This window comes from Kitasatospora sp. NBC_00039, from assembly GCF_045160625.1.
Taxonomy (GTDB): domain Bacteria; phylum Actinomycetota; class Actinomycetes; order Streptomycetales; family Streptomycetaceae; genus Kitasatospora.
This window is the reverse complement of sequence record NZ_CP108289.1, coordinates 2,332,430-2,563,115: the sequence shown is the minus strand read 5'-3', so window position 1 is coordinate 2,563,115 and position 230,686 is coordinate 2,332,430. Positions and strand designations below refer to the sequence as shown.

Below are 230,686 nucleotides of genomic sequence, written 5' to 3'. Positions count from 1 at the left end.
GCAAGTCCAGCCTGCTGAACAAGGTCGCCGGCGAGGAGCGGGTGGTCGTCAACGAGCTGGCCGGCACCACCCGTGACCCGGTCGACGAGATGATCGAACTCGGCGGCAAGACCTGGAAGTTCGTGGACACCGCCGGTATCCGCCGCCGGGTCCACCTGACCGCCGGCGCCGACTTCTACGCCTCGCTGCGCACCTCCTCCGCGCTGGAGAAGGCCGAGGTCGCGGTCGTCCTGATCGACGCCAGCGAGACCCTCGCCGAGCAGGACACCCGGATCATCTCGTTGGCCGTCGAGGCCGGCCGCGCCGTCGTCGTGGCCTACAACAAGTGGGACCAGCTGGACGAGGAGCGCCGCTACTACCTGGAGCGCGAGATCGAGCGCGACCTCGTCCAGGTGCAGTGGGCCCCCCGGGTCAACGTCTCGGCCCTCACCGGCCGGCACATGGAGAAGCTCGTCCCGGCGATCGAGACCGCGCTGGAGGGCTGGGAGACCCGCATCCCGACCGCCCGGCTGAACGCCTTCCTCGGCGAGCTGGTCGCGGCCCACCCGCACCCGATCCGCGGCGGCAAGCAGCCGCGCATCCTGTTCGGCACCCAGGCGGGCACCCGGCCGCCGCGCTTCGTGCTGTTCGCCTCGGGCTTCCTCGAGGCCGGCTACCGCCGCTTCGTCGAGCGCCGGCTGCGTGAGGAGTTCGGTTTCGTCGGGACGCCGATCTCGATCTCGGTGCGGGTGCGTGAGAAGCGCAAGAGGAAGTAACGCGAAGACGCGTAGATCGTGGGGTGCGCCGGAGCAGCGGAAGCCGTGACGGCGCGCACATGACGCAGAGAGGGCCCCGCCACTTCGGTGGCGGGGCCCTCTCTGCGTCGGGGGGCGGGGGCGGGGGCGGGGTCGGGGTATGGGGTCGGGGCTGCGGGCTGTGAGTGGCGTTGTGACGTTCTGGCGTTGTGGTGTGGGTGCGGCGGGGCTCGGGCTCGGGTCAGTGCTGGTCGCTGCTGCGGCCCGGGGGAAGCGAGAGCAGGTTGCGGTGGCGGCCGACGGTGGCCGGCCCGCTGCCGGTGCCCATCGGGGCCGGGGTGGCTGCGGGCATCGGGTGCGGGACCGGCCCGAGGTAGCCGGCCGCCACCCAGCCCTGGCCGTTGGTGAACTGGGCGGCGGGCTGGGCGGGTTGGCCACCCTGGGTGGGGTGGCCGGGCTGCGCGGCCGGTCCGCCCGGGTGGCCGTGGGTGTCGTGCCGGCCGGCCGGGTCGGCGTGGCCGGTTCCGTCGCTGGTGGCGTTGGAGGTGCCGGAGGCGCTGGAGACGTTGGCCGGGGTGTGCTGGGCGCCGTCGTGCGGGGTGTGGGCGGCAGGGTGGCTGCCGTGGGCGGTGAGGCCCGGGCCGGTCTGCTGGTTCGGCATGAACTGGGGGATGCCGAGGGTCTGGCCGCCGTACGTCTGGAATGCCTGCTGCTGCGGCGGGTACGGCCGAGGGTCGGCGAGCATCGGATAGCCGTTGTCCCGGACGGCGAACCCGGTGAACCTCAGGTTCTCCTCGCCGGAGCGGTCACCGGGCAGTGCCCGGAACAGCCGCCGGTACTCGGAGTACAGCTCGTCGTAGATCGGCGTCGCCGAATGGGGGTGCTCCGCGTCGTACGACGGGCGCATGCCCGGGATCGCACGGGGGACGGTGGTGGACCGGCGGTGGGAGGCGGAGACGTCGTAGCTGTACACACTGGGGCCAACGAGTGAACCCGCCCGGGGATGCGGGGTGGGCCTGCCCGGCCGGAGGCCGGCCGCATCGATCGGGGTGTCGATCGGTGCGGCCGGCCGGCCGTCGGCGGGGGTTGGGGGCCAGGGGCCGGTGGGCGGGGCCGGGAGGGCTCGCAGCGGTTCAGGTGAGGGTGCGGCGCGGGCGCGGTGAGGGTGCGGTGCGGCGGGCGCGGTGCGGGCGCGGCTCAGGTGCCCGCGAGCGGGAGGGAGGCGGCGACGACCTGGCCGAGGGCGACGGCACGCTCCAGCGCCTGACGGAGCAGGTCCTCGCGCGGCTGCCTGCCGACCATGCCGGCCGGGACCGCGTACATCGTCACCTCCTTCAGCTGGTTGGCGGCGAACCGCCAGGCATCGGTGACCTGGAGCGGCTGGTGCGCCTGCCACCAGCCGGTGCTGCCGCCGGCCGCCGCCGGCTGGAGGATCGCGTGCAGCTTGCCCATCGCCACCAGCACCGACCAGCCGGCCAGCTGGTCCGGCGTCTTGTTGAGGTCGGTCACGGGCTGGAAGCCGGCGTCCTGGAGGAGGTCCAGGAACTCGTCGGTGCCGGAGGTGTTGCCCGGACGGCCGACCGGCCCGGTGGGCTCGACGACGAGCGAGGCGTGACCGGTGTCCCCATGCAGGACCAGGCCGCAGGTGATGCCGAGGATGGCGGCTTGGCCGGGCGCGCTGGGCTGGGCGGGGGCGGGCTGGCCGGCGCCCGGGACTGCCGGGGCTGCCGGGCCCGGTACGACCGGGGTCGGGGCGAGGGCCGGCGTGGCTGCGGGGGTGTCGCCCTGGGCCTGGCTGATGCTGCGCACCGCGCCGACCAGTTGCTCCTCGGCGACCGGCACCACCTGGGAGGGGATGCAGCGGGCGTGGGCGAAGGCGAGCACCGCCGTCTCCTCGCCGACGAACAGCACGGTGCTGGTGGGCTCCTGGAGGGAGTCGCCGGGGGCGCGGCAGGAGGTGCACTCGTAGCCGTCGGGTGCGTGGGCGCCGCCGAGCAGGCGGTCGGCCTCGTCGTCGCCGATCTCGGATCGGACCTCGTCGCTGACGTCGAGCATGCGCGGCACTGGGACTCCTCGGGTGTCGGGTTTGTCGCGGGCGGGGGAGGGGGCGGAGGTGGGTTCGGGGTGGTGTGAACGGGGCGGTGGGTGGGGCCGGGGCGGGTGGGCGAAACGGGTCGGTCTGTCGGGTCGGTGTGTCGGCTCGGTTCTCGGAGCCGCCTCGGGACCGTCCAGGACTGTTCGGGACTGTCCGAGTGGCCGATTCCGGCCGCCTTTACCAACGGACCCCTGTGGCAGGGGTCACGGGTGGGCGCCGAGGCTGACGGGAATTGCCCCTGAATCGATCGCAGTGCGTGTTCTGGTGCTCGCAATCTGTCGATGTCGATGACGGGCCTGTCGGAATGAAACGGTGAGGTGGGTCACGGCTCGGCGATGTTCGATCTAGGAAATGACGGTTAAATCGGACATTTAGGGCAGGATTGCATGGTCGTTACCGTGGGTAACGCCTGGCTGAGCTGGGCAGACCGCCGGTTGTTTGGTTCCCCGGCTGCCGACTCGTAGCTTCATTGGCGGTGCAACGAGCACCACCCGGGTTCACCCCCGACGCACAGCCCGCCGGTTCACCCGGCGCCGGCAGTGCCCGCCGATGCGACCGCTCGAACAGGTCCCCGGTGCGTGGCGGGTGGCCAGGGCGGCGCGGCACGTCCGACACGTGCCCGGCCGCCCGACGGACGCGGCGAGCGAAATCGACCCCTTCGAGGGCTTGGTTCCGCATGCCCGCCCGGGGCTGTCGAGAGGAACCCCATGACCTTCCGTAACGAGTCCGCCGCTGCCACCACCTCCACCGCCACCAAGCGCAGCCGCGTTCGGATGGCTGTCGTGGCGGGTGCCGCTGTCGCGGCCCTGCCGGTGGCCGGCCTCGTCACGGCCACCTCGGCCTCCGCCGCCTCCGTCTCCACCTGGGACGCTGTCGCCCAGTGCGAGAGCGGCGGCAACTGGGCCATCAACACCGGCAACGGTTTCTACGGCGGTCTGCAGTTCACCTCCAGCACCTGGGCCGCCTTCGGCGGCACCGCCTTCGCCTCGCAGGCCAACCTGGCCACCAAGGCGCAGCAGATCTCCATCGCCGAGAAGGTCCTCGCCTCGCAGGGCCCGGGCGCCTGGCCCGTGTGCTCCGTCAAGGCCGGCCTGACGAAGGGCGGCGCCCCCGCCGCCGTCGACACCTCCGCCGCCGCGAAGCCGGCCGCCCCGGCTGCCACCGCCGCGCCGAAGGCCGCGCCGGCCCCCAAGGCCGCCGAGGCTCCGAAGACCGCCGCCCCGAAGGCTGCCGTCGCCGCCCCGAAGTCCTCGGACTCCGCCAAGTCGTGGAAGTCCGACAACGCCGCGAAGTCCGGCAAGGCCGCGACCTCGAACGACGCCCAGCCGGTCGCGGGTGGCAACTACACCGTCAAGTCCGGTGACACCCTGAGCACCATCGCGGCTGCCAAGGGCATCGACTGGCACACCCTGTACAACAACAACACCAAGGTCATCGGCGGCAACCCCGACCTGATCTTCCCGGGCCAGACCCTGACCGTCTGATCCGTCTGATCCAGCCGATCGAGGTCGGCCCGGATCGGGCTCGGCCGGGACCGGGGTGGGACTGAAGGCGGGTCCGTGTGACCCCGCGTCATTCCGCCCCGGATCCGACGGACCTGGGCCGGCCGACTACTGGTCCGGTCGACCCCGGGGCCGACTGATTCGTTGGTGGCGCGCCACTTCGGACGTACTGTCCACCCGGCCGCTTCTCCGCTGTGCGGGGGAGCGGCCGTCGGCGTGTCCGGCGTGTGGGGACGGTCCGGGGCGGTGCGCGCCTAGCTAGGGTCGGCTGCTGTGCCTTCTCGGCGTTCAGAGGATCAGCCGTGAATCCTTCGTACCGATAGGCAGCCCGGCGCGGGTCTTCGCCGCCCTCGCCGCTGCCGTGCTACTGACCGTCGGCGCGGTGTCCGGCGGGCAGGCCCAGGCCGCCTCGACCGTTGCGGACCTGGTCTGGGACGACCTCGCCGAGTGCGAGAGCGGCGGTGACTGGCAGGCGAACACCGGCAACGGCTATTTCGGCGGGCTGCAGATCTGGCCTCCGACCCGGGAGGAGGCGGGCGGTCTGCGGTACGCCGACCGGCCCGACCTTGCGAGCCGGCGCCAGCAGACCAGCGTCGCCGAGGAGGTCCTCCGGATGCAGGGGTGGGATGCCTGGCCGGTCTGCGCCCGGGAGACCGGGATGATCGGCGAGGCACCGGAGGAGCGGTGAGCGGTGGCGGGTCCCGCTTGTCGGAGGGGTGCGCGAGGATGGTGGGGTGATCCAGGGCGAGCTGTTCGGCGAGGACTCCGGCGCCGGCACGTCACGTGAGCGGTCCGAGCCCGCGCCCGGCGCCGTGCTCGTCCCCGGCTGGCTGGATGCCGCCGCCCAGCTGCGCCTGGTCGCCGCCTGCCGGGAGTGGGCCCGCCCGCCGGCCGGTATGCACACCGTCCGGATGCCGACCGGCGGCCTGATGTCCGTGCAGATGGTCAGCCTGGGGTGGCATTGGTTTCCGTACGGCTACCGCCGGACCGCTGCCGACGGCACGCCGGTCAAGGCGTTCCCGCCGGAGCTCGGCCGGTTGGCCCGCCGGGCCGTCGTGGACGCCTACGGCGGGGCGGCCGGCGAGATCGCGGGTGCGGCCGGCTACGAGCCGGACATTGCCATCGTCAACCACTACCCGCACGGCGCGAAGATGGGTCTGCACCAGGACCGCGACGAGCGGACCGACGCCCCCGTGGTGTCGCTGTCGCTCGGCGACACCTGCGTCTTCCGGCTCGGAAACACCGAGACCCGAACCCGTCCGTGGACCGACCTGGAGTTGCACAGCGGCGACCTGCTGGTCTTCGGCGGCCCGTCCCGGTTCGCGTACCACGGCGTCGTGCGCACCCTGCCCGGCACGGCGGATCCGGCGCTCGGCCTGACCGGGCGGCTCAACATCACCGTCCGCCGGTCCGGCCTCTGAGTGCTTGCGGGAACGGTCTGCCGCCCGCCGTCGACGTTCGAGAGAGTGGGACCTCGTTCGAGTGAATCGGCGGAAGGTGCCCCCGGTGTCGGGAATGCCCGGGCTCGCTGGAGAATTCGATGGGGCGGGAGAATTCGAGAACACGGGCGTCGGCGGCCGGGCGGAAGACCTCCGTCCGGACCGGCCGTCCGGAGAGGAAGTGCACGCATGGGTACCCCCGTCGACGAGCTTGTCGAGCTGCTGGACCTTGAGCAGATCGAACTGAACATCTTCCGCGGGCGCAGCCCCGAGGAGGCGCTCCAGCGGACGTTCGGCGGCCAGGTCGCCGGACAGGCGCTGGTTGCGGCGGGGCGCACGGTGGACGGCGAGCGCCCCGTCCACTCACTGCACGCCTATTTCCTGCGCCCCGGCGTGCCCGGCGTGCCGATCGTCTACCAGGTGGACCGGATCCGGGACGGCCGCTCCTTCACCACCCGCCGGGTGCTGGCCATCCAGGGCGGCCGGTCGATCTTCGCCCTCACCGCCGACTTCCACCTCCCCGAGGAGGGCGGCATCGAGCACCAGTACCCGATGCCCGAGGTCGCCGCCCCCGAGGACCTGCCCAGCGCGCTGGAGGAGGTCGGCTCCCGCCTCGGCGAGCTGCCCCCGTTCATCAGCCGCCGGCAGCCGTTCGACATCCGGTACGTCGACCGGCTGCGCTGGAGCAAGGAGGAGCTGGCCGGTGTCGAGGCCCGCAGCGGCGTCTGGCTGCGGACCAACGGCGCCCTGCCCGACGACCCGCTGATCCACGTCTGCGCCCTCACCTACGCGAGCGACATGACGCTGCTGGACGCCGTCCGCGCCCCCGTGGAGCCCCTCTGGGGCAGACGCCACTTCGACATGGCCTCGCTCGACCACGCCATGTGGTTCCACCGGCCGTTCCGGACCGACGACTGGCTGCTCTACCAGCAGGAGTCCCCGATCGCGCACGCCGGCCGCGGCCTGGCACGCGGGCAGATCTACGACCGCAGCGGACAGCTGGTGGTCTCCGTGGTGCAGGAGGGCCTGTTCCGGCCGCTCAAGGGCTGATACCCGGCCGGGATGATCTGCTGCCGTGATCGGTGTTGAGGTGGTGACGGACGCGTTGGAGCTGTCGGCGGACGCGTGGCGGTCGTGACGGTGTCGACGGACGTGTGAAGGCGTCGACGGACACGTCGAGGCGTCGACGGAGGCGTCGAGGCGTCGACGGAGGCGTCGGGGCGTCGTCGGACGCGTCGAGGTCGATGGTGTTGTCGGACAAGGACGGCCTGCGGGTCGTGGACCGGAGCGGGAGGTACGCCGATGACGGCGACAGCCGCGGAGGAATGGAAGCACTGGAGCGACAACCGGGCGGCGGCGGTGAGCACGCCGCACGGCCAGCTGGCTCTCACCGGTACGCACTGGCTGGAGCCCGAGCCCAACGAGGTCCCCGGCTTGCCCGGCCTCTGGTGGGCCGACGCCGAGGGCGCCCGGGTCCGGGCGGCGGCGGCCGACGGGATCACCGTCACCGGTGCGTCGGCCCCCGTCGACGGTGAGGCGTTGCTCCGGCCGGACACCAACCCGGCCGCCGACACCGCCTCGCTGGGCGAGCTGCGCCTCGCCCCGATCGAGCGCGAGGGCGAGCTGGCCCTGCGGGTCTTCGACCCGGCCGCACCGCGCCGGGCCTCCTTCGCCGGCATCTCCGCGTACCCCTACTCGCCGGAGTGGGCCGTCCCGGCGGTCTACACCCCGTTCGAGGGCGGCGACGATCAGGTCGTCGTCCCCAACGCGGACGGCAAGGACCGCCCGCTGGCCGTCACCGGCCGGATCGCCTTCACCGTCGCGGGCGAGCACCGGACCCTGACCGTCAGCCACGCGGGCAACCGCCTCACCGGCGTCATCGCCGACGCCACCAGCGGGACGGACACCTACCGCTTCCGCTTCATCACCCTGCCCGCCCCGGAGGCGGACGGTCACACGGTGTTCGACCTCAACCGCGCCTACCTGCCGCCGTGCGCCTTCTCGGATCACTTCATCTGTCCCTTCCCGCCGCCGGGCAACCGGCTGGACTTCGCGGTCGAGGCGGGGGAGAAGCAGGTGTTGACCCGGTAGGGGCGCCGGGGGGTGGGGGGTGGCGTCGGGGGGTGGGGCCGGGCCCTCAGCAGGGGCTGCGGTGAGCGCTGTCGCGGCGGGCTGCTGCCGGAGCCGCCCCGGTGGCGAGCCGAGCGGTGGGCAGGGTGAGTATGGGGGACTGTGTCGACCAATCATCCTGCCAATTCGGCGGCCGGTCCCGCTTCGTCCGGCGCCGGGCCTGTTCCCTTGGGCTCCGAGCCTGCTCTGTCCGAGCCCCCCGCGTCCGAACCTCCTGTGTCCGAGCCTGCTGTGTCCGAGCCTGCTGTGTCCGCCTCCGCCCCCGGTGCCGAGGCTCCCGCGTGCGGGCCCGAGGCCTCCGCCCCGCCGTGGTACCGCCGGGTCACCCGCGGGGCTTTCGCCGACCTCAGCCCGCTGCGCGACAACGCCGACTACCGGCGGGTCTGGTTCGGCCAGGCCGTCTCGTCGATCGGCCAGCAGATGACGGCCGTCGCCGTCTCCGTCCAGGTCTACGACCTGACCGGCTCCAGCTTCGCCACCGGCCTGGTCGGGCTCTTCTCCCTCTTCCCGCTGATCGCCTTCGGCCTCTACGGCGGCGCCATCGCCGACACCGTGGACCGCCGCCGCCTCGGACTGATCGGGTCCGCCGGTCTCGCGGCCGTCTCCGCCGTCCTGGCCGCCCAGGCACTCGCCGGACTCGGCCTGGTCGCCGTCCTCTACGCGGCCGTGGCAGTCCAGGCCGGATTCTTCGCGCTCAGCTCGCCCGCCCGCTCGGCGATGATCCCGCGCCTCGTCCCGAGCCACCAGCTCCCCGCCGCCAACGCCCTGAACACCGTCAGCATGAACCTCGGCCTCACCGTCGGTCCCATGCTCGGCGGCGTCCTCATCGGCGGCTACGGAGCCCAGGCCGCGTACCTGGTCGACACCGTCGCCTTCGCCGCCACCCTCTACGCGATGTGGCGCCTGCCCGCCATGCGCCCCCTCGGCGAACGCAAGGGCCGCGCCTCCGTCCTCGACGGCCTGCGCTTCCTCCGCGAGCAGCCCAACCTGCGCACCAGCTTCGTCGCCGACCTGGCCGCGATGATCTTCGGCATGCCGCGCGCCCTCTTCCCGGCCATCGCGGTCACCTTCTATGGTGGCGACGCCCGCACCGTCGGCCTCCTGGTTTCCGCCCCCGCCGTCGGCGCCCTGATCGGCGCCCTCTTCTCCGGCTGGGTCAGCCGGGTCAACCGCCAGGGCGTGGCCGTCCTCGCCTCCGTCGCCGCCTGGGGCCTCGCCATCGCCGCCTTCGGCCTGGTCCGCAACCTCTGGCTCGGCCTCCTCTTCCTCGCCGTCGCCGGCTGCGCCGACACCGTCAGCATGATCTTCCGCAACACGATGATGCAGGTCGCCGCCCCCGACGAGATGCGCGGCCGCCTCCAGGGCATCTTCGTCGTCGTCGTCGCCGGCGGCCCCCGCCTCGGCGACTTCGAGTCCGGCGCGGTCGCCTCCCTCACCAGCCCCGCCGCCTCCGTCATCAGCGGCGGCCTCGCCTGCGTCGCCGCCATCGTCCTCCTCGCCGCCCGCCGCCCGGCCTTCCTCCGCTACGACGCCCGCCAGCCCACCCCCTGACCCCGCACCCCACGAAACCTGGCAGCGAGCACCCCCCGACGTGCTGTATTGTTTTCCACGTCGCCGGGACACCGGGGGCAAGGTCGAGAAGCCCACAGCAGAGCCCCCCAGGCTCCGCCAGGGCGCCGAGACCACGGGACGTGGCGCAGCTTGGTAGCGCACTTGACTGGGGGTCAAGGGGTCGCAGGTTCAAATCCTGTCGTCCCGACAACGATTCATAGCGTTGTCGCAGGTCAGAGGTCGTTTTCGCAGTGATGCGGAGGCGGCCTTTTTGACGTTTCGTCGGCTGGTGGTCGCATTGTGGTCGCACCGTTCTGCGGCGGTGGGGCGCTGGTCGGGTAACTCGTGTCCACCTCCCGAGTCTTGATGAGTGTGAGCCGGTTGTGGGCTTGCGGGGTGTGGTCGCTGGGTGGTCGCGGCCGGGGAATGGGGACGGTGGGAGCGGCGGTTCCGTCGATTGTGGTCAGGGTCTTGTCGATGGTGTTGACGGCGTCGCGCGCGGCCTGAGTGGTGAGGTGGCTGTAGATGTTGGCGGTGGTGGACAGCGTGGAGTGCCGCAGCGTCTTGGAGACCACGGTGAGTGGGACGCCGGCCGTGATCGAGATGGTGGCCGCGAGGTGGCGTAGGTCGTGGACCGTGGTACGGGAGACCCCGGCTTGCTTGCTGAGGTAGTGGAAGTGGTTGAGGACGTAGGCGGGGTGCAGGGGGCGTCCGTCGGGGCGGTGGAAGACCAGGCCGCCACCTGGTTGGCCTGTGGCGGTCGCGGTGTGGTCGAGGGCGCGGTTGCGGAGGGCTGCGGCCACGCGTGGGGAGATGGCGACCCAGTTCTTGCTGGTGCGGGTCTTGGGGGTGGTGAGGACGAGGTGGTTGTTGTCGACGGCGGCGAGTGAGTAACGGACGAACAGGACGCCCTGGTCGAGGTGGACGTCATTCCAGTGGAGGGCGAGGGCTTCGCCCTTGCGCATGCCGGTGCCGATGAGGAGTTCGATGAGGTCCGCGAACGGCGGGTCGACGGCGTGGCAGTAGTGGAGGAAGCGGACGGCTTCCTGCGGGGTCCAGATGTGGCGTTCGGCGGCGGCGGGGCGGGGGATGACCGTGGGCCGGGCGGGGTTCGTGGCCAGGCGGTGGCGGCGGACGGCGTCGCCGAGGGCACTGGAGAGGGTGGCGAGGATCCGGTGGACGGTGACGCGGCCTCGGCCGTGGGTGAGCTGGGTGTGGACGAGGCCGGCGATGTGGGGGTAGCCGAGGTCATCGAGCCGGATGTCCCCAATGGCGGGGATAAGGTCGTTGGTAACGTAGGCGCGGTAGCGGGCCAGAGTGGTGGGCTTGAGCGCCAGGGCCTTGGCGCGGAGCCAGGCGGTGAGGTAGTCAGCGACGGTCTGGTTGGGGTCGGCGGTGAAGCCGCCGTTGTGGCCCTCGAGCAGGCGGCGCAGAGCGGCTCGGGCTGCGTCCTCGGTGGGAAAGCCGCCGCGGCGTACGGTGTGGCGGCCGGGGGTCGGGGCCGGCAGGTCGGCCGCGAAGGTCCAGCTGCCGTGATCTGGGTCGGACACGAGGGCGGGGCAGTGCGCGCCGAGCTGGTGGTGTTGCTGGTCGCGGCAGCCGCAGCGGCGGTAGACCCGGCCGTGATCGACGATGGCGCGCATCGTGATCGCTTCCAATGGACGTGTGGGTGGTTCGGCACATCCATTGTCGGTCGCGCTGGGTAGCTACCGGAGATCACCATGCGATCACCCGGCCGTCGAAGTGCTGCCTGACCTGCGGCGATCCCTTGTCGTGGCGACAAGGGCGCGGCTGGCCGGTCTGGGGGGCGGCCGGTTGTGCGTATCGGTGGGGCAGTGGCGTGTTTCTACCGGGTTGCTTTTGGCTCCACCCTTCCCGACGCGTTCTCGTCGTTCAACACCTTTGCGGTCTTGCCTTGCGACGAGGTCTGGAACTCACCCGGAACAGTGGGGGCCAAACCAGGCCGGAATAGACAGTGGCGGTCGGCGAATGTCTGCGACGGATGTGCTGCAGCGCCGCTGGGACTGCCGGCGACGGCGAAGTGTTGGATCGATGTCCACTGGGATGCGCTGATTGGTGCTCGCGCCGAGCGTTTCGACGGCCTCGTCCGGTGTGTTTCCCCGTGGGCGTACGGTTCGCCTCCGTGAGGTGGTCGGAGCGGGTTGGTGGCAGTGGCTTGCCGGTCTCCCGCTCTAACGCTGCGGCCCGATCGGCGGCCTCGTAATCGATGTTGGCCATTTATCGGCGGTTTATGACCGACTTGGCGAAGATGACTGCACTATCAACTGTTTGTCGTTATGGTCATGTCAGAGACACGCCCCTGCGTTCACGCCGCGGGTGTCTCGTTCGTGTGCGCATCCTCTATACCGTTCGTGTGAGGTTCCGGTTCCTTTTCTGAGGAGGCACTCATCGACGTTGTCGCGGCCCGAGGACCTGCCGTGCGGGCGACGGCGAAGGCGCTTGACTTCGGGGTTGATCCAAAGAAGCCCGGGGTGCGGCGCGTCCTACATGCGACCGAGATCGAGCTGGGGATCGCCTGCGCGCCACTGTCAGCTGTCGACTTCGGGTACGAATGGGGGCTGTTGACGAGCGGGCGTGACAAGCTCGACGAGTGCGAGCGGGTACTCGGCAGGAAGATCCTCGTCGAGCCGCGCCTGCCGTGGGCTTCCGGTGATCACCCGGGCAGGGACGGGTTCGTCGGCTACGTCATGCGGCTGATCGGCTCCCTCAAGCAGAAGCCGCTTGGGAAGCAGCTGCTGGAGGACATCGGCAAGCTGCTGCCCGTGCCCAACACCTACATCCCCGACAGTCCGTTCGACTTCGCGAACCTCTCAGGTGGCTGGGCCCGCCACGACCGGTTCGGACACAACGAGCAGGTGCTGGAGGAGCCGCCGGGGGCCGATGGCAGGCCCGGGCGCGACAGTGGCGTGCGCGTCCTGATCCTGAACGGCGGCCCCGACCTGCGCAACACCTGGGTGCTGGGCGGCAACGAGGTCAACTCCGGGGACGGCAAGGGTGCCTGGGTGGTCATTTCGTTCCCGTGGGGCCGCATCCTGCAGGCGGAGGGGTTCCTGCTGCGGCCGGACATCCTGCTCGGCAATCTGCTCAACCGGGCGGTCGGGATCCTGTCCGGGGCCGCCGACGACCGGCCGGTGGACATTCCCGTGTCGTGGAAGCCGTGGGAGTACCGCACGGTGCGCACCACCGTGTCGGAGGCGATCGCGCTCGGCGCGGAGGTCCCACTGCGCTACATCCAGGCGGGGTTCAAGGACGTCGGCGTTTTCAGCCAGGCTCCGATCCGCCAACCCGCTCTGGTGACCAGCGCGGCCGGGATGGCGGCGAAGTTCCTGATCGCGGTGAACTCTGCCCCCGATTCGCCCGAAGTGCGGGACCTGAAGACTCGGATGCTCGGCACCGAGGCGGCGCGCAGGCGGGCCTGGACGGTGAATGAGGCGAAGCTCAGCGAGGAACACGGGCTGCCTTCGCGGCTGTCAGCCCGTCAGGTCGGCACCGACTTGTACTGGGAGCACCAGTTGCTGCGGGACCCGACCACGATGACAGCCGAGGTGGTCCGGAACCCCAAGACCGCCACCGCAGCCGGGTTCATCGGCAGCAGGCGGCTGCTGTTCGACGTGACGAGCAAGGCTGACCTGGCGTGGGCGGTGCTCGTGGCGTTGGAAGTGCCCTTGCAGAAGGGGATCACCGCACTGCTCGACCTTTTCTCGCTCGGCACGATGGGCGAGAGCGCGGGTCGGATCGCGACGCTGTTGATGCCCAGCAACCTGTACAAGGTCGCGAATACGGCGCGCTGGGTCGAGACGTTCGTCCTTCAGCCGCTGCTCCAGCAGCAGACGGAGGAGTTCCTGCTCGGCGCAGGGGTCGGCGCGGTGGCAGCGGTCGACGCGCTGTTGGGCGGAAAGATCGAGCAGTTCGCTGGGCTGGCGCGCAAGGTGCACTCGGGCGCGTCCGCCAAGGCCGACTTCGCCGAGCGCGTCAAACTCAAGGACGACAAGGAGAACAGCCGCAGGCGGCTGATCAGGGACGCTCGCGCCGGGCATCCGTCGCCTGAGCCGCCGCCCGGTGGCGGATCGAAGGTCGCGGACCACCTTCAGATGGGGGCCGCGTTCGTGTACAGGAAGGCCGCCGACCAGGTGCCCGGTGGGCTTCCCGTGCCGTCGCTGGAGCAGATTCAGGTGGGCTGCCAGCGGCTGGGGATCACGAAGGGCAACGCCGCGTTCAGCGCGGAGGTCGAGCGGTACGTGGCCGCTCACCGTGGCTACTGCGCGAACATCAACCCGGCGCTGGCGGCTGCGGTCTTCGGCGACCCCACGGCCAAGCTCAGCGCCGCCCTCGGGCGCAAGAAGGAGACCGAAGTCTTCTCCCCGGCCCGCAGCTGGTCGCCCACCCGTCCGTAGCTGGGCTCGCACCGCCGTTGCCGGCGCCGCCCCGTGTCGAGAAGGACAGCTATGCCCCTGCCTGTTGCGCAGTTGAAGGAAATGCTCCGCTCGGCCCCTGACGGATTCGAGCTGCCCGCCGCGACGCTCGCGGTGGCGGAGGCCGAACCCCTGTTCACCGACTTCCTCGGTGGTGACCTCGTCCTTGACGACGCGCAGGGCGACCCGGACCGGCTGACCGTACGAGGCAAACTCGACGTGGCCGGCAGCGAGCTGACGGGCCTGCCCGCGATGGTCCGCTTCGCGACCGACGACGAGCGCATGACGGTGACCGGCCTGGAGATCGCGGTGGGGTGGCCGGCCTGGGATATCAAGACGCCGTTCCTGGAGCGCGACCTCGGTCCTCTCAGGAGCCTCGGCTTCGGATCGGCGTACGTCGTGCTGGAGGCGGCGCCGGACGGCTTCGGCCGGCTCGTTCCGATGGCCGTGCCGGGCGCTGGATGGGCCGTGGACGGTGACGCCTATGTGAAGTTCCTCGATCCGGGGGAGCCCGACCGGGCTACCGTCATCGGGGAGTTCGGGGACGGCCTCAGCTTCGGCTCCCTGAGTGCGCTCGCCGACCTGCCGTTCATCGGGCCCGGCGTGATGGACCAGCTCGTGCTGCCCGAGCCGGTGCGGTCGGTGCTGGCGCACGTGCTGGTTAAGGATATGAGCGCCACGTTCGACTGGGCGGCCCCCACGTTCTCCCAGGTGAGCGTCGATCTGGCGCTGGACACCCGAGAGGGGTGGACGCTGGTCGACGGTCTGCTCACGCTCGACGAGTTCTCGGCATGGGTCCAGCTGGCACCGGGCCCGGACGGTGCGCCCGTCGTGTCGGGCGGCCTCGGCGCCCGGATCCGTGCCGGCTCGGTGGCGATGACGGCCGGTGTGACCCTCCCGGAACTGAGCGTCTCGGCGAGTGCCGACCGCCCCGAAGGTGGCACCGACCTCGTGTCCGGGCACCTGCCGGACGGCTTCCCGGCTGTCGCCGAACTCGACTACCTCTATGTGCGATGCGACGTCCCGACCCTGGACTACCTCCTGGCGATCGGCCTCGACCTGGACTGGTGTTTCACCGACGGCGTCGTCCTGAAGGGTCTGATCCTGGAACTGGCCGGGCAGGGCACCCGGACGCCCGACGCCACCGTGATCGGCACACTGGCTCTCGGCGAAACGGATGTCGTCGTCCTCGCAAGCCGGTCCGCCGACGGCGCGTGGGCGGTCACCGGCTCGGCAGCGGACATCACCTTTGAAGGATTCCGCACCTGGTTCGACACCGCCTTCCCCACGCCGTTGCCGTCGGCGCTTGCGGGCCTGCATCTCTCCGAGGTGTCACTGTCCTTCGACAGCGCGGGCACAGGCGAGTTCACCTGCACTGGCCGGCTGCCACTGGGCGACGACACGCCGGACAGTGCGTTCCGTCTGCGCGTGGTGATCGCCCGCGGATCCGGCGGTACCCGGTCCGTCACCTTCGAGGCCGACCTGGAAGTCCTGGTGGATCTCGGTGACGACGACCTGTACCCGATGCGGTTCGCCGTCGAGTTCGAGTCGGGTACAGGGAAGCGGCTGACGGCGTCCTGGCAGGCCACCGACGGTTCGGTGCCGCTGTTCCCGCTGCTGCGGGCCTTGGGGCTCGGCGGACTCGGCGACCTGCAGGACGCGCTGCCTGCCGCGCTTTGCCCGGACCTGGACGGTCTCGCCATCGCGTACGACTCGGAGTTGGGCTACACGGTGGTGTCCGCGCAGACCCAGTTGGTGTCACTCGCCGTGGCCTCGCTCCGGGACGGACAGGGCGCATCCACGTGGGCCGCGCAGGTCTCGGTGAGCGTGGAGGCCAAGGTCTCGCAGCTGCCGCTGCTCGCGGACCTCATCCCGTCGGACGCGGACCTCGGCCTGAGTGGGGTGCGTGTGCTGGCCTCCTCCCGCCCGGTGCCGCCGGAACTGCTGGGCCAGCTGAACGAGGCGCTGACGGCGGCCGCGCCGGACAGCCCGGTGCTGCCGGTGCTGGACGCCCAACAGGGCGGACTGCCGGGCGGGGCCTGGTTGGCGCTGGAATACATCGTGCCCGGGTCGGCACCCGCGCTGCTGACAGTGCCGGTCGGCGGGGTGCGCCCGCCCGCCCCGCAGCGGGCGCTCGGGCAGCGTGCACCGGCGGGCCAGCGCGTGCTGGAAGGAGTGGTCCTCGCGCCGGGCGAGACGCCACCGCCTGAGGCCGAAGGGCCTGCCGGGGCCTGGCTTGAGCTGGGCCGCTCGTTCGGGCCACTGGCGGTGCGCCGGATCGGTATGGCGTACGAGGCCGGAACTGTCTGGCTGATGCTGGACAGCGCGCTGAGCGCCGGCGGGTTCACGATGGCCGTGCAAGGGCTAGCCCTGGGCGTCGACCTCAACGGGCAAGGTTTCCCGGTCCGGACCCGCCTGTCCGGCCTCGCCGTGGACTTCGAGCGGCCCCCGCTGCGGATCGCCGGAGCACTGATCAACATCCCGCAGTCTTCGGGTTCCGGCTATCAGCTGATGGTTGGCGGCCTGCTCGTGGTTCAGTTGCCGCGCATCGGGGTCACCGCCGTCGGCGCCTACCAGCGCCGCGAGGACGGCATGCCGTCGCTGTTCGTGTTCGGCCGGGCCACCGCGCCCATCGGCGGCCCGCCCCCGTTCCGGGTGACCGGCGTCGCCGCCGGATTCGGCTTCAACAGCAGCCTGACCATCCCCGAGCCGTCGCAGGTGGCCGAGTTCCCACTGGTCAGCGGTTTGGAAGGCGGGTTGTCCGACGATCCGATGCAGGTCCTGGACGAGTTGACGGGCCGGTGGGTGACGCCGCGCCAGAGCCAGATCTGGCTGGCCGCCGGACTCGACTTCACCTCCTTCGAGTTCATCACCGGCCGTCTGCTGCTCCTCCTGGAGGCCGGGAACGATCTGACCGTCGCGCTCCTGGGCACCGCGCGCGCCGCCTTCCCCCGCACGGGCCGCGCCCTGGCCCAGGTGAAGCTGCAGCTGCGGATCGTCTACCGGTCCGCGATCGGCGAGTTCGCGGCGACTGCCATCTTGTACGACTCCTATGTCATCGACCCGTCGTGCGTGCTGAGTGGCGGCTTCGCGTTCTACATGTGGTCCGGAAAGAGCCGTTACGCCGGGGACTTCGTGCTCACCGCCGGCGGCTACCACAGGTTGTACAGTCCCCCGGCGCACTACCCGCAGGTGCCGCGGCTCGGCTTCTCGTGGTCGCTGGGGAACGTGGACATCACCGGCAGCGCGTACTTCGCGCTGACCCCGTCAGCCGTGATGGCCGGCGGCACGCTCGATGTGCGCTACTCCGCGGGCCCGTTGAAGGCGTGGCTGCATGCTTCTGCGCACATGCTCGTCCGCTGGAAGCCGTTGCACTTCGAGGTAGCGATCGGGGTGACGGTCGGGGCGTCCCTCAAGGTGCTGTTCGCCACGCTCAAGGGCGAGCTCGGCGCGTCGCTGACGATCTGGGGGCCGCCCACCGGCGGTACGGTCACCGCCAAGTTCGTCTTCATCAAGGTCACCATCGGCTTCGGATCCAATCGCACCAGCCCGCCCGCGCTCGACTGGCCCCAGTTCACCGAACTGCTGCCCCCCAAAGAGCAGGTGCTGCGGGTCACGATGCTGGAGGGCCTGCTGGCCGATGCCGAGCCCCCCGCCGGGCGCGACCTGGACGATCCCGAGGCGCCGTGGCTGGTCGACCCGGGAGGCTTCACCTTCCTCGCCGAGACGTCCGTTCCGGCCTCGCAGCTGTCCTTCCAGGACGGCGCGAGTCACAGCGGCAAGCGCCTGGACATCCGGCCGATGCGCCTGAGCGGCCGCACCAGCTCGTTCACCGTGAAGGTGACCACGGAGAAGGACTTCCGTGGCGCCGACGCCGGATCGCGGATCGTGGAGCGGGCCGGCGAATGGAAGGTCGACGTCGTGGACGGTGACGTCCCGACCGCGCTGTGGGGGTCGCCCGACCCGGACGAGGACGACATCTTCACTGGCAAGGACCGGTTGGAGGACCGGCCGACGGGCCTGAAGATCACCGTCCCGCCGCCGGTGACCAGTGGGGCGACGCTGGGGCCTATCCGTGAGGCGGCCCTCGCGTATGAGGAGCTACCGGATGTGGACCACCCGCGCGACCCAGGCGACCCGCCGGCCGACGACCTCGTCCAGCCCGCGCCCTCTGCCGGCGCAGGCGTCTCCCGCGTCGCCGGGCATATCGACTCGGACGCCGCTCAAGACGCGCGCACCCGTCTGCGCCAGGCGCTGGATGCGCTCCTGGCGCCGGAGACGGACGGGCTGCCGGACTCCCCGCTGAGCGACTACGCCACCCGCGCCACCCGCGACGGGCTGCCCGCCGACCCGCTGCTGCTCGCCGGCGCGGGGGCGCGGGCACACGCGACCACCGCGCCCGGGAGCCGGGCATGACATCCGCCGACATGGAGGAGCTCGACATGACCTCTGGCACACCGCAGGTGGCCGCCCGCCGCAGGGACACGAGCTTCACGCTGAACCTGACCGACGACCTGATCCCCTCGATCCGGGCCGGGCAGTTCAGGATCACCGCCTCACAGGACATCCAGGACGTCGACACCGGTGACCACCTGCGCGACGCCACCCGCCTCTTCGAGGTCCGCGCACCGCAGTTCTCCCTGCCACCCGACCTCGTGGTCGCGGTCAACCCCGCACCCGAGTCGAGCGGCGACCTGGGCCTGACGCTGGCGCACATCACGCTGGCAAGCCGACCCCTGCCGTGGCTGCGCGTCCTGGACCCCCGCGCGGATCCCGATACCGGGCCCGTCAAGCCGCGCCCGCCCTGGCTCGCCCTGCTGGTCTTCGCCGAGCGGGAACTGCCCGGCGACCCGGGAGCGACCGGCGAGGTCGAGACGATGGCCGTCGACAAGTTGCTATGGCCGGATGTGCCCGAGGAGAGGGTGCTCACCCCGGACATCCCCCGCAACCAAGTGGTACTGGATCCGAACAGCGAGTGCGCGACGATTCTCGTCCCCGCGACGGTGTTCGCCGCCGTGTGCCCCCGCGAGGAGGAACTGCGCCACCTGGTCCACGTGCGCGGCGTGCGCGCCGACGCCAGGCTGCGCGGCGAGAAACTCACCGAAGGCGACTTCGCGGTGATCCTCGCCAACCGCCTGCCCAACGCCGCCGATGGGCGCCACGTCGCCCACCTGGTGTCACTGGAGGGCTGCCTGGAGGCGCTGGGCGCCGCGGCATCCGACGACCCGGCACCTCCCGACGTGCGGCTCGTGTCCCTGCACCGCTGGTCCTTCGAGTGCCTGCCCGCAGGAGGGGCGGGATTCGGCCCCCGCGTCCACGACCTGCTCTACGACGACGACAACGACCAGGCACCGCGTGACCTGCTGCTGCGCGTACCAACCCCGGACACCGGCGCCGGCCGGGCGCCGGACGCCGCCGAGCAGCGGGCCCACACCAAACTGAAGGCAGGCTGGGTCCCGCTGCCCTACCAGGTGGCATCCGGTGAGGAAACCTACGCCTGGTACCGCGGACCGCTGACCGCCTCCCTCGCCCCGGAGCTACCGCCCTCACCCACGGGGGAGTGGTCGGACGCCGGTCAGCTGCTGATCTACGACGACGGCTGGGGCCTGTTCGATGCTGGCTGGGCGAGCGCGTGGACGCTCGGGCGCTCCCTGGCCCTGGCCGACGACGACTTCGCCGCCCACCTCAGCGCCTGGCGCAGCCGGGCCCGCTTCCGGGGCGCGGTCCTCGCCCAGCGGCTCGCCGCCGCCCCCGGCGCGGACGCCACCGAGCTGGCCCGCCTGGCCAGGCCGCACGCCGCCCGCCGCGCGCTGGCCGAGCTGGCCGCCACGGGCGCCGCCGAGACGCTGCTGCGGGCCTTGAACGATCCCCCCACCGAAACCGCCGCCCACACCACCACCGCGGAACCACAGCCTGCCCGCAGTGCCGTGCGCCGCGTCCTCCAGCGCGCCGATACCCGCACTCTCCTGCGCGAGGCACTGAGCGAAGCACTCGAATCCCAGGGCCAGCCCGTCGCCGAGTGGCTGGCACGGCTACGTCTGCTGTACGGCGTGCCCTTCGCCCACCTCGTCCCGTCCGAGGCGATGCTGCCACCGGAGTCCCTGAAGTTCTTCCACGTGGACCCCGGATGGCTGACGGCCCTTCAGGCAGGTGCGGAGAGCCTGGGAGTCACCGGTGAGGCCGACACCGCACTCGCCGCCCTGGCCGCCCCCTGGGTAGCCTCGGCGCGCCACGTGGACGGCTCGTGGCCGCAGGCCGGGCTGCTGATTCGCTCCGCCCTCGCCATCGAGTGCCCCGAGCTGATCGTCCGTGCCTGGAAGGGAACCGAACCGGTGCGGCTGCTGCGTCAGGACCTGCTGGACGCCGACATCCTGCTGTACCTGTTCGACGAGGTACCCGACGAGGTCGAGCTGTCCGAACCACCGGAAGGGCTGTCCTTCGGCATCGACCCGCACCCCGTCGACGGCATCCCGGTGATCAACCTGCGCAGCCTCGGTACCGAGCAGGACCCGATCGGGCAGACGCTGCAAGGCCAGTACCTTCCCCAGGAGCCGGGGGAGAGGGGCATCGGCGCCTACCTGCGCCCCGATCCGTTCGGCCGGCGCGTGCTGGATCTGCGACCACAGGACGGGGACGGCCTGGTCACCGCCCTGGGCACGCGGCTGCGACAGGCAGGCCAACCCCTGCCGGACGACAGCCTGTCCCCGGCCGCCCTCGCGCTGCAGCTGGTCAACGCGCCCTTCAGACAACTGATTCACACCCACCTGAACGCGGCGCAGCCGAACACCGACGAGGAGAGCTGAGCCATGACCGAACCCGTCCCGCTCCTCGTGCCCGTGCAGGTGGACGCGCTGGTCGTCAACGACCAGGTCCGCCTCGGCGAGAACTTCCAACGCTGGCAGGCCAACTACGCCCTCACCCGGCTGCGCCTGTCGCCCGAACCGCCGCCCTTCTCCAACATCGACACCGACTTCGCCCTCACCCCCGGCCGCGGCGGCGTCTACCTCCAGTGGCAGCTACCTCAACCGCTGACCTCCGGCCACCAGAACGAACCCGACGCTGAGATCACCTTCCCCCTGGTCCCCAACCGCTGGCTCGTCGTACGCACCCACGGTGAGCCCGGCGGGGCACAGCAGCAGCAGAGCGCGTGGATCGTCGAGAGCGACCACCTGGACCCGGTCACCGGCAGCAGCCCGTATGCGACTCGGGACGGCTCCCTGACCCGGATCGGGCGCCGCATCGACCTGTCATCCGGCGCATGGACCGAACCGGGACCGCCCGAGGGCGGCCTCTTCCTGACCACGGTGGGCCCCGGCGTGCCGACCTTCGCCGTCTACCAGCCCTACAACACGAATGTGTTCTCCATCCACGACACCATGGACGGCCTCGACCGGGACCGCGCGTGGACCGTCAGCTACCTCGTCGTCGGCTGGTACAGCGACCCGGACGCTGACCCGCTGACCGCATCGGGCACGAGCCTGGAGGACTTCCTCGCGGACTGGGCCATCGTGGACCGCATGGTCCTGCCTGACCGGAGCCTCTACCACGGCACCGTGCTCGGCCTGACCTGGCATGCCACCGGCCCCGCGCCCCAGTCGCCCAGGCCCGACCGGGTCGAGGTCGCCCTGGGCAACACCAGCGCCCACGCCGCGCAGGAGTTCCTCCAGCAGGCCGAGCCGGACGGCGCCCACGGCCTGGCGGCCCTGCTCAGCGCCTGCCAGCACGGCCTGCTGGACGACGCGGACGAGCCGGACGCCGAGTTCAAGGCCGCCCGCACCACCTTCACCTCCTGGTTCACCCCCACCCCGGCCGGCCATGCCTGGACCCTCGAAGAGGATCCCGACGCCCCGGAGCAGCCACCCGGCGTGCGCCGCCGCACCCGCCGCGCACTCGGCACACTGCTGACGACACTCAACGCCGACCAGGCCGCACACGACGAGGCCGCCCGCGACCTCGCCGCAGCACAGCGCCGCCTGTACGACCTGTGGTGGGCCGCCGGCCTGCCGGTGATTCCGGACTACCCGGAATCCGAACGCGAGGCCGGGCCGGGCTCCTACCGGGCCGACCTGATGAACCGCCTGCGCCAGGCCGAGGAGGACACGGCCCGCTGTGAAGAGCTTCTCGCCCAGGCCCGGGCCAAGATCCCCTGGGGCCGCACCCCCGACGAACTCGCCGCATCCATCGCCGACAAGTGCCCCGTACCCAAGGGCTTCGTCCTCAAGCGGGACGTCCTGCCCGCCACGTACCGCGCCGGCGAACCCGTCGTGCTCCTGCGACACGCCAAGGAAGACCAGCAGGCCCGGCTCGCCGCCCAGGACGGGCTGCGCTGCCGCCGGCCCGGCGAACTGCTCACCGCCGTCTACCTCGACTCCGAGCGCACCCAACGGGTGTCCGCCCCCGACCAGGAAGTACCCCTCCCGGACCACCTGCCCGACCCGGCCGGGCTGAGCGGCCTGCTCACGGCGCTGCTTCGCGAGTTCTTCCACCTGGACCCGGCCAATGCCCCCGCCCTCGCCCGGGCCGCCGGCCGCCCCGACAGCGACATCGAGGCCCTGCGCGCGGCGATGGCCAACCCGCACCGGCAGGCGGACGGCACCGTGCCCGCGCTCGGAACCACACCCTGGCGCCAGCCGTGGTCCCCGCTGTTCTTCCAGTGGGAGGTGGACTACTACCCCATCACCTACGCACAAGGCGACGGCATCGACGACCCGGGGCAGGCCAACTGGGCCTTCGACGGCAACCGCTACCAGTGGCTGGGCACCGGCGCCGACCACGAGCCGCTGACCCTGCGCGGACGCCAGTTCCTCACCCCCACCGCGGCGCAGAGCCTGGCTGACGGTCTGCGCAACTACGCGGGCCGCGGCAAGAGCCCCTTCGCGCAGCAGCTGCGAGCCCTGGCCGAGCAGGCGGGAGGTGTCGACTTCATCTCCCAGACCCTCGACGGCTTCAACGACCAGCTCCTGTCCCGCAGCCCCAACCCCGCCGTCGACCTCGGCACCGGCTCGCGCACACGGCGCGAGGCCGTCGCCCAGGAGATCACCCGCGGCCTGCCCCCGGACCCGGGCCCACTCACCCGTCCCTTCTCCAGCTGGCCCGCCTCCCGCTTCCAGCAGGTACGGTCAGGGCAGTTCGCCTTCACCCGCCTGAACATCGTGGACCGCTTCGGCCGCGCCCTGCCCGTGGTCATCCCCGACGAACTCGAGCTGCGCGACACCATCGGCAACGGCACCCCCGCTCACGCCTTCCGGCCCGCCCTCCCGCACGACGTACGCCCAGGCGTCGACGCGGACGGCGAACCGGTCACCGTCGTGGACCGCGACCGCGGCCGCTTCGTCGAGACCAAGCCCCGCCTGCCGCAACCCGCCAGAACCCACCTGACCCTCCTCTCCGCCCTCGACGACACCCGAACCCTCGACGACCACACCGCCGCCGAAGCGATCTGCGCCTGGCTCGTGCCCAACCACCTCGACCGCTCCCTGCTGTGCTACGCCCCCGACGGCGCCCCCCTGGGGACGGTGACGACAAGCCTGCTTCCGAACGGAAGCACCGTGACGCAGTGGCAGCCGCTGCCGCACTCGCTCTATTTGGACTCGGCAGACCTCGAACCGGACCACCGCCACCTGCACGACTTGGTCACCTACCTGCTGCCTCCCCGGGAACGCGCGACGCTGCACACTCTCCTGCGCGGCCTCGACCGGGCCCTGACTACCATCGCGCCCAGCGGAGACCAGCCACCCCCCACCACCCTGGGCCGGCTGCTCGGCCGGCCCCTCGCGCTCGTCCGCACCCGGGTCAGGATCGACCTCGACGGCCCGCCCTACCGGGACCCGTCCTGGCAGCACCTGATCGACCCCTCCCACCCCGAATTCACCGACTACCGCTGGCCGGTGCGCCTCGGTGAGCGCGATGAACTCGGCGACGGACTCATCGGCTACTACCAGGAACGCGACTACACCGCACTGCACACCGTCCTGGACCTCGCCGACCTCGCCGACCTCGACGACCCCGCCACCTACCTGCGCCCCATCGACACCGGCCACGGCATCGCCCTCCCGGCCCGCCCGCCGCGCGATCACGACGCCACCACCGCGGCCCACCTGACGCTGCTGCTCGATCCGTACGGCGCGGTACACGCCACCACCGGGATCCTTCCCACCGCCGAACTACGCGTAGCCGCCCGGGCATTCGAAGAATCCCTGGCCGCCATCACCGCCGGCTTCCGCTTCGGCCCCATCATCACCACCACCGCCCCCGACGACGACACGACCCTGCTCCTGCCCCGGCCCTCCGACCGACACGGCACCTGGACCTGGTCCCAGCCGGCGACAGCCACGACATGGACCGACCACCCCACCCTGCCCGTCTACCCGCTGCCGCGCCTGCCCTTCCCCCGCCCCGTGCTGCGCACCGGCTACCTCCAACTCCAGCCGTCCGAGGAAGGGCCCACGCCGTGACCACGCAGTTCCCGGAGTTCCCCGCCTACTCGATCGCCTCCGGCGCGCTCGACTACGCCTCGCTCACCACGCCGTTCCCACTCCAGGTCAGCCCGCCGAGCGGCGAGGGCCCCAGCGTCCGGATGGACTTCGTGGTCTCGGCACCGCCCGGCGATCCGGTGCGCTGCGCGAAGATCGTCATGGAGATCCCGATCGGCACGACCGCGACCACACTCGTGGAGACCGCCACCGGGATCGCGGCCACGCCGCCGACCGGGTGGCAGTCGGCGATCACCTCCACCGCGAGCACCGCCACCATCACCTTCACCCCGCCCGGCAACGCGTTCGTCTTCGACCAGGACGGTGCCCAGCTCGTCATCGACGGCCTGCGGATCAACACCGAGCCGGGCGAGGCCACCATTCAGATCACGGAGTACCTGGTCGGCGAAGCACAACCGACGGCGGTGCGGTTGAAAGTCGAGAAGTGGCCCTACCGGCCCCCGGTCCTCGCGGGCTCCCCCAACCGCCTGGCGGCCAGGCGATGGGCGGGAGCCGGCAGCCTCAGCCCTTCCCCGGCGACACGGATCACGGCTGGCCAGAGGGTCACGCTGACCTGGCAGACCCGCGGCGACGTCGAGCGACACGTGTTCACCCAACCGCTCGACGACGACCTCGGCGCGACCGGGCGGGACGTTTCCACGCTCACCCGCTTCGACAGCGACTCCGTCGTGCGCCCGACCACGTTCACGCTGCGCACCAAGGTCAAGGCCACCGGCGAAACGATGTACGACACCGTCACGGTCACCGTCGACACCCCGACGTTCGCCGGACTCTCGCTGACCGCGCCCCTCACCGCCGGGGCCAGCGGCACGGTGACCTTCCCGGAGGCGGTGACGGTGAGCAAGGGGCTGACCGTCGACGGGGCGGTGACGGCGCACACGGGTCTGACGGCGCTGGACACCTTCGAGGCCAAGCAGAACCTGAACGCGACTGCGGGCATCAGCGTCACCGGATCGGCCAGCGCGGGCGGGAACTCGACGGTACCGGGCGGCGGGGTGACGGCCGCCGGCATCACGACCAAGGACCTGACGGCCAAGAAGAGCGTCAAGATCTTCAGCAACATCGTGCGCAATGCGAATCTCACTAGTGGTCCGGCCACCGATCGGCTCCTCGTCGGCCACATGGTCACAGCGTCCGGCCCTGCCGGCATGGTCACCGTGACCGTCGGCAACCGGCAAGTCGGCGCCCGCGCCCGAAATTCCGGCGGTGTCGGCAGCGGTGCCGACTCCCTCTTCATGCCGGTCCGGGCTGACGAAGCAGCCGTGACCTACGACCCATCGCCCATCAACTCCCTCTCGGTGTACCTCGCCTGGGCCGTCCTCGGCACCCCCGCCTCGTCGTGACGCCCGCACCCGGAAGGCCCCCGATGCCCCTCGCCCCGTCTGCCGCGCGAACTGTGCCGCCGGCCGCTGCCCCGCTGCTCGACCACGCCGTACGCACCGATCCGGACCCGCTGGAGGCGAACCTCTCGGGGCCCTCGCCCGCCACACTGCGGGTGGTCATCTCCAACAGCGGTAACGTCGCTGTGCGCTGCACCTCGATCGTTATCGAACTCCCGGTCGGCAGCCGCCCACGTGACCTCGCCAGCACCGGTGTCGGCATCGAAGCGTCGACCACGACCCCGGGATGGGTACGCACCGGACAGACCGTCAGCCACACCCAGGCCCGCTTCGAGTTCGAGCCCAGTACCGATGAGGCGGCGGTAATCACGGAGGATCCTCTGACCTTCAAGGTCGACTGCGTGCCGGTCAACAGCGCCGTGGGGGTGGCCTATCCGCTGATCACCGAGACCTCGGCCATCAGGCAGGACACCCCGGAGCCACGCGCGGGCCACGCTCGGCTCCCGAAGTTCCCGGCCGGCACCACGGCCACGCTACCGGTCGGCACCAACCTGCGGGTCTACGCCGGTGAGCAGCCGATCGAAGGGCGTCCACCCGCTGTCCGCGTGCCGCACGGCAGTAAGGTCACCGTCGCCTGGAACCCCGCGCGCGACGTCGTGCGACACCTGCACTACGAGGACCAGGAGACCGGTACACCGATCGACGAAAGCAAGCCCCCCAAGCTGGTGTGCGGCCCGCTGTACCGCGAGACGACGTTCACCCTGCAGACGGTCTCCCAGGTCGGCGGCCAAACCGTCAGCCGCTACGACTCGTTCACGCTGCAGGTCGACGTGCCCGAGTACCCGCGGGTGACCCTGCCGAACGGAAGCCTGGGCCACGTGGACCCACCCGGCCTGCAGATCACCTCGCCCGTGCGGACCGAGAAGCCGCTGACCGTCAAGGAAGCGATGCACGGCAAGAACACGGCGTCGATCACCGGAAGCCTCGAAGCACCGACGGTCAAGGCGGCCACCACCCAGTTCAGCGGCAAACTCGAAGTCGTGGGAACGTTCACCGCGGGCAACCTGACCGCGGCGAGCGTGACGACCACCCTGGGCCTCACCGCGTCCGGGCGGGTCAACATCCTCAAGGCCGGACGCACGCCGCTGCCGGCGTCCGGATCGCAGACGTTCCCCACCGACGGCCTCATCCTCGTCAACGCAATGGACGGGGGCGGTGCACCGTGGGTGACGACGCCCACCCATACATTCAAGAACGAGTCGTGGGCGGGAGTCGGGACGTTGATCGCACCAGTCAAGGCCGAGCAGGAGATCACCTGGGGCGGTGGCGGCCCCGGTGACACGTTCAGCTGGTACCCGTTCGGGATCTGAGGAACCGTCACCCACCGACCAGGCAAGGAGGAAAGCGCCGATGACGACTACGAAAGCGGACCCGCCCGCCGCGCCGCTGCTCAGCTACGCGATCCGGACCACCCCCGACCCGCTGATCCACAGCCCGGCGGACGGCGAACTGTCCCTGGCTGCTTTGCACTTGCTGATCTCCAACCCGCTCCCGACGCCGGTGCGGTGTAGCCGGATCACCATCGTGCTGCCGGTCGGCACGATCGCCCAGGACCTCGCCCAGACCGGCGTCGGCGTCGTGGCGACCGCCACCCCGCACACCTGGTCCGTGGTCGCCGTCCAGGAGGACGTCCTGATCGCGGTGCCGCAGAGCGGAACGGCGGAGTTCGTGCTGTCCGAGTACGGACGGGAAGACCAGGAGACCGCGAGCCTGGTGATCAAACTCACCGGCGTCAAGGTCAGCCGCAAACCCGGCACCGCCTGGGTGCGGATCATCGAGCACAGCGCCCGTCCCGGCGAGCCCGAGATCGACCGCGACGACCCCAGAATGCTGAGGGTGGACAAGTCGTTCATCCGCGCGCGACGCGACCTGCCCGCGGGGCGGACCGGGGCGGCACAGGCACGCGCAACCGCGGCCGACGAGGAGGCGGACAGTACGGCGAACCTCACCGCACGGCTCGGCACCGCGACCAGCCCCGACGCCAAGCCCGCAACGCTCGTACCGCGAGGCACACCGGTCGTCCTCACCTGGCAGGGGCCGGCCGGGGAGCAGACGCTGTACTCCACGGCGCATCCGAACGGCATCCCGATCATGTTCCCCCATGCGACATCCCCGTTGGAGCGCGACGAGACCTTCATGGTCAAGACCAGCGCGGGCGGTCTGGACCGCTACGACTCCGTCACCGTCGCCGTGAGCAGACCCCTCATGCCAGGGCTGCGCGCCGACTCGCTGGTGGGCGCCCCCGCCCTGACCCTCGACGCGGTCTCGGTGACCATGGCTGGCCCGCTGAACGCCCAAGCAGTCATCAAGGCCGAGAAGACGTGCACCATTGATGGCGCCGTCACGACGACGAGCGCCACCACGCCGAGCTTGAACTCAACAGGAGCGATCACGGCGAGCGGCGCGAATCCGGAGATCACCGCGGGCAAGCTCTCGGTAACCGGCATGCTGCAAAGCGATGACACCCTTAACGCCACCCGGGGCAGGGTGCAGATCTTCGGCCAACCGATCGTGGAGGACGCCCGCAAGGTCACCGACACCGCCAAGACCGACGGGTTCCTGGTTGGCTTCACCAATGACGCGAAGGTCACGCTGAACGCTCCTAACGCCAAGGCCTACCAGTCGGGCACTTGGGGGTACGGCCATGCGACCGCGGCCCTGCCCGTCCACCGCGGGGACACGTACGTCGGCGAGGTGGACCAGGACCGGGGCGGCCAGTTCGTCTTCTACCCGATGGGAAATTCCTGAGCAGCGTGGGGCCGAGCCGGGGCGCCGCCCCGCGGATTCGGAGATGCCATCCGCGGCCGACACGTGCGCCGAGCGAGCCAGGGCCGGGATCCCGAGCCCGCTCTCAGCAAGGCGGCGCGGACGGCGGCTTCGGGGTGTGCGAGCACCGCCTCGACCTCCTTGTCAGGAGCCGATGCTCCGCCCGCGAAATCCGGCCCGGTATGAAGATCGCGTCACGCCAACGTGCCGCGCCCCCTGGAAAGCCGGCAGTTATGACAAGGCGTGCAGCCCTGTAGGCGCTTCGGGTGAACATCGCCTCGAAACAGAGCGTACACGTACTGGCGCCCCGATCATGAACGTGCGAACACCCACTCCGGCCACGGACTTGTGAGAGGAAGCAGACCATGAGCGATCCCCAGGACGATTCGATCACCCCGGTCACCGCGGACCAGCTGACGCAGATCGCCAACTTCGGCATCTGGGCGTCCGGACCGTCCGTCAACCCCGCGGCCGCGGACGTGGGCGAGGCTCTGGTTGCCACGCTGCGGGGCACCAACGCGCAGCAGGTGCTCACCGCGGACCTGCAGCAAATGGTCACCGACGTGCAGCAGATCGCCACGATCGGCTTCCCGTGGATCACCGCGGCCGACGGGAAAACCAGGCTCTCCGCGCATACCATCAAGCTCAACACCAGCGAGCCGCGCCCGGTGGTCATCATTCCCTCCGGGTGGACCCCGTTCGGCTGGGCGCTGTTCGAATACACCTACCTGCAGCTGGCCAAGCGCGGCTACCACGTGCTGGCCTACACCCCGCGCGGCATCGGGCTGACCACCCACGTCGGCGGCGGCAGGTTCATCGACGCCCCGTGGACATCCCAGGGCACGATCGACGTGGGCGGGCGCAAGGACTGGTCGGACGGCTTCGCGATGATCGACTACGCGCAGCAGACCTTCAACCCGAGCAAGATCGCCTTCCTGGGCGAGTCCTACGGCTCCGGGATCAGCCAGCTGGTCGCGGCCCACGACGCGGACGGTCGGGTGGACGCGGTGGTGGCGCTGAGCGCCTGGGGCAACCTGGCCACCGCGCTGCTCGGCAACGACACCCAGCACCTGGCCGCCGTCAACGCGCTGACCAGTTTCACCGGCGGGCCGGTGGAGCGGAAGTTCGATGCGGCCACCCAGCAGATCCTGCGGGACTTCCACAACGGCGAGAATCTCCACGAGGTACGCGCCTGGGCCGAGGAGCGCTCGCCGCAGAACTACGTCGACAAGACCAACGCCCGCGGCATCCCGACCTTCGTCTCCAACACCTGGCACGAGACCCTCTTCCCGGTCAACGAGGTCCTCGACACCTTCAACGCGCTCACCGTCCCCAAGCACCTGAACCTGTGGATCGGCGACCACGCCGCGCCCGAGAGCGCCGGGCTGACCATCCCGTTCTCCGGCCCGAACCTCCCCGTGGACGAGGCCTTCGCCTGGCTCGACCACCACATCCTCGGCACCCGGAACGACGTACCGTCCTGGCCGCAGGTCAACAACCAGGTGATGTTCACCCCGGCCGTGCGCGAGGGCAAGCGGAGCTGGGACGAGGTGACCACCGACACCGAGAAGCTGTACCTGGGCGCCACCCCCTCCGGCAGCCAGGACGGCGCCCTCGGCACGCGCCCGGCCTCCGGATGGACGGTCTCGTTCACCACCGGGAACCTCACCGAGGCCACCGCCGTGGACGCCGTGATGACCACCGGCCAGGCCGAGTGGAAGGGCAATCCGAAGATCTATACGACCGGGAAGTTCGACCGCCGCTACCTCGCCACCTGGGTCTCACCGGCCGGCGCTCGCCGCGTGCGGGGCATCCCCCGAGTGCACCTGACGGTGACCGGCGTCGGGACCTCCACGACGCTGGTCGCCTACCTGTTCGACCTCGCCCCGGACGGCACCGCCACCATCATCACCCACGAGCCGTACACCCTCACCGCCGACAACCCGGGCAAGGCCGCCACCGTGACCTGGGCTCTCCAGGCGGCCGCCTACGACATCGCCGCGAACCACAAGGTCATGCTCGTGATCAACAGCAAGGACCAGCTCTACTCGGACACCAACCCCGCCTACAGCACCCTAAAGATCAGCTCCACCGCCGGTAACGAGTCCTACCTGGACCTCCCCCTCGGCTGACCGCACTCAGATCGCCAGATAGCCCCGGTGCGCCGAACGCCCCCCGCGACTGGCGCAGCGGGGCCCGTACCGCGCCCCGCTGCCCTCTCATCTGACGCAGAGCCGGGCGAAGCCGGAATCCAACCGGGCATGCCGGGCACATCCGCCGGCCCGCGGACACCCCGGCCCTCGACCGCACTCGGCGGAGTCTCACGGCGTATGCCAACCACGCGAACATGACCGCTGGACGGCGGGCTGACCGCCAGGCCAGCCCGCCGTCCGCAGTTGTCCTGTCGCGTTGGGCTTGCCTGTGGATCTTGTGTTGAGCTGCGGGGTTGCCAGGTTCGATGAGAACGCTCGGCCCGGGATTCTCAGTGCATCTGGTTTCTGCGGAATCCACGGCGGGTTCGTGATCACCAGGGGACGACGCCGTCGTCCTCGAAGAAGGAACCGGTCGGGCCGCCGTCGGGGAGGGTGGCGAGCCGGATCGGGGTGGCTGCGCCCTGTGCGGGGGTGCGGGGTCCGTGGAAGCCTGTGAAGTCGGTCGCGACCAGGCCCGGGCAGGCGGCGTTGATGAGGATGTTGGTGCCGGCGAACTGTCGGGCGTACTGCAGGGTGAGGGCGTTGAGGAAGGATTTCGACGGTGCGTAGGCCGCCATGATGGGGCCGATCTCGGTGTCCGGGTCCGCCTGTCGGGTCAGGGAGCCGACGCTGCTGGAGACGTTGACGATGCGTGGGGAGGCGGAGCGCCGCAACAGTGGCAGCATCGCGTTGGTGACCCGGACGACGCCCATGACGTTGGTGTCCACGACGGTGCGGAGCACTTCCAGGTCGAGCGTGGTCGGCTCCTGTAGCCATCCCGGGCCCATTTCGCCCGGGATGCCGGCGTTGTTGACCAGGGCGTCCAGGCGTCCGGCCAGTCGTTCGATCAGTTCCGCGGCGTCGGTGACGCTGCGGTCGTCGGTCACGTCCAGTGGTACCCCGAACGCGTCCACGCCGGCGGCGCGCAGTTTGCCGACGGCGGTTTCGCGTCGGGTCGCGTCGCGTGCTCCCACACCGACGCGGTAGCCGAGGCTGCCCAGTCCGGCCGCGATCTCGTAGCCGATGCCCTTGTTCGCGCCGGTCACCAGCGCGGTGGTCGTTTCGCTCATGCTGATGATGTTGGCCCGTGGGCGGGTGGTGCGGCCAACACCGGTACGGTGCCCTGTCATACCCGGCGGGTATCACCGCGTATGCTGCGGCCGTGGACACCCTGGAGACCCGCGAGTTGAGGTACTTCGTAGCTGTGGCCGAGGAGTTGCACTTCGGGCGCGCCGCCGAGCGCCTCGGCATGGCCCAGCCGCCGCTGTCGCGGGCGATCCAGCAGCTCGAACGGCGCCTGGGGGTCTGTCTGCTGGAGCGCAACCGCCGTGGTGTCCGCCTGACCGGTGCCGGGGAAGTGCTGTTGCAGGAGGGCCGGGCGGCTCTCGACGCGGCCGCTGCCGCCGTCCGCCGCACCCGGCGCGCCGGGGGTGCCGACAGTCCTGGCGGCCCCCGCGGTCGGCTGGTCCTCGCGGTGAAGGCCGCTGCGTCCCACGAACTGCTGCGGAAGCTTCTCGACGCCTACGCGGCCGAGCCCGACAGTGCCGAGATCGAGGTGCTGCCGTGCGGCATTCGCGAGCAGGAAGAGCTGCTGCGCGACGGACGCGCCGATGTCGCGCTTATGCACACGCCGTGGAACTCCCTCGCCGGGTTCGACAGCGAGGCACTGGCGGCCGAGGGGCAGGTCGCCGTCCTGCCTGCCGGGCACCCCCTCGCCGCCCGCGAGACCTTGTCCCTGGCCGATGTCAGGGACGTCCCCGGTCTGCCGCTCGCCCGCTGGCCCACCCGCGGCACCTACGCACCCGGCCCTGGCCCCGAGATCCACAACCAGACACAACTGGCCCAGCTGATCGCCCTCGGACGCACCGTGGCGGTCGCCCCCGACTCCGCCCGCTCCTGGCTGTGGGCCGAGCACGCGGCCGTTCCCTTGGCCGACGCACCTTCCGTCGTGACCCACATCGCCTGGCCCGCGCACAGCCGCTCCCTCGCCCTGGCCGGCCTGGTCCGCACGGCTATGGCCAGGTCAGAACGCGAAACAGTGAGAATCCGACAACACGGATGAGATCCGGTGAGAATTCGTCAGCTTCGGTGCGACAGGACAGCAGTCTCGCCAACCCAACTGGGACTACCAGAGCACCGATCGCCACTCCGCCCAAGACTTCGCCAGGTCCGCCGAGACCGATAACGGGACCGCGTGACTCACGGCCAGCCACGATCAGTTGGCTATCCTGCCCGGTTGGGGCATCCCTCCAACCAGTAGCCCGCCCTGGCAGGTAATCCGCCCGGAGGATGGACGGACCGCCGCCCCGTCCAGCCCGGCGGCCGCCAGCCCGGCCACATCCGGCGCGCCCAGCGCCCCGGCGTCGCCGAACCCCGCACCCGTTGCCGCGACCTCCGACGACAACGGCTCGTCGCCGGGCGTGCCGATCACGATCGGCGTGGTCGCGGTCCTGGCCGCCGTCGCGGGCGGTGCGCTGTGGTGGCGCCGCCGTACCTCCGGCACCTGACCCTTATCGCGCAGGACCCGGACCGCCCCGTCGGGCGTCGCCCGGCCCACGCGCCTCAGCCGGTCCTCCACACCCCCGCTACGACCTGCCACCGCGCGCCGCGCGCCCCGGATTCACCGGTCCGGGCAGCGGGTCGCGTTGAGTGCTGCGGTCGTGGCGACGGCGATCGCGGCCCCCCATCTTCGGAAAGGCTCACCCATGCTCCACCTACGGCGCCGAGGCGCCGCCCTCATAACGCTGATCACCCTGCTCCTGGCAGCGGGTGCACCGTCGGCGTCCGCGCACAGCATCGGCCCCGCCGCCGGCAAGAGCGCACCGGAGTTCGTCTGGCTCGGTACCACGCACATGCTGCTGGGCTGGGACCACCTGCTCTTCGTCGCCGCCGTCCTCCTCCAGGCTGACTCCGCCCGCCGCGCCGCCGGGCTGATCAGCCTCTTCGCCCTCGGCCACAGCACCACGCTGATGATCGCCACCCTCGCCGGCTGGCGCGTGAACCCCGTCGCCGTGGACGTCGTCGTGGCGCTGAGCCTCGTCTTCGCCAGCGTCGTCGGCCTGCTCGACGCGGGCGAGCGCCGCTGGTTCGCGCTGACCGTCGCCTGCTTCGGCCTCATCCACGGCCTCGGCCTGGCCACCCGCCTGCAGGACCTCCACCTGCCCGAGGACGGCGAGGTTGCGCGGGTGCTGGCGTTCAAAATCGGTGTCGAGATCGGGCAGATGACCGCGATCGCCGCCTTCGTCGCCCTCGCCGCCGCAGCCCGCAAGCTCCCGCCGCGGCTCCGCCCGACGGGGCGCGTGCTCCGCATCGCTCAGGCCGGTCTCGTGGCGTGCGGCGTGCTGGCCGCCGCAACGCTGATCGTCGTCGGTAACCCGCCCGAGACGGCGCAGGCCTGGGTCACTGCCAGGTTCGCGACCGCACCGAGCCGTTCAAGGGCGATTCCGGTCACCCCAAGGAGCAGTTCACCGAACCCGACCGGCCCGCCCCCGAGTCCGGGTTCGGCCACGTCATCGGCGACGGATTCGTCATCGTCCCGCGCCCCGCCGAATAGTGCCCGGCCCCCGACTGCGGTCCTGGTGACCGCAGTCGGCCCCGTTAGTCCGGCATCCCCCGAGAACACTGCCAGTCTCGCCCTCCACCAGCGCGCGGGCTTCGGCGTCATCGGCACCCGCGAACGCATCGGCCACCACCACGGCGTCTGGCGCGACGTACTCCTCGTAGAACGTCTAAGCCCACTGGTCAGCTGAGCGACTAGTGGGCTCCTCTGGTCGCAGCACTCGGGCCCGACTGCGAATATCCGGAGACCGCCCAGTCGGCGAAGGGAGACGAACCTCTCCGATACTGGAAGGCCTCGATCGGCAAATGCAGAGTTAGATGGCAGGGCTGACCCACGCGATGCAATCGCCTCTCGATTGCAATCCGTTCCAATGAAGCCTCTGGCCGTCCTCCTACGACACCTAACAGTCGTTTCTGAGCGCATTTCCGTCGGTTCCTAGAGAGGTCTCTCCGGCAGGTCGCCTTGCAGGTCAGCGCCCGCTACGCTGGGGACAGACGAGGGACCACACGCGGCGAACCGCCGTACGCGGACTTCTTTCCATCGCACGGACGCCGCGCTCCGTTCAGCGCCTGACGTGCAGAAAGGTGAATGGTCGCGCGACTGGGGGTCAAGGGGTCGCAGGTTCAAATCCTGTCGTCCCGACAGTGATGTCGGAAGGCCGTTGGCCGGGATAATTCCCAGGCCAGCGGCCTTTTTGTTGATGGTCCGACAGGTGGTGAGTGGCTGCGATGCCGCCGCTTTGCGATCTTGCTGGGGACCAGCTGGGGACCGCAGCCATCGGCCGAGGGCCCGCCGCAACCCTGTGGTGGTGGAGGTGCGCTCGGGTGACGGTGGGATGCCGGCCTCTTTCAGGATCTCCCAGACCGTGGACGCGGCCACCTTCACGCCGAGGACGAGCAGTTCACCGTGCAGGCGCCGGTAGCCCCACGCCGGGTTCTCGGCGGCCAGGCGCAGGACCAGGGCGCGGATGGAGCGTACGGTGCGCGGCCGGCCGCCGCGCTTGGGCCGGGACTGGGCGGCGTGACGGCGGGCGATCAGATCGCGGTGCCAGCGCAGCACGGTGTCCGGCCGCACCAGCAACCGCATCCGATGCAGCACTTGTGTCGGCAGACCCTGGAGCAGGGCTGCCAGGAAGGCCCGGTCGCTCGCTTCGAACCGCACCCGCTGTCCGCTCAGTTGCCGCTCCAGCACGCTGATCTGATGGCGCCGTGCGAGGATCTCCACGTCCTTGGCGCGGTCGCTCATCGGCAGAAGTCGCAGGATCGCGAGCGCGTTTGTCGCACCCAGGTACGCCAGTCGCAGAAGCACGGTCGATCATCATGCCGGGAGCATGGCGGCTCTGCCAGAGCGCCGGCTCGACTGACGAGGGTCGGCACTTCTCTGCACTCTCGCGAGTGCTTCTCACCAGGGCGGATGAGGTTATCGGCAAGGGCAGGGCCGGCGGGAATATGCAGCGGTGCTGCGGGTGGCACGAATGGTCGTGCCAGTGCGCCCGGTCTCTGACCGTGTCGGTGGCGGCAGCGGCGCGGGGGCATCGGACCGACAGGGTGTCGGCCGTTGGCGGGCCGCTGCTGAGGGCCGCCGGCGCCGTCCGGGCGTCCGTTCACCGTGCCGGGGCGAGCTGCGCGGCGGCCTGCGCCCACAGGGCGGGGAGCCGGTCGAGGCAGGGGAGGGCCCGGTCGGTGACGAAGTAGGCGCTGGTGGTGCCGTTGTAGCTGTACGCGGCGATCGAGGCGGGGTGGTTGTGCGGGAGCCAGGTGAACAGGTGGAGGTGGGTGACGGGGGCGTGCTGGAACTGCAGGGGTTCGTTGAGGGAGACGTAGGAGGTGTCGATGATCGCCCTGGAGGGGGTGGTGAGTCGGGTGGCGAGTGTGTGGAAGGCTCGCGCCGGGGTGTGGTCCGTGATGGTGCGCATGGCTGTGCGCCGGGCGGGATTCTTCGGCCCCCGGCTGGCGGCGATGATCGCGTCCAGGCGCTCGGCCGCGGTCGGGCGGTGGCAGGGGAGGGGGACGGGAGCGAACGTGAAGAGGTTTCCGGGGAGGACGTCCTCCTCGGCTCGGCGCAGGTCGACCATCATGACGGCGGGTACCGGTCGGCTGGCGGCCCGGGGCCAGTGCTCGCCGCTCCAGGTGCGCAGTGCGCCGGCCAGGGCGGCCAGTACGGCGTCGTTGGTGCTGCCGCCGCGTGCCGTGCCGGCGGTACGCAGGAGATCGGTGGGCACGTGTGCCCAGGCGCCGGCCCGGGCACCGCTCAGGGGCCGGGCGGGATCGTTCCAGAGGTCATTGGCGGCGGCGGAGCCGAGCATCCCCCCAAGGGTGCGGAGGTAGTCGCCCAGTCCCGCCCGGGAGGCCCGGACCGCACGGGTGGTGAGGGCGGTGGCCCCCGCCGGGGCGGTGCCGAACAGCTCGTAGAGGGTGTTAAGCACACCGCTGCCGTCGTGGGAGGTGTGGTGGGCGCGGTAGCACAGGGTGAAGCGGCCGGGGGCGTGGCCATGCAGGAGCCACAGGTCCCAGAGCGGGCCGTCGTCCGGGAGCGGGTGCGTCAGCAGTTCCTGCCGCGCGATGTCGAGGTTCTCGTCGCCGGGCTCGATCCGCCGTTCGCGGACCCGGTGTTCCAGATCGAGGTCCGGGTCCCGGGCCCAGCGGGCCCGCAGTCCTGGGCCCTTCAGGTAGTGGGTGAGGCGGGGCAGCCGGGCGAGGTTGGCGGTGACGTGGGCGCGCAGGTCGGCGAGCGGGGGGACGGTGCCTTCCAGGTGGAGGAAGGCGCCGATCGCCAGGGACAGCCCGGGCCCGGTCTGGGCCATGGTGTGCAGGGTCAGGTCCATGGGAGTGGGGCGTGCGGGTGCGGGCACGGCGGAGTCCTTCCGGGACAGCGCAGCCGGGTGCGCGGAGGCGGTGGTCATCGGGCTGGGACCGGTTGATCACGGGCTCGCCGCGGTGAGGGGCGCCGTGGCCAGGGGCGGCGGCTCCCTCGGGGTGCGCGGTTCCGCGGTGGCCAGGCGGTGGGTGAGGTGTCCGAGCGCCAGGAGGGTGAAGGCGTCGGCGAGGGCGGGGACGGTGAAGCCGAAGGGGCGAGGTCCGATGGAGTCCGGGAGGCCGACGATGGACCCGTCGCTTCGTTGCCGGGTCAGCAGGTAGGCGGCGCCTCGGGCGGCGGGGCCGGGCAGGGGACTGCTGGAGCTGAGGGTAATGAGGGCGTAGGCGGTGCTGAGGGCGTCGCTGACCTCGCCGTTCTCTTGCCCCCAGCCGCCGTCGGGGTTTTGGGAGTTCAGCACCAACCGTGTCGCACGCCGGATGATGTGCTGGGCGGGGCTGCCGGGTGTGGTGTGGCTGGGGTGGCGCATTGCGGCGAGGGTTGCGCGGAAGACGGTGTGCAGGCGGCTGCTGCTCCAGTCGGGTGGGAAGGAGCCGTCCGCGTGCTGCTGGGAGGCGAGGTGGACGAGGGCGGCCTGCACGGTGGCGTGCTGGTGGTGGCCTTGGGTGCTGAGGGCGTTGGCGGCGGCCGCGGTCATGCAGGCTTCGGAGGGCGCGCCGGCGAGGTAGGTGGGGAAGCCGCCGTCGGCCCCGCGCAGGGCCTGCAGGGAGCTGATCGCGCGGGTGATCGCCGCCTGGTGGGTCTTCGGGCCGGTGGTGTGGAGGAATTCGACGGCGACGGAGGTGCAGTCCGCGTCGGCGAGCCGGGCGTGTTCGCTGTAGGACCAGCCGCCGCCGGGCTGCTGGAGGCGGAGCAGGCGCTCGGCGATGGCGTCCAGGACCGGGGCGGGGGCCGCGGTGGCGTGTAGGGCGAGGCCGGCGGTGGCGGTGAGCCAGGTGTCCTCGTCGCAGATGAACGGCATCCCGCCGTCCGGGCGTTGGTGCTCCAGCGCGGTGCGTATCCCCTCGGTGATCAGGTGGTGGTGGCCGGGCAGGGTGGCCAGGGCGTGCAGGACCGACAGGTGGATGAGGAGGTTTCCCTCCCACACGGTCCCCGGGCGCTGGGTGGAGCGCAGGAGTTCCAGGTCGCGTACGTCGACCAGGTGGGGGTGGCGGTGGGTGTGGGCGAGGACGGCCTTGACCGCGGTGACCTGGACGCGCGCCCAGGTGTGCAGGCCGCGCAGGTCGAACGCTTCGGTGCCGGGGAGTGCCGGGTCGGGGGTGGCACCGAGCAGGATGAGGACCGCGTGCAACAGGGCGCGTTTGCGTGCTCCGGTAAAGTCCGGCGCCTGCGCCAGGAACCGGTTGACGTTCAGCAGGTCGACCGTGGCCGGCCGGCCGTCGAGGGCGGCTCGGGCCAGCAGCCGGTCCAGCGGTTTCGGGGAGTCACGGCTTCCGGTGAGGTAGCCGGCCAGCCGGGCCCGGGCGGCGGGTTCCAGATGGGTGCGGTCCAGCAGGGCGAGCAGCAGGGCGGATTCCAGGACACGGCTGTGGCAGGGGTCGCGTACCGCTCCCTCCGGGTCGACCCGGGACAGGAGGTGGGCGCGCAGCCGGGCGGTGGCGGGTACCAGATCAGCGGGGAAGACGGCGTCGGGCCAGCGGGGGAGGCCGGCGGTCATCGGGGCGAGTCTCATGGGTCCGTCCTTGGGCGTCGTCGAGCGCGCTGCTGTCGCCGGAGTGTCGGTCAGGGGCTCGGCACGGGCGGCCGGTGATGGTGGGCGGCTCGGAATCGGGGGCGAAGCGCCCCGTGACGGCCAGCCAGTGCAGGGTGGCGGCCATGAACGTCTCCACCATGTCCACGTAGCGGCGCAGCTCCTCCAGCCGGTCCTGCGGCAGGCCGGGGGTGGCGCGCAGCGCCGCCGCGGTGGTCCGGAAGGCCGCCCGGCGTTCCTCGACCATCGCGGCCGCCCGCAGCCCGGCCGCGCCCGTCGAGCAGTGGTTCCGGCGGGCGAGGAGCGCCATCAGATTGTCCTGGCCGGCGGCCTCGTCGTCCGCCGCCGATGCCAGGTCGTTGGCCCAACCCGCGACATCCGCCACCACAAGGCGCAGGTCCCGCAGTCGGTCGTCCACGCGCGGATCCTCCAACAGCTCGGCGTGGCCGGTACGTTCCAGGACGTCCAGCATGGGCAGCAGGGTGATCGTGCGCCGCCGCAGTTCGAGATAGGCCGCCAGCGGCAGCCGGACCTCGGCCCGGCGCAATGCCGCCTCCTGTTCGCAGGCATCGAGGAAGTCCGTGTAGTCGGCGGTGAAACGTGCCCGCCAGCGGGCGGACATCCCCGCGGCCGTCCGCTCCCACAACCCCGCCAACACCACCGCGTGCGGGGGAGCGGCGGTGGACGGCTCCGCGTCGGGCGCGAGTACCCGGCGCAGGGGCGCGGTGAACCGTTCCAGCTCGCCGGGGGCCGAACCCAGACCCCGCCGGTCGATCTGGTCGTCCACCCAACAGATGAACGTCGCCCACTGCGCCGTCAGCGCCACGTCGGCGGGGTCGCCCCGGGGGAGCGCACGGCCGGCCAGCACGTCCAGCCGCATCGCGCCGAGGCGGCGCTCCCCCCGGGCGTCCACCACCAAACCCGCCTCCCGCGCCCACGACAGCACCGCCTGAGACCCGTGAGCGGTGGGAACTGATGATGAATCAGGCATGCCTCCGATCGTGTCAGACCACCGTCAGCCGGAGGCGGCGAACCCGGAAGTGCGGTGGTTCCCTTCTTGATGGTCCCGGCGATCGTGATGTCCTTGGTCTTCTCCGGTTCGGTCGTGAGTGAGTTCGGGGAGAGGACCACCAACGCGGCGAGTGTGCCGGATTCGATGCTGCCCTCGGGGTCTTGCTCGAAATGCTTGTGCGCGGCGTCGATGGTGGAGGACGCGACCGCGTCCGGGGCTGCGCGCACCGCTCGGGCCTGAGGATGACATCGTTGCCGCACGTGCGGCGGTCGACCCGGCGGGACAGGACGGCGATCGAGTCCGGCAGGGCCCCCGGGGCGTCGTGGCGCGACGGGTAGATCATCTGCCGCTCGAGGGCCCATCGGGCCGGCGGGATGGTCGCGGCGCGCTCCGGCGCGAGGACGGTCTTCCGGGGTGAGGGCCACCCCATCTGATGAGATGACCTGCCGGTATCCGGTCAACTGCCGTGCCGCGAGGAATTTGGCCAGAATGCCATCCGTGCAGGCGAACGGTCATCCCTTCGCCGACAGCGCTCACTTGCCGGAAAGCCCAAGTCGCCGCAGGTGACGCAGGTTTCCGGATCCAGTCAGATTCCGGTAGCGGTCGAGGTAGTCGCAGCCGCTGGTTCCGACGTGTTTCCGATGGGACTACTGGCCTGGGCGTAGGCGTCGTCGCGCCGGGTGGGCTGGCGAGTATTGCCCTACCTGGATGGGTGCAGCTACCCGGGCCGCCCGAGCTGAGTAAGCATGCTGCAGTCGGGAGGCAACTCGACGTGATGAGCGCGTGCTTCAGGCCGAGGCACGCCGGACGCCTAGAGGAGAGCAATGTCGGGACATTTCATCGTCAGCAATATCTCCGTCGAAGAGCGGGACGAGGCCCGGAGTAACGGTGCGACGTGGAGCGATCTCCAGCACGGGAACATCGGGTGGACTCCGGCCTCAAGGGCGCTCCTGAGCAAGGCGCTCAACGGTCAGGCCATACCGAGCCGCGAGGGGTTGCCGCCGCACCGCTACCTCGACTTCGCGCAGGCGGGAAACCCCGACAAGGACAAGACCGCGCGCTTTCTCCGCACCACGACGGCGTCGTGGGTGAGCCACAACCGACTGCTGCGGCCGACCGGAGCCGGCCTCGGCCTGAAGCAGCTGGCCAAAAAGGCCCAGGACGCCTGGGCGCTCAACAAACTGAACGAAGCTCTGGTCGAGCAGTTCCTGGACCCGCAGGGCGCGCGAGTGACGATCGAGATCTACCACCTCGGCGGCCACGAAATGACCTGACGACGGGAGCGGTGGAGGTCGCTTCCTCGTGGCGAGAGAGCGGCCTTTCGTGTTCGAAGGCGGTGTGGTCCCAGACCGAGCTGCCGTCCGATGACACCGCAGCGCTTCAAAAATGGCCTCAGGGCATCTGACCTGCTGTTTCGTCGGGTGATCAGCTTGCCTGGCGGTCCTCGTTGATGAGGCCTGCGACGGTTTGTCGGCGTTCGATCCGAGCCGCTGACAGGGGGATGACCTCGGGGCCGTCGTGGGGCGCGAGCTGGCCCAGGCCCTGGTGGGGCCGATGTCCGTTGAAGTGCCGGGCGCCCCGTGTGCCGTTCGGGCACTCATCGCTGCTGCTCGGAGTGGATCTGGTGCGCCGTCACGGCCTGCTGGACCCTGTCTGGGTGATCGTCTCACTGGTGGACAAAGCGGCGCGGAAGCTGCTCGCGGTCCCGGCGGTACTGCTGCGCCGGGACGCGGCCAAAGACGCCGAACTGCTGGTGCTGCGGCATGAAAACGCGGTACTGCGCGGCCAACTCACCGCGCCCGTACGGCACGAGCCGGAGGACCGGCTGTGGTTCGCGGTGCTGTCCTCGTTGATCCCCCGGCACCGGTGGTTGCAGGCGTTTGAGGCAACGGAGAGGGGTGCATGGGATGGCGCATACACGGAACAGCACGGGCACGGAAGAGCCTGCGGCCGGCTCGTCCAGGAAGAGGGACTCCTTGGCCCAAGAAGCGATGACCCGGTTCGATGAGATCTACGACCAGCCCGACCCCCGGCCCTTCTACCGCGAGCTCGGCGCCTTCGAGTACCAGACACCCCATCACGCCCAGCGGATCTTCCACCACCTGGTCGAAGCCCGCGCACACCAGACCCGCTCCGCAGGACCGGTCACTGTGCTGGACATCTGCTGCTCCTACGGCATCAACGCAGCCCTCCTCAACCACGACCTGACGCTGAAGGACCTGTACGCCCACTACACCTCCCCGAAGGCAGCCGCACTCACCACCGCTGAACTGATCGAATGGGATCAGGCCTACTACGCGGCCCATCGACGCCCCGACGCGGCCCGAGTGATCGGACTCGATATGGCCGCGAACGCCATCGCCTACGCCCGGGCCGTCGGTCTGCTGAACGAGGGATTCGCCGAGAACCTGGAGGCAGCGCCACCCACCCCGGCGCTCCTTCGTGCCGCCCGACTCACGCACCTGATCACCCTCACCGGCGGGGCCAGCTTCCTGTCCCCCCGCACCTTCCAGCCACTCCTGGCCGGAGCCCGCGAACCCGTGTGGGTCGCCGCGTTCGTTCTGCGCACCGGCTCCTACCAGACCATCGCCGAAGGTCTGATCCCCTACGGCCTGATCACCGAGAAGACCACCACCCATACGTTCCCGCAACGCCGATTCACCAGCGCCCACGAGCAGCAGTACGCCGTCGACGCGGTGACCGCGGCTGGTGAGGACCCTCGTGCGAAGGAGACCGACGGCTACTTCCACACCGCGCTCTACCTGTCGCGCCCCGCAGAGGACGCCACGGCACTTCCTCTCACGGCCCTGGTTGCGGCAGTCTGACGCCAAAGGGGGCCGAAGCGGTCTCGGCCGGGCGGGCGGGTACTACACCCCGGCCACGGCGGTGAAGGAGCGGCTTTGGAACCCGTTCGGCCAGTGGACCATGGACGACTGCTGGGACCGGCAGGTGCCCAACATCCTGACCTTCGACCTGCACAGCAGCTTCGAGCGCGGCCTTCGCAGCCAGGACTTCCGGGGGGGGCTTGGTCTTCGCCCAGGTGATGAGGTCGCCGGTGTAGCCGCTGTCGGCCCAGATCCTGTGCAGGCGGCGGTACTTGGCCTTGAGTGCGGGAAGCATGTCGGCGGCGGTGGCCCGGTCGCCGGCGTCGGCGGGCGTGACCAGAATCGCCAGGAGCAGGCCGAGGGTGTCGACGACCAGGTGTCTCTTGCGGCCGTTGATTTTCTTCGCGTCGTCGTAGCCGCGCGTTGAACTGTGCACGCTGGCGGCGGCCTTGACCGACTGTGAGTCGATGACCGCCGAGGTCGGCTCGGGGTCACGGCCCTGCGCGGTGCGGACGGCGGCGCGCATCCGGTCGTGGAACTCGCCCAGCAGGCCGGTGTCGCGCCAGTGGGTGAAGAAGGCATGGACCCGCTTGTACGGCGGGAAGTCGGCGGGCAGCGCGGCCCATTTGACACCGTTGTCGACCAGGTAGCGGATCGCGTCCAGCACCTGGCGGTGGCAGTAGCCCTCCGGCCGCCCACCCCCGGCCGCCCATCCACGCCGGCGCCGGCAGCAGATCCCGCACCGCCACCCACTCGGCGTCCGTCATGTCCCTGTTGTAGCGTCGAACACGTTCGCCGTGGTCGACCGCGTTGCCGTACCGGTGTGCTAAGCAGTCACACCTTGGGGGGAACGGCGTTGCCGCCGACCGCGGCGACGGCGTACAAAAGCGGCAACAGGGCCTCACCGGCCGTCGTTCAGGCCCGGGTGTAGCCGCCGTCGGCGAAGAGTTCGGCGCCGGTGACGAACGACGAGGCGTCCGAAGCCAGAAAGAGGGCGGCCTCGGCGATTTCCTCGGCGTCGGCCAGCCGCCCCAGTGGCACGACGGCCTCGGCGAACCGGTCGACGTCCGGCCCCGCGGCGCGCAGCAGGGCAGGGGTCCGCGTGGGTCCCGGGCTGAGGACGTTGACCCGGAATCGACGCTCTCGCGATTGCCGGGCCCAGTTGTGCACGAGGTTGCTCAACGCTGCCTTCGAGGCGCTGTAGACCTCGAGGTGCTCATTGGGGCGCACGCTGTTGCTTGAGCCGATGACCAGGATGGAGGCGTTCTCCGCCAGCAGCGGAAGCGCCTTCTGGACGGTGAAGAGTGGGCCCTTGACGTTGACGGCGAGTGTCAGGTCGACGTTCGCCTCGGTGTGGGCGCCGAGCGCGGCGTCCGCGACGATCCCCGCGTTGGCCACCAGTACGTCGATGCGTCCGGCCTCCTCGCGGACTCGCGCGTAGAGCGCGTCCAGGTCGGCCAGGACCGAGACGTCGGATCGTACGCCGGTGGCCGCAGGACCAATCTCCTGGACTGCCGCTTCGAGGCGGTCGATGTCCCGGCCGGTCACGAAGACCCGTGCGCCCTCCCGGACGAAGCGGTGGGCGATGGCCAGCCCGATCCCGCTGGTCCCTCCGGTGATCACGGCCACCTTCTCCTGCAGCACGCCTGGCATGTCGAACCCCTTCAGTTGTGGAATGGATCGTCCATAACGTAGTCAGTAATGGACGATCGAGTCAAGAATGGCTAGGCTGAGACCATGCCGAGACCACGCGCATTCGACGAACGCCAAGTCCTGGAGCGGGCCCGGGAACAGTTCTGGGCGACCGGCTATGCAGGAACCCGGATGGACGACATCGCCCAGGCGACCGGCCTGGGCAAGGGCAGCCTGTACGGCGCATTCGGCGACAAGGGCAAGCTGTTCCACCGCGTGTTTGACGACTGGTGCACCGCAGTCCTTGAGGTGGCCGAAGGGCGGCTGGCAGGTGGCCCGGACGCAGAGGCCTTGGCCCGACTGTCGGGATACGTGCACCTCATGGCGGAGAACACCGCCTCCGACACCGAGCGCCGCGGGTGTCTGTTGGCCAAGGGCGCGGCGGAACTGGCCCAGCACGATCCGACGGTCGCCGGACGGTCGGCCGAGACCATGACGGCACTGCTGACCCTGCTGCGGACGGAGATCAGCGCCGCCCAGCGCCACGGCGACATCGATAGCGCTGCGGATCCGGAGCGGTTGGCGGCACTGCTGCTGACGGTGGTCCGTGGTATCGAGGCGGTTGGCAAGGCCGGCCTGGACCCGGAGACGCTACGGAACATTGCAGACACCGCACTGGCGGTCCTGCCCATGCCCGAGGGGCAGAAACGCCTCGCAACCGGGCGCAGTCCGGCCCGCACGCGCTAGGTGTGCTGCGCAGCGCCTTGACAATCATGAGCGCCGAGTCCGAACTTCCTCGTGTGACGGTGACACGGCACGGTCCTACTGCTCGGCCGTCCGGGCCGCCACCTTCGCCCCGGTTGTGCGGGCCTTTCAGCGCAGTGCACCCGATCCGGTAGGCGGAACGTCCCAGGATGGGCGGGTGTTGAGCGGACTCGCTGGCACGGGAGATCTTCTCCGACCTCGCCAACAAGTGGGCCCTCCTGATCGTCGAGGCCCTCGGGGACCGCACCCTGCGCTTCGGCGAGCTGCGCGACGAGGTCGAGGGCGTCAGCCACAAGATGCTCACCCAAACCTCCGGATTCTCGAGCACAACGGCCTGATCCACCGGGAGGTGCATCCCGTCGTCCCGCCACGGGTCGAGTACACCCGCGCCGAGCCCGGCTGGGCCCTGCGGGTGACCATCTACGGCATGTGCGACTGGACCCACCGCTACCTCGGCCACATCGAGGCGTCCCGCCGCCGCTCCGACGCCTGACGCGGCCGGTTCCCGTCCGAGCGCGTCCGGACCGACTGGCAGGGCGTCACCTGCGTTCTGCCAGGCGGGAATCTCGTCGGCGGTCCCGGCGCCCTCGTATCCGGAGATCCCGCCGAGCCCGTGCTCCGCCCCTCGACCGCTGCCACGCGGGCCGTCTGTAGGAAGATCGGCACGGCGTCCACATGACGGCGTGGGAGCAGTGCACACGAGGGGATCGACGAGGGATGCACGGTATCGGAGCGGAGACCGACGGCAGGCGCGGGATGTTCGCCGTGGACTCGACCGCCCAGAGCGCCGCACCGCGGGGACTCGACGCCTTCCGGCGCGGGTGGGAGACCCAGGTCGGCGACGACGTCTTCCAACTGCCGGACTTCACTACGGACACGGTCGGTGACTTCCGGGTCAAGGGCACCGTGGCCAAGGTGCACGACGCGGCGATCGCCGATCTGCACGCCGCGTCGGCCACCCGGACCGCGGACGTCCCGGGCGGCGATCAGGATCTGGTGGCCATGTACGTCGTGCGGCACGGCGCGTGGACTCTGGGCGGCCCGCCCGGTCAGGGCGACCGGACCGTGTCGGCCGGGCAGTTCCTCGTCCGGCACGTCGGGAGCCTGACGGCCTTCGAGACGTCGGCGAACCTCACGGCGAAGTTCCTCGTCCTTCCCCCCGCCGAGCTCAAACCCCTGCTCGGGAACCGGGTCATCGCCGGCCCTGCGGACTCGGCCGAGATGCGCTTGCTGACGGCCTTCACGGACATGATCCACACCACCGTGGCCGACCTCGGCCCGGCCGGCGTGGCAGCCGCCCAAGGCACCCTGGTCGAGCTGGCCAAGGCAGTGGCGAAGGGCCGGTTCGACGACGTGGAACCCCGGTTGGCCCCCGCGCTCGCCCAGGCGGCCAAGGACCTCGCGGACCGCCTGCTCACGCACCCCGAGCTCTCTCCGGCCATGCTCGCACGTGAACTCAACGTCTCCGTCCGCACGTTGCACCGGGCCTTCGCCGCGGTGGGCGAGCAGGTGACCACCTACGTCCGCCATCGGCGGCTGCAGGAGGCGCGGCTCGCCCTTGACGCACCGTCAGGGCGGCTGAGCATTTCGGAACTCGCCGCACACTGGCAGTTCGCGGACGGCAGCCACTTCACCCGAGCCTTCAAGAAGCACTACGGTCAGACCCCCAGCGAGTACGCCCGGTCGGCCGCAGCAGCCTCGCTCTCACCGAACCGGCACCCGCCCGGCCACGGGCCGGCCCACAGCGCGTGACCAGAGGTGGGGCCGCAGCTCAGCGAGCACAGCCAACTCGCCGCCAAAGCGCGGACGTTCGATATCGCGGACGGTCCGGGCGTCGGCTGCAGGCCCGACGACCTGCACCACCCGCGGCGCCTGCGGACAACGAGGTCGCCACTACCCACGCTTCACCCGCCTCCGGTCACCCGCAGCCGGCGCGGCTCGACCCTCAGCGGGCGATCGAGATCGCGAAGGGGGTGAATCCGCTGGACCGGATGACGTGCGGCACGAAGAGGATGGCGGCCTCCGTGGCGCGGGCGGTCCGGATCCCGCCGAGGTCGGTGATCCACTCCTTGCTCCAGCCGAGGTCGGTGAGGAGTTCGCGGACGGTCTGCTTGGCTTGCGGGTCGTCGCCGGAGAGAAAGGCGGTGGGCGTCTGGGTGAGCGCGGCCGGCGCGGTCATCACGGGGAAGAGCATGGTGTTGAGCGTCTTGATGACACGCGTCTCGGGGAGTGCCTCCTGGAGCTGCTCGGCGAGGCTGGAGCCGGGGTAGATCAGGTCGGCGGGCAGTCCGTCCGGTCCGTCGGTGGTGGCGTTGGAGACATCGATGAGGATCTTGCCGTGCAGCTCCTCGCGCAGGGCGGCGAGACGCTCCAGGGAGCCGGCGCCAGGGGTGGCGTTGATGACGATCTGGGCCGTCCGGGCAGCATCGGCGGCGGCGCCCGGCTCCCGGTCCACCGCAGTCACCTGGTGGCCCGCACGGGTGAGGGCGGCGGCCAGATTGCCGCCGACGCGGCCGTTTCCGAGAACTGCGATCGTGCTCATGGTGATGTGATCCTTGCGTGGGTTCGGTGGTGGTGTGCGGGGTCAGCGGGAGAGCGTGGCGACGGCCTGGGCGTGGACGCCGGGCGCGGTGGCGAGGAAGCTCTCGCTCTGCGGGGTCCAGGGGCGGCCCTCGGCGTCGGAGATCCGTCCGCCGGCCTCCGTGACGAGCAGCGCTCCGGGCAGCAGGTCCGCGCGGGCGCCGGCGAACTGCCAGAAGCCGTCAGTCCGCCCGGCGGCCACGTTCGTCAGGTGCAGGGTCGCGGGTACCGAGGTGCGGACGACCAGCGCGTCGAAGAGCATCGCGGTGATCGAGGAGCCGATCCGCCGTACGACCTTCTCGTCCTCGTCCGGACGGGCCTGGCTGGTGGCCACGATGCCCAGGCCGAGGTCCGCGGTCGCGGCGACGTTCAACGGCCGTCCGTCGAGGTGGGCGCCGCCTCCGGTACGCGCGGTGTAGGTCTCGCCGGTCAGCGGAAGGTGGACCACCGTGAGCACCGGCTGGTTGTCGCGCACGAGGGTGGCGGTCACCGCCCACTCGGGCAGGGCGTGCAGGTGGTTGACGTTGCCTTCGGCCGGGTCCACCACCCACCACTCGCCGGCCGGCAGCGCCCCGCCGTCGAGCTCGTCCTCCACCCACCGGGCCTGCGGCCGCAGTCGGGTGAGGGCCGGGCGCAGGATCTCCAGGGCGGTGTCGTCGTTGGCGGCGAGCGCACGCATCAGCTCTTCGCGGCTCTCGTAGCGGACCACCTCGCCGAAGCGCTCCCGCAGCGCCGCGCCGGCTGCGCGGACGGCGACCGCGGTCTGATCGAGCAGGCCTGCGTCGGAGGTGGCGGCGTCAGTGGTCTGAGGAGTTTCGGACATGGCGGTGCTCCTGTCTGAGGAGGGGTGATGAGGCCGGTCGGAGCCGAACCGCGCGGTGCTTCTCGCGCTTTCGTCTCGAAGGTATACAGCCCTACCATTGACTTCAAATGCATGTGAGGAACGGGAAGGATTACTCGCGTGCAACTGTGATTCGGCAGACGATCACCTTGAGCCGGACCGGCCGAGGCTCGCTCGGTCCGGGTTGCCGATCACTTCGATGGGACGTCCATGTCGGCGCCGGTACCTGCGATGACGGCCGCTCAGCTGGGCTCCTCTTGTTTCACGGGTCCCTTGTCCTTGGTATGCCCCTGTCCCGGAACAGCCCGGGTTTCCCTTCGGCCGTCGAAATCCTAGGAACACGGACACGGCACGCACTTGAACCTCCGCGACGTTCGTTCGGAACCTCAGCGCCATCCAGAGGCTCGTACGAAGAAGGGGTCGACACCACCGAGTCGGCCGAGCGGCACGGAAGGTGTGACCCGGCAACCGGGCCGTGCGGTCCCACCGTGTCCACCGGAAGCCACAGCAGGGTTTCGACGCGAGCGGCCCGGGTGGTGCGCGGTCAGGCCCAGCGGCGGAGCGAGGCAGGCACCGGGCCTCGGCGCCCCCGCAGTCCTGCCCGTGCCGACGACGGACGAGACCCGGAAGAACTACCGCGAGATCCTCGTGCAGCGAGCGAATTCGACCGACCGCTCACCACCGCCAACGCCACCAGCGCCGCCACCGCCCAGGCCGCACGCCTGGCCGCCATCGCCCACCGCCTACCTCGCCCTCAAGCCCGAAGCGATCCGGGCCCTCCTCGTCCACGAAGCACGCTGGACCACCGCCATGACCGACGGCATCATCAAGTCGACCGGCCGTCGAAACAAGGGAACGGGCACAAGGGACTTCGCCCTCGCCGTGCTGCGCCGCTACGGCTGGGGCGTGCCGACCGAGGAACGGGTCCTGTCCAGCGCCACGAACGCCGTCACGCTGGTGATCCAGGGCTCCCTCGTACCGTTCCGAAAAGCGAACGGCTGCGTGCAACTGGGAGAGCTGAAGCTCCACCAGCCCCTGGCCGCGCGAGCAGCTCCTCGACCTGGGCGCGACGACGGTCGAGCTGCGCGTCACCCTCTCGTACTTCGTCGAACCGAATCCCGGCCGGCGAGGTGTGATGGGCCAGCACACCTACGCGTCCCACAGACTGAGGTTCGCGATCAAGGGTCCTCTGGAGAACCTGTCGGACTTCGAAGCGAGCGTCGCGAAGGACGCGGAGGCCGCGAACGACGGCATGATCACGGTCGGCAAGTTCGAGGGCAACAAGGCCTGGCTCGTCGGCTCCGGCAACCGAAACCGCGGCTCCCTGCACGCCGACCTCTGGAACGGGACCGCGGCCGAGCTCGCCAACTGCGGAGCCCTGGCGATCTACCCGGCCGGCGGCTGGCGGGAGTTCAACGGCAGGACCGCGTCGGCCAGCCAGTCTCCTACGCCCTCCTCGTGTCCCTCACGACACCCGAAATCGAGACCGACCTCTACACAGTGACGGCAGTACGGCTCGACGTGCCGATCCCGACCGACCTGGCCGCGTGAGTCGAGACGACCTCCGGAATCCCCGCGCAACTGCCCCTGACCTGGCAGACGACCGGAGATCGACCGATCCCGTGCCCTAGGTTCTGTCCGGCGGATCATGTGTCGGCAACATCGATGGAGTCGCCCACCCGCCGCTGCCCGCGCTGCTCCTGCCCGGCCGATCCGGCTCGCATCGCCGGCTCGCATCGCCGGCTCGCTGCGCTCGGCCGCCGCGGGGACGTTCGCACTTTGCCCGCCCGGCGTGCCTCCAAAGCCGTCGTCGCGCTGCAGACCGGGCCTCCTGCGGAAGGCGGGGGAGCCGGAGGCACGGATCGACGCCCCTGCTTCGCGCCCGCGGAGCGGGTCGCCCTGGAGTTGGTCGAGGCCGTCCTGACCCCGCCCCCGGCCGGCACCGAGCGGGTCACCGGCGAGCTCTACGCCCGGGCCGCCGAGCACTACGACCCGAAGGCCCTGGCGACGCTGACGATCGCGATCGGGCAGGTGAACTTCTTCGTGCCGCTCGCCCTGATCGGCAAGCCGGTCCCGGGTGTGAGGCCAGCGGAGCAGTGGACCTGAACCCGGCCCGACCGGCTCCGCACCTGGCTGTCCGACCACCCGGCCGGCCACCCTTGCCCCGGGTCGAGGCGTATCCCTAAGGTAATCGGGTGCGTTCAACCGGGGGAAGGAAGCGGCACATGATGAGACGTCTTGTTCCCTTGACCGCAGCGATGTTGGCCCTCGCCGCCTGCAGCTCGGCCGGGTCCGCCGGCCGACAGGTCAGCAGCGACGGCGAGCTGGCCTGCACGCTGGTGCGGATGCTGCCCGACCGGATGCCCGACCAACCGGCCGGTGGCTCGTCGGACCACTCCTGGGACGTCGCGGTGGGCCGGCTGAACACGGCCGCAGAGCTGGCCCGGGTGGCCGCACTGGAGGACACGAAGTACCAGCCGCTCGCCGACACACTCGCCACCGCCCGGCAGACGTTCTCCACCACCTTCGACATCCACCGTGCCGAACCGGGCATCAAGCAGGCGCGCACCCACTGCTGACCACCACCAGACCACCGCCGAGGAGACCGCTGTCACGGCGGCAACCGTCCGCACTGCGCGACGTCGGCGTCGATCCCTACCCGAGCCGCCGCGCACCACCTGCGGGGCAGCCGTCCGGGGGCGGCTGTCCGGCAGTGGGCGGCCGATGGCCGGCGTGCGCCGCCGTGGGTGTAACCGACCTCGCCGCGGTCCACACGGGGCAGGTCCGAGCCGTGGGTGGGTACTCCGGAGGGGTCATGACCGCCGAGCGGGCGGACGGATCAGCAGGTGAAGGGCTGCCCGAGCCTGGCCGGGCGGGTGGTGCCCGCCTGGACGACGAAGTCCTCGTCGTCAGGACTGAGCAGGCAGGACGGCCTCCCGCCCATCGAGGGTCCAGGCAGGCCAGGCCCATCTCGTCGAATGGTGGATCACGTCGCGCCCCGTGTCCTCCTCGGCCTGGACCAGCTGGGCGATCACCGGAACCCGGTTTCCGCCGGCCGAGGCCAGCAGCGTCGTCGCCCGCCGGTGGCACACCGTGTTCTGCCCCGACGCACGATCCGCTGGAACTGCCGGCCTTCCTGGTCCGCGAGCCTTCGGACCCTGACCGGCTCTGCCACTCGCCTCGTTCCTCCGAGTTGAGACGTCTCGCGACATCCAACCGGCTCAAGCCCTGCCAGCGCCAAGCCGGTGAACCTTCCCGGTCAGAGCAGTAGAGGCGCGGTCTGGGCGTGACGGCGGTGGCGCTGCTCGTGCCGGGCGGTGGTCGGTTGGTGGGCCGTGTGCTTCGTGTGGCCGTCAGCGGCCGCTGGGTACGGGACGCCTCGGGAGTGCAGGGCGGGTCGGTGGCAGCCGTCGCGCTCGTGCACGCGCGGTGTGTCGGCCGCTACCCGAGGCCCAGTTCCTTCGCGGCGAGCGCGGTGCCCTCGATGCGGGCGCGGATCTTGGCGAACGCGACCTCACGCGAGGTGCACGTGTCGTCCGCGAAGGTGGCGAAGCCGGCGTCGTCGCAGGTGCCCAGCCGGTCAACCGGGAGGTGGCGGGCCGCGTCGCCGCGCTCGGGGTGGTCAGCAGTTCGCCGACCGCGGCGCGCGAACGGTCACGGCCGGTGTCGGACAACGCGGGCCAGGCTCGACGAAAGGACCGACCGGGAGCCGTCCCGTTGACGTGATGATGGTGTCATTGGATCGTGCTCTACTCGTCGCCCGACCTCGAAGAACCCGACCTGACCGTCCTTGCGGAGATCGAGGAGATGCGTGGCCGTCTGCGAGTGCATCTGCGGACGTCCCGGCGGCGATAGGAGCGGCAGCTGCGGCGCAACCTGACGGCGCGGGCGATCGCGGGGTCGAACACGATCGAGGGCTTTGCGGCGAGCGCCCGGCCCGGAACACGTTCCGCAACCGTGAGGCCGTCAGCAGCAGCCGTGCCACTCGCAATCGGTCGGGGCTCCGGGCCGGGCTCGGGCTCAGTGCTGCTCATGGCGACGGCGGGGTGGATGGTGGTTCCATCCTTGATGGTCTCGGTCACCATGATGTCCCCTGCCCGCCAGGGCCCGACCGGAGCAGACGTGGGAAGGCTGGGCACACCAGCGGACTCCTCACCCCCTCCAACCGGTCACCCAGTCGATGCACCCACGATCGCAGAGGCGTCCCTGGTCTGCGGCACCGTGCCGGCGGCGGGCACCCGGTGCGCGCGTAGCGCGGGTCCTCAGAGGTCCCGCGAGGCGGCCTGGCGCCGGGTGGCACTGATCGTGCCGAGCAGCGAGAGCGCCTCGGCGCTCGGGCTGCCCGGTTCGGCGTGGTAGACCACGAGCTGCTGGCCGGGTGCGCCGCGTACGTCGAACGACTCGTACGCCAGCGAGAGCGGGCCGACCTCGGGGTGCAGGATCTCCTTCGCGTCGCGGCTCTTGCCACGCACGGTGTGGGAGCTCCAGAGCGCGGCGAACTCCCCGCTCGCCGCGGAGATTTCCCGCACCACCTCGTGCAGCCGAGGGTAGTGCGGGTCGAGGCCGGCGGCCTGCCGCAGGCCGGCCACCGTCGCCTCGGCCACCTGGTGCCAGCGTGCGTGGAAGCGGACCGCAGCCGGGTCCAGGAAGGTCATCCGGGCCAGGTTGTCCACCCGGCGGAACGGCGAGAACAGCGCCTCGGCCAGATCGTTGGCCGCCAGAAAGTCCAGCGCGGGCCCGAGGACGAACGCCGGGGTGCCGGCCCAGCCGTCCAGCAGCCGCCGCAGTGTCGGGCCGACCGTCTCGCGCGGCGGTGGCCGGTGGCCGCCCGGGGCCGCGTCCGCCAGTCGGTACAAATGGTCGCGGGCCTGGTCGTCCAGCCGGAGTGCCCGGACCAGCGCGTCGAGGATCTGCGGGGAGGGCCGACGTTCGCGGCCCTGTTCCAGTCGGGCGTAGTAGTCGGTGTTCATCCCCGCCAGGACGGCGACCTCCTCCCGCCGGAGCCCCGCCACCCGGCGACGGCCGTAGGAGGCCAGCCCCACGTCCCCGGGCTGCAGGCGAGCGCGGTGCGCCTGGAGGAAGTGTCCGAGATCATCGCTGGTCATTCCCCCAGGCTAGGCCCGGCGCCGATGCGGTGCCTGGGTGTGCCGCACCCTGGCACCGCGCGTCCTGGCGGGGTGCGCGGCCGCCGCCCAGACTCGCCGTGGACCATCCACGGACGACAGGACGCAGTGAGCAGAATGACCAAGAGCACCAAGGCAGTTATCATCACCGGCGCGAGCAGCGGCATCGGCGAGGCGACCGCGCGCCGGCTGGCGGCGGACGGCCACCACGTGCACCTCGGTGCGCGCCGCACCGACCGGCTGGAGCGACTGGCCCGGGAGATCAACGAGGCCGGCGGGACCGCCGCGTTCCGGCGCCTCGACGTCACCGACCCGGCCGACATGCACGACTTCGTCGAGGCCGCGCGGGCCGCGTCCGGCCGGATCGACGTCCTCGTGAACAACGCGGGGGTGATGCCGCTGTCACCGCTGTCGGCGCTGAAGACCGACGAGTGGGACCGCATGATCGACGTGAACGTGCGCGGCGTCCTGCACGGCATAGCCGCCGTCCTGCCCGTCATGCGCGCACAGTGCGGCGGTCACATCGTCACCATCGCGTCGGTGGGGGCCTATGAGGTCTCTCCCACCGCGGCCGTCTACTGCGCCACCAAGTTCGCGGTCCGCGCGATCTCCGAAGGCCTGCGCCAGGAGTCGGGCGGGGGCATCCGCGTCAGCCTGATCTCCCCTGGGGTGACCGAGTCCGAGCTGGCCGACAGCATCTCGGACCCGGAGGCCCGGGAGGCGATGAAGACCTACCGCGCGGTTGCGCTGCCCGCCTCCGCGATCGCGGACGCCATCGCGTACGCCGTCTCCCAGCCCCCTCAGGTCGACGTGAACGAGATCGTCGTCCGTCCGACCGCAAGCGCCCAGTAGGAGTCCGAGATGACGAGCATCCCCACCGAGCACGCGGACCTGGCGGCGCGACTGCGGGAACTGGAGGACAAGGAGGCGTTGCGGGCACTCATGATCCAGGGATGGAGCGCCCTGGACCGCAAGGACTGGCGGACCTGGATCGGCTGCTGGACCGAGGACGCCGTGCTGGAGTTCGGCCCCTGGGACCGGATCCACGGCCGGGAGGCGATCCTCGCGAAGGTGGCCGAGGCCGAATCGCCGTACGTGAGCATGCAGCACCACATCCTGAACATGCTGTTCGAGGTGAACGGTGACCGGGCGACCGGGATCGGCTACCTCTGGTTCGTGGCGGTGACCGAGTCCGGCGGCATGTTCTCCCCCTACTCCATGGGCGGGCCCTACGACTGGGAGTTCGTCAGGGACGCGACCGGATGGCGGCTCGCCCGCCAGCGACTGGGTGTCTGGTGGACCGACGGCGAAGACGCCACCAGGGCCTTCGGGTGATCAGCTTCCGATAGCCAACTCCGGACGGCAAAATGCTGATTGACATACAGCCAGCCTCGCGGTGGGCCTCGTCGGGTGGGAGAGGCGCGGACGGTCCACCCGCCGTCCGCGCGTCCATCGAGACCCGGAGCGAGCTGGTTCGCATGACAACACAGGCCCCGGTCTGGCCAGGTGAGTGGCAGGCCGAGATCCTGTCGATCACCGAAGGGGGACAACGCCCTCAGCAGAGATAACAGCCTCATCAAGAGGGTCGGTGCCGCACACAGCATCACACCCCGACGCGGCAGCCGCCGACGACGCGCCTGACGTCGCCGCCCTCCCGCTCCGCCAACCTGGGTTCAGCTCGCCCGGTCGGCAGTGCGCCTCCGCAGTGGGCTCTGACGCACCGTCGCGCCGGGCGGCCCAACGGCCAGGACCGGCCCCACTGCGTCTGTCCCCGGACAGCGGGATCGTCGAGAACATCGGCGAGCCGCTGCCCTTTGAGGTGCGCTACTGGGCTGGGGAGCGCCGTGCGGAGGTCATCCCGTGGCCGGACGGGGATGACGAGCCGTACGCGCTGCCGTTTCACCCGCTGGAGATGGGCGAGGACGCACTGCGTGCGCTCTGCGGGTTCATCGTGGAAGGCCGCCCGGATCCCGGTGCCGTGGATGCGGACACCATCCGGCTTCACGGTTTCCCCGTGCGGGATCCGGATGCTCCGGGTCCCGCAGCGAAGGAGGCCGCGCTCAGGGCCGCAGCGGCGGTCATGGGGCCGCCGCGTACCTATGTGCTGGGCCCCGATGGCGCCTTGATCAAGCGGGACGCTCTGTGGCCCATGGCACCACCGTGACCGAAGCACCGGCTGCGTGCAGATCCTCGGCATGCCGTCGCGCGGCGTTCTCCTCGATCCGTTCGAAGAGCAGAACCGGAGGCGTGTCGGTCACGGTCTGCTGCGCGCGCCAAAGTCCGCCGCCCGCCATTGCGCGGAACGTCTTCGCAACCTCCAACGGGCTGGGGCCGGCGTCGAGGAGCACCACGTTGTGGGGGATGTCGTCGCAGATGAGCGTGAAGTACTCGGTCACCGCCGGCCCGCCAGCCTGACGCCTCGACCAACGCCAGTTCCTGCGGGCCGGTGGGCCGCCACAGCGTCACGGTCTTCGCCTGGGACATCGCCTGCTCTCCTCGGTCATACGGTTGGGCGCTCACCGTAACCGCGCCGTTGACTGGTGACGCGAGTTCGGTGAGGGCGTCCCAGTCGCGAAGGGCGAGGGAGCGGGGGCCCGCAGTTCGTCTTCGACCTGCTGGTATTCGTGTTGCTGCTCTGAGTGCCGAACCGGAGTGCCGGACTGCACCGACGCGTTGGCCTGCTGACCGGCCGGGGCGCCTGCCGTCACCCCGACGGCGCCGCCCGCCTGGTGGTCGACGCCCTCACCGCCTTCGCCGACGACGTCGACCACCACCTCCACCGCGGCCCCTGTCGCCGTCCGGTCATCCTGCCCGCGCCACCCACCGCCCGGGTCAGAGAAATGGCGATGACCCCCGCACGGGCCCTGCTGCGGGTCGACCGCATCGCCTGCGCCGGCCACGGCCAGTGCGCCGAGCTGCTGCCCGAACTCATCAGCCTCGACGAATGGGGCTAACCCGTCCTCCACGACACCGCCGTCCCACCCGACCTGCACGCGCACGCCCGGCGCGCCGCCCGCGCCTGCCCCCTACTCGCACTCCACACCGGCAGAGCCCAGACCTGACCGCCTTGCCACGTGCCGCCTCGGGCACCCTCCGAGGCTGGACAGCCGGGTGCGCCCACCCGCAAGCACGCCGAGAATGAGCTTGACGATCCGACGGGAGCGTTTGACTGATGACCTTCTTCGACATGCTCAACCCGCACCAGGAGAGCCACAGCGCGGGCCGGGCCGGTTGGCTGCGCGCCGCCGTTCTCGGCGCCAACGACGGGCTGGTGTCTATCGCGAGCCTGATGGTGGGCATCGCGGCCAGCGGCGCGAGCACCTCGACGGTGGTCACCGGTGGCCTTGCGGGGCTGTCGGCGGGCGCGTTGTCGATGGCAGCCGGCGAGTACGTGTCCGTCAGCTCGCAGGTCGACGTCGAGACCGCCGACCGGGCCAGGGAGCAGCGCGAACTCGCCGAGGACCCGGCGGCCGAGCTCGCCGAACTCACCGCCATCTACCAGGCCCGCGGTGTCCCCGGCGACCTCGCGCGGCAGGTCGCGGTCGCCCTCCACGAGGCCGATCCGCTCCAGGCCCACCTGCGTGACGAACTCGGCCAGAGCGAGCACAGCGCCGCCAAGCCGCTGCAGGCCGCCCTGGCCTCGGCCACGAGCTTCCTGATCGGGGGACTCGTCCCCTTCCTCGGACTGCTGGCCGGCACCACCACCGCCCGGCTGTGGCTGATCGTCGCCGTCACTCTCCTCGGCCTCGCTGGCGCGGGCGTCCTGGCGGCCCGCGCTGCCGGCACCGGTGTCCTGCGGCCGACCGTGCGGGTCGTTCTCGGCGGAGGGCTGGCCATGGCCATTACCGCCGCGGTCGGGCAGATCGCCAACGTCTCCGGCGTCTGACCGGAGCAGCGGACGCCCACGCAGCTGCACACTGGTCGGCGCGGACGGCGTCGCACGTCGGATAGATGTGCCCGGTCCTGCGGGCACCAGCCCCGGCCCGACTGCCACCGGTCGACCACCACGACCGCGCAACCGCTCACGCCCTTGGGCCGCTCACCCCGGGCCGGCGCCGGACGAATGGCCGTGGCCGTCCTGCCAGGCGACCGCCCGCATCATCTGTTCCTCGTCGAGGCCGGTCATCACGACCACACGGTCGTACATCTCTTTCTCGTCCAGCGGGCCGAGCAGACGCACCGCCCGGGTGATCTGCCCCGCTCACAGCTCCTCGACCACGAACGGACGGCGCCGGTAGCCGGCGGCGAGGCGCACCAGGTGCGGCTCACAGCACGCGCGCAGCAGCCGCTCGCCGTCGAAGCGAGGATGGGTGTCCACCGCGGAGGAGTCCGGCACCCGCAGCACCACCAGTTCCCGCGCTGGGGCCAGCAGCCCGCACTCGTCGCACAGCTCCGGCGCGTCGTCGCCGGAATCGATTCTCGCGGTGCCGTCGGCGCGGGCCATGTCTCCGGTGTACGCCCCCCGCCGCGACCCGCGCCAGCCGAAGCCGTCGAGAGGCAGTGCGGCCGCCCCGGTCCACCCGGCGGGCAGTGCCGGGCAGGCCCGGTTCCGCGGCGGTCACAGTGAAGCCCAGCCACCCGGGGGGAGGGCAGTTGGGCTGGGACCGGGACCGGATCAGCGTGGACACCGGTCTGCGACCTCGACCGTACGACAGGCCCACTCGACTGGACCGCAGCCACACGCATCGGCGCACCGGGGCCGCCGGCGTCAGCAGCAGTGCCTGGCGCGGCCGCAGGTCACGCATCGAACGACGGGAGCAGCGCTGTGTAGCGCTCGCCCGCCGCCTTGACGACGGTGTCGACGTCATCCGGGTGGCCCGGAAATCCGCCGATCCGGGCGGTTGGTGGCCCAGCCTTCGAGCCGGGCCCGGTCGGCTCCGGGCCGGAACTCCCGGCCGGCGATCCGAGCCGGGTACCCGAGAAACGCCTCCCTGCTGCGGCCGGAGTACCGTGGGTGGGGTCGGGGCGGTCGCGCCGCGCGCGCTGCTCGCAGGCATTCTGCCGAAGGACTCGACCGGGGGCCCGGTGCCTCCAGGAGGGGTGCCGCCCGTGGTCGTTCGTGTTCCGGCCGCCCACTGCGCCGTCGTGTCTCACGGCACGAGGTGTCATGTACGTGGCCGATGACTCCCAGCAGAGCCCGGTCGGAGCCGTCGGGAGGGTTACGGTGCCGATCCCGACGGACGGGCCGGGCGAGGTGCTGGTCGGCTTGCGCGGCGGGTCGGAGGTGTTCGCGGCTTGGTCCGCCGGGCCGGTCGCGGTCAACACCCGGGTGGTCGTGATCGACACGATCTCCGCCCGGTCGGTGCTCGTCGAGCCGTTGCCGCCCTGAGTCCGGCGGCCCCGCGGCCCTCGTCGAGCTGTTGCAGGTCAGGTGGTTCGTCATGTTGTTCTGGCACGTGCCCGCGCCCAACGAGGCCATGCTCATCTCCGGTTCCAAGCGGCAGTCGCAGGACACCCAGTTCCGGATCGTCACGGGCCACGGGAGCTTCGTCGTTCCCGTCAAGCAGAAGGCCCGCATGCTGTCCCTGGCCCTGCAGGAGGCGGAGATCGCCGAGGACTGCGTCACCCAGCAGGGCATCCGGCTCACCGTCCGCGCGGTCTGTGTCTTCAAGGTCGGCGACGACGCCGTGTCGATCGCCAACGCGGCCCGGCGCTTCCTGTCCGAGCAGAACCAGATGCAGGAACTGGTCGGACGGATATTCGCAGGCCACCTGCGCTCCATCATTGGTGGGCTGACCGTGGAGCAGATCATCAGGGAACGCAGCCGGGTCGCCCAGGAAGTCATGGCGGGCAGTCACGGTGAAATGGAGAAGCTCGGCATCGTGGTGGACGCCCTGCAGATCCAGGAGATCGAGGACGCCACCGGCTACATCAACAACCTCGCCGCGCCGCACGCGGCGGCGGTGGCCAGTCAGGCCCGGATCGCCCAGGCCAAGGCCGACCAGGAGGCGAGCGAACGGGAGCAGCAGGCCGCCGCGCTCAAGGCCGAGTACGAGCGGGACACCGCGATCAAGCGGGCCGGCTTCCTCGCGGAGACCGAGCAGTCCAGGGCGCGCGCCGCCCAGGCCGGGCCGCTCGCCGAGGCACGGGCCACCCAGGAGGTCACCGAGGAACAGACCGCCCTCGCGCAGCGCAATGCGGCGCTCACGGCGCAGCGGCTGGAGGCGGAGGTGCGGCGCCCCGCCGACGCCGAGGCCTACCGGAAGCGGACGCTGGCCGAGGCGGACCGCGACCGGGTGAAGTTCGAGGCCGACGCCGGCGCCTACACCGAACGGACCCTGGCCCAGGCCCAGGCGGACGCCAACGCCGCCCGCGCGGCGTCACTGCGGGACGGCAACCAGGAGCTGATCGCGGCCAACCGGATCGTGGAGGCCCTCCCCGCGCTCGCCGACGCGGCGGCCCGGGGCATGGCGGGCGCCGATCTGACCGTCCTGAACGGCACCGACGGGGTGAACCAGATCGCGGCCGGCATCGCCAGCCAGGGGCTGGCCATCCTACGGTCCCTCCAGCACTCCTCGGCGCCCACAGCGACCTCGACGGCTTCGACGACCGGCGCATCGGCCGCCGAACCGAACGTCAACGGCAGCCCCACGCCCCGGCTCCCCGACCGGAGCTGACCGTCTCCAAAGCGGCGTGCCGCAGGTTCGAGTCCTGTCGTCCCGACTTGCTTGACCGCAGGTCGTAGGCCGTTTCCGCTTCTGGCGGGAGCGGCCTTTTTGATGTTCCGTCGGTTGGTGGTCGCAGTGAAGGTCGCCGGGCCACATCGTCCAGGCGGTGGTCGGTTCGATCTCTTGTGCCGTCTGATGGGCGGCCAGGCGGTGGTGGGGGCGGGGGTCCTGGTGCCAGGGGCGCCGGGCCGGGAGGTGGGCTGGCCGAGGTCGGCGCGGTCGGCGGTGTTGCGGGTCCAGGCGATGGCGTCGACGGCCGGGAAGAGTTCGGCGGGACCGAAGGGGTCCTCTCCGGCCCTCCCGATGCTGTGCGTTCTGTCGCTGCACGTCACCAGGGAACCCGAGGCAGGGGTGCCGTGCCGAGGACCGGTGGTCCCTGGTGTGCGGACATAGGGGACTGACATCGGTGTGGCCCGGTGCCGGACGCTGCAGTGCTCGCACGTGCCGTACCCGATAGCCGTGCATGTGGTGCGTGACCTGGGAGCTTTCGCCGGTCGCCGTGATTGGGCGAGGCCCGGCCACTGTCAGGTCCGGACCCGCGTCTGCCAGAATCGACCGGTCGGTGGCCGGAGATGAGGAGGCTCGCGTGGGCGGGGACGAGGTGCGGTCGCGGATCCCGCAGCTGCGGTTGGACGAGCTGCTTGAGGAGTTGCAGGCGCGGATCGACGCGGCCCGGGGTACCCGTGACCGGGTGCACAGCCTGCTGGAGGTGGTGCTGTCGGTGGGCCGGGAGCTGGATCTGACGCAGGTGCTGCGGCGGATCGTGGAGGCTGCCGCAGTGCTGGTGGACGCCCGGTACGCGGCGCTGGGGGTGATCGGTCCGGACGGCGAGTCGTTGTCGCAGTTCCTGACCGTGGGCCTGGACGAGGAGGAGATCGGCCGGATCGGGCCTTACCCGACCGGCAAGGGGATCCTCGGCGAGCTGATCCACCATCCCGAGGCACTGCGGCTGGAGGATCTTGCCGCGCACCCGGCCTCGCAGGGCTGCCCGGCGCACCACCCGGTGATGCGGACCTTCCTCGGGGTGCCGGTGAGGGTGCGGGAGGAGGTGTTCGGCAACCTCTACCTGACGGACAAGAGGAACGGGGAGCAGTTCGACGCCGACGACGAGTCGGTGATCGCGACGCTGGCGGTGGCCGCGGGGGTGGCGATCGACAACGCGCGCCTCTACGAGGAGGCGCAGAGCCAGCAACGGTGGTTGAGCGCGAGCGCGGAGATCACCCGTGGCCTGTTGTCGGGTGCCACGCGCGGCGAGGTGATGGAGCTGATCGCGCGCCGGGCGCTGGAGATCACCGGTGCCGAGCTGGTCGACCTTTCGGTGCGCGAGGGCGGTGGCGAGGGGCTGCGGGTCGAGCTGGCCCTGGGGGGCGACCCGTCCGCGCGGTCGGGGATCCACCTGCCGCTGACCGGGACGCTGTCAGGGGAGGCGTTCAGCCTCGGAGCTCCGGTCACGACCCTGGATCTGGCTCAGGAGCCCCGGCTGACCGGCGGGCCGCGCCGGTTCTCCGGCCTGGGGCCGGCGGTGGCCGTGCCGCTGGGCCGGGCGGACGGGCAGATCGAGGGGGTACTGCTGCTGGCCAGGCAAACAGCGGAGCGGGCCTTCACCGAGCGCGAGATCGGGCCGCTACTCGGGTTCGCCGACCAGGCCGCGTTGGCGCTGGAGCTGGCGGACCGGCGACGGGACGCCGAGCAGCTGGCGATGCTGGAAGACCGCGACCGAATCGCCCGTGACCTGCACGACCTGGCCATCCAACGGCTGTTCGCGACCGGGATGACGTTGCAGAGCGCGGCCCGGTTCATCGAGCACCCTGGAGCTTCGGACCGGGTGCTGCGGGCGGTCGGGGATCTGGACGAGACGATCAAGATCATCCGTTCGACGATCTTCGGCCTGAGGGCACGCGAAGATTCGGCCGCTCATGGACTGCGTTCGCGGGTGGTGCGGGTGGTCGAGGAGGCGCAGGCGGCGCTGGGCTTCGCCCCGCGGCTGAGCATGGAAGGCCTGCTCGACACGGATGTTCCGGGCCAGGTGGCTGACCACGTGGTGGCGGTGCTGGGCGAGGCGCTGAGCAACACGGCCCGGCACGCGAAGGCCGGCCGGGTCGAGGTGGCGTTGCGGGCGACTGGAGCCGAGGTGGTGCTGACCGTGCAGGACAACGGCGTCGGCATCCCGGAGCAGGGGCGGCGCAGTGGGCTGCGCAACCTGGCGGACCGTGCCGAGAGCCTGGGCGGGGCGCTGGAAGTGTCGAGTCCGCCCGAGGGCGGGGCCCGGCTCGTCTGGGCGGTGCCGCTGGAGGGCTGACCGCTGCCGAGGGGACGTGGCCGCGCGTTCTCGGTGTCAGCCGTGCGGGGCGAGGTCGGCAGCGGGCAGGAGGCGGCCGGTTACCCACTCGGGGTGGATCCGGATGGTCACCTGGTCTGCGGGCGGTGCAGCGGGGGCCCGAGTGGCAGCACCTTCCCCGGTGGTCTCGGCGGTGCCGAGGATGGTGACGCTCCAGCCGCTGCCGTCGGCTGTGCTGATCTCGTCAGCCTGGAAGGCGACGAGTGCCCCCGCGACCGCGCGGAGGACTTCGGAGCCGGCGGTGGCCTGCAGCACCACGCTGCCGTCATCGTCGAGGCGGTAGCGGGTCGGCAGGACAGCGGGCAGAGCGCCGACGGTGTAGACGACGCGCCCGACCGGTGCCCCGGCCAGCAGGCTCAGGCAGTGTCGCTCATCGAGCGGCGTGGTGTCAGGTGTCATGGCATCGATGGTCGTCCGGTGCCGGCGGGTGTGGGAGAGGCCGTTGGTCCCCCGACCGGTGGCCGGGCGGCCCGACTGCCAGGGGCGGGAATCAGTGGACGTGCCGGCCGGTCGGCTTGTCGTGGTTCGCCAGGGCTTGGGTGGCGATGACGGCGGCCTGGACCCGGCGCTCCACGCCGAGCTTGGCCAGGAGGCGGGAGATGTGGTTCTTGACGGTCTTCTCGGCGAGATAGAGGCGCTGGCCGATCTGTCGGTTGGTCAGGCCCTCGCCGATCAGGGCGAGGATCTCCCGCTCGCGGTCGGTGAGCTGCGGGAGGTCGGAGGCGGGCGGGGCGGTGTCGCCGCGCAGGCGGGCCATCAGGCGGGTGGTGGCGCCGGGGTCGAGCATGGACTGTCCGGAGGCGACCGTGCGGACGGCGGAGACGAGGTCGGTGCCGCTGATCTGCTTCAGCACGTATCCGGAGGCGCCGGCCATGATCGAGTCCAGCAGCGCCTCCTCGTCGTCGAAGGAGGTGAGGATGAGGCAGGCCAGGTCGGGCATGCGTGAGCGCAGCTCTCGGCAGACGGTCACGCCGTCGCCGTCCGGCAGTCGCATGTCGAGGATCGCCACGTCGGGGCGTAGTGCGGGGACGCGGGCGAGTGCCTGCTCGACCGTTCCGGCTTCGCCGACCACGGTCAGGTCGGGTTCGGCATCCAGCAGGTCGTGCACGCCGCGGCGGACCACTTCGTGGTCGTCGAGCAGGAACACCTTCACCGAGTCGCCCGCCCGGTCCGCCGTGCTGTCTGCCATCGCTTCTCCGTACTTGCTGGACCCGCCGCCGGAACGGGACGAGTGGGATCGTCGGGCAGTCTGCCTGCCGCTCCGGCACGTGCGATAGGGCCGGACGGCCCTATTCTCCCGGTCACGGGCGGGCGGAGTCGGCCAACTCGGCCGCAGCGGGGGCCTGGCCGTCCGCCTCCGGCAGCTCGGCGCGGAGGCGGGGGGTGGGACAGCCGGCCGGTCCGTAGCCGATGCGCAGCAGCATCTGCGGGGCGCAGCGGCCGTGTTCGGGGTCGGCCATCTGCGCACGCAGGTAGCTCGTGCGGTGAGGCCGAGCAGGGCGCGGCGCTCGCGGGGCCCCGTCGGTGCAGGTCTGCGCCGTCGAGCCGGGCGGCTTCGGCGAGTTCGGCGAGGACGGCGGCGGGTACCGGCTCGGCGGAGAACGGCAGGCGGCTGCTGCGCCGGCGCCAGATGGCCTGGTAGAGGTCGGGGCGGCGCAGCAGGGCCGCACGGGGTGCCCCGGCGAGACGCACGGTGGCCAGCGGGTCGGGCTCCTCGGGCCGGGGCAGCAGGCGGACGACGGGTTCCCAGCCGACGTGGAGGGCGGCGGCCTGGAGGTTGCCGAGCGCGGCGCCGACCGAGATGTGGACGGCCCGGGTACGCGGGTCGGTGAGTACCGGTGCGAGTGCCGGGTTCAGCTGCGCCGAGGGCCGTCGGTGCCGGGCCGGCGGGAGGCCCGTCCGGTCCACACGGGTTCCAGCTCCGCCCAGGCACGTTGCCAGGCACCGTCGGCACGGTGGTCCAGTGACCGCAGGCGCAGGCCCAGGCCGCCGGCGATGAGGACGAACAGGAGGCCCACGGCGAGCAGACCGACGATGACGGCGTCGGAGACGAGGTCGGCGGTGCTGGCCGGAGCGGTGGTCAGGCGGCCGGTGTCGGCGACCCAGACGCCGACGGCGGTGCCCGCCTGGGCCTGTCGCCTGACGCCCACGGTGCCGGTCTGCTGTTGCCCGGCGGGGTAGGTCCAGGTGGCCGTGGCCTGGTAGCGGGGGGCCGCAGTGTCGGTTCTGTCGGTCGTGGTGCTGGTTGAGGTGAGCAGGAGGGCGTCCAGGTGGTGCAGGCGGGTCGCCGCCGCAGCTGCGCGGTGCTCGGCGGAGTCGAAGTCGGTCCACGCAGCGGTAGCGCCGAGCATGAGGGCCAGAGCGGTGGCGACGGAGGCGAGGAGCCCGGCTCGGCTGCGGGCCCGGTCCTCCGGTCGGGCCAGCTCGTTGCGTTCGGCGCCGAGCGCCCGGCGCAGGCTGCGGCGCCACGGGCGGATGGGACGGGTGTGGGGAGTGCGGGTCATGGTCGGACTGCCCTTCGGTGGTGGGTGAGCGGCGGGGAGCGGCGGGGCGAGCTCAGGTGTGCGGGATCACCGCGACCGGGGCGGCGGCGTGGTGGAGCACGGCGTGGGCGACGGGACCGAGCCGCATGCCCAGGGGGTGGTGGCGGTCGTGGCGGCCGACGATGACCAGGTCGGCGCCTTCACCGGCGGCGACGACCGCGCGGGCCGCGCTGCCGTGCCGGACCTCGACGACGAGCGGGACGTCCGGGTGAGCGGCTCGCCCCGCGGCGGGCGATTCGGTGAGCAGGCGTTTCACGGCGGCCTCCCGCGCGGCGATCTCCGAGCGTGGCGGCACCCAGCTGGTGGCGGCCCACAGCGGCACCGGATCCCAGCCGTGGACGGCCCGCAGGCGCGCGCCACGCCGGGCGGCCTCGGCGAACGCGAAGGCGAGGACCGCGCCGTCGGCTTGACCGGTCTCGACCCCGACGACGACCTCGCCCCGGGACACCGTGCCGGGCTGGGGCGAGGAGGGCCGGTCGGCCCGGACCAGGACCGTCGGGGTGTTGACGCGAGCCGCCACCGCCAGTGCGACCGAGCCGGTCAGCAGGCCGGCGAAGCCGCCGAGGCCGCGTGAGCCGAGCACGAGGAGTTCCTGGCCTTCAGCCGCCTTGACCAGCGCGTCGACCGGATCGTCTCCGATCACGGCGGTCTCGATGACGAGCCCGGGGTGGTCAAGGCGGATGTGGAGGCCGCGCTCTCGCTGCTCGGGGATCCGTCGATCCCGGTCAGGACATGGCGGGTCATCAGTGCTCTCCTCCAGGGTCGTCGGCTGGTCTGCGGTCGGGGCCTCTGCTCGGTCCTTCGCCGAGAGAACTCTGTCGGCGGCGATCCGGCCGGCCCAGGGACCGAGGGGGCCGAGGAGTGGGCCGGTGGTCCCTGGCCGCACCGGATCCCGGGCAGCTGGGAGCCCCGGGACCAGTGGGGCGTGGGGAGGGGACCGGTGGCGCGTGATCAGGGCCCGATGGTCCCTGGGGTGACCGCCGGTCGCGACCCCAGGATCGTCACCGTGAGCGACGGACGCACCGGTGTCCGTCTCCCCGGGGCAGATCGCAAAGGAGCACCAGATGTCCGCACACGGTCGCGGAAGACCGCAGCAGGGCAAGGCGGTTGACGGAACCAGAGGAGTAGGAAGCGGCTTCGGGCTGCCCGCCGCGACCGCGCTGGTGGTCGGCAGCATCATCGGTACAGGGGTGTTCGCGCTGCCGTCCGCGCTGGCACCGTACGGGCCGATCGCGCTGGTGGCGTTCGTGCTGGTGACGATCGGCGCGCTGGCGTTGGCGATGGTCTTCGGGCGGCTGTCGGAGCGGGTGCCGGGCAGTGGTGGACCGTACGTTTACGCCCGGGAGGCGTTCGGCGAGTTCGCCGGGTTCCTCACGGCCTGGTCGTACTGGATCACCGCCTGGGCGGGGAACGCGGCCATCGCGGTGGCCTGGGTCGGCTATGTCGAGGTGTTCGTCAACAAGGGGCACCACACCTGGGGTTCGCTCGGGATCGCGCTGGCGGGCCTGTGGCTGCCGGCGCTGGTCAACCTGACCGGGGTGCGCAACATCGGTGCCTTCCAGGTGGTCACCACGGTGCTGAAGTTCCTGCCATTGGCGTTCATGGCCACCGCCGGCCTGCTCTTCATCAAGGCAGGGAACTTCGGCGCCTTCAACGCGAGCGGGGGTTCCGCGCTCGGCGCGGTCTCGGCGGCCGGGGCGATCGCCCTGTTCAGCTACATCGGCCTGGAGACCGCCTCGGTGGCCGCCGGTCGGGTGCGCGAGCCGAAGCGCAACGTGCCGCGAGCCACCATCTACGGCACCCTGGCCTGCGCTGCAATCTACCTGCTCGGCACACTCGCGGTCTTCGGCACCGTACCGCACGCCCAACTCGGCTCCTCCGCAGCACCGTTCACCGACGCCATGAACAACATCGCGGGTGGCCACTGGGCCGGCAACCTGGTCGCCGCCGCGGCGATCATCTCCGGCCTCGGCGCACTGAACGGCTGGACACTGATCTGCGCCGAAATGCCGATGGCAGCCGCCCGCGACGGGCTCTTCCCCGCCGCCTTCACCGGCACCCGGGGCCGGAGCGAGGTACCCGCCTTCGGCATCATCTCGGCCACCCTCCTGGCCTCGGTACTCACCGTCGTCAGCTACACCAGCTTCACCAAGGTCTTCACCGAGATCGTGCTGCTGAGCGTGCTCACCGCCGTCATCCCGTACCTGATCTCGGCCGCAGCCCAGCTGTACTGGCTGGTGGTGCGCGGCCGTCAGGAGCTGGAGCGGCGGCGCTTCGCCCGCGACGTCACCGTCGCGCTGCTCGCCCTCGCCTTCTCGTACTGGTCGATCCAGGGCAGCGGCTACCAGACCGTCTACTACGGCCTCTTCACCATCCTGCTCGGCATCCCCGTCTACATCTGGTTGAAGCGCCCGAACACCGCGGCCCAGACCACAGCCTCGACCGGGGACACCGAGACCGAGCCGGCAGTCCCCACCACTGCGCCGCTGTCGAAGGCGGCCCGTACCGCCCGCCCGGTGGGACTGCCGACCATCCTGCGCCGCGTACTGACCACGCGTCACCAGCACTGAACCCCCGAGGAGCACCCCCATGTCCACCCTGCGTGTCGATTCCGAGGCCGGGCGCCTGCGCCAGGTGATCCTGCACCGCCCGGGCCTGGAGCTCTCCCGGCTGACCCCGCGCAACGTCGACGAACTACTCTTCGACGACATCCTGTGGGCCAAGCGGGCCCGCGAGGAGCACGACGCCTTCGCCCAGGTCCTGCGCGACCACGGCGTGCGCGTCCACCACTACGCCGAGCTGCTCGCCCAGACCCTCGAACTCCCGCCCGCCCGGGCCTGGCTGCTGGGACAGGTCGTCACCCCGGCCACGGTCGGCCCGGCCCTGATGGAGCCGGTCCACGAGCTGTGCCTGCAACTCGACGGCCAGACCCTGGCCGCGTACCTGATCGGCGGCGTCCTCAAGGACGACCTGCCGCTGCGCAACCCGCACAGCCTGGCCTGGCACACGCTCGGCGAGCAGGACTTCGCGCTGCCGCCATTGCCCAACCACCTCTTCCCACGCGACAACTCCTGCTGGATCGGTGGGCGTTACAGCCTCAACCCGATGGCCAGGCCCGCCCGCCGCCGGGAGACCCTGCACACCGCCGCGATCTACCGCTTCCACCCGCTGTTCGCGCAGGCCCCGCCCCCGCTGCTCGACGGCACCACTACGGCTCCCGGACTGAGCCTGGAGGGCGGCGACGTGCACGTGCTCGCACCGGGCGTGGTCATGGTCGGGATGGGGGAGCGCACCACCGCCCAGGCCGTCGAAGCCCTCGCCCAGCAGTTGTTCCTGACCGACACCGCGCACCGGCTGATCGCGGTGCGGCTTCCGGAAAGCCGCGCGTTCATGCACCTGGACACCGTCATGACGATGATCGACCGCGACACCTTCGCCGTCTATCCGGGCCTGGCCGACCGGCTGCGCTCCTGGACCCTCACGCCCGCCCCCGAGCGCCCCGCCGGCTTCGACGTCACCCCCGACACCGACCTCGCCGGCTCCCTCGCCGAGGCGCTCGGCCTGGACAAGGTCCGCCTCCTGTCCGCCGAGCAGGACGTCCGGGCCGCCGAGCGCGAGCAGTGGGACGACGGCAGCAACTTCCTCGCCATCGAGCCCGGCGTGGTCGTCGGCTACGAACGCAACACCGTCACCAACACCTACCTGCGCAAGCAGGGCATCGAGATCGTCACCATCGCCGGCTCCGAGCTGGGCCGTGGCCGCGGCGGCCCGCGCTGCATGAGCTGCCCCATCCAGCGCGACCCCGCCAACTAGCCACCCCACCAGGAGGAACACTGCCATGACCGCCACCCTGCACGGCCGCCACTACCTGCGCGAACTCGACTTCACCACGGCCGACATCCACCACCTGCTCGACCTCGCCGCCGGCCTCAAGGCCGCTCGCGCGGCCGGCACCGAGCGCCGGCACCTCACCGGCAGGCGCCTCGCGCTGATCTTCGAGAAGACCTCCACCCGCACCCGTTGCGCCTTCGAAGTCGCCGCCGCCGACCAGGGCGCCACCACCACCTACCTCGGCCCCGACAGCTCCCACATCGGCCACAAGGAGTCGGTCGCCGACACCGCCCGGGTGCTCGGGCGGATGTACGACGGCATCGAGTACCGCGGCTTCGCCCAGGACACCGTCACCGAACTCGCAGCGCACGCCGGGGTGCCGGTCTACAACGGTCTCACCGACGAGTGCCACCCCACACAGAGCCTGTGCGACGTGTTCACCATGCGCGAGCACAGCCACAAGCCGCTGGAGCAGATCTCCTTCTGCTACCTGGGCGACGCCCGCAACAACACCGCCAACTCGCTCATGATGATGGGCAGTCTGCTCGGCATGGACGTGCGGATCGCCGCCCCGCGCGAGCTGTGGCCCGACCCGCTGCTGGTCTCCGAGTGCCTGCTGCTCGGGCAGGAGAGCGGCGCCCGGTTCACCCTCACCGACCAGGTGGAGGACGCCGTGCGCGGCGCGGACTACCTCTACACCGACGTCTGGGTCTCGATGGGTGAGGACCACGACCGGTGGAAGGAGCGCATCGACCTGCTGCTCCCGTACCAGATCAACGCCAAGACCATGGCCGCCACCGGCAACCCCGACACCGCCCTCCTGCACTGCCTGCCGGCCCTGCACGACCGACGTACCGACCTCGGCGCCGAACTCGCCGCCGAACACGGCCTGGAGGGCCTGGAGGTCACCGACGAGGTCTTCGAGTCGCCCGCCTCACTGGTCTTCACCCAGGCGGAGAACCGCCTGCACACCATCAAGGCGATCCTCGTCGCCACCCTCGGGAGGGACTGACCATGCGCATCGTCGCCGCCCTCGGCGGAAACGCCCTGCTCCAACGGGGCGAACACCCCGACGCCGCCGTCCAGCAGCACCACGTCCACGACGCCGCCCGCTCGCTCGCCGAACTCGTCCTCGCCGGACACCAACTCGTGATCACCCACGGCAACGGGCCCCAGATCGGCCTGCTCGCCGTCGAGAGCGAGAGCGACCCGGCCCTGACCGCCCCCTACCCGCTGGACGTCCTCGGCGCGCAGACCCAGGGCATGATCGGCACCCTGCTCGCCCGCGAACTCGCCGGCCGCCTGCCCGGCCGCGCCGTCACCGCCCTGGTCACCCACACCGAGGTCGACCCCCACGACCCGGCCTTCCACCACCCCGACAAGTTCATCGGCGGCCGACTCACCGACCACCGGGCCAGGATGATGGAGCTCGAACGCGGCTGGACCTGTGCCCGCGACGGCGACCACCTGCGCCGCACGGTCCCCTCGCCCCTGCCGAAGGCGATCACCGAGGTCCCCGCCATCCGCGCCCTGCTGGCGACCGGAGCCGTCGTGATCGCCGCCGGCGGCGGCGGAATCCCGGTCGTCCACAACCCGGACACCGGCCAGGTGCGGGGCGTGGAAGCCGTGGTCGACAAGGACCGCACCGCCGCCCTGCTCGCCGAACAGCTCGACGCCGACGCCCTGCTGATCCTCACCGACGTCACCCACGTGTTCACCCGGTTCGGCGCCGCCCACCCCGGCCCGCTCATCACCGTCACCCCCAGCCGGCTGCACGAGCTCGACCTGCCCGCGGGCTCGATGCGCCCCAAGGCCGAGGCCGCCGCAGCGTTCGCCGAACGGACCGGTAACCTCGCCGCCATCGGCCCGCTGGACGACGCCCTCGGCGTGCTCCTCGGCACCACCGGCACCACCGTCCGCGCACTGCCCGCACCGGGTGACCGGGGACCTGCGGCCCTGCCGACGGGACCTTCGGCCCACGGCCCGGCCGCACCGCACGCGGCAGTCTGAACCCACGCACGCACTGGGTCGGAGCGGCGGATCGTACGGCACAAATCCGACAGCCTGGCGCGGCAGACGCCCCTGGGAGGCGGTGTTCGAACTGGAAGCCATGGACTACGACTTCCACCTGTTCACCGACGCGACGAGCGGCTTCGACAGCGTGGTCCGCCGCGGCCCAGCCGCTGAGGGGTACCGGCTGACCACCGGCAACCCGCAGGCCGAACGGGTGCTGCCGGTGAGCACGCTCGGCGTGCCGCGGCTCGCCGTGGCAGATGCGGTCGCGCGCCTGGACCTGAGCGGCCTGCCGTTCGTGTTCTTCACCGACGCCGCCACCGGCCGCGGCTACGTGCTGTACCACCGCTACGACGGCCACTACGGCCTCATCACTCCCGTGCCGTAGGGGGCGCGGGTCAGGCCCGGCGGCCGTGGGGGCTGGCCGGGTACGAAATGCGGGGCCGGGGACGGTGTGGAGCCGTCCCCGGCTTTCGCGTACCCGCTGCACGGCCCGGTCGGCGCAGTTGCCCGGTGGGTCCGGCCTCGTCGGTCCGGCGCGCTGCTTGCGCTGTGTGCCGGCGGCGCGCTCCGGTCTCCCCGAGGAGCAGCGCCGCTGTGCCTTGGCCGGCCAGGCCCGTGCCCGTCGGGTGCTGGTGCGGATCGCAAGGGGGCGACCGGGGGGCGTGGCAGCGGTCCACTCGTCCAGGGCTCCACGGCACTGGGCGGCGATGCCGGGTGGCAGGTCACGTTCCCGGCCGATCCGAGTGGATCACCGTCGGGTGCCGGGCCCCGTCCGGCGAACGCCGTCAGAAGACCGGTGTAGGCCGGGACATGCGAAGAGGGTGGTGGACGCCCGGGCTTGCCGGAGTCCACCACCCTCGATGTACAGGGCGGGTCAGTCGTGCGGGACGACGGCGACCGGTGACTGCGCGTGGTGGAGTACGGCGTGGGCGACCGGTCCGAGCCGCATGCCGGCGTGGTGGTGCGGGCGGCGCCGGCGGCCCACCACGAGGAGGTCGGCGGCGGCGCAGGCGTCGACCAGGGCTGCGGCCCCGCTGCCGATCCGGCTGTCCCGGACCACCGCGACCTCGGGGTACTTCTCCTGCCAGCCGGTCATCGCCAGCGTGAGGAGTTCGTCCTCGATCGCCTGGAACTGCTCGGCCTCGGGCTGCGGGGGCACCCAGCCGGCGTAGCCCCACACCGGCGGCGGCGTCCAGCCGTGCACGGCGCGCAGCACCGCGCCACGCCGGGCGGCCTCGCGGAAGGCGAAGTCGAGGACGTCCGTGGCGGGCTCGCGGGTGTCGACACCGACGACCACCTCGGGTCCGTCGGGCCCGGTGGGGCGCTCGGTCTCGCCGGAGCGGACCAGCACGGTGGGGACCTCGCTGCGGGCGGCGACGGCCAGACCGACGGAGCCGACCATGAGTCCGCCGAAGCCGCCGAGCCCGCGGGAGCCGAGGACCAGCATGCGAGCGTCGGCGGCCGCGTCGACCAGCACGTCGACCGGCTCGCCGCCCCCGATCAGCTCGGCGCGGATCTCCAGGCTCGGATGGGTGGTCCGGATCGCCTGCTTGGCGTCGGAGAGCATGCGCGTGGTCAGGGCGCGGACATCGGCCGGTAGGCCGGGGTCGGTGTGGATGTCGTCGAGCCAGGTCTGGGCGTGGACCAGGCGCAGCGGCAGGTCGTGGCGGTCGGCCTCGTCGGCCGCCCAGCGGGCGGCGGCGGTGCTCTGCGCCGAGCCGTCGATCGCGGCGAGCAGGTAGTCGGCCATGGGTGAATCCTCTCCGGAGCGGGGTACGCGGGATGCGTGGTCGTGTCGGGTCAGTCTTCGTGGACGCGGGTTGTCGGACCAGGGCCGGCCGGTGCCCGGCGCACGGCCCGAAGGTCCTGTACCGGGCGCCGGCTCGGCTGCGGTGTTCACGCGAAGGCGGTCCGCAGGGCCCGCAGGGCCGTGGCGGGTTCGGCCAGGGCGTGGTGGACCGGCGGGATGGGCAGCTTGAGGCCGAGCAGCTGGTAGACGGCGTGCATGGCGCCGCGCACGGAGTACTCGACGGTGAAAGACGACGTCCTCGGGGATCTCGACGTACTGGCCGAGGAAGGCGAAGTTGCGGGCGCCGTGCGGGATCACGCGCGGGCGGTCGTGAACGGCGCGGCGGGCGAACTGGCTGGTCATGTAGGGCATCATCACGGTGGTGACGGTCGTGGTGGCGCGGGCCTCGTCGGCGATGTCCTCGAAGCCGAGCTGGCCCAGGAGTTCGGTGACCTTCGGGTCGTCCAGTGTGGGGATCGTCTCCAGCAGGTTCCACAGGCAGGTGTACGCCTCGTCCTCCAGCATCCGCCCGCCGCGGGCCGACAGGCCCCGCTCCAGGGCCATTCGTCCTCGGCATCGCGGCCCATCACGCCCCGCCCGCGGTGCGCGGGAGGTTCGGCTGGGCCGCAAGTCCCTCTCCCAGCCGCTGGGCCATGACCCGGTCGGCCCTGTGTCCGGCCGGGTGCGCGGCGTGACGATGGGTACGGCCCGCCGTCGGCGGCCAGCGAAGTCGACCGATTCCCGAGGAGACCGCCGCCATGACCGTGACCGCCTCAACGCCCGGAGATCCGACCGAGGCCGAACTGCGGGCGCTCGATGCCCACTGGCGGGCCGCCAACTACCTCGCGGCCGGTCAGATCTACCTGATGGCCAACCCGCTGCTTCGCGAGCCGCTGCGCCCGGAGCACATCAAGCCCCGGCTGCTGGGCCACTGGGGGACCTCGCCGGGCCTGAACCTGGTGTACACCCACCTCAACCGGGTGATCTCCGGGCGTGACCTGGACGCCATCTGCGTCTGGGGCCCCGGCCACGGCGGCCCGGCGGTGCTGGCCGGCTCCTGGCTGGACGGCAGCTACACCGACACCTACCCGTCCGTCACCCGGGACGCCGACGGCATGGCGAGGCTGTTCCGGCAGTTCTCATTCCCCGGCGGCGTGCCCAGCCACGTCGCCCCCGAGACCCCCGGGTCCATCCACGAGGGCGGCGAACTCGGCTACGCCCTCTCGCACGCCTACGGCGCCGCCTTCGACAACCCCGCCCTGCTGGTCGCCTGCGTGATCGGCGACGGCGAGGCGGAGACCGGCCCGCTCGCCGCCTCCTGGCACAGCGACAAGTTCCTCGACCCGGTGCACGACGGCGCGGTGCTGCCGATCCTGCACCTGAACGGCTACAAGATCGCCAACCCGACGGTGCTCTCCCGCCTGCCCGAGGCGGAGCTGGACGCCCTGCTGCGCGGCTACGGCCACGACCCGCTGTACGTCACCGGCGCGGACCCGATGGCCGTGCACCACGCGATGGCCAACGCCATGGACACCGCCCTCGACCGGATCGCCACCATCCAGCGCGCCGCCCGCGAGGACGGGGTCACCGAGCGTCCGGCCTGGCCGGTGATCGTCCTGCGCACTCCCAAAGGCTGGACCGGCCCGCACGAGGTGGACGGCCTGCCGGTGGAAGGCACCTGGCGGGCCCACCAGGTGCCCTTGGACCAGGTCCGCACCAACCCCGCCCACCTCGCCCAGCTGGAGGCATGGCTGCGCTCGTACCGGCCCGAGGAGCTCTTCGACGAGCACGGCCGGCCCACCGAGCAGGTACTCGCCTGCATCCCGCAGGGCAGCCGACGGATGGGGGCGAACCCGCACGCCAACGGCGGCCTGCTGCTGCGCGACCTGCCGGTGCCCGCGCTGGAGCGCTACGCCGTCCCGGTCGACAAACCCGGTTCGAGTCTCCACGAGCCCACCCGAGTGCTCGGCGACCTGCTCGCACAGGTGATGGCGGACACCGGCGAGCGCCGCGACTTCCGGATCGTCGGGCCGGACGAGACCGCGTCCAACCGGCTGCAAGCGGTCTACTCCGCGACCGGCAAGGCCTGGCAGGCGGCCACCCTGCCCACCGACGAGCACCTCGCACACGACGGCCGGGTGATGGAGGTCCTCTCCGAACACACCTGCCAGGGCTGGCTGGAGGGCTACCTGCTCACCGGCCGCCACGGACTCTTCTCCTGCTACGAGGCGTTCGTCCACATCGTCGACTCGATGGTCAACCAGCACATCAAATGGCTGCGCACCACCCGGCGGATCCCCTGGCGCGCCCCGATCGCCTCCCTCAACTACCTGCTCACCTCCCACGTCTGGCGCCAGGACCACAACGGGTTCTCCCACCAGGACCCCGGCTTCGTCGACCACGTCCTCAGCAAGAGCCCCGAAGCGGTGCGGGTCTACTTCCCGCCGGACGCCAACACCCTGCTCGCCACCGCCGACCACGTCCTGCGCAGCCGCGACTACGTCAACGTCGTCGTCGCCGGGAAGCAGCCCTGCTTCGACTGGCTCACCCTGGAGGAGGCCCGTGCCCACTGCGCGCGCGGCGCCGGGATCTGGGAGTGGGCCGGCAGCGACGACGGCAACGGCGAGCCGGACGTGGTGCTCGCCTGCGCCGGTGACGTGCCGACCCAGGAGGTGATCGCCGCCGCGCTGCTGCTGCGCCGTCACCTGCCGGACCTGCGGGTGCGCGTGGTGAACGTGGTCGACCTGGCCCGGCTGATGCCCGCCGAGGAGCACCCGCACGGCATGCCCGACGCCGAGTTCGACGCCCTGTTCACCCGCGACAAGCCGGTGATCTTCGCCTACCACGGCTATCCCTGGCTGATCCACCGCCTCGCCTACCGCCGCACCGTCCACCCGCATCTGCACGTGCGCGGATACAAGGAGTCCGGCACCACCACCACGCCCTTCGACATGGTGGTCCGCAACGACCTCGACCGCTACCGCCTGGTCATGGACGTCATCGACCGCGTCCCTGGTCTGGCGGTCCGAGCCGCCGTCGTCCGCCAGCAGATGGCCGACCAGCGCAGCCGGCACCACGACTGGATCCGCGAACACGGCACCGACCTGCCCGAGATCGCCGACTGGCAGCCGGGCAGCTGACCCGGACCGAAAGGCGGAAGGAGACGATCACCATGGACCTGCCCGTCACTGTCGGCGTCGACGGCTCCGAAGCCAGCCTGGCGGCCGCCGACTGGGCCGCACGCGAGGCACTGCTGCGCGGCCGCCCGCTGCGCGTGGTGCACGCCCTGCCCCTGATGCCGCACCTGCTCCCCAGCTGGAGCCGGCAGACCCGGCCCGCCGGTGACCTGCTCCACGAGGTCCGGCACGTCCTCGCGGTACGCCACCCGCAGCTGCTGGTCCGCACCGACGAAGTCCACGATGCCGTCACCTCCGCGCTGGTCGCCGCAGGCGAGGACGCCGAGCTGCTGGTCCTCGGGGCACGCGGCATCGGCGGCTTCCCGGAGCTTCGCGTCGGCTCCACCGCCCTGCACATCGCCGCCTGGGCGGGCAGTCCCACGGTGCTGCTCCCAGCCAACGGCCCGGGCGCGCATCCGCGCGAGCAGGTGGTGCTGGGGCTGGACGCCCGCCGCCCCGCCGAGGCGGCGCTGCTCTTCGCCTTCCTGGCCGCGCAGAGCTACGGCCTGCCGCTGCGGGTCGTGCACGCCGGGGCAGGTCCGGCGGGGGCGGGCGAGGGCCACAACGGTGAGAGCGCGCTGCTCGCCCGGGTCCTGGAGCCCTGGAAGGCGGCCCGTCCCGAGGTCGAGGTGGTTGCGGACACCGAGGGTGCCGCACCGGGCCCGGTGCTGGTGGAGGCGTCCGCCAAGGCTCGGCTGCTGGTGCTCGGCCGCCACCCGGTGGATGGGGTCGGCCTGCTCGGCCCGGTGGCCCACGCCGTCCTGCACCACGCCGACTGCCCGGTGGCGGTCGTACCCGAGGCGTGAGAGCAGCCCCTGGCCGGGACCTTCGGAGGCCGGCCAGGGGCTGCTCGGCCTCTGTGGCCGGCCTTCGCCGGCCGTGAGGCTGTCCGTCAGACACGAGGTCGCGCAGATTGGTCCGCGACCGCAGAACGAAGGAGGTCGTGATCATGTCTCACGCCGTGGTGGTGGGAGTCGACGGATCGACGCAGAGCGCGGCCGCCGCCGAGTGGGCGGCCTACCAGGCCCACCGGAGCGGCCGGGCGCTGCGGATGATCCACGCCGGTGGAGCGGAGCCGGCACTGGAGACGGAGCCCGTGAACCCGGCTCAGCCGCTGCCCCGGCCGGTGCTCGAACTGCGGGACCACCTCTCGGACGTGCTGCCGGGCCTGGAGATCTCCTGCGAGCACGTGCCCGGCCACCCGGCCTATGCGTTGGTTGCCGCCGGGGACCGGGAGGGTCTGCTGGTGCTCGGCTCACGCGGGCTCGGCGGGCTCACCGGATTGCTGGTCGGGTCGGTGGCCCTGCGCGCGGCGGCGCACGCTGCCCGCCCGGTGGTTCTGGTCCGGGCGGGCACGGACGGCGGCGGCGTGACGTCCGACGTGGTGGTGGGGGTGGACAGCGCCCGGCCCAGTGCCGAGGTGCTCGCCTTCGCCTTCGAGCAGGCCACCGAAAGGGGAGGAAAGCTGCGGGCGCTGGAGAGCCGAAACCTGCCCACCGGAGGGTACGTGACGGCGGCTCCGATAGACCCGTCGGAGATCACGAGCGCTCTGTCGGCTGCTGCGCTGGTCCGGCTCCAGGATGCGCTGGCGCCCTGGCGGAAGAAATTCCCCGAGGTGCGCGTCGAGGCCGAGGTGACCGGCTGGCCGGCCGGGCGGGCACTGGTGGAGGCCTCCCGCAGCGCTTCGTTGGTGGTGGTGGGCCGGCGGACCCCGAGGATCCGGCGGGCCGTGCCCGGGCTGGGCGCCGTGGCCCACGCGGTGCTGCACCACACGCACAGCCCGGTCGCGGTGGTGCCGCACGACTGACCGGCAACGCCGTGGTGGCCGTGGCAGGACCGACACCAGGTCCTGCCACGGCCACCGGCGCGTCCGGCCGGGGCATGGTGACCCCGGCAGCCTGTGGACGAGGGACCTTCGGCCCGCAGGCGTACCCCAACGGCCGCCTCCCTGTGTGGTGCCGCTCGGGAAGGCTGTGGGTGGAAGCGCGAGCTACGCCCGCCAGTGAACGATCCCTGGATGAAGAACCGAAAGGTGGTCCCGCCATGCCCCGCAGCCCGCAGGCCGAGGAACCGATCCCGCCCGCCCCCGCCCCGGCCGGCACCACCGCTGTCGACGCCCTGGTCGCCGACGCGCTGACGGCTCTTCGGGACTACGCCGACTTCACCCAGGAGCAGGTCGACCGCATCGTCAAGAAGGCGTCCCTGGCGGCGCTGGCCCGGCACACCGGCCTGGCGGCGCTGGCAGTGGAGGAGACCGGGCGCGGCCTGTTCGAGGACAAGGCAGTCAAGAACGTCTTCGCCTGCGAGAACGTCACCCACGTGATGGCCCGGGCGAAGACCGTCGGTGTGGTGCGCCGGGACGAGATCGATGGGATCGTCGAGATCGCCGAGCCGGTCGGTGTGGTCGCCGGCATCACCCCGGTCACCAACCCCACCTCCACCACGATCTTCAAGTGCCTGCTGGCGCTGAAGACCCGCAACCCGATCGTGTTCGCCTTCCACCCCGCGGCGCAGCGCTGCTCGGCGGAGGCGGCCCGGATCGTGCGGGACGCGGCGGTGGCGGCCGGAGCGCCGCAGTTCTGCATCCAGTGGATCGAGCAGCCGTCGATGGCGGCCACCCACGCCCTGATGAACCACCCGGATGTGGCCACCATCCTGGCGACGGGCGGCAACGCCATGGTCCGGGCCGCGTACTCCTGCGGCAAACCGGCCCTCGGTGTCGGCGCCGGCAACGTCCCCGCCTACGTCGAGAGGAGCGCCGATCTGAAGCGGGCCGTCAACGACATCGTGCTGTCGAAGACCTTCGACAACGGCATGATCTGCGCCTCCGAGCAGGCCGTCATCCTGGATACGGAGATCCGCGACGAAGCGCTCGCCGAGTTCCGCGTGCTGAAGGCGCACCACGCGAGCGCCGAGGAGAAGGCGCTGCTGGAGCGGTACCTGTTCGGCGCCGGGGAGGGAAGTTCCTGCGCGGGGGAGCGGCTGAACGCGGAGGCGGTGGGCCGCAGTGCGGCGGAGATCGCCACGGCGGCCGGTTTCGAGGTGCCGGCCGACACCTCGGTGATCCTGGCGGACGCGGAGCGGGTCGGGCCGTCGGAGCCGCTGACCCGGGAGAAGCTGTGCCCGGTGCTGGCCGTGCTGACCGCATCCTCGCGCCGCGAGGGCGTCGAACTGGCCGCGGCGATGGTGGAGTTCAACGGGCTGGGGCACTCGGCGTCGGTGCACACCGAGGACGCGGCGTTCGTCGAGGAGTTCGGTCACGCCGTCAAGGCGTGCCGGATCATCTGGAACGCGCCCAGTTCGCAGGGCGGCATCGGCGACGTCTACAACGCCTTCACCCCCTCACTGACGCTGGGCTGCGGCTCCTACGGGCACAACTCCGTGGCCGGGAACGTCTCGGCGCCGAACCTGCTGAACATCAAGCGGATCGGGCGGCGCAACACCAACATGCAGTGGTTCAAGGTCCCGCCGAAGATCTACTTCGAGCGCAACAGCATCAAGTACCTGGCGAGCGTGCCGAACGCCCACCGGATCGTCATCGTGACCGACCGGACCATGGTGGAGATCGGCCACCTGGAACGGATCCGGGGCATCCTCGACCGCCGCCGAGAGCCGGTCGAGGTCCGGGTCGTCGACTTCGTCGAGCCCAACCCGAGCATCGACACCGTCCGGCGGGGCGCCGAGCTGATGCGCGACTTCCGGCCCGACACCATCGTTGCGCTCGGCGGCGGCTCGCCGATGGACGCGGCCAAGGTGATGTGGCTGATGTACGAGCACCCCGAGGTCGACTTCGCCGACCTGAAGGAGAAGTTCTTCGACATCCGCAAGCGCGCCTTCACCTTCCCCGACCTGGGCGAGAAGGCGAAACTGGTGTGCATCCCGACCACCTCCGGCACCGGAGCCGAGGTCACCCCGTTCGCGGTGATCACCGACACCGCCACCGGCCAGAAGTACCCGCTCGCCGACTACGCGCTCACCCCGAGCGTGGCCATCGTCGACCCGGCGCTGACCACCCACCTGCCCAGGGACGTCACCGCCGACACCGGCTTCGACGCCCTCACCCACTGCATCGAGACCTACGTCTCCGTCTACGCCAACGACTTCACCGACGGCCTGGCCCTGCACGGCATCCGGCTGATCTTCGACAACCTGGAGCAGGCCGTCACCGACGGCCCGACCAACCCCGTCGCGCGGGAGAAGATGCACAACGCCGGCACCATCGCCGGCATGGCCTTCGGCTCCGCCTTCCTCGGCGTCGTGCACGCCATGGCCCACACCCTCGGCGCCACCTTCCACGTCGCCCACGGCCGCACCAACGCGCTGCTGCTGCCCCACGTCATCCGCTACAACGGCACCGCCCCCGCCAAGGTCACCAGCTGGCCCAAGTACCGCAGCTACGTGGCCCCCGAGCGCTACCAGGCCGTCGCCCGCACGCTCGGCCTGCCCGCCGACACCCCCGAGCAGGGCGTCGAGTCCCTGGCCGCCGCCATCGAGGAACTGCGCGACCGGGTGGGCATCCCGCGCTCCTTCAAGGAGGTCGGCGTCGACGAGACGGCCTTCCTGGCAGCCCTGCCGCAGCAGGCGATGAACGCCTACGAGGACCAGTGCGCCCCGGCCAACCCCCGGATGCCGCTGCTCGCCGACATGCAACAGCTGATGCGCCAGGCCTACTACGGCGACCGGTCCTGACCACCACCCGAGCGAGAAGGGCACCCCGACCATGACCACACAGCAGCACGGGACTGCGACCGCCTGGCACGGATTCCAGGGCGACCGGTGGCGCGGAACCGTCGACGTGCGCGACTTCATCCAGCACAACTACACCCCCTACCAGGGAGACGCCTCCTTCCTGGCCGGACCCACCGAGCGAACCCTCGCCGTATGGAAGCAGATCACCGACCGCTTCCCCGAGGAACGGGCGAAGGGGGTGTACGACATCGCCCACGACATCCCCGCCGGCATCACCGCGCACGCTCCCGGATACATCGACCGGGAGCGGGAGCTGATCGTCGGCCTGCAGACCGACGCCCCGCTCAAGCGCGCGATCATGCCCTACGGCGGCTGGCGGATGGTCGCCGGCGCGCTGAGGACCTACGGCTACCCGGTCGACCCGGGGCTGGAGAAGGTGTTCACCGAGTACCGCAAGACCCACAACGACGGCGTCTTCGACGCCTACACGCCCGAGATCCTCGCCGCCCGCAAGGCCGGCGTCATCACCGGCCTGCCCGACGCCTACGGCCGCGGACGGATCATCGGCGACTACCGCCGGGTGCCGCTGTACGGCGTGGACCGGCTGATCGAGGTGAAGCGGGCCGAGAAGGCCGAACTGGACCACTTGCCGCACGATCCGTCCCGGCTGGAGGAGACCATCCGGGAGCGTGAGGAACTCGCCGAGCAGATCAAAGCACTCGGCGAGCTGAGGCAGATGGCCGCGGGCTACGGACACGATGTCTCCGGCCCCGCCACGACGGCCCGCGAGGCGGTCCAGTGGCTCTACTTCGCCTACCTGGCCGCCGTGAAGGAGCAGAACGGCGCGGCGATGTCGCTCGGCCGCACCTCCACCTTCCTCGACATCTACCTGCAACGGGACCTCGACGCAGGCCGGTTGACCGAGGAGCAGGCGCAGGAGCTGATCGACGACTTCGTCATCAAGCTGCGGATCGTGCGCTTCCTGCGCACCCCCGAGTACGACGAGCTGTTCTCCGGCGACCCGACCTGGGTGACCGAGTCCATCGGTGGCATCGGCCAGGACGGCCGCCCGCTGGTGACGTGCACCTCCTTCCGCTACCTCCAGACCCTCTACAACCTCGGCCCCGCTCCCGAGCCGAACCTGACCGTGTTCTGGGCACCGCAGCTCCCGGCTGGATTCAAGGAGTTCTGCGCCAAGGTGTCGATCGACACCTCCAGCATCCAGTACGAGTCGGACGAGCTGATGCGCCCGCGCTTCGGCGACGACACCGCCATCGCCTGCTGCGTCTCCGCGATGCCGGTCGGCCAGCAGATGCAGTTCTTCGGCGCCCGGGTCAACCTCGCCAAGACACTCCTCTACGCGATCAACGGCGGCCGCGACGAGATCTCCGGCACCCAGGTCGGCCCCGCCACCGGTGCGCTCTCCGGCAACGTCCTCGACTACGAGGAGGTGCTCGCCAAACTCGACCAGCAGCTCGACTGGCTGGCCGCCACCTACGTCCACGCGCTGGACGTCATCCACTACATGCACGACAAGTACGCCTACGAGCGCCTGGAAATGGCCCTCCACGACCGTGACGTCCGGCGCACCCTGGCCTGCGGCATCGCCGGCCTCGCGGTGGCTGCGGACTCGCTCTCCGCCATCAAGCACACGACCGTCCACCCGGTGCGGGACGACACCGGCCTCGCCGTCGACTACCTCGTCGAGGGCGAGTACCCGGCCTACGGCAACAACGACGACCGCGCCGACGCCATCGCGGTACGGCTGGTCGAGGAGTTCATGGACAAGGTCCGCAAGCACCCCGCCTACCGCGGCGCCGAGCACACCCAGTCCGTCCTGACCATCACCTCCAACGTCGTCTACGGCAAGAAGACCGGCGCCACCCCCGACGGCCGGCGAGCCGGAGAACCGTTTTCCCCAGGCGCCAACCCGATGAACGGCCGCGACCGCCACGGCTACGTCGCCGCCGCCCTGTCCGTGGCCAAGCTCCCCTACGACCAGGCCGAGGACGGCATCTCCCTCACCAACACCGTCACTCCCGACGCGCTCGGCCGCACCGAGGAGGAGCGGATCACCAACCTGGTCGGCGTGCTCGACGGCTACACCACCTGCCGCGGCTTCCATATGAACGTCAACGTCCTAGGCCGCGAGACCCTGCTCGACGCCATGGAACACCCCGAGAAGTACCCGCAGTTGACCATCCGGGTCAGCGGCTACGCGGTCAACTTCGTCCGCCTCACACGCGAGCAGCAACTCGATGTGATCGGCCGCACCTTCCACAGCGCGCTGTAGCAGCGCCCACCCGCACGCGGTGCCGACGCCCTCCCCGACCACGGGCGTCGGCACCGCGCCTTTGTGCTAGGAGAATCCGCAATGACCGAAACCACCGTCGCTGCCGCGGCCACCGACGCCAAACCCCCTCCGCGCCTTCCTGCGGACACGACGGCCTCGTGCCCGGTGACCGGCATGCTGCACTCCTGGGACCTGTCGACCGGCGTCGACGGCCCAGGGACGCGCTTCGTCGCCTTCCTCGCCGGCTGCCCGCTGCGCTGTCTCTACTGCCACAACCCCGACACGTGGCACCTGCGCGACGGCCGGCGCGCCACCGCCGACGAGATCGTCCAGGAGGCCGCCAAGTACACCGAGTTCATCCGCGCCTCCGGTGGCGGAGCGACGATAAGCGGCGGCGAGCCGCTGCTGCAGCCGAATCTCACCGGCGAGCTGTTGCACCGCTTCAAGCACGAACTCGGCCTGCACACCGCCCTGGACACCTCCGGCTTCCTCGGCTCCCGCGCCACCGACGCGCTGCTCGCCGACACCGACCTCGTCCTGCTCGACGTCAAGTCCTGGGATCGCGCGCTCTACCGGCACCTGACCGGGCAGAGACTGGCTCCCACCCTGGACTTCGCCCGACGCCTGGCCGGCCTCGGCACGGAGGTCTGGGTCCGCCACGTCCTCGTCCCGGGGCTCACCGACCTTCCCGAGAACATCGAGGGCATCGCCTCCTTCGCCGCCTCCCTCGGCAACGTCGCCCGGGTCGACGTGCTGCCCTTCCACAAGCTCGGCACCGCCAAATGGCGTGCGCTGGGTCTGGAGTTCACCCTCGCCGACGCGCCGACGCCGACCAGCGACCAGGTGGCCGCTGCTCGCGCGGTGTTCGCCGCCCACGGGTTGCGCGCCGTCTGACCGCGCCTGTCATACCCGCTCCCCGGTGCGGACGAGCCTCACGGCTCGTCCGCCGACCGGGGAGCTTCGTCGTGCTCGCGCCGCGTGCCACTGATAGAGCGGCGACGTGGCTCCGGACTCCGGACGCGCGTGATTCGGCCTCCGAGGGATATCCGTGACGCGCTACCCCGGCTGATCCGGGACTGGGGTCATGGCTGCGGGGCAGTGGCGGGGACTCGTGCGGCGCAAAAGCGCAGCGGCCGGCCGCGATCGTGCCGCGGCCGGCCACTGCTGTACGGGTGCGGTGGGGGTCAGCGCAGCCAGGGGTGGTCACGCACGACCGGGAGGGCGGCCCAGCGGCGGCCCAGCCCCCAGCTGTCGCCGGCGGCGGTGACGGCCAGCACGATCAGCAGCAGGGCGTAGACGAGGTGGTAGTCGGCGACGGGGTTGCTGGAGCCGCTGGCGGCACCGTTCGCCAGGTGGCGGGCGGGGGGCCACTCGGCGGCCCACATCATGGCCAGCAGCAGTGTTCCGCTCGCCGCGGCGATCCGCAGGCCGATCCCGCCGATGAGAGCGAGGCCGATGCCGAGCAGGCCGAGCATGAACAGCCAGTCGGCCCAGGCCTGCCCGGCCCACCGGTGGAAGGCGGACTGCAGCGGGCCGGCCGAGACATGGCTGAGGAAGCCCTTGGTGGGCGAGCCGCCCTGGACCCAGGCTGCGGCGCTCCTGGTGGCGTAGCCGAGGCCGAAGGCCTTGTCGAGGAAGGCCCACAGGAACACGAAGCCCAGGCCGACCCGGGCGGCGGCCAGGGCAGTGGCCGTGGCGGTGGTCACCGTGCCGGTGGCGGCTCGGTCGGCCGGCTTCGCGGTTACGCGGTGGAGCCTGGCCGTGAGGCGGCGGGGCATCCGGGGGGTGTGGGCGTGGTGGACGGCCATGATGTGCTCCTCTGCTGGTTCTGCTGCCGGAACGGTGAGTTGGTGATGCGCGGGTGTGTGCTGCGGTGGGCGCGAGGCCGCGGGCGGCTCGGGGGAGGGCCGGGCCCGGGGCCCGGCCCTCCTGCCGTCACTTGCGGTGCATGGTGTGCAGGGCCCGGGCCAGGACGTGCGGGTCGTGGTGGCCCTTGTGGACGGCCGGGGGCTGCCTGTCGAGGCCGAGGAGCTGCGCCACGGCGGTCCAGGCGGTGCGCACGGAGTACTCGACGGTGAAGACGACGTCGTCGGGGACCTCGGCGAACTGGCCGATGAAGGCGAGGTTGGTGGAGCCCTTCGGGACGACCTGAGGCCGGTCGCCGTGGCTGCGGACCAGGAACTGGCTGGTGATGTAGGGCATCAGGCAGGGGATGACGGTGGATGCCTCGGCGACGCGCTCTGCGGTGGTGGCGTCCACGGCCAGGTGGTGCAGGACTTCCTGGAGGATTTCCTCCCCGCTGCACTCCGGCATGGGCTTGCGGACGTACGTCCCGAGCTTGTCGGGGAAGAGCCCGTAACCCCACCAGACGGACACGCCCTCGGGCTGCTGCTGGTAGACCGGCTGGCGGTTGACCACGACGGTGAGCAGCCAGGGGGATCCGGTGAGGGTGAGCAGGCCGCCGCGGCCGGTGGCACGGCCGGTGAACGTCTCCATCCAGTCCAGGAAGGCCGGGTCCTTGGCGGTGACGGTGAAGGACTCCCAGGTGGAGTCGGCGACACTGCGGTCGAACACTTCCGGGCGGCCGAAGTCCTCGCGGCCGCGGGCGATGCGGTGCCAGAGCAGGAAGGAGGAGGGGCTGTGTGAGGCGCTCGGGCCTTCCGGCGGGGCGGTGTGTGAGCCGAGGGTGGAGCCGGCGGTCATCGAGCCGTTGGTGACGAACACCAGGTCGTCCGGGGCGACCGGCAGGTCGGCGTGGGCACCCTCGAAGTGGATGCGCTCGACGCTCGTGCCCGGCTCCGCCCGGAAGGACAGGTCGGTCACCCGGCGGCTGGTGTGGATCCGCACGCCGCGCTCCAGCAGCCAGCCGGTCAGCGGGCGGACGATCGAGTCGTACTGGTTGTACCGGGTGCGGTAGATCCCGGACATCGTCTCGAACTCAGGGAACAGATGCACGAAGCGCCTGAGGTAGCGGCGGAACTCGATCGCGCTGTGCCAGGGCTCGAAGGCGAAGGTGGTGCACCACATGTACCAGAAGTCGGTGGTGAAGAAGTCCTCGCTGAAGCAGTCGGCGATCCGCTTGCCGTCCAGCATCCGCTCCGGTGTGGCCAGGCACTTGACCAGCTGAACGCGGTGGTGCTCGGAGAAGCCCATGGCGTGGCCGTCGCGGGTCGCTCCTCCCGCGCCCACCAGCCGGGTCGCGTCGTCCCACGGCGACTCCTGGTGGGAGTCGTAGACGTCCTGGGTGACAGAGACCGACGGGTCGTCCAACGACGGGATGCCGGACAGCAGGTCGTAGGTGCAGCGGAACTGGGCCTCGAACATCCGCCCGCCGCGCATCGTGTAGCCCGCGTCCGGGGTGCCGCCCCCGTCCAGGCTGCCGCCGACCTCCTCCTGCTCCTCGAAGAGGTGGATGTCGGTGCCGGCGAAGCTGCCGTCGCGGATCAGGAACGCCGCGGCGGACAGGGCGGCTATGCCGCTGCCGACGAGGTAGGCCTGTGCCATCGGAATACTCCTCAACTCTGCTGTGGGAAAACCGGTGTTCGTGTCTGACCGGCCGGTCGGAGAGTGGCGCTGCGGTGATCGGGTTCGCCGTTCGGGGTGTTGGTGCCAGCCTGCTCTGGGCCGGCCGCCCGGGCTTTCTGTGGGGGCTTCGTCTCGCCGCACCAACTGCACCGCAACGAGCCGGGTGGTGACAGGGACTCATGGGCCCTGTTCGGCGGGCCCGTCGGTCCCAGGTTGGCAGTCGTCTCGTGCCGGGGCTGAAGGTCCCGGCACGGTGGCCCCCTCGGCCCTTCGCCACCATGTGGCGGTCGGCCGATGGTGGAGACGACCACAACGACAGGGAGACGCACCGTGACCGAGCAGAGTGAACCCCAGCAGCGGATCGTCGTCGGCGTGGACGGATCGCCGTCCTCGATCGACGCGTTGAGCTGGGCCGTCGACCAGGCCCGCACCCGCGGCGCCGTCATCGAAGCCGTTGCCGCCTGGCAGCACCCGGTCTCCACCGGCTGGACCGTGCCGATTGAGGCCGACGAGGACCTTGCCACCATCACCCGCAAGGTCCTCGACGACGCCATCGTGCAGGCGACCGGCTCGGCACGCACGGTCGAGATCCGGCCCCGGGTGGTCCAGGGCGGCACCGTGTCCAGCCTGCTGGAGGCGGCTCGGGGTGCTGACCTCCTTGTCGTCGGCAGCCGAGGCCATGGCGGCTTCGTCGGCGCGCTGCTGGGCTCCGTCAGCGGCCACTGCGTGCAGCACGCGCCGTGCCCCGTCGTCGTGGTCCGCCACGCGACGGCCTGACAACCCAACAGCGCGACACCGCCCGTCCAGGACCCGAGCCGGACGCCACACCGCACACACCACACCCGACCGCGCGGCCCTGGGGCCGCCGGCACCAGACAAGCGAGGAGCCGACCATGCGACACCGCATCGTGGGAGAACTGATGACCCGGGCCGTCGTGCACGTCCGGCCCGACACCGGCTTCAAGGAGATCGCCCGCCTGCTCGCCGAACACGACATCACCTCCGTGCCCGTCCTGGACCACGAGGAACGGCCGATCGGCCTGGTCTCCGAGGCCGACCTGCTGCTCAACGAGGCCGCCCAGGAGGACCCCGCCGGCCTGCTGCTCACCCCGCAGCTGTCGCCCGACGAGCACACCCGCAGCCGCGCCGCCACCGCCGAAGGCCTCATGACCAGCCCGGCGGTGTGCGCCCGGCCCGAGTGGACCGTGGTCGAGGCCGCCCGCCTGATGCAGCGCGACCACCTCAAGCGCCTGCCCGTCGTCGACGAGGCCGGACGCCTGGTCGGCATCGTCAGCCGAAGCGACCTGCTGCGCGTCTTCCTCCGCCAGGACCGGGCCATCAATGAGGAGATCACCCACGAGATCCTCGACCGCACCCTGGGGCTCGCCCCGGGCTCCGTCAACGTTCAGGTCGACGAGGGCCGGGTCACCCTGAGCGGCACGGTCGAGCACCGCGCCCTGGTATCGGCGGTCGAACGGCTGTGCCGGAGCGTAGACGGTGTCATCGACGTGACCAGCCGCCTCGACTACCGCACGGACGACACCGCCGCCCGGGGTGCCGGGATGCGATGACCGACCGGTCGCGCGAGCGGGGCTGAATTCGTGGCCGCGGCGGACATGGCATTCGCCGCCATCGAGACCGGCGGACTCGGTCAGATCGAAGCGCTCATGGGCATCGTTCCCGGCGGAGGCGGAACGCAGTACCTCCGGGACCGCGTGGGACGCAACCGCGCGCTGGAGGTGATCCTCACGGTCGACTTGGTCGATGCCGAGACGGCGCGCAACATCCACGGCCGCTCGAAGATGAACAAGAAGCAACTCGCCAACGCCCTGGGCCACTGAGGCAGCGCCGACGTCATTCGCCGTGAGGGAGCTGCGGCACCGAGGCGCAGTCCCCCACGCCCGGATCCGCCACCGCGTTTTGCTGTCACCCTGCCCGGCACTCCCGGCCGCCACGCCCCGCCCGAGGTCGTCATCGTCCACGCCACCGGCGAGAGGGCCGCCGACGGCACACCCGTCTATGCCGACAGCCGCGGGACCTTCCGCGTCGCGATCACCGGGACCACCGCCCGGCTCCTGTCGGAGCCCGGCGGCCCCGGCCGTCACACCTGCCTGCACGCGACCCCGCTGTCCTGAAGCCCCAGGACCGGCCAGAAGCGAAAAGAAGCTGTCGGCCTAGCCTGGGGGCCGTAGCTCGTCGCGGAGAAGTTGCAGGGCCGCGAGGAGGGCCGCGTGCTGGATGCCGTCCCGAGCGGTGCTGCCGGGAGTGGCCCGCACGGCCGTGGTCGTTCGGGGGCCGGCGACCGCGACGAACACCGTTCCGACGTCACATCCGTCCTGCGGCGCCGGTCCGGCCACGCCGGTGGTGGCCACACCGTACGTGGCGTGCGCGAGCCGCCGGACACCCTCCGCCATGCGGGCGGCGACCTGGGGATCAACCGCTCCGACCCGCGCCAGCAGGTCGCCCTCCACGCCGAGCAGCTCCTCCTTCAGATCGGTCGCATAGGCGACGAGCCCGCCACGGAACGCGGCCGAGGCACCCGGGGCCTCGGCCAGCTGTGCACACAAACGCCCGCCGGTCAGGGATTCCGCCGCGGCGACGCTGTGCCCGGCCGCGGTAAGCGCCGCGGTGATCTGCCGGACCAGCACTCCGGCCCGGTCCAGGCCGCTGGTGGACGCCGACTGTTCCTCGGCCAGTGCAACCATGGCCGATCACCTCCCTTCTGCGTCTGCCCCGCCGGGCTCACCCTGATTCGCCAGCCCGGCCCCCTGTCGCGGCGGCCGCATGCGCGTTCCGCACTCGGGTACATGCTCAGCATGCTGACCCTCGGCGTTGAAGAGGAATACCTCCTGCTCGACCCGGCCACCGGGCTCCCGGTGGCCCGCGCCGCCCAGGTCCGTGAGGCGGCCCGCCTCCAACCTGCCCTGGAGCGCGGCGAGGTCCAGCGAGAACTGCTCCAGGCACAGCTGGAGGTCGCCACCCCCATCTGCCATGACCTGGAGGAAGCCGGCGGACACCTGCTGCGGATGCGCCTGGCCCTCGGTGAGGCCGCCCGGCAGGAAGGCTGCCGCCTGGCCGCGTGCGGCGCGGCGCCGTTCACGGATCGCCTGCCGGTCCCCATCACGGATACCGCCCGCTACCGCGCCATGCACTCCGACACCCGGCTCCTCACCGACCAGCAGCTGATCGCGGGCATGCACGTCCACCTCGGCATCCCCGACCGCGGCGCGGGCGTCACCGTGATGAACGGGCTGCGTCCATGGCTGCCGCTGCTGATCGCGCTCGCCGCGAACTCACCGCTTTGGCAGAATACGGACACCGGCTTCGCGAGCTGGCGCACCGTCCTCTTCGGCCGCTGGCCCGTCAGCGGGCCGCCGCCGTTCTTCCACGCCGCCGACGCCTACGACCGGCGCACCAGGGCCCTGGTCAAGGGCGGGCTGGTCCGCGATATCGGGCAGGTCTACTGGCACATCCGCCTGTCCGAGCACTTCCCCACCGTGGAGATCCGGGCCATGGATGTCCAGCTGCGCGCGGACGAAGCGGTGATGCTCGCCGGGGTCGTGCGTGCCCTTGCCACGCGCGCCCTCAGCGATGCGAAAGCTCGGCAACGCGTCCCGCCCGTCGAGCAGGAGATGCTCGCGGCCGCCGTGTGGCACAGCGCCCGGCACGGCTGCGCGAGCACGGTGTTCGACCCGCTCTCCGGCCACCTGGCCGATGCCGGCGACGCGGTAGCCGCGCTGCTGGACCACATCGACCCCGTGATCGAAAAGAGTAGGGACCGGCGACACCTCGTCCCCGTCCTGGAGCGTCTGCTGCGGGACGGCAACGGCGCCGCCCGCCAGCTGCGCCGACTGCGCAACGCGGGCCGCGACGGTCTCGTGACGATGATCACCGACCAGAGCACCGGCGTATAGCAGCCCCTCCCTTCACGGCTTCACGGCGACGCTCGGCCGCCCGGACGATAGCGCGGGCAGCACGCTCGGCGTCCGTCGAGAGCAGCGGCATGGAGGCCGCGGCGGTTGGCGCCGTAGACGCCGGAGAGGGAGATGGTGCCGCCGCGCCGCACGATGTCGATGGAGAGGTACAGGGCGTGGAGGCGGTCGATGCCGACGTGTTCCGCCATCTTGGCGGCCAGAGCGCTCGGCAGCAGGTTGGTGGCCCGGGCGGCGAGCTTCGCGCCGGGCGAGCCGTGGGCTTCCATCCCGACCGCGTCGATGACCGCGTCCGGGCCGCGGCCGTCGGTCAGGTCACGGATGACGTCGGCGAGGTCCTTGCCGTGCTCGGCCAGGTTCAGGACGTGGACGCCCCGGCGCCTGGCTCGTGTGAGGCGTTCGCCGACCAGGTCGACGCCGATCACCTGACCGGCGCCGCGCTGCAGGGCGATCCGGCAGCTCATGTCGCCGATCGGCCCCAGACCCAGGACAACGAGGCTGCCGACCTCGGGCACGGCCGCGTACTCGACAGCGTGCCACGCGGTGGGCAGCACATCGGAGAGGAAGACGAAACGGTCGTCCTCAGGCCCGTGCGGCACCTTGATCGGCAGATTGTTCCCGAACGGGACGCGCAGCAGCTCGGCCTGCCCACCCGGGAATCCGCGAGGCCGCCGATCGGCTTGGCGTGCCGGTAGGCCTCGTTGACGAGGAGGACGATGCGGGAGTCGAGGGCGGGCTTGATCTGCCCGTGGCAGCCGGAGTGGGGCAGTGGTTCAGGCCCGGGCCGCGATTGCGGCGCACAGCACCGCAATGCCGAGCGTGAGCCAGGCCAGGTAGTCACCGAGGCGCCCGGAGTGCAGGCGACGCAGCGCCCGGACACTGCGGGCGGCGAAGTGGCGCTGCGGCAGCTGAGGCGTGTGCTGGTGGACCGCGGCCTTGGCGAGGGCGACGGCGAGTCCGGCGGACAGCAGGCCGAGGAGGACGCCGGCGGTGGTCCAGACGGCGGGTGGCGGGGGGACGGCGGGTGGCGGGGGGACGGCGGGCGACGCTCCCTGCCCTGCGGTGACGGCCGCCGTGTAGTGGGCGGGGTTGGTGAAGACGGCGGCCCCGTGCGCGAGGGTGTCGGCGACTGCGGGCAGAGCGCCCACGGCGGCGGCGAGGATGAGGAGGACGCCGGGGACGATGGTCATCGCTGGTGGCAGGGTGCGCCGCGGGGAGCGGATCTCGGGTTCCTCGCCCTCTCCTGTGGTCTCTTCCTCGCCCGGCCGACTGCGGGGTGTGGGGCCGGCGCCCCAGAAGACGCGCAGGCCGGCGCGGAGCGCGGCGGCCCCGGTGACGGCGGAGGCCGTGACGAACACGGCGGGCAGCCACGGCTGCCAGTGGCCGGCGGCGTCCTCGCTGAGGGCTTTGCCCAGGCCGGTGCCGAACGGCGGCAGCCCGGCCAGGGCCAGGGCACCGGCCGTGAACAGTACGCCCACCGAGCGCAGGTCGCGTGCCTTGCCGTGCAGGCCGTGCTCGTCGACGGAGCCGTAGCGGTCCAGCAGGACCCCGGTCAGGGCGAACAGCGCGGCCTTCACGCAGCCGTGGGAGGCGACGTAGACGGCCGTCCCGGCTGCTCCGTCGGGGGTGAGCAGCGCGATGCCGATGAGGAACAGGCCGATGTGGCTGACGGTGGAGAAGGCCAGCAGGCGCTTGAGGTGCCGCTGCTGCCAGCACATCACGGCGCCGACCAGGGCGGTCAGCACGCCCAGGGCCGCGAAGGTGGTGCGGAACGCGCCGTGGGGGATGCCGCCGGGGCCGGAGAAGACGGTCCAGTAGACGCGGGCGATGCCGTAGACGCCGAGTTCGACCATGGCGCCGGACATCAGCATGCACACCGGGGTCGGGGCGACGGCGTGGGCGTCGGGCAGCCAGAAGTGGAACGGGACGGCGGCGGCCTTGACCAGTAAGGCGGTGCAGATGAGGACGAACGCGACCACGGTCAGCAGGTCGGTGCGGTGCCCGGCGAGCTGCTGGCCGAGGCGGGCCAGGTTCAGTTCGCCGGTCCGCGCGTAGATCAGGCCGATGCCCAGCAGGGAGCAGTAGGCGGCGAAGGAGGTGACGATGCCGAAGGTGAGCGCGCCCTGGAGCGGGCGGGGGTCTTCGATGCGGTAGCCGGTCAGCGCGTAGGCGGCGGCTCCCATGAGTTCGAAGAAGACGAAGGCGTTGAACAGGTCTCCGGTGAGCGCGAAACCGGCCATGCCGGCCTCGAACAGCAGGATCAGGGCGGGGAAGATGCCGGCGTGCTCGCCCTTCGGTTCGTCGAAGTACCGCCAGGAGTAGACGATCACGGCAAGGACGAGGGCGGCGACCAGCAGGGCCAGGCCGGTGCCGATCCGGTCCGCGGCGAGCACGATGCCGATCCGGGCGGGCCAGCCGCCCAGGTCGGCGGTGGCGAGTGCTCCGCCGCGCGTCCACAGTAGGACGAGGCAGAGCACCTCGGCCGTGGCGACCGTGGTCGCGATGGTGTCGCAGCCGGTCCGGGGCAGCAGGCGTCCGGCCACGGCGAGCAGGGCTGCGCCGAGCAGCGGGATGGCGACGGCCAGCGGCAGGAGGTCGGCCGCTGTCACGGCCGGTCAGCCCTTCAGGCCGGTGAGGGCCTGCGGGTCGACGGTGTGGTGGCGTTTGCGCAGTTGAACGGTCAGGGCGAGCAGCAGTGCCGTGACGGTGGCGCCGACCACCACGTCGGTCAGGGCCAGGGCCTGGACCACGGGGTCGACGACCGGGCGGGTGCCGGGTGTGAGGTCGGAGTAGACGGGAGCCGTGCCGTTGCGGCGGTAGCCGACGGCCAGGAGCAACAGGTAGGTGGAGGACTGGGCGACGGCCAGGCATCCGATGGCGTGGATCAGATTGCGGCTGGTGACCAGGCCGTAGAGGGCGATGAGCAGGACCCATCCGGCGGCGAGGTAGGGCCAGATCCCCATCAGCTGTCTCCGGTCTCGGGTTCGTCGGGGTCGGTGAGTTCGACGGCCTGGTCGAGGAAGTGGGCGAGCAGGGCGATGAGCCCGGAGGCGACCTCGACGCCGACGACGGCGTTGAGCACGGGTACGGTGCCGCCGGACGTGATCTCGTTGAAGGTGCCCAACGGCAGCACGTTCTTCAGGAACGCGCCGCCGGCGATCAGACCGGCCAGTCCCACCAGCGTGAAGGAAGCGGCGGCGAGCGAGTCCGCGACGTCCAGGACAGCCAGTGGGCGAAGCTTCTTGAGGGCCCGGTAGTCGGCCGCGACGTAGGCCAGGTGCAGGGCGGTGGCCAGCACTACTCCGCCTTGGAAGCCGCCGCCAGGACTGAGCTGGCCGTGCGCGACGATGTAGACGCCCACCACCAGGGCGACCGGGAGCAGAAGCCCGCCGAGCAGGCGGGTGGTGGGCATGACGCGCTCGGCCTCGGCGCGGCGGTGGCGCTCGTCGCGGGCCCGGCGCAGCAGCAGGGTCGCGCCCAGGACGGTGCCGAAGAGGATGGACTCCTCACCGAGGGTGTCGAAGGCACGGATGTCGAAGTTGACGGAGGAGACGACGTTGGCCGTGCGATGGGAGAGGGCCGCCGCCACCGCCCGGTCGCCGTACGGGTGGTCGGATCCGCCGAAGCTCGGTAGCCCGGTGCATGCGGCGGTGAAGAAGGCGGCGATCACCGCAGCGCCGACCATGAACATGAGCAGCCGGGCGCGCGCCGTCACCCCTGCTCCTCGGCCGCGCGGTCGTCGTCATCGGCGGTGCTGGTACGACCGCCGGTGGTGCGGCGGGTGACCTTGCGGACGCTGAGGAGGATCAGCAGCGGGGTCAGCGCGGTGCCGACAGCCAGCTGGGACAGGGCCACGTCTGGGGCCTGGAGCACGGCGAACAACACCGCCAGGCCCAGGCCGAGCGCGGACAGGACGACGGCCTGGCGGGCCGGGTCTCGGGTGAGGACCGCCACGGTTGCGGCGATGACGACGAACGCGAGGGCCGCGCCGATCAGCCACGCGTTCACGCTGCCTCTTCCCCGGCGCCCTCGGCCTGGCGGGAGGCGCGGCCGATGGCGATCGTGGTGACCGTGCCGCCCGCGGCGAAGAGCAGGCCGATGACCAGTGTCTTCACCGCCGCCCGGCCCGCTCCCTGGTCCAGTGCCACGGCCGCGGCGAGCAGCGGCATCCCGGCCACCGAGGCGGGAGCCAGCGCGTGCAGCCGCATCAGCGTCCCGCCGAGCCGCAGCACTGCCAGTGCGGAAAGCAGCATGCAGCCCGCCCCGGCCCACAGCAGCACGAGCACGATCAGGTGACGCACCCCCATCCGCCTCCTCTTTCACTTGCGGACCCCCGGCCCTTGCCCGGGCGGACTGTCAGTCATGTCTCGGTGCCGGGAGATCCGGACGCCGGACGCGTGTCATGCTGTCGGCCGGCCACGAAGCGGGTGAAGACCAACGTTCCGGCGGGCGCGAGGACGGCCAGCATCAGTGCGAGGTCCTGGTAGGACGACCGGTCGTAGGCCTCGGGCAGCAGCAGGAACACCGCCCCGACGACGGTCGACAGCAGCGAGGCACCGGCGAGGCGGCGCACCGCAGTGCCGCGCGCCACCACCCACAGGCAGGCGGGCACCACGCCGACCAGCAGGACGAGGGCGGCCGCCGCCCAGGCGTTCACCGCTTCCTGCCCTGGCGGGCGACGGCCTTCTCGACCGGGCCCGCGTCCGGCCGCAGTGCGTGCACCACCACCTCGTCGTTGCCCGGGACGTCGATCACGCAGGTGTCCGGGGAGGCGGCGAGCAGCGCGCCGGCCCAGCTCGCGTCCGCCCCCGGCTTCAGACGAACGCGCCGTACCACCGCGGCGCTGGGCCGCCGCCCCACGGCGGCCACCAGGACGGCCAGGCCGCGAACGACCGTCCGTGGCAGCGACAGCACCGACCGTGCCGCGCAGCCGGCTCCGGTGGATCCGGCGTCGGCGGCCAAGCGCATCCGCCGCGCCGCCAGTGCCCCGCCCACCGCCGCGACGCCGGCCACCGCCAGCTCGACGGGCGTCACCGAGCTGATCAACACCACCGTCAGGCCCAGCAGGACAGCGCACCACACCACGATCTCGACCCCAGCACGCACCGGATCTCCTGTCGCCCAAGCCATTGTTCGACCACCTGTCGCCCGCCGCCGCGCGATGGCGGGTGGCGTGACCGGCGCCCCACCCGTACGGCTCAGCGCCGCCGAGCGGCCTGCGTCCAGTCGTTCAATCGGGCGGTTCCTGGGGACGAGACCCGGGCTCCTGCGGGGCGGGTTCGCGCGGCGGGACGGGCGGCTCGGGCGGCGGGACGGGCGAGCCGGGCGGCGCCGGTGAGTCCGGTGGCTTCGGAGGTTCTACCGGTCTCGGCGGACCGGGCGGCTCGACCGGCTCCGGCGGGCCCGGGGGCGCCGGCGGCGCGGGTGGCGGCACGGGGGTGACGTCGGGGTCGGGCGGCACGGGAACGGTGCCCATGATCACATCCCCCCTATCGGCCGAGCGCGTGCTCGAGCTGCTTCTTGTTCATCTTCGAGCGGCCGTGGATGTTGCGCTTCTTCGCCTCGTTGTACAGCTGTTCCTTCGTGGGCCCCTGGGAGCCGCTGTGGGAGCGAAGCCCGCCGCGCCGGGAGGAGGAGATGTCCTTCACCGAGCTGCGGCTTGCGGTCTTCGACTCCCCGTGTCGGGCCCGTTCCTTGTTCACCGTGCGGGCGGCGATCTCCTTCGCGCGCTTCTCGCTCTCACCGCGCTCCTGCGCGCTCTCCTTGATGTGCTCGTACTGGCGTTCCCGTTTGGGAGTTGATCCGCGAGGCATGGTCACTCACTCCTACTCGTGCGGCTGAGGAACTCGGGTGTCCCGCACCCGTGAAACGAACCCGGCGCGGGCCCGGGGCAAACCCGCTCTCACCCGTCCGGTCGCCCGTCGCGCACCGCCGGCAAGGGCGCCGAGGCGGTGGGCGGCCCGCTGCTGGAGGCTGCGAGCGTGTGCCCTGTCGTCGAAGCGGCCGTGGGCTCCGAAGTCCCGCCACGAATCGACGGGTTGGAACAGGTTGTCGGGGTCGCTCTCGCGTCGGCGCTCGTCGGTCTGCTGGGAGGCGAAGCCAGTGCGGGCCAGGTACCGGTCCAGCAGCCCCGGAACGAGGGCGTTCGCCAGCAGGGTCGCCACCGTGCTGGCGCCGACCCAGTACTCGCGGCGCCCCGGGTGGTCGGCCGCGTACAGCACCGCGTGGGCGGCGACCTCGGGCTGATAGATCGGCGGCACCGGCTGTGCGCGCCGCGACAGGCGCGAGCGGACCCAGTCGAACTGCGGGGTGTTCACGGCCGGCATCTGCACCATCGTGGTGCGTACTTTCGTGCCGGAGGCGAGCAGTTCGCAGCGCAGCGCCTCGTTGAAGCCCTGGATGGCGTGCTTGGCACCGCTGTAGGCGCTCTGCAGCGGGATACCGCGGTAGGCGATCGCCGAGCCGACCTGCACGATCACCCCCGCGTCGCGCGGCAGCATGCGGCGCAGAGCCGCACCGGTGGCGTACACGTAGCCGAGATAGCTGACCTCGGTGACCCGCCGGAACTCCTCGGGGGTGATTTCGACGAAGGGGGCGAAGACGGAGGCGAATGCGTCGTTGACCCACACGTCGATCGCGCCGAGCTCCTGCTCGACCCGCTCGGCGGCGGCCTCCACGGCCTGCGGGTCGGCCACGTCCGTCTCGATGGCGATTACCTTCGCGGCGCCGGCTTGCTCCGCCTCGCGCACCGCCCCGTCCAAGCCGGCGCGGCCGCGGGCGATCAACGCGAGCCGGTCTCCGCGGGCACCGAAGGCCACTGCGCAGGCGCGTCCGATGCCGCCGCTGGCCCCGGTGACCACCACGGTCCGGCCCACGGAATCGTGAAGTGTCATACAGGGCGGGTTCCCGCGATCGGCGGCCGGAAACGGGCGTGGCGGACGGGCGGTGGGTGCAGGCGGGCCTTAGCGTCGAAGACCGGCGGAGGCTTGAGCGAGGAGGCGGGCGATGCCCAGCGCGGCGCTGTTCGATGTCGACGGGACGCTGCTCGACACCAACTACTGGCACACCGTGGCCTGGACGCAAGCGCTGGCCCAGTTCGGTCACAGCCCGGCGATGGCACGCATCCATGCTGCGATCGGCATGGGCGGCGACCAGCTCCTGGGCCATCTGCTCGGCGACGGCCGCGACCGCGACCAGGACGAGGCGATCAGCACGGCGCACCAGGCGCTGTTCGCCCGGTTCTGGCCCAGCCTGCGGGCCTTCGACGGGGCCGGTGACTTGCTGCGGGTTCTCAAGCGCCGCGGCTGGACGGTCGTTCTTGCCTCCTCCGCCTCCGCCCGGGACCTCGCGGTGATGCGGCGCGCCCTGGACGCGGACGACGCGATCGACGCCGCTACCTGCGCAGACGACGTGGACGCCAGCAAGCCCGCCCCCGACCTCGTTCATGCCGCCCTGGCCAAGGCCGGCGTCGGGCCCGACCAGGCGGTGTTCGTCGGCGACACCCCGTGGGACGTGCAGGCCGCCGCCCAGGCCGAGGTGCCGTGCATCGCGGTCCTGTCCGGCGGCTTCGGGGAGCGCGCCCTTCGCGCGGCTGGGGCGCTGGAGGTCCACGCCGGCGTCGCCGAGCTTCTCGCCTGTCTGGACGACAGTGTCCTCGCAGACCCGACTCGCCACGCGCACGGATCCCGCTGAGTCTCGGACGGCTGGCCACGTGGTGGTCGGCCGAACGCGGTTGATGGTGGTGGATCAGGCTGCTGCGGCGAGGTCGGCGCGGCCGAACAGGAGCGCGTAGCCGCGGGGAAGGCCGGCGAGGACGCGGTCGGCGGCCGGCCGGCCTGCGAGGTCGGCGAGGGCGGTCAGGACGGAGGAGGTGTCCCAGCGAGCGCCGGCGAGGGTGGTGTTCAGGGCATGGGCCACGGCTTCGACGAAGGCGGGAGCCGCCACCGGGGCCGGCAGTGGGACCTGAGCGGCGAAGACGGCGCGGTCCGGTTCGGGAAGCGCGGCGGCGAGGTCGCAGCGTTCCTCGCCGGTGAGCTGGGAGCCGAGGACCGTCAGGACGACGGCGAGAACGCGCTCGGCCTCCTCGTCGCTGGTGTAGCGGCCGAGGGCGCGGATCTGCTGGAGGAGGAGGCGGTGCCGGCTCATGGGGCGAAGGCCTTCCTGGAGTGACGCAGGCCCGGGGCGGGCGACGGCGTGCAGGGCGGTCAGGGGCGGTGGCCCGCAGTCGGGCGGCCGAACAGGGTTTCGTAGCCAGGCGGCAGTTGGAACAGGATCTGCTCCATCAGGTCGTCGTCCGCGGCGTCGGCGACAGTGGACAGGACGGCGCCGACGTCCCACAGGGCCGTGGTCTCGGTGGCGCCGTCGATCCAGGCGGCGGTGGCGCGGACGAACCGTTCGGGGCTGAGCGGTTCGGCGGCCTGCAGCGGGTTGAGCAGGATCAGGGCGAGGGTCTCGGGTAGCCGTGCGGCGAGCCGGGCGCGTACGTCGCCGACGAGGTGCGCGCCGAGCAGGGCCAGCACGACGCGGGCGGAGCGTTCCGCTTCCTCGGGTGTGTCGTATTCGCCGCGTTCCTGGACGCGCTCCAGGAACGCCTTCCACCGGAGCGTCACCGTGATCTCCTCCCTCCGGTCTCAGGGGCTGAGCGGTGGCAGGGGGTGGCCAGGCGGCGGGTCAGACCGGTCAGTCCCAGCAGCCTGGCCACCGGCCGGCCGGCTCCCCGCAGGACCAGGTGCTTGCCCTGCCGGTCGGCCTGGTTGCGGGCCTGAACGAGGGCACGCAGGCCCGAGCAGTCCATGAATGTCACCTCCGCCAGATCCACCACCACGTCCCGGTTCGCGGCAAGCGCGGCAGTCAGCTCGCGGCGCAGCCGCGGTGCGGTGTCGATGTCGATCTCGCCACGCGCCCTCACGACGAAGGGGGCGTTCCTGGAACTGGACATGACACCTCCCGACGTCGGGCCCTCTGCCGGCACGCCGAGGGCGTGCCGGCAGGGAATAGGAGACGTGGTTGCGGAGGTGTTCCGTGCCGCCCCACCGGGGGCACAGGGCGGCATGGAACACCATCGGGGCCGGGAGTCAGGCCTGGATCTGCCTGCGGCTTCCGCTGTGGCTGATCTCGATCTTGCGGGGCTTGGCCTTCTCGGCGACCGGGATCTTCAGCGTCAGCACGCCGGCGTCGTAGTCGGCGCTGATCCCGGCGGGGTCGAGGGTGTCGGAGAGCATGATCTGGCGGGAGAACACACCGAGCGGGCGCTCGGACAGCTCCCACTTCACGCCCTCCGCGTCGGGCCGGGGGCGGCGCTCGGCCTTCACCGTCAGCATGTTCCGCTCGACGTCGATGTCGATCGCCTCGGGGTCCACCCCGGGCAGGTCGAAGCAGACCACGTACTCGTCGCCGGCGCGGTAGGCGTCCAGCGGCATCGGGGTCGGCCGCGACCACGTGCCCGTCGTGGTCAGGAACTGCTGGGTCAGCCGGTCCAGTTCGCGGAACGGGTCAGTGCGCATCAGCATCGCGAAACACCTCCACTGATCGATTGGCAGCCAGTGCGCTTCACCTGAGACTGTTCTAACATGTCATCCATCCGATGACAACCGACCTCGTCGCCCAAGGAGTGACATCTGTGGGAGAGCATCCGAAGACGCCCGCCACGGGCCCTGGCACCCCGACGGGACCGGCATCCTTCTTCGCCGCGGCCGCCGCGCTCGCCGCCATCGACGACGCGGTCCGCGCCGCCCGGATCACCGCCCCGGCCGGTCCCGGCACACCGGCCGACGGCCCGCAGCCGGCCCTGGCCGCACTGGTGCTGCTGCGCGAACTGCGCACCGAACTCGCCGGCTGGGAAGCCGGCCTGGTCGAGACCGCCCGCGCCGAAGGCGCCACCTGGGCCGACCTCGCCCACCCCATGGGCGTCGCCAGCCGCCAGGCCGCCGAAAACCGCTACCTGCGCCTGCGCCCCACCGGCCACGCATCCCCCGAGGAAACCGGAGCCGAACGCGTCAAGGCCGTGCGCGACCGCAGGGCCGCCGACCGCGCCGTCACCGCCTGGGCCCGCGACAACGCCGCCGACCTGCGTATCCTCGCCGCCCAGATCACCGCCGCCACCGGACTCGCCCCCCGGGCACGCCCCGCACTCACCGCCCTCACCGCGGCCCTGGGCGCCCCGGACCCGGCGGACCTGATAGCGCCCCTCGTCGACATCCGCCCCCACCTCGACGCCGCACACCCGGACCTCACCGCCCGCCTCGACGACCTCACCCGCCGAACCGACCGCCTCCGCCACGACAGTGACCAACGACGCACCTGACACCACCCCCGCCCCGGAAGACCGCTGGCAGCACATCGAAGACCGGCTCACCGCCCTCGACCACCGCATCCGGGAACTCGGCAACGCCGCCACCGCCACCCTCGACACCCACCTGGCCCGCCTCGAAGTCCTCCGCCACAACCTCGCCCACCAACCCTGGCCCCCGAACAGCTGGCCCGGGCCGGCGGACCGCCCCGCCGAAACGCCCCCGCACCACGGGCCGGCACCCACAGAAAGCCGCCCCGAGGCGGCCCCGCCCGCGACGGATAGCAGCCGGGTTCTCGACCAGGGCGGCGCCCCGCCAGCCGCGGCATGAACGAACGGGCCGCCCAGGCAGTCCGCAGGGTCTCCCCGGGGCACCTCCTGGAAGAGGAGCCAGAAACACCGTCGCCCCGTTGCGACCTGCGCCGAAAGGGCCACCATCACCGACCTCTACGCCCTGCGCGACGCCCTCGACAGTGCCGACCCGGGCCACCGTCGGCCCATGTGATGAGCCGACCGGGTGGCTTGGGAAGGCGACCGCCGCGCCCCGTGCCGCCGGCAGGCCGGGCGGGGCGCAGGATCGAAGGGTCACGCCCCTCCGCTGCAAAGGAGTTGCCCGTCATGCTGGAGCGCGCCCGGCGCAAGAACGCCACCGAGGTCACCTTCGTCCTGCCGGCCGACCACCCGATGGGGGAGGTCAGCGTCGTCGGAGACTTCAACGGCTGGCAGCCCGGCACCCATCCGCTCACCGCCCGCAAGGACGGTATGCGCGCGGTGACGGTGGCGATGCCCGCTGAGCAGCGCGTCGCCTTCCGCTACCTCGCCCACGGCGACTACTGGTTCGACGACCAGGATGCGGACGGCCACGACGGGACGAACGGCTACCTGCACACCTGATCCCCTCCCGGCCGGCACACCTGTGCGGTCACGCTGTGCCGCAGTGCCTGCCTCACCGGTCCGGCCGGCCGCCCGGCCTTCGCAGGCGGCACGGCACCGGGCCTGCGCACGCGTGGCACGCGAGATTGCCTCCTGCCTGCGAAACACACCTGAGGGGTGCTGCGGCGCCTCCTACCTCACCGCCGGCTGTTCGAGCTCCACGACCGGCGCGTCACCGTTGCCTCAGCCTGCCAGAGGCTGCCGGCGGAGCCCTCGGCCCAGGGCTCCCGGCATCGGGGAGCGGATCGAACAGGCCGTGATCGACCTGCTCGGCTTCGACCCGATGCCGGCGCCAGCGCCGACTCCGGGATCGGCACCACGGTCCCGCTCATCTGCCATGCCGGCCCCGCTCTCCCACGCCCGTCGACCAGGCAGGTGGCCAAGCGCGTCGCTCCTGCCGTCGCGGTTCGCCGGTGCCTTTCCGGGCGCCGACCGGGGGACAGGTGGCCCCGCCTACACTGGTCGGTCACGAACGCGGCAGCGCCGCCCTGCCCAACAGCTCGCGCACCGGCCCCGCCGGAGGCGGCGAGCACTCCCGAGGGAGCGATCGCCGTGCCCACCGATCTGACGCCGGTCACCGCCGCCTGCACCCGCTGGCTCCTGCACGCCTACCCGCCGCCCGCGGGCGCGGTCAACTACGCCCTGGCCGAGGCCCAGGCCCGCCAGGCCGCCACGCTCGCCGCCCACCTTCGCTACCCCACCGACCTCGACGTGCAACTGCTCCACCTCCTGGGCCCGGGCGGGGCCGACCGGCTGGACTGGCTCACCGAGGGCGCCCCGCACGCCGAGGGCGCACCTTGGCGCACCTGGGTCGACGAGACCGTCGTCAGCTGGGCCGCCTGCCTCCTGGCCGACCCCGCCCTGAGCACCCGCGCCCTCCGAGCGCTCGACGCCACCGATCACCGTGGCGAGAACGGCGGCCTGCTGCGCCTGACCGTCCCCGGCCCCCGCGAGAGTGAGGCCGCCGCCCTGCTGCGCCACCCCGACCTCCTCGAAAACATCGCGCATCTCCACCGGTCCGAGCTCCTCGAACTGCTGGACGCCGACAACGCCGCACTGCACTGACGCACCCGAGCGCCCGGGCCCTACTCGATGGCAGGCGCCGACCTGTCCGAGGCTCCGGCCCAGGACCCCGGTGCGAGCCGGGCTGCTGCTTCGAGCATCAGCGCGTGGACGAACGCCTGCGGTAGGTTCCCGCGCAGCTGGCGCTGGGCGACGTCGAACTCCTCCGCATACAGGCCGGGCGGGCCGCAGGCGGCGCGGTTGCGTTCGAACCAGCGCAGCGCCTGCCTGTCGTTGTTCTGCTGGTGCTCGGCCAGGGCGATCACGAATCCGCACAGCAGGAACGCTCCCTCGGCATCCTCGAGGGGCCGCTGGTCGTGGCGGAACCGGTAGGCATAGTGGTCCTGCACGAGGTCGGCGTGCACCGCTCGCAGGGTGGCGGTGGTGCGGGGGTCGTCCGCGGGCAGGGCGCCTCGGACGGCGGGCAGTAGGAGGGCCGCGTCGACCCCGGCCTGGTGCGGGGAGCGCTGCCACCGGCCGGTGGGATGCAGGCAGTCGGCGGCGGTCTCGGCGACGATCGCGTCGGCCAGCGCCTCCCAGCCGGCGGCGCGCCCGCCGCTGGCCCGGGGTGCTGCGGCGGCGATGGCGCGCAGGCCGGCGGCGCAGGCGAGGCGGCTGTGCGCCCATCGGTCGTTGTGCAGTTCCCAGATGCCGGCGTCGGGCTCGCGGTGGCGGGTCGCGATCGTGTCGGCAGCGGTGAGCGCGGCCTGCCAGCCGTTCGTGTCGAGCCGGTCGTGGCGGGCGGCGGCGGCCAACAGCAGCAGGCTCTCGCCGAACACGTCGAGCTGGAACTGCTTGTTGACGTGGTTGCCGGTGACGTCGAAGCCTCCGGGGTAGCCGGGCAGGTCGAGGGTGCGCTGGTCGGGCACCGCCGCGCCGGTGGCGGTGTAGGCGGGTGCGAGCGCGGGGCCGTGTTCGAGCAGGCGGGCGGTGACGTACCGCACGGAGTCGTCCAGCAGTGGGTGCGGTCCGGTGGCGGCGACGGCCTGGCCGATGTAGGCCTGGTCGCGGATCCAGACGTACCGGTAGTCGTAGTTGCGGCCTTGCTCGGCGCGTTCGGGCAGGCTCGTGGTCGCCGCGGCGACCGTGCCGCCGCCGGGTCCCGTCAGTCCGGTCAGGACCGTGTAGGCGTGCCGGGCGTCGCGGCGGCCCAGGGTGTTCGCGAGATCGGGCACGCGTGCGGTCCAGGCCGCTTCGGTGGCCCGCCAGAGTACGTCGGCGGGCTCGGGTGTCGGCAGGGGCCGGTCGGAGATCTCCAGGACCAGGTCATGGCTGGCTCCGGCCGCCACACGCACCGCGGTGCGCAGCCCTGCGTCGCCGCGCCGGGCGTCCGGCGCGCCGCTCCAGCGCAGATACAGTTCGCCGGCCCGGGCCGTCCACCGCCCCTGCTCGTCCTGACGCACCTGGCGCGGCCGGTGGGCGCCGAAGCCGGGCGCCGGGTGGAGGTGAACGTCGACCCGGGTGTCGCCGTCGGCGGCCAGGATCCGGCGCAGCACCACCGCGCGGTGCGGGTCGCCGGGGTAGGCGAGGGCTTCGCGGCATTCGACGATGCCGCCGGTGGTGATCCAGCGGCTGCGCCAGATGAGGCTGCCGCTCTCGTAGTAGCCGCCCCAGACGAACGGATCGGCGGGGGTGACGGTGTACCAGCCGGGACCGCCGATCAGGGCCGCGAAGACGGCGTCGCTGTCCCAGGTGGGTGCGCACAGCCACACGATGTCGCCGCGCGGTCCGACCAGGGCGCCGCGCTCGCCGTCGGCGAGCAGGGCGTAGTCGCGCAGCGCATGGGGAGCGGGCGGGCCGTCGATGGGGGCGGTCAACGTCTCACTCTCCCTCGGTAGGGGGCCGTGTGCCCGCCGGCGGGGTGACGCCCCTTGGCGTTGTTGGGGCGTGCCGGCCCTCGTCAGGTGTGGACACGGAAGCGCTCCGCCACCTCGGACCGCAGGGTCAGGCCGAGGCCGGGCTCTCCGGTCCGCCCCGGGCGCACCGAGCCCCCGCCGGGGCTGAGGGTCCCCTCGAAGAGCAGGTTCTCGATGCGGACGTGGTCGTGGAACCACTCCAGATGGCGCAGGTTCGCCGTGGCCGCTGCGGGGTGCGCGTGGACGTGCGGTGCGCAGTGCCCGGACAGCTGGAGACCGTGCGCCTGGGCGAGGGCGGCGGCGCGCACCCACACGGTGATGCCCCCGCAGCGGGTGGCGTCCGCCTGCAGGCAGTCCACGGCCGGTGCCATGCGGGCGAAGTAGGGCAGGTCGTATCCGTACTCGCCGGCCGCGACGTCCGCGGTGACGGCGTCGCGGACGTGGGCGAGGCCGGTGAGGTCGTCGGAGGTGACGGGTTCCTCGAACCAGCTCACCCCCAGGCCCGCCAGCGTCCGTCCGACGCGGACGGCCTGTTTGCGGGTGTAGGCGCCGTTCGCGTCGACGTACAGTTCGGCGTCGTCGCCGATCAGCCCACGGGCCTGCTCGGTGCGCTCCAGGTCGCGCCGTTCGCGGGCGCCCCAGTTCTCACCGATCTTGATCTTGAAGCGGGTGACGTCCTGCTCGGCCCAGCCTTCGAGCTGCTCGGCCAGTTGCCGTTCGGTGTACGTGGTGAAGCCGCCACTCCCGTAGACGGGGACCTCGCGCCGAGCGGCACCGAGCAGGTCCACGAGCGGAAGGCCGAGCAGGCGGGCCTTGAGGTCCCACAGGGCGATGTCGACGGCGGAGATCGCGCCCGCGATCAGGCCGGGACGGCCGGCGTTGCGCATCGCACGGCTCATCGCTTCATTGGCGTCCGGGATGTCGAAGGCGGGGCGGCCGACCACGATGCCGTGGAGTTGCCCGGTGATCACCTGGGCGGTGGCGGGGGCGCCGTAGGTCCAGCCGAGGCCGATGGTGTTCTGGCTGCGGGCATGGACGAGGACCATGGTGGTGGAGTCCCAGGCGAGGGTGCCGTCGGCCTCCTGAGCGTCGGTGGGGAAGTCGAGGACCTGCACCTGCAGGGCCTCGACGGTCGGGGTGGTGGCGGTCATGGCTGTTCGCCGGCGGCTTGCTGGGCAGCGGCGCGGGCGAACTGCAGGAAGTCGGCGCCGGCCAGTGCCGCGAGGGTGGCGGTGGCGAGTCGGGTTGCGCGCGGGGCGAGGACGGACCCGGCGGTGCTCGCGGTGGCGACCCACAGGGCGACACAGAACGGGCAGGTGACGAGCTCGCCGACGGCTTTGCGCGCTCCGGTGCCACGGACCTCCTCTTCCAGTTCGGCCGGACCGGAGGTGCCGTTGAAGCGGGTGAACGGCGCGCGCAGCGGGCTGGTGACGGGGTCCTTGGCGACCAGGCGGGAGAGCTGGTGGATGGCCAGCGCGTTCAGGGTGACGTCCCATGGGCTTGGGTTGGGCAGCTCGCGGCGGGTGGTCCGGGCGGTGGCGGCGATGCCGAGCACGGCGGTGGCATACAGCGCCATGAGGCCGGTGTAGGCCGCGAGCGGGCGATCGTCGTTTCCGGCGTAGGAGCGGGCCTCGTGGCGGAGTCGCTCGTGCAGGGATCGCATGACGGTTACCTCCTCCTTGCGCGGTGTCGGTGCGTGGCGAGAACGGCCGCCGTAGCCAGGCCGGTCAGCGTGCCCGCGACGCCTGCGGTCAGCAGGCGGGCCGCCGCGGGACGGGGTTGCGGGCGCGGGATCGCCTTCTCGGGGTGGTCGGCGGGTGGCGGTCCGTCCAGGGCCAGGGCGAGGGCTTCGGCCAGGTGCAGGGCCTGGCGGCCAGTCGTGGCCTGGTCGATCTGGGTGCGGCAGCTGAAGCCGTCGGCCAGGACGAAGGCGCCGGGGGCGGTGTCGCGCACGGCGGGCAGGACGCCCTGCTCGGCGATGGCCCGGGACAGGTCGTAGTGCCCTCGTTCAAAGCCGAAGTTGCCCGCCAGGCCGCAGCAGCCTTCGTCGAGCACGTTCGCCTCCAGGCCGGCGCGGCGCATCAGTTCGCGGTCCGGGCCGGTGCCGAGGACGGCGTGCTGGTGGCAGTGGGTCTGCACGGTCGCCGCCCGGCTGGTCCGGGGCGGTTGCCAGCTGTCGGGGGCGTGGTTGACGAGGTGTTCGGCGAAGGTGCGCGTCTGCGATGCCAGACGGGTGATGTCCTGGTCACCTGCGAGCAGGTCGGGGGCGTCGGTGCGGAAGACCGCGGTGCAGGAGGGTTCGAGGCCGATGATCGGGGTTCCGGCCTCCAGCCACGGTTGCAGCACGCGGGTGGTGCGCTCGAGGACCCGGCGAGCTGTGGTGAGCTGGCCGGTGGAGATCCACGTCAGGCCGCAGCACACCGGGCCGGCCGGGACGGCTACGTGGAAGCCGGCGTCTTCCAGGACGCGGACCGCGGCGTCCGCGACGTGCGGGTGGAACTGGTTGGTGAAGGTGTCCGGCCACAGCACCACGGTGCGCGGATCGCCCGGATCGGGCTGCGGCTTGGCGGCCCGGTGCCAGGACTCCTGGAACGAATCGGCAGCGAACAGCGGTGCGGCGCGGCGCGGGTCGATGCCGGCCAGCATCTTGCCCATCCGGCCCAGGGCCGGGGCGTGCAGGACGGCATTGGCCAGGCCCGGCGCCGCCAGCGTCCGCGTCAGGTGCGCCCACAGCGGGAGCCAGCCCATGGCGTAATGGGCGGGCGGACGCAGCCGCCCCTGATAGTGGTGGGCGAGGAACTCGGCCTTGTAGGTGGCCATGTCGACCCCGACCGGGCAGTCCGACTTACAGCCCTTGCAGGCCAGGCACAGGTCGAGTGCGTCGCGGACCTCGGTGGAGCGCCAGCCGCCGGTGACGGGCGAGTCGTCGTGGCCGCCGAGCATCTCGAAGAGCAGCCGCGCCCGGCCACGGGTGGAGTGCTCCTCCTCTCCGGTCGCACGGTAGGAGGGGCACATGACCCCGCCCTGGTGGGTGCGGCAGTTGCCGATGCCCACGCAGCGCAGCACCGCTTGGCCGAAGTCGTTGCCGTCGTCGGGATAGGCGAAGTGCGTCTGCTTCGGTTCGGGCCGCCAGGCGGCGCCCAGTCGCAGGTCGGCATCGACGCGGTGGGGGTGGATGACCTTGCCGGGGTTCATCCGGTTGCCGGGGTCGAACAGAGCCTTGACCTCGCCCATCGCGTCGACCAGGGTCTGCCCGAACATGCGTGGCAGAAGTTCGCCGCGGGCCTGCCCGTCGCCGTGCTCCCCCGACAGCGATCCGCCGTAGGAGGCGACGAGGTCGGCCGCGTCGAAGAGGAAGGCCCGGAACGCCTCGATGCCCTTGCCCTCGCGCAGCTCGAACGGGATCCGGGTGTGGACGCAGCCCTGCCCGAAGTGCCCGTACAGGGAGGCCTGCTGGTAGCCGTACCGGTCGAAGAGCCGCTCCAGGTCGCGCAGGTAGGCCCCCAGCTTCTCCGGGGCGACCGCGGAGTCCTCCCAGCCCTCCCACGTCTCGGAGCCGTCCGGCGGCCGGGCGGTCACGCCAAGGCCCGCTTCTCGGGCCTTGAGCATCTCCTGCTCACGCGCCGGATCGTCGGAGAGCGCCACCTTCGGGTCGTCCTCGTCGCGACCCAGCGCCCGCAGCAGCTCGTACGCCTGCGCATCGGCCTCCTGCTTCGTGTCGCCGGTGAACTGGACCAGCAGCCAGCTGTCGCCCTCGGGCAGGCTCTCCAGCGAGTCGAGGTAGGCGTGCTCCTCGCGCATCAGCTGCGCCATCCGCCCGTCGATGGCCTCCAGCTGGGTGGGGCGGCTGTGCTCCAGCAGGTCGGGGACCGCGTCGGCAGCCTGGTAGATGTCGTCGAAGCCCAGGACCAGCAGTGCCTCCGCCGCCGGCACCTCGACCAGCTCCAGTTCCGCCCGCAGGACGGTCACCAGGGTCCCTTCGCTGCCCACCAGGGCGCGGGCCACGTCGAAGCCGTTCTCGGGCAGCAGGGAGTCCAGGTTGTAGCCCGAGACCCGGCGCGGGATCTTCGGGTAGCCGCGCCGGATCTCGGCCAGGTGGCGGCCGGTGATGTCCCGCAGCCCCTGGTAGATCATCGCCCTGGGCCCGCCGTCGGTCACGATCCGGGCGTACTCGTCCTCGCCGGTCGGGCCCGCCCAGAACCGGGCACCCTCGTACGTGAGGACTTCGAGGCGGCGGATGTTGTCGGCGGTCTTGCCGTAGGCCTGGGCGGACGCGCCGCAGCTGTTGTTGCCGATCATGCCGCCCAGCGCGCAGTGGCTGTGGGTGGAGGGCTTCGGACCGAACTTCAGTCCGTGCTGGGCAAGTTGGCGGTTGAGCTCGTCCAGGACGATGCCGGGCTCGACCACGCAGGTCCGCCCCTGTGGATCGACCGAGACCAGACGGTGGCAGTACTTGGTCCAGTCGATGACCACCGCCTCGTTGGTGCACTGCCCCCCGAGGCTGGTACCGCCTCCGCGCGAAAGCACCGGTGCGGCGAACCGGGAGCAGACTCCGACCGCGGCGGCGCCCGCCTCCACCGTCCGCGGCACGACCACACCGAGGGGGACGTGGCGGTAGTTCGAGCCGTCGGTGGCGTAGGCGCCGCGGCTTCCGGCGTCGAAGCGGACCTCGCCGTCCACCTCGGCGCGCAGGGCCCGCTGGAGTGCGGCGAGGTCGAACTCCTGGCCGGCGGTCACCGGTCAGCTCCGTCCGTTGCCGGGCAGGAACTCCTGGATCTTCGCCTTCACGCCCTGCTGGACCACCGATGACCGGTCGCTGTCGCCGTGCAGGACGGCGGAGGCGGCGGCCTTGATCTGGTCCCAGGTGGCGTGCGGCGGGATCGGCGGCACGGCCGGGTCGGTGCGGAAGTCGATGACGAACGGCCGGTCCGCGGCCAGCGCACGCCGCCACGCCGGCTCCACGTCCTCGGGCCGCTCCACGCGCACTCCGTCCAGGCCGAAGCTCTGGGCGAGGTCGGCGTAGCGCACGTCGGGCAGGCTCTGCGAGGCTTCGAACTGCGGGGCGCCCTGCATCGCGCGCATCTCCCAGGTGACCTGGTTCAGGTCGTGGTTGTTCAGGACGGCGACGACCATGCGCGGGTCGGCCCACTCCCGGTAGTACTTCGCGGCGGTGATCAGCTCGGCGAGGCCGTTCATCTGCATGGCTCCGTCGCCCACGATCGCGATCGCCGGCCTGTCTGGGTGCGCGAACTTTGCGCCGATCACGTACGGCACACCCGGACCCATGGTCGCCAGCGTCCCGGACAGCGAACCGCGCATGTCACCGCGCATCCGCAGGTGCCGGGCGTACCAGTTCGCCGCGGACCCGGAGTCCGCGGCCAGGATCGCGTTGTCGGGCAGCAGCGCGTCGAGGGCGTGGACGACGTGCTCGGGGTTGACCGGGTCCGCGGACACCTCGGCGCGCCGCTGCATGACCTCCCACCAGCGCGCCGCGTTGTCCTCCACCGTCTTGCGCCACGCGCCGTGCGCCTTGCGCTCCAACAGCGGGATCAGTCGGCGCAGCGCTTCGGCCGCGTCGCCGACGAGGTTGACCTCGAACGGGTAGCGCAACCCGACCATGGACGGGTCCAGGTCGATCTGCACGGCCCGCGCCTGGTCGAACTCGGGCAGGAACTGCGTGTAGGGGAAGCTGGAGCCCACCACGAGGAGGGTGTCGCAGTCCCGCATCATCTCGTAGGAGGCGCGGGTGCCGAGCAGACCGATGGAACCGGTCACGTACGGCAGGGTGTCGGGCAGTACGTCCTTGCCGAGCAGTGCCTTCGCCACGCCGGCACCGAGCAGGTCGGCGACCTGCTCGACCTCGGGACGAGCCGAACGGGCGCCCTGCCCGATCAGCATCGCGACCTTCTCGCCGGCGTTGAGGACCTGCGCGGCCCGCGCGAGGTCCTCCTCGGCCGGGACCAAGGCGTAGCGGGGGACACCGAGGCTGGAGGGCACCTGCTTGAAGGCGTGCGCGGGGGGCTCGTAGTCGAGTTCCTGCACATCGGCCGGGATGATCACCGCGGTGACCGTGCGCCGGGTGGCGGCCACCCGCATGGCGCGGTCCAGCACATTCGGCAGCTGGGCGGGGACGGTGACCATCTCGCAGAACTCCGAGGCCACGTCCTTGTAGAGGGTCAGTAGGTCGACTTCCTGCTGGTAGGAGCCGCCCATCGCGCTGCGGTCGGTCTGCCCGACGATCGCGACCACCGGCACGTGGTCGAGCTTGGCGTCGTACAGGCCGTTCAGCAGGTGGATCGCGCCCGGACCCGAGGTAGCCGCGCACACCCCCGTCCGTCCGGAGAACTTCGCATACCCCACCGCCTGGAAGGCCGCCATCTCCTCGTGCCTCGCCTGGACGAACCTCGGCCGGTCCTCGGCGCGGCCCCAGGCTGCGAGCAGCCCGTTGATACCGTCCCCGGGATACGCGAAGACGTACTCGACCTCCCAGTCGCGCAGCCGCTCGAGCACGTAGTCGGAAACCTTCATGACCCAACTCCTCCACTGCGCGGTCCGGGAACCTCGTGCACGGGTTCGGCTAACCGCTGGTGCCGCGACGAAACAGCCCTCACAGCATCGGCGCGCCGGGCACCCGGGGCTCCGGGCAGTATCACCGCGCCCGGCACGACCGCCCGGCAGACGTGCTTGACGCACCCATGCGGATGCCCCATCTGGCAGACGGCCACACCGGGCCTGCCCGGCGACGGCCCGCAGCGGCTCGGCCGACCGGCGGGGGTGCACGGGCGCCGCCGAGTGAGGCGCCGCCACGGGTGGTTGTGGGGCAACCCGGCGTGACGGTGAGACGGCGGGCGATCCGACAGGAGGGACGAACGGGCGGTCGTCGTTCAGCCGTGCGGCGGATGGGCCCTTCTCCCGCTCGGTCCGGCATCGGGCACGGCAGGCACAGGGGCGTGCGACAGCTCCTGTCAGGACTTTTGACGCCTTGGGCTCCGGGGTCCATGGTGGAGTGATGGACGGTGAGTTCGCGACCGGGTTTCCTGAACGCGGACGTGGCAGGTTGCTGCGCCGTCCGGAGGGGCCGGCGGCGCGGGTGCGGCTTCGGCTGTTCGTCCGGCTGGGCGCTGGCCCTACGCGCTACGCGGTCACCCTCCCAGGTCCGCCCGGTGCCCACCGGCCGCCGGACGTCGTCGTGGTCCGGCCCAACGGCGAGACCACCACGGACGGCAACCCGGTGTCTGCCGATGTCGCCGGGACTCTCCGGGCAGAGATCCTTGGCGAGGTTGCCCGAATTTCTGACCGCCGGGCCAGCACCGGATCGGCACACCTGCCTGCACGCCACCGCGCTGCCATGACCTTGGTGGGACAACGATCGTCGTCGCCGTGGTGGCGACACCTCCGACGGCGCTATCGGCGAGGCCCCGCCTGGGTGCGGACCGGCGACCGGGCGCCCCCGGGCCTCGTCCGCTCGCCTTGTGGCGGGCGTGCTCGTCCGAGTTCGGCGGGGCGGCCGCGGTGAGGTCGACCCGATTCGACCGGAGCGGAGCGAGCACGCCCTGTCCGCGGACTGTTGGAACCGGACCCTGCAGCACCGGCAGTCCGAACTGCTGGCCGTCGCCGCGATGGCCACGAGACTCGCACACCGTGCACCGACAGGAGCTTCCCATGGCAGACGAGGACATGCAGCACGAGGAGCCGCACGACGAAGACCGGAACGATCGGGCAGCTGCAGCTGCAGCTGCCGCCGGAGCCGCTCCGCCCGCGGACCGCTCGTACGGGGACAGAGCCTCCGACCACGCCGACCCGGCAGACGGGCCCGACCCGCGACGCCCCGACAGCGGTCCGGTTCGGCAGGGTTACGACGCCACCGCGGAGAGCGCGGCCGCTGCCGCCGACCCGCGTACCCCTGCGTTCCGCCGCCGGAGGACGACGCCGGTCACGACGAAGCCGCGCGCACCGGGCAGCGCGGCGACCGGAAGCGGAGTGGGTGATCGATCCGCGGGGTACCCGGTCCCGGCCTCGCATCCTGCCGCCGAGGCAGCGCGTCACTGTTGGGCGCGGCGGTCTCGTGAGCCGGTCGCCCGCTCATTCCCCGATTGAGAACTGCCCGCTCGGGCAGGCGCCCGGGAGCTGACGAGGAGGAGCCATGGACGACATCCCCCAGGGCGGTGCCGGCGGAGTACCCGGCCACCACGACGACACCGGCGACCGCGGGAGCCCGGACCAGCAGGACCGGCGGGACCGGCAGGTGAAGACGGTACGGGCCGGCGAGCCCGTCGCCGAACAACAATCCGACCGGCAGGAACCCGGCCGCGAACAGGCTGCGGGCGACCGAGTCGAAGACTCCGGATCCGGTGAATAGCCAGTGAAAGCTCTGACCTGGCACGGCAAGAGGGACGTCCGGGGCTTCTACGCCCGCCTCGGCTTCCGCCCGACGGGCGGGTTCAGCGGGGACCAGGAGATCGCGGAGCTGGAGCTGGTCCGAGCAGGGCGGGGCGGGCGCCCCGGCCGCCGCCGGGTCGCCCGCGTGTTCTAAGGGTGTTGCTCAGACTCAGCCGACCAGGCGGAACTTGGTGGTCGGCACACCCTGGATGCTGGCGCAGTCCAGGTTCGAGGTGGTGGCGCTGTAGGTCCAGCCGCGAGGGACGTCGCACGCCCACATGCCGTTGACCGGCGTGCGGAGGTGGAAGGTGGTGGAGGGGATGCCGCTTCCGTACGACAGGTTGCAGGAGGTGCTGCGGCCGACGAAGTCATAGGTGAAGGCGGGGGTGCCCACGCAGGCGGTGAGGCCGTCGTACGGGGTGCGCAGGTGATAGGCGTTGGAGATCACGCCGGACTGCTGGCTGCACGCGTAGCCCCAGGAGATGGAGTCGTAGACGAAGGCCGGCGTGCTGATACACGCGGTCAGCCCGTCGACGGGCGTGCGCAGGTGGAACTGCGGCGAGTTCCAGGTGCCGCCGCCGCTGCAGCTGCGGTTCATGGACACCTGGTCGTAGACGTAGCCGGCCGGGACGTCACAGGCCCACACGCCGTCCAGACCGGTGGTGGCGGTCGTGGCGGCGGAGGCGGGCGCGGTGGCGGCCGCGCCGGAGAGCAGCAGCGCCAGCGCGGCGAGGGCCGCGAGCAGGGCGGATCGGACGGTTCGTGCGGTTCGTGCGACGGACATGGTTCGCCTTCGGTGGAGGAGTTGCCGATGGATGCACGGTGCTGACGGCGGTGGTCGCGGGTGAGCGTTCACTGCCGCCGACGGTTCTAGCACGCACGGTGGGCCGCCAGCCCGATGCTCCGTTCCGGATTGATCATTCCGCCGACCGCCGTCTACACACCTGTGCGCGGTTCCTCCGGTTCATGTCAGCCGATCGCCGCCGCCTCCTGCCGAGCCTGGCGCAGGCGATCTCATGCTCGTGACGGTGGTACTCGGCGAAGCCGCCGGGGGAGCTGGTCGCGGCAGTCAGCGCGAACAGGGCCAGTGCGAGCGGGTGGCGGTCGTGGATCCGCGGGCGGGCACGGGGAGGAGGGGGAGACGGAGGAAGTCACGAAGGTGGTCCTTTCACGGCTCTCGCCGGGCAACGCCGTGCGCCGCCAAGCGGCAAGGGCTCGGCGGCGCACGGTGGTTGAACCGGTCAGGCCGGAAGCGGGCGGCTCAGAGGAAACAGGGGTCGTCCAGTGCGGGGCCGCCGCCCTGTCCGGGTACCCATTGGCCGCGGGCCGCGCGCCAGGCACGCTGCTCGTCGGAGTCGGCCGCCGCCTCGGCCAGCCGCTCGGCCTGCCGGACACCGGACAGGCTCGGCGCCGGAGTGGCCTGGTAGCCGCCGAAGCGTGCCACCGGGCTCCACAGCGGGACCACGGCCGGCAGCTCGGGGGCGAGGCCCTCGTGCTCCTGGGCGCCGTACACGATACGGCCGCCGACCACGGTGAGCACCGACTCGATGTGCGGGATGTCCGACTCGGGGACGGTGAGGTAGTCCGCGCTGAGCACCGTGAGGTCGGCGTAACAGCCCACCCGAAGACGGCCCTTGACCTCTTCCTCGCCGGTGAGCCGGGAACCGCCGAGGGTGTACAGCTCCAGCGCCTCCTCGCGGCTCAGCCGGTTGGCCGCCGGGCGCAGCGCGCGTCCACTGACGGCCCGTCCGGAGATCAGCCAGTGCAGGGCCACCCACGGGTTGTAGGAGGAGACCCGAGTGGCGTCGGTGCCCGCGGCCACCGTCAGGCCGCGCTCCAGCATCGCCCGCACCGGCGGGGCGTCGGCGGCCGCGGCCGCGCCGTAGCGCCGGACGAACGCCTCGCCCTGGAAGGACATCCGGTTCTGCACCGAGACGGCGCCGCCGAGCGCCGCGATCCGGTCCAGGCTCGCGGTGGAGACCGTCTCGGCGTGGTCGAAGAGCCAGCGGTTTCCGCCGGGGAACAGGCCCTCGGCGGCCAGCCGCTCGAAGACCGCCAGGTCACGGCGGATCGTCTCGTCGTAGCTCGCGTGCAGCCGGAAGCCCCAGTCGTGCTCCATCAGCAGGCGCACGGCCTGCTCGAACCCGGCCTCGTAGGGGCCGAGTTCGGGGCGCGGCTCGGAGAAGTTCTCGAAGTCGGCGGCCGCCCAGGTGAGGTTCTCCCCGGCTCCGTTGAGTCGCAGCCATTCGTCCCCGTCGCCGGGTCGGACGGTCTCCACCCAGCGCCGCAGGTCGTCCAGCTCCTGCCCGGCGGTCTGCGGGAAGAGGTGGTAGGCGATCCGGAGCGTCAGCTGGCCGTTCTTCGCCAGCTCCGTGACGGTGCCGTAGTTCTCCGGGAAGCTCTGGAAGCCGCCCGCCGCGTCGATGGCGGAGGTGAGCCCGAAGCGGTTGAGCTCGCGCAGGAAGTGCCGGGTGGAGACGGCCTTGTCGGCCTCGTCCAGGGTCGGAGCCTTGGCCAGCGTGGAGTACAGCAGCAGGGCGCCCGGTGCGGCCAGCAGCATGCCGGTCGGCTCGCCGTCGTGAGCGCGCACGATCTGCCCGCCGACCGGGTCGGGGGTGTCCCGGGTGAAGCCTGCGGCCCGCAGTGCCGCCCGGTTGAGCAGCGCCGACTGGTACAGGTGCAGCACGAACACCGGGGTGTCGGGGGCGGCGGCGTTGAGTTCGGCGAGGGTGGGCAGCCGGCGCTCGGCGAACTGGTCGGCGGACCAGCCGCCCACCACCCGGACCCACTGGCCCGGCGGGGTGCGCTCGACCTGGGCGCGCAGCATGGCCAGCGCCTGGCGCAGCGTCGGCACGCCGTCCCAGCGCAGCTCCAGCACGTAGTTGAGGCCACCCCGGATGACGTGCAGGTGCGAGTCGTTGAGGCCGGGGACGGCGCGCCGGCCCAGCGCGTCGACCACGCGGGTGTGCGGGCCGACCTGCGGCAGGACGTCGGCGTCGTCGCCGATGGCGGTGATCAGTCCGGCGCGGATCGCGACCGCGCTCGCCCGAGGGTGCAGGGGGTCGCCGGTGTACACCTTGGCGTTGCGTACGACCAGGTCTGCGGTGTGCTCAGGGGAGTGGCCGGGGGCCGGCGGGCCGGGACGGATCCCGGCGACGGGCATGCTCGACATACGATCTCGCTTTCGGGGAGCAGGGGAGCAGAGGAGGGGAGTGGGGGAGCGCCGGTCAGCCGCCGATGAAGGTCAGCAGTTCTCTGTTGACCTCGGTGGCGTGCGTCCAGATGAGACCGTGCGGGGCACCTTCGAGCACCACCAGGCGGGCGCCCGCGATGGCCTTCGAGAGTGGGACGGCGGTCGAGCGCAGCGGCAGGGTGCGGTCGGCGTCGCCGTGGATGATCAGGACGGGGACGTCGATCTTCGGCAGGTCCGCGCGGAAGTCGGTGAGCCAGGTCGGGACGCAGTCCACGGTCGCCTTGGCGGAGGCCGAAACGCCGACGTTCCAGCTGTACTGGACGACCTGGTCGCTCACCCGGTCGCCGCCGAGCACGTCCACGTTGTGGAAGTCGGCGAGGAAGCCGGCGACGAAGGCTGGGCGGTCGGCGCGGATGGCGCCCTGGATCTTCTCGAAGACGATGCCGTCGACACCGCCCGGGTTGTCATCGGTCTTCAGCAGGAACGGCGGCAGCACGCCGAGCAGCACGGCCCTGGAGACGCGCTCCGAGCCGTAGGTGCCGAGGTAGCGGGTGACCTCGCCGCTGCCCATGGAGAAGCCGACGAGCACCACGTCGCGCAGGTCGAGCCGGGTGAGCACGGCGTCGAGGTCGGCCGCGAAGGTGTCGTGGTCGTAGCCGAAGGAAGGCTTGTCGGAGGCGCCGAAGCCGCGGCGGTCATAGGTGATCACGCGGTGGCCGGCGGCCAGCAGCGCGGCCTCCTGCTTCTCCCAGGACGCACCGTTGAGCGGCCAGCCGTGGATGAGCACGACGGGCCGGCCGGTCCCGTGGTCCTCGTAGTACAGGTTGATGACGCTTGAGTTCTCCTCGTCGACGGGGAGGAAAGGCATGGGTGCACTCCGTGCAGGTGTGGCCCTGCCGACAACGCAGGCCGGCATGATGGGGACGCGGTACGGACGAATCTAGGGAACCGGGGGGCGGCGGCTTTCCACTGCACGCACCGGGTCTGGCCCGTCCGGGCAGTTCCGGATCAGGCGCTTCGGCCAAAGGAACGTGGCGCGGACGAACCGAGGTTCGTCCGCGCCACGCCGTGCGTTCCGGTCAGCTCGTCGCCCGCACCGCGTCCCTGATCAGATCGGCGACCTGCCTGGGCTCCGACAGGGCGACGGCGTGGGAGGCGTCCGGGAGCTCGACGACGACGGACCCGGCCCGCTCGGCGCCGTAGCGCTGGACCTCCGGGTTGATCGCGCGGTCGGCTCCGGCCACCAAGGCCCAGGACGGCTTGACCTGCCAGGCGGCTGCGGAGGCCGCCTCGGTGAAGGCCGCGGCGGCGAGCGGGCGTTGGGCCGCCGCCAGGACCCCGGCGACATCCTCCGCCACGTCCGCGGCGAAGACGGCGGGGAATGCCGCTTCGTCGATGGTGACCTCGACTGCGCAGTGGCCGTCGACGAGCGGGTACGTCCACGTCTTCAGGTTGCCCGCCAGCGACGAGTCGGGGAAGCGTCTCTCCAGATCGCCGAGGCTCTCGCCTTCGTGGAGCACGTACGCCGCGATGTAGACGAGCCCGACGACGTTCTCCGCGGCGCCGGCCACGGTGATCAGTGCCCCGCCGTAGGAGTGGCCGACGAGCAGGACGGGGCCGGAGATCTGGGAGACGACGGACGTGAGGTAGGCGGCGTCGGAGGCGAGGCCGCGCAGGGGGTTCGGCGGTGCGATCACCGGGATGCCGCGGCTGCGCAGTTCCGAGACGACGCCTATCCAGGCCGCTGCGTCGCCGAAGGCGCCGTGCACGAGTACGACGGTGGGGGTCATGGCGGTTCTCTTCTCGGTGTCAGGCCGCGTGCGGGGCGTCAGCGACGGCCGAAGTCGCCAAGGACTGCCATTCGCTCGGGGTCATGCCGTACGCGCCCCTGAAGGTGCGGCTGAAGTGCGAAGGGCTGCTGAAGCCCCAGCGGTGCGCCACCGCTGCCACGGTGAACCGTCGGTTGGACCGGCCCAGCTCGACCCTGCAGGACTCCAGTCGGCGTCGCCGCACCCACTGGCTCACCGTGACGCCCTCGTTCTGGAAGAGCTTGTGCAGGTACCGGACGGAGATGTGGTGGGCGCGTGCGATCGCTTCCGGTGAGAGGTCCGGGTCCATGAGGCGCTCTTCGATGAAGCACCGGATCCGGGACAGCATCTCGCCGCCGACCGTTGATGCCTCGGCCTCCTCGCCCTCCATGCCGGTTTCGAGGAGCTCCATGAGCAGGACGGACAGGAGGTGGACGGCTGTACGGGCGAGTCGGTCCCCGGGCCTGGGCCGGCGGAGATCGGCTTTGTCGGCGAGCGCGGACAGGAAGTCCGACACCAGAGCCCCCAGCCCGTCGCCACCACGCACGGGAACACCCACCACCCGGTCCAGTTCCGATTCCGTGACTCCCAGGTAGCCGCGGGGTACCCGGAAGAAGACCATCCGGCAGTCGTCGCCGAACTGCAGGAGGTGGCGCCGGGCCGGGTCGCAGAAGACCAGGTCGTGGGGCTCCAGAACCGTTCTGACCCCTTCGCGGACGCTGGTCGCCGATCCGCGGACGTGCATGCCGAGGTAGAGGAAGGTCCCGTTCCCCTCGCTCGGTATTCCGGAACGGATCTCGACGAGCCATTCGGAAGCGGACGCCGGCCGGATACCGGCCGGTTGCCGGACCTCCCTTTCAGGCGCGCGTGACATCACTGACTGAGCCATGAGAATTCCAAGCCTTCGGTTCTTCGCGGGAGGGGCAGCCGTTCGCACGGCCGCCGGCGTGGACACGGAGGCCGGTCTGGGCCCTCGTGTCCGGTTCCTCGGCGAGGAACTTCTCCACCACCGCGTTGAACGCCGCCGGGTTCTCAAGGAACGGGAAATGCGAACCCGCCACGTCGGAGGTGAAGACATGGAGTCGGGCGTCGGGAATCTGCTGGGCGATGAAGCGCTGCGAGTCGGGGTTCACATGACTCCCCTCGCAGCCGATCACCAGGGTCGGCACGTCGATCCGGGGAAGTACGTCGCGCCAGTCCTGGGCGCAGTGGTCGAACAGCAGAGGTACGCCGGCGTAGGCAGGCGTCGAGGAGATCTCCTGCGCGACGAAGGCGAGGATCTCCGGGTCCGGGTCACCCGAGAACATGCCGCGCACGAAGTCGGCGCGCACCTTGTCACCTCCGGGGGCAGCGAGCGCGGCACCCAGTTCGAGCAGCTGCGACACGTCGAAGATGGCGCCGGACTGCTGCTGCTCCTGCCCGGTCGTCCAGGGCACGGCAGCGACGGCCGCCGGCTGGTCGACGGCGACGAGGCGCCGGATCCGTCCGGTGCCGTACTGGTCGATGAAGCTCCACCACACCGAGACGCCCATCGACCACCCCAGCGCGTCGAACCGCACCAGCCCGAGGTGGTCGACGAGTTCGAGCACATCGCGGGAGAACCGAGCGATGCGGTAGCCGTGCTTCGGCTTGTCGGACAGCCCGTGGCCTCGGAAGTCGAGGGTGACCACACGACGCCCGGGAGACAGGTTCTCGACCTGGTGGCGGAACATCGCCTGCGTCTGGCCCCAGCCGTGAAGCATGACCAGGGGGATGCCCTCGCCACCGGTGTCCCGGTAGGCGATGCGTGTCCCGTCGGTGGTGATCAGTTCTTTCATGACCTCTTCCTTCCCTGGTCACGGGCCTGTCGTCCGGCCCGCGCCGTCTCTCACATCTTCGATGACGGCCCTTCGCCACCACCACCGCGCGCTGTAGGAATCGGGTCGGAGATCCTTATCGCTTTGTCGGAGAGGCGAGGGCCGGCCAGGATCAGCCGGATCAGGCGGTCGTGTCGTCGCCCGTGGAGAGGAGTTCCTCGATCCTGAGCCCCAGGTGCAGCGTGAGCCGGTGACCACCGTCGTCGAGGTCGAGTCCGGTGATCTCCTGGATCTGGCGCAGGCGGTAGTAGAGCGATGTGCGGTGGAGGCGCAACGCCTCGGCGGTCTTGGGGATCGATCCGGCGTGTTCGAGGTAGCAGCGCAGGGTGTCCCGGAGCCGGTCGTCGCCGTGGGCCTCGTTCAGGGTGCGCAGCGGCTCGGGCACGAGGGAGGCGTTCAGTGCGTGCTCGGGGAGCTGGAGGAGGACGGCGAACTCGCCGAGCAGGTCCCAGTCACCGATGCTTCGAAGCGAGGGGATCCGGCGTGCCGCGCGGGCCGCGACGAGGGACTGCTCGTACGACCTCCAGGCGTGCTGCAGGCCCAGGTGCCGCCCGCCGACACCGATGACCGGAGACGTCGACGGATCCAGGAACGTGGCGAGTTCCTCGAGGACGCGGGCCGACTGGGTGGCGACCTCGGGCGGGGCGGGAGGCCGCTCACGCAGTTGGAGCAGGATCGCCCGGTCCTGGTCGACCGCGAGGACGCCGTGCGCCGAACGTGTCTGCCGGAAGCCCTCCAGAGCCCCCCACAGAGCGGCCTCGGGTTGCCGGACGGGCTCCGTGCCGCGGCCCAGCTTGACCAAGGTGACCAGGACGTGTTCGGCCTTCCCGAGCAGCCCGAGTTCCACGGCCCGCCGACGCGCGGCGGTGCGGGTGACGACGTCGGTGTCGACGAGTTCCAGGACCAGGGCCTGCTCGTCGCTCCTCCGGCTGTCGGCGCCGAGCTGCTCGACGTACATCTGGGCCGCCATCAGGCCGGCTGCGCGCCCGATGGCTTCGGTCTCCCCGTCGCCGAGCGTCATCTCGGGCGCCACCACCATGAGCAGCCCCAGGAGGTGCCCGCGCTCGCGCAGCGGCACGACGTAACGGGGCAGGAGCCCGAGGTCGTCACGGCCCTCGATGAATCCGGGTCTGGCCCACTGCGTCACTCCTTGGGCGAGTACGTAGCGGATGGTGGCGTTGTCGGCACGGCCCTGCAGCAGCGTGCCGATGCGTACCGGGTCCTCGTCGCCGAAGTGGCGACTCGTGCAGACCACGCGGACCAGCGGATCATCGATCGCGACGGACCGGCCGAGCTGCTCCGCGAGTTCGTCGACGAGCGCCTGAAGTCCAGGGCTGCCAGGGCGGGCTCGCTGGAGCCTTGCGGTCATGCGCTGTTCCTCTCTCGACCAACTGTTCCCTGCGGAACGCTTCCTTTCCGCAGCTGTTGATCATTTTGAGGAGGCGACGACGTCGGCACATCGCATGAAAGGTCCATAGAGAGGGCATCGGCGGGGGATGCGAAGCGATCACTCTCCGTTGTCGCGTCTCTCCACCAGCCGGGCCAGCTCCGCGCGGGAGCCGATGTCGAGCTTGGTGTAGGCGCGGCGCAGGTGCGAACCCACCGTGTGGGGCGACAGGGAGAGCTCCTTGGCCACCTGCGGGTTTGTCAGTCCCTGGGCCACGAGCCGTGCCACCCGGAGCTCCGACGCTGTCAGCTCGGGCCATTCCTCGGCCGATCCGGCCGATGAGGGGCGTCGGCGCACGCCGGCGGCCCGCAGGCGTCGACGGACCCGCGCGGCGTGCCGCTCGGCACCTGACCGGGTGTAGAGGACGAGCGCCTTGTCCAGGTACGGCACCGCCTCGGGCCTGCGGGTGGTCGCGAGCTTGCGTCCGACGTCCTCCAGCGCCGACGCCCGGGCGATCGGGCGTGAGCCCCCCTCGTACAGCCGGACGGCGTGCAGGAGGTGCGCCAGATCGTTGTCGAGCAGCCCGCGGGCGTGCGCGGCACTGGCAGCGAGGATCGTGAAGTCCGGGTTGCGCGCGGCTCGCCGCTCGGCCACCTCGACGGCCGGGGCGGCCCGCTCGGATGCGCCGGCGCGCAGGGCCATGCGGACGAGGGCGGGAGTGTCCATCGGGTCGACCGGGCTCACCAGGGCCGGTCGTTCCTCGGCGAGCGCCGCCAGCACCTCGTCGAGTTCCGCCAGGGCGCGGTCGGGCCGGCCGTCGAAGTCCGCCAGCAGTACCAGCATCCAGGCGCCGACGCTACGGGCGAGCGGTGCGCCCGTACCCCGTACGCGCCGCGCCTGCGCCGCGCACCGCTGGGCGGCTTCGCGGTCGTCGGCGTGGATCGCCACTCGCGTCAGCGTGTACAGGAGCATGAGTTCAGCGAGGTCTCCGCTGTCGAACGCACCCCTCATGTCGGCGGCGGCTTCCGCCTCGGCCCGGGCTTCCGCCAGCCGCCCGGCCTCCAGGAGCGCCCGGGCGCGGTGCATGAGCCACAGGCGTGCGGCCGCCGCCTGGCCCTGGTGGCGGGCGTCGTGGACCCCGGCCTCGGCGAGCGTGAGCGCCTCCGCGGTGCGGCCGGCCACGGTCAGCAGCAAGCACTGCCACAGCGCCTCCGGGATCCAGACGGAAGGGGCGATGCCCAGGCCGGCCGCCAGGGCCGCCGCCCGGCTCGCCCGGCGGAGCGCCTCGTTCCAGTCCATCCGGTAGAAGCACAGGGCCGAGTCGACCACCATCATGGTGGCCTGGGCGATGCCGTCCCGGGCCGCGTCGGTGGCCTCCCGCGCCTCGGCAGCGGTCTGCTCCGCGCCCTCTGGGTCACCCGCCAGTGACAGGCCCAGGCACAACAGGGCGAGCAGTCGGGCCCGCAGCGCGGCCGGGATCCCGGGCAGTGCCGCCCCCGCACGGGCCTGGCGCACGGCCTCGGCGAAATCGAAGTGACTGGCAAGGCGCGCCATGGCGAGGCGTATCCGCGCCTCGTCGTCGGGCCTGAGATCACCGGCGGCCAGGGCCGACGCCCCCAGGTCGTGCGCCTGGGCCGGCTGCCCCATCTGCCAGAGCAGCGGGAGCGTCTCGGCGATGACCCTCGGCCGTTGCGACGGGTCCTCCATGGTGAGTTCCAGAGCTCTGAGGCTGAGCTCCGCCGCCGCTCCGGGCGCGGTGACCGCGAGATCGGCCGCGGCGGCACGCAGCCGTTCGACGGCCGTCCGGTCGCCGAGCCGCACGCCCACGGCCGGCGGCTCGTCGGGCCCGACCGGGGACGCCGCACGCGCCGGCGGCACCTCGGCGGCATGGCTCCGCAGGGTTCGGCGCAGGGCGGGAGGGAGTCCGGCTTCCACCGCCTCGCGGATCAGCTCGTGGCGGAACTCCAGACGGTCGCCCCTTTCGACGAGCAGACCGGAGTCGAGGGATTCCTGGATCGCGGTGATCAGCGTCGCAGGTGGTCTGCCGAGCAGCTCGGCCAGCAGCTCCACGGTGACGGCGCGTTCCACCACGGCCGCCGTTTCGACGAGTTCGCGGGCCGCGGTGGGAAGCCGGGCCAGCCGACCCGCGACGGACGGCAGTTGCGTGAGGGGGAGGGATCCGGCCGGGAGCCGTGCCGTGCCGTTCTCGATCGTCACCAGCCCCTCGTCCCGTACCGCGTCGAGCAGTTCCTCGAGCAACAGCGGCACCCCCTCGGCGCGGCGCGCGACACGCAGGACGTCCGGGCCGGGAGCCGCACCCAGGACGTCCTCCGCGATCCGGGCGACCGCCGGGTCGCCGAGTGCGCCCAGGGCCAGTTCGTGCGCCCCGGCCTGCCGAATCCGGTCAAGTGTCGTGCGGACCCGGGGAGGCACGCTCCCGTGGCGCACGGCCACCAGCCACAGGATCGGCTGCGCCGCGAGTGCGGCCGCGAGGGTGTGGAGGGTGAGCAGCGTCAGTTCGTCGCACCACTGGAGGTCGTCGAGGACGATGAGCAGCGGCCCGCTCCGAGCGGCCTCCCGCAGGCGGTCCCCCAGTTCCTGGAGCAGCCAGAACCGCTGGCCGGGCGTCGCGGCGAGGTCCCGTAGCCGGTCGGCCCCCGCGAGCGGCTCCTCCCCCGCGAACAGCCCGTCCAGCAACGGGCCGAGCGGCACGAACTGTTCGTCGGGGTCGGCTCCGCCCTGGAACACCCTCATCCCGCGCCGTTTCGCGGACGCCGACGCCTCCGCGAGCATCCGCGACCTGCCGATGCCCGCAGGGCCTTCGACGAGGACGATCCCGCCTGCCCCCCGGGCGAGGGCGTCGAGCCGCGCCTCGACGAACGCCAGTTCCTCAGCCCTGCCGCGGACCGGTGTCCCCCCACCCTCGACGTCCCCGAGGAAGGGCCATGTCGTCAATCGGTTCACACTCACTCCGCCGGCCGGGGCCGCACGGGACGGGGTTCGTCCAACGGCGGTACGGCGGATCAGTATGCGGCACGGCGGCTTCGCCCGGGCAGGCGGTGACCCGGAACGACCGGTCTCAGTCGAAGCGCAGGTCGGCGAGCTGCCGTTCGAGGGCGGTGACGTCGTCCTCGGGTTCGGCTCGGGGCGGGCGGTCGGCGAGGAGCGCGGCCAGCTCGCCGCCCGCCCGGCGGATGCGGCCGGGCAGGCCGTCGGCGTACTCGTCTCCTCCGGATCCCCAGTCGGCGGACGCGGCGTACACCGCGGTGGGAACAACAGTGGCGCGCAGATACGCGAAGAGCGGTCGCATGGCGTGCTCCAGCACGAGGGAGTGGCGAGCAGTACCCCCCGTGGCCGCGACCAGGACCGGTTTGCCCGCGAGGGCGTCCGGGGCGATCACGTCGAAGAAGGACTTGAACAGGCCGCTGTAGGAGGCCGTGAACACCGGCGTGACGACGATCAGCCCGTCGGCTCCGGTCACCGCGTCGATCGCGGCGGCCAGGCGCGGTGCCGGAAAGCCGGTCACGAGATGGTTGGCGACATCGCCGGCCAGTTCGCGAAGCCCGACGACCTCGGCCGACACGACACGGCCCCGGACGGCGAGTTCGTCGCGGACCGACTCGGCCAGCCGGTCCGCGAGCAGGCGGGTGGAGGAAGGGGTACTCAACCCCGCGGAAACGGCGACCAGCTTCACGCGGCGCCCACCTCCTGCGACGTGGCGGCGGCCGTGACCCGCGCCGCGTGCGTCGGGGCGTCCGGCACGTCGGCCGGGCGTCCGCTCGCGAACTCCCGGCGCAGAACGGGCACGACCTCCTCGCCGAGGATGTCGAGCTGCTCCAGGACCGTCTTGAGGGGCAGGCCCGCGTGATCCATCAGGAACAGCTGGCGCTGGTAGTCGCCCAGGGTCTCCCGGAAGGACAGGGTTCGGTCGATGACCTGCTGGGGCGAGCCCACGGTCAGCGGGGTCTGCTCGGTGAAGTCCTCCAGCGACGGACCGTGGCCGTAGACCGGCGCGTTGTCGAAGTACGGACGGAACTCCCGGATCGCGTCCTGCGAGTTCTTCCGCATGAAGACCTGGCCGCCGAGCCCCACGATGGCGTCCTCCGGGCGGCCGTGGCCGTGGTGGGCGTACCGGCGCCGGTACAGCTGCACCATGCGCCTGGTGTGATCGGCCGGCCAGAAGATGTTGTTGTGGAAGAAGCCGTCACCGTAGAACGCGGCCTGTTCCGCGATCTCCGGCGACCTGATGGACCCGTGCCAGACGAACGGCGGAACCCCGTCCAGCGGCCGGGGTGTCGACGTGAAGGCCTGCAGGGGCGTGCGGAACCTGCCCTCCCAGTCCACGACGTCCTCACGCCACAACCGGCGCAGCAGCGCGTAGTTCTCCCGGGCGAGGTCGATGCCCTGGCGGATGTCCTGCCCGAACCAGGGATACACCGGTCCGGTGTTGCCGCGCCCCAGCATGAGGTCGACCCGGCCGTCGGCCAGGTGCTGGAGCATCGCGTAGTCCTCCGCGATCTTCACCGGGTCGTTGGTGGTGATCAGAGTCGTGGAGGTGGAGAGGATCAGCTTCTCGGTGCGGGCGGCGATGTGGCCGAGCAGGGTGGTCGGGGACGACGGGACGAACGGCGGGTTGTGGTGCTCGCCGGTCGCGAAGACGTCCAGGCCGACCTCCTCGGCCTTGAGCGCGATGGCGACCATGGCCTTGATGCGCTCGTGCTCCGTCGGAACACGGCCATCGGTGGGGTCGGGTGTCACGTCCCCGACGGTGAAGATACCGAACTGCATGGTGCTTCCGTTCTCCTGAACCTGTCTGGATGCTGTGATCGCGGGCCCCGAAGCCGGAGAACGCCTGCCGTCCGGCTTCGGCGCCGCGGCAGCCGGGCCGGTCGTCCGGCTGCCGCGGGCGGGGTCACCCCGTGTGGACCGGCGGGAGCGGCCTCACTTCGCCAGGAACGCGAGGAGCGCGGCGTTGACCTCCTCCGCGTGGGTCCACAGCAGGCCGTGCGGGGCGCCGTCGATCTCGACGTAGTCGGCGGACGGGAGCGCCGCGTGGAAGGGACGCGCGGTACCTTCGGCGGGGAGGATGCGGTCGGCCGTGCCGTGCAGGATCAGGGCGGGGACGTCGATGGCCGGGATGTCGGCGCGGAAGTCGGTGTACCAGGTCGACGGCGCCGCCGAGGCCGCGAAGGAGCCGCCACCGGCCGCGGTGTTCCAGCTGTTGCGGACGGCCTCCTCGCTGATGCGGCTGCCCAGGTTCTCGTCGAGGTTGTAGAAGTCGTTGAAGAAGGCGGTGTAGTACGCGTAACGGTCGGCCTTCACGGCGGCGACGATGCCGTCGAAGAACTCCTTCGGGGCGACGCCGGCCGGGTTGTCGTCGGTCTTGAGCAGGCAGGGCTCCAGCGAGGCGAGGAAGGCGACCTTGGCGACGCGGGCGGAGCCGTACGCGGAGACGTAGCGGGCGACCTCGCCGGTGCCCATGGAGAAGCCCACGAGGACGGCGTCGTTCAGGTCGAGGGTCTCCATCACGGTGTTCAGGTCGGCCGCGAAGGTGTCGTAGTCGTAGCCGGTCGTCGGCTGGGAGGACCGGCCGAAGCCGCGGCGGTCGTAGGTGATGACGCGGTAGCCGGCGTCGAGGAGCGCGGCGCTCTGCCGCTCCCAGGAGTGGCCGTCGAGGGGGAAGCCGTGGATGAGGACGACCGGCCGGCCGGTGCCGTGGTCCTCGTAGTAGAGCTCGACGGCGGTGGTGTTCTCCTGGCCCACGGTGATGTACGGCATGGCTGTCTTCCTCGCTTCGGGTCGGCTGGTCCGCGCGTCGTCGCGGCGCGGAATGCCGTCACGCTATGGCGGGGGAGGCGCCGCCGGTTGTCACGCGACGCCCCGGGCCTTGCCCACGGGCGCAGAGTCCGGAGACAGGGACGGGCCGGCCGCGTCGACCTCCGCCTGGGCCAGTACCAGCCGGGTCAGGTGGACCCGTGAGTTCACCGAGAGCTTGCGGAAGATCGACGTCAGATGCGTGTTGACCGTGTGCGCAGACACGACAAGGGCGGCGGCGGCCGACCGGTTGGTGTGTCCGGCGGCGATGAGCCGGGCGACCTTGCGTTCCGAGGCGGTGAGCGCGTCCCACCCCTGGACGGGCCGGGGGCGGGCCGGGCGTCGACCGGAGCCCGTCATGGCCCGGTCCAGTTCCGCCCGGACCTTGTCGGCCTCGAAACCGGCCCCCGCCTGGGCATATGCCTCGTACGCCTTCGTCAGTGCGGGTACCGCGGCGGTGTCTCCCGCGGCCGACAGCGCGCGGCCGAGGTCGGCGCGGGCCGCGGCGAGGGGCAGGGGCCGGGGTCCGTTGAGAAGGATCCGGACGGACCGCTCCAGGAGGCCGTGATCGGCGTGCACCAGAGCCGCCGTGTGGGTGGCGGTCCCCTGGGCCGTCGGCACGGAGGGGTTGTGGGAGGCGTAGTCGGCCGCCTGGGCCGCGAGGTCCACGGCCAGGGCCCGGTCGCCGGCACGCAGGGCGATCTGCACGGCCTCGACGAAGCGGGAGCGCAGGAGCCGCCATCGGACGAACGGGTGGTCCCGCTGGGCGGACCGCACCCGTTCGGCCGCTGCCGCGTGGTCGCCGTCGGCGTCGGCGAGGAGGGCCTCCAGGTACTGGTGAGTGGCGTGGTTGCCCGTGTTCGGCCGACCGGCCACCGCCGCCCGGACGACCTCGGCGTGTTCCTCCGCGGCTTCGCGATCGCCTCGCAGCAGCGCGAGCCAGCCCCGGTTCACGCGCATGTTGACCAGGTTGCCGGGCACCTGGACGTCCGCTTCCAGCCGCTCGGCGGTGACGAGGTCGGCCTCCGCGTCGTCGAGCCGCCCGAGCCCCAGGTTCAGGCTTGCCTGGGCCCACATCAGCATCGCGGGTCGCAGAGGGGCGTCGCCCGCCGTCCGCAGCAGGTGCCGGGCCGTGTCGAAATCGTCCATGTGGACGCGTGCGACGACCTCCTCGGGCAGGAACGCCGCGTCGAACGCGCTGAGCGCCGTGTGGTGGTCGACGGCGGACGCGCACTCGCCCGCGTTGAGGGCGATCTCGCCAAGGCCCCACAGGGCGACGACGCGGGCCTCCCGGTCCTGCGCACACTCCGCCTCGGCGACCGCCCGCTCCCCGGTCCTGCGAGCGGTGCCGAGGTCGCGGCCGCGGGACTGCGCGAGCGCGAGCCGCGCGGTCAGCCGGGCGCGGACCGCCGGGTCGGTGACGACGCCCAGGGCCGCCGTCGAGCGGCGGGTCAGCTCATGGATGTCGTCGAGGTGCCACAGTGTGTCCCCGAGTACCGACTGCAGACGGGCGAAGACGTCCAACGAGGGCTGTCGGGCCAGGAGGACATCGCCGATCTCACGTGCCCGTGTGTACCGGCCCGCACGGGTGAGAGCGGCGATGGCCCGTTCACCCATGCCGGACATCGCGGGATCGTGGGGCGGCACCAGTTCCATGGCACGCACCGACAGATCGGCGGCGAGGTCGGGCATGACGGTGACCACGTCCGAGGCGGCACGGGCGAGCAGTCGGATCGCCTCCTGGTCACCGGGTTCCGCGCTCTTGAGCAGGTGCGGGACCGCGTCGACCGAGGTCCGGCCCGCCGCGACGAGCCGACTCGCCGCCTCCCGGTGCAGTGCTCGCCGCGCAGAGGGCGCGAGGTCGGCGTAGACCGCCTGACGGAGCAGGTCGTGGCGGAACACGAGGCGTTCGCCGTCGTCCTCGATGAGCCCGGCGGCGATCGCCTCCTGCAGTTCACCGATGAGGCCCGAGGCGGGCCTGCCGCACAGGGCCGCGGCGTCGGCGAGGTGGAAGGCGCGTCCCAGGACCGAGCCGATCCGCAGGAAGTGGAGGGTGCCCGGTCGGAGCGCGGACAGCTTGCCGCGAACCCCGAGCACCAGCCGCTTCGGCGGCTCGGCCGCGTCCGCGCCCGACGCCGCGATGCCTGCAAGCACCTCCGCCGCGAGAAACGGGTTGCCGCCGGCCCCGTCGAGCAACTCGGTGACGTTCTCCGGTGCGGTCCCACCGAGTACGTCGCGCGCCAGCTCGGCGAGGGCGGCACCGGACAGTGGCCGCAGCGGAAGCGTCGCCGTCCGGGGTACGTCCCCGCGCAGGTCCGGGTTCTCCCTGCCCGCGAGCAGCCAGAGAACCGGGGAGGCCAGCAGCCGTGCCGGCATGACGTTCAGCGCGAACCGGCTCAGCGGATCGGTCCACTGGACATCGTCGATCGCGATCAGTGTGGGCGCGCCCGTCGAGCGCTCCTCGATCAGCTGGGCCAGCCGTTCGACCAGCCAGATGCGTTGGTCGTGGTGGCTGGCCAGGTGCGCGAAGTCCTCGGCGGCCAGCAGCGGCGGATCGCCGTGCAGCAGTCCCGAGGCCAGCGAGGCCAGGGGCGCCAGCTCGTGCAGCTCCTCGGCGCGTCCCTGACTGACGACGAACCCGCGGGCGCGTGCGATCGAGACGGTCTCCTCCAGCAGGACGGTCTTCCCGATCCCCGGCTCGCCCAGGAGCAGGGCCACCCCGCCGCCTTCGCCGTCGCGCACCGCCTCGACCATGGCACGAAGCCGCTCCAGCTCGGCCTCCCGGCCGCGCAGACCCGGCCGGCTCAGCCGTGCGCCCGCGGTCTCCTCCTCCGGTGTCATCCCTTGACGGACCCCGCGAGCAGGCCTCGGGCGAAGTGCCGCTGGAGGGAGAGGAAGACCAGCAACGGGAGGAAGGCCGACACGAACGCCCCCGCGGTGAGCCGCTGCCACTCGTTGCCGCGCGTCCCGGCCATTGCCGCCAGTCTGACCGTCACCGGAGCGGTCTCGGCCGTCCCGCCCGACAGCGTCATCGCGACGAGCAGGTCGTTCCACACCCAGATGAACTGGATGACCGCGAACGTCACCAGGACCGGGCGGGCCAGCGGCAGGACGATCCGAAGCAGCAGCGTCGCATGTGACGCGCCGTCGACCCGGGCCGCTTCGACCAGGTCACGGGGCAGTCCGGCCAGGAAGTTGTGGAGGAGGAACACCGCGAACGGCAACGCGAAGACCGTATGGGCGAACCAGACGTGGTCGAACCGACCCGCTCCGGTGACGTGCCAGGCGGGCAGGAACAGCCATCCACGGGAGAAGAACCGCAGCAGGGGGACGAGCGCCATCTGGAGGGGCACGATCTGCAGCGCGAAGACGCCGACGAGAAGCGCGTCGCGCCCCCTGAAGTCGATCCACGCCAGGGCGTACGCGGCGAGGAACGCCAGGACGAGCGGGAACAGAACCGAGGGCAGCGTGATGACGAGCGAGTTGACGAGGTGGCCGGCGAGCTGCCCCGACGCGTTCCCGGTGCCGAACAGCACCTCGCGGTAGTTGGCGAGCGTGACGTGGGGCGAGCCGAACACCGTCCACCAGCCGGTCGTCTTGATCTCGTCCTCCGGACGGAACGAGGACAGGAACAGGCCGAGCGTCGGCGTGGTCCACAGGATCGCGATCACCACGGCGGTCAGTGAGAGCACACGGGAGGAGAGACGCTCCCGGACGCCGCTCACCTCGTACTCCGCTGCGCTCGGACCTGGTAGGCCACGACGGGGGCCACGAGGAGGAAGAGCAGCACCGCGAGAGCCGCGCCGTGGCCGGTCCGGCCGTAGCGGAAGGACTGGTTGACCATCTCGTGGGCGATGACACCTGTGTCGAACTGCCCGGCGGTCATGGTCTTGACGATGTCGAACGCCTTGAAGGTGCCGATCACCTCGGTGAGGACGACGACGAGCAGCGTGGGTCTGATCGACGGCAGGGTGATGCGCCAGAAGATCTGCCGCGGTGACGCGCCGTCCAGCCGGGCCGCCTCGATGATCTCGCCGGGAACGGCCGTGATCGCGCCCGCCAGCAGGACGGCGGCGAAGCCCGCCTGTGTCCACACCATCGCCACGATGAGGAACAGGACGTTCCAGGGAGATTCCACGAGCCACTGTCCCGGTTCGCCGCCGAACGCCACGACGAGTTCGTTCAGGAGCCCGATCTGCTCCGCCCCCGCCGGCCGGTAGGCGTAGACGAACTTCCAGACCAGTCCGGCGCCGACGAACGAGATCGCCATCGGCAGCAGGACCAGGGACAGGGCGAGCGCCCGGAGCCGCGACCGTACGACGGCCGCGGCGTAGAGGAGACCGATCCCCGTCACCAGCAGCGGCACGAGCACCACCCACGCCAGGGTGTTGCGGAGCGCGATCAGCGCCTCGGGGTCGGTGAACATCCACACGTAGTTGTCGATCCCGACCCAGGTGTCCCCTTCGTCGTCCATGAACGACAGGCCCAGGGTGCGCAGGCCGGGCAGCAGGAGACCGACGGTGAGCAGCGACAGCGCGGGGGCCAGCAGCAGGCAGGCCGCGCCCCGTCTCCGTACCGGGCCTCGGTGCAGCGCCAGGAGGACCAGGCCGACCACGGCCGAGAACGCGACGACGCCCTGGAGGAGGTGGAGCAGTTTGGGTTGCTGGGCGACGACGTCGAACGACATCAGTGGCTCGGCCAGGACCGTTCGATGGCCGCTGCCACCGATTCGGTGTCCTTGCCGGTGATCCAGTCGACGGCTCCCTTCCAGAAGGTGCCCGCACCGACTGCCGCGGGCATCAGGTCGGAACCGTCGAACCTGAACTGCGTCCGGGGATCCTGCAGCAGCTGGATCGAGAGCCTGTCGATCGGGCCGGCGGCGTTGGCCGGATCCACTCCCTTGTTCGCCGAGACGAAGGGGCCCTTCTTCATCCGCGCGTTGGCGAAGTCGGCGCTCGCCAGATATTCCCGGAAGGCTCGGACCTCGGGTCGGTCGGAGAAGGCCGCAGTGAACACGCCTCCACCCAGGACGGGCCGGCTGGACGTGTCCGTCCCCGGCAGGAGGAAGGCGAACACGTCCTCGTCCGGTCCGATCCGGGTGCCCTTCGGCCAGTGCTCGGCGTAGAACGACGCCTGGCGGTGCATCGCACAGTTGCCGGAGAGGATCGGCCTGCCGGCGTCCTGGTAGGAGATCGAGACCATGGAGCGGGCCGGTCCGTAGCCGCCGTTGACGTAACGGTCGTCCTTGAGGACGGACCCCACCGTGTCCATGGCCCGGATCACCCGCGGGTCGTTGAACGGAATCCGATGGGAGACCCACTGGTCGTAGACGTCCGGCCCCTGCTGGCGGAGCAGGACGTCCTCGATCCAGTCCGTCACGGGCCAGCCGGTCGCCTCGCCGGATTCGAGGCCCGCACACCACGGCCTGACCCCCGATGCGGCGACCTTCTCCGTCAGCTCCATCAGCTCGGCCCAGGTGCGGGGGACGGTCAGTCCCCTGTCCCGGAAGAATTTCGGCGAGTACCAGACGAACGACTTCACGTTCGCGACCAACGGAGTGCCGTAGAGGGTGCCGTTCACGGTCGCGTAGCTGTTCCAGTCCGCCGACCAGCCCTGCTCCGCCAGCGACACCAGCTCCGCACTCGCGGGTTCGAGCTTCCCCGCGCGCGCGAAACGCTCCAGGAGCCCGGGCTGAGCGAAGAACGCCACGTCGGGGGCGTGGCCGCCCTCGACCCGGAGCTGGATCTGGGCCTCGAACTCCCCGTCTCCCTCGTACTGGACGTCGATCCCCGTGCATGCGGCGAAGTCCGCCCAGGTCGCTTCGAACAGGTCCGCTTCCCGGTCCCGGTTGGACGCGTAGACGGTGACGTGGGTTGCGGGGTGTTCGCCGTACCGTGCGTACGGCCCGCAGTCCCCGGCCTCGCCACGTGAAGAACCGTCGGAGGGGGCAACACATGCGGTGGCCGTGACGACGATGGCGATGACGGCGAGCGCGAGCCTCGCGCCGAACCTCATGGTTGTGCTTCCTCCGTTCGCCCGCCAAATGTCCTCGGGGGCGGACAGAAGCTATCAGCGTTCGAACATAATCAACCAATCGTTCGAGGTCAGGGGCTTGTACGGGTATGCCGAGCCCACACCGGGGGGGTGGGCTCGGCACGGGCACCGGTGGGCGGGGAGGGTCAGCGGGCGACGGACCGGGCCGCGTCCTGGATCAGCTCCGCCACGGCCTCGGGCCGGGCGAGCATCACCAGGTGCGAGGAGTCGACCTCGACGGTGGCCATGCCGGCTCGTTCGTAGCCGTAGCGCTCCACGTCGGGGTTGATGGTCCGGTCGGAGGTGGCGACCAGGCCCCACGACGGCTTGATCTTCCACGCCGCGACCGGGGCCGCCTCCGAGAAGGCCCGCGCGGCCAGGGGGCGCTGGGAGACGGCGAGCACCGCGGCGAGCCCGGGGTCGACGTCGGCGGCGAAGAGAGCGGGGAACCTCTCGACATCCACCGAGACGTCGGTGCCGGCCTCGGCGGATCCGACCGCGGGGAACGGCGTGAAGACGAGCGCGTCGGCGAGGCCGGAGTCGGGGAAGCGCCCCTGCAACTCGCCGAGACTCTCGCCCTCCTCCAACGCGTATCCCGCCAGGTAGACGAGCGCCCGGACGTTCTCCTCCACGCCGGCGAGGGTGATGACGGCGCCACCGTAGGAGTGGCCGACCAGGATCACGGGGCCGTCGACAGCACGTATCACCGAGGCGATGTACGCGGCGTCCTCCACCAGGCTGCGGTTGGGCACGGCGGGAGCCACCGCCTTCAGGCCTGCGGCGGTCAGTTCCGGGATGACGCGAGCGAAGCCGGAGGCGTCGGCGAAAGCACCGTGGACCAGCACGACGGTGGGTTCGGCGGATCGGGACATGGGGGAACTCCTGTTCAATCGTTGCTACCGCGCGGCCGCGGTGTTCATGGGCGCCGGATGTTCAGAGCGTTCGGCGCACGCCGGCCTGGCGCTCCAGATTGCGGAGCTGGACCGCGAGGCCGCCCTCGAAGGCGGCGTGGGCCGGACCACTGCGGCCGATGGGCAGGACCTCCTCGCTGCGCATGTCCTCCAGCATCAGGGCGAAGGCCGTGTACATCGCGACGAGCGCCACCACGAGGCCAAGGGCGCCGGACGTGCGGGTGAGCCATTCGGCGCCGGTGAGACCTGACAGGCCGGTGGTCGCCCAGCGGGGCAGGGAGACCAGCAGGACGAGCCACAGCGCGCGCTTGGGCCGTGTCACGGCGGTCATCAGCGCCCCGAAACACAGAAGCGCGAGGTTGAAGACGCCCAGCACGCGCAGACCGTCGGGCGCGCCGCTGAACATGACGAGCCCGTACGCCAGCCAACTGCCGGCGAAGACGCCCATCAGCGTCGCCGCGATCACGTCCCGGGCGCCGAACGCCAGGATGCTCACCAGGAACTGCAGCGCGAAGGCCGGCAGCACGCACAGGGCGACGGCGCCGCGGGCCTCGGTCTCGAAGAGCCCGAGCTGCATGCACCCCGTCATCACGGATGCGATCGCCACCGTGAAGAAGCCCAGCGGCATGGGTGAGGCGATGGGGCGGAGGTTGATCCGGGTCATCGACCGGAGGTCGGGTTCGAAGCGGCGTTCCGGGGGAGCGTCCGGCCGGCCGGCCTGTCCGCCGTCGGCGCCGCCGGTGGCGGAGGGGGAGGTTGTGCTCATGGTGGGGTCTCTCGTTCGGTGCTCGAAGCGGGGGTGGGGCAGGCGAACAGGGCCTGCGGAGGCCGGGTGGAGGGAGCCTCGGAAGCCGCGCGCCTCAGAAGCCGTACGCCTCGAGGGGGCGCAGCCGGACCTCGCCGACCCGGCCCGCCGCCGACCACGACGACGTCGTACGTGTCCGCCATCAGCCCTGCACCAGAGGGGTGTCCACGAGGTGCTCGGCCAGGAACCACACCTGCGTCTCGCCGGTACGGATGACCTCGGAGACGAGCAGGTCGGTGCTGCCCTCGTCGCCCTCCGCCGAGATCCGGGCGGCGGCGTCCCGCGCGTCGATCAGGATCCGCTCGTGCGCGTCGAGGAGCCTCGACAGCATGACGGGGACCTTCTCCACGCCGTTCGGCGGCCGCGGAATGGCCGTCAGTTCCGCGACATGGCGCGGGTCCGCGACCGCGACGCCGCCGAGGCTCTGGATCCGCTCGGCCAGCGCGTCCACGATGGCCAGTTGGGCCTCCGCGTGCTTGTCCAGCATCAGGTGGAGCGAGTAGAAGGTCGCCCCACGCATGAGCCAGTGGTGCTTCTTGTAGAGGGAGTAGAGGATCTGCGTGTCGGCGAGTACCCGGTTCAGCCGCTGGCAGGCGTACATGCGGGTGTCGTGGCCGAGGCCGATCGGCAGCTGCTTCAGCGTGCCGAACGTCTGGGTCTCGCCACCCTTCTGGTGCAGCAGCGGCTGACCGCCGCCGTGTGAGGGTGCGGTGGTGGATGCGGTGGTCGCGGTTTCCATCGGGTAGCTCCTGGTGTGAAGAGTGGGAGGGCCCGGCCGCCCGCGCGGGGGTCGCAGGCGGCCGGACCCGGTCTGTCGCGGCTCGTGCTCAGTGGCCGCCGGAGGCGGCGGTCCGCGGTGCCGCCGGGGCCTGGCGGTGCAGTACGAGCCGGGTGAGCAGCCCGCTGCCGAGGCCGGCCACGAACGCGAGGCCGGCCCACCACAGCGGGTACGGGGTGAGGCCGAGGGCCGCGTCGACGGACCACGCGCCGGGTCCGGTCGCGGCGAGGGCGGCGGCGGCGCCGATGAGGACGAGAGGGTACTCGTACCCGTCGTTCTGCACCCAGAGTCCGTTGTGCCATTTCACGGTGAGGGCGACCGTCATGACCCCGATGGCCCCGGTCGCGGCGAGCGGGGTCAGGGCGCCGGCGGCGAGCAGCAGGCCGGATCCGATCTGGCCGCCGCCCGCCGCCAGGGCGGTGAGCGCTCCGCCGCGAAAGCCGTCGGCACGGAACTCCTCCGTGCCGCCCGCGAGGCCTCTGCCGCCCAGGTGTGAGCTGATCTTCTGCACGCCGTGGCCGGCGACGAGCAGACCCACCAGCAGGCGCAGGATCAGAATGCCGGTGTCCACGGGCGTCAGCCGGCGGCGTGCGCGCCGATGACGCTCTGCGCGTAGACGACCCCGAGGCCGTACGCGCCGGCGTGGGCCTTGACGATCTCCATGACCGCGCCGTACGTCTCCTGACGCGCCCAGTCACGCTGCAGCTCGAGGAGCACCTGCACCCAGGTCACCGGCACCGCGCCGGCGGCGATCATCCGCTGCAGCGCGTGCTCGTGGGCGGCCGGGCTGACGCCGCCGGAGGCGTCCGAGACCACGTACACCTCGTACCCCTGCTCCAGAGCGGAGAGCGCGGGCAGCACCAGGCAGACCTCGGTCCACAGACCGGCGAGGATGATCTTCTTGCGCCCGGTCGCCTTGACGGCGGCCACGAGGGCCTCGTCCTCCCAGGCGTTCATGCTCGTCCGGTCGATGATCTCGTGCTCGGGGAACACCTCGGCGAGCTGAGGCAGCAGAGGCCCGGAGAAGGACTCGGCGGCCACGGTGGTCAGGACGGCCGGAACATCGAAAGCCCGAGCCGCCTTGGCGAGCCCCACGGTGCTGTTGATGATCGCGGCACGGTCACCGCTGCCGGTGCCGAAGAACATCTGCGGCTGGTGGTCCACGAAGAGCATGACCGCGTTGTCGGGCGTGAGGAGGTCCGAGCTCGGGGCAGCCTGAACCTTGGTGATGTCGAACATGAGGGATCCTTTCGGAGCAATCGGTAGGGCGCCCACCGCATTCGCGGCTTCGGCACACCCCGAAACTACGGTCGGATCGATCGGCCGGGTTTCCCGCTTGCGCCCAGGAGTTGGCACGCCAGCGCACTACCTGTCAGGCGCGTGACGGTAGGGCGGCGAGGGCTCGATCGATGGTGGCGCGGCGCCGGTCGGCCTTCTGCCGGGGGAGCCGGCAGTGGCCGAAGGCGGGGATCAGGTTCCCCTCGACGCAGTCCCCGTCTCCGGCGTAGGTGGTCGGGGCGATCCCATCCTTCTTCGCCGCCGACCACTCCCGGAGGTAGCTCGCGACGGTGGTGCGGCGGTCCTCGTAGACCGCGCAGCTCACCGTCCAGCACCGCCTTCATCTCCCGCAGGGGCCGGCCGCTGCGAGGCGGTTCTCCGTGGGAGCTCGCGCCGGTCGCGGCGGGATGGTCGGAGGCTCCGCGGGCGTGGGGAAGGCCGGCGGGGGCCAGGGCCGGTGAGCCAGGTCGTGGCGGAGGGCATCGAGTCTGGCCAGGCAGGCGTCGATGGTGGCGGTGGCGGCACTGCTCTGTTCCTGGATCCGGCGCTCGATGGCGGCGAGCTGGATCCCGCTGCCCGAGCCCGTCGACGCCCCGGCCTTCGTCGAAGCCGTCGCCCGAGCCCTGAACACCAGCCGCAGCGCAGCCCGCCGGGACGTCTCCTCCGATTCGAGTCCGGCGCCACAGTGGTGCGCCGCGACATCCGCCTCGGCCAGGTGCGGTCCATCCAGCCGTACCGGGCACTGGCCGGCACCGGAACCGTGATGGAGCCCGTCCGCTGGCGGCACCCGCTCCGTCACACCGGCCAGCCGGGGCGAGCGCGCTGCGCACCGGCGACGACGCCAGGCGCAGGATCGGCCCGAAAGCCTGGCCGGGAGGGTCCGCGAGTGCGTTCCGGCAGGAGTCACCTCTGGTCGTGAGCGCCAGGTGGGCGGGTGGTGTCGAGGGCTTCGCGCAGGGCGTACAGGTCGGCGATGGTGGCCAGCTCGGCGAAGCGGGCCGGCAGCCGACGGACGGTGCGGTCGTCGCCGTCGCGAACGGCCTCGGTGATCGCTTCGACCAGGGGCGTCCGTCCGTTCCGGCCCGTCTCCTGCACCGCGGACACCAGGTATTCCACTGCTCGCCTCCCTGCGCGGTGTCGCTCGGTACTTCGGGCGCGCGGCGGCGGTTCGGGGGTTGCCGCCGCCGCGCAGCGAAAGGTTACCTCACGCGCGTGCGCCGCAAAATCTATGCGCGCCGGAGTAGACATTACTGGCAGGTGGGTCTAACGTTTCTCTCGTAGACAGCAGTCCGGCGATACCGGCCAGACGCGAACTGGCCGGGATTGTTCGACAGAAGTTCGCAGTTCGGTCCGGCAGTGGAGTTCCGAAGCCAGGCAGGTGCAGGACGGCGGCGGGGCTGACTGCCGGACCGGGTGGGCCGTCACGGCCACCGACCAGTGGTACGCAGTTCAGCAGGTGCAGTACCAGCAGTACGAAAGTGACAGTTCAGTACAGAGGATGAACGGAAGGCGCAAGCGCCATCGGGATCGCCCGGCCGGTGAACACTCGCCCGGGCGGACACCGCAGACCCCAACGCAAGGACGGTGGTTTCCGGTCACGCATACGCGATCCCCGCACACCCCCTCCCCCGGGGCAGTGCGGAAGTAGAAGGACCGGCCCAGGCCGGTAGATGGTGTTGTTCCCCTTCGGGGCCCCGGAGCCGACACGGCCCCGGGGCCCCTCGACGCGTTCTCCCCGAGAACCCGCGTTCTCCTCGAGAACCAGAAAGATGCAGTGACTACAACGCCCAGCCCCGACACGCCCGACAAACTCGACGACGACGACTACCCCGCCTACACCATGGGCCGCGCCGCCGAGATGACCGGCACCACCCCCGGCTTCCTACGAGCCCTCGGCGAACACCGCCTCATCACCCCACTGCGCTCCGAAGGCGGCCACCGCCGCTACTCCCGTTACCAACTACGCATCGCCATGCGCGCCCGCGACCTTGTCGACCAGGGCACCCCCATCGAAGCCGCCTGCCGCATCGTCGTCCTCGAAGACCAACTCGAAGAAGCCCTGCGCCTCAACGAACAACTCCGCCGCTCCCCACGCGACCAGGAACCCCCCGCGGACACCTGACCCGGACCGGCAACCCGGCCTGGAACCCCCTCCAGCCGTACGGCCGCCCGCCGCAGAGGTCAGACGCGGGCGGACGCCCTGACGCTGAACCCTCTGGTCACCCTGGACGGCCACACCGCAGCGCGGCACAGGACGTGGCGGCTGGAGGGGGCGGCCGGGCTGGACGCCGCCGGCCAGGTGCTCGGGATGGTCCGCTCGGAGATGGGCGGCACCGCCCGGGGCGCCGATGTCTTCCGCCCGCCCGCTGTGCCCTTCGCCTCTCCGGCCGGAGCCATCGGCGGCTCCACCCCGACACCCGGACCGGCGGTCACGACACCCCGCTCAACGCTCGGCACCTCCTCGATGCCGACACGTCGGGCGCCAAGCCAGGCGGCCACTTGGCCTGCCGGGGCTCTCAGGTGTCGGAGTAGCTGAGGTCCCCGACCGTCCAACTGCTGACGTCCTCGATGGCGATGCGGTACATGCCGCCGGTGTGGGGCAGCCCGAAGTCGCCCTGAAGGATCCTCGCCCGGTGGAGATGCAGATGGGTGGGCCGGGCGGGCGGGCCGTCGTGGGGCGGGGCGAAGAGAGCGGCGAACGGCTTCAGGTGCTCCGAGGCCTGGAGGACCTCCGCCACCCGCTCCAACCACAGGCTCACCGGCGCGAGCCTGCCGGTGATCACCGCGCCGGGGACCACCACGGTCAGGGACATCTGGTTGCTGTGCTCGGACTCGACCATCGCGGCGATGTCGACGAGCAGCCCGTCAGGGTTCGACATGACCCCCAGAATAGGACACGGCTGCCCGGGCCCCACGCGCCTGGGGCAGCGGCCATCGCGACCACGGGCCTGTCGCCGGCCGCACGGCCGGGTGCTACACGGCGGCGACCTGACGTGCCGGCCAGCTGCGCCGCGGTGCGGGGCAGGTGGGAACAGCCAGGAGGGTTGGGGCAGTGCCCGGATCGTACGGGCCGGCGGTGACGAGCAGGTCGTCGCCGAGGGCGGTGACGGTGAAGCCCGCATCGCCGAGGATTTCCGACAGGGCCAGCATGAGCGCGGTGCGGATGCCGCGGAACTCGGTGCGCCCGGCGGCGTCGGCGGGATGCGGGCAGGCGTGGAGGGTGGGTCCGATCAGGTCCTCACCCGGCCGCCATCCGAGTACGAGGCCGGTCCTCGGACGCAGTCGGACGGAGAGTCCGGCTGCCCGCGGCGGTGCCGGCTCGAACCCTCGGCGGGAGAGCACTTCGCAGACGCACTCAAACAGATGTTTGTCATCCACGCGCGGAGTTTATCGCCTGCCCACCCCGCGGTCGACCATCGGTGACGAGGCGTCACATGCCCTTCGGGTTGCCGTCGGTGCGACTCCGGGATCGGATTGGCGGGCCTGTTCGACCTGGCTGGGTGCGCGCTCCTGGACGGCTGACCGGCGCGATGGTCCAGGGGCGCGCGGCAGGGCCCGCGCCATGTGCGGTGCGGCGCACTCGGCCGGGGGCGTGCGTCCTGGGTCAGAGTTTGAACATCGCGGTGTAGGGCTGGGTGATGCGTTCCCGCCGCGATCCGAAGTCGACGAGGACCGCGATGTCGCTGTCGCCTTCCACGCCGATGGCCCGGCCGAGGCCGTACTGGTCGTGAGTGACGCGGTCGCCGACGGCGAAGTGCTTGCGCGGTGCTTCGATCCGGGCCTTGAAGGGGCTGGTGGGCAGGACGCGGCGGACTGCTGCAGATTTCGTCATTCCCTGCAGTATGCGCCGAAAATCGCGAGAGCGGGCCTTTTCGGCACATTCAATTTCGCAGTTGCGGCAGGAACTTCGCGTAAGCCGTACAGCGTGCGCCCGGACGGCGGCGGTGGGCGTGATGCGTCGCTTTCGCGGGTCTGTCGCGGCCGGGGCAGGCGCTCGGCGCCCGCGCGACTCGCCCTCCCGGGGAGAGGCCGGCGGTCGGCGCCGAAGGTGCGCACGTGCATGCCCAACCTGACTGCCATGCATGCCTGTTGACCGTCTTGGCGCCTCGCGGTCGGCGGCCCCGGGGAAGGGGCCTCGCGGAACCGGGGGTGAAATATCCGCCCGTGGCGGGCTGGGGCCTGCTAGAGTCGTCTCAGTTGCAGTAGTGGTTCCCATGAACTTTGTGTGCGCCTGCTGATGTATCGCAGGCGCCTTTTTGTTTCCCGGCTCTTCCCCGGGTGGGTGCTCATCGCGGTGACTCGGAGCGTGCACTGTGCACGTTTCGGAAAGTCCCCTTTGAAGGAGATTTCTTTATGGCTAATGGCACTGTGAAGTGGTTCAACGCGGAAAAGGGCTTCGGCTTCATCGAGCAGGAGGGTGGCGGTCCTGACGTGTTCGCCCACTACTCGAACATCAACGCCAACGGCTTCCGTGAGCTGCTCGAGGGCCAGAAGGTCGAGTTCGACGTCACGCAGGGCCAGAAGGGCCCGCAGGCCGAGAACATTCGTCCGCTGTAGTTTCTGCCACGGCACCCGCCTGGTAGCGAGGGGCCCGCACCGCGTACACGCACGGTGCGGGCCCCTCGGCATTGCGCCACGCGCATTCCCCGGCCGTTCAGGCCCCCTGGCTCCGCCACCGGCGGCCATCCCACGCGAGACGCACAAGCGCCGCGTCCGGATCGGCGCCCTGCCGTGACATCCCACGGTTCGAGGATCTTCGCTCCCGCCCTCCGCGGTGAGCGCCGACCTGAGGTGACGTGCCGCACGGTTTCACCGTCCACGCCCCGCACTCCATACTTTCGGCCCGTTCCCTTGCGGCCTCCTGCCGGCGCCCCGCGCTGCGGAGCCTCCTCGCGACGTGCCGCCCCAGGAAGGTTTCGCATGAACCGCTCCAGTCGCTCCCCGTACCAGAACGCCAACTCCCGCTCCTCGGCCTCCTCCCGCTCCGGCAGCTCCTACGGATCCCGCTCCGGCGGCAGCTCCTTCTACGGCGACCGGCGCGCCGGTGGCCGGAGCTCCCGTCAGGGTTCGTCCGCTCAGGGCGAGTTCGCGATGCCGGTGAGCATCACCCCGGCGCTGCCGGCCGTCGAGGCGTTCGACGAGCTGGACATGCCGAAGGCGCTGCTGTCGGTGCTGACCCGCCAGGGCGTCACCGCGCCGTTCCCGATCCAGGCCGCGACGCTGCCGAACTCGCTGGCCGGCCGTGACGTCCTCGGACGTGGCCGTACCGGTTCCGGCAAGACCATCGCGTTCGGTCTCGCCGTGCTGGCCAGGACCGCCGGGCAGAAGGCCGAGCCGCGCCGGCCGCTGGCCCTGGTGCTGGTTCCCACCCGTGAGCTCGCGCAGCAGGTCACCGATGCCCTCACCCCGTTCGCCCACGCGGTTCGGCTGCGGATGGCGACGGTGGTGGGCGGAATGTCGATCGGACGCCAGGCGCAGGCGTTGAACCGGGGCGCGGAGGTCGTGGTGGCCACCCCGGGCCGGCTCAAGGACCTGATCCAGCGTGGCGACTGCCAGCTGGACGGGGTCGGCATCACGGTGCTCGACGAGGCCGACCAGATGGCCGACATGGGCTTCCTGCCGCAGGTCACCGAGTTGCTGGACCAGGTCGCCGAGGGCTGCCAGACGATGCTGTTCTCCGCCACCCTGGACCGCAACGTCGACCGCCTGGTGCGGCGCTTCCTCAAGGACCCGGTCACGCACTCGGTGGACCCGTCCGCGGGAGCGGTCAGCACCATGGAGCACCACGTGCTGCACGTGCAGAACTTCGACAAGAACGCCACGATCGCCCACATCGCCTCCCGTGACGGCGGGGTGATCATGTTCATCGACACCAAGCACGGCGCGGACCGCCTGGTGGAGGACCTGCTCGCGAACGGGGTGAAGGCCGCGGCCCTGCACGGCGGCAAGTCCCAGCCCCAGCGCACCCGCACCCTGGAGCAGTTCCGCAACGGCCAGGTCACCGCGCTGATCGCGACCAACGTCGCCGCCCGGGGCATCCACGTCGACGGGCTCAACCTGGTCGTCAACCTGGACCCGCCGAGCGACCACAAGGACTACCTGCACCGCGGCGGGCGCACCGCCCGCGCGGGGGAGTCCGGCACGGTCGTCACGCTGGTGCTGCCCAACCAGCGCCGCGAGATGGCCCGCATGATGACCACGGCCGCCATCACCCCCGTCACCACCCGGGTCAGCGCCGGCGACGAGGAACTGGCCCGCATCACCGGTGCCCGCACACCCACCGGCATCCCCACCGTGATCGCGGCCCCCGTCGTCGAACGTCCGCGTCGCAGCGCGTCCACGGGCCGCGGCCGCCGCAGCCGCCCCACCGGCGACACCCGGGCGGCCGCCGGTCGCGACAATCAGAGCTCCTCCGGCCGCCGCCGGGCACCGAGGCGCGTCGCCCTGGCCGCCTAGCACGTACGTGGGGGGCCCGGACTGCCGGCGCAGCCCGGGCCCCTGCCACTCACCAAGCGCGGAGCAGTCTCGGCCCGCTCCGGCGCACCCGCCGGCCGTCCCACCGCCAGTGCCCTGACTACCGCCGGTCCCGGCGGTGGATACGCGAAGGAGTCCGCCCATGACCATCACCCTCGAACGCCTTGCGACCACCGCCACGGTCGGCGACCTCATGAAATGCCCGGAGCTGCAGGTCAGCGACGACGTCATGGTCGACACGGCGATGGACATCCTGCAGAGCTCCGGCGCCGACCACCTCCTGGTCCGCGACGACGACGGCCGCTGCGCGGGGCTGCTGACGCGCCTGCACCTGGCGCCGTTCCAGGCCCGGTCCTGGTACACCGAGCGCACCCCGGTGCGCGACATCGTCCTCGACCGTGCCCCGTTCGCCACCGCCGACATGCCCGCCGCCACCGCGGCCGCCGCCATGCGTTCTCGCGGCCTGGCCGTGTGGCCGGTCGTGGACCACGACGGCCACGCCATCGGCCTGCTCAGCCTCCAGGACTCGACCACGGGCGCCAATGCGCCGCAGAGGGCATTTGGCTCGGGGGCCGGGGGCGACGGTCAAGCCCGTCTGTGAGCCCACGGCGCCCACCGGGCCTCGCAGCCGCTGGTCCAGCTGCGGCGCCCAACCCCTGTCGCGTTCGATCCCGTGCCCTCACCAACGGCGGCCGCCTCCCGGCAGGGATCCGTCGGGGGGGTACGGCGCACACACGGACCTGGGCTTCGCCTCCTCGGGGGTGGTCGCCACAGGGTCCGAGTTCACGCACAACACCTGGGCCACTCGAGGCTTGACGGCTGGTGTGGTTTGCCGCTTCCCGGGCGGCCTGCGGTGAGCACCTGCTGCTCACCGCGGGCCGGTTTCGTCGGCCTGGATGGCTGGGTCAGGTGTCGGCGGCGGGTTCCTGGCCGTGTGGGGAGCGGCGGAGCTGCTCGTTGATGCGCAGGGCTTCCTCGAGTTGGTCTTCGAGGATGATGATGCGGCAGGCGGCGTCGATGGGGGTGCCCTGGTCGACGAGGTCGCGGGCGCGCATGGCGATCCGTAGTTGGTAGCGGGAGTAGCGGCGGTGGCCGCCGTCGGAGCGCAGGGGGGTGATGAGGCCCTGGTCGCCGAGGGAGCGCAGGAAGCCGGGGGTGGTGCCGGTCATCTCGGCGGCGCGGCCCATGGTGTAGGCGGGGTAGTCGTCATCGTCGAACGAGCTGACGGCGTCGGGGGTGTGGGGTCGGATGGTTGCCGTGGTCACTGCACCTCTTCTTGTTGTTGTGTCCGGGGACGCGCTGAGGGGCCCCGGGGCCATTGTGGCTCCCGGGGCCCCGAAGGGTTTTACACCATCTGCCGGCCTGTGGCCGGGTTCCTCATGTCCGCACGGCCCCGATCGAGGGGGCGTGCGGGGATCGCGTATGCGTGACCGGAAACCACCGTCCTTGCCTTGGGGTCTTCGGAATCCGCCCGGGTGATGCCTCACGGGCCGGGCGATCCTGATGGCGCTCTGTCCCCTCCGTTCATCCTCTGGACTGACCGATTACTGCGAACTGCGGGTACTTCCAACTTCCGGGTACTGCGACCTGCTCGGTACTGCGGACTGCTGGTACTGCGAACTGCGTGGTAGTGCCAACTACCCGGTACTGCTGTGGCGGTCCTTGCGGTCCGCCGGTTCCGGCAGCCAGCCCCGTCGCCCGTCCTGCTCAACCGCTCGGCTTGGAACCCCACTGCCGGCCTCCCAGCACGCGCGCCGGCAGCCTGGCGCCTTCACTGGGATACCGCGTACTGCGACTGCCGGTACTGCCCAACTCAACTTCACCTGCTGGTAGTGCACTTGCCGAAATGCAGTACCGCGGATGGAGGCCCCTGATGCCTGCGGGCCGCCTGGCCCGGTCGCCGGTCCTGTCGCCTTACTGCACCATCTCTGGCTTCAGGGCCCTGCAACCGTGCCGACCTGCGAACTTCTGTCCTGCTGCCCGCCAGTTCGTGTCTGGCGGGTACCGCTTGACCTCGTCTACGAGAGAAACACTAGCCACGGTGTGCGGCAATGTCTACTCCAGCGAACATAGATTTTGCGGTGTCGGTCTGGGAGGTAGTCTTCACCCCGGACAGGGCGGGGCGGCCGGTCGCCGCAGCCGCGCCGGGACGGAGGACGCCCTGTCCGACGGCCAGGACGACGAGTGAGCGGGAGGCGAGCGGTGGAAGGGCCGCAGGTAGTGCGGCAGGTGCGCACCCCCGAGCCCCATACCCAGGCTTCGCTGTCTGGGTGTAGGCCTTCTCGATCTGCCGGGCCCGGGTGAAGGCGATCAGCGCCTCGTAGGCGACACCGGTCCAGGACGCGGCGGGCTGTCCGGCGGGTTCCGCATCGGACATCTGCTGGGTCGTCATGAAATGTTTCCCGCCCTGCAGCTTCGAGCATGAAACCTGCACCGCAAGCCGTGCAGGGCCGTCAGTCGGCCACGACGGTGTTCTGGGCGGCGCCGACGCGCCAGGTGCCGTCCTCCTTGACCAGGATGTAGAACGGGCGGCCCTCGGGCTGGTCGGCGATCCGGGTGCCGTCGTGACGGACCGGCTGCTGGCGGACGTTCACCGCGGCGACGTCGGGCCGCAGGAACAGCACGCGCTCGACGTCGTAGACGGCGGTGGACTCGGCCGTCGCCCCGGGCAGCACCTTCCGGGTGAAGGTCTCGATCTCCTCGAAGCCCGACAGCCGCTTGCCGTGGCCGGTGGTCCACACCGGGTCCTCCCGGCGGAAGACAGCCAGGAACCGGTCGACCAGCTCGTTCTGCTGGGCGTGTTCGACCTCGGCGACCAGGCGGCGGATCGCGGCCACCTCGGCGTCGGTCTCCGGGCCGTCGGGGGCGCCGAACACCTCGACCGGCCGGTACGAGCCCGACACCAGTTCGTCCACCGCGCCCGGCCGGCCCGGCCGCCAGCCGAGGGCGGTACGGGCGGCGGCGCCGCTGACGCTCTGGTCGAGGGCGAGCGCGCCCGCGAAGAGCGAGCCGAAGACCTCGGCGGCCTGCTCCACCGGCACCGCGTGCGGGGCGGCGAGCACTGCGGCTGCGCGGCCGGCGGCCCGGGCGAGGTCACGGACCGGCACGGCCGACTCGCCGACGCCGTGCCAGACGGTGCCGGTCCCGGCCCGCTCGACGGCGGCCACGAACAGCTCGGCCAGGTCGTCCACGTGGACGGTCGGCCAGCGCACGCCCTCCTCGCCGTAGTACTCGGGCACCCCCTGCCGGCGGGCCCGGTCGACCAGGATGGCGGGGATGCCGCCGCCGCGGCCGTACACGATGCCGGGCCGGACGACGACCGCGCGCACGCCCTCGGCTGCCTCGGCCAGCACCCGCTGCTCGATCCGCGGGCGGTAGCCGACGATGTCGATCGGGTCGGTCGGGGCCTCCTCGCCGACCTCCTGGGCCTCGCCGGTGGCGCCGAGCACCCAGACGCCGCTGGTGTAGACGAAGGGGCGGCCGGTGCCGCGCAGCGGAGTGGCGAGCGCCTCGATGACGGCGGTGTCGACGTCGGCGTCGCCGCTCGGGGGAGCCAGGTGGATCACGGCCTCGATCTCGGGGGTCACCGCACCGGCCAGCGAGGCCGGGTCGGCGGTGTCGCCGACCACCTGGGCGTGCCAGGCCCGGCCGGGCTGCGGCTCGGCCCTACGGGTGAGCGCGACGACCTGGTGGCTGGCGGCGGTGAGGTGGTCGGTGACGGCGGAGCCGATGTAGCCGGTGGCACCGGTGAGCAGAACCTTCATGACATTCCTGTCTTGAGGAGCGAGACGTCACGTCTCGCTCGATGGCATGGGGACTTGCTTCGAAGCTGCGCAGTGCGCGCAGGGGTTCGCCTCAGAGTGATAGAGATTGATCATGTGTCCGGCCAGGCCGTGGACGGCTTCCTCGACCGTCTCGCCCAGGGTCGGGTGGGCGTGCACGTTCGGAAGGCCTTCCAGTAGGGGGCATGTCGACGACGTTGAACGGCATCGCGCCGACGCGGAGCCGGCCGGTGACCCCGCGGGCGGCCAGCCGGGCGCGTTCCAGGGACTCGTGCAGGCCTGCACAGACCGGCTGCAGGTCGTCGCGCAGCTGGCGTTCGGCACTGGTCAGGGGCACGGTGCGGCTGGTGCGCTCGAACAGCGCGGCGCCGATGCGCCGTTCCTGTTTTCTGATGACCGGGCTGACCGAGTCCGACCAGCCAGACAGCAAAACGCTGCTGAGTACTAGCCGGCACGGCCCCGGCTGAGCTCCCTCGGCTCGGCGGTCTCGCCGCGTGCGGGCGGCATGGCCCCGACCACCGTGGTGTACACCGCCACGGCCGGCAGTCGCCGCTCCAGGGCGAGTAGCATGACGGCCCCCGCTGTCGAGCTCGCCGCCAGCACCAGCCAGGGCAGCCGGCCGTCGACCGCCAACAGCCCGGTGAACAGTGACGGCGCCAGGGTCTGGGACAGCGCCCAGGACAGCTGGTAGGTGGCCAGGTAGCGGCCGCGCGCCTCGGCGGGAGCGGCGCTCACTGAGAGTGCGCCCGCGCTCGGGCTGTGCACCAGTTCGCCGATCGTGTAGAGGACCAGAAGCCCGACCAGGCCGGCCATCACGCCCTGGCGGGGCATACCGCCCAGCAGGGCGTAGCCGAGGAACGCGGTGGCGAAGACCAGGGCGCCGACCGAGGCCACCCGGGTACGCCGGGCGAAGCGCCGGCCGAGCCTGCCGACCGGCACGCCGGCGAAGGCGCAGAGCGCGGTGTTGACCGCGAACAGCGGACCGGCCACCGAGGCGGGCAGGTCGAACTGGCTCACGGCGTACACCGGCAGCAGCACGCTGAGCGCCGAATAGCCCAGGGCGACCAGGAAGTTGGCCAGGGTGAGCCCGGCGTACGGGCGATCGCGCAGCACCGCGCGGTAGCCGGCCCGCTGCCGGCCGGTCGCGGGGCGGACCGGGTGGGGGGTCCTGATCCGCAGCGCGAACAGTGCCGCGGCGAAGAAGGTGGCCGCGTTCAGCCAGGCGACCGCCAGGAAGCCGCGGTCACCGCCGAGTTGGACCAATCCGGCGGCGAGCAGGCCGCCGGCGCCGAGGCCGGCGTTGTTCACGCTCCGGGCGAGTGCCATCAGCCGGTCCCGGTGCTCCCCCTGGGCGAGCTCGCCGATCAGGGCCTGCTGGGTCGCGGGGAACGCCTGGGCGCCGGCCGCGGTGAGGGTGGCGACCAGGGCGAAGACCGGCAGGGTGGTGCCGAGCGGGAAGGCCAGGAAGCCGAGGCCGCGGACCAGGTAGAGGGCCAGCCGCACCCGCCGGGCACCGAACCGGTCGACGGCCCAGCCGCCGACCGGCATGGTACTCATCGCCAGCAGCCCGGCAACGGTCAGGACGGTGCCGATCGTCGGCAGGGGCAGTCCGGTGATCCGCTGGAAGAAGACCAGGCTGAACGGCACGTACATGCCGGTGCCCACCGCGTCCACCAGAATCCCGGCGATCAGGTTCCGCTCGCCGGGCACCCGGCGGTCCTTCACCTTCATACTCTCTCCTCAAGTGCGGGGTGAGGCGCGGACACGGGCGGACTTTTCCCAGCCGACCGTGTCGAGCAGCAGCTTCGCCGCCGCCGTCGCCCCGTCGGTGCGGATCGTGGCGGCCACGGCGGCCGCTCGTGTGCGGGGCCCGGGGGTCAGGGCCGTCTTGAGTGCGGCCGACAGGGATTCGTGAGGCTCACGCCGCGGACCGAGTCGGTGGGTCCGTCGCCGAAGTGGTACCGCCAGCGGACCGTTGCCCGTTCACCGGTGATGACGACGGCCTCCGGCTCGAACTGGATCGTGCGGTCCTCGGACGTCCCGACTGCCATCGCGGCGACGGCGAGCCACCTGGTGAGGGGTGTTCGCTCACCGGCGGAGGTGGTGGGTTCTGTCGCGGAATCGACGATGGTCATGGTGGGGCTCCGGTGTGTAGGGCTCAGCTTGCGGCGAGGGCGCCGTGGTCGATGACCGTGGTGTTCTGGGCGACGGCGATGCGCCATCGGCCGTCGTCCTTGGCGAGGACGTACAGCGGGGTGCCGGGGGCGGCTTCGGGGTTCGCGGCCACCGCGGACGCCCATCGGCGCTCGGCCGCGCCGGGTCTGGCGCATCTGCTCCGCCGGGCCGGATGCTCGTGAGCACGGAGGACCTCGTGCAGGCGCCGTCCGTCCCGGGTGATCGGCCGCTGACGGATCTTGACCACGGCGAGGTCGGGGCGGATGAACACGATGGACTCGGTCTCGTAGGTGACGGTCAGCGGCTGACGGGTCGTGCCGGGCAGAGCGCGGTGGGCGAAGGCGCTGATCTCCTCCAGGCCGGTCAGCGGGTCGCCGTAGGAGATCGTCCAGAAGGCGTCCTGGCGGAACAGCTCCGTGAATGCGTCCGGCAGGCCGTTCTGCTGGGCGTGCTCGACCTCGGCTACGAGGGTGACGATGGCGTCCACCTCCTGCGGGGGGGGGCACCAGCGACGTGCGGCTTCATGAGGACCTCCTCGACGGGTGGGGGGCGTGTGGCCGCCGCCCTGGAAGCAGGGGGAAGGTGCGCCAGCGAGCGCGGGGCTCCGGTCCGGGCCCCGCCGTGGCGCCGGCGACGGACCGACGGGTCCGGGGCGCTCCCGGCTGTTGGCTCCGTCCCCGGGTGAGTGGGGAATCGGCGCACGTCAACCCTGCAACGCGGCACCTGCGCCGACTAGGCGGGATAGTGGAATGATCGTTTAGCCGCGTTCAATTGATGGCTCGCCAGCGACCGGGGGCTGGAACGGAGGGATTCCTGACGACGGCGCGTACGTCCTCTTGCGGAACGGTGGCGTCGGCGACGAGCGGCTTCATGAGGTCTCCTTCCCGGGGGTGTGGGCGTGTTGACGCCCTGGGACAACGGCCCGTCTCCCGGCACGCTCCGGCGGCCGCAGGCGGCCCGCCAGGCGGTGCGGTGTCACCGGCAGGGCACCGGCACCGCACCGCTCACGGATCACCGAGCAGCGGTTCCGGCCCGCTACCGATCTTCCAACTCCCCGCCGTGCCCATCAACATCGAAGATCAGTAGGATCCGATAACTCAGGCTTATGACGGGGGTCGGCAACACGTGGAAGTACGCGACATCGAGATCTTTCTGACGCTGGCCGAGGAACTGCACTTCGGCAGGGCCGCCGCCCGGCTGCACCTCACGCAGGCGCGCGTCAGCCAGGTGATCGGACGCCAGGAGCGGCAACTCGGCGGCCTGTTGTTCGACCGCTCCAACCGCCGCCAGATCCGCCTGACCTCGCTCGGCCAGCAGCTACGTGCCGACCTGCGGCCGGTCTACGCGAACCTGCGCGACAGCCTCGAACGCGCCCGGATGGCGACCCGCGGCAAGACCGCACGCCTGCGCGTCGGCATGATGCCGTTCAACGTGCCCGACATGTACCCCTACTGGGAGACCTTTCGCTCCCGTCATCCCCAGTGGGAACTACAGCTGCGCCGGGCGCCTTACGTCGACCCGTTCGCCAGGCTGCGCGAGGGCGACATGGACGTCTTCATCACCTGGCTGCCGGTGGACGAGCCCGATCTCACCGCCGGCCCGGTTCTCTTCCGCGACCCCCGCGTCGTGGCCGTCTCCGCCGGCCACGAACTCGCCGGACGGCCCGTCGTCCCGTTCGAGGCCCTGGCCGACTTCGCCCATGCCATGCCACCCGACATGCCCGACTACTGGGAAGACGGCTACCTGTCGTTCCACACGGCCCGGGGGAAGCCGATCGAACGCATCGAGCAGGTCACCAACGCTGACGAGCTGATCCACCTCGTCAGCACCGGGGAGATCGTCCATCCCTTCCCCTCCCACGTCACCCGATACTGGTCTATGTCCCACGTCCGCTTCATCCCCGTCCCCGACATGGGGACGATTTCCTACGGCCTGGTGTGGCGCAGAGACGCCGAGAGCGACCCCGTCCGGGCCCTCGCCCAGACCGTCCGCGACCTCGGCGTCCTGCACTTCTGACGACACCCGCGTGCAACCGTCGCCGCCCGTGCCAGGCTTCGACCTGCCGTGGTGTATCGACGACGCCCTCGCCGCAGCAGAGCGACCGCGCCCCGCTTGAACTCCCCCGAGTACCTCGCAGCACCCATGAGGACATCACCTCCGCGGACCCCGAGATCCGCTTCTCAGAAGCGTCCACTGTTCGGGGTAGGGCCCACTGGCGGCCCCGCCCGCTCCGCGGGAAGGCGACCCGCCGGCCTCCTGTGCAGCGTCGTGTCCGCAGGGTGGTCCGGCGCGGGGATCTGCCGGGGCGGGAGGAGCGCCGCCCCTGGTCCCAAACCCGTTGGGCCGCTGTGATGTTGGCGCCAGTTGGGCTGGTCCGCCCTCTTGCCGGGGTGGGGGAGTGGCGTCAGCATGAGGGCAACGTGGTCGTGTGCTCGGAGGGGGGATCCTGTTGGTGTCCGGTGGAGGAAGATTGTCGCTGCCGTGTCCTGAGGTGCGGGTGCGTTGACGGGCGGCGGCGGGTCGTTCGCTCCGGTCTGCCCCTCGTGCGGGGCGCACCGAGGGTCCGGGCTGCCGGGGCCGTTGGCGGCGGCGCTGCCGCTCAGCCGGACGCTCACTCCCCGGGAGCGGGCCGTCCTCCAGCTGTTGGGTCTCGGGTACGACAACCGGTCGATAGCCCGGGAAATGCAGGTCAGCGAACGCACGGTGAAGCGGTTCGTCACTGCCATTCTGGCGAAACTGGGGCTTCGGTCACGATTGCAGGCGGGACTTTTCGCGTTGATCGCCGCGTCGGCTCCGGGTGGTGGGGAATTTTGGCCCAAAGGTCTCATGGACGTTGCCGAGGTCGCGGACGATGATGTTCTGGCACACGACACAGGAGGGGAATATGACCTTTGACGCCCTCGCTGCGCTTCGGCAGGCGGGAAACCCGGTCGACCTGCTGACGACGGAACAGCGGGACGTTCTTTCCCAGCTCACCGAGGACGAGGTGGCGGTCCTCAATTCCGTCAAACAGCGGCTTGATGCGGTTTCGGACGCCGAGGTAGAAGGGCATTCCGCCGTCATCAAGTTGGCGTGAGATGGCCGTCGGTTTCGGAATTCTCGGCCCTTTGCAGGTGCTGGAGAACGGCGGTCCGGTGGACCCGGGATCGCGGAAACAGCAGATTCTCCTGGTCGCGCTGCTGTGCCATGCGAATACCCGGGTCTCGTTCGACTCCCTGGTCGAGGCGCTGTGGGACGACGCGCCGCCGCGGACGGCCCGCAAGAACATCCAGGTGTACGTGTCGGCGCTGCGCCGGCTGGTCGGGGCGGAGCCCGGTTCGGGGGCCAGCCGGATCAGCCACCAGAGCGGCGGGTACGTGCTCCACGCGGCGGCCGGCGAGCTGGACTCGCTCTGCTTCGAGCAGCGGGCTCGGGCCGGTGCGCTGACCGGGGCCCTGGACCTGTGGCGCGGTTCGGCGCTGGACGGGTTCCGGGACGTGCCGTTGATCGGTGCCGCCGCGCAACGGCTGGACCGGCGGTTCCTCGGGGTCTTCGAGGACTGGCTGGAGGCGGAGATCGCGGCCGGTGGCGGCCCGGCGGTGGTCGAGCGCGTCACCGAGATCGCCCAGCTGCATCCCTTCCGGGAGCGGCTGCGCATGCTGCAGATGACGGCGCTCTGCCGGGCGGGGCGGCGTTCCGAGGCGCTGGCGGTCTACGACGACCTGCGGCAGTCGTTGGCGCACGAGCTCGGACTGCCCCCGAGCCCGGCGCTGGCCCGGTTCTACGGGTCGCTGCTGTGCGAGCCGGTGCCCGACGAGCCGCGGGCGGCGGCTCCCCGGCCACGCCGGGAGGTGCCGCCGAACCTGCTGCCCGGGGATCCGCCGACCTTCACCGGGCGGGCGGCGGCCGCCCGGCGCCTGACGGAGGCGCTGGGCCGTGGCGGCCACCGGCTGGCCGTGGTGACCGGCCCGCTCGGAGCGGGCAAGACCGCGCTCGCGGTCCATGTCGCGCACCGGCTCGGCGACCAGTTCCCGGACGGCCGCCTCTTCGTACGGCTCCGCGGCGAGGACGGGAGACTCCGGCCCCTGGAGGACGTCGTGCGCCAGCTGCTGGCCGCGGTCTCGCCCGGCGGGCCGGAGCTGCCGGGCCCGCCGGACCCGCGGTGGGCCTGGCAGCTCTGGCTGTCCAGACGCCGGGCACTGGTCGTCGTCGATGACGCCCGGCGCGAGTGCGAGGTCAGGCCGCTGCTGCCGGAGGCCGGGGAGAGCGCGGTCGTGGTGACGGCCCGGCCGCGGCTGATCGGCCTGGAGGGAGCGGACCGGGTCTGGCTGTCGTCGTTCGCCGCGGAGGAGGCGGTGGAGCTCCTGGGCCGGGTGATCGGCAGGGAGCGGGTCGACGCGGACCGCGAGTCGGCGGGGCGGATCGTGGGGGCCGCCGGGCTGCTGCCGCTCGGGGTCCGGCTGGTGGCCGACCGGCTGGCCTTCCTACGCCATGTCCCGCTGCGGGAGTACGGCGCACGGATGGCGGGCACCCGGGCGCTGCTGGACGAGTTGTGCGGGGGCGATCCGGTGGTGCGCGCCCGGCTGGCGGACTCGATCGGGGACCTGCCCGAGGCCGAGCACTCGGCCGTGCTGCGGCTCGGCCTGCTCGCGGAGCCGGTGTTCACGCTCGAGCAGGCCGCCGCCGTGCTGGGGGCCGACCCGGGCACGGCGGTGCGGGTGCTGGAGCGCCTGTTGGAGGCGAGCCTCCTCACCGTCCCGAACGTGGAGGGGCTGGCGCACACCGTGCGCTACGAGATGCCGGCACTGCCCTTCGCCTTCGCGCGGGAGATGGCGGCCCGCGCGCCCGACCGCGTGCCGGTGCCGTTGCCACCGTTCCCGGTCCCGCCTCCGACGCCGTCGCCACTGCCGCCTCCGGTGTCGGTCCCCGTGCATACGTCACTGCCGGTGCCAGTCCCGGTGCCGGTGCCGGTGTCGAACCACTGAGCTGCCGGTACCGGATCACTGACTTGTCGTCATACCGATATCAAACCGCTGACCAGCCACCGTCATACCGACGATCCCTACATTTTCCCTCGGACCGGCGTAGCGGACGCCGCCACTGCAGAGGAGGACAGCATGCCCGAGGACATCAACCCGGAGCCGACCGAGGTCGAGGACGAGGACGTCGACGTCGTCGCGCACGGGCAGGGCGAGGAAGCGATCGACTCCGAGTCCGGCTGCATCATCAACAACAGCTCGGCCCTCTGACTCGACACGTCGAGCCGTGAGGACTGAGCGGGCCACCCGGCCGGCGGTGTGAACGGCCGGAGCCGGGTGGCCCGCTCGACGCCCGACCGCCCCGGCCCGGAGGCACCGTGAACATCCTGCTCTGCCCGCTCAGTGACGGCGGCTACCTCTACCCGGCGATCGCGGCCGGGCGCGAGCTGCGGCGCCGGGGCCACCGGGTCGGCGTGCTCGGCCGGTCCACCGCCGCGCCCGTCGCGGCCGGGGCGGGCCTGCCGTTCGCGGCGGCGGAGGCCTTCGGCGGGCGGCGGGCCTTCTCCGCCACCTGGTGGGGTGCGACCGGGCTCGCGCAGTACCGCGCGACCGTGCGGGCGGCACGGGAGGCCCGGGCCGACCTGCTGGTCACCTCGGTGCTCTGCAACGGAGCGCTGCTCGCCGCCGAGGCACTGGACATTCCGGCGGCGGTGATCGGACTGTCGGTGCACCTCTGGAACTACCGGGCCGGCGGAGAGGGCGAACCGCAGCTGGGCCGGACCAGGGAGAGCCGCACCCACGAGTCCCTGGAGCTGTACGCCACCGTCCGGGAGCAGGCCGGCCTGGCGCGGCGGCCGTCCCGCTGGCCGGACAGCCCGCTGCTGGGCGAGGCGCTGCTGCTCCGCGGCGACCCCGAGCTGGAGTACCCGGGCGCGGTACTTCCCGAACGGGTCCACCAGGTAGGGCCGCTGGCCTGGGAGCCCGCGGCCGACCAGGGCGAGCTCGCGGCGATCAGGGACCACCTGGACCGGTCCGGCAAGCCCGTCGTCTACGTGCACCTGGGCCGCTTCTTCGGCGGCGGCACCCCGTGGCCCCGCCTCAACGCCACCTTCACCGACGGCCCGTTCCAGGCCGTGGTCGAGCAGGGGCGGTCGACGGAGCCGCAACCCGACCCCCGCGCCGACATCCTGCTCGTGCGCAAGCCGTGGCTGGGCCCGCTCATCGATCAGGCCGGACTGGTGCTGACCAGCGGCACCTCCGCCCCGGTGCTCGCCGCGCTGCTGCGCGGCCGGGCCCTCGGGGTCTCGCCCAACGGCTCCGAGCAGCCGCTGCTCTCCGGGGCCTGCCTGCGGGCCGGCGTGGCCGTGCACATTCCGAGAGCGGAGCTGGCGGACCCGGCCGCGCTGCTCGAATCGGCTTGGCAGGACCAGAAGTTGCGGGATCGCGCCCGCGAACTCGGCAGCCGGCTCGCCGCGGTGGACAGCGCGGTCCGCGCGGCCGATGTCATCGAGCGGGCGGCTCAGCAGTCCGCAACCTCTAGGGAGAGCCATGGGTACTCGATCAGCCGGCCCGGACACCGCGGGAGCGGAGCGGCTGTCGGCGGGCGCACTGCAGTGGACAAGGCTCCATTCGGACTATCTTGACTCTCCGTCAGGCCGTGCCGAGCTGCCGGTGACCCCGCGGGTGAAGGCCCTGCTGCAACTCGCCCTGCTGCGCCACTGTTGGGCGAAGGTCGCGCCGGCCGATCCCGGCCTCGGCGAGGTGACCGCGACCGTCGACCGGGCCTGGCAGCGCCGGGACTATCCGCACCTGCTCACCGTGGACCCGCGCTACGCCCGGCCGTTCCAGCTGATGTACGGCGCGCTGGCCCCCGCCGTGCGCACCGACGGCCCGTGGCGGGCCGGGCTCGCCCAGGTGGCGGCCGACGGCTTCCTGGCCCCGCGCGGCAAGTCGCCGTACCTCCACCTGGAGACCAGGTACTACGCCGATCTCGCGGGCGTGGGGCACCAGTTGCACTCCTACCGCGAGCTGTACGAGGCCAGCCTGCTGGCCCGGCACGGCGACGGCCGGCCGGTGGCCGACCTGGACGTGTGCAACGTGACCCACACCGTCTTCTACCTCAGCGACTTCGGCTTCCGCGACCCCGGCCTGACCGGCGACGCCCTGGAGAGGGCCCGCGGCACGGTGTGCCGGCTCACCGACCACTGCGTGCACCGCGGGGACTGGGACCTCACCGCGAAGCTCGTGCTCGCGCAGTACTGCCTCGGCATCGATCCGCTGCACACGCCCTCGGGGGCGGCCGGTCTGCGGATGCTCGCCGAGGTCCAGTCGCCGGGCGGCGCGATCCCCGGACGGTCCGCCGACCAGCGGGCCGACGCGGCCGCGACCACCGTGGAGTTCTTCCGAAAGGCCTACCAGGCGACCCTGGTGACGGCGCTGACCTCACTGATCGTCCTCCACGGGCGGACTGGCGGGACGCCGGACGGCCGGGCGGCTGCCGACGACCGGTCGCCGGCGATGCGGGGGGCACGGTGACCCAGGCACAGGCCGACCGGCCCCAGGCACAGGCCGACGTGGCCGGGACACGGGTCGACCGGACGAAGGCGCAGGCCGACCGGACACAGGCCGAGGCCGGCCGCGTCGACGGCGTGCGCATCCTCCGGGGCGAGCGCAACTGGTGGTGCCTCGGCCCGGGCGGCGGGGTGGCCCGCCTGCGCGCCGGCCAGCTGACCCCCGACGGAGCGCTGCGGCCGGGCGCCGAACGCCGGCTCCGGGAACTCGGAATGCTCACCGCCTCGCCGCCGCGCACCTATGCGCTGACCGTGCTGACCAGCACCCACTGCAACCTGGGCTGCGGCTACTGCTTCCAGAACACCAGCCAGGACCCGGACGGCGGCAGCCGCCCGCCGCGGATCGCCAGAACGCGCCTGTCCTCCCCGACCATCACCTCGATCCTCGACTTCACCGAGCGGCAGATGGCCGCCGCCGGCCTGGAGAAGCTCAGGATCCTGCTGTTCGGTGGAGAACCCCTGCTCAACCCGCGAGGCTGCCTGGAGCTGCTGGAACGGGCGGCGGAACACGGGCTGGCCTCGGCCTGGATGATCTCCAACGCCACGCTGCTCACCCCGAAGCTGGCCGGCCGGCTTGCCGACCTCGGGCTCGGCTCCGTCCAGGTCACCTTCGACGGCGACCGCGCCGACCACGACCGGATCCGGGTCCGGCGGTCGGAGGGGACCGGGACCTTCGACACGATCGTCCGCAACATCGTCCGGGCTTCCGAGGCCTCCCCGATCCGGTGGATCCTGCGGGTGAACGTCTCCCAGGAGACCTACCAGGGCGTCGACGCGCTGATCGGCCGGCTCGCCGCGGCACTCGACTCCGCCCGGTGCACCCTGTACTTAGCCCAGGTGGGCGATGTGGGCGTCGGCTACGGCAACGACCTCCTGCACACCGGCGAACTGTCGGCCCGCTTCAGCGGGTGGCAGCGCCGGGCGCTCGACCTCGGCTTCACCGTGACCCGCCCGCAGGCCCACCGGCCGTGCTCCACCTGCGGTTACGGCGACGGCCGGTACGGCGCGGTGGTGAGCGCGGACGGGACGCTGGCGAGCTGCTGGGAGACCGCGGGCAAGGCCGACTGGGAGGTCGGCACCGTCACCGGCGGTTACCTGCCGGGCACGGTGACCCGGGAGCGGTGGGTCGGGTGCGAGGACCTCTACCGGCACGGCGAGGACGCGCGGATGCGCGCGGAGTTCCACGACACCGTGGACGCGGCCCTGCTCGACTACCTCGACGAGACGGGGCGCCTGTAGACATGTCATCGGATCTCGGCTCGTCGGAGCCCGACTCACCGGCGCTCGACTCACGGGCGCTCGACCCAGCGGCGCTCGACTCACCGGCGCTCGGCCGGGCGGAGGCCGGAACGGCGGCGCTCGAGCGGCTCTCCGCAGGCACGCTCGCCTGGCTGGGGCAGAACCTGGACCACTTCGATCCCTACTCCGTGCGGGCCCGGTCCTCGGCGCACGGGAAGGCGAAAGCCGCGCTGGAACTGGCGCTGCTCTGCCACTGCTCGGCGCGGCTGGACACCGGGGACGACGTCCGGCTGGGCAAGGCGACGGCGCTGGTCCGCACGCTCTGGCAGCATCCGGACTTCCCGCGGCTCCTGACCGCCGAACCCCGGTACGCCGCCCAGTACCGCCTGGTCTACGCGGCACTGGCACCCGACGGGATCGACCGGACGCCGTGCCGGGCCGCGCTCGCCGGCCTGACCGACGACGACCTCTCCCCACGCGGGAAGTCGGCGTACCAGCGACTCGAACTCCGCTACTACGCGGACAAGGCGGGCGTGCGCCACACGCTCGAACCCTACGAGGAGCTGGCCCGGCAGAACGTTCTCGTCACGCTGTCGCGAGCCGTACGGGAGCGCACGGCGCGCGAGCGCTCGTCACCGGACGACGCGGCGCCGGCCACCGAGGCGCCGGCCACCGGGGCGCCGGTCACCGTCCCGGAGGCGTACGCCGTCACGCACTCCGCCTTCTACCTCAGCGACTTCGGCCGGAGCCGCCCGGTGCTGACCGCCGAGGAGTCGGCGGCTGCGGCGGAGCTGGTCAGCCCGCTGCTGGAGCACTGCGTCCGGCACGACTGGTGGGATCTGGCTGCCGAGCTGCTCATGACCCAGGTCTGCCTGGGGCTCGACCCGCTGAGTACGCCCGCGGGCCTTGCCGCCGTCGACTGCCTGGCCCGCGCGCAGCGGCCCGACGGCGCGATTCCCGGACGGTCCGCGGCGACGGCTGGGACGGAGGCACCCGCAGCACCCGCAGTACCCGCAGCACCCGCAGTACCCGCGGCACCCGCACCATCCGCCACACCCGCCACGATGCCGCCGACAGCAGCCGGACCGGCCGACGGGTACTTCGAGAAGGCCTACCACACGACCCTGGTGACCGCCCTCATGTCGCTGCTCGTCTCCTCGGCGCGCGCCTCATGACAGCGCGGCTGACCCTCATCAACCCCAGCTACACCCGCCTCTGGTTCGGGCAGGCCGTCTCGTCCGTCGGCGACGCCGTCTTCAGCACCACCCTGGTCCTCTGGGTGGCCACCGTGCTGGCCAAGGGGGAGCCGTGGGCACCGCAGGCGGTCAGCGGCGTGGTGCTGGCGACCGGCGCCGCCGTGCTGTTCATCGGCCCGATCGCGGGGGTGTTCGTCGACCGCTGGGACAAGCGCGCCACGATGCTCCTCACCGAAGTGCTCCGCGGCGGGCTGGTGGCAGTCCTGACCGCCGTCTCCTTCCTGCCGACCCGCGACCTGCCGGTGGGGGCCTGGCTCGGCCTGGTCTACGTGACGGTGCTGGTGCTCAACGCGGCCAGCCAGTTCTTCACACCGGCCCGGTTCTCGGTCATCGCCGAGCTCGTCACGGGGGAGGCCGACCGGGCGCGGGCGGCCGGCATCGCCCAGGCGACCGGCCAGACCGCGTGGATCATCGGGCCGCCGCTCGCCGCGCCGCTGCTGTTCGCGGTCGGCCTGCAGTGGGCGCTGCTGTTCAACGCGCTCTCCTACCTGGTGTCGTACATCGCCATCCGCTCGGTGGACGTGCGCCCCGCGCCGGCCGCCGGCGGGGACCGGGCCGCCGTCGAACGGCCCGGTCTGGTCAAGGACTTCACCGCGGGCCTTCGGTTCTTCGGCCGCAACAGGTTCCTGGTGGCGCTGCTGCTGCTCGCCGTGATCGGCCAGTTCGGCATCGGCGCGCTGAGCACCCTGAACGTCTTCTTCGCCACGAGGAACCTGCACGCGTCCGCCGAGCTGTACGGCTACCTGGGGATGGCGATGGGGATCGGCGGTATCGCCGGTGCGCTGGGTTCGGGCCGGGTGGTGCAGTGGATCGGCGCCCGGCGGACCACCTGGATCGGCCTGCTGGTGAGCGGCGCCCTGCTGGTCCTCTACTCCCGGCAGGCGGCCTTCCCCTCCGCCGTGGCGCTGCTCTTCGTCTTCGCCGTCCCGCTCACCATGCTGAACACGGCGATGTCCCCGCTGCTGATCGCCGCGACCCCCCAGGAGTTCCGGGGCCGGGTCGTCGCCGTCTTCTACCCGGTGACCCGGCTGGCGTCGATGCTGGCCGCGGTGCTGTCCGGCTGGCTCGCCGGCAGTGGCCTGCGGGACTTCTCGGGTTCGGTGGCCGGTCTGCGGTTCGGGCCGATCGACACGATCTTCGCGGCGTCCGGAGTCGTCGTCGCGCTGGCCGGCGTCTACGCCCGGATCGCCCTCCCCGACACGGACGCCGCGCCGGCCGCCGAGCCCGAGGCGGAGCCGGCCGAACCCACCCTGGAGGGCACCCAGTGAACTGCTCCGCGTGTGGACGGCAGGCAGCCGAACCGGACAGGTTCTGCGCCGGCTGCGGCGCCCCGCTGGCGGCCGGCGCCGCACCTCGCGAGACGCGCAAGAAGGTGTCCATGCTGTTCCTGGACATCGTCGGTTCGACCGCGCTCGCGGAACGCCTGGACCCGGAGCCGCTGCGGCAGGTCATGGACCGGTACTTCGCGAGCTGCGGAGCCTGCATCGCCGAACACGGCGGGGTGGTGGAGAAGTTCATCGGAGACGCCATCCTCGCCGTCTTCGGCGCCACCGTGGCCCACGAGGACGACGCGGTACGAGCCGTGCGCGCCGCCACCGGGGCGCTCGCGGCGCTGGCCGGTCTCACCGCCGAACTCAACGCCGAGTACCAGGTGGAGCTGGAGGCACGGGCCGGCATCTGCACGGGTGACGTCGTGGTGCTCACCAGACCGGGGGACGACTTCCGGGTCGTCGGGGACGCGGTCAACACGGCCGCCAGACTGCAGACGGCCGCCCGGCCGGGCGAGGTGCTGCTCTGCGCGGACACCGCCGCCGTGGTGCGGTGGCAGGTCGGCATCGAGCCCGTCGCACCGCTGCGGCTGAAGGGCAAGGCCCGCCCCGTGCCGGCCTGGCGGGTCACCGCCCCGGTCCTGGTCACCGAGACCCCCGCGCCGGTCACCCCCTTCGTCGGCCGGGCCGACGAGTTGGAGGAGCTGGAGCGCAGCTTCCGGCGGGCCCGTCAGCGGCGGCAGGTGTGCCTGGCCACGGTGGTCGGCGTGCCCGGCATCGGCAAGTCGCGCCTGGTGCGCGAGTTCCTGGCCGCCCTGCCGGACGGCGAGGTGACCGTGCTGTCCGGGCGCTGCTCCGCCTACGGCCGGGGGATCACCTACCGGCCGCTGGCCGAGATGCTCGGCTCGCTCCCCGGCGGCTGGCCCGCACTCACCCGGCTCCTGACGGACGGCGCCGCGCCGCCGGGGCGGGATCCCGCGGGCTCCGATCCGGCAGGCCCGCGTCCGGCGGGCTCCGATCCGGCAGGCCCGCGTCCGGCGGGCTCCGATCCGGCAGGCCCGCGTCCGGCGGGCTCCGATCCGGCAGGTCCGGATCCGGGCGGCCGCCATCCGGAAGGCGGGGCGTCGCCGCACAGCCTCGTGGTGCACACCCTCGCCACGGTCCTGGACCAGGACGGGAGCGCCGGCCAGGCCGGGGTCGAGGACATCGCCTGGGCCGTGCGACATCTCCTTGAGGTCCTCGGCCGGTCGCGATCCGTGGTCATGGTCTGGGACGACCTGCACTGGTCGGAGGAGACCCTGCTCGACCTCATCGACGAGGTCGCCACCTGGCTGCACGACGTTCCCGTGCTGCTGCTCTGCGTGGCCCGACCCGAACTGCTGGACATCCGCAGCGGCTGGGGCGGCGGGAAGCCGTGCGCGATGACGCTGGAGCTCGGGCCGATGACTGACGATCAGACTGCCATGTTGATAGGCCAGTTGGCGCTTCACGGCGATGTGTACCCGCAGGGATACCAGGATGTGAACGGGCGGGTCGCCACGCTGTGCGACGGCAATCCGCTCTTCGCCGAGCAGCTCATGGACGTCTTCGCCGAGACCGACCCCGGTACCCAGATCCCGCCCACGATCCAGGCGATGCTGGGGGCCCGGCTGGACCAACTGCCCGGAACAGAGCGGGGCCTGCTGGAGCTCGCCGCGGTGATCGGGCGGGAGTTCACCCGGGACCTGCTGCGCGTGATGGCCGAGGCGGACGGCATCGGCTCCGCCGCGGCCGACGAGGCGATGGCCCGGCTGGCCCGGCGGCGTGTCCTCGAACGGGGCCCGGCCGGCACCGTCCGCTTCGCCCAGGCCCTGCTGCGCGACACCGCCTACGAGTTCACCCCGAAGACGCGCCGCGAGCGCTGGCACGACTTCCTCGCCGAACGGTTCTCCCGGGAGCAGCCGCAGGACGCGATGGCCGTGGTCTACCACGTCGAGGCGACCAGCCGGCTGCGCAGGCAGCTGCGGCCGGGGGACCGGCAACTGCCCTCGCTGGCCGGTCCGGCGGCGAACACCCTGATCGCGGAGGGCATGAACGCCCTGGCCCGCAAGGACCTGCCCGCAGCCGTCCAACTGCTGGAGCGCGGGCGGGAGTTGCTAACAACCGGAGACCCCCGCCACACCGTGCTCGCCCTGCACGTCTGCGATGCCGGGCTCTGGCTCCAGGACGAGCAGCGGTGCCGCGGCGCGCTCGCCGCCGCCGAGGCCGCGCTCCCGGGCGACCGCCGCAACGCCGCCACCTGCGCGATCCAGCACGCCATCGTCACGCTCCGGCTCGGTCTTGCCCCGCCCGAATCCGTGGCGGCGGACGCGGCGGCGATCGCGGAGGAGCTGGAGCGCGACCCCGAGGACGACCTCAGCCGGTGCCGGCTGCACCAGCTCCAGGCCCACCTGGAGCTCGCCATGGAACGCGCGGCCTCCGCAGAAGCCTCGTTCCGGCTCGCACTGGCGCGCGCACGGGCCATGAACGACCGCTACGAGGAGGACCGACTGCTCTGCGCCGTCTGCGAGTTGTCGCAGTGGGCGCCGACCCGTGTGGCCACCGGACTGGAGCTGTGCGCCATGCTCGCGCGCCGGTTCGCCGCCAGCCGGACCCTGCTCATCCCGGTGCTGGTGACCAGGGCACACCTGGAGGCGCTCGGCGGCGACCTCGACGGCGCGCGGCACACCCTCGCCGACGCCCTGACGTACTCCCGCGACGTGCACCTCGACCTGGCCGACGCGGTGGTGCTGGACGCCTCCGGGTTCGTGGAGTCGCTGGCCGGCGCCCACGACGTGGCCGAGGCCCGGTACCGGCAGAGCCTGGGCGTGCTGCGCACCACGGAGCACGCCCCGGACTCCCGCAGTACCGAGGTCGCGATCGCCAGGGAGCTCTTCGCCCAGGGCCGGGCGGCCGCCGCCGCGTCGGCCCTGGACCGGATCGACCAGGAGGGCGAGGCCGCGAGCCTGCGGGCCCGGCTGGGCTCGGCGGCCCTGCGCGGCCGGATCGCGTCCGCCCGGGGGTGCCACGAGGAGGCCGTCACCGAAGCCCTGGCGGCGCGGTCCATGGTCGCCGGCTCCGACGACCTGTGCCTCACCGGGGAGACGCTCTTCGACCTGGCGATCGTGCTCAGAGCGGCCGGGCTGACCGAACGGGCGATGGCGGAAGGAGCCGAGGCGTTGCGGAGGTTCGAGGCCAAGGGCGCCACGCTGCCGGCCGGACGGGTCCGCGCGTGGCTCGGCACCGGTGACGCCGGCGCGACGGGTGCGGGTGCGACGGGTGCGGGTGCGGGCGCGGGGCAGGGTGGTCCTCGTGACTGACGTCCCGCCCTGGCGCAGGCCGCCGCGCGACCACTTCCCCGGCGTTCCCGCCTGGAGCATGCCCGTCTCCGTGGTGCCGCAGGAGCCCTTCGACGTCAGCCCGCTCGGCCCCGTCACCCCCGGGTGGGCCTGGGGCGGCGCGGACGGCTCCGGGGTCCGGGTCTGCGTGCTCGACAGCGGGGTGGACGCCGACCACCCGCTCGTCGGCGGGATCGACCGCGCCATGGACGTGATCAGGGGCGAGGACGGCGACCTCATCGTCACGCCGACCGAACCCGGCGACGACGCGGGGCACGGCACGGCCTGCGCCAGCGTCATCCGGTCCATCGCCCCCGCGGCGTCACTCACCTCGGTGCGCGTCCTCTCCAGCGGCCGGCACGGCAGCGGCGCCGCCCTGCTCACCGGACTGACCTGGGCCATCGAGGAGGGTTACGACGTCATCAACATGAGCCTCTCGACGACGAAGCCCGACTTCCGCGACGCCCTGCGCGACCTGTCGGACTCCGCCTACTTCCGGCGCTGCGTCATCGTCGCGTCGGCCCACAACATGCCGGTGCACAGCTACCCGTGGCCGTTCGCCTCGGTCATCTCGGTGGCCAGCCACGACAGCCCCAACCCGATGACCTACTACTACAACCCGTCACCGCCGGTCGAGTTCTACGCACGTGGCGTCCGCGTGCCGGTGGCCGGGCCGGGCGGCCGGCAGCTGCTCAGCACCGGCAACAGCTTCGCGACCCCGCACATCGCGGGCATCTGCGCGCTCATCCTCAGCAAGCACCGCTCGCTCACCCCGTTCCAGCTCAAGTCCGTCCTCTACCTGGCCGCCGAGAACGTAGCCGTACCCGATGGAGGTGCGCGTGTCGACTGACCCGCTGGAAAGTGCCGATCTTCCGCAGCGCAGACTGCTCCAGTCGATCGTGGAGGTCGCCCGCAGCGTCTTCGGCGCGGCCGCCGCCTCCGTACTCCTGGTGGACCGGGCGAACGGCGATCTGGTCTTCGAGGCGGTCGCGGGCGAGGGTGAACACCATCTGCTGGGGACCAGGTTCCCCAGCGGCACCGGGATCGCCGGCTGGGCGATGGTCTCCGGCCAGCCCGTGGTGATCGACGACGTGTCGGACAGCCCCCGGTTCGCCCGAAGAGCGGCGGAGTCCACCGGCTACGTGCCGCGCAGCATCATGGCCGCCCCGCTGATCTGCGGGGGTGATTGCGTGGGCGTGCTCGAAGTACTGGACCGGGACAGTCGGCAGCGCTGCGATCTCGGGGACATGGCCTCCCTCGGGCTGCTCGCGACGGAGATGGCGACGGTGCTGGAGCTGCTCCTCCAGCTCCGCTGCCGCGACGCAGACCTCGACACTCGTACGGCGAAGGACCGGGGCCCGCAGCTCGACCTGCCCCTGCTGGAGCGGGTGGCGGAGCGGCTCCCGCTGGCCTCCGGGCAGGTGGGCGCGACGGTGACCAAGCTCCTGGTGATGGCCGACGAGCTGCTGGCTGGCGAGCTGCCGGCGGGCGGGTTGCCGGCCGACGGGGGTGGCTGACGGCGATGGCCCGCGGAGCGTGGTTGACGGGGGTGGCTGACGGCGATGGTTGACGGTCACGCGGCCTTCCTAGCGCAGCTCTCACAACCCGCGCGGGTCGTCGACGTCCGGCCCGGGCCCGTGCCGTCCGTACTGTTGCTCAGCCGCACGTGTGACAGTGACCTGGACGCGGTGCAGAACCTGCTCGGTGGCGAGGGAATCCGAACGGACCGGCTGAACGCCGACGAACTCGCCGCCGCCGATCTGGTCGTCGCCCCGGACGGAGGGGCGGCCTGTCTGAATGGCCGCTGGCTGACCCCCACCGTGACCTGGATCAGGCACTTCTCCGTGTCCGCGATCGAGAGCACGCAGGACGCGGCCCACACCCTGTTCCTGCGGGAGTCCTGGCAGGCCGCGGCCGGTCAGCTCGCGACGATCTCCGGGACGGCCATCCACGCGGTCCGGCCCGGACTGCTCTCCCAGCTTCGGCTGGCCCGGCGCCACGGGGTCGCGGTGCCGCGCACGATGCTGACCACCGACCCGCACCGCGCCCTGGACCAGTTCGACTGCCCACTGTTGGTGATCAAGGCAGCCCACCACCATTTCGTCGAATCCGCGCCGGGCCGGCTGAACGGCGTCTTCCCCGCGATCGTCGACCGGGACAGCCTGTCCGCCGCGCCGCGCCCCGGCCCGCCCGTGACCGTTCAGGAGTATGTCGAGCACGAGGCAGAGCTGCGCGTCTACTACGTGGCCGGGCAGCTCCACGCGTTCCAGGTCGCCAAGGAGTTGCCCGCCGACCCTTGGCTCGCACCCGACCGGGTCGAGATCCACCCCGTGGAGCCGCCGCCGGCCGTGGTCGCGGCGACCAGGACCCTGGCCGCCGCGATGTCGCTCCGCTTCGGCGCGTTCGACTTCCTGATCCGCGAGGGCATGCCGGTCTTCCTGGAGGTCAACCCCGACGGCGACTGGCGCTGGGCCGAGCAGCGTGCCCGCACCACGTCCGTCACCGCCGCCGTCGCCGGCATGCTCGCCGACCTCCACCGCAGGACGCTGCCCTCACCGGGGGAGTTCGACCTGCTCGGGTTCCTGTCCGGCTCGGGCTTTGCCGGAGAGGCCGAGTGGGCGTAGTGTTCTCTAGTCGCTCGGCAGGGAGCACCGGACACGCATCGGCGCGGACGGTCCCGGGGCGGCCAATCCCTAGAAACACACTTCCCGGTTCGGGCTGGGTTGCGCCTTGTCTTTTTGACGGTGCGACTCGGGTCCTATTCGGTGTGCCCGTTTATATGGATTGCGGCCGGATTCGCCTTTCGAGGCGGGGATGGGCTAGAGTTTGAAACGTCGGACGGGGCCTCAAGCCGCAGAAGACACCAGCGAGTTGGATGAACGAAGCGCCGGAAACGGGGCGGAAATCATCTGGTAAGCTGGAAACACGAAAGAACGAAGCGCCCGGAGGGCCCGCTGGAAGGCGGTCCGAAGGAAGTGTCCGTTCCTTGAGAACTCAACAGCGTGCCAAAAGTCAACGCCAGATATGTTGACATCCCCGGCCTCGATCGTCTGATCGGGGTTGGAGATTCCTTTTGAAGTAAAACACTAGCGAGGACGCAGTGCGCGGGGCCGCCCTATTCCGGTGGTTGCCGTGCCGCTCGACGCGAGTGCGGCCCGATTACGGGCAGACATTCACGGAGAGTTTGATCCTGGCTCAGGACGAACGCTGGCGGCGTGCTTAACACATGCAAGTCGAACGGTGAAGCCCTTCGGGGTGGATCAGTGGCGAACGGGTGAGTAACACGTGGGCAATCTGCCCTGCACTCTGGGACAAGCCCTGGAAACGGGGTCTAATACCGGATATGACCTGGGACCGCATGGTCCTGGGTGTAAAGCTCCGGCGGTGCAGGATGAGCCCGCGGCCTATCAGCTTGTTGGTGGGGTAATGGCCTACCAAGGCGACGACGGGTAGCCGGCCTGAGAGGGCGACCGGCCACACTGGGACTGAGACACGGCCCAGACTCCTACGGGAGGCAGCAGTGGGGAATATTGCACAATGGGCGAAAGCCTGATGCAGCGACGCCGCGTGAGGGATGACGGCCTTCGGGTTGTAAACCTCTTTCAGCAGGGAAGAAGCGCAAGTGACGGTACCTGCAGAAGAAGCACCGGCTAACTACGTGCCAGCAGCCGCGGTAATACGTAGGGTGCGAGCGTTGTCCGGAATTATTGGGCGTAAAGAGCTCGTAGGCGGCCTGTCGCGTCGGATGTGAAAGCCCGGGGCTTAACCCCGGGTCTGCATTCGATACGGGCAGGCTAGAGTGTGGTAGGGGAGATCGGAATTCCTGGTGTAGCGGTGAAATGCGCAGATATCAGGAGGAACACCGGTGGCGAAGGCGGATCTCTGGGCCATTACTGACGCTGAGGAGCGAAAGCGTGGGGAGCGAACAGGATTAGATACCCTGGTAGTCCACGCCGTAAACGTTGGGAACTAGGTGTTGGCGACATTCCACGTCGTCGGTGCCGCAGCTAACGCATTAAGTTCCCCGCCTGGGGAGTACGGCCGCAAGGCTAAAACTCAAAGGAATTGACGGGGGCCCGCACAAGCAGCGGAGCATGTGGCTTAATTCGACGCAACGCGAAGAACCTTACCAAGGCTTGACATATACCGGAAACGGCTAGAGATAGTCGCCCCCTTGTGGTCGGTATACAGGTGGTGCATGGTTGTCGTCAGCTCGTGTCGTGAGATGTTGGGTTAAGTCCCGCAACGAGCGCAACCCTTGTTCTGTGTTGCCAGCATGCCTTTCGGGGTGATGGGGACTCACAGGAGACTGCCGGGGTCAACTCGGAGGAAGGTGGGGACGACGTCAAATCATCATGCCCCTTATGTCTTGGGCTGCACACGTGCTACAATGGTCGGTACAAAGGGCTGCGATGCCGCGAGGCGGAGCGAATCCCAAAAAGCCGGCCTCAGTTCGGATTGGGGTCTGCAACTCGACCCCATGAAGTTGGAGTTGCTAGTAATCGCAGATCAGCATGCTGCGGTGAATACGTTCCCGGGCCTTGTACACACCGCCCGTCACGTCACGAAAGTCGGTAACACCCGAAGCCGGTGGCCTAACCCGTAAGGGGAGGAGCCGTCGAAGGTGGGACCAGCGATTGGGACGAAGTCGTAACAAGGTAGCCGTACCGGAAGGTGCGGCTGGATCACCTCCTTTCTAAGGAGCAATATGCCGCTTGCAGGCGAATGTTCTGCACGGTTGCTCATGGGTGGAACGTTGACTATTCGGCACATCAGGTAGGGCCTGTTAGTACTGCTTCGGCGTGGAACACAGAGCACTGCATGATGTGTCGGGCACGTTGTTGGGTCCTGAGGGAACGGCCGTATGGCTGTTGCTTCAGAGATGCCGGTCCCACTGAAGAGATCCGTTCGGGTCTTGGGGGTGGGTGACTGGTCGTTGTTTGAGAACTGCACAGTGGACGCGAGCATCTGTGGCCAAGTTTTTAAGGGCGCACGGTGGATGCCTTGGCACCAGGAACCGATGAAGGACGTGGGAGGCCACGATAGTCCCCGGGGAGCCGTCAACCAGGCTTTGATCCGGGGGTTTCCGAATGGGGAAACCCGGCAGTCGTCATGGGCTGTCACCCATACCTGAACACATAGGGTATGTGGAGGGAACGCGGGGAAGTGAAACATCTCAGTACCCGCAGGAAGAGAAAACAACCGTGATTCCGGGAGTAGTGGCGAGCGAAACCGGATGAGGCTAAACCCAGGTGGTGTGAGACCCGGCAGGGGTTGCCACTTGGGGGTCGTGGGATTTTTCTTGACCGGTCTGCCGGCCGGTCGGCGAGTCAGAAACCGTATGGATAGTCGAAGGACATGCGAAAGGTCCGGCGTAGAGGGTAAGACCCCCGTAGACGAAATCTGTGCGGCTCGTTTGAGAAACTCCCAAGTAGCACGGGGCCCGAGAAATCCCGTGTGAATCTGGCGGGACCACCCGCTAAGCCTAAATATTCCCTGGTGACCGATAGCGGATAGTACCGTGAGGGAATGGTGAAAAGTACCGCGGGAGCGGAGTGAAATAGTACCTGAAACCGTGTGCCTACAAGCCGTGGGAGCGTCGGACATGCAGCTTGCTGTGTGTCTCGTGACTGCGTGCCTTTTGAAGAATGAGCCTGCGAGTTTGCGGTGTGTAGCGAGGTTAACCCGTGTGGGGTAGCCGTAGCGAAAGCGAGTCCGAATAGGGCGTTTGAGTTGCACGCCCAAGACCCGAAGCGGAGTGATCTAGCCATGGGCAGGTTGAAGCGGAGGTAAGACTTCGTGGAGGACCGAACCCACCAGGGTTGAAAACCTGGGGGATGACCTGTGGTTAGGGGTGAAAGGCCAATCAAACTCCGTGATAGCTGGTTCTCCCCGAAATGCATTTAGGTGCAGCGTCACGTGTTTCTTGCCGGAGGTAGAGCACTGGATAGGCGATGGGCCTCACCGGGTTACTGACCTTAGCCAAACTCCGAATGCCGGTAAGTGAGAGCGTGGCAGTGAGACTGTGGGGGATAAGCTCCATGGTCGAGAGGGAAACAGCCCAGAACACCGACTAAGGTCCCTAAGCGTGTGCTAAGTGGGAAAGGATGTGGAGTCGCAGAGACAACCAGGAGGTTGGCTTAGAAGCAGCCACCCTTGAAAGAGTGCGTAATAGCTCACTGGTCAAGTGATTCCGCGCCGACAATGTAGCGGGGCTCAAGCACATCACCGAAGTCGTGTCATTGCAGCAATACCCCCAACGGGGGCTGTGATGGGTAGGGGAGCGTCGTGTGCCGGGTGAAGCGGCGGTGGAAACCAGTCGTGGACGGTACACGAGTGAGAATGCAGGCATGAGTAGCGATACAAGAGTGAGAAACTCTTGCGCCGATTGACCAAGGGTTCCTGGGTCAAGCTGATCTGCCCAGGGTAAGTCGGGACCTAAGGCGAGGCCGACAGGCGTAGTCGATGGACAACGGGTTGATATTCCCGTACCCGCTTTGAAGCGCCAACGCTGAACCTCTTGATGCTAAGCCCGTGAAGCCGGCCCGGAGTCTTCGGACAAAGGGACGTGGTGGAGCCGGTGACCCAATGGGGTAGTAGGTGAGCGATGGGGTGACGCAGGAAGGTAGTCCAGCCCGGGCGGTGGTTGTCCCGGGGTAAGGGTGTAGGACGAACGGTAGGCAAATCCGCCGTTCACATAGTCTGAGACCTGATGCCGAGCCGATTGTGGTGAAGTGGATGATCCTATGCTGTCGAGAAAAGCCTCTAGCGAGTTTCATGGCGGCCCGTACCCCAAACCGACTCAGGTGGTCAGGTAGAGAATACCGAGGCGTTCGGGTGAACTATGGTTAAGGAACTCGGCAAAATGCCCCCGTAACTTCGGGAGAAGGGGGGCCATTCCTGGTGACGGCACTTGCTGCCAGAGCTGGGGGTGGCCGCAGAGACCAGCGAGAAGCGACTGTTTACTAAAAACACAGGTCCGTGCGAAGCCGTAAGGCGATGTATACGGACTGACGCCTGCCCGGTGCTGGAACGTTAAGGGGACCGGTTAGCTCCATTTCGGTGGGGCGAAGCTGAGAACTTAAGCGCCAGTAAACGGCGGTGGTAACTATAACCATCCTAAGGTAGCGAAATTCCTTGTCGGGTAAGTTCCGACCTGCACGAATGGCGTAACGACTTCTCGACTGTCTCAACCATAGGCCCGGTGAAATTGCATTACGAGTAAAGATGCTCGTTTCGCGCAGCAGGACGGAAAGACCCCGGGACCTTTACTATAGCTTGATATTGGTGTTCGGTTCGGCTTGTGTAGGATAGGTGGGAGACTTTGAAGCAGCAACGCCAGTTGTTGTGGAGTCGTCGTTGAAATACCACTCTGGTCGTGCTGGATGTCTAACCTGGGTCCGTGATCCGGATCAGGGACAGTGTCTGGTGGGTAGTTTAACTGGGGCGGTTGCCTCCTAAAGGGTAACGGAGGCGCCCAAAGGTTCCCTCAGCCTGGTTGGCAATCAGGTGTTGAGTGTAAGTGCACAAGGGAGCTTGACTGTGAGACTGACGGGTCGAGCAGGTACGAAAGTAGGGACTAGTGATCCGGCGGTGGCTTGTGGAAGCGCCGTCGCTCAACGGATAAAAGGTACCCCGGGGATAACAGGCTGATCTTCCCCAAGAGTCCATATCGACGGGATGGTTTGGCACCTCGATGTCGGCTCGTCGCATCCTGGGGCTGGAGTAGGTCCCAAGGGTTGGGCTGTTCGCCCATTAAAGCGGTACGCGAGCTGGGTTTAGAACGTCGTGAGACAGTTCGGTCCCTATCCGCTGTGCGCGTAGGAGTGTTGAGAAGGGCTGTCCCTAGTACGAGAGGACCGGGACGGACGAACCTCTGGTGTGCCAGTTGTCCTGCCAAGGGCATGGCTGGTTGGCTACGTTCGGGAGGGATAACCGCTGAAAGCATCTAAGCGGGAAGCCTGCTTCGAGATGAGCACTCCCACCTCCTTGAGAGGGTAAGGCTCCCAGTAGACGACTGGGTTGATAGGCCGGATATGGAAGCCCTGTGAGGGGTGGAGTTGACCGGTACTAATAGGCCGAGGGCTTGTCCTCAGTTGCTCGCGTCCACTGTGTTGTTCTGAAACAACGACCCCATGACATGGCCTGTCGTGGTGCGGTTGACAGTTTCATAGTGTTTCGGTGGTCATAGCGTGAGGGAAACGCCCGGTTACATTCCGAACCCGGAAGCTAAGCCTCACAGCGCCGATGGTACTGCAGGGGGGACCCTGTGGGAGAGTAGGACGCCGCCGAACAATCATTCCAGAAAGACCCCCTCCGGATTCCGGAGGGGGTCTTTCTGCATTTCCGGACCATGTGCGGACGGAGAACCCTGCCCGGGTCCCGGGCAGGGCGGCGGCAGAGCTTGCCGACGTGTAGAAGCTCCCGCGGCTGTGGGCCTCTCCGGGAGTGGCTGCGGTGCCGCACCCGGAGAGGTCATGCTGTTCGTCAGCGACAGCCGGGGGTCAGTGGTCGAGCACGGGCTTCAGGAAGGGGCTGGGGCTTCCGTGCCAGAAGATGTCGACGCTGTCCCTGGCGCGGGTCACTGCGACGAACAGCAGCGAGCGGGCACGCTGCATTTCCCTCCGGTAGCGCACCGGATCCGTGTTCTGCAGACGGTTCACGTTGTCGCGCGGCACCAGGCCGTCACGGACACCGGCGATGATCATCCGCTGGTACTCCAGGCCCTTGAACCTGAACATCGTGCCGATGTGCACGCCGCTGTCGCTCCTGGGGCCGTCCGGGCCGATCTCCACCGCGGGGATCCCGCGCTGAGCCAGGGTGTAGGCGACCTCGCCCGCCATCTGGTTGGTGGGGACACAGACCGCGATCTGCTCGTGCGGGATCCGCTCCTCCGGGCGGGCGTCCCAGGAGGCGATGTGCTCGGCGATGGCGGTACGTTCTGCGGCCCAGTCGGTGCAGGGGTGCCGCCGGGGGAGGGCACCGTTGAGGACGGAACGGAAGCCGGCCAGGGTCTCCTCGCCGCCGTCGAGGTCGTCGTAGGACTCCCCGGTGAGGACGTCCAGGGCCGAGCGCAGGATCTGACGCGTGGTGCGGTAGCTGAGATTGAGTTTCGAGGACCGGCCCCGGATGTGGACGCCCAGGCTTCCGAGCGTCACCTGGTTGCGGTAGATGCGTTGGTGGGTGTCGCCGGCCAGGAAGATGTCGTCCTGACCGCTCGGGACCATGGCCCGGAGCATCTTCCAGTGTGCGGGCCGCAGGTCCTGTGCCTCGTCGACCACGACGTGCCGGTACCGGTACCGCAGCCATCCGGCGGAACCGTCCTGGAGGTGGATGTTGTCCAGACCTCCGGCCTCGTCCCGCTGGGCGTCGATCGCCGAGATCCGCTGCTCGCGTTCCATCTCCAGGCGGGCAGCCCGCTCGGTCACCTGGTCCCAGGTCTGCCGTCGACTGCCTTCCAGACGCTGGGCGAAGCGCTCGGCGAGCTGCCAGATCTCGGCGCGTTCGGCACGGCTGATGTTTCGGCCACGACCGGCCCGCCGGGCCCTGAAGTAGTCCGCGCGCGACCCGATCGCCTGCCCGAGGATCACCTGCGTCCACTCGTCGTGGAGGAACTCGGCGTCCCATCCGGTCTCACCGAGCTCGTCCAGCAGCGCCTGCCACTCCCGCACAGCCTGGTTGTCGTCGATCGTCTGCTTGGAGTTGCCGGGTTCGGCCTCCCTGACGATCCGGAGCGCGAGCTGGTCGACGTGACTGATGTCCACCCGGGCCAGCAACCCTTCTCCCCCGAGCTCCAGGAGACGCGAGCGCAGGTCCGCGGCGAGGTTCTTGTTGTAGGTGGTGAGCAGAACGGGCTTGGTGTGCCCTGGAGGCAGTCGGTCGACCAGGTGCTTGACGCGGTGGAGGGCGACGATCGTCTTGCCCGTTCCCGGCCCGCCGCTCACGCGGGCGGGGCCGGAGTAGGTGCGATCGACCAGCTTGGACTGGGTGGGGTGGAGGAACACCTTCCACCGGCCGAAGTCGCCGCCCTTCAGGACTTCGTCCAGAGCCGCGTCGGAGGTGGTGACCATGGTGGCCGGGCGTTCGGCAGCGGCCTGGAAGTCCTCGGGGTCGACCGGTTCACGAGCCGCAACCGGTGTGGTGACCTGGTCGAGGATGCCTTCGAAGTCCTTGCCGTCGACGATGGCCAGCAGCACCTCCGCCGTGAGCTGGGGGGCGTACTCGACGAGACCGAGGACCTGGTCCTCGGTCGTGAGGGTGCGGATGACGGGAAGGAGCGGCGCGGCGACCCCGAGGTCGCTCAGTTGCTGGTCGGACCAGCCCGCGAAGAGCTCACGGGGGGCGGCCGGTTCGACCGGGCGCGGAGTCGGCGTGGGCGGCGGCGCGGCGGCGAGGCCGCGAAGGACGCTCTCCTCCACCACCTGGAGGTCGACGTACTCGATACCACCGGTGATGTGGTTGATCCCGTAGGCGAGTCGGTCGAGGTTCTCGTAGACGTCCTTGCGGTGTTTGACCGCGACGATCAGCCAGTCGTCGTCGGCCAGGCGCAGCAGCAGTGCACGGTGGTCGTCGTTGACCCGGGCGGACCATAGCCTGCTGTCGCCCTTGAGCTGCTGGAGCTTGAGACCGGTGGCCTGCGGGTTGGCCTTGAACTTGTGCTGGAAGTCGTAGAGGGCGCCCTTGACCGAGCGGGGGAGTTTGAGGATCTCCTTGTCCGCCTTGTCCAGCAGACGAAGGGTGATTCCCGGGGTCTTCATCGCTCTGACTCTCCGTCGGTGGTCGTGCCGTTTCGTCGATGCTGCGGGGTGGGTCCGGTGTCCAGCGGGTTGAGCCGCTCAGCGAGTTCCTGGGCGGTCCACTGCACGGCCGGGCGGACCTCCCAGCCGGCGGCACGGAAGGCCTTGTCCCGGTCCTGAGCTTCGTAGTCCTGTGCCCCGTCGGCCGTGCGCGGCGCGAGGACGATGCCGATCCGTCGCTCGGGCCAGGCGAGTTCGGCCTGCCAGCCGTTGCTGTCGAGCTCGTAGCCGTCCCTCGGGGCAGGTGTCCCGGCCTCGGCGAGGAGCCGAGCGAGCTCGGAGAGGCCGGCCTCGTCCGGGTCGAGGTACTCGAGGACCTGGTTCCAGTGTGCGTCGGGCTCGCAGACGGGCGTAGGGACCGTTGCTGCTGCAGCAGGCCCTGCGACCGCGTGAGGAGTGGCGGGGACCGGGACTGTGGGGCGCAGGGTGCCGGGGACATCGGCCGGACGGCCCGGGCGCTCTGCTGGAGTCCGTCGGGTCGAGGCCAGCCATCCCTCGCCGCCGTTCACCGCGAGGGCTTCGTGGGAGAAACCGTCGAGAAGGCTGGTCGTGAGCTGGACGCTGTCACCGCCGCCGTGCTCCAGGAATTGCAGGACGTTGGTCCAGAACAGCCAGGAGCGCCAGCGCCGCTTGTGGGACGTCTCGTCATCGTGGACGCCCTCGCCGTCGTCGAGGACGGCGAGCGCGCTCCAGACCGGTGGCCTGCGGCGGCCGTCTGCTGCCAGGACCAGCCGGAGGCCGGAGCTGTCCGGAGCCGTGATGACCTGTACCGGTCCGCGGGGTCCTTCGGGTGTGCCGCCGCCGAGGGCCGCACGGACCTGCGGTCCGACCTCGTCGACCGCGAGGGCGGCGGCATGTGCGCCCGTGATGCCGGTCAGCCCGGCTACGGCAGCCTCTGCGCGCCACTGCCACCGGGCGGCATCGGGCGAGCGCAGGTAGGCGAGCAGCAGGTCGGCCGGGTTGACCCAGACGGCTTCGGAGAGCTCACCGGGGAGGCTGCCGCGGACGTTGGCGTAGTACTTCCGTGCCTTGCCCTCCCCGTCTCCGTCGGATCCGTAGGGCCGCCAGACCGGCGTCTCCGGCTCGCTGCCGACATGCCCGTTGTCGGTGACGCGGCGCCGCCAGTCCTTGACGTCGAAGTAGGTCAGTTGGAAGACGCGCAGGCCGTCCGCCCGGAGCCGGGCGCGCTTCACGGCATCGTCCGCCAGCCGGTTGTGCCGGGGACCGGCGTGGAACTCGTAGCCGTCGAGGTAGACGGCGAGGCGCGGGCCGGGGGCGTCGAGCCGTTCGAAGAGGACGTCGGGACGGGTGCCGTCCAGCGTTCGCTGCTGGGACACCCTCCAGCTCAGGGTGGAGCCGTCGTTGCCGGTCAGCCTGAGTTCGAGGGAGTACGTCCCCGCCGAGGTCGTGTAGGCGTCCGCGCTCGCGCGGGACTCCGGCAACCGGGCCCAGTCCCTGAGGGTGTCGACGAACATGATTTCGAGATCGCTCTCGGCCTGCCGCTCCAGCGGGATGTGACGCGTGGTCGCGACCGGCGAGGTGTGCCAGCGCTCCCCGTCGGCGCCGAGCAGGTCGTCGAGCATCTGGCGGACCTCACTGCGGCTGACCTTGTCGTAGTCCGTGGCCGGGACACGGCGCAGCAGGCAGCGGTGGCAGCCGTCCTGGCCCTTCTCCTGGCAGGGGCAGCTCTCGATGACGTCGCGTGCCCTGAGCAGGACCTCCTTGAAGCCCTCCGCCGAGGCCAGCCGGTGCAGGTAGCCGGTACCACCGGGAAGGCGGTCGTAGACGACCAGGAAGCGTTGGGGCCAGTCGGAGTCACTGCCGTCGGGCATGGAGGCGGCCGAGATGTCGATGTGGTCCGGGTCTCCGCCGTAGCGTGCGGCTATGCCGACGAACAGGGCTGCTGTGAAGGACGCCAAGCGCTCCTTCACACGTGCTACCGAGGCGGGCAGCAGGATCCGTACGGCCTCGGTGGCCAACTCGTGGGCGAGCAGCAGGGGCACGTCCTGCGGCTCGGTCCGGCCGGAGCCGGCCTGCTGCGGTGCCCTGCGACGGGGGCACCAGAGCAGGTGATGGGCGCCGGCCTTGGAGGGAGCACTGAGCGACTGGGTGAGGGCGTCGGCCGGAGCGTCGACGACGGGGCGGCCGTCGGCCGTCGCACCTCCGCAACTCGTGCACACGTAGAACGGGTTGAGACGGACATCCTCACCGGCGACGGGAACGGTGCTGCTGCCGTCCTGGCGGTCGAGGCCCAGGTTGAGCGTCCTCACGACCGCACGGCGGGCGAAGTCCACCCCGAAGGTCGACCTGTCGTGGCGCCACGAGCCTGGGGCGAGCTGGTCCGGGTCGATGTCGACGGCGGTGAGGACGGAGTACCGCCGGCGCTCCCGTTCGTCCTTGTCGTCGCGGACCCGGGCGTCGTCCCGCTTGTCGCGGGCCACCACCTGCCGCGGCTGGAGCACGTACTGCACGCACCCGGCGTCCGCGATCGCACGGCCGCCGCAGCGCGGGCACGGGGTGGTGTCGGTGAGCGCGTTCTCGGTACGGACGAACCCGCAGGACGGGCAGAGCCGCCAGACGGACCAGGCCCGTCGCTCGGGGCTGCCGATGTCCAGGGCCCGCACCACGTGCCGGTAGCCGTTGACGTAGAAGCTGCTGCCGGGCGCGAGTTCGGTGAGGGAGAGCCGACGCGAGCGGTCGTAACTCCGGACCTCGCTGCGGTAGACCCGGGAAATCCCGCCCGCCGAGTCCCCGGGGCTCGTGGTGGCTCCGTCCGCCTCGGACGGGTCCTCACGCCAGTAGAGGGTGGCCTCCAGCTTGGTGGTCGTGTCGGCGAGGCTGTAGTTGGGCAGTAGCCCGAGCTCGACCAGTGTGCCGTGGGCGCTCGCCCGGTTCAGCGCGCCCAGGAGGTCGGCGGTGCTTCGCAGTTCGGCGCGCAGCTCCCGCCGTTCGCGGTCCTGTTCCGGGTCGGTCGGTACGAGGGCGTCGACGGCCTTGTTGATGGCCGCAAGGCGTCGCTTCAGCTCCTCACGGCGGAGGACCCAGGCTTCCTCGGCCTCCTGCAGGCAGCGGGCGATGCCGCCGGTGGCATAGGAGCGCAGTTCGTCGGCCGCGTGATCGGAAACGCCAGCGTCGTCGTCCGGGCCGGTGCCGCTCGGGAAGAGTGCCAGGAACTCCTCCACCAGGGTCTTTCCGTGGGTGAGCGCCGCGTCGGCCAGGTCCTGGCACCAGCCGCTGGTGCCGAACAGTGCCGACACCAGCCTGGGCACGGGCTGCAGTCGCTCGCCGTCGGCCGTGGTCAGCCTCCCGGAGGCGGCCAGGTCGAGCAGCCGTGCCGTGTACTGGCGGCGGAGGATTTCGACGGCCGACAGGTAGCAACCCGGCGGCACGATGTCGCCGGCGATCATCTCGCGCGGATCGTCGAGGTAGTACAGGTCGCGGGCCCTGCGGCCGCCGAAGGCGACGACGAGGGCGTTGCCGGTCTTCCGGCCGGCGCGGCCGGCCCGTTGGACGTAGTTCGCCGGTCCGTCGGGCAGCGAGCCGAGCAGCACGGCGGACAGGTCCCCGATGTCGATGCCGAGTTCGAGGGTCGGCGTGCAGGACAGCACGTTGGGATCGGTGTAGTGCGTGCCGGATCGGAACGCCCGCTCGACCCGCTCCCGCTCGGGGCGGGTGAGCATGCCGGTGTGTTCGGCGGTGACCACGCGGAAGGTGCCGCCGGTCAGGTAGAGACGCCGGTAGTAGTCGTCCGTGTAGTCGCGTTCCTGGACGCTGCCGAAGCCGGACGTGGTGCCACCGGTGCGGGAGGCGCCGGCCTGTGGCGGGGTCAGGATTCCCTTGCAGCGGTAACGGGGGCACGGGTGCCCGTACCAGCGTGTGCGCCGCTCCGGCGGCACGACCTGTTGCCAGCCGCAGTCCTCACAGCTGACGAAGGCCTTGTTGACGATCGGGTCGTCGAGCAGCCGCACCTCGATGTGGCCCGGCTGGAGCCCGAAGACGCGCGTGGCGCGGTCCTGTGCCGTGCGGACGGCCAGGACGTGCTCGTCGGCGAGCGCGGGCAGCAGCCGGCGCAGGTACTCGGTGGCACCGGCTGAGTCCAGCCCGAGGCACCGCCTGGTCCAGTCCTGGTACCAGCCGCCGCGGCCCGACACGGTGTCGAAGTGGGACTTGTCCTTCTGTCCGTCGAGCAGGAACCGCGGTGGCGTCATCCCGTCGGGGAAGGCCGGCATGCCGTCGGGGCGGCCACCCCAGATCTTGAACCGGGCGACGCCCGCGTCCTTCATCCACGGTTCCAGCCAGCGGTGCCGCACCCCGCCGCGCTGACGCAGACGCTCCAACAGGCCGCGCACGTAGGCGACGTAGCGCTCCGAGGTCGGCATCGAGTCCACGGCGACCAGCTGCCCCGGCAGGGCGAGGTGCAGGTCACGGGCGAGAGCGGCGACGCGTTCGGGATCCTCCAGGACGACCTCGGCGGCGGCCGTGCGAGTGAGTTCCAGGGTGCGCCCGAGCCTTGAACGCAGGCCGAACTCCATGACGGTGGCGAATGCCAGGCGCTCGCCGATCAGCCTCCAGGTGCGTGCGTCACCGGTGCCGCGGCCGGACAGCAGCCGGTCCACGCCGGCCTCGTCGTGCAGGTCCGGCGGGACGACGGCGGCGAGCGTGCCGGGGTCGTCCACCGAGTCCAGGACGTTCCCGATCAGGTCGTTGAGCGGGAGCGGTGCGCCGGAGTCCTCCAGGTTGTGCGCGAGCAGCGACCGGAAGGAGAACTTGTAGGAGGCGTTGGCGATGTACCCGGCCCGGTGTGCCGCGTCCTGCGTGGAGTCGTTGAAGACCAGCGTCTTGCGTTCCTCGGGGACGAGGGCGATGTCGCCGCCGGTGAACAGCTGGGTGACGGTCGCCGAGGCGAGCGCTGCCAGCGCCGTACCGAGGAAGCGGATTCCGTTGTCGGTGTTGCACGCCGGGCAGCGGTCGTCCGTGGCCGCCTTGTCGGCGGTCTTCTTGTCCAGGATCGCCAGCGCGAACCAGGCGTCCAGCAGATCACCGTCGTCGGCGGCCACCGGCATCCGATAGGTGCCCTGCGCACCGTCGAGGACGACGACGGAGAGCGGGTCGGCACTGCCGCTTGCCGGTCGGGAGCCGGTGAGGGCGGCGAGTGCCTCCTGCTTCTCCGCCCTGGTCGCGGAGATGAAGTAGCGGAGGCGCCGCTTGTCCCGTCCGACACCCGCCCGCCAGACCTTGTCGTGCGCCATCACGAGCCGTTGCGGATCGGCCTCCGGGGAGAGCGCCGCCCACCCGGACCGCCCGCAGTTGCGGCAGTAGACGGCCGGAAGGTGCACTTGCGCCGGCCGAACCGCGGTGTCCGCGCCGGGGAGTGCCGCAGGCCGCCGTGAGCCGCTCGACGGCCAGCCTCCGGAGTCGCTGTCCTCACTGTCCACCGGCAGGGCGGCGGCGGCCGCACTCCGGCGGGCGGCCGTGCGGTCGTCCTCGTACCAGCGGAACTCCGGCGCACCGCCGAGACCGCGCAGCACCCTGGTCACCGGCCGGACCCACAGGTGGGCCTCCACGTGCAACAGCGGGCGGGGGCGTCGCTCGTCGGAATCCGGGTCCCGCGCGGCGGACAGCAGGGCGACGAAGCGCGACAGCGCCTGCAGCGCGAGCCGGGGGTTCTCCCGCGCGGTACGGCCCCACGCGTAGCCGAAGCGGCCCAGCCGGTCCCGCAAGCCCCACTCGTCGAGCGGTTCCCCGTCGAGCAGGGCCAGCACGCCATGGGTGAAGTCGTGGCGCCGCAGCATCCGTCCGACCTGGAAGGCATCGAGCCCGGAGCGACCCAGCATGCGGGTGGCGAGCCCGTTCAGGTCCAGCAGCTTGGGGTTCGACTCCACGCCCGGGCCACCCGAAGCCGTGATGACCTCCTGCGGGGTCGGCGGCTCGGGAAGTTCGTAGTCCACCGCACCGGTGAACTCCTCGGCGGACATCCGCTCCTCGCCGATCAGCGCGTCCGGCGTGAACGGCATCCCGAACACCTGGGCCGCCACGTCGAGGATGCCGCCGGCCCGGCCGCCCGGCCGTCCCTCGCCGAGGGTCGCCGAGGTGGCCACCGGGCAGATCGATCCGAGCGGGCTGCCCGGGCGGGTGGCTCCGACGACGGCGGCCAGCCGCCGCAGCAGCATGGCGACGTCGGTGCCCTGCGCCCCGTCGTAGGTGTGGAACTCGTCGAGGACCACGTGGGTGATATCGGCGTTCTCCCACAACGGGCGGTCCTCGCCGCGCTGCAGGAGCAGGTCGAGCATCTTGTAGTTGGTGATCAGCACGTCCGGGGGCGAGACCCGCATCTCCTCGCGGCGCGTCATCACCCGCCGGAAGTCGGTGTCCGGGCGGTCGCCGATGTAGAGCCCGGCCGTGACCTCCGCCAGCTCCGGCTGCGCCAGGTAGTCGCCGATACGCGCCGCCTGGTCGGTTGCCAGCGCGTTCATCGGGTAGAGCAGGACGGCCTTGACGCCTCGTCGGCCGCGAGCCTTCTCCCGGCGGCAGTGGTCCAGCACGGGGACGAGGAAGGACTCGGTCTTCCCGGAGCCGGTTCCCGTCGTCACCAGCGTCGGCCGGGCAGGACCGCGCAGGGTGCTCAGCCGCTCCCAGGCCTTGGCCTGGTGCCGGTACGGCGGGAACCCGGGCTGCCACTCCAGGTGCCGCTGCCAGCCCTCGTCCGCGACGTGGAACGGCGTCCTGATCCGCAGGTAGGGACCGCGGAAGATCCCGGTCTCCGGGTGGCCGAGGAAGCGTTCGAGCGCGCCGCGGGTGTCCTCGTCCGCGAGGGCGTACGTCGTCGTGAGGTACTGCGTCAGACTGCCGCGCAGCTGCGCAGCGGCCAGGGTGGGCCTCACGGCGGACTCCTTCGACGTGCGCTCTCACGGAGCGTGGATCACTGGACCACACCGTATAGTGCGGCACCGACCTATCGGGGTCCGTTCTCGATCACGACCAGGATTCGAGTTCCTCGACGAACGCGGTGTAGGAGCAGTTGGTGGCAGACGGGCCGCGGCTCACGAGGCTGGGGCCGGTCGGCTTAGGGGGCTTCACGGCCTGGGCCATGATGGCCGGAGCATGCTTCTCCAGGTACGGAGGCGTACGGAGCTGCTTCTCCAGGTGCTTCTTGGCATCGGCGATCATGCCGAGGTCTCGACTGCCGTCCTTGGGATTGAGTTTCCACTTTGGGTTGGTCATGGGAAACGCGTCGGGGAAGAGCATCAGCCATGCCTCCATCTCGGAGGCCGCCAGTGCGAGCGCGGAGTTGCACTTCGTGAAGGCGCGCTGGAGTTCACCGGAGAGGCTGTCCCGGGTCTTCTCGTAGGCGCTGTTCGTGACGCCATCCATGTCCACGTGGATCACGATGCCGAACAGCTGGGCGTCGTGTCTCTCCGCCAGCGCCTGTGCTATCCGGCGGAGTTCGTCCAGAGTCGGTGCGAGTCGGGACTTGGCCTTGTCCAGGCGCATGTTGTCCTGCTTGATCTGGACGACCTTCGGACCCGGCTTCGGCAGGAGTTCCGGTATGAGGTGCTCCAGTACCTCCCGGTCGAAGCGCCCTTCCCCGGCGACGGCGATGATGGACTTCGAGGGCTTCGCCCGGCTGACCTTGCCCCGGCTGCTCACAAGTCACCGCCGAGGGTCCCGGAGAACCAGAGCTTGCCCAGGGGAAGCCCCTCGGAGGCCTCGACCCTTGCCTGGATCTGCTCGGTACTGACGGCCGGGATCCGGGAGGCGCCCGTCTCGTCACGCTCACAGATCACGAGTTCTTCCGGTTCCAAGTAGTCCGCGAAGACTGGTGAGTGGCTGATGGCGAGGAACTGGGACCGTGCGCTCGCCTCCCGAAGCCGGTCGCACAAAAGACTGAGCGCATGCGGATGGAGGCCATGGTCGATCTCCTCGATGCAGGTGAGGATCGGCGGGTTCGGGTCATGGAACAGTGCCAGGAGGCACAGCAACCGGACGGTGCCGAATGATGCGTCGGCAAGCTGCGTCCGACCCCGCAGTCCGCGCTCCTTCAGCATGATCGTGACACGGTCTGCCTTGCCGGCGGTGGGCACGATCTCGATGTCCTCGATGTCCCGCACCACATATTTGACGTCGTCGAGCAGTGACTCCCAGGCATCTGTGTTCTTCTGCAGCTCCAGAAGGAAGTCCGCAAGGTTCTCTGCATTGTCGGCGAGCTGTCTGCCGCTGAAACCGATGGGCGAAGGCTTACGCGCCTTGCGTACGTCGGCATCGAAGATGCGGACCGAGGAGAGATGCCGGCCGAGCATGCGGATGGCGTCGAAGGACGGGCCGGCCGTCGGGAGGCCTGCCGACGTTTGGAGGCCGCTCACCTGCCGGTCTCGAACGAAACTCGGCGCCGTCGGCACTTCCTCGCGGAGCGGACTGTCGACGAGGAGCTTGTCGCGGCGCAACTCGACCGTCGACACCTCGGCAGGGGCGACGTGCTGGACGAACTGCTCCCGCCTGGACAGGATGTGCTGGTGGTCGGAGGCCCCGGGTGCCCGACGTTCGAGCAAGGTCAGGCCGTACGTGTCCCGGTGTGTGTCGGTGGCATGCTCGGTCCACACGCCTTCGAGCCCGATGGTCAGTTCGGACTTCGTACGACGGCCGCCCCGATGAGCGACCTCCGGGTACCCGTCATAGGTCTCAAGTGTCGGACCGATGCCCTCGCGTGTGATGTCGGAGAGGCATCCGAAGGCCTTGAGCACGTTCGACTTGCCTGCCGCGTTCGGTCCGACCAGGACCTTCAAGGGGCCCAAGGGAAGCTCGGTGTCCGTGAGCGTACGGAAGTTGACGACGTTCAGGCGGGTGAATCGATGCTGCAAGGGAGGCCGATCCGGGTGGTTGTATGCCAGTCACAGTGGAACGGCGCCCAGCCTACCCAGGGCTGATCACGACGGCTGGAGATCCCCGGGATTCGATGACACCTTGGGATCGCCTGCCCGATGACCGGCATCCCTCGGACGGCTGCTGCTGCGCGTTCTTCACCTTCGCCGGCACTCGGCCCAGACGGTCTTGCCCGGGGCCGCCGGGCGTGGGGAGGTGCCCCAGTGGTCGGCGAGGGCGGCGACGAGAAGCAGGCCGCGGCCGGACTCGGCGTCGGCCGACGGGGTGGGGAGGGTGGCCGGCGGCGTCCGTTCGGTGCGGGTGTCGGACACCTCGATGCGCAGCACGTCGGGGTGCTCGGCGAGCCGGACGGCGAAGTCCCGCCCGGGGACGTGGCCGTGGCGGACGGCGTTGGCCGCGAGTTCGGCGGTGATCAGGGCCAGCGTGTCGTTGAGCGGGGAGTCGTAGCCGTACCCCCAGTCGTCGAGGCGGTGGGAGACGAGCCGGCGGGCGAGCCGGGCGCCGCGCGGGGTGGAGCTGAACCGCATGGCGAAGTCGCGGACGGGAGCTGTTGCCGCGGCGGGCTCCGGGCTGTGCAGGGAGGTCATGGGGAGGAGCGTGCCGCCGCGTCGAGCCTGTGACCAGCGGCGACGCGCGTACGGCCGGGCCCTGTACGGCAGTTGGGCGGTGGTGTACGCGGTTGTGCGGCCGCGTTCGGCGTCGAGCGGGGACGCCCGGCGCCGAACACCCGGTGGAGCTCAGGCTGTCGGGCGTATTCGGGGTACCTTGGCGGGGTCGAGCGTGATCGTCAGCCGGTCATGCCCGAAGCAGCTGCTCCGTTGCGGGCCGGTGTCGTGGGCGGCGGTTCGTGCCAGGGCGTACTGGAACGGGACGCCGATGGCCGCCGCCGGCAGCAGGACGCAGAGCAGGCCGTGCCCCAGGCTGAGCCGTAGCGCTTTCTTCCGGAGGACGGTGACGACCTGCCAGCTGCCCCAGCAGAGTGCCCCGACGCCCAGCGCCAGGCCTGCCCATGCCAGCGGCAGCACGTAGGCCGCGGCACCCGGGCTGTCCTGGCACCGGCTGACGAGCGCGCGGACGTTGTCGTCCGCGGCGAGGGTGGGCACGGCGCACGCCCAGCCCGCGAGGACGAGCAGCAGCGGGCCGCGCGCCCGGAAGCGGGAGCGCTGTTCTTCGGGCATCGGTCTAGTACCAGTCCGGGTTGACGCGGACGAAGTGCAGCTTCTGGTGACCGCGCTGCTCCTGGAAGCTGTCGATCCGCCCGCCGAGGCTCGCGTTCTGCTGGCCGCCGCTGTGCTGGGTGTACCGGATGTCCCCGTCCGGCGTCACCGCCGTGACGACCGCGGTGTGGTGGACGGCCCCCTTCTTGTCCTGGTCGTCCTGGTCGGAGTCCTCCTCGTAGTACACGATGTCCCCGGGCTTCACCTGGTCCGCCGAAATTTCCTCGCTGCCGTGGCGCATCAGGAAGTCGTGCATGTTCTGCGCGCCGGCCCAGCTCTTCGAGTAGTCGACACGCTGGGAGAGCCAGTCACCGCCCGCGTCCTCGCTGCGCCCCCAGGTGTCGTCGCCCCGCCAGCCCCAGAGCCCGTCCCCCTTGGCGTGGAGACCGCCCTGGTGTAGGGCTTCCGAGGCGAAGTTGGTGCAGTTGTCCCCGAAGACGTCGATGCTGGTGTCGTCCCAGTGCTCAAGTGCCCACTGCACGGTCTTGATGCGGTCGTACTTGGCGCCCGGGCCCCCGCGGAGGCCCAGCTTCACGTCGTCGGGGATGCCGGGCAGGTTGGCCAGCGTGACCGGGTCGGAGAGCATCAGCTGCTTGCGCTGGTTGTCGGTCAGGGCCTTCCACCAGTCGGCGACCAGACGCGGGTCCTGGCCGTTGGGGATGCCCCCGGTGTACATGGCCAGCTCGACCTGGGAGGCCTCGCGCTGGAGGGTGTCGAGCGCCTTGCGCGGGTCGGTCTCGCAGGTGGCGGCGGCGAGTTTGCGAAGCTCGGTCGCTGCCAGCTTGTCGGCCTGCGCGGCTTCGCGCAGGGCCTCCTGGATCATCGCGTTGATCTCCTGGACGGCGTTGTCCGTCGAGGCGCCCGCGCCACCGGAGCCGGAGTGGACCGTACCGGACGCCTCGTCGACGGTCAGCCCGTAGTCCCTGGCCATGTCGAGGGCCGAGTTCAGTGTCAGCTTCGCCCGGGTGATGCTGGCGCCGAGAGCGTCGAGGACCATGACGACGCCGCGCATGATGTCCGCGCCGGCCTCCAGGATCCGGGCGTGCTCCTCCAGCTTTCGGCCCGCTGCCTCGCCGACGCGGTCCTTCCAGTTCGCCTTCAGCGGGTCGACACCGTTGGCATGGATGTCGTTGACGGACTGCCAGGCCTGCTTGGACAGGGCGAGCCAGGAGTTGGCGGCGGCCTCGACGTCGATGCTGCGGGCCGCCTTGAGCGCCGCGATGTTCATGCTCACTGTCCCGTGCCCGCCGTCCCCTGGAGGTCGGTGAGAGCGGCGGTGACCCGGCGAGTGGCCTCCTGCTCGGCCCGGTCGTACGAGTGCGCCGAGTCGCGCAGCTGTTCCGCGTAGCGGTGGAGTTGGTCGACCGCCGACTTCATGTGGGTCTGCCACGCGGTGGCGCAGTCCTTGAGCGCCGGCCCGGACTCCCAGGCGGTCATGGTGGCCGCGGCGGTGAAGCTGCTGTCGAGCCAGTGCCCGGCCGGTCCGACGGCCGCGGCGGCTTCCTGGAGGCCGTTCGCGGACTGCCGCAGGACGTCCGTACGGATGTGGATGTCGTTCATGTGTCCCCCTACCCCCTGATATGCCGGTGACGGCCGACATACATGCGGTCATATTACTGACCGGTTCGGTCCGGGAGGGGCGAAGAAGACCCGACACGCCGACAGGCCGGCGAACGACACGCCGTCGGCCTGGACCGGCTGACGGGTGGGGAGTTGGCGTGCTGTTCGTCGGTGGAGCGGGCGACGACAGGGGCCGCCTGTGCACCACGACGGCCCCTGTACGGCGGTGGGGCGGCCGTGTACACGGGTGTCGCGAAGATCCTCCCGGGTAGGGCCACAGGCATGCGAACGAGGTTGTACGACCAGCGGGTCCTGGCGCTCGTCGAAGTGCGTGGGGGTGAGCGGGACTGGGCTGAGGCGGAGCAGGTCTTCGAACGGCACGGCTGGCCGGTCATCGGCCATCACCCGTGCGGGGATGGGCCGTTGCAGGGTGTCCTGGAGCCGGATCCGGCGTCGCGCGTGTACGAGGTGGAGGTGCGGCTGCCGGGCTCCCTCCACAACTGCGAGTGGGGAGCGACTCGGAGGGCACAGAAGGCCCTGCGGAGGGCACGCCTGGAGGCCTACGTGCGTCGCGCCGAACCGTTGGTACGGGACCGCGAGATGCTGACCGAGTGGCAGGTGTACGACGTGTCCTCGCCGTCGATCGCCCGCTTCGCCCGGCTGCGGCAAGCCGCTCGGCGGTCTGCGTCCCGCCTTGGCCGCTACGACACCGGGGTGCGCGTGATCGGGACTCAGGGGGAGGCACTGGGCCTCGCGCGTATGCCCTCCGCATCGGGAGGAGGGGCCGCGCCGACCACCGTTTGGGTTCGGCCGCTCGACGGGCGGTGGCGCGGGACCGTGCGGTTCTGGCCGGAGGAGGAGACGGCACGGCGCATCGCCCGGGTGATCGGCTGGAGCATGGCGGTGGGAGTGGCCGCGGTGTTCGCAGCCGGGAGCTCGCGAGGAGTTCGAGGCTTGTGGGTCGCGCTCGCGATGCTGGCCGGCGTCGCAACTGTGCGCTCCGGGGCGCGTCTGTTCAGGGAGGGCCGGGCGGCCGGGGCAGGTATGGCTGTGGTTGCGGCCGGAGTGGCGCTGCTGCTCGGTCTAGGCCCCTTCCACACAGCCGGCCGGGGTTGGAACAAGCAGCAAGTGCTGGTGGCCCTGGGCATCGTGGCGGTGGTGGCGGGGCTCTGGCTACTGGTACGGCAGTGGAGCTGGGGCGAGTGGGCGGCGTGGGCGGTACCCCTGGTTGCTTCGCTGGCGGGCGCCACCTTTCTGGCGTCGGGTTCGGTGCTGCACTCCTTGTACGCCGACGCGCTGTCGCTCAGCCCCGGGGATCTCGACGTTCCACCGATTTGGCAGGTCGTCTCGGCAGTCAAGCTGCTGACGTTCCTGAGCCTGGTGCTGGTGCTCCCCGCCTGGTGGGGCTTTGCCAGGCACCGGCATCACAGCTATGCGGGCACAGGAGAAGGGTTCAACGCGGCGATCTACGTCCTGCTGCTGATCGCGATCCTGGCCGGTGTCTCCACATTGGCCCTGCACTCGGCGGGGCAGGCCGCCGATCGCACGATGGCCGCCGCCGCGCGCGGCGAGGATGCGCCGCCGTACTTCGGTGTCGAGCCCAAGTGGGTGTGCGTCGAGCCGGCCGAGCCGGCCGAACGCCTTTCGGGAGACGGGCCCCGGCTGGACCCGAAACGGCCGTATCTCTCCTTCGGCGTCGCGCAGGGGACGGCTGTGTTGTGGGACCGGAAGGCGGGCGAGCCACTGAAGTTGGCGGCGCGCCAGGTTCGGCTGATACCCGCTGAGTCCGGCGCTGTCTGCGACGGCGGCGGTTGAGGTGGGCGGTTTGCGGTTTGCGGATTCGGGGGCGGGAGGCGGTCACCGCGTGCTACCGTCCGACTACAGATTAATAGACGACCCCGGCGGTGCAGGAACACCCCGGGGTCCGGCACAGGGAGTTAGAGCTCCTCATGCACGTTCACTTTATCGCGCCCGAGCGCTACGTACGGGCGTCACACGAGATCGTCCGCCACCCGCGCCTGCGGGCCACGGCGAAGACGTTGCTGCTCTGGGCGCTGTCGCTGCCGCCCGGCAGCCGGGACACCATCCTCACCATCGGCAAGCGCATGCCCGAGGGGCGCACGGCCGTCGCCGGTGCGCGGGCACAGCTGATCGAGGAAGGCTTTCTGCACGTCCGGCGCTCCCAGCACCCGACGAAGGGCACGTGGACGACCCGCGTCCTCGTCAGCAGCGTGCCGCTGACGGAGGCGGACGAGATCGAGGCGGCCTGGCGCACCGCGGTCCGAAACCCGGCACTCGGTGAGGGGGAGGGTCGGGAGGTCGGTACTTCCCCCAAGGGGGAGAAGAACGAGGGGAACACCTCCTCCCTCCCGGCGGGGGCGGGTGAGGGCGATGACGTCGACGAGGAGGCCCGGGCCGCTGCGGCCGGACTGCTCGGGCGGCTGACCGCCCGGGACCGGCGCCTGCGGCTGGGGGTGGTCGAAGTACTGGACATCGCCCCGCTGGTGGCGGACTGGCTGGCCCGGGATCCGGATGTCGGGCGACTGCGGGATGCGTTGTTGGGCGATCTGCCCCCGCATGTACTCGCACCGGCGGGCTTTGTGCGGGCCCGCCTGGAGCGCAGGATGCCGGTGGTGGTGGCGGAACCCGATGCCCCACCGCGCGCGCTGGGGGAGTGCGCGCGCTGCGCGGATCCGGTGGCGGGTGGCGGCACGGTCTGCCTGCGCTGTGCGGGAGTTGCCCCTCCTGCGGCCGGGCCGGACACGACTGCCGCCGAGCGAAACCGGCGCGGCGCCGAACGGGCGCGCGGCCTGTTGCGTGGAGTGGTGGTCGCGCCTGCCGCGTAGCGGGTGTGAATTCGTGGGAATCCGGACACGTTGGCTGGTTGCGGTCCGTATCGTTCTGGTAGCCGATCGTGCGCGGATGCCCGGTGGGGGCGTGCGGTGGGCGACGCTGTTGAGGGTGGTGGGTCGGAGGTGGCCGGCATGGCTGAACAGGATGACGGCGCAGGCTTCCTGCGCTCCTTCGGGCGACAGCTGAAGCTCCTGCGCGAACGGGAGGGCCTGACCCGGGCCCAGCTGGGTGCGCAGTTGGGGTACGGCGAAGACCAGATCGCCTCGGTGGAGCTCGGCCGGCGGATTCCCCGGCCGGAGCTGATCGAGAAGGCGGATCAGGCACTGGGCGCGGGCGGTGTCCTGACCGCGATGAAGGACGAGGTCGCAAGGGCCAGGTACCCGGCGTTCTTCCGAGATGCCGCCAAGCTGGAGGCGGAGGCGGTGGAGTTGCAGTCGTACGACACTCTCGTGGTGAACGGGCTGCTTCAGACCGAGGAGTACACACGGGCGCTGCTCGCGATGCGCAGACCCCTGCTGGAGGACAGTGTCATCGAGCAGCGAGTAGCTGCCCGCTTGGCTCGGCAGGAGTTGTTTGCATCCCGGATCTCTCCACTGCTGAGCTTTGTCATGGAGGAGTCCGTGGTGCTGCGGCGACTTGGAGGCACAGCGGTGATGCGAGGCCAGTTGGAACAGATCCTCCTCGCCGGGCAGAGACGCAACGTCGAGGCACAGGTCATGCCCCTCGACCGTGAGGACAACGCAGGCATCGACGGCGGCTTCACGCTCTTCACCCGTAAGGGCGGCGAGCAGATCGGTTACATGGAGACGCAGGGGCATAGCACACTGGTCACTGATCGCGAGGAGGTGCGCGCCCTCGGGTCGCGCTACGGGATCATCCGAGCCCAGGCGCTGACTCCTCGTGAGTCGCTGGCCTACATCGAGAAGTTGCTGGGAGAGCTATGAACGCCGACGAAACCGCCGCGACATCGCAGGCCCTGGCCTGGTTCAAGAGCAGCCACAGCGGCGCGGAGGGCGGCCAGTGCGTGGAGGTGGCACTGACGGACACGGCCGTTCATGTTCGCGACTCGAAGGACACGGTGGGGCCGGTGCTGGAGTTTGATATGACGGCCTGGGCTGCCTTTGTCCGATTCGCTGCCACTGAAGCGGTCTGACACGAACTCACGACAGGCAAGCCCTGCGGCGGATGGGCGGTAGCCGCAGGGCGCTGTCGTGTCTCATATCCCGAGCTTCGTGCCGATGTAGGCGATGCGGAGTGCGTTGTCCTCTGGGACGAGCCGGAAATGGAGCCGGCCTGGCCCCGGAGGGAAACGCGCGTGCAGGTCGAAGCATCGCTCTACGCCGTCCCGGTCACGGAAGTGGCAGAGCCGCCTGCGCTGTTCGTGCTCCGGGGTGACCTTCGCGCCCTGCCAGACTGGCCCCGTGCTCACGGCCGGATCCCAGAGCCAGGCGGATTCATCCAAGCGGGCCAGCAGTCCCCGGACCTGGATGAACCACCTCAGTTCGAGGCGTTCGAGGTCCTCGCGGACCCGGTCAAGGAACTGGAGCCTGGGAAAGAAGTCCGTACGCTGCTCCCAGAGCTGGGCGGGTGTGTGGACGGCTTCGAGCCCCGTGGCGCGACCCCACTTCTCGTGGGTGGCCAGATCCTCGCGGCGAGCGCTGTGCCGGACCGGCTCGGTGGCCTCCTCCACTGCCAGGTCGCCCGTTTCGGTCTCGACGAGTCTTCTGACCATGATGCTCAGCCATGAGCCGGACCATGCGGCCGACAGGGGCAGGCTCACTGCGAGGCCATCCATCAGATGTGCCGTACCGATGCCTTCGACGGATTCACCCGCATACGAGTATTCGATCTCGCCCGGGCTCCCGTGCTGTGGCAGGACATCGGTGAAGGGTGCCCGATTGCGTAAGCCCTTGATGAACTGGCGCTGGTTACGGTTTCGGTTGTCGGCGGCCCACTGCTGGTAGTAGTAGCCCTGAGCCAGCTCCGCGGTAGGGAGCGGCGTTTGTGTGACCAGAGCGACGTCCCGCCACCTGCGGGCCTCGCGCAGCACGTCGACGAACTCGTTCATCGCCGTTCCGACCTCGGCCGGTGACGCCGAGGACATGCAGGACTTCTCGTTCAAGAAAAGCAGGAGTGGCACGCCCCGCCCCCCAGTAGGTGGTCATGTGTCCGAAAATAGGTAAAACCGTTGTCAGTCGAGCAGTTGGTCGAGGGAGTTCTCCCACTCGTCGAAGAACCCCTTCGGCCAGTCCGAGAGCATGCCGTCCTCACCCATCTGTGGGCTGACGACCTCGCAACGCTGGCCGTCACGACGGAAGAAGTGGACGGCGGTGTCGGGGGCTGAGAGTTCCCCTCTCTTGACCGCCAGCCGCAGGCCGTTGAGCACATGGTCGGAGTGAGTCTCCACAAGGAGCTGGGCTCCGGCGGCGGCCGCCGCGGCGGCGAGGTACGCGATCCAGGTCTGGCCCTGGGGGTGGAGATGCGCCTCGGGGTTCTCCAGCAGGATCAGCGAACCCGGCTTGGCGGACAGGCAGGCCACCACGATCGGCAGCGAGTAGGTCAGCCCGAAGCCGACGTTGGTGGGCCGGTACCGGTTGGAGGCGGAGACGCCTGACCCGAAGCCGAAGCTGAGACGCACGGTGTCGGTGCCGTCGATCCCGACTGCTTCGAGGGTCACCCCAGGGCAGAGCAGCTGCATCCAGGCGTCGGTCTGCGCGCGGAGCGTCGTGGACGACGCCTCTGGGCGAAGGAGCGCGTCAGCGGTGAGCACGTCATCTTGGTGTGCACGAAGGTAGTTGACGGCGTGCTCGCCATGTGTGCCGAGGAAGCCCCGGCTGGTCACCGCGTGGTGCGAGCGGGGGTAGCTGACCTCAGGTGAGATCCGGTCGGCGCGCAGGTACTGGAAACCGGGACCGAAGAGGGTCGGGAGGAGATCGGCGGGGGCGGAGGGCGCCTTTAGGAGGGGCAGGTGGTCCGCCTCCTGGACGTATTCCGCGCTCCAAGTCAGCTCTTCGTCACGGCTGGTGACCTTCAGAGTGATGGTGGGATCGTCCTCGGTGTAGCTCTCATGGCGGGTGTCCCGGCCAGTGCCGAGCTGGACCAGCTCCTCATTGAGCAGCAGGCCGGCGACCCGGTCGCCGATGGGGGCGAGATCGCCGGAGTCGTACGACTGGCGCAGCAGGGCGAGGGACTGCAGAACGGTGCTCTTGCCGGACGAGTTCAGTCCGGTCAGCAGCGTCAACGGGGCGAGGGCGATGTCCTGTTGGGCGAAGGCCTTGAAGTTCTGCAGGCTGATCCGATCAAGCATCGAGGACTCCTCGCAGCAGGTCCTTGATGGACTGGAAGCGGTAGTTCACCTTGTCGGGGTCTCCTGTTCCGGAGGAAATGGAGTCGAAGAAGTCGGGGTCGTCCATGAGAGCCCGGAACCGATCCATGACGATGTCATGACGATCCGTAAGCTTCCTGAAGTCGTCGCCGCCGAGTCCGACGACACTCACTGCTTGTGCTTCAAAGAGCGCCTTGTTGATCGGAGCGCGTCGGCTCATGTGGCCGCCCTGCTTGCGAAATGCATGGCGCTTGAAAATGAAATAGCTGACAAACATCCCGAGGCTGAACGTGTCCCGCAGAGCTTCCACTTCCCGGTCGTCCAGCTGGTTGATGCGGTGCATCGTCATCCGCAGGAAGTCGTCGAAGTTCTGCGCGTCGTACTGCTCATGGGGCGTCAGCACGAAGGCGAGGAAACGCAGACACATCTCGCGGTCGGACATGCGGTCCGGCGAGACGCTGTTGTCGGTCGCCACCTGGAACTCCTTGCTCGCCGCGAGCTCGGCGATCAGATCGCGTGCACGCCCGGGGATCAGGGCGTGGCGGAGCTCCTGAGGAGACAGCGGAAGGCCCCCGGTGTTGATCCGGGCGAAGATGTTGAACTTGGCGGCCTCGGGCGTTCCCTGACGGATCAGGAGAATAACGAGCTCCGTCTCCAGGATGCGAGTCTGTAGGCGCCCGGGGAGGTCATGGAACGAACAGCCGTCGTACTGGGTCAGGTACTCCAGATTGGCCAGCCGGAGCTCCTTCCCCCCGATGGAGTCCGGATCCACGAACCGGGCGATCGCCGTCAGCCGTTGCACGCCGTCGACCACGTCCCAGGACTCGTCATCCCGCTCCGCCGCGTAGAGCGTGGGCAGCGCGATACGCAGCAGAACCGACTCGATCAGACGGCTCTGAGCCGTGGCGTTCCAGATGCCGGAACGCCGCTGGAAGTCCGGCGCCAGGTCCAGTGCCTGGCGCCGGAGCCGCTGGAGCACGAGGGAGATCGTGATGTTGCGGGGCTGGACCTCGATCTTCTCCGGATCGAACGGGTCGCGGCTCCGCCCGCCGACATCCTCCGCCTCTACACCGGTGCTGTGGCCGGTGTCGTCGAACTCGACGGACGGCGCCTCCGGTTCACTCGGGGACTCGGAGGCAGGGAGGCCGGCCTGCAGCTCGGGCACGTCGAGCCAGTCCTCATTGTTCGTCATGCTTCCTCGCCGCTGGGCATGGTAGCGCTCGGATCGTCGTCGGTGACGTCGGTCGCCTGCGAGTAGGCCGTGGGGGGTGCCGGGGGAGTCCAGCGGCCGGCGGCGATCTCGGCGTCCAGGCGGGCCTGGAAATGTGCGTGGGCGGCACGCATCTCGGTCTCGCGGTTGGCCTTGTAGAAGGGAGCGCTGTAGCCCTCGGGCGGCGGGATGGTGGCGGGGTTGGCCAGGTGGTCGAGGAGAGCGGGATAGGTTTCCTTAATCTGGCCATGGCCGTAAGTATTGTGATTCCGAGCGATCTTGCGACCGGCCATATCGAAGTACATCTCGGCCTCATAGTCAGAGAGAACCGGATAGCGGGACTTGTAGATCGCGACGAGCTGGTCGGCAGTGATCCCCAGCCAAACGGACACGAGCGCGTCCAGCTCGACGAGCGCGGCGCGACGCTCGCACTCACTACGTAGTGGAGTCTCATAATCCCAGGTAGGCATGAGATGGGAGGCGAGAGGGGTAAGGTTTGGCCAGTTGTTATGGGCCCAGCCTTCACACTCAGCCCAATCGGGATGGAACAGTTCCTCCCAGAGAGGTGCATATGTATCGGTCAGGCAGTTGAGGCGAAGTGCACGGACAATCAGTGCCGCAGTGAGGGGATGGTCGAGGGAGGGGGCTGGCATTTTCCGTGCCTCGCCATGCTGTAGATGTGAGCGTCCGGTGATGCGAAGAAGGTAGTCCAGAGGAAGCGACGCCCAGAATCCCGCACTGAGTACTGTTAGCCCATTATTCGGGAGGGCCATTGAGTGCACAGTATGAACATGGGCAGGGCCGGGCGGAATAATGGATGCGAACAAGCTGCGCTCACTGTTGAAGGGAATCATTGCGCGCCAGGCCAGGCGGAAGTAGCGGGTGTATCTGCGGCCATCCCAGGAATCCTGCGCTTCTCGATATCGATCCTCATTGCAGGCGCGAACGTAATTAGTTTTCGGAATGAAATCTCGCCCCAGATTGGATGGGATCAGTGGAATCCAATCACTGTTATTGCGGCATGGAATCTTGGGTTCTTTGGCAAATGGGAGAGCGCCGCCGAAATGAGGTCCTTGCAAGATAACTTCATCGAGAGAATCGACCGTCTGGTTCGCCCAGCGGATATAGCCGTCCTTTTTTCCGTTCGCCTCGTCGTAGCCTCGACTGATCCATGGCCCTTGAGCGCCGAGCCGAGTGCCAATCTGCCCAAGGGCGTCAATTGCCCCTTGCTCAAGCGAAGTGATTGGGTAGAGGAGTGGGGTCTGGCTGATCGGACCCGAGGCGCCCGATAGGCGATGCCAGCTTGTGAGCAGGTGGGTATCGACGTTCACGACTCTGTCGCGATGGGGTCGAATATCCCAGGTCCCCTGGTGTCTGATCCCCGGAGCTTCGCCTGAGCCGTCATGCTTCAGCGACTCGGGTACGACCTCAGCGCCGTACAACTCGCTAAGGTGTAGGAACTTAATTTCACGCGGAGGGCCGTAGATGTGGAGGCCGAATTCCTGGTTTCGGCTGAGATCTTCGAAGGCCCAATTTGCTGCGTTGATGAAGCTTGCGTGTACTCGCAGGTGGCGGTAGGCGGCGCCGCGGAGCGCTGCTTCTCGGGCTCCGCCAAAGTGGGTATCTGGGTGAACGAGACCTGTGGCCGCCGGCGAGGATTGATTAGTCCAAGCGCGGGACATGAAAGCCCTGTACAGGTCGGGTTGAGTGCCTTCAAGGATGGGATAGGTAGCCGCGCTACTCAACATGGAAACTCTGCCGACGTTCGACGTGAGCTCGCCCAAAAAATAGGCAGTTCCTAGATTTGAGAAAAGCTCGTCTTTTCGAAGTCGCCATTCGGATGGGCTTGGCTTGTCATTGAGGATGAACCACGGCTCCATCTCCGCGAGGACCGTGTCCTCCTGCCAGCGAGGCCGCACCCATGGCGGATTCCCTACCTGGACGTCGTACCCGCCACGCTTGAAGACCTGGGCGAACTCCAGTTCCCAGTGGAAGAACCCCTGAATGTCGGCGACATCACGGGCGACGGACATCCAGGGGAAGCGGGCCTCCAGCCGGTGGGCCTGCTCCATGCCCATGTACGTGGGCAACTCGTCCTCATAGGGCGACAGTTCGTCCAGCGTCTCGAAGTGGCCGACCAACGAGTTGGCCTCGACGTCCTTCGTCCCGACCAGTGCCTCGGCGAACTCCAGCCAGTCGTCCAGCGAGGCCAGCGCAGTCACCGAGCGGCGCTGCTCGCGGATGGCCTCCTTGCGGCGGCCGGTGCGCAGCCGCTCGACGGCCTGGCGGGTAAGTTCGCCCGACTCGCCGAGGCCTCCGAAGAGGTCTTCAGCCTGCCACGTCATCAGGACATCCGAGCCCTGGGGCTCCTCCGGCGTGGCTTCGTCCGCCGATGCCAGCTCCGCCGCCCGCGCGTAGCGGCCGTCGGTGCCGTCCAGCAGCTTGGTCTCCTGCACCGGCCAGAACCACAGCGCGCACCAGGCGTCCATGAGCGTCTTGAGCCGCCAGTACGGGGTGTCGACTGCCAGCAGGTCGGTGAGCACGTCCTCCCGCTGGACCGCCTGCTCGGGCTGCCGCAGCCAGCCGTCCTCCGCACCCCACACGTCGATGCGGCGCGAGATGTCCCGTTCGGAGATCTCCAACCGCCGTACGACGAGCCCCCACAGGTACTCGACCCGGCGGGCCAGCGCCTGCAGCCGTTCGCTCTGCTTGGCGGTCGGCGTCCGCGTGATCGCTTTGCGCCAGGAGCCCAGGGCCTTCGCCGCCTCCGGCACGAGCGCCTTCGCTTCCTTCTCCCCGGCGACCGCTCCCCACTCCTTCGCAGGTAGCAGGAAGTGGTGCACTGCGTTCTCGGTCAGGCGCCGGACATCCCCACTGCGGATCTTCTGCTCCGTCACCGTGACCGGCAGGCCCTGATCGGCCTCCGACAACGGGAAGCGCTCCGGCGTCGTCCCCAGCCAGGCGGCCTTCTTCAGCTTCTCCGCCGGGTACACCTCCCGCCGCCCGCCGATGAGTGAGTTGCCGCGCCGCAGGTGGAGGCCGAACCAGGGCGCCTCCATGCCCGGGTGCATGGTGTTCAGCCACAACGACACCTCGGCCAGCTCCACCGCCGTCGAGTTGAGGTCGACGCCGTACGAGTTGTGCAGGGCGATGTAGGCCTTCGCCTTCTGCAGCTCGACCGGATACTTCTCCGTGTCGATGGCGACGCCCAACTCATCCTGCCGCCGCCGCAGGTACTCCGCAGCGACCTGGTTGATCGCCTCGTTGAGGAAGGCACCCGAGCCCAGGGCCGGCTCGCAGATCCTCCACTCCAGCAGCTCCCGCGCCGGCGTGACCGTGTCGTCCTGGTCCAGCCGGTGCTGGAGAGTGAGCTGCACCGTGACCTTGGTTAGCGACTCTGGCGTGTAGTACGAGGCGGAGGTCTGCCGGTCGCGTCCCGACAGCCGGTAGACGAACTCGCCCGGGGTGTACCGGGCCGGTACCTCCTCGCCGGTGTCCTCGTCGCGCGTCCGGACGAACACCACGTCCGGATAGTCGTTCACCTTGGACGCCGGGATCAGCCAGGACCCGTCCTTCGGGTCGCCGCCCTTGGCGACCTCCCACAGCTCCTTGTCCGACACGAAGCCGCTGTACGACATCAGGCCCTCGTACACGGCCCCCAGCTGGTTGATGCCCAGCTGCGCGTACGAGATGAAGCCGCCGCGCTCGCCCTTCCGCCCCTTGGTGAGCATCAGCAGGCGCAGCACCTTGTACAGCGTCGCGTTGCGCAGGCGGGTGTCGAGGTAACGCTCCTCGCCGGTCTCGTCGGCGTCGAAGCGCGGGTCCGGTACCGAGGAGTCGCCGATCAGCTTGATCGACTCGGGCTCGAAGAGCTTGGAGTGCAGCGGCTCGAACCGCAGCCCCACATCCTCCGAGGCCTGCTCCTCGATCACACCGTGCGTTCGCCGCGGCCGGTAGCCGTCCTGGACCTTCCCGAACAGCAGGTCCAGCGACTCGTACAGGTAGAACCCGCGCCGCGACTTCTCGTCCACCAGGTCCCGCTCGGCGACGAGCTCACCCAGCCGGCCGAGCCCGTACCCCTGCTGGTACTCGGGGTAGTCGGCCGGCAGGATCCCGAGCTCCGGCCGGGCTTCCGCGTACAGAAGGAACAGGATTCGGTACAGATACCGCAGCGACTCCCGCGTCAGCTGCTTCCCCAGCTCGGGGAGCTCCATGACGTCCTCGGGCCGCACGCCCTCGTTCTCGCGGATGCGTTCCAGCACCTCGTTGGCGATCAGCTCCACACTCGCCCGCAACCCGTCGCGCAGGTCACTGGAGACGCCCACCGCGTGCTTGGTGGACTTGTCGACCAGCTCGGCCAGCGGGTTCTCACCGCCTTCCTCGGGCGTGCGCAGCGAGTCCGAGCCGAACAGCGCGGCCACCGTGTCGAGTTCGCCACCGGTCTTGGTGTCGTTGCGCTCCAGCGCACCGTCCAGCGACACCGCGAGGTAGCGGCCCTCGCCCCAGGTCATCCGGTCGGCGAGGACGACCACGCCGCCCACCAGCAGCAGCACGTACCGGGGTGCGTCCTCGCACGCGAACAGGAACGAGGCGAGCTTCGACCCGGTGGCGACGGTGTGCTGCCCGTCGAGCACCAGCGGTTCGAGCAGGCGCCCCGGGCCGTCCGGGTCCAGGGCCGCGTCCGGCTCGGCGGCCCAGCCGCAGTCCAGCGCGATCAGGCCCTTCTCGCTGTGCGCGACCCGCACCTGGTGGGCCTGGTCGGCCCGCTCGACCGTGACGGTGCCGGGCTTGGCGTCGTAGCCGAGGGCCAGCAGCACCCGCGCGTTGAGCGCCCGCACCTGCTCGCGCCAGGCCGGGGAGCCGTAGGTGGCTGCATCGTCCGTCCCGACCACGCCATCGGCGTCATCCGCGTCAACTGCGGACTCGGGCAGGGCGAAGCCGGCCCGCGAGCGGAAGTAGGGCCGGCGCAGTGCCCGCAGGCCGGCCCGCGGGGTCACCGGCAGGGCGTCCGGGTCCTGCTCCGCATCGTCGGAGGAGGCCGCAGCCTTTGCCGCCTCCTCGCGCTCCTTCCACACGGCCAGCAGCCCGGACTTGAGGTCCTTGGGCAGGACCTCGGCCAGGTAGTGGGCGGAGAAGTAGTCGCCGCGGTTCACCAGGGAGTCGTACGTCATAACTGGCTCTCTCAGGGGTCAGACGGCCTGGGGCGGCGTGGGGGCGAGGACGGCGAGGACGCGCAGGAGCGGGCGGCCGGTGGTCAGCAGCGAGTCGGCGATGCCGGCCAGCCGGGCCTTGGTGCGCTCACCGGCCAGGGTCGGCTGTTCCCAGGCGCCGAGGCGCAGCCGGTAGTTCTCGATCGGTTCGCGCAGCGGTTCGTCCCAGGCCTCGCGGTGGTGCGCCAGGAAAGCCTCCGCGCGCTCCAGCGCGGCGGGGATGCCGTCCTCCAGCCGGTCGACGGGCCAGTGTTTCTGCGGGTTGGCCATGGTGGGGCCGACGCCGGAGCGGCGCAGTATCGCCACCATGTCGTCGTCGACGGCGCCGTCCCGCGTGACCGCCATCCACTTGACCACGGTCGGCCGGCCGAGGGCGTTGGAGTAGACGCCCTGGATCAGGTAGGTGGGTTCGGCGACGTCGGCGGTGACCACCAGGGCCTCCTGGCGTCCGAGGCGCACGAGCACCTTGTCGGTGAGCCATTCCACCACCGGGTGGAGGTCGGTGAGCAGGGAGATCTCCGGCCAGCTGGAGGTGGAGGACTCACGGGCGCGCTTCAGCGAATGCTCGGCGAGGCGGCGGTTGAGGGTGACGAGCATGCGCTCGCGCAGCCGCTGCTCGCGGACGTAGTCGAGCGGCAGCGCCTTGAGCCGGTGGACGAGGTCGGCGGGCGGCCGGAACGAGATGAGGCCGGAGGTCTCGTCGCGGTCCATCTCCAGGCTGGTCTGGGCGTCCGGGAAGACCTCGCGCAGAGCCTCGTCGAGGAACTCCCGGGTGGAGGCGAACAGGCGTGGGACGTCGGCGCGGGGTACCGAGGTGTCCTCGCCGGCGGGCTCCTCGCCGACCGAGCCGAAGAAGTCGGCGAGGAAGTCGTCCATGCCGTCGGCCTCGTCGGCCTGCGGGCGGTGCGCCTCCAGGGACTCCTCCACCGTGCGGCCGCGCAGCAGGTCCTGGATGAGCGACTTCTCCTCGGCCTCCGCGCGGTAGAGGCCGGTGACCGCCTCCGCCGTGCCGAGCTTCTGGTGGGCCTCGCGTTCACGGTCGAGCAGGCGCTCGGCCACGAGCGTGTCGTCCTTGGCGCCCTCGACCTCACTGGTGAGGATCAGCGCGCGGAACTCCGGGGGGTGGGCCTGGCCGTAGCGGTCGATACGGCCGTTGCGCTGCTCGATGCGGATCAGCGACCAGGGCACGTCGTAGTGGACGAGCTGGCTGCACTGCCGGTGGAGGTTGACCCCCTCGGACGCGACGTCACCGGTGAGCAGGACGCGCACGGGAGTGTCGGCGAGGCCGAAGTCCTCGACGCACTGCATCTGCTGCTCGTCGCTGAGGCCGCCGTGCATGATGCGGACTGCACCCTCGGCGGCCCGGCCCTTGAAGCCGAGCGCGGCCGGGAGGGCGGTGCGCAGCCACTCCAGGGTCTGTACACGCTCGGAGAAGACGACGACGCGGGTGTCGGAGCCGGGCTTGACGCCGATCGTCCGTAGCTCGGAGACGAGCGCGTTGAACTTGGCCGAGTCCGTGTCGGACATCGTGCCCGCCAGGTCCTGCAGACGGAGCAGGGCGTTCCGCTCGGCGGCCACCGCGGACTGGCTCTCCTTCTTCGCCAGCGTCTTGATCCGGGCCTCGACCGTCGCCCTGAGCGCCGCCGGAGAGGAGAGGAACGACTTGAGCAGGGTGTAGGGGAAGAGCGGCACGTCGCTGACCGACTTCCGGCCGTCGGACGGCAGCCAGACCTCGGCCAGCTCCTCGAAGATCCTCTCCTCGGCCGGCGTGGCCGTGCAGCGGACCGACCGCGAGGGGCCGCGGTCCGCCCACTGCCCCTTCATCTGCTCGCGGACCTCCTGGCTGATCTTCGTGCGTCGGATGAAGAGGTGCTCGATGTCCTCGGCACGGTAGTTCTCGTGGTCCCTGATGGCCGCGGGGTCGAGCAGGCTGATCAGTTCGGCGAAGGACCTCGCATCGCCGTTGTGCGGGGTGGCGGAGGCGAGGATGAGGGCGTCCGTGCGCGGGGCCAGGATCTGGGCGAGCTGGTTGCGCAGGGAGCCGCGGTTGATCAGGTTGTGGGACTCGTCGATGACGACCGCGTCCCAGCTGATCCGCTCCAGGTGGTGCTTGTACTGGTCGGTGTTCTTCAGGGTGTCGATGGAGACGATCACGCGCTTGAAGTAGGTGAAGGGGTTGCGGCCGGCGGGGATCTCGCGCTGGATCCGCTCGATGCCGACCGAGTCCAGGCGGATCAGCGGGATCGCGAAGCGCGTCCACAGCTCGTGCTGGAACTGCTCCAGCACGTGCTGCGGGGTGACGACCAGGATGCGGTCACCGCGGCCGCGCCGGATCAGTTCGGCGAGGGTGAGCCCGATCTCAAGCGTCTTGCCGAGACCCACTACGTCGGCGATCAGCATCCGGGGCCGCAGGTTGCGGCCGGACAACGCGAGCTGGGCCGGCCGCTGCTGGTAGGGCAGGCTGTCCAGCAGGAAGGAATCGGCGAGGGCCAGGCCGCGCTCGGACTGCGGGAGGGCGGTCCGGCGAAGAACGGCCTCCAGGAAGAGGCGGGAGCGGCGGAAGTTCGGCGAGTCGTCGGCGATGAGTTTGGTCTGCCGGGGGTCGACCAGCTCGATCCGGTCCAGAGCGGTGAAGAAGACCGCCTCCTGGTCGCGGACGAAGTCCGAGACGCCGACCACCTCTACGCGCGCGCCGTCGTGCTCGGTGAGCGAGCTGTTCCGTACGAGCCACACCTCGTCCCGAACGAAGACCTGCGCACCCGCCGGATACGGGTCCTTCGCGGTCCCGGTCGGTGTGGCGCTGCTCAGCTCGGGGGTCACCCGTTGCCTCCTGTATTCATCGTGCTGTGCGGTTGTCCTGGCGACCGTCCCTGCGGGACAACGCACCAGGTGAAGAGCTTACGGCGGTCGCGGCGAGAGGCCGCGGCGCCGGTCAGAACGGGGCACTGGCCGCGTACGCCTCACGCAGCTGCTGGGCGGTGCGGCGCGCCTGGAGGGATCGGCGCGCTGGGCGGGGAGTCGGCACCGAGGCCGAGGCGGCGGCAGGCCCGGGGGCGTCGGCGGGCGCGGCTGCCGCTGCCGGGGCGTCCTTGAGCGTCGGTGTGTAGCCAGGAACCTCGTCCGGTGCCGAGGGCGGGGTCAGGACCACGGTCGGCCCAGCGGTGGGTGCGGAGGGGGACGGGGCCTGGACCGTGGTTGCGTCGGCCGTCGCGGCGGGGGCGACGTTCGTGACAGGAGCCGGCATGACGGGATGGGGTACCGGAGGGGCCGCGGTCAGCGCGGTGAGGCGCCGACGGGCCTGGGCGATCTTCAGCCCCTGGGCCTCGATGACGGCACGGAATTCCTGGACCACGCCCGGTAGCGACGGGCGGGCCGTGGCCTCATGGGCGAGCATCGAGGCGATGACCGGGGAGAGGTCGGAGGGGACCTCGGTCAGATCGGGGGCGGTGTCCGGATCGGTGACCATGTGGAAGAGCACGTGGACGTTGGCCGCCTGGTAGGGGTACCGGCCGGTGAGAGCGAAGAGGAGTACGGCGCCCAGCGCGTACACGTCGACGGCCTCCGTCAGCGGCTTCACGCCGCTCGCCTGCTCCGGTGCCATGCACATCGGCGTGCCTACGACGGTGTTCGGCGCAGTGAGGGAGGAGCTCGACTCGGCGAACACGGCGAGGCCGAAGTCGATGACCTTGGGCCCGTTCGGCCCCAGCAGGACGTTCGCAGGCTTGAGGTCCCGGTGGAGCAGCCCCTGCTTGTGCACCAGCGCGAGGGCTTCGGCGAGCGTCGCGCCGAGCGAGGCCACCAGTACGGCGGGGAGCGGTCCGTACGCGTCGACGTGCCGGCGGAGGTCGGCCCCCTCCACGTACTCCGTGGCAAGCCAGGGCTGATCCGCCTCCGGATCGGCGTCGAGGAAGGCGGCCACCCGGTTGCCCCAGACCGTCTTGAGGACCTCGACCTCCTGCGCGAAGCGCAGGCGGGTCTCCGAGTCGACCAGCGACGGCTTGATCACCTTGACGGCTGCCTGCTCGCCGCCGGGGGACTCGCCGAGGTACACCTGGCCCATGCCTCCCTGACCGATGCGGGCGAGCAGTTCGAAACCGCCGATCTCGGCCGGGTCATCGGGGCTCAGGGGAGTCGTGTGCACGTCCGTCCTCGTCGTGGTGCCGGTGGAGCTGGAGTTGCTTCTCGCCACCGTAATGGACGCCCTTCGTGGCAGTAGTGGGATTGGCGGACACGGCCGCAGGGTCCCTCGGATCGCTTGGGCACTCCGGGATCACGCTCGAGCTCCGGTCCCAGGTGTGCGATCCGAGCGCCTGGACCGATGGATTTCGGCTCCCGCCTTGCTTGTCGGCCGTCGGGAGGACGGGCCCGGACCCACCGGGTGCGGGCCATAACCGGTCGGCGATGAGGGCGATCTCGGCCAGGAGTCCCGTCGGTGGCTGTTCCAGGTCCGGGGCGTGCTGGTGGATCGTCACTCCGGCATGGCGGACCTGGTGCGACGTGCGGGGTGCGCTGCCCTTGGCGTAGACGAGGTGGCCCTCGGGAAGTCCGAGCGCGGTGCAGTAGGCGAGCATCTGGTAGTAGAGCTCGGCGTCCGGGTGGCCGGCAGACCGACGGCCTGGTGAGCCGGGGCGCCGACAGGGACGCACTGCGGCGGTAGGCGACCGTGCCCGACCTGGTCGACGACTTTGTTTCCCGCCCGGATGGGCGTAGTGTTCTCTAGTCGCTCGGCAGGGAGCACCGGACACGCATCGGCGCGGACGGTCCCGGGGCGGCCAATCCCTAGAAACACCACTTCCCGGTTCGGGCTGGGTCGCGTATTGCCTTTTTCGGCGACGTGGCTCGGGGCCTTATTCGGCGTGCCCGTTTATATGGATTGCGGCCGGATTCGCCTTTCGAGGCGGGGATGGGCTAGAGTTTGAAACGTCGGACGGGGCGTCAAGCCGCCTAAGACACCAGCGAGTTGGATGAATGAAGCGCCGGAAACGGAGCGGAAAACGTCTGGTAAGCTGGAAACACGAAAGAACGAAGCGCCCGGAGGGCCCGCTGGAAGGCGGTCCGAAGGAAGTGTCCGTTCCTTGAGAACTCAACAGCGTGCCAAAAGTCAACGCCAGATATGTTGACATCCCCGGCCTCGGTCTTCTGACCGGGGTTGGAGATTCCTTTATGAAGTAAACACTAGCGAGGACGCAGTGCGCGGGGCCGCCCTATTCCGGTGGTTGCCGTGCCGCTCGACGCGAGTGCGGCCCGATTGCGGGCAGACATTCACGGAGAGTTTGATCCTGGCTCAGGACGAACGCTGGCGGCGTGCTTAACACATGCAAGTCGAACGGTGAAGCCCTTCGGGGTGGATCAGTGGCGAACGGGTGAGTAACACGTGGGCAATCTGCCCTGCACTCTGGGACAAGCCCTGGAAACGGGGTCTAATACCGGATATGACCTGGGACCGCATGGTCCTGGGTGTAAAGCTCCGGCGGTGCAGGATGAGCCCGCGGCCTATCAGCTTGTTGGTGGGGTAATGGCCTACCAAGGCGACGACGGGTAGCCGGCCTGAGAGGGCGACCGGCCACACTGGGACTGAGACACGGCCCAGACTCCTACGGGAGGCAGCAGTGGGGAATATTGCACAATGGGCGAAAGCCTGATGCAGCGACGCCGCGTGAGGGATGACGGCCTTCGGGTTGTAAACCTCTTTCAGCAGGGAAGAAGCGCAAGTGACGGTACCTGCAGAAGAAGCACCGGCTAACTACGTGCCAGCAGCCGCGGTAATACGTAGGGTGCGAGCGTTGTCCGGAATTATTGGGCGTAAAGAGCTCGTAGGCGGCCTGTCGCGTCGGATGTGAAAGCCCGGGGCTTAACCCCGGGTCTGCATTCGATACGGGCAGGCTAGAGTGTGGTAGGGGAGATCGGAATTCCTGGTGTAGCGGTGAAATGCGCAGATATCAGGAGGAACACCGGTGGCGAAGGCGGATCTCTGGGCCATTACTGACGCTGAGGAGCGAAAGCGTGGGGAGCGAACAGGATTAGATACCCTGGTAGTCCACGCCGTAAACGTTGGGAACTAGGTGTTGGCGACATTCCACGTCGTCGGTGCCGCAGCTAACGCATTAAGTTCCCCGCCTGGGGAGTACGGCCGCAAGGCTAAAACTCAAAGGAATTGACGGGGGCCCGCACAAGCAGCGGAGCATGTGGCTTAATTCGACGCAACGCGAAGAACCTTACCAAGGCTTGACATATACCGGAAACGGCTAGAGATAGTCGCCCCCTTGTGGTCGGTATACAGGTGGTGCATGGTTGTCGTCAGCTCGTGTCGTGAGATGTTGGGTTAAGTCCCGCAACGAGCGCAACCCTTGTTCTGTGTTGCCAGCATGCCTTTCGGGGTGATGGGGACTCACAGGAGACTGCCGGGGTCAACTCGGAGGAAGGTGGGGACGACGTCAAATCATCATGCCCCTTATGTCTTGGGCTGCACACGTGCTACAATGGTCGGTACAAAGGGCTGCGATGCCGCGAGGCGGAGCGAATCCCAAAAAGCCGGCCTCAGTTCGGATTGGGGTCTGCAACTCGACCCCATGAAGTTGGAGTTGCTAGTAATCGCAGATCAGCATGCTGCGGTGAATACGTTCCCGGGCCTTGTACACACCGCCCGTCACGTCACGAAAGTCGGTAACACCCGAAGCCGGTGGCCTAACCCGTAAGGGGAGGAGCCGTCGAAGGTGGGACCAGCGATTGGGACGAAGTCGTAACAAGGTAGCCGTACCGGAAGGTGCGGCTGGATCACCTCCTTTCTAAGGAGCAATATGCCGCTTGCAGGCGAATGTTCTGCACGGTTGCTCATGGGTGGAACGTTGACTATTCGGCACATCAGGTAGGGCCTGTTAGTACTGCTTCGGCGTGGAACACAGAGCACTGCATGATGTGTCGGGCACGTTGTTGGGTCCTGAGGGAACGGCCGTATGGCTGTTGCTTCAGAGATGCCGGTCCCACTGAAGAGATCCGTTCGGGTCTTGGGGGTGGGTGACTGGTCGTTGTTTGAGAACTGCACAGTGGACGCGAGCATCTGTGGCCAAGTTTTTAAGGGCGCACGGTGGATGCCTTGGCACCAGGAACCGATGAAGGACGTGGGAGGCCACGATAGTCCCCGGGGAGCCGTCAACCAGGCTTTGATCCGGGGGTTTCCGAATGGGGAAACCCGGCAGTCGTCATGGGCTGTCACCCATACCTGAACACATAGGGTATGTGGAGGGAACGCGGGGAAGTGAAACATCTCAGTACCCGCAGGAAGAGAAAACAACCGTGATTCCGGGAGTAGTGGCGAGCGAAACCGGATGAGGCTAAACCCAGGTGGTGTGAGACCCGGCAGGGGTTGCCACTTGGGGGTCGTGGGATTTTTCTTGACCGGTCTGCCGGCCGGTCGGCGAGTCAGAAACCGTATGGATAGTCGAAGGACATGCGAAAGGTCCGGCGTAGAGGGTAAGACCCCCGTAGACGAAATCTGTGCGGCTCGTTTGAGAAACTCCCAAGTAGCACGGGGCCCGAGAAATCCCGTGTGAATCTGGCGGGACCACCCGCTAAGCCTAAATATTCCCTGGTGACCGATAGCGGATAGTACCGTGAGGGAATGGTGAAAAGTACCGCGGGAGCGGAGTGAAATAGTACCTGAAACCGTGTGCCTACAAGCCGTGGGAGCGTCGGACATGCAGCTTGCTGTGTGTCTCGTGACTGCGTGCCTTTTGAAGAATGAGCCTGCGAGTTTGCGGTGTGTAGCGAGGTTAACCCGTGTGGGGTAGCCGTAGCGAAAGCGAGTCCGAATAGGGCGTTTGAGTTGCACGCCCAAGACCCGAAGCGGAGTGATCTAGCCATGGGCAGGTTGAAGCGGAGGTAAGACTTCGTGGAGGACCGAACCCACCAGGGTTGAAAACCTGGGGGATGACCTGTGGTTAGGGGTGAAAGGCCAATCAAACTCCGTGATAGCTGGTTCTCCCCGAAATGCATTTAGGTGCAGCGTCACGTGTTTCTTGCCGGAGGTAGAGCACTGGATAGGCGATGGGCCTCACCGGGTTACTGACCTTAGCCAAACTCCGAATGCCGGTAAGTGAGAGCGTGGCAGTGAGACTGTGGGGGATAAGCTCCATGGTCGAGAGGGAAACAGCCCAGAACACCGACTAAGGTCCCTAAGCGTGTGCTAAGTGGGAAAGGATGTGGAGTCGCAGAGACAACCAGGAGGTTGGCTTAGAAGCAGCCACCCTTGAAAGAGTGCGTAATAGCTCACTGGTCAAGTGATTCCGCGCCGACAATGTAGCGGGGCTCAAGCACATCACCGAAGTCGTGTCATTGCAGCAATACCCCCAACGGGGGCTGTGATGGGTAGGGGAGCGTCGTGTGCCGGGTGAAGCGGCGGTGGAAACCAGTCGTGGACGGTACACGAGTGAGAATGCAGGCATGAGTAGCGATACAAGAGTGAGAAACTCTTGCGCCGATTGACCAAGGGTTCCTGGGTCAAGCTGATCTGCCCAGGGTAAGTCGGGACCTAAGGCGAGGCCGACAGGCGTAGTCGATGGACAACGGGTTGATATTCCCGTACCCGCTTTGAAGCGCCAACGCTGAACCTCTTGATGCTAAGCCCGTGAAGCCGGCCCGGAGTCTTCGGACAAAGGGACGTGGTGGAGCCGGTGACCCAATGGGGTAGTAGGTGAGCGATGGGGTGACGCAGGAAGGTAGTCCAGCCCGGGCGGTGGTTGTCCCGGGGTAAGGGTGTAGGACGAACGGTAGGCAAATCCGCCGTTCACATAGTCTGAGACCTGATGCCGAGCCGATTGTGGTGAAGTGGATGATCCTATGCTGTCGAGAAAAGCCTCTAGCGAGTTTCATGGCGGCCCGTACCCCAAACCGACTCAGGTGGTCAGGTAGAGAATACCGAGGCGTTCGGGTGAACTATGGTTAAGGAACTCGGCAAAATGCCCCCGTAACTTCGGGAGAAGGGGGGCCATTCCTGGTGACGGCACTTGCTGCCAGAGCTGGGGGTGGCCGCAGAGACCAGCGAGAAGCGACTGTTTACTAAAAACACAGGTCCGTGCGAAGCCGTAAGGCGATGTATACGGACTGACGCCTGCCCGGTGCTGGAACGTTAAGGGGACCGGTTAGCTTGGATTCGTCCAGGCGAAGCTGAGAACTTAAGCGCCAGTAAACGGCGGTGGTAACTATAACCATCCTAAGGTAGCGAAATTCCTTGTCGGGTAAGTTCCGACCTGCACGAATGGCGTAACGACTTCTCGACTGTCTCAACCATAGGCCCGGTGAAATTGCATTACGAGTAAAGATGCTCGTTTCGCGCAGCAGGACGGAAAGACCCCGGGACCTTTACTATAGCTTGATATTGGTGTTCGGTTCGGCTTGTGTAGGATAGGTGGGAGACTTTGAAGCAGCAACGCCAGTTGTTGTGGAGTCGTCGTTGAAATACCACTCTGGTCGTGCTGGATGTCTAACCTGGGTCCGTGATCCGGATCAGGGACAGTGTCTGGTGGGTAGTTTAACTGGGGCGGTTGCCTCCTAAAGGGTAACGGAGGCGCCCAAAGGTTCCCTCAGCCTGGTTGGCAATCAGGTGTTGAGTGTAAGTGCACAAGGGAGCTTGACTGTGAGACTGACGGGTCGAGCAGGTACGAAAGTAGGGACTAGTGATCCGGCGGTGGCTTGTGGAAGCGCCGTCGCTCAACGGATAAAAGGTACCCCGGGGATAACAGGCTGATCTTCCCCAAGAGTCCATATCGACGGGATGGTTTGGCACCTCGATGTCGGCTCGTCGCATCCTGGGGCTGGAGTAGGTCCCAAGGGTTGGGCTGTTCGCCCATTAAAGCGGTACGCGAGCTGGGTTTAGAACGTCGTGAGACAGTTCGGTCCCTATCCGCTGTGCGCGTAGGAGTGTTGAGAAGGGCTGTCCCTAGTACGAGAGGACCGGGACGGACGAACCTCTGGTGTGCCAGTTGTCCTGCCAAGGGCATGGCTGGTTGGCTACGTTCGGGAGGGATAACCGCTGAAAGCATCTAAGCGGGAAGCCTGCTTCGAGATGAGCACTCCCACCTCCTTGAGAGGGTAAGGCTCCCAGTAGACGACTGGGTTGATAGGCCGGATATGGAAGCCCTGTGAGGGGTGGAGTTGACCGGTACTAATAGGCCGAGGGCTTGTCCTCAGTTGCTCGCGTCCACTGTGTTGTTCTGAAACAACGACCCCATGACATGGCCTGTCGTGGTGCGGTTGACAGTTTCATAGTGTTTCGGTGGTCATAGCGTGAGGGAAACGCCCGGTTACATTCCGAACCCGGAAGCTAAGCCTCACAGCGCCGATGGTACTGCAGGGGGGACCCTGTGGGAGAGTAGGACGCCGCCGAACAATCATTCACAAATAGGCCCCATCCGGGAACGGATGGGGCCTATTTGCATTTCTGCTGACGGCCCCACACGAAGGCCGCCCGCCGACGCGCCCCGTGAACCGGGGAAGCGTCAACGGGCGGCCTGCAAAATGGCGTGCGCGCTGGTGCTACGCGGGTGGTGCTGCCGATGGGTGCTACGCGGAGAGTCGCGTCAGCGCGTCCTCGACGGTCAGCTCCTCGCGCTCACCGGTGCGCCGGTCCTTGAGTTCGACGACGCCCTCGGCGGCCCGCCGGCCGACCACCAGTACCGTCGGCACGCCGAGCAGCTCCGAGTCGGTGAACTTGACGCCGGGGGAGACGCCGGCACGGTCGTCGACGATGACTCGCACCCCGGCCGCCGTCAGCTTCTCCGAGAGCTCCAGGGCCAGTTCCGTCTGGACGGCCTTGCCGGCCGCCACGATGTGGACGTCCGCCGGGGCGACCTCGCGGGGCCAGCAGAGGCCCTGCTCGTCGGCGGTCTGCTCGGCCAGCGCGGCGACGGCGCGCGACACGCCGATGCCGTACGAGCCCATGGTGACCCGGACCGGCTTGCCCTCCTGACCCAGCACGTCGAGCTCGAAGGCGTCGGCGTACTTGCGGCCCAGCTGGAAGATGTGGCCGATCTCGATCGCCCGGTCCAGCCGCAGGCCGGTGCCGCAGCGCGGGCAGGGGTCGCCGGGCTCGACGACGACCACGTCGAGGTACTGCTCCACCTCGAAGTCACGGCCGCAGACCACGTTGCGCGCGTGCGTGTCCGGCTTGTTGGCGCCGGTGATCCAGGCCGTGCCCGGGGCGATCCGCGGGTCCGCGAGGTAGCGCACCCCGGTCAGTCCCTGCGGCCCGACGTAGCCGCGCACCAGGTCGGGCCGGCCGGCGAAGTCCTCGGCGGTGACCAGCTCGACCGCGGCCGGGGCGAGGTGCTCGGCGAGCTTGCCGAGGTCCAGCTCGCGGTTGCCGGGGAGGCCGACGGCCGTGATCCCGCCGTCGACCTTGACAAGGAGGTTCTTCAGGGTCGCGGAGGCCGGGACGCCGAGGTGGGCGGCGAGCGACTCGATGGTCGGGGTGTCGGGGGTGGGGATCTCCTCCAGTGCGGGGTGCGCCGCTCCCTCGACCGCGGGGACGACCGTGGTGACGGCCTCGGTGTTGGCCGCGAAGTCGCATGCGGGGCAGTCCGCGAAGGTGTCCTCGCCGGCCGCGGCGGGGGCGAGGAACTCCTCGGAGGCCGAGCCGCCCATCGCGCCGGAGACGGCGGAGACGACCCGGAAGTCGAAGCCCAGCCGCGTGAAGATCCTGATGTAGGCCTCGCGGTGCAGCCGGTAGGCCTCGCCCAGTCCCTCGTCCGTGACGTCGAAGGAGTACGAGTCCTTCATCTGGAACTCGCGGCCGCGCAGCACGCCCGAGCGGGGCCGGGCCTCGTCGCGGTACTTGGTCTGGATCTGGTAGAGGATCACCGGCAGGTCCTTGTAGGACGTGCACTGGTCCTTGACGACCTGGGTGAAGACCTCCTCGTGCGTGGGCCCGAGCACATAGGGCGCGCCCTTGCGGTCCTCGAGCTGGAAGAGCAGGTCGCCGTACTCGTCGGCGCGGCCGGTCCTCTCGTAGTTCTCGCGCGGGAGCAGCGCCGGCAGCAGGACCTCCTGGCCGCCGATCGCGTCCATCTCCTCGCGGACGATCCGGGAGACGTTCTCCAGGACCCGCTTGCCGAGCGGCAGCCAGATCCACACGCCGGCCGCAGAGCGGCGGACGTAGCCGGCCCGGACCAGCAGCTTGTGGCTGGTGGTCTCGGCGTCGGCCGGGTCGTCCCGCAGTGTCTTGAGCATCAACTGGGACATTCGCAGGACCATTTGGCTCTCCCGGGGGTTCTCTGAACGCTGCTGCCAAGCGTATCGAGCCCTGTGACGCCCGCTCCGGGAGCGCCGCCGACCCCCTCGGCCGTACTCGTCGCCCGCGCACTCGGAACGGCCGCCACCCGTGCCCGGCGACGGCCGTTGCGGGGCGGCCGTCCGGCGGGGGCGGGGCGGTGCCGGACGGGCGGGAACGGCGCTGTGCCAGGGGAAGGCCATGCTCAGAGGGGGTCCGGCCGAGGGGGCGCAGCGGCCGGAAGGTAGCATGAGGGCACCCTCCTAGCTCGAAAGATGGACTTGTGACTGTCAACGACGACGTGTTCACGGACTGGAAGAACCGCGAGGAGATCGCGGAGTCGATGATTCCGATCATCGGCCGACTGCACCGGGAGAGGGACGTCACAGTCCTGGTTCACAGCCGCTCCCTGGTGAACAAGTCGGTGGTCAGCATCCTCAAGACCCACCGGTTCGCCCGCCAGATAGCCGGGGAGGAGCTCTCGGTCACCGAGACGCTGCCGTTCCTTCAGGCGCTCACCACGCTGGACCTCGGTCCCTCGCAGATCGACATCGGCATGCTCGCCGCCACCTACGGTGCCGACGACCACGGCCTGTCGGTGGAGGAGTTCACCGCCCGGGCGGTGGCCGGCGCGACGGGTGCCGACAAGATCGAGCGCTCCGGCTCGCGTGACGTCGTGCTCTACGGCTTCGGCCGCATCGGCCGTCTCGTCGCCCGCCTGCTGATCGAGAAGGCCTCCGACAACGGCCTGCGGCTGCGGGCCATCGTCGTTCGCCAGGGCGGCGACCAGGACATCGTGAAGCGCGCCTCGCTGCTGCGCCGCGACTCCATCCACGGGCAGTTCCAGGGCACCATCACCGTTGACGAGGCGAACAGCACGATCATCGCCAACGGCAACGCGATCAAGGTCATCTACGCCAACGACCCGTCCGAGGTCGACTACACGGCGTACGGGATCAACGACGCCATTCTGATCGACAACACCGGGAAGTGGCGCGACCGCGAGGGTCTGTCGAAGCACCTCCGCCCCGGCGTCGACAAGGTCGTCCTGACCGCCCCGGGCAAGGGCGACGTCCCGAACATCGTGCACGGCGTCAACCACGACACGATCAAGCCGGACGAGCAGATCCTGTCCTGCGCCTCGTGCACCACCAACGCGATCGTCCCGCCGCTGAAGGCGATGGACGACCAGTACGGTGTGCTGCGCGGCCACGTGGAGACCGTCCACTCGTTCACCAACGACCAGAACCTGCTGGACAACTACCACAAGGCCGACCGCCGCGGCCGCTCGGCACCGCTCAACATGGTGATCACCGAGACGGGGGCCGCCTCGGCCGTCGCCAAGGCGCTGCCGGACCTCAAGGCGAAGATCACCGGCAGCTCGATCCGCGTGCCGGTGCCGGACGTCTCGATCGCCATCCTCAACCTGCAGCTGGCCCGCGAGACCACCCGCGAGGACGTCCTCGAGTACCTCCGCGACATCTCGCTGACCTCGCCGCTGAAGCGCCAGATCGACTTCACCACCGCCCCCGACGCGGTGTCGAACGACTTCATCGGCTCGCGCCACGCCTCGATCGTCGACGCCGGCGCCACCAAGGTCGAGGGCGACAACGCGATCCTCTACCTGTGGTATGACAACGAGTTCGGCTACTCCTGCCAGGTCATCCGGGTCGTCCAGTACGTCTCGGGCGTCGAGTACCCGACGTTCCCGGCCCCGGTGGTCTGATCCCGGCGATCTGCTTCCGTGGTTTCGATCCCGGTCCTGATCCCTGATCCCTGATCCCGGACCTCCTGATCCCGGACCCCGATCCCGCGCAGGCCCGAAGGCCGCTCCCGCTTCCGGCGGGAGCGGCCTTCCTGCATGGCCGGGGTGCCGGCCCCGGCGTTGCGCCGGCCCGTCCGTGAGGCGAGGACCATCCCCGCTATTGACGGTGTCATGCCAGTGCCGGGAGGATGCCGGGGTCGTCCGTCCGGGCTGAGGAGAGGGACACCGATGGCTGTTCGTCCGCTGATCCGCCGAGCCGGCCGCCTGCTGGGGGCGGCCGTGCTCGCCCTCACCGGGGCGCTGGCCGCCGCCGGCCCCGCGCAGGCCGACTTCGGGAGCGACTACCACGACCCCGTCAGCGCGGCCAAGCCGCTCACCAGGCCGGACACGCGCTCCTGCACGGTCGAGGTGATGCACGACCAGCCGTTCCGGGACGGGTACGGCAGCCCGCCGGACACGCCGTACAGCGCCACGGTGGTGCCGCCCGCGGGGTGCACGGGGCCGTGGTCGGCCGTGGTGATGGAGCTGCACGGGCAGGTGGCCGGGCGGCAGTTCGACCGGCTGTTCAGCGTGCGGGTCGGCGGGGTGCAGGTACTGCTCTCCTCCACGCCCGAACCGTCCAAGGACGGGATCGAGTGGTCGGTCGAGCGGGACGTCACCCGCTACGCGCCGCTGTTCGCGGGCGGGGCGCAGCCCTTCTCCTTCGACCTGGCCAATGTCACCGACGACACGTACACCGGCGTGTTCCGGATATCGGCGAGCTTCACCTTCTACACCACCTCCGCGCGCCGGCCCGCCGCCCGCACCGCCGACCGGGTGCTGACCACCGGGGCGTTCGGGCTCACCCAGGCCGCCCCCACGGCAGCCCGCGAGCTCACTTTCCCGCAGAACCTGGAGCGGCTGACCGCCGAAGTGTACGCGCGGGGCGGGGGCGCCTGCGAGGAGTTCGCGTACGCCTCCGCGCCGGACGAGTTCGCACACGCCAACCCGGGGACCGGCATCTGCGGGAAGGGACCTTTCCGTGAACTGCGGCTCAGCGTCGACGGGCGGACGGCCGGTGCGGTCTGGCCGTACCCGGTGATCTACACCGGCGGGTGGGACCCGCTGCTCTGGCGGCCCACGCCCGGCATCTTCGCGTTCGACCTGCCGGCGTACCGCCTCGACCTCACCCCGTACGTCGGCCTGCTGCTGGACGGCCGCCCGCACTCCGTCGGCATCACCGTCAACGCGGCCGAGGCCCAGGGCAACGACCTCTGGAGCGGGCAGGTCAACCTCTTCGCCGAGGTCGACCACGGCGCCGCGCGTACCAGCGGGCAGCTCACCGAGTACCGGGTGGCCCCGGAGGCGGCGGTCGGGACGGTCCTCACGGACCACGGCGGCGGCAGCGGGGACTGGGACGTGACGGCGAACCGGCACGACCTGGCGCGCGGCTGGGTGCAGACCTCGCACGGGCGGATCACCACCGAGGTCCGCGACGACCTCGCGTTCAGCTCCGCCCAGCAGCTGCGGGACAGCGGCAACGACCTGACCCTGCGGGACCGCACCGACCTCACCCGGACCACCGCCACCTGGGGCGCCGGCCCGCACCGCACCACCACCGTCCACGAGGGCGAGCCGCTGGACGTCACCTACAAGGTCACCCACGACGCGGCCGGCAACAGCGACCAGCGCACGGCCATGGAGCTCGGCTACCACCGCGAGTCCACCACCACCGTCGGGGCCCGGACCACCGAGCGTTCCACCGTCGACCACACGCTGCGCCCGACCGCCCACCGGCACGACGGCGACACCACCGTCCGCACCGGCGGCTCGGCGGAGGACTACCGCAGCACCGGGCCGGACGGGCCGTACCACCGCAGCATCACCACGGTGGACGGCTGGCCCGTGGGGTAGGGCCGGCGGCTGCCGGGGCGGCGGCGGTTCCGAGCCGCCCCGGTGGTCCCCGCGGGGGCGGTTCGGGTGAACGGGGGCGGTGTGTCCGGGACGGCGGCGGGCGTGGCGGCGACAGCCTGTCTGGATAGGGGGCAGTCGGACCGAACGGCACCGCCGAACGCCTCGGAAGGGGACACCATGACCCAGTCGAAGACCAGGGCCGCGCAGAGCGTCGAGGAGGTCATCGAGCGGACGCGGGCGCTCAAGGCCCGGCTGGACCCCCGGGACGGCGTGGCCTGTTTCAACCGGATGTACCTGCGGGTCAACGAGCTGGTCGGCGAGCGGCTGGTGGCCGGCTACTTCCAGGACCAGGCGTTCATCGAGCGGCTGGACGTGGTCTTCGCCAACCTCTGCTTCGACGCGGTGGACGCGGACGAGACCGGGCGGCCGGTGAACCCCTCCTGGCAGCCGCTGCTCGAGGCGAGGGACAACCGGGTGGTCTGGCCGGTCCAGTTCGCCTTCGCCGGGATGAACGCCCACACCAACCACGATCTCCCGCTCGCGATGGTGGCCACCTGTATCGATCGCCGCACCACCCCGGACACCCCGCCCGTGCACGCCGACTACCTCAGGGTGAACGAGCTGCTCGCCCAGGTCGAGGCGGAGGTCCGGGCCTCGTTCGAGGCGCAGATCGTCAAGGTCACCACCGAAGCGGCCGAACCGCTGAAGCACATCGTCGCCAGCTTCTCCATCGCCGGCGCCCGGGACGCCGCCTGGGCCACCACCCAGACCCTCTGGCACCAGCGCAACCTGCGCCCGCTCTACGACGCGACCCTCACCACCGTCACCGCGGGCACCGTCCTGGCGGGCCGGATGCTCCTCACCCCCGTGTTGCCCCCGGTCGACCGGCCCGACGGTGGCGCCTGACGGATCCCTCCTCCCCCTGGCCCGCCCGCCGGGGTCAGGCAGTCGGCCCAGTCCGACGGGCGGCGGCGGAGCGGGCCGGTTGGACTGGTGGGCGACCCGTCCCGTCGCAAGGCCCCGCAAGGCCCCACGGGGCCGCCCGAAAAGGGCCCCCGCGAGGCCACCCGCAAGGCCCTGCAAGGCCACCCCCGAAAGGCCCCGCCGATGTCCCAGCCGGTGTCCGCCCCGCCCCACCGCTACGACGACCTGCGCGCGGTGGTCCTCAACTGCACGCTCAAGCGCTCACCCGAACGCAGCCACACCCAGGGCCTGATCGACGTCAGCACCGGCATCATGCAGCGCCAGGGCGTCCAGGTCGACGTGCTCCGCGCGGTCGACCACGACATCGCCACCGGCGTCTGGCCCGACATGACCGAGCACGGCTGGGAGACCGACGACTGGCCGGTCCTCTACAGCCAGGTGATGGCCGCCGACATCCTCGTCCTCGCCGGCCCGGTCTGGCTGGGCGACAACTCCTCCGTGATGAAGCAGGTGATCGAGCGGCTCTACTCCTGCTCCTCGCTTCTCAACTCCGAGGGCCAGTACGCCTATTACGGCCGAGTTGGCGGCTGCCTGATCACCGGCAACGAGGACGGCGCCAAGCACTGCGCGATGAACGTCATCTACAGCCTCCAGCACCTGGGGTACGTCATCCCGCCGCAGGCCGATGCGGGCTGGGTCGGCCCGGCCGGCCCCGGGCCGTCGTACCTCGACGCCGGGTCGGGCGGTCCGGAGAACGACTTCACCAACCGCAACACCACCTTCATGACCTGGAACCTGCTCCACCTGGCCCGGATGCTGAAGGACGCGGGCGGCATCCCCGCCCACGGCAACCAGCGCTCCGAGTGGGACGCCGGCTGCCGCTTCGACTTCGAGAACCCCGAACACCGCTGACCGCGCCCGACCCGGCAGGCCCCGGATCTGCCCGGGGAGCGGTGTCGGCGCTGTCGACATGGTGCGGCCACTGTTCGTAGACCGTCGGTGGCCATGATGGCGATCTCCCGGCAGAGCGTGAGTGACTCCGGCGCCACGCCGGCCGGAAGACCCGTGGCCGCCGCGATCGCGGACGGCCCCATCGGTCCGTTGGGCTCCACGCTCTGGCCTCGGGATGTGCATGGCCATTCCTTCTCGGGAGTGAGACAGGGCCGGGTCAACCCAACGAGCGGCGCAAGCGTTCCAGAAGTTCCGACCATCGATGCAAGCGCGCGGCCCCCGGATGTTCAGCCGTCACACGGGCTGCTTCCGCGGCCGCGCCGACCACGCCGTTCTCGTCGGCCCAGCGGTACCAGCCGATGGCCTCTCCATATGCGCCGCGACGTTCATGCGCCCGGGCACCATCCAGAATGGCCGCCGCCTCGCCGGCCTCTCCGGCTCTGCGTAGCCAGGACAGGGCGGCCTGGACGTGCTCGTCGCTGCCTGCCTTCAGCTGGGCCCGGGCGACGCTCCGCATGGCCTGGGGGTTGCCGGCCTCTGCGGCCCGCAGCCGCCAGTCGAACGAGTGGGCTGAGTCCAGTCCCACCAGGGCCAGCATGGCCTCGCTCTCCCCGGCCTCGGCGAGAGCGCGGTACAGCCCTATGGCCTGTCTCATCAGCTGTTTGCGCTCGCCAGGTCGGCCGGTCCGGTCGCGCAGTGCGAGGCACAGCCGGGCGGCGTCCCACCGGACGGTGTGGTCATGCAATTCCTCGGCCTGAAGAAGGCACCGCAAGGCGTCCTCCAGTCGGCCACTCGTCTCGTGTTCCATGGCGGTGGCCCGCAGCGACGCGGGATCCGGCTGCCCTGCTGCCGTCGGCGCCTCGGGCTTCCGGCCAGGCGGAGTCGTGGTCTTGGGTGCGGCAGACTTCGACCTGCCCGTCTCGCCCCTCCCCACGGTGGGGTTCGGCGCGGTCCGTCCCGCGGCCTTCGTCGGGACGGGACCGGCGGACGCGGGCTCTGATGCCGTGGACGTGGACGTGGACGTGGACGTGGACGTGGCCGGGCCGGCGTCGGCCAGTGCGGCGCGGAGGCGTCTCACTTCGAGGGGGGCCTTCGGAAACCCCTTCTCGGCGGCGCGAAGGTACCACTTGAGCGCTTCCTGCCCCCGTCCCGTCTGTTCCAGGATGTCCGCCGTGTCGGTCATGGCGCCGAGCAACCCCTTGTCGGCGGCTGCGCGGAGATGGGCCAGCGCTTCGGTCAGCCGACCCTCCCCGCGATGCCAACGCCCCATCCAGTGCTGTGCCGTTGTGTTGTCCGCAGCGGCCGCTCGACGGTACCAATCGAGTGACTGAGCCTGTTGGTTCGGATCCTTGACCAGAATCTGGGCGGTCATCACCATGGCGTGGGTATGGCCGGCCTCGGCGGCGCACTGGTACCAGGCGAGGGCTTCTTGCTCGCGCTTCGCTCGCTGATGCCAACTAGCGAGTGCCAGCATGGAGTTGACCTGGCCGTGGCGAGCTGCGACCTCGTGCTCGCGCATCAGCGCGTCGTCCGCGCCGGACACCTGGGCGCGGGCCAGCGCGGCTCGGACGCGGGCCACCGCCTCGGGGGCCTTCTCATGCTTCCAGGCGGCGGCCTTCTCGTACCATTCGAGGGCTTCTGGCAGCTCGTCAGGTTCCTGTTCCAGTAACTCACCGAGCCGCATCGCGGAGTCGACGAGTCCTCCCTCGGCCGCCCTCCGATGGAGGGAGACGACCTGGTCCTGCCGTTCCGGGAAGTGCTGCTCGATCAGTTGCGCCGCCTCCAGCGCGCCGGTGGGATTACCGGATTCAGCCGAGCGCAGGTACCAGTGCAGGGCTTCCCGCCAGTCACGGACAGTACGGTAGGCGGTCCCCAACCGGCGCATGGCGTGAGAGCTCCCTGCCTCGGCAGCAGCTCGGTACTGGGAACCCGGCCCACCTGCGGACCCCTTGGCGGCCGCAGCCTCGTCAGTGGGCGTTGCCGGCGGCCTCGGCGACGGTTCGGTCTTCGGCGCAGTCTGCACGGGCACCCGGTGCACGGGCCCGGCGTTGGTCGCCGACTGGGTAGTCGCCTCGTGAACCGACGGTCCAGGCGGTGCAGGCGGAAAGTCACGTTCGCTGGCTGGTCGGGCAGCCGGCGACGTGCCGGCGGCTGGGGGCCGTCCTGCACCGGGCCCGGGGCGGGACGGTGGTTCCTGCTCGGGCCACCGATACCGCATGGGCTCGGCCAGGTCAACGGCGAGATCCGACAGCCCGGCCAGCGCGCGTCGAAGCCCGGGTGGCAACCACTCCTGCTCCTTCGGTGACACGCTCGGCGGCAGCAGTCGGGTGAGCTCTTCAGGGGTCGGCCGGTTCTGTGGCGTCGGTTCCAGACAGGGGAGGACGACCTTTTCGACGGTGGGCGGCAGGCCGGCGAGCTGCCGGCGTCCGTGCAGGATGTTCGCCCCGATCTGGGTCGCGGATCCCGGCCCGAACGGGTGCCGGTTCAGCGCCGCATACGCCAGCACCAACCCGAGGGAGAAGATGTCGCTCGCCGGCCCCACCCCGGGTTCTTCCTTCAGCTGTTCGGGTGAGGAGAAGGTTTCCGTGCGTGGTGAGGCCCCGGAGCCGGTCAGCGTGACGTCGGCGGGGGAGACGTTCCGTGCGATCCCGAAGTCGATGACGTACGGTCCGTCGCCGGCCAGCAGGATGTTCGCGAGTTTGAGGTCACGGTGCACGAGGTCCGAGGCGTGGATGCTGCGCAGGGCATCGGCCAGGCCGGTCGCCAGGACCCGCCATGCCCGCTCCGGCAGCGGGGTTCCGCAGTGGTCGAGTGCCTCCGCCAGGTCGACCCCGCGGATGTAACGGGTGGCGAGCCAGGGCTCGGCGGCGCTGGTGTCGGCGTCCACCACCTCGGCGGTGTACGCGCTGTCGACGGCGCGGGCCGCCTCGACCTCCCGGGCGAACCGGCTGCGGAAGTTCTTCGGATTCCTCGCCAAGTGCTCGGGCCGGATCGTCTTGAGCGCGACTCCGCGGCCGAACTCGCTGCGAGCGAAGTAGACGCTCCCCCAGCCGCCCCGGCCAAGCAGGGCGAACAGCCGATACGGCCCGATCGTCTCGGGATCGTTCTCGCTCAGCGGTTCCACCTCGGCTCCCTTCCCCGGTCCTTCGGCCACCACTGCACCCCGGCGAGCGCGTTCTGCGCCCAGCCTGGCAGTCTCATGAGGCCGCCCACCTGCGTGTGCCGCTGGATGACCCGTGGCGTCGCGCCGGTGTGACGCCGCACGACGCTGGACGACTACTCGACGCTCAGTCTGTTCTGGTCATCTGGTCGTCGTCCGTTGCACGCCTGGGCGGCTTCGCCCGCACGCCCTCGTTGCGTTCCCCCGGCCAGCGCTGGCCACTACGCCGGAGGACGACCCCGGGAACGAGCTCGATCTCGTCATCGGGACCGAACCCTCGGAACAGCCGCTCCCGTAGCACGCCCTCGGAGCGCTCGTCATGATGAGGCAGGGGCTGCCATGGTGTGGGTTCCCGCCCCGGCCTGAGGGTACGGATCCGACTGCGGGCGGTGCTGGTGTCCAGGACCTTGAGCGTGCCCCGACGCGAGACGATGATCAGATGGTTCCGGCTGATCCTTCCCCGGCGGTCGTCGGAGAGATGACGCGCCTCGATCTGCGCGAGGTGGCCGCGCCCGAGGACGGACTCCCGAGTGTCGTCCTCCGTGAGGTTCTCCCAGGCTCGGCAGACGCCGTCGATCATGATCTTGAGCTGCACTCGGGGTCGGCGAGGTCCGAGGTCGTTCAGCAGCGTTCCGTGAGACCGGCAGACCACCTTGCCGGCTCGAATCGCCGGGCTGGGGTTGCAGGGCGTGCGCGGGCAGCGCCAGGACCGTTCAAGGATCTCGGAGCGAGGGCGGCCCCGGAAGTCCAGCAGGTTCCGCGCCTTGAGCTCGTCCCGCTCGCCCTCGTGGGAGATCTCCCGGTCCGCGAACACGCGCATGTCGCGCAGGACCAGCCGGACCGAACCGTCGGCGCCGCGCTTCGGCAGGAGGAAGTGCTCGCGGTCGTTCTGGATCCAGGGGTGTTCTCCCCGGTGCCCCCGGAAGTAGTCGCCGCTGATGACCCTGGTGCCGAACACCTTCGCATGGTCGAGGAGGTTCGGGTCCGCCTTGGCGATCGCGGCGATCAGGCCGCGGTCCCGCCACTCGCGGAGCAGCGCACCTTCGGCGGGGTCGGGAAAGTCGGGGTCGGATCGGCGGTACAGGAGGTTGTCGTCGGCGATCGCGTGAACGGTGACCTCCCTGTCCCCGGTCCAGTCCTGTAACGCCTTGAGGACCAGCCGAAACCGTTCGAGCGAGCTCCGAGTGCCACCTCCGAGCGCCTTCTCGCGCACCACATTGGAGAGGTCGACCAGGTAGTCCGCCCGGGCCGCCTCACCCCGTAGGTGACGCTCCATGCGGCGGAACGCCGCCAGGTCGCTCGTCACACCTCTCCCACACACGTCGCCGGATCCATTGTGATGGGAGAGAGGGTACCGGCAACCGGTGCTGCACGCTCCGCAGTTCGTACAGGACGCCTTCGTCCTGGCAGGACGGGAAGCATGACCGTGAGGGCCGTGCAGATGCTGAAGGGTGGCTGGAGTGGGACGCCGGCTGCCGCTCCGGCTTCGAGGACCCCGAACACCGCTGAGGACGCAAACGGCCTGAGCTGACGAGGGCGCCGACGTCGATGGTCAGCCGACCTCAGGAGGGGCGGCCAGGGTTCGGAGGAGGTACCCGAGGTCCCGGCCGCGGTTCACGGGGCTGCGCGCAGGGCGTGTTGAAGGCTTGCGATGAACCGGTGGAGCACGGCGGGGTGTCCGGCGGCGCGGGAAGGGTTGAGCTCGCCGATCGAGAGTGCCCGGAAGCGCGGGTCCCGGCAGGCGGTGTCCAGCGCCTCGGACACGGCGTCGAGAGTGGGGCCGCTGTTGCGGCCGTCCGTGCTCTCGGCGAGCGGCGCGTCGGTGAAGTCCAGGACGTCGACATCGAGGTGCACGGCCAGGGGACCGGACGGGAGCGTACCGAGGGCCCGTGTCACCTCGGCCGCCGGCGTGGCGGCGAGATCGATGTGCGAGCCCCATCGCAGGCCCAGGCCTCTTGCCTGCTCGCGTTCCCAGGTGGTGGCGGCCTCGGGGTCGATGCCGAGGAGGTGGAGCCGGTCCGGGGTGAGCAGCGGGCGGTGGGCGAAGGCGGCCGCCAGCGGCTCCGCGGCCCCGGGCAGGTCCAGTCCGTGGGCGAGCCCCATCCAGTCGAGGGCGCCCTCGCGGGTGCTCGCGGGTGTGTTGAGATCGAAGTGCCGGTCGATGTAGAGCAGGCCGGCGTCCGGGTCGCCTGCCGTGAGAGCTGCCATCACGCCCAGTGCGACGGTGCAGTTGCCGCCGATGACCAGGACGTCCGCGTCCTCCTCCAGCGCTCGGGCGACGTGGTCGGCGACCGCCTTGACGGCTTGGACCACTGCCGCGAGGTTCTGGGCCCGCGGGTGCTGCGGGTCCGGGGCCCACACGTGCAGCGGCCCGTCCCCGGCGTCCCGTACCCGGCGGCCCGCCGCCCTCAGGCGGTCGATCAGGCCCAGCTGGCGCAACACGCTCGGTGCGGCCTCCTGGCCGGGTGCGTAGCTGCCCGCGCTGGTCGGCGCGCCCACCAGAACGAGATCCCGTCGCATCCACCCATCATCGCCGTCCGCCCGGACGGGCGCGAGCGGGCTGAGCCCGCCCCGAGCACCGCTGACCGCGTCCGACCCGGCAGGCCCCCCGCGACCTCCGGGTCGGGCGGTCAACGGCCCGGGTCGGGCGGCCGGTCGTCCAGGAGCTGGAAGAGCAGGCCGTCGAGGTCGACGTGGAGGCGCTCGGTGCCGGACGGCACCATGCGCTCGGTGGCGGCGAGGAAGGTTCGGACGGCTGCGGCCTCCGCCCGGAGGACGACCGTGCCGTTCTCGCCGCCGAGCGCGATGAAGAGGGTCTGCGGGCTCGCCCCCGTGCCCGGGTAGACGGACACGTCGCCCAGGCCGGCCCAGGCGTCCACGCCGGCGGCCAGCAGGTCGCGGGCGAACATCCAGGTGATCGGTTCGTGGAGGTCGGTGTGGTTGTCCAGGTACACCGCGTACGGCTCGGAGGAGTCGTAGCGCAGGCGGGCGGCGACCGGGACGGTGAGGCCGGGGCAGACGACGGCCCGCAGGACCAGCGGCATGGCGCAGAGCCCGGCGGGCGTGCGCTGGGAGGGGACGCGTGGGGTCTCCGGGCAGGTCACGCCTCCTCCCCGGGGTGCAGGGCGGCGGTGCTGCCGCGGCCGGGGCGCAAGAGCTGCGGGGGTTCGGTCAGGTGGCACCACTCCTGGTCGGGGCGGCCGGGCACCGTCCGTCCGGCGTTGCGCCAGAGCAGGGCGAGGTGGGCGAAGATCGGGGATTCGCGCAGGACCGTTTCATGCAGAAACGTTTCGTCGAGGGCGCTGCCGCTCGCCCGGAAGTCTGAGCTCATACCGGGAACAACGAGCGGAGCCGGCTGCGGCAACACCCCCGTCGCGCGGAAGCGGGCCCGCCTGCGCGCGGCGGGCCCGCCCCGGGTCAGCAGGGACCGTCGTCGGACCAGACGCCCCACTGCCCGCTCGCGGACGGGTTCTCGTTCAGCGTCCACCACTTGGCGTGGTACCTGTGGCCGCTGTACGACACCTTGGCGCCGCCGGTGTACGTGGTGGCGGCACTCCACGCCGGATCGGCGCAGACCCCCGGCGAGGAGCTGGTCGGCGGCGGGCTGGTCGGGGGTGTGGTGGGCGGCGTGGCCCCGGCGAACCGCACGGTGAACTTGGTGAAGTCCCAGTCGTTCTGCACCACGCTGGAGCAGGACCCGGAGAGTCCCGGGTCGACCGTGCCCGGGCACTGGCGGTCCCGGTTGACCGACCAGTACGTGTACCGGGCCAGCTTGTGCGCGAGCGCGAAGTCCAGCACGGTCTGGAAGTCCGCCTGCCGGAAGTACTCGGCGGCGTCGGTGCGTCCGTTCATCAGCGAAACGCCCTCGTGCGCATAGGCGTTGGCCTCGGACCAGCCGAAGGTGGTCTGCAGCAGCCGGTTGAACCTCACCAGCGCGTCGGTCTGCGCCGCCGCCCCGTTGAACCCGCCGTCGAACGGCATGATCGAGTAGTTGTCCGGGGTGAAGCCCTGCGCCTTGGCCTCGTTGAGCATCTGCTGCCCGAACCAGCCGGTGCCGGCGTTGGTCCCGGCCGTGGTGATCGAGACGTACAGCCCCGGGTTGTCCCGCTGGAGGATCCGGGCAGCCCCGATCTCGTTGCGGATCGCGGCCGCGTTCTCGTACTCCGGCTCCTCCAGGTCGAAGTCGACGGCCTTCAGCCCGTACTTGGTGACCACCTTCTGGTACCCGGCGGCCGTGGCCTCCGGCGTCCCGCAGGTCTGGCCCAGCTTGGTGCCGCCGTACCCGCCGACCGAGACCGAGACGTCGCCGCCCTTGGCCCGGATCGCCTGGATCACCGCCGGCATGGTGGTGTCGGTGTCGATCGACGAGGTGCCGCCCCAGGCGGGCGAGCACCCGCCCTTGTCGAGGATGAACGCCAGCTGGAACGCCTTCTGCCCGGTGGCGTCCATCACCGCCGCCGCGTCCGGCGGGCTGTTGTCCTCGGGCATCAGATAGGGCGCCGAGGCGTACCAGTTGCTGCCCAGCCCGGTGCCGGTCTGCGCCGCGTCGGCCGCCGCGACCGCCGGCCCGCTCCCGGCCAGCGCCGCCAGGCCGCCGGCCACCAGGCCGAGCACCCCGGCCACCGCGACCGCGGCCTTCCGGCGCTTCGGCTGCCGGTGCCGATGTCCGGGCTGTCGTCCCGACTGCTGTGGGGGAAGAGCACGTTCCATGGGAGACCTCTCAAGGAAACGGCAGGAGGAGGCCCACCCGCGCCAAATGTGGGGGAGACGCGCCGGGCCCCGGGGAGGCCGACGGCAACGCCGCGTCACCGAGGGCCCTCACTGGTATAGACCTGTCCCGAGGGGCCGTCAACCCCCGGGCAGCACACGGCTCCCGGGCGCACCGGGCAGGCTGCGGGCCGGTGAGAGGCCGGCCGGCCGCGCCCGAGGCGGCGCCGAAGGCCCGTCAGCCGGTCGGCTAGGCTGGCCGGATGGGTGCGAACGGGGCGGACGAGGGGCAGCAGCCCGTCGCCGTCCGGGCGGCCCTCCGTACGCGGCCGCTGCGGTTCCTCCGGTCGCCCGCCCCCCTGCGCTGCTGGGCGCACGTGCTCAGCGGCGCGGTGCTCGGCCTGCTGCTGTTCGTCGTCCTGGCCGTGCTGTTGCTGGCCGGCCTCGCGCTGTCCGTGGCCGGCGTCGGCCTGCTCGTCCTCCTGCTCGTCGCACTGGCGGGCCTGCCGGTCGGGGCCCTGGAGCGCCGACGGCTGCGGCTGGTCGAGCCGCTGCCCGTGCCCGACCCGCACCGCCCGCTGCCCGGGGCCGGCCGCCGGGCCCGGATCCGTACCCGGCTGCGCGAGCGGGCCACCTGGCGCGAGCTCGGCTACGCCACCCTGTTCGCGCTGCCGCTGGCCGCCGCCGACCTCGGCCTCACCGTTCTGCTGGTCTTCTCCGGGACGCTGGTCGCCACGCCGGTCGTGGTCTGGGCGCTGGCCCCGGAGACGGTGATGCTGATCCCCGGACAGGCGATCCCGGGCCCGGTCGAGGCCCTGCCCGCGACCGCCGCCGGGCTGGCCGGCCTGCTGTTCTGCGCCTACGCGGGCACCCTGCTGACCATCGGCCGGGTCCGGCTGGTCCGGTTCCTGCTCGGCCCGCGGGACGAGGACCTCGGCCGGCAGGTCCTCGAACTGACCCGCTCACGGGCCCGCCTCGTCGACGCCTTCGAGGCCGAGCGCCGCCGCATCGAACGCGATCTGCACGACGGCGCCCAGCAGCAGCTCGTCGCGCTCAGCATGACCCTCGGCCTGGCCGCGTACGAGCTGGGCGGGAGCGGTGACGGCGGCGGGGACAACCCGGCCGCCGCGCTGGTCGAGCGGGCGCGCGGCGAGGCCCGGCAGGCGCTGGAGCAACTGCGCGGCCTGGTCCGGGGCATCCACCCGCAGGTGCTCACCGACCACGGGCTGGCCGCCGCCGTCACCGAGGTCGCGCTGCGCCACCCGATCCCGGTCGCGGTCGACATCGACCTGCCGGACCGGCTGCCCGGCCCGGTGGAGACGACGGCGTACTTCACCGTCACCGAGGCGCTCACCAACGCCGCCAAGCACAGCGGGGCCGCCTCGATCACCGTCCACGGCCGGGTCGAGGGCGGCCGGCTGGTGGTCCAGGTGACGGACGACGGCCGTGGCGGGGCCGACCCGGCCGCCGGGGCCGGGCTGCAGGGGCTGGCCGACCGGGTGGCGATCCTGAGAGGAAGGCTGATGGTGACCAGTCCGACCGGCGGGCCGACCAGGCTCCGGGTGGAGGTGCCGTGCTCCGGATAGTCATCGCCGAGGACGCCGTGCTGCTCCGGGCCGGGCTGGTCGAACTGCTCAGCCGCGGCGGGCACCGGGTGGTGGCCGCCGTCGGCGACGCGACCGCGCTGGCCGACGCGGTGGACGCGGACCGGCCGGACGTCGTCATCACCGACGTCCGGATGCCGCCCGCCTTCCACGACGAGGGTCTGCGCGCCGCCCTCGAACTGCGCGACCGGCACCCGGGGCTGCCCGTCCTGGTGCTCTCCCAGTACGTGGCCACCCCGTACGCCACCCGGCTGCTCGGCGCGGCCGGTGCGCAGCCGGCCGGGCTCGGCTACCTGCTCAAGGACCGCGTCGGCGAGGTCGCCGACTTCCTGGACGCGCTCGCGCGGGTGGCCGCCGGGCAGACCGTGATCGACCCGGAGGTGGTCCGGGTGCTGCTGCGCCAGCAGTCGGCGGAGCGGCCGCCCGACCGGCTGACCCCGCGCGAGCGGGAGGTGCTCGGGCTGATGGCGCAGGGGCTGAACAACCAGGCCATCGGCGCACGGCTGAGCATCACGGAGGCCTCGGTGGTCAAGCACTGCGGCAACATCTTCATGAAGCTGGACCTCGACCCGGCCGAGGGCAACCGGCGGGTACTGGCCGTCCTGGCCCACCTGCGCGGGGAGTAGGCCCCCGGCCCGCGTCCGCGCGTTCCGGGTCGAGCAGTCCGGCCAGCCGGCGCGCGGACGCCTCCCAGGACCACTCGTCCTGCACCCAGCGCCGTCCGGCCGCCCCCGTCCGGGCCCGCTCGGCGGCCGGCGCCCGCAGCAGGCTCCCGACCGCCGCGGCGACCGCGGCGGGGCTGCGGCCGTCGACGACCGTGCCGGTGACCCCGTCGAGCACCGCGTCGGGAGCGCCGCCCGAGCGGCCCGCGACCACGGGCAGCCCGGCGGCCGCGGCCTCCAGGAAGACGATCCCGAGCCCCTCGGCCTCCAGCCCGGCCCGCCGGGTGCGGCACGGCATGGCGAAGACGTCCGCCGCCGCGTAGTGGGCGGGCGTCGCGGCGTGCTCGTGGCCGCCGGCGAAGACCACCGATCCCGGCTCGGTGTGCCGCCGGGCCAGCGCGCGCAGCCGCCGCTCGTCCGGGCCCTGCCCGACCAGCACCAGGACGGCGCCGGGCGCGGCCCGCCGGATCAGCGGGAGCGCGCGGATCAGGGTGTCCTGGCCCTTGCGCGGCACCAGCCGGGCGACGCAGAGGACCACCGGCCCGCTGGTGCGCGCCCCGACGTCACCCGGGCGGAACAGCTCGGTGTCGACTCCGGGTACCAGCCGCTCCAACCGGGCCCGCGGCCCGAGCGCCGGGGAGATCCGGGCCCGGGTGTACTCGCCCAGGTAGGTGACCACGTCCACGCCGCCACCGATCCGCCGCAGCAGCCGGCGGGCGCCGGGGGTGCGCGCCCACCAGATCTCGTGGCCGTGCGTGGTGGCGACCGTCCGCCCGATCCCGGGGGCCCGGCGCCGCAGGCCGGGCGCCATCGCGGCGAGCGGGGCGGCCGCACCGAACCAGACCCGGTCGCAGCCGTTCGCGCGGGCGATCTCGGCGGCCCGCCGGGTGACCCGCGGGGTGGGCAGCAGCGTCCGCGCCCGGTCGCGGACCACCGGGAAGGGAAGGGCGGCGTCGTACGCGGCCGCGCCGGGTTCGGCCGAGGTGTAGACGACGACCTCGCCGGCGGGCAGGCGGGTGGCCAGGGCGTGGACGAAGGTCTCTATGCCGCCCTGCCGTGGGGGGAAGTCATTGGTGACGACGAGAGTGGTGGCCATGGGGTCGGTGCAACCTCGGTTCGGGGATCGGTGGAGTACGGGGGAGAGGTCCGGGGGGCGGCGGGCACCCGGGCCCAGACGACGAGCACGAGCGGCAGCGCCAGGTAGCCGAAGCGCCCGGCGGGCGCCAGGAGGAAGGCCAGGCAGAGGCCGAGCGCCAGCCGGTCGGCGGCGCCGGCGGCATCCCGTGGCGGGCGCAGCGCCAGCGAGCCGGCGACGCCCAGACCGGCGAGCAGCAGCAGCGCGACGGAGGCGTACCGGCCGGCCGGGCCGAGGTCCGCGAGCAGCCGCCCGGGCAGCGGGCTGCCGGCCGGCGTGGGCAGCCCGCCGCGCCCGGTGGGGAAGGCGAACACCTGCCGGAGCAGCGGACCGGGCGAGCGCAGTGCCACCGGCAGCACCAGGGCGGCCGTGCCCGCCACGGCGACGGCCGTCGCGCGCAGCGCCGCCCGCCGGCCGGTGGTGGCGGCCAGCAGCGCGGCGGCGACCGCGACCGCCGGCCAGGCCGTCCACTTGAGCGAACAGGCCAGGGCGAGCGCCAGCCCGGCGCGGCCCGGACGGCCCCGGGCGGCGAGGGCGAGGGCCAGACAGCAGAGGCCGGTCATCGGCAGGTCCACCCCGCTGACGCAGAGCGGCAGCGCGACCAGGGGCGAGACGGTCAGCAGGGCGAGCCCGCGCCGGTGCGGACGGCCGGTGGCCCAGAGGCAGCCGAGGAACACCGCGGCACACCAGAGCCGGGCGTCGCCGAGCAGCCGGGCCGGCCACCCGTCCGCCCCGAGCAGGGCGCGCGGCAGGCCCAGCAGCGCCATGGCCGGCAGGTAGGGCGTGTAGTCGGTCACGCTCCGCGGATCGGCCAGGTAGGGCGAGCCGTGTTCCAGGAACAGCGCGGCCGACCGCTCGATCACGGCGACCTCGCTCTGCCCCTGGCCGGTGAGCGCCAGCCCGAGCAGCGGTACGACGACGGCCCCGGCCGTCGCGACGGCCGCGGAGACCGGCCGGGCCTGCCGCCAGGGCAGCACCAGCGTGGCGAAGGCCGCCGCCAGATAGCCGGTCGCCGCAGCCGTTCCCCAGCCGCGGTGCGGCGCGAGCGCGGAGACCAGCGGGAACGCACCCGCCCAGACCGCTGCCGCGAGCCAGCCGGCGCACCACCCGGCTCGTCGGCCGAACAGGCTTGTGGGAAAGGTGAGTTGTCGGGCAGTGGGACCGCTTCGAGCCCGGTGGATCAGCACCTCTCCATTCCAGCGGCCCGGCCCGGCGGGGTCATGACGGCCAGGTCGAGACCCGGGGTCGGGTTTCCCCTACCATCGCTCCTTCGTGCTGACGTTCGGTGCCCTTCGAGTCACGTTCGGTATCTGCGGCCCGATATCGTGGACCACGTGGTGAGGTCCTGGGATGCGGCGGTGGAGCGGGCGCAGGAGCGGCTGGGGTCGACGCCCCGGCTGCGGGCGGTGGAGGAGGGGGAGGGGCGGCGGTTCGCACTCTGGGACTTGGCGTCCCGGGCCGAAGGGGAGCTGGCGGAGCGGGTCGACCCCGGGGTGCTGGGCGCGGACGCGGAACGAGCCCTGCGCGAACGGCTCGGCGAGAGCGGCCGGGAGTGGCCGGACGGCGAGCTCTACCGGCGCCGCTACTGGGTGCTGGACGACGGTGGCGGCGCGCCCGTCGGCACCGTGGCGGTCGACAACTGGACGAAGGGACCGGGCCAGTTGGCCGTCTCCTCCGTCTACCTGCGGCCCTCGGTGCGCGGTCGCGGGCTCGCCGCCGGTGCGCTCGACGAGGTCTACCGGGCGGCCACCGCCGAGGGCCTGCCCGGCTACCGGCTGGAGGCGCACTGGACGTGGCGGCACGCCGTCCGCTACTACCTGCGGCGCGGCCTCTGGGTGGTCTCCTGGAAGCACGCCCTCGGCCTCGCCCGGATGCCCCAACTCCCGCCCTACCGGGTGGCGGAGGAGGACGGCCGGCTGGTCCTGCTGGTCGCCGACGGCGCGCAGGGCTGGGTGCCGCTGCTCGCCGCCGGACGCGAGGGCCGCTGGCTCCGGCTGGACGAGACGGCCGCGTACCGGCAGGCCGACGGCTGGGTCCACCACTTCGCCCGCTCGACCCTCGCCCTCCATCTGGCCCTCGCCGGCCGCCCCCTGGTCCGCGGCCCGCAGTGGTGGGCCGAGGCCTGGCGCTGGGCGGACATCGGCGAACCGGAGGGGCTGGCCTACAGGATCGAGCACTTCGAGCGGCTCGCCCGCACCGCCGGCCGGCCGGTAGCGGCCGGGGGCACGGCGGCCACGAATCCCGGCGCGGGGCTGGGAGACTCGGGGGATGGCTGAGATCGAGATCGACGGCGTGCCGGCCGACGCCGGGCAGGTCGCGGCGCTGGGGTTGCTCAACTACGGGCACTTCACCACCCTGCGCGCCGAGGCCGGCCGGGTGCGCGGTCTGGCGCTCCACCTGGACCGGCTGGAGCGGGACTGCCGGACGGTGTTCGGCGCCGGGCTGGACCGGGACGTGCTGCGGCAGCGGATCCGCGGTGTGCTGCCGCCGGACGGGCGGGCGGTGATCGTCCGGGTCACGGTGTTCGACCCGGCGCTGGGCCTGGAGCGTCCCGGTGCCGCCACCGCGCCCCGGCTGCTGGTGACCACCCGTCCGGCCCCGGCGGCCGCCCCCGCACCGCTGACGGTCCGCACCGCCGTGTACCGGCGCGAGCTGCCCGAGGTGAAGCACGTCGGGCTGT

At 70.8% G+C, this 230,686-nt stretch carries 179 protein-coding genes, 1 tRNA gene, 6 rRNA genes and 13 pseudogenes (2 of these 199 cut by a window edge); 99 read left to right on the top strand and 100 right to left on the bottom strand.

Annotation, left to right across the window (positions count from 1 at the left end; all coding sequences use genetic code 11):
• Window positions 1-755, top strand: partial view of a ribosome biogenesis GTPase Der gene (gene der / locus OG286_RS11455; protein WP_396325837.1) — the 3' portion only. The gene continues 700 nt to the left of window position 1, outside the view; the window shows 755 of its 1,455 coding nt (coding positions 701-1,455); its start codon lies off the left edge, out of view; the stop codon is at window positions 753-755.
• A 220-nt stretch (window positions 756-975) separates the two neighbouring features.
• Here the strand turns inward: der and OG286_RS11450 are convergent, their stop codons facing one another.
• Together OG286_RS11450 and OG286_RS11445 are read right to left on the bottom strand one after the other, a co-directional pair.
• A complete protein-coding gene (locus OG286_RS11450) occupies window positions 976-1,707 on the bottom strand; it encodes a hypothetical protein (RefSeq protein ID WP_396323582.1) in 732 nt (243 codons plus the stop codon).
• 224 nt (window positions 1,708-1,931) lie between these two features.
• Window positions 1,932-2,798 (bottom strand): hypothetical protein, encoded by an 867-nt coding sequence (locus OG286_RS11445; RefSeq protein WP_396323581.1) that lies wholly within the window; start codon window positions 2,796-2,798, stop codon window positions 1,932-1,934.
• A 738-nt stretch (window positions 2,799-3,536) separates the two neighbouring features.
• Between OG286_RS11445 and OG286_RS11440 the strand changes: the two genes are divergently transcribed.
• The 7 genes from OG286_RS11440 to OG286_RS11410 all read left to right on the top strand — a co-directional run bounded on the left by OG286_RS11440 (window position 3,537) and on the right by OG286_RS11410 (window position 9,659).
• Entirely contained in the window at window positions 3,537-4,313 is a 777-nt protein-coding gene (locus OG286_RS11440) for a transglycosylase family protein (RefSeq protein ID WP_396323580.1), read from the top strand.
• A gap of 400 nt (window positions 4,314-4,713) precedes the next feature.
• Window positions 4,714-5,019: a transglycosylase family protein gene (locus OG286_RS11435; protein ID WP_396323579.1), complete on the top strand. Its 306-nt coding sequence runs from the start codon at window positions 4,714-4,716 to the stop codon at window positions 5,017-5,019.
• Between the two features lie 49 nt (window positions 5,020-5,068).
• Window positions 5,069-5,752 carry an alpha-ketoglutarate-dependent dioxygenase AlkB family protein gene (locus OG286_RS11430; RefSeq protein ID WP_396323589.1) on the top strand — a complete coding sequence of 228 codons (684 nt, stop codon included), beginning with the start codon at window positions 5,069-5,071 and terminating at the stop codon, window positions 5,750-5,752.
• 207 nt (window positions 5,753-5,959) lie between these two features.
• The gene (locus OG286_RS11425; protein ID WP_396323578.1) at window positions 5,960-6,820 is read left to right on the top strand and encodes an acyl-CoA thioesterase; all 861 of its coding nucleotides are present in this window, start codon (window positions 5,960-5,962) and stop codon (window positions 6,818-6,820) included.
• A 252-nt stretch (window positions 6,821-7,072) separates the two neighbouring features.
• Entirely contained in the window at window positions 7,073-7,861 is a 789-nt protein-coding gene (locus OG286_RS11420; protein WP_396323577.1) for a DUF1684 domain-containing protein, read from the top strand.
• A 270-nt stretch (window positions 7,862-8,131) separates the two neighbouring features.
• Complete coding sequence (locus tag OG286_RS11415) at window positions 8,132-9,451, top strand: MFS transporter (protein WP_405365175.1); 1,320 nt, start codon at window positions 8,132-8,134, stop codon at window positions 9,449-9,451.
• A 134-nt stretch (window positions 9,452-9,585) separates the two neighbouring features.
• A tRNA-Pro gene (locus tag OG286_RS11410) sits at window positions 9,586-9,659 on the top strand.
• Window positions 9,660-9,684: 25 nt separating this feature from the next.
• Here OG286_RS11410 and OG286_RS11405 read toward each other — a convergent pair.
• Window positions 9,685-11,094 (bottom strand): tyrosine-type recombinase/integrase, encoded by a 1,410-nt coding sequence (locus tag OG286_RS11405; protein WP_396323575.1) that lies wholly within the window; start codon window positions 11,092-11,094, stop codon window positions 9,685-9,687.
• Between the two features lie 795 nt (window positions 11,095-11,889).
• Between OG286_RS11405 and OG286_RS11400 the strand changes: the two genes are divergently transcribed.
• The 8 genes from OG286_RS11400 to OG286_RS11365 all read left to right on the top strand — a co-directional run bounded on the left by OG286_RS11400 (window position 11,890) and on the right by OG286_RS11365 (window position 30,675).
• On the top strand, window positions 11,890-13,866 hold the full coding sequence (locus OG286_RS11400) for a hypothetical protein (protein ID WP_396323574.1): 1,977 nt from the start codon (window positions 11,890-11,892) through the stop codon (window positions 13,864-13,866).
• A gap of 51 nt (window positions 13,867-13,917) precedes the next feature.
• Window positions 13,918-18,300, top strand: coding sequence for a DUF6603 domain-containing protein (locus OG286_RS11395; RefSeq protein WP_396323573.1), 4,383 nt, complete (start codon window positions 13,918-13,920; stop codon window positions 18,298-18,300).
• Between the two features lie 26 nt (window positions 18,301-18,326).
• The gene (locus OG286_RS11390; protein WP_396323572.1) at window positions 18,327-20,687 is read left to right on the top strand and encodes a hypothetical protein; all 2,361 of its coding nucleotides are present in this window, start codon (window positions 18,327-18,329) and stop codon (window positions 20,685-20,687) included.
• Window positions 20,688-20,690: 3 nt separating this feature from the next.
• A complete protein-coding gene (locus OG286_RS11385) occupies window positions 20,691-24,338 on the top strand; it encodes a hypothetical protein (RefSeq protein WP_396323571.1) in 3,648 nt (1,215 codons plus the stop codon).
• Complete coding sequence (locus OG286_RS11380) at window positions 24,335-25,720, top strand: hypothetical protein (RefSeq protein WP_396323570.1); 1,386 nt, start codon at window positions 24,335-24,337, stop codon at window positions 25,718-25,720. The genes OG286_RS11385 and OG286_RS11380 overlap by 4 nt, the downstream gene beginning before the upstream one ends.
• 23 nt (window positions 25,721-25,743) lie before the next feature.
• On the top strand, window positions 25,744-27,087 hold the full coding sequence (locus tag OG286_RS11375) for a hypothetical protein (RefSeq protein ID WP_396323569.1): 1,344 nt from the start codon (window positions 25,744-25,746) through the stop codon (window positions 27,085-27,087).
• A 40-nt stretch (window positions 27,088-27,127) separates the two neighbouring features.
• Entirely contained in the window at window positions 27,128-28,525 is a 1,398-nt protein-coding gene (locus OG286_RS11370; RefSeq protein WP_396323568.1) for a hypothetical protein, read from the top strand.
• Between the two features lie 383 nt (window positions 28,526-28,908).
• Window positions 28,909-30,675: a CocE/NonD family hydrolase gene (locus OG286_RS11365; RefSeq protein WP_405365173.1), complete on the top strand. Its 1,767-nt coding sequence runs from the start codon at window positions 28,909-28,911 to the stop codon at window positions 30,673-30,675.
• A gap of 392 nt (window positions 30,676-31,067) precedes the next feature.
• Here OG286_RS11365 and OG286_RS11360 read toward each other — a convergent pair whose 3' ends face one another.
• Window positions 31,068-31,805, bottom strand: a complete 738-nt coding sequence (locus OG286_RS11360) for an SDR family oxidoreductase (protein ID WP_396323566.1) — start codon at window positions 31,803-31,805, stop codon at window positions 31,068-31,070.
• A gap of 92 nt (window positions 31,806-31,897) precedes the next feature.
• Here OG286_RS11360 and OG286_RS11355 point away from each other — a divergent pair, with 92 nt between their 5' ends.
• From OG286_RS11355 to OG286_RS11340, 4 genes and pseudogenes are all read left to right on the top strand, one after another.
• A complete protein-coding gene (locus tag OG286_RS11355) occupies window positions 31,898-32,797 on the top strand; it encodes a LysR family transcriptional regulator (protein WP_396323565.1) in 900 nt (299 codons plus the stop codon).
• Window positions 32,798-32,954: 157 nt separating this feature from the next.
• Entirely contained in the window at window positions 32,955-33,242 is a 288-nt protein-coding gene (locus tag OG286_RS11350) for a hypothetical protein (protein WP_396323564.1), read from the top strand.
• 198 nt (window positions 33,243-33,440) lie between these two features.
• Window positions 33,441-34,061 (top strand): annotated as a pseudogene (locus OG286_RS11345) (HupE/UreJ family protein); the annotation flags it as partial.
• Window positions 34,062-34,346: 285 nt separating this feature from the next.
• Window positions 34,347-34,484: pseudogene (locus OG286_RS11340) on the top strand (GNAT family N-acetyltransferase); the annotation flags it as partial.
• A 245-nt stretch (window positions 34,485-34,729) separates the two neighbouring features.
• On the opposite strand, the gene OG286_RS11335 reads toward OG286_RS11340, so the two are convergent.
• The 4 genes from OG286_RS11335 to OG286_RS11320 all read right to left on the bottom strand — a co-directional run bounded on the left by OG286_RS11335 (window position 34,730) and on the right by OG286_RS11320 (window position 39,774).
• Window positions 34,730-35,602 carry a helix-turn-helix domain-containing protein gene (locus OG286_RS11335; RefSeq protein ID WP_396323563.1) on the bottom strand — a complete coding sequence of 291 codons (873 nt, stop codon included), beginning with the start codon at window positions 35,600-35,602 and terminating at the stop codon, window positions 34,730-34,732.
• A 295-nt stretch (window positions 35,603-35,897) separates the two neighbouring features.
• Complete coding sequence (locus OG286_RS11330) at window positions 35,898-37,145, bottom strand: wax ester/triacylglycerol synthase domain-containing protein (protein ID WP_405365170.1); 1,248 nt, start codon at window positions 37,143-37,145, stop codon at window positions 35,898-35,900.
• 69 nt (window positions 37,146-37,214) lie between these two features.
• Entirely contained in the window at window positions 37,215-38,840 is a 1,626-nt protein-coding gene (locus tag OG286_RS11325) for a prenyltransferase/squalene oxidase repeat-containing protein (protein ID WP_405361988.1), read from the bottom strand.
• A complete protein-coding gene (locus OG286_RS11320) occupies window positions 38,779-39,774 on the bottom strand; it encodes a terpene synthase family protein (RefSeq protein ID WP_405365168.1) in 996 nt (331 codons plus the stop codon). Before OG286_RS11320 ends, OG286_RS11325 begins: the two co-directional genes overlap by 62 nt.
• Window positions 39,775-40,694: 920 nt before the next feature.
• Here OG286_RS11320 and OG286_RS11315 point away from each other — a divergent pair.
• From OG286_RS11315 to OG286_RS11300, 4 genes and pseudogenes are all read left to right on the top strand, one after another.
• Window positions 40,695-41,144, top strand: coding sequence for a hypothetical protein (locus OG286_RS11315; RefSeq protein WP_396323559.1), 450 nt, complete (start codon window positions 40,695-40,697; stop codon window positions 41,142-41,144).
• 341 nt (window positions 41,145-41,485) lie between these two features.
• Window positions 41,486-41,878: an integrase gene (locus tag OG286_RS11310; protein WP_396323558.1), complete on the top strand. Its 393-nt coding sequence runs from the start codon at window positions 41,486-41,488 to the stop codon at window positions 41,876-41,878.
• Window positions 41,862-42,695 carry a hypothetical protein gene (locus OG286_RS11305; protein WP_396323557.1) on the top strand — a complete coding sequence of 278 codons (834 nt, stop codon included), beginning with the start codon at window positions 41,862-41,864 and terminating at the stop codon, window positions 42,693-42,695. The genes OG286_RS11310 and OG286_RS11305 overlap by 17 nt, the downstream gene beginning before the upstream one ends.
• 100 nt (window positions 42,696-42,795) lie before the next feature.
• Window positions 42,796-42,843: pseudogene (locus OG286_RS11300) on the top strand (hypothetical protein); the annotation flags it as partial.
• Window positions 42,844-42,960: 117 nt separating this feature from the next.
• Here the strand turns inward: OG286_RS11300 and OG286_RS11295 are convergent.
• Together OG286_RS11295 and OG286_RS11290 are read right to left on the bottom strand one after the other, a co-directional pair.
• Window positions 42,961-43,362: pseudogene (locus OG286_RS11295) on the bottom strand (transposase); the annotation flags it as partial.
• Between the two features lie 248 nt (window positions 43,363-43,610).
• Window positions 43,611-44,348: an SDR family NAD(P)-dependent oxidoreductase gene (locus tag OG286_RS11290; RefSeq protein WP_405361992.1), complete on the bottom strand. Its 738-nt coding sequence runs from the start codon at window positions 44,346-44,348 to the stop codon at window positions 43,611-43,613.
• 84 nt (window positions 44,349-44,432) lie between these two features.
• On the opposite strand from OG286_RS11290, the gene OG286_RS11285 reads away from it, so the two are divergent.
• From OG286_RS11285 to OG286_RS11275, 3 genes and pseudogenes are all read left to right on the top strand, one after another.
• Window positions 44,433-45,074, top strand: a complete 642-nt coding sequence (locus OG286_RS11285; RefSeq protein WP_396323555.1) for a TetR/AcrR family transcriptional regulator — start codon at window positions 44,433-44,435, stop codon at window positions 45,072-45,074.
• Window positions 45,075-45,265: 191 nt separating this feature from the next.
• Window positions 45,266-45,585, top strand: a pseudogene (locus OG286_RS11280) (winged helix-turn-helix transcriptional regulator).
• A gap of 224 nt (window positions 45,586-45,809) precedes the next feature.
• Window positions 45,810-46,844, top strand: coding sequence for a helix-turn-helix domain-containing protein (locus tag OG286_RS11275; protein WP_396323554.1), 1,035 nt, complete (start codon window positions 45,810-45,812; stop codon window positions 46,842-46,844).
• Window positions 46,845-47,037: 193 nt separating this feature from the next.
• Here OG286_RS11275 and OG286_RS11270 read toward each other — a convergent pair whose 3' ends face one another.
• Both OG286_RS11270 and OG286_RS11265 read right to left on the bottom strand, forming a co-directional pair.
• Entirely contained in the window at window positions 47,038-47,634 is a 597-nt protein-coding gene (locus OG286_RS11270) for an NADPH-dependent F420 reductase (RefSeq protein ID WP_396323553.1), read from the bottom strand.
• A gap of 42 nt (window positions 47,635-47,676) precedes the next feature.
• Window positions 47,677-48,495: an inositol monophosphatase family protein gene (locus OG286_RS11265; protein WP_405361996.1), complete on the bottom strand. Its 819-nt coding sequence runs from the start codon at window positions 48,493-48,495 to the stop codon at window positions 47,677-47,679.
• A 1,153-nt stretch (window positions 48,496-49,648) separates the two neighbouring features.
• Here OG286_RS11265 and OG286_RS11260 point away from each other — a divergent pair.
• From OG286_RS11260 to OG286_RS11250, 3 genes are all read left to right on the top strand, one after another.
• Window positions 49,649-50,017, top strand: a complete 369-nt coding sequence (locus OG286_RS11260) for a hypothetical protein (RefSeq protein ID WP_405365166.1) — start codon at window positions 49,649-49,651, stop codon at window positions 50,015-50,017.
• A gap of 275 nt (window positions 50,018-50,292) precedes the next feature.
• Window positions 50,293-50,619, top strand: a complete 327-nt coding sequence (locus tag OG286_RS11255) for a hypothetical protein (RefSeq protein WP_396323550.1) — start codon at window positions 50,293-50,295, stop codon at window positions 50,617-50,619.
• Window positions 50,620-50,759: 140 nt separating this feature from the next.
• Complete coding sequence (locus OG286_RS11250; protein ID WP_405365164.1) at window positions 50,760-51,092, top strand: hypothetical protein; 333 nt, start codon at window positions 50,760-50,762, stop codon at window positions 51,090-51,092.
• A gap of 266 nt (window positions 51,093-51,358) precedes the next feature.
• On the opposite strand, the pseudogene OG286_RS11245 reads toward OG286_RS11250, so the two are convergent.
• Together OG286_RS11245 and OG286_RS11240 are read right to left on the bottom strand one after the other, a co-directional pair.
• Window positions 51,359-51,688 (bottom strand): annotated as a pseudogene (locus OG286_RS11245) (transposase); the annotation flags it as partial.
• A 1,087-nt stretch (window positions 51,689-52,775) separates the two neighbouring features.
• On the bottom strand, window positions 52,776-53,618 hold the full coding sequence (locus OG286_RS11240; RefSeq protein ID WP_405361999.1) for a helix-turn-helix transcriptional regulator: 843 nt from the start codon (window positions 53,616-53,618) through the stop codon (window positions 52,776-52,778).
• Between the two features lie 135 nt (window positions 53,619-53,753).
• Between OG286_RS11240 and OG286_RS11235 the strand changes: the two genes are divergently transcribed.
• The 3 genes from OG286_RS11235 to OG286_RS11225 all read left to right on the top strand — a co-directional run bounded on the left by OG286_RS11235 (window position 53,754) and on the right by OG286_RS11225 (window position 55,800).
• Window positions 53,754-54,488 (top strand): SDR family oxidoreductase, encoded by a 735-nt coding sequence (locus tag OG286_RS11235; RefSeq protein WP_405365162.1) that lies wholly within the window; start codon window positions 53,754-53,756, stop codon window positions 54,486-54,488.
• A gap of 9 nt (window positions 54,489-54,497) precedes the next feature.
• Window positions 54,498-54,971 (top strand): nuclear transport factor 2 family protein, encoded by a 474-nt coding sequence (locus OG286_RS11230; RefSeq protein WP_405365160.1) that lies wholly within the window; start codon window positions 54,498-54,500, stop codon window positions 54,969-54,971.
• A gap of 175 nt (window positions 54,972-55,146) precedes the next feature.
• The gene (locus tag OG286_RS11225; protein ID WP_396323545.1) at window positions 55,147-55,800 is read left to right on the top strand and encodes a DUF6928 family protein; all 654 of its coding nucleotides are present in this window, start codon (window positions 55,147-55,149) and stop codon (window positions 55,798-55,800) included.
• Here the strand turns inward: OG286_RS11225 and OG286_RS11220 are convergent.
• Entirely contained in the window at window positions 55,763-56,032 is a 270-nt protein-coding gene (locus OG286_RS11220) for a ribosomal protein L7/L12 (protein WP_396323544.1), read from the bottom strand. The genes OG286_RS11225 and OG286_RS11220 overlap by 38 nt on opposite strands.
• A gap of 444 nt (window positions 56,033-56,476) precedes the next feature.
• On the opposite strand from OG286_RS11220, the pseudogene OG286_RS11215 reads away from it, so the two are divergent.
• Window positions 56,477-56,698: pseudogene (locus OG286_RS11215) on the top strand (ferredoxin).
• A gap of 110 nt (window positions 56,699-56,808) precedes the next feature.
• Window positions 56,809-57,522, top strand: coding sequence for a VIT1/CCC1 transporter family protein (locus OG286_RS11210; RefSeq protein ID WP_396323543.1), 714 nt, complete (start codon window positions 56,809-56,811; stop codon window positions 57,520-57,522).
• Window positions 57,523-57,675: 153 nt separating this feature from the next.
• Here the strand turns inward: OG286_RS11210 and OG286_RS11205 are convergent, their stop codons facing one another.
• Both OG286_RS11205 and OG286_RS11200 read right to left on the bottom strand, forming a co-directional pair.
• Entirely contained in the window at window positions 57,676-57,816 is a 141-nt protein-coding gene (locus OG286_RS11205) for a hypothetical protein (RefSeq protein WP_354642928.1), read from the bottom strand.
• Between the two features lie 21 nt (window positions 57,817-57,837).
• Window positions 57,838-58,080: a hypothetical protein gene (locus OG286_RS11200; RefSeq protein WP_396323542.1), complete on the bottom strand. Its 243-nt coding sequence runs from the start codon at window positions 58,078-58,080 to the stop codon at window positions 57,838-57,840.
• A gap of 720 nt (window positions 58,081-58,800) precedes the next feature.
• On the opposite strand from OG286_RS11200, the gene OG286_RS11195 reads away from it, so the two are divergent.
• The 3 genes from OG286_RS11195 to OG286_RS11185 all read left to right on the top strand — a co-directional run bounded on the left by OG286_RS11195 (window position 58,801) and on the right by OG286_RS11185 (window position 62,603).
• Window positions 58,801-58,965, top strand: coding sequence for a hypothetical protein (locus tag OG286_RS11195; RefSeq protein WP_396315295.1), 165 nt, complete (start codon window positions 58,801-58,803; stop codon window positions 58,963-58,965).
• 52 nt (window positions 58,966-59,017) lie between these two features.
• Window positions 59,018-60,253, top strand: coding sequence for an SPFH domain-containing protein (locus OG286_RS11190; protein WP_396323541.1), 1,236 nt, complete (start codon window positions 59,018-59,020; stop codon window positions 60,251-60,253).
• 637 nt (window positions 60,254-60,890) lie between these two features.
• On the top strand, window positions 60,891-62,603 hold the full coding sequence (locus OG286_RS11185; protein ID WP_396323540.1) for a GAF domain-containing protein: 1,713 nt from the start codon (window positions 60,891-60,893) through the stop codon (window positions 62,601-62,603).
• 36 nt (window positions 62,604-62,639) lie between these two features.
• Here the strand turns inward: OG286_RS11185 and OG286_RS11180 are convergent, their stop codons facing one another.
• The 5 genes from OG286_RS11180 to OG286_RS11160 form a co-directional block, all read right to left on the bottom strand.
• A complete protein-coding gene (locus OG286_RS11180; protein ID WP_405365158.1) occupies window positions 62,640-63,041 on the bottom strand; it encodes a pyridoxamine 5'-phosphate oxidase family protein in 402 nt (133 codons plus the stop codon).
• Window positions 63,042-63,132: 91 nt separating this feature from the next.
• On the bottom strand, window positions 63,133-63,831 hold the full coding sequence (locus OG286_RS11175; RefSeq protein ID WP_396323538.1) for a response regulator: 699 nt from the start codon (window positions 63,829-63,831) through the stop codon (window positions 63,133-63,135).
• Window positions 63,832-63,943: 112 nt separating this feature from the next.
• On the bottom strand, window positions 63,944-64,102 hold the full coding sequence (locus tag OG286_RS11170) for a hypothetical protein (protein ID WP_396323537.1): 159 nt from the start codon (window positions 64,100-64,102) through the stop codon (window positions 63,944-63,946).
• 393 nt (window positions 64,103-64,495) lie between these two features.
• Window positions 64,496-65,146, bottom strand: a complete 651-nt coding sequence (locus OG286_RS11165) for a hypothetical protein (protein ID WP_396323536.1) — start codon at window positions 65,144-65,146, stop codon at window positions 64,496-64,498.
• Between the two features lie 52 nt (window positions 65,147-65,198).
• On the bottom strand, window positions 65,199-66,362 hold the full coding sequence (locus OG286_RS11160; RefSeq protein ID WP_405366048.1) for a universal stress protein: 1,164 nt from the start codon (window positions 66,360-66,362) through the stop codon (window positions 65,199-65,201).
• On the opposite strand from OG286_RS11160, the gene OG286_RS11155 reads away from it, so the two are divergent.
• The 5 genes from OG286_RS11155 (at window position 66,250) to OG286_RS11135 (ending at window position 71,417) form a co-directional block, all read left to right on the top strand.
• A complete protein-coding gene (locus tag OG286_RS11155) occupies window positions 66,250-67,755 on the top strand; it encodes an amino acid permease (RefSeq protein WP_405362009.1) in 1,506 nt (501 codons plus the stop codon). The two genes, OG286_RS11160 and OG286_RS11155, sit on opposite strands and share 113 nt — an antisense overlap.
• Window positions 67,756-67,774: 19 nt before the next feature.
• Window positions 67,775-68,998: an arginine deiminase gene (locus OG286_RS11150; RefSeq protein ID WP_396323533.1), complete on the top strand. Its 1,224-nt coding sequence runs from the start codon at window positions 67,775-67,777 to the stop codon at window positions 68,996-68,998.
• Window positions 68,999-69,023: 25 nt separating this feature from the next.
• On the top strand, window positions 69,024-70,028 hold the full coding sequence (argF, locus tag OG286_RS11145) for an ornithine carbamoyltransferase (protein WP_396323532.1): 1,005 nt from the start codon (window positions 69,024-69,026) through the stop codon (window positions 70,026-70,028).
• Between the two features lie 2 nt (window positions 70,029-70,030).
• Entirely contained in the window at window positions 70,031-71,026 is a 996-nt protein-coding gene (locus OG286_RS11140; RefSeq protein WP_396323531.1) for a carbamate kinase, read from the top strand.
• An 82-nt stretch (window positions 71,027-71,108) separates the two neighbouring features.
• Window positions 71,109-71,417, top strand: a complete 309-nt coding sequence (locus OG286_RS11135) for a sigma 54 modulation/S30EA ribosomal C-terminal domain-containing protein (RefSeq protein WP_396323530.1) — start codon at window positions 71,109-71,111, stop codon at window positions 71,415-71,417.
• 489 nt (window positions 71,418-71,906) lie between these two features.
• Here OG286_RS11135 and OG286_RS11130 read toward each other — a convergent pair whose 3' ends face one another.
• From OG286_RS11130 to OG286_RS11120, 3 genes and pseudogenes are all read right to left on the bottom strand, one after another.
• The gene (locus tag OG286_RS11130) at window positions 71,907-72,782 is read right to left on the bottom strand and encodes a universal stress protein (protein ID WP_405363836.1); all 876 of its coding nucleotides are present in this window, start codon (window positions 72,780-72,782) and stop codon (window positions 71,907-71,909) included.
• A 146-nt stretch (window positions 72,783-72,928) separates the two neighbouring features.
• Window positions 72,929-73,051 carry a hypothetical protein gene (locus OG286_RS11125; protein WP_405363935.1) on the bottom strand — a complete coding sequence of 41 codons (123 nt, stop codon included), beginning with the start codon at window positions 73,049-73,051 and terminating at the stop codon, window positions 72,929-72,931.
• Window positions 73,052-73,124: 73 nt separating this feature from the next.
• Window positions 73,125-73,346 (bottom strand): annotated as a pseudogene (locus OG286_RS11120) (oleate hydratase); the annotation flags it as partial.
• A 233-nt stretch (window positions 73,347-73,579) separates the two neighbouring features.
• Between OG286_RS11120 and OG286_RS11115 the strand changes: the two are divergent.
• The 6 genes from OG286_RS11115 to pflA all read left to right on the top strand — a co-directional run bounded on the left by OG286_RS11115 (window position 73,580) and on the right by pflA (window position 83,873).
• Window positions 73,580-75,961 (top strand): phosphoketolase, encoded by a 2,382-nt coding sequence (locus tag OG286_RS11115; RefSeq protein ID WP_405365156.1) that lies wholly within the window; start codon window positions 73,580-73,582, stop codon window positions 75,959-75,961.
• A 32-nt stretch (window positions 75,962-75,993) separates the two neighbouring features.
• Window positions 75,994-76,803, top strand: coding sequence for a universal stress protein (locus OG286_RS11110; RefSeq protein WP_396323527.1), 810 nt, complete (start codon window positions 75,994-75,996; stop codon window positions 76,801-76,803).
• A 143-nt stretch (window positions 76,804-76,946) separates the two neighbouring features.
• Window positions 76,947-77,804, top strand: coding sequence for a universal stress protein (locus tag OG286_RS11105; protein ID WP_405365154.1), 858 nt, complete (start codon window positions 76,947-76,949; stop codon window positions 77,802-77,804).
• 236 nt (window positions 77,805-78,040) lie between these two features.
• The gene (gene adhE, locus OG286_RS11100) at window positions 78,041-80,686 is read left to right on the top strand and encodes a bifunctional acetaldehyde-CoA/alcohol dehydrogenase (RefSeq protein WP_405365152.1); all 2,646 of its coding nucleotides are present in this window, start codon (window positions 78,041-78,043) and stop codon (window positions 80,684-80,686) included.
• Between the two features lie 31 nt (window positions 80,687-80,717).
• Window positions 80,718-82,979, top strand: a complete 2,262-nt coding sequence (gene pflB, locus OG286_RS11095; protein WP_396323524.1) for a formate C-acetyltransferase — start codon at window positions 80,718-80,720, stop codon at window positions 82,977-82,979.
• A gap of 174 nt (window positions 82,980-83,153) precedes the next feature.
• The gene (pflA, locus tag OG286_RS11090; protein WP_396323587.1) at window positions 83,154-83,873 is read left to right on the top strand and encodes a pyruvate formate-lyase-activating protein; all 720 of its coding nucleotides are present in this window, start codon (window positions 83,154-83,156) and stop codon (window positions 83,871-83,873) included.
• Window positions 83,874-84,163: 290 nt separating this feature from the next.
• Here the strand turns inward: pflA and OG286_RS11085 are convergent, their stop codons facing one another.
• Both OG286_RS11085 and OG286_RS11080 read right to left on the bottom strand, forming a co-directional pair.
• Window positions 84,164-84,787, bottom strand: coding sequence for a hypothetical protein (locus OG286_RS11085; protein WP_396323523.1), 624 nt, complete (start codon window positions 84,785-84,787; stop codon window positions 84,164-84,166).
• 127 nt (window positions 84,788-84,914) lie between these two features.
• The gene (locus OG286_RS11080) at window positions 84,915-86,483 is read right to left on the bottom strand and encodes an oleate hydratase (RefSeq protein ID WP_405365150.1); all 1,569 of its coding nucleotides are present in this window, start codon (window positions 86,481-86,483) and stop codon (window positions 84,915-84,917) included.
• Window positions 86,484-86,834: 351 nt separating this feature from the next.
• Between OG286_RS11080 and OG286_RS11075 the strand changes: the two genes are divergently transcribed.
• The 4 genes and pseudogenes from OG286_RS11075 (at window position 86,835) to OG286_RS11060 (ending at window position 88,639) form a co-directional block, all read left to right on the top strand.
• Window positions 86,835-87,281 (top strand): universal stress protein, encoded by a 447-nt coding sequence (locus tag OG286_RS11075; protein WP_405362019.1) that lies wholly within the window; start codon window positions 86,835-86,837, stop codon window positions 87,279-87,281.
• A 116-nt stretch (window positions 87,282-87,397) separates the two neighbouring features.
• Window positions 87,398-88,075, top strand: coding sequence for a CBS domain-containing protein (locus OG286_RS11070; protein ID WP_396323520.1), 678 nt, complete (start codon window positions 87,398-87,400; stop codon window positions 88,073-88,075).
• 9 nt (window positions 88,076-88,084) lie between these two features.
• Window positions 88,085-88,282 (top strand): annotated as a pseudogene (locus tag OG286_RS11065) (enoyl-CoA hydratase-related protein); the annotation flags it as partial.
• 78 nt (window positions 88,283-88,360) lie between these two features.
• Window positions 88,361-88,639 (top strand): DUF6296 family protein, encoded by a 279-nt coding sequence (locus OG286_RS11060; protein ID WP_396323586.1) that lies wholly within the window; start codon window positions 88,361-88,363, stop codon window positions 88,637-88,639.
• A gap of 39 nt (window positions 88,640-88,678) precedes the next feature.
• Here the strand turns inward: OG286_RS11060 and OG286_RS11055 are convergent, their stop codons facing one another.
• The gene (locus tag OG286_RS11055) at window positions 88,679-89,209 is read right to left on the bottom strand and encodes a CinA family protein (RefSeq protein WP_396323519.1); all 531 of its coding nucleotides are present in this window, start codon (window positions 89,207-89,209) and stop codon (window positions 88,679-88,681) included.
• A gap of 102 nt (window positions 89,210-89,311) precedes the next feature.
• On the opposite strand from OG286_RS11055, the gene OG286_RS11050 reads away from it, so the two are divergent.
• Window positions 89,312-90,418: a glutamate--cysteine ligase gene (locus OG286_RS11050; RefSeq protein ID WP_396323518.1), complete on the top strand. Its 1,107-nt coding sequence runs from the start codon at window positions 89,312-89,314 to the stop codon at window positions 90,416-90,418.
• Between the two features lie 110 nt (window positions 90,419-90,528).
• Here OG286_RS11050 and OG286_RS11045 read toward each other — a convergent pair.
• The 10 genes and pseudogenes from OG286_RS11045 to OG286_RS11000 form a co-directional block, all read right to left on the bottom strand.
• Window positions 90,529-91,092, bottom strand: a pseudogene (locus tag OG286_RS11045) (zinc-binding dehydrogenase); the annotation flags it as partial.
• Between the two features lie 117 nt (window positions 91,093-91,209).
• Window positions 91,210-93,045: a complex I subunit 5 family protein gene (locus tag OG286_RS11040; RefSeq protein ID WP_405365148.1), complete on the bottom strand. Its 1,836-nt coding sequence runs from the start codon at window positions 93,043-93,045 to the stop codon at window positions 91,210-91,212.
• Window positions 93,046-93,051: 6 nt separating this feature from the next.
• Entirely contained in the window at window positions 93,052-93,399 is a 348-nt protein-coding gene (locus OG286_RS11035) for a sodium:proton antiporter (protein WP_396323516.1), read from the bottom strand.
• The gene (locus tag OG286_RS11030; protein ID WP_396323515.1) at window positions 93,399-94,151 is read right to left on the bottom strand and encodes an MnhB domain-containing protein; all 753 of its coding nucleotides are present in this window, start codon (window positions 94,149-94,151) and stop codon (window positions 93,399-93,401) included. The genes OG286_RS11035 and OG286_RS11030 overlap by 1 nt, the downstream gene beginning before the upstream one ends.
• Window positions 94,148-94,444: a Na(+)/H(+) antiporter subunit B gene (locus OG286_RS11025; protein WP_396323514.1), complete on the bottom strand. Its 297-nt coding sequence runs from the start codon at window positions 94,442-94,444 to the stop codon at window positions 94,148-94,150. Before OG286_RS11025 ends, OG286_RS11030 begins: the two co-directional genes overlap by 4 nt.
• On the bottom strand, window positions 94,441-94,743 hold the full coding sequence (locus OG286_RS11020; RefSeq protein WP_396323513.1) for a cation:proton antiporter: 303 nt from the start codon (window positions 94,741-94,743) through the stop codon (window positions 94,441-94,443). Before OG286_RS11020 ends, OG286_RS11025 begins: the two co-directional genes overlap by 4 nt.
• Window positions 94,744-94,796: 53 nt before the next feature.
• On the bottom strand, window positions 94,797-95,093 hold the full coding sequence (locus OG286_RS11015; protein WP_396323512.1) for a monovalent cation/H+ antiporter complex subunit F: 297 nt from the start codon (window positions 95,091-95,093) through the stop codon (window positions 94,797-94,799).
• A complete protein-coding gene (locus OG286_RS11010) occupies window positions 95,090-95,542 on the bottom strand; it encodes a hypothetical protein (protein ID WP_405365146.1) in 453 nt (150 codons plus the stop codon). The genes OG286_RS11015 and OG286_RS11010 overlap by 4 nt, the downstream gene beginning before the upstream one ends.
• Window positions 95,543-95,925: 383 nt before the next feature.
• Window positions 95,926-96,249, bottom strand: a complete 324-nt coding sequence (locus OG286_RS11005) for a plasmid stabilization protein (RefSeq protein ID WP_396323510.1) — start codon at window positions 96,247-96,249, stop codon at window positions 95,926-95,928.
• 12 nt (window positions 96,250-96,261) lie between these two features.
• A complete protein-coding gene (locus OG286_RS11000) occupies window positions 96,262-97,329 on the bottom strand; it encodes an SDR family oxidoreductase (RefSeq protein ID WP_396323509.1) in 1,068 nt (355 codons plus the stop codon).
• Window positions 97,330-97,441: 112 nt separating this feature from the next.
• Between OG286_RS11000 and OG286_RS10995 the strand changes: the two genes are divergently transcribed.
• A complete protein-coding gene (locus tag OG286_RS10995) occupies window positions 97,442-98,128 on the top strand; it encodes an HAD family hydrolase (RefSeq protein ID WP_396323508.1) in 687 nt (228 codons plus the stop codon).
• A gap of 54 nt (window positions 98,129-98,182) precedes the next feature.
• On the opposite strand, the gene OG286_RS10990 is transcribed toward OG286_RS10995, so the two are convergent.
• From OG286_RS10990 to OG286_RS10975, 4 genes are all read right to left on the bottom strand, one after another.
• Complete coding sequence (locus OG286_RS10990) at window positions 98,183-98,581, bottom strand: DUF2267 domain-containing protein (RefSeq protein ID WP_396323507.1); 399 nt, start codon at window positions 98,579-98,581, stop codon at window positions 98,183-98,185.
• A 59-nt stretch (window positions 98,582-98,640) separates the two neighbouring features.
• Window positions 98,641-99,045 carry a DUF2267 domain-containing protein gene (locus OG286_RS10985; RefSeq protein WP_396323506.1) on the bottom strand — a complete coding sequence of 135 codons (405 nt, stop codon included), beginning with the start codon at window positions 99,043-99,045 and terminating at the stop codon, window positions 98,641-98,643.
• The gene (locus OG286_RS10980) at window positions 99,042-99,374 is read right to left on the bottom strand and encodes an STAS domain-containing protein (protein ID WP_396323505.1); all 333 of its coding nucleotides are present in this window, start codon (window positions 99,372-99,374) and stop codon (window positions 99,042-99,044) included. Before OG286_RS10980 ends, OG286_RS10985 begins: the two co-directional genes overlap by 4 nt.
• Before the next feature lie 136 nt (window positions 99,375-99,510).
• Window positions 99,511-99,945 carry an Hsp20/alpha crystallin family protein gene (locus tag OG286_RS10975; protein WP_405362029.1) on the bottom strand — a complete coding sequence of 145 codons (435 nt, stop codon included), beginning with the start codon at window positions 99,943-99,945 and terminating at the stop codon, window positions 99,511-99,513.
• A gap of 74 nt (window positions 99,946-100,019) precedes the next feature.
• Between OG286_RS10975 and OG286_RS10970 the strand changes: the two genes are divergently transcribed.
• The 4 genes from OG286_RS10970 to OG286_RS10955 all read left to right on the top strand — a co-directional run bounded on the left by OG286_RS10970 (window position 100,020) and on the right by OG286_RS10955 (window position 102,722).
• Window positions 100,020-100,739 (top strand): hypothetical protein, encoded by a 720-nt coding sequence (locus OG286_RS10970; protein WP_396323503.1) that lies wholly within the window; start codon window positions 100,020-100,022, stop codon window positions 100,737-100,739.
• On the top strand, window positions 100,720-101,055 hold the full coding sequence (locus tag OG286_RS10965; RefSeq protein WP_396323502.1) for a hypothetical protein: 336 nt from the start codon (window positions 100,720-100,722) through the stop codon (window positions 101,053-101,055). The genes OG286_RS10970 and OG286_RS10965 overlap by 20 nt, the downstream gene beginning before the upstream one ends.
• A 287-nt stretch (window positions 101,056-101,342) precedes the next feature.
• Entirely contained in the window at window positions 101,343-101,618 is a 276-nt protein-coding gene (locus OG286_RS10960) for an isoamylase early set domain-containing protein (protein WP_396323501.1), read from the top strand.
• Between the two features lie 591 nt (window positions 101,619-102,209).
• Window positions 102,210-102,722 carry a hypothetical protein gene (locus OG286_RS10955; RefSeq protein WP_396323500.1) on the top strand — a complete coding sequence of 171 codons (513 nt, stop codon included), beginning with the start codon at window positions 102,210-102,212 and terminating at the stop codon, window positions 102,720-102,722.
• Between the two features lie 20 nt (window positions 102,723-102,742).
• Here OG286_RS10955 and OG286_RS10950 read toward each other — a convergent pair whose 3' ends face one another.
• The 5 genes from OG286_RS10950 to OG286_RS10930 form a co-directional block, all read right to left on the bottom strand.
• Window positions 102,743-104,536: a glycoside hydrolase family 15 protein gene (locus tag OG286_RS10950; protein WP_405362033.1), complete on the bottom strand. Its 1,794-nt coding sequence runs from the start codon at window positions 104,534-104,536 to the stop codon at window positions 102,743-102,745.
• Window positions 104,537-104,619: 83 nt separating this feature from the next.
• Window positions 104,620-105,726, bottom strand: coding sequence for an enolase C-terminal domain-like protein (locus OG286_RS10945; RefSeq protein ID WP_396323498.1), 1,107 nt, complete (start codon window positions 105,724-105,726; stop codon window positions 104,620-104,622).
• Entirely contained in the window at window positions 105,723-106,238 is a 516-nt protein-coding gene (locus OG286_RS10940; RefSeq protein WP_396323497.1) for a DUF1360 domain-containing protein, read from the bottom strand. The genes OG286_RS10945 and OG286_RS10940 overlap by 4 nt, the downstream gene beginning before the upstream one ends.
• A 5-nt stretch (window positions 106,239-106,243) precedes the next feature.
• The gene (locus OG286_RS10935; protein WP_405365143.1) at window positions 106,244-109,312 is read right to left on the bottom strand and encodes an FAD-binding and (Fe-S)-binding domain-containing protein; all 3,069 of its coding nucleotides are present in this window, start codon (window positions 109,310-109,312) and stop codon (window positions 106,244-106,246) included.
• 3 nt (window positions 109,313-109,315) lie between these two features.
• The gene (locus OG286_RS10930; RefSeq protein ID WP_396323495.1) at window positions 109,316-111,103 is read right to left on the bottom strand and encodes a thiamine pyrophosphate-requiring protein; all 1,788 of its coding nucleotides are present in this window, start codon (window positions 111,101-111,103) and stop codon (window positions 109,316-109,318) included.
• 481 nt (window positions 111,104-111,584) lie between these two features.
• Here OG286_RS10930 and OG286_RS10925 point away from each other — a divergent pair, with 481 nt between their 5' ends.
• From OG286_RS10925 to OG286_RS10915, 3 genes are all read left to right on the top strand, one after another.
• Complete coding sequence (locus tag OG286_RS10925) at window positions 111,585-112,091, top strand: DUF6296 family protein (RefSeq protein WP_396323494.1); 507 nt, start codon at window positions 111,585-111,587, stop codon at window positions 112,089-112,091.
• 627 nt (window positions 112,092-112,718) lie between these two features.
• Window positions 112,719-112,934, top strand: a complete 216-nt coding sequence (locus OG286_RS10920; RefSeq protein ID WP_396323493.1) for a hypothetical protein — start codon at window positions 112,719-112,721, stop codon at window positions 112,932-112,934.
• Window positions 112,935-112,937: 3 nt separating this feature from the next.
• The gene (locus OG286_RS10915; RefSeq protein ID WP_396323492.1) at window positions 112,938-113,108 is read left to right on the top strand and encodes a hypothetical protein; all 171 of its coding nucleotides are present in this window, start codon (window positions 112,938-112,940) and stop codon (window positions 113,106-113,108) included.
• Window positions 113,109-113,123: 15 nt separating this feature from the next.
• On the opposite strand, the gene OG286_RS10910 is transcribed toward OG286_RS10915, so the two are convergent.
• The 22 genes from OG286_RS10910 to OG286_RS10805 all read right to left on the bottom strand — a co-directional run bounded on the left by OG286_RS10910 (window position 113,124) and on the right by OG286_RS10805 (window position 137,933).
• A complete protein-coding gene (locus tag OG286_RS10910; protein ID WP_396323491.1) occupies window positions 113,124-113,738 on the bottom strand; it encodes a hypothetical protein in 615 nt (204 codons plus the stop codon).
• 477 nt (window positions 113,739-114,215) lie between these two features.
• A complete protein-coding gene (locus OG286_RS10905; protein WP_396323490.1) occupies window positions 114,216-116,126 on the bottom strand; it encodes an amidohydrolase in 1,911 nt (636 codons plus the stop codon).
• Window positions 116,127-116,181: 55 nt separating this feature from the next.
• The gene (locus OG286_RS10900; protein ID WP_396323489.1) at window positions 116,182-117,015 is read right to left on the bottom strand and encodes an alpha/beta fold hydrolase; all 834 of its coding nucleotides are present in this window, start codon (window positions 117,013-117,015) and stop codon (window positions 116,182-116,184) included.
• Between the two features lie 211 nt (window positions 117,016-117,226).
• On the bottom strand, window positions 117,227-117,937 hold the full coding sequence (locus tag OG286_RS10895) for an alpha/beta fold hydrolase (protein WP_396323488.1): 711 nt from the start codon (window positions 117,935-117,937) through the stop codon (window positions 117,227-117,229).
• 19 nt (window positions 117,938-117,956) lie between these two features.
• On the bottom strand, window positions 117,957-118,829 hold the full coding sequence (locus OG286_RS10890; RefSeq protein ID WP_396323585.1) for an AraC family transcriptional regulator: 873 nt from the start codon (window positions 118,827-118,829) through the stop codon (window positions 117,957-117,959).
• Window positions 118,813-119,772, bottom strand: a complete 960-nt coding sequence (locus OG286_RS10885; protein WP_396323487.1) for an alpha/beta fold hydrolase — start codon at window positions 119,770-119,772, stop codon at window positions 118,813-118,815. Before OG286_RS10885 ends, OG286_RS10890 begins: the two co-directional genes overlap by 17 nt.
• A gap of 160 nt (window positions 119,773-119,932) precedes the next feature.
• A complete protein-coding gene (locus OG286_RS10880) occupies window positions 119,933-121,180 on the bottom strand; it encodes a PucR family transcriptional regulator (RefSeq protein WP_396323486.1) in 1,248 nt (415 codons plus the stop codon).
• A 138-nt stretch (window positions 121,181-121,318) separates the two neighbouring features.
• Window positions 121,319-124,162, bottom strand: coding sequence for an ATP-binding protein (locus OG286_RS10875; RefSeq protein ID WP_405365141.1), 2,844 nt, complete (start codon window positions 124,160-124,162; stop codon window positions 121,319-121,321).
• Window positions 124,163-124,277: 115 nt separating this feature from the next.
• The gene (locus OG286_RS10870) at window positions 124,278-124,892 is read right to left on the bottom strand and encodes an FMN reductase (RefSeq protein ID WP_405365139.1); all 615 of its coding nucleotides are present in this window, start codon (window positions 124,890-124,892) and stop codon (window positions 124,278-124,280) included.
• Window positions 124,889-125,986 (bottom strand): LLM class flavin-dependent oxidoreductase, encoded by a 1,098-nt coding sequence (locus tag OG286_RS10865; protein WP_396323483.1) that lies wholly within the window; start codon window positions 125,984-125,986, stop codon window positions 124,889-124,891. Before OG286_RS10865 ends, OG286_RS10870 begins: the two co-directional genes overlap by 4 nt.
• 153 nt (window positions 125,987-126,139) lie before the next feature.
• A complete protein-coding gene (locus OG286_RS10860) occupies window positions 126,140-126,976 on the bottom strand; it encodes an alpha/beta fold hydrolase (RefSeq protein ID WP_396323482.1) in 837 nt (278 codons plus the stop codon).
• Window positions 126,977-127,066: 90 nt separating this feature from the next.
• Complete coding sequence (locus OG286_RS10855; protein WP_396323481.1) at window positions 127,067-129,853, bottom strand: AAA family ATPase; 2,787 nt, start codon at window positions 129,851-129,853, stop codon at window positions 127,067-127,069.
• The gene (locus OG286_RS10850; RefSeq protein ID WP_396323480.1) at window positions 129,850-130,737 is read right to left on the bottom strand and encodes a carbohydrate ABC transporter permease; all 888 of its coding nucleotides are present in this window, start codon (window positions 130,735-130,737) and stop codon (window positions 129,850-129,852) included. Before OG286_RS10850 ends, OG286_RS10855 begins: the two co-directional genes overlap by 4 nt.
• Entirely contained in the window at window positions 130,734-131,699 is a 966-nt protein-coding gene (locus OG286_RS10845) for a carbohydrate ABC transporter permease (protein ID WP_396323479.1), read from the bottom strand. Before OG286_RS10845 ends, OG286_RS10850 begins: the two co-directional genes overlap by 4 nt.
• Window positions 131,699-133,027, bottom strand: coding sequence for an ABC transporter substrate-binding protein (locus OG286_RS10840; RefSeq protein ID WP_396323478.1), 1,329 nt, complete (start codon window positions 133,025-133,027; stop codon window positions 131,699-131,701). The genes OG286_RS10845 and OG286_RS10840 overlap by 1 nt, the downstream gene beginning before the upstream one ends.
• A 164-nt stretch (window positions 133,028-133,191) precedes the next feature.
• Complete coding sequence (locus OG286_RS10835) at window positions 133,192-133,917, bottom strand: alpha/beta fold hydrolase (RefSeq protein ID WP_396323477.1); 726 nt, start codon at window positions 133,915-133,917, stop codon at window positions 133,192-133,194.
• A 61-nt stretch (window positions 133,918-133,978) separates the two neighbouring features.
• A complete protein-coding gene (locus OG286_RS10830; protein WP_396323476.1) occupies window positions 133,979-134,722 on the bottom strand; it encodes an acetate uptake transporter family protein in 744 nt (247 codons plus the stop codon).
• Between the two features lie 181 nt (window positions 134,723-134,903).
• Window positions 134,904-135,500, bottom strand: coding sequence for a Dps family protein (locus OG286_RS10825; RefSeq protein ID WP_396323475.1), 597 nt, complete (start codon window positions 135,498-135,500; stop codon window positions 134,904-134,906).
• An 88-nt stretch (window positions 135,501-135,588) separates the two neighbouring features.
• Window positions 135,589-136,110: a DoxX family protein gene (locus OG286_RS10820; protein ID WP_396323474.1), complete on the bottom strand. Its 522-nt coding sequence runs from the start codon at window positions 136,108-136,110 to the stop codon at window positions 135,589-135,591.
• Window positions 136,111-136,115: 5 nt separating this feature from the next.
• Window positions 136,116-136,778, bottom strand: a complete 663-nt coding sequence (locus OG286_RS10815; protein ID WP_360641491.1) for a hydrolase — start codon at window positions 136,776-136,778, stop codon at window positions 136,116-136,118.
• A 133-nt stretch (window positions 136,779-136,911) separates the two neighbouring features.
• Window positions 136,912-137,142 carry a hypothetical protein gene (locus OG286_RS10810; protein ID WP_396323473.1) on the bottom strand — a complete coding sequence of 77 codons (231 nt, stop codon included), beginning with the start codon at window positions 137,140-137,142 and terminating at the stop codon, window positions 136,912-136,914.
• 578 nt (window positions 137,143-137,720) lie between these two features.
• Window positions 137,721-137,933: a hypothetical protein gene (locus OG286_RS10805; protein ID WP_396323472.1), complete on the bottom strand. Its 213-nt coding sequence runs from the start codon at window positions 137,931-137,933 to the stop codon at window positions 137,721-137,723.
• Between the two features lie 724 nt (window positions 137,934-138,657).
• On the opposite strand from OG286_RS10805, the gene OG286_RS10800 reads away from it, so the two are divergent.
• Window positions 138,658-138,939, top strand: a complete 282-nt coding sequence (locus tag OG286_RS10800; protein WP_396323584.1) for a MerR family transcriptional regulator — start codon at window positions 138,658-138,660, stop codon at window positions 138,937-138,939.
• Between the two features lie 394 nt (window positions 138,940-139,333).
• Here OG286_RS10800 and OG286_RS10795 read toward each other — a convergent pair whose 3' ends face one another.
• The 3 genes from OG286_RS10795 to OG286_RS10785 form a co-directional block, all read right to left on the bottom strand.
• The gene (locus OG286_RS10795; RefSeq protein WP_405365137.1) at window positions 139,334-139,696 is read right to left on the bottom strand and encodes a hypothetical protein; all 363 of its coding nucleotides are present in this window, start codon (window positions 139,694-139,696) and stop codon (window positions 139,334-139,336) included.
• 94 nt (window positions 139,697-139,790) lie between these two features.
• Window positions 139,791-140,195, bottom strand: a complete 405-nt coding sequence (locus OG286_RS10790; RefSeq protein ID WP_396323470.1) for a hypothetical protein — start codon at window positions 140,193-140,195, stop codon at window positions 139,791-139,793.
• Window positions 140,196-140,421: 226 nt separating this feature from the next.
• Complete coding sequence (locus OG286_RS10785; protein WP_045940481.1) at window positions 140,422-140,649, bottom strand: hypothetical protein; 228 nt, start codon at window positions 140,647-140,649, stop codon at window positions 140,422-140,424.
• A 521-nt stretch (window positions 140,650-141,170) separates the two neighbouring features.
• On the opposite strand from OG286_RS10785, the gene OG286_RS10780 reads away from it, so the two are divergent.
• The 3 genes from OG286_RS10780 (at window position 141,171) to OG286_RS10770 (ending at window position 143,892) form a co-directional block, all read left to right on the top strand.
• The gene (locus OG286_RS10780) at window positions 141,171-141,374 is read left to right on the top strand and encodes a cold-shock protein (RefSeq protein WP_030918248.1); all 204 of its coding nucleotides are present in this window, start codon (window positions 141,171-141,173) and stop codon (window positions 141,372-141,374) included.
• Window positions 141,375-141,737: 363 nt separating this feature from the next.
• Window positions 141,738-143,273 carry a DEAD/DEAH box helicase gene (locus OG286_RS10775; protein ID WP_405365135.1) on the top strand — a complete coding sequence of 512 codons (1,536 nt, stop codon included), beginning with the start codon at window positions 141,738-141,740 and terminating at the stop codon, window positions 143,271-143,273.
• Between the two features lie 160 nt (window positions 143,274-143,433).
• Complete coding sequence (locus OG286_RS10770) at window positions 143,434-143,892, top strand: CBS domain-containing protein (RefSeq protein ID WP_405365133.1); 459 nt, start codon at window positions 143,434-143,436, stop codon at window positions 143,890-143,892.
• 304 nt (window positions 143,893-144,196) lie between these two features.
• Here the strand turns inward: OG286_RS10770 and OG286_RS10765 are convergent, their stop codons facing one another.
• The 5 genes and pseudogenes from OG286_RS10765 to OG286_RS10745 form a co-directional block, all read right to left on the bottom strand.
• Window positions 144,197-144,478 (bottom strand): MerR family transcriptional regulator, encoded by a 282-nt coding sequence (locus tag OG286_RS10765; protein ID WP_396323583.1) that lies wholly within the window; start codon window positions 144,476-144,478, stop codon window positions 144,197-144,199.
• A gap of 1,079 nt (window positions 144,479-145,557) precedes the next feature.
• Window positions 145,558-145,683: pseudogene (locus OG286_RS10760) on the bottom strand (MarR family transcriptional regulator); the annotation flags it as partial.
• Window positions 145,684-145,744: 61 nt separating this feature from the next.
• Window positions 145,745-147,055, bottom strand: a complete 1,311-nt coding sequence (locus OG286_RS10755) for an SgcJ/EcaC family oxidoreductase (RefSeq protein ID WP_405362054.1) — start codon at window positions 147,053-147,055, stop codon at window positions 145,745-145,747.
• A 462-nt stretch (window positions 147,056-147,517) separates the two neighbouring features.
• Entirely contained in the window at window positions 147,518-148,804 is a 1,287-nt protein-coding gene (locus OG286_RS10750; protein ID WP_405362056.1) for an MFS transporter, read from the bottom strand.
• A gap of 427 nt (window positions 148,805-149,231) precedes the next feature.
• Entirely contained in the window at window positions 149,232-149,735 is a 504-nt protein-coding gene (locus OG286_RS10745) for an SgcJ/EcaC family oxidoreductase (protein ID WP_405365131.1), read from the bottom strand.
• Between the two features lie 638 nt (window positions 149,736-150,373).
• Between OG286_RS10745 and OG286_RS10740 the strand changes: the two genes are divergently transcribed.
• The 18 genes and pseudogenes from OG286_RS10740 to rrf (OG286_RS10655) all read left to right on the top strand — a co-directional run bounded on the left by OG286_RS10740 (window position 150,374) and on the right by rrf (OG286_RS10655) (window position 172,189).
• Complete coding sequence (locus OG286_RS10740; protein WP_405365129.1) at window positions 150,374-151,264, top strand: LysR family transcriptional regulator; 891 nt, start codon at window positions 150,374-150,376, stop codon at window positions 151,262-151,264.
• 486 nt (window positions 151,265-151,750) lie between these two features.
• Window positions 151,751-152,143 carry a helix-turn-helix transcriptional regulator gene (locus OG286_RS10735; protein WP_405365127.1) on the top strand — a complete coding sequence of 131 codons (393 nt, stop codon included), beginning with the start codon at window positions 151,751-151,753 and terminating at the stop codon, window positions 152,141-152,143.
• Entirely contained in the window at window positions 152,133-152,324 is a 192-nt protein-coding gene (locus OG286_RS10730) for an aroma-sacti cluster domain-containing protein (RefSeq protein ID WP_396323465.1), read from the top strand. The genes OG286_RS10735 and OG286_RS10730 overlap by 11 nt, the downstream gene beginning before the upstream one ends.
• Before the next feature lies 1 nt (window position 152,325).
• Window positions 152,326-154,212, top strand: coding sequence for a BTAD domain-containing putative transcriptional regulator (locus OG286_RS10725; RefSeq protein ID WP_396323464.1), 1,887 nt, complete (start codon window positions 152,326-152,328; stop codon window positions 154,210-154,212).
• A gap of 132 nt (window positions 154,213-154,344) precedes the next feature.
• On the top strand, window positions 154,345-154,476 hold the full coding sequence (locus OG286_RS10720) for a hypothetical protein (RefSeq protein WP_396323463.1): 132 nt from the start codon (window positions 154,345-154,347) through the stop codon (window positions 154,474-154,476).
• Window positions 154,477-154,583: 107 nt separating this feature from the next.
• Window positions 154,584-155,849: a glycosyltransferase gene (locus tag OG286_RS10715; RefSeq protein WP_405365125.1), complete on the top strand. Its 1,266-nt coding sequence runs from the start codon at window positions 154,584-154,586 to the stop codon at window positions 155,847-155,849.
• Entirely contained in the window at window positions 155,755-156,741 is a 987-nt protein-coding gene (locus tag OG286_RS10710; RefSeq protein ID WP_396323461.1) for a DUF6895 family protein, read from the top strand. The genes OG286_RS10715 and OG286_RS10710 overlap by 95 nt, the downstream gene beginning before the upstream one ends.
• Window positions 156,738-158,015, top strand: coding sequence for a radical SAM protein (locus OG286_RS10705; RefSeq protein ID WP_396323460.1), 1,278 nt, complete (start codon window positions 156,738-156,740; stop codon window positions 158,013-158,015). The genes OG286_RS10710 and OG286_RS10705 overlap by 4 nt, the downstream gene beginning before the upstream one ends.
• Before the next feature lie 7 nt (window positions 158,016-158,022).
• A pseudogene (locus tag OG286_RS10700) lies at window positions 158,023-158,070 on the top strand (hypothetical protein); the annotation flags it as partial.
• Between the two features lie 91 nt (window positions 158,071-158,161).
• Window positions 158,162-159,190, top strand: a pseudogene (locus tag OG286_RS10695) (DUF6895 family protein); the annotation flags it as partial.
• The gene (locus OG286_RS10690) at window positions 159,187-160,539 is read left to right on the top strand and encodes an MFS transporter (RefSeq protein WP_396323459.1); all 1,353 of its coding nucleotides are present in this window, start codon (window positions 159,187-159,189) and stop codon (window positions 160,537-160,539) included. The pseudogene OG286_RS10695 and the gene OG286_RS10690, both read left to right, overlap by 4 nt.
• 110 nt (window positions 160,540-160,649) lie before the next feature.
• Window positions 160,650-163,877 (top strand): AAA family ATPase, encoded by a 3,228-nt coding sequence (locus OG286_RS10685; protein WP_396323458.1) that lies wholly within the window; start codon window positions 160,650-160,652, stop codon window positions 163,875-163,877.
• Window positions 163,870-164,745 carry a S8 family serine peptidase gene (locus OG286_RS10680; RefSeq protein WP_396323457.1) on the top strand — a complete coding sequence of 292 codons (876 nt, stop codon included), beginning with the start codon at window positions 163,870-163,872 and terminating at the stop codon, window positions 164,743-164,745. Before OG286_RS10685 ends, OG286_RS10680 begins: the two co-directional genes overlap by 8 nt.
• Window positions 164,735-165,412, top strand: coding sequence for a GAF domain-containing protein (locus OG286_RS10675; RefSeq protein WP_405362073.1), 678 nt, complete (start codon window positions 164,735-164,737; stop codon window positions 165,410-165,412). Before OG286_RS10680 ends, OG286_RS10675 begins: the two co-directional genes overlap by 11 nt.
• A gap of 135 nt (window positions 165,413-165,547) precedes the next feature.
• Window positions 165,548-166,519, top strand: coding sequence for a RimK family alpha-L-glutamate ligase (locus tag OG286_RS10670; RefSeq protein WP_396323455.1), 972 nt, complete (start codon window positions 165,548-165,550; stop codon window positions 166,517-166,519).
• Between the two features lie 548 nt (window positions 166,520-167,067).
• Window positions 167,068-168,591, top strand: a 16S ribosomal RNA gene (locus OG286_RS10665).
• A 276-nt stretch (window positions 168,592-168,867) separates the two neighbouring features.
• Window positions 168,868-171,989, top strand: a 23S ribosomal RNA gene (locus OG286_RS10660).
• Between the two features lie 83 nt (window positions 171,990-172,072).
• Window positions 172,073-172,189, top strand: a 5S ribosomal RNA gene (rrf, locus tag OG286_RS10655).
• Together the 16S, 23S and 5S rRNA genes form the textbook arrangement of a ribosomal RNA operon.
• A gap of 210 nt (window positions 172,190-172,399) precedes the next feature.
• Here the strand turns inward: rrf (OG286_RS10655) and OG286_RS10650 are convergent.
• The 8 genes from OG286_RS10650 to OG286_RS10615 form a co-directional block, all read right to left on the bottom strand.
• Entirely contained in the window at window positions 172,400-174,652 is a 2,253-nt protein-coding gene (locus OG286_RS10650; RefSeq protein ID WP_396325933.1) for a UvrD-helicase domain-containing protein, read from the bottom strand.
• Complete coding sequence (locus OG286_RS10645; RefSeq protein WP_405365122.1) at window positions 174,649-181,572, bottom strand: DEAD/DEAH box helicase; 6,924 nt, start codon at window positions 181,570-181,572, stop codon at window positions 174,649-174,651. The genes OG286_RS10650 and OG286_RS10645 overlap by 4 nt, the downstream gene beginning before the upstream one ends.
• A gap of 91 nt (window positions 181,573-181,663) precedes the next feature.
• Window positions 181,664-182,338: a hypothetical protein gene (locus OG286_RS10640; protein WP_396325935.1), complete on the bottom strand. Its 675-nt coding sequence runs from the start codon at window positions 182,336-182,338 to the stop codon at window positions 181,664-181,666.
• Window positions 182,335-183,546 (bottom strand): AAA family ATPase, encoded by a 1,212-nt coding sequence (locus tag OG286_RS10635; protein WP_396325936.1) that lies wholly within the window; start codon window positions 183,544-183,546, stop codon window positions 182,335-182,337. Before OG286_RS10635 ends, OG286_RS10640 begins: the two co-directional genes overlap by 4 nt.
• Before the next feature lie 159 nt (window positions 183,547-183,705).
• The gene (locus OG286_RS10630; RefSeq protein WP_396325937.1) at window positions 183,706-184,155 is read right to left on the bottom strand and encodes an ATP-binding protein; all 450 of its coding nucleotides are present in this window, start codon (window positions 184,153-184,155) and stop codon (window positions 183,706-183,708) included.
• Between the two features lie 150 nt (window positions 184,156-184,305).
• A complete protein-coding gene (locus OG286_RS10625; RefSeq protein WP_396325938.1) occupies window positions 184,306-184,746 on the bottom strand; it encodes a hypothetical protein in 441 nt (146 codons plus the stop codon).
• Between the two features lie 4 nt (window positions 184,747-184,750).
• Window positions 184,751-186,013 carry an amidase domain-containing protein gene (locus OG286_RS10620; RefSeq protein WP_396325939.1) on the bottom strand — a complete coding sequence of 421 codons (1,263 nt, stop codon included), beginning with the start codon at window positions 186,011-186,013 and terminating at the stop codon, window positions 184,751-184,753.
• Window positions 186,014-186,015: 2 nt separating this feature from the next.
• The gene (locus tag OG286_RS10615) at window positions 186,016-186,345 is read right to left on the bottom strand and encodes a type VII secretion target (RefSeq protein ID WP_396325940.1); all 330 of its coding nucleotides are present in this window, start codon (window positions 186,343-186,345) and stop codon (window positions 186,016-186,018) included.
• 294 nt (window positions 186,346-186,639) lie between these two features.
• Here OG286_RS10615 and OG286_RS10610 point away from each other — a divergent pair, with 294 nt between their 5' ends.
• From OG286_RS10610 to OG286_RS10595, 4 genes are all read left to right on the top strand, one after another.
• Window positions 186,640-188,160 (top strand): hypothetical protein, encoded by a 1,521-nt coding sequence (locus OG286_RS10610; RefSeq protein ID WP_396325941.1) that lies wholly within the window; start codon window positions 186,640-186,642, stop codon window positions 188,158-188,160.
• 134 nt (window positions 188,161-188,294) lie between these two features.
• Window positions 188,295-189,191: a hypothetical protein gene (locus OG286_RS10605; RefSeq protein ID WP_396325942.1), complete on the top strand. Its 897-nt coding sequence runs from the start codon at window positions 188,295-188,297 to the stop codon at window positions 189,189-189,191.
• A 138-nt stretch (window positions 189,192-189,329) separates the two neighbouring features.
• The gene (locus tag OG286_RS10600; RefSeq protein WP_396325943.1) at window positions 189,330-190,142 is read left to right on the top strand and encodes a helix-turn-helix domain-containing protein; all 813 of its coding nucleotides are present in this window, start codon (window positions 189,330-189,332) and stop codon (window positions 190,140-190,142) included.
• Window positions 190,139-190,351 carry a DUF397 domain-containing protein gene (locus OG286_RS10595; protein WP_396325944.1) on the top strand — a complete coding sequence of 71 codons (213 nt, stop codon included), beginning with the start codon at window positions 190,139-190,141 and terminating at the stop codon, window positions 190,349-190,351. Before OG286_RS10600 ends, OG286_RS10595 begins: the two co-directional genes overlap by 4 nt.
• 63 nt (window positions 190,352-190,414) lie before the next feature.
• Here the strand turns inward: OG286_RS10595 and OG286_RS10590 are convergent, their stop codons facing one another.
• The 6 genes from OG286_RS10590 to OG286_RS10565 all read right to left on the bottom strand — a co-directional run bounded on the left by OG286_RS10590 (window position 190,415) and on the right by OG286_RS10565 (window position 203,084).
• The gene (locus tag OG286_RS10590) at window positions 190,415-191,320 is read right to left on the bottom strand and encodes a hypothetical protein (RefSeq protein WP_405365120.1); all 906 of its coding nucleotides are present in this window, start codon (window positions 191,318-191,320) and stop codon (window positions 190,415-190,417) included.
• 69 nt (window positions 191,321-191,389) lie between these two features.
• Complete coding sequence (locus tag OG286_RS10585) at window positions 191,390-192,505, bottom strand: DUF3696 domain-containing protein (protein WP_396325946.1); 1,116 nt, start codon at window positions 192,503-192,505, stop codon at window positions 191,390-191,392.
• Window positions 192,498-193,715, bottom strand: coding sequence for a DUF262 domain-containing protein (locus OG286_RS10580; RefSeq protein ID WP_396325947.1), 1,218 nt, complete (start codon window positions 193,713-193,715; stop codon window positions 192,498-192,500). The genes OG286_RS10585 and OG286_RS10580 overlap by 8 nt, the downstream gene beginning before the upstream one ends.
• Window positions 193,712-198,904, bottom strand: a complete 5,193-nt coding sequence (locus OG286_RS10575) for a class I SAM-dependent DNA methyltransferase (protein ID WP_396325948.1) — start codon at window positions 198,902-198,904, stop codon at window positions 193,712-193,714. Before OG286_RS10575 ends, OG286_RS10580 begins: the two co-directional genes overlap by 4 nt.
• Before the next feature lie 18 nt (window positions 198,905-198,922).
• Window positions 198,923-201,763 (bottom strand): DEAD/DEAH box helicase, encoded by a 2,841-nt coding sequence (locus OG286_RS10570; protein WP_396325949.1) that lies wholly within the window; start codon window positions 201,761-201,763, stop codon window positions 198,923-198,925.
• A gap of 112 nt (window positions 201,764-201,875) precedes the next feature.
• Window positions 201,876-203,084, bottom strand: a complete 1,209-nt coding sequence (locus OG286_RS10565; protein ID WP_396325951.1) for a serine/threonine-protein kinase — start codon at window positions 203,082-203,084, stop codon at window positions 201,876-201,878.
• A 1,120-nt stretch (window positions 203,085-204,204) separates the two neighbouring features.
• Between OG286_RS10565 and OG286_RS10560 the strand changes: the two genes are divergently transcribed.
• The 3 genes from OG286_RS10560 to rrf (OG286_RS10550) all read left to right on the top strand — a co-directional run bounded on the left by OG286_RS10560 (window position 204,205) and on the right by rrf (OG286_RS10550) (window position 209,326).
• Window positions 204,205-205,728 (top strand): 16S ribosomal RNA (locus OG286_RS10560).
• 276 nt (window positions 205,729-206,004) lie between these two features.
• Window positions 206,005-209,126 (top strand): 23S ribosomal RNA (locus tag OG286_RS10555).
• 83 nt (window positions 209,127-209,209) lie between these two features.
• Window positions 209,210-209,326, top strand: a 5S ribosomal RNA gene (rrf, locus tag OG286_RS10550).
• A gap of 174 nt (window positions 209,327-209,500) precedes the next feature.
• Here rrf (OG286_RS10550) and OG286_RS10545 read toward each other — a convergent pair.
• Entirely contained in the window at window positions 209,501-211,189 is a 1,689-nt protein-coding gene (locus OG286_RS10545; RefSeq protein WP_405365118.1) for a proline--tRNA ligase, read from the bottom strand.
• A gap of 299 nt (window positions 211,190-211,488) precedes the next feature.
• Between OG286_RS10545 and OG286_RS10540 the strand changes: the two genes are divergently transcribed.
• The 4 genes from OG286_RS10540 (at window position 211,489) to OG286_RS10525 (ending at window position 216,699) form a co-directional block, all read left to right on the top strand.
• Entirely contained in the window at window positions 211,489-212,931 is a 1,443-nt protein-coding gene (locus OG286_RS10540; RefSeq protein ID WP_405362084.1) for a glyceraldehyde-3-phosphate dehydrogenase, read from the top strand.
• A gap of 267 nt (window positions 212,932-213,198) precedes the next feature.
• Window positions 213,199-214,863 (top strand): peptide-N4-asparagine amidase, encoded by a 1,665-nt coding sequence (locus OG286_RS10535; RefSeq protein ID WP_396319666.1) that lies wholly within the window; start codon window positions 213,199-213,201, stop codon window positions 214,861-214,863.
• Window positions 214,864-215,040: 177 nt separating this feature from the next.
• Complete coding sequence (locus tag OG286_RS10530; RefSeq protein WP_396319667.1) at window positions 215,041-215,769, top strand: DUF5995 family protein; 729 nt, start codon at window positions 215,041-215,043, stop codon at window positions 215,767-215,769.
• Between the two features lie 201 nt (window positions 215,770-215,970).
• Entirely contained in the window at window positions 215,971-216,699 is a 729-nt protein-coding gene (locus tag OG286_RS10525) for a flavodoxin family protein (RefSeq protein WP_396319668.1), read from the top strand.
• Window positions 216,700-216,955: 256 nt separating this feature from the next.
• On the opposite strand, the gene OG286_RS10520 is transcribed toward OG286_RS10525, so the two are convergent.
• From OG286_RS10520 to OG286_RS10495, 6 genes are all read right to left on the bottom strand, one after another.
• Window positions 216,956-219,862, bottom strand: a complete 2,907-nt coding sequence (locus OG286_RS10520) for a protein kinase domain-containing protein (protein WP_405365116.1) — start codon at window positions 219,860-219,862, stop codon at window positions 216,956-216,958.
• A gap of 163 nt (window positions 219,863-220,025) precedes the next feature.
• Window positions 220,026-221,204: an FHA domain-containing protein gene (locus OG286_RS10515; protein ID WP_396319670.1), complete on the bottom strand. Its 1,179-nt coding sequence runs from the start codon at window positions 221,202-221,204 to the stop codon at window positions 220,026-220,028.
• A 308-nt stretch (window positions 221,205-221,512) separates the two neighbouring features.
• Complete coding sequence (locus OG286_RS10510) at window positions 221,513-222,418, bottom strand: arginase family protein (protein WP_405365114.1); 906 nt, start codon at window positions 222,416-222,418, stop codon at window positions 221,513-221,515.
• A 110-nt stretch (window positions 222,419-222,528) separates the two neighbouring features.
• The gene (locus OG286_RS10505; protein WP_405365112.1) at window positions 222,529-223,002 is read right to left on the bottom strand and encodes an SsgA family sporulation/cell division regulator; all 474 of its coding nucleotides are present in this window, start codon (window positions 223,000-223,002) and stop codon (window positions 222,529-222,531) included.
• The gene (locus tag OG286_RS10500) at window positions 222,999-223,229 is read right to left on the bottom strand and encodes a hypothetical protein (protein WP_405365110.1); all 231 of its coding nucleotides are present in this window, start codon (window positions 223,227-223,229) and stop codon (window positions 222,999-223,001) included. The genes OG286_RS10505 and OG286_RS10500 overlap by 4 nt, the downstream gene beginning before the upstream one ends.
• An 86-nt stretch (window positions 223,230-223,315) precedes the next feature.
• Window positions 223,316-224,608 (bottom strand): chitinase, encoded by a 1,293-nt coding sequence (locus OG286_RS10495; protein WP_405365108.1) that lies wholly within the window; start codon window positions 224,606-224,608, stop codon window positions 223,316-223,318.
• Between the two features lie 260 nt (window positions 224,609-224,868).
• Between OG286_RS10495 and OG286_RS10490 the strand changes: the two genes are divergently transcribed.
• Window positions 224,869-226,191, top strand: a complete 1,323-nt coding sequence (locus OG286_RS10490; RefSeq protein ID WP_396319675.1) for a sensor histidine kinase — start codon at window positions 224,869-224,871, stop codon at window positions 226,189-226,191.
• Complete coding sequence (locus OG286_RS10485; protein ID WP_396319676.1) at window positions 226,179-226,835, top strand: response regulator; 657 nt, start codon at window positions 226,179-226,181, stop codon at window positions 226,833-226,835. Before OG286_RS10490 ends, OG286_RS10485 begins: the two co-directional genes overlap by 13 nt.
• Here OG286_RS10485 and OG286_RS10480 read toward each other — a convergent pair.
• Together OG286_RS10480 and OG286_RS10475 are read right to left on the bottom strand one after the other, a co-directional pair.
• Window positions 226,759-227,967 (bottom strand): glycosyltransferase family 4 protein, encoded by a 1,209-nt coding sequence (locus OG286_RS10480; RefSeq protein ID WP_396319677.1) that lies wholly within the window; start codon window positions 227,965-227,967, stop codon window positions 226,759-226,761. The two genes, OG286_RS10485 and OG286_RS10480, sit on opposite strands and share 77 nt — an antisense overlap.
• Complete coding sequence (locus tag OG286_RS10475; protein WP_405366047.1) at window positions 227,913-229,133, bottom strand: hypothetical protein; 1,221 nt, start codon at window positions 229,131-229,133, stop codon at window positions 227,913-227,915. The genes OG286_RS10480 and OG286_RS10475 overlap by 55 nt, the downstream gene beginning before the upstream one ends.
• Window positions 229,134-229,340: 207 nt before the next feature.
• Here OG286_RS10475 and OG286_RS10470 point away from each other — a divergent pair, with 207 nt between their 5' ends.
• Together OG286_RS10470 and OG286_RS10465 are read left to right on the top strand one after the other, a co-directional pair.
• Window positions 229,341-230,282 carry a GNAT family N-acetyltransferase gene (locus tag OG286_RS10470; protein ID WP_396319678.1) on the top strand — a complete coding sequence of 314 codons (942 nt, stop codon included), beginning with the start codon at window positions 229,341-229,343 and terminating at the stop codon, window positions 230,280-230,282.
• A protein-coding gene (locus tag OG286_RS10465) for an aminotransferase class IV (RefSeq protein ID WP_396319679.1) crosses the window boundary here: on the top strand, window positions 230,275-230,686 show its 5' portion. The gene runs 377 nt beyond the window's last position; only the first 412 of its 789 coding nucleotides appear in the window; it begins with the start codon at window positions 230,275-230,277; its stop codon lies beyond the right edge, outside the window. The genes OG286_RS10470 and OG286_RS10465 overlap by 8 nt, the downstream gene beginning before the upstream one ends.

What these genes read in the sequence shown, in the direction of transcription:
- OG286_RS11440 (WP_396323580.1), top strand. Translation starts at nt 3,537, where the DNA reads ATGACCTTCCGTAACGAGTCCGCCGCTGCCACCACCTCCACCGCCACC.
- OG286_RS11425 (WP_396323578.1), top strand. Translation starts at nt 5,960, where the DNA reads ATGGGTACCCCCGTCGACGAGCTTGTCGAGCTGCTGGACCTTGAGCAG.
- OG286_RS11420 (WP_396323577.1), top strand. Translation starts at nt 7,073, where the DNA reads ATGACGGCGACAGCCGCGGAGGAATGGAAGCACTGGAGCGACAACCGG.
- OG286_RS11405 (WP_396323575.1), bottom strand. Translation starts at nt 11,094, where the DNA reads ATGCGCGCCATCGTCGATCACGGCCGGGTCTACCGCCGCTGCGGCTGC.
- OG286_RS11395 (WP_396323573.1), top strand. Translation starts at nt 13,918, where the DNA reads ATGCCCCTGCCTGTTGCGCAGTTGAAGGAAATGCTCCGCTCGGCCCCT.
- OG286_RS11390 (WP_396323572.1), top strand. Translation starts at nt 18,327, where the DNA reads ATGACCTCTGGCACACCGCAGGTGGCCGCCCGCCGCAGGGACACGAGC.
- OG286_RS11385 (WP_396323571.1), top strand. Translation starts at nt 20,691, where the DNA reads ATGACCGAACCCGTCCCGCTCCTCGTGCCCGTGCAGGTGGACGCGCTG.
- OG286_RS11375 (WP_396323569.1), top strand. Translation starts at nt 25,744, where the DNA reads ATGCCCCTCGCCCCGTCTGCCGCGCGAACTGTGCCGCCGGCCGCTGCC.
- OG286_RS11370 (WP_396323568.1), top strand. Translation starts at nt 27,128, where the DNA reads ATGACGACTACGAAAGCGGACCCGCCCGCCGCGCCGCTGCTCAGCTAC.
- OG286_RS11365 (WP_405365173.1), top strand. Translation starts at nt 28,909, where the DNA reads ATGAGCGATCCCCAGGACGATTCGATCACCCCGGTCACCGCGGACCAG.
- OG286_RS11360 (WP_396323566.1), bottom strand. Translation starts at nt 31,805, where the DNA reads ATGAGCGAAACGACCACCGCGCTGGTGACCGGCGCGAACAAGGGCATC.
- OG286_RS11325 (WP_405361988.1), bottom strand. Translation starts at nt 38,840, where the DNA reads ATGAGACTCGCCCCGATGACCGCCGGCCTCCCCCGCTGGCCCGACGCC.
- OG286_RS11315 (WP_396323559.1), top strand. Translation starts at nt 40,695, where the DNA reads ATGTCGGGACATTTCATCGTCAGCAATATCTCCGTCGAAGAGCGGGAC.
- OG286_RS11305 (WP_396323557.1), top strand. Translation starts at nt 41,862, where the DNA reads ATGACCCGGTTCGATGAGATCTACGACCAGCCCGACCCCCGGCCCTTC.
- OG286_RS11290 (WP_405361992.1), bottom strand. Translation starts at nt 44,348, where the DNA reads ATGCCAGGCGTGCTGCAGGAGAAGGTGGCCGTGATCACCGGAGGGACC.
- OG286_RS11285 (WP_396323555.1), top strand. Translation starts at nt 44,433, where the DNA reads ATGCCGAGACCACGCGCATTCGACGAACGCCAAGTCCTGGAGCGGGCC.
- OG286_RS11275 (WP_396323554.1), top strand. Translation starts at nt 45,810, where the DNA reads ATGCACGGTATCGGAGCGGAGACCGACGGCAGGCGCGGGATGTTCGCC.
- OG286_RS11270 (WP_396323553.1), bottom strand. Translation starts at nt 47,634, where the DNA reads ATGAGCACGATCGCAGTTCTCGGAAACGGCCGCGTCGGCGGCAATCTG.
- OG286_RS11265 (WP_405361996.1), bottom strand. Translation starts at nt 48,495, where the DNA reads ATGTCCGAAACTCCTCAGACCACTGACGCCGCCACCTCCGACGCAGGC.
- OG286_RS11260 (WP_405365166.1), top strand. Translation starts at nt 49,649, where the DNA reads ATGGGCCAGCACACCTACGCGTCCCACAGACTGAGGTTCGCGATCAAG.
- OG286_RS11240 (WP_405361999.1), bottom strand. Translation starts at nt 53,618, where the DNA reads ATGACCAGCGATGATCTCGGACACTTCCTCCAGGCGCACCGCGCTCGC.
- OG286_RS11235 (WP_405365162.1), top strand. Translation starts at nt 53,754, where the DNA reads ATGACCAAGAGCACCAAGGCAGTTATCATCACCGGCGCGAGCAGCGGC.
- OG286_RS11230 (WP_405365160.1), top strand. Translation starts at nt 54,498, where the DNA reads ATGACGAGCATCCCCACCGAGCACGCGGACCTGGCGGCGCGACTGCGG.
- OG286_RS11210 (WP_396323543.1), top strand. Translation starts at nt 56,809, where the DNA reads ATGACCTTCTTCGACATGCTCAACCCGCACCAGGAGAGCCACAGCGCG.
- OG286_RS11200 (WP_396323542.1), bottom strand. Translation starts at nt 58,080, where the DNA reads ATGGCCCGCGCCGACGGCACCGCGAGAATCGATTCCGGCGACGACGCG.
- OG286_RS11190 (WP_396323541.1), top strand. Translation starts at nt 59,018, where the DNA reads ATGTTGTTCTGGCACGTGCCCGCGCCCAACGAGGCCATGCTCATCTCC.
- OG286_RS11180 (WP_405365158.1), bottom strand. Translation starts at nt 63,041, where the DNA reads ATGACACCTGACACCACGCCGCTCGATGAGCGACACTGCCTGAGCCTG.
- OG286_RS11175 (WP_396323538.1), bottom strand. Translation starts at nt 63,831, where the DNA reads ATGGCAGACAGCACGGCGGACCGGGCGGGCGACTCGGTGAAGGTGTTC.
- OG286_RS11170 (WP_396323537.1), bottom strand. Translation starts at nt 64,102, where the DNA reads ATGGCCGACCCCGAACACGGCCGCTGCGCCCCGCAGATGCTGCTGCGC.
- OG286_RS11165 (WP_396323536.1), bottom strand. Translation starts at nt 65,146, where the DNA reads ATGACCCGCACTCCCCACACCCGTCCCATCCGCCCGTGGCGCCGCAGC.
- OG286_RS11155 (WP_405362009.1), top strand. Translation starts at nt 66,250, where the DNA reads ATGTCCGCACACGGTCGCGGAAGACCGCAGCAGGGCAAGGCGGTTGAC.
- OG286_RS11160 (WP_405366048.1), bottom strand. Translation starts at nt 66,362, where the DNA reads ATGCTGCCGACCACCAGCGCGGTCGCGGCGGGCAGCCCGAAGCCGCTT.
- OG286_RS11150 (WP_396323533.1), top strand. Translation starts at nt 67,775, where the DNA reads ATGTCCACCCTGCGTGTCGATTCCGAGGCCGGGCGCCTGCGCCAGGTG.
- argF (WP_396323532.1), top strand. Translation starts at nt 69,024, where the DNA reads ATGACCGCCACCCTGCACGGCCGCCACTACCTGCGCGAACTCGACTTC.
- OG286_RS11140 (WP_396323531.1), top strand. Translation starts at nt 70,031, where the DNA reads ATGCGCATCGTCGCCGCCCTCGGCGGAAACGCCCTGCTCCAACGGGGC.
- OG286_RS11130 (WP_405363836.1), bottom strand. Translation starts at nt 72,782, where the DNA reads ATGGCCGACTACCTGCTCGCCGCGATCGACGGCTCGGCGCAGAGCACC.
- OG286_RS11115 (WP_405365156.1), top strand. Translation starts at nt 73,580, where the DNA reads ATGACCGTGACCGCCTCAACGCCCGGAGATCCGACCGAGGCCGAACTG.
- OG286_RS11110 (WP_396323527.1), top strand. Translation starts at nt 75,994, where the DNA reads ATGGACCTGCCCGTCACTGTCGGCGTCGACGGCTCCGAAGCCAGCCTG.
- OG286_RS11105 (WP_405365154.1), top strand. Translation starts at nt 76,947, where the DNA reads ATGTCTCACGCCGTGGTGGTGGGAGTCGACGGATCGACGCAGAGCGCG.
- adhE (WP_405365152.1), top strand. Translation starts at nt 78,041, where the DNA reads ATGCCCCGCAGCCCGCAGGCCGAGGAACCGATCCCGCCCGCCCCCGCC.
- pflB (WP_396323524.1), top strand. Translation starts at nt 80,718, where the DNA reads ATGACCACACAGCAGCACGGGACTGCGACCGCCTGGCACGGATTCCAG.
- pflA (WP_396323587.1), top strand. Translation starts at nt 83,154, where the DNA reads ATGCTGCACTCCTGGGACCTGTCGACCGGCGTCGACGGCCCAGGGACG.
- OG286_RS11085 (WP_396323523.1), bottom strand. Translation starts at nt 84,787, where the DNA reads ATGGCCGTCCACCACGCCCACACCCCCCGGATGCCCCGCCGCCTCACG.
- OG286_RS11080 (WP_405365150.1), bottom strand. Translation starts at nt 86,483, where the DNA reads ATGGCACAGGCCTACCTCGTCGGCAGCGGCATAGCCGCCCTGTCCGCC.
- OG286_RS11070 (WP_396323520.1), top strand. Translation starts at nt 87,398, where the DNA reads ATGCGACACCGCATCGTGGGAGAACTGATGACCCGGGCCGTCGTGCAC.
- OG286_RS11055 (WP_396323519.1), bottom strand. Translation starts at nt 89,209, where the DNA reads ATGGTTGCACTGGCCGAGGAACAGTCGGCGTCCACCAGCGGCCTGGAC.
- OG286_RS11050 (WP_396323518.1), top strand. Translation starts at nt 89,312, where the DNA reads ATGCTCAGCATGCTGACCCTCGGCGTTGAAGAGGAATACCTCCTGCTC.
- OG286_RS11035 (WP_396323516.1), bottom strand. Translation starts at nt 93,399, where the DNA reads ATGGGGATCTGGCCCTACCTCGCCGCCGGATGGGTCCTGCTCATCGCC.
- OG286_RS11020 (WP_396323513.1), bottom strand. Translation starts at nt 94,743, where the DNA reads ATGGGGGTGCGTCACCTGATCGTGCTCGTGCTGCTGTGGGCCGGGGCG.
- OG286_RS11005 (WP_396323510.1), bottom strand. Translation starts at nt 96,249, where the DNA reads ATGCCTCGCGGATCAACTCCCAAACGGGAACGCCAGTACGAGCACATC.
- OG286_RS11000 (WP_396323509.1), bottom strand. Translation starts at nt 97,329, where the DNA reads ATGACACTTCACGATTCCGTGGGCCGGACCGTGGTGGTCACCGGGGCC.
- OG286_RS10995 (WP_396323508.1), top strand. Translation starts at nt 97,442, where the DNA reads ATGCCCAGCGCGGCGCTGTTCGATGTCGACGGGACGCTGCTCGACACC.
- OG286_RS10990 (WP_396323507.1), bottom strand. Translation starts at nt 98,581, where the DNA reads ATGAGCCGGCACCGCCTCCTCCTCCAGCAGATCCGCGCCCTCGGCCGC.
- OG286_RS10980 (WP_396323505.1), bottom strand. Translation starts at nt 99,374, where the DNA reads ATGTCCAGTTCCAGGAACGCCCCCTTCGTCGTGAGGGCGCGTGGCGAG.
- OG286_RS10975 (WP_405362029.1), bottom strand. Translation starts at nt 99,945, where the DNA reads ATGCTGATGCGCACTGACCCGTTCCGCGAACTGGACCGGCTGACCCAG.
- OG286_RS10970 (WP_396323503.1), top strand. Translation starts at nt 100,020, where the DNA reads ATGACAACCGACCTCGTCGCCCAAGGAGTGACATCTGTGGGAGAGCAT.
- OG286_RS10960 (WP_396323501.1), top strand. Translation starts at nt 101,343, where the DNA reads ATGCTGGAGCGCGCCCGGCGCAAGAACGCCACCGAGGTCACCTTCGTC.
- OG286_RS10945 (WP_396323498.1), bottom strand. Translation starts at nt 105,726, where the DNA reads ATGACCGCCACCACCCCGACCGTCGAGGCCCTGCAGGTGCAGGTCCTC.
- OG286_RS10940 (WP_396323497.1), bottom strand. Translation starts at nt 106,238, where the DNA reads ATGCGATCCCTGCACGAGCGACTCCGCCACGAGGCCCGCTCCTACGCC.
- OG286_RS10930 (WP_396323495.1), bottom strand. Translation starts at nt 111,103, where the DNA reads ATGAAGGTTTCCGACTACGTGCTCGAGCGGCTGCGCGACTGGGAGGTC.
- OG286_RS10925 (WP_396323494.1), top strand. Translation starts at nt 111,585, where the DNA reads ATGGACGGTGAGTTCGCGACCGGGTTTCCTGAACGCGGACGTGGCAGG.
- OG286_RS10920 (WP_396323493.1), top strand. Translation starts at nt 112,719, where the DNA reads ATGGACGACATCCCCCAGGGCGGTGCCGGCGGAGTACCCGGCCACCAC.
- OG286_RS10910 (WP_396323491.1), bottom strand. Translation starts at nt 113,738, where the DNA reads ATGTCCGTCGCACGAACCGCACGAACCGTCCGATCCGCCCTGCTCGCG.
- OG286_RS10905 (WP_396323490.1), bottom strand. Translation starts at nt 116,126, where the DNA reads ATGTCGAGCATGCCCGTCGCCGGGATCCGTCCCGGCCCGCCGGCCCCC.
- OG286_RS10900 (WP_396323489.1), bottom strand. Translation starts at nt 117,015, where the DNA reads ATGCCTTTCCTCCCCGTCGACGAGGAGAACTCAAGCGTCATCAACCTG.
- OG286_RS10895 (WP_396323488.1), bottom strand. Translation starts at nt 117,937, where the DNA reads ATGACCCCCACCGTCGTACTCGTGCACGGCGCCTTCGGCGACGCAGCG.
- OG286_RS10890 (WP_396323585.1), bottom strand. Translation starts at nt 118,829, where the DNA reads ATGTCACGCGCGCCTGAAAGGGAGGTCCGGCAACCGGCCGGTATCCGG.
- OG286_RS10885 (WP_396323487.1), bottom strand. Translation starts at nt 119,772, where the DNA reads ATGAAAGAACTGATCACCACCGACGGGACACGCATCGCCTACCGGGAC.
- OG286_RS10880 (WP_396323486.1), bottom strand. Translation starts at nt 121,180, where the DNA reads ATGACCGCAAGGCTCCAGCGAGCCCGCCCTGGCAGCCCTGGACTTCAG.
- OG286_RS10865 (WP_396323483.1), bottom strand. Translation starts at nt 125,986, where the DNA reads ATGCAGTTCGGTATCTTCACCGTCGGGGACGTGACACCCGACCCCACC.
- OG286_RS10860 (WP_396323482.1), bottom strand. Translation starts at nt 126,976, where the DNA reads ATGCCGTACATCACCGTGGGCCAGGAGAACACCACCGCCGTCGAGCTC.
- OG286_RS10855 (WP_396323481.1), bottom strand. Translation starts at nt 129,853, where the DNA reads ATGACACCGGAGGAGGAGACCGCGGGCGCACGGCTGAGCCGGCCGGGT.
- OG286_RS10845 (WP_396323479.1), bottom strand. Translation starts at nt 131,699, where the DNA reads ATGTCGTTCGACGTCGTCGCCCAGCAACCCAAACTGCTCCACCTCCTC.
- OG286_RS10840 (WP_396323478.1), bottom strand. Translation starts at nt 133,027, where the DNA reads ATGAGGTTCGGCGCGAGGCTCGCGCTCGCCGTCATCGCCATCGTCGTC.
- OG286_RS10835 (WP_396323477.1), bottom strand. Translation starts at nt 133,917, where the DNA reads ATGTCCCGATCCGCCGAACCCACCGTCGTGCTGGTCCACGGTGCTTTC.
- OG286_RS10830 (WP_396323476.1), bottom strand. Translation starts at nt 134,722, where the DNA reads ATGAGCACAACCTCCCCCTCCGCCACCGGCGGCGCCGACGGCGGACAG.
- OG286_RS10825 (WP_396323475.1), bottom strand. Translation starts at nt 135,500, where the DNA reads ATGGAAACCGCGACCACCGCATCCACCACCGCACCCTCACACGGCGGC.
- OG286_RS10815 (WP_360641491.1), bottom strand. Translation starts at nt 136,778, where the DNA reads ATGTTCGACATCACCAAGGTTCAGGCTGCCCCGAGCTCGGACCTCCTC.
- OG286_RS10800 (WP_396323584.1), top strand. Translation starts at nt 138,658, where the DNA reads ATGGGCCGCGCCGCCGAGATGACCGGCACCACCCCCGGCTTCCTACGA.
- OG286_RS10795 (WP_405365137.1), bottom strand. Translation starts at nt 139,696, where the DNA reads ATGTCGAACCCTGACGGGCTGCTCGTCGACATCGCCGCGATGGTCGAG.
- OG286_RS10785 (WP_045940481.1), bottom strand. Translation starts at nt 140,649, where the DNA reads ATGACGAAATCTGCAGCAGTCCGCCGCGTCCTGCCCACCAGCCCCTTC.
- OG286_RS10780 (WP_030918248.1), top strand. Translation starts at nt 141,171, where the DNA reads ATGGCTAATGGCACTGTGAAGTGGTTCAACGCGGAAAAGGGCTTCGGC.
- OG286_RS10775 (WP_405365135.1), top strand. Translation starts at nt 141,738, where the DNA reads ATGAACCGCTCCAGTCGCTCCCCGTACCAGAACGCCAACTCCCGCTCC.
- OG286_RS10770 (WP_405365133.1), top strand. Translation starts at nt 143,434, where the DNA reads ATGACCATCACCCTCGAACGCCTTGCGACCACCGCCACGGTCGGCGAC.
- OG286_RS10765 (WP_396323583.1), bottom strand. Translation starts at nt 144,478, where the DNA reads ATGGGCCGCGCCGCCGAGATGACCGGCACCACCCCCGGCTTCCTGCGC.
- OG286_RS10755 (WP_405362054.1), bottom strand. Translation starts at nt 147,055, where the DNA reads ATGAAGGTTCTGCTCACCGGTGCCACCGGCTACATCGGCTCCGCCGTC.
- OG286_RS10750 (WP_405362056.1), bottom strand. Translation starts at nt 148,804, where the DNA reads ATGAAGGTGAAGGACCGCCGGGTGCCCGGCGAGCGGAACCTGATCGCC.
- OG286_RS10730 (WP_396323465.1), top strand. Translation starts at nt 152,133, where the DNA reads ATGACCTTTGACGCCCTCGCTGCGCTTCGGCAGGCGGGAAACCCGGTC.
- OG286_RS10725 (WP_396323464.1), top strand. Translation starts at nt 152,326, where the DNA reads ATGGCCGTCGGTTTCGGAATTCTCGGCCCTTTGCAGGTGCTGGAGAAC.
- OG286_RS10720 (WP_396323463.1), top strand. Translation starts at nt 154,345, where the DNA reads ATGCCCGAGGACATCAACCCGGAGCCGACCGAGGTCGAGGACGAGGAC.
- OG286_RS10710 (WP_396323461.1), top strand. Translation starts at nt 155,755, where the DNA reads ATGGGTACTCGATCAGCCGGCCCGGACACCGCGGGAGCGGAGCGGCTG.
- OG286_RS10690 (WP_396323459.1), top strand. Translation starts at nt 159,187, where the DNA reads ATGACAGCGCGGCTGACCCTCATCAACCCCAGCTACACCCGCCTCTGG.
- OG286_RS10685 (WP_396323458.1), top strand. Translation starts at nt 160,650, where the DNA reads ATGCTGTTCCTGGACATCGTCGGTTCGACCGCGCTCGCGGAACGCCTG.
- OG286_RS10650 (WP_396325933.1), bottom strand. Translation starts at nt 174,652, where the DNA reads ATGAAGACCCCGGGAATCACCCTTCGTCTGCTGGACAAGGCGGACAAG.
- OG286_RS10630 (WP_396325937.1), bottom strand. Translation starts at nt 184,155, where the DNA reads ATGACCTCCCTGCACAGCCCGGAGCCCGCCGCGGCAACAGCTCCCGTC.
- OG286_RS10625 (WP_396325938.1), bottom strand. Translation starts at nt 184,746, where the DNA reads ATGCCCGAAGAACAGCGCTCCCGCTTCCGGGCGCGCGGCCCGCTGCTG.
- OG286_RS10620 (WP_396325939.1), bottom strand. Translation starts at nt 186,013, where the DNA reads ATGAACATCGCGGCGCTCAAGGCGGCCCGCAGCATCGACGTCGAGGCC.
- OG286_RS10615 (WP_396325940.1), bottom strand. Translation starts at nt 186,345, where the DNA reads ATGAACGACATCCACATCCGTACGGACGTCCTGCGGCAGTCCGCGAAC.
- OG286_RS10605 (WP_396325942.1), top strand. Translation starts at nt 188,295, where the DNA reads ATGCACGTTCACTTTATCGCGCCCGAGCGCTACGTACGGGCGTCACAC.
- OG286_RS10600 (WP_396325943.1), top strand. Translation starts at nt 189,330, where the DNA reads ATGGCTGAACAGGATGACGGCGCAGGCTTCCTGCGCTCCTTCGGGCGA.
- OG286_RS10595 (WP_396325944.1), top strand. Translation starts at nt 190,139, where the DNA reads ATGAACGCCGACGAAACCGCCGCGACATCGCAGGCCCTGGCCTGGTTC.
- OG286_RS10585 (WP_396325946.1), bottom strand. Translation starts at nt 192,505, where the DNA reads ATGCTTGATCGGATCAGCCTGCAGAACTTCAAGGCCTTCGCCCAACAG.
- OG286_RS10580 (WP_396325947.1), bottom strand. Translation starts at nt 193,715, where the DNA reads ATGACGAACAATGAGGACTGGCTCGACGTGCCCGAGCTGCAGGCCGGC.
- OG286_RS10575 (WP_396325948.1), bottom strand. Translation starts at nt 198,904, where the DNA reads ATGACGTACGACTCCCTGGTGAACCGCGGCGACTACTTCTCCGCCCAC.
- OG286_RS10545 (WP_405365118.1), bottom strand. Translation starts at nt 211,189, where the DNA reads ATGGTCCTGCGAATGTCCCAGTTGATGCTCAAGACACTGCGGGACGAC.
- OG286_RS10535 (WP_396319666.1), top strand. Translation starts at nt 213,199, where the DNA reads ATGGCTGTTCGTCCGCTGATCCGCCGAGCCGGCCGCCTGCTGGGGGCG.
- OG286_RS10530 (WP_396319667.1), top strand. Translation starts at nt 215,041, where the DNA reads ATGACCCAGTCGAAGACCAGGGCCGCGCAGAGCGTCGAGGAGGTCATC.
- OG286_RS10525 (WP_396319668.1), top strand. Translation starts at nt 215,971, where the DNA reads ATGTCCCAGCCGGTGTCCGCCCCGCCCCACCGCTACGACGACCTGCGC.
- OG286_RS10510 (WP_405365114.1), bottom strand. Translation starts at nt 222,418, where the DNA reads ATGCGACGGGATCTCGTTCTGGTGGGCGCGCCGACCAGCGCGGGCAGC.
- OG286_RS10500 (WP_405365110.1), bottom strand. Translation starts at nt 223,229, where the DNA reads ATGAGCTCAGACTTCCGGGCGAGCGGCAGCGCCCTCGACGAAACGTTT.
- OG286_RS10495 (WP_405365108.1), bottom strand. Translation starts at nt 224,608, where the DNA reads ATGGAACGTGCTCTTCCCCCACAGCAGTCGGGACGACAGCCCGGACAT.
- OG286_RS10490 (WP_396319675.1), top strand. Translation starts at nt 224,869, where the DNA reads ATGGGTGCGAACGGGGCGGACGAGGGGCAGCAGCCCGTCGCCGTCCGG.
- OG286_RS10480 (WP_396319677.1), bottom strand. Translation starts at nt 227,967, where the DNA reads ATGGCCACCACTCTCGTCGTCACCAATGACTTCCCCCCACGGCAGGGC.